Source organism: Rahnella perminowiae (assembly GCF_019049695.1).
Taxonomy (GTDB): domain Bacteria; phylum Pseudomonadota; class Gammaproteobacteria; order Enterobacterales; family Enterobacteriaceae; genus Rahnella; species Rahnella perminowiae.
This window is the reverse complement of the sequence record NZ_JAFMOT010000183.1, coordinates 1-183,698: the sequence shown is the minus strand read 5'-3', so window position 1 is coordinate 183,698 and position 183,698 is coordinate 1. Positions and strand designations below refer to the sequence as shown.

General features: G+C 51.4%; 160 protein-coding genes, 5 tRNA genes, 1 rRNA gene, 2 pseudogenes, 1 riboswitch and 1 other annotated feature. Of the genes and pseudogenes, 68 read left to right on the top strand and 100 right to left on the bottom strand.

Features of this window, described 5'->3' with window-relative positions:
* From J1781_RS18155 to rluD, 4 genes are all read right to left on the bottom strand, one after another.
* Positions 1 to 199 (bottom strand): 16S ribosomal RNA (locus tag J1781_RS18155); the annotation flags it as partial.
* Positions 200 to 684: 485 nt separating this feature from the next.
* A complete protein-coding gene (clpB, locus tag J1781_RS18150; protein WP_129954622.1) occupies positions 685 to 3,258 on the bottom strand; it encodes an ATP-dependent chaperone ClpB in 2,574 nt (857 codons plus the stop codon).
* Positions 3,259 to 3,388: 130 nt separating this feature from the next.
* Positions 3,389 to 4,126 carry a purine nucleoside phosphorylase YfiH gene (gene yfiH, locus J1781_RS18145; RefSeq protein ID WP_129954621.1) on the bottom strand — a complete coding sequence of 246 codons (738 nt, stop codon included), beginning with the start codon at positions 4,124 to 4,126 and terminating at the stop codon, positions 3,389 to 3,391.
* The gene (gene rluD, locus J1781_RS18140; protein WP_129954620.1) at positions 4,126 to 5,103 is read right to left on the bottom strand and encodes a 23S rRNA pseudouridine(1911/1915/1917) synthase RluD; all 978 of its coding nucleotides are present in this window, start codon (positions 5,101 to 5,103) and stop codon (positions 4,126 to 4,128) included. The genes yfiH and rluD overlap by 1 nt, the downstream gene beginning before the upstream one ends.
* Positions 5,104 to 5,233: 130 nt before the next feature.
* Here rluD and bamD point away from each other — a divergent pair, with 130 nt between their 5' ends.
* The 4 genes from bamD to pheA all read left to right on the top strand — a co-directional run bounded on the left by bamD (position 5,234) and on the right by pheA (position 8,061).
* Complete coding sequence (gene bamD / locus J1781_RS18135) at positions 5,234 to 5,968, top strand: outer membrane protein assembly factor BamD (RefSeq protein ID WP_217219219.1); 735 nt, start codon at positions 5,234 to 5,236, stop codon at positions 5,966 to 5,968.
* 281 nt (positions 5,969 to 6,249) lie between these two features.
* Complete coding sequence (raiA, locus tag J1781_RS18130) at positions 6,250 to 6,594, top strand: ribosome-associated translation inhibitor RaiA (protein WP_217219218.1); 345 nt, start codon at positions 6,250 to 6,252, stop codon at positions 6,592 to 6,594.
* A gap of 134 nt (positions 6,595 to 6,728) precedes the next feature.
* Positions 6,729 to 6,853, top strand: a sequence feature (Phe leader region).
* Entirely contained in the window at positions 6,730 to 6,777 is a 48-nt protein-coding gene (locus tag J1781_RS26535) for a hypothetical protein (RefSeq protein ID WP_369794779.1), read from the top strand. Its footprint overlaps the feature before it by 48 nt.
* A gap of 53 nt (positions 6,854 to 6,906) precedes the next feature.
* Positions 6,907 to 8,061, top strand: a complete 1,155-nt coding sequence (pheA, locus tag J1781_RS18125) for a bifunctional chorismate mutase/prephenate dehydratase (RefSeq protein ID WP_217233981.1) — start codon at positions 6,907 to 6,909, stop codon at positions 8,059 to 8,061.
* Positions 8,062 to 8,121: 60 nt separating this feature from the next.
* On the opposite strand, the gene tyrA is transcribed toward pheA, so the two are convergent.
* The 3 genes from tyrA to J1781_RS18110 all read right to left on the bottom strand — a co-directional run bounded on the left by tyrA (position 8,122) and on the right by J1781_RS18110 (position 11,207).
* Positions 8,122 to 9,243 carry a bifunctional chorismate mutase/prephenate dehydrogenase gene (gene tyrA / locus J1781_RS18120; RefSeq protein ID WP_217233980.1) on the bottom strand — a complete coding sequence of 374 codons (1,122 nt, stop codon included), beginning with the start codon at positions 9,241 to 9,243 and terminating at the stop codon, positions 8,122 to 8,124.
* Between the two features lie 6 nt (positions 9,244 to 9,249).
* Positions 9,250 to 10,326, bottom strand: coding sequence for a 3-deoxy-7-phosphoheptulonate synthase (locus tag J1781_RS18115; RefSeq protein WP_129954616.1), 1,077 nt, complete (start codon positions 10,324 to 10,326; stop codon positions 9,250 to 9,252).
* Between the two features lie 290 nt (positions 10,327 to 10,616).
* Positions 10,617 to 11,207, bottom strand: a complete 591-nt coding sequence (locus tag J1781_RS18110) for a helix-turn-helix domain-containing protein (protein ID WP_217233979.1) — start codon at positions 11,205 to 11,207, stop codon at positions 10,617 to 10,619.
* A gap of 132 nt (positions 11,208 to 11,339) precedes the next feature.
* On the opposite strand from J1781_RS18110, the gene J1781_RS18105 reads away from it, so the two are divergent.
* From J1781_RS18105 to J1781_RS18060, 11 genes are all read left to right on the top strand, one after another.
* Positions 11,340 to 11,618, top strand: a complete 279-nt coding sequence (locus tag J1781_RS18105) for a DUF5347 family protein (RefSeq protein ID WP_217233978.1) — start codon at positions 11,340 to 11,342, stop codon at positions 11,616 to 11,618.
* Positions 11,615 to 11,836 carry a TraR/DksA C4-type zinc finger protein gene (locus J1781_RS18100; protein ID WP_129954613.1) on the top strand — a complete coding sequence of 74 codons (222 nt, stop codon included), beginning with the start codon at positions 11,615 to 11,617 and terminating at the stop codon, positions 11,834 to 11,836. Before J1781_RS18105 ends, J1781_RS18100 begins: the two co-directional genes overlap by 4 nt.
* Positions 11,837 to 12,023: 187 nt before the next feature.
* A complete protein-coding gene (locus J1781_RS26220) occupies positions 12,024 to 12,206 on the top strand; it encodes a hypothetical protein (protein WP_238483569.1) in 183 nt (60 codons plus the stop codon).
* Positions 12,207 to 12,482: 276 nt separating this feature from the next.
* Positions 12,483 to 12,677, top strand: a complete 195-nt coding sequence (locus J1781_RS18090) for a hypothetical protein (RefSeq protein ID WP_129991574.1) — start codon at positions 12,483 to 12,485, stop codon at positions 12,675 to 12,677.
* A gap of 212 nt (positions 12,678 to 12,889) precedes the next feature.
* Positions 12,890 to 13,093: a tail protein X gene (locus J1781_RS18085; protein WP_129991575.1), complete on the top strand. Its 204-nt coding sequence runs from the start codon at positions 12,890 to 12,892 to the stop codon at positions 13,091 to 13,093.
* Positions 13,084 to 13,305, top strand: a complete 222-nt coding sequence (locus J1781_RS18080; RefSeq protein WP_015695945.1) for an HP1 family phage holin — start codon at positions 13,084 to 13,086, stop codon at positions 13,303 to 13,305. The genes J1781_RS18085 and J1781_RS18080 overlap by 10 nt, the downstream gene beginning before the upstream one ends.
* A complete protein-coding gene (locus tag J1781_RS18075; RefSeq protein WP_217138223.1) occupies positions 13,286 to 13,795 on the top strand; it encodes a lysozyme in 510 nt (169 codons plus the stop codon). Before J1781_RS18080 ends, J1781_RS18075 begins: the two co-directional genes overlap by 20 nt.
* Positions 13,796 to 14,221: an Rz-like lysis system protein LysB gene (gene lysB / locus J1781_RS26215; RefSeq protein ID WP_129991577.1), complete on the top strand. Its 426-nt coding sequence runs from the start codon at positions 13,796 to 13,798 to the stop codon at positions 14,219 to 14,221.
* Positions 14,106 to 14,354 carry an Rz1-like lysis system protein LysC gene (lysC, locus tag J1781_RS18070; RefSeq protein ID WP_238483576.1) on the top strand — a complete coding sequence of 83 codons (249 nt, stop codon included), beginning with the start codon at positions 14,106 to 14,108 and terminating at the stop codon, positions 14,352 to 14,354. Before lysB ends, lysC begins: the two co-directional genes overlap by 116 nt.
* Positions 14,317 to 14,451, top strand: coding sequence for a hypothetical protein (locus J1781_RS26355; protein ID WP_268839009.1), 135 nt, complete (start codon positions 14,317 to 14,319; stop codon positions 14,449 to 14,451). Before lysC ends, J1781_RS26355 begins: the two co-directional genes overlap by 38 nt.
* Before the next feature lie 71 nt (positions 14,452 to 14,522).
* Positions 14,523 to 14,702 (top strand): ogr/Delta-like zinc finger family protein, encoded by a 180-nt coding sequence (locus tag J1781_RS18060; RefSeq protein ID WP_129954609.1) that lies wholly within the window; start codon positions 14,523 to 14,525, stop codon positions 14,700 to 14,702.
* Positions 14,703 to 14,793: 91 nt separating this feature from the next.
* Here J1781_RS18060 and rplS read toward each other — a convergent pair whose 3' ends face one another.
* The 5 genes from rplS to ffh all read right to left on the bottom strand — a co-directional run bounded on the left by rplS (position 14,794) and on the right by ffh (position 18,386).
* Positions 14,794 to 15,141, bottom strand: a complete 348-nt coding sequence (gene rplS / locus J1781_RS18055) for a 50S ribosomal protein L19 (protein WP_013574038.1) — start codon at positions 15,139 to 15,141, stop codon at positions 14,794 to 14,796.
* Positions 15,142 to 15,189: 48 nt separating this feature from the next.
* The gene (gene trmD / locus J1781_RS18050) at positions 15,190 to 15,963 is read right to left on the bottom strand and encodes a tRNA (guanosine(37)-N1)-methyltransferase TrmD (RefSeq protein WP_013574037.1); all 774 of its coding nucleotides are present in this window, start codon (positions 15,961 to 15,963) and stop codon (positions 15,190 to 15,192) included.
* 67 nt (positions 15,964 to 16,030) lie between these two features.
* Positions 16,031 to 16,579 carry a ribosome maturation factor RimM gene (gene rimM, locus J1781_RS18045; protein WP_129954608.1) on the bottom strand — a complete coding sequence of 183 codons (549 nt, stop codon included), beginning with the start codon at positions 16,577 to 16,579 and terminating at the stop codon, positions 16,031 to 16,033.
* Between the two features lie 18 nt (positions 16,580 to 16,597).
* A complete protein-coding gene (gene rpsP, locus J1781_RS18040) occupies positions 16,598 to 16,846 on the bottom strand; it encodes a 30S ribosomal protein S16 (RefSeq protein WP_015689395.1) in 249 nt (82 codons plus the stop codon).
* Between the two features lie 178 nt (positions 16,847 to 17,024).
* Positions 17,025 to 18,386: a signal recognition particle protein gene (gene ffh, locus J1781_RS18035; RefSeq protein ID WP_129954607.1), complete on the bottom strand. Its 1,362-nt coding sequence runs from the start codon at positions 18,384 to 18,386 to the stop codon at positions 17,025 to 17,027.
* 164 nt (positions 18,387 to 18,550) lie between these two features.
* Here ffh and J1781_RS18030 point away from each other — a divergent pair, with 164 nt between their 5' ends.
* Both J1781_RS18030 and J1781_RS18025 read left to right on the top strand, forming a co-directional pair.
* Complete coding sequence (locus J1781_RS18030) at positions 18,551 to 19,342, top strand: cytochrome C assembly family protein (RefSeq protein ID WP_129954606.1); 792 nt, start codon at positions 18,551 to 18,553, stop codon at positions 19,340 to 19,342.
* A 16-nt stretch (positions 19,343 to 19,358) separates the two neighbouring features.
* Positions 19,359 to 20,648: an HlyC/CorC family transporter gene (locus tag J1781_RS18025; protein ID WP_217220888.1), complete on the top strand. Its 1,290-nt coding sequence runs from the start codon at positions 19,359 to 19,361 to the stop codon at positions 20,646 to 20,648.
* 69 nt (positions 20,649 to 20,717) lie between these two features.
* Here the strand turns inward: J1781_RS18025 and luxS are convergent, their stop codons facing one another.
* The 8 genes from luxS to J1781_RS17985 form a co-directional block, all read right to left on the bottom strand.
* Entirely contained in the window at positions 20,718 to 21,233 is a 516-nt protein-coding gene (luxS, locus tag J1781_RS18020) for an S-ribosylhomocysteine lyase (protein ID WP_129991587.1), read from the bottom strand.
* Between the two features lie 157 nt (positions 21,234 to 21,390).
* Positions 21,391 to 22,962 carry a glutamate--cysteine ligase gene (gene gshA, locus J1781_RS18015; protein WP_129954603.1) on the bottom strand — a complete coding sequence of 524 codons (1,572 nt, stop codon included), beginning with the start codon at positions 22,960 to 22,962 and terminating at the stop codon, positions 21,391 to 21,393.
* A gap of 85 nt (positions 22,963 to 23,047) precedes the next feature.
* Positions 23,048 to 23,476 (bottom strand): YqaA family protein, encoded by a 429-nt coding sequence (locus J1781_RS18010; protein WP_217233976.1) that lies wholly within the window; start codon positions 23,474 to 23,476, stop codon positions 23,048 to 23,050.
* On the bottom strand, positions 23,473 to 24,039 hold the full coding sequence (yqaB, locus tag J1781_RS18005; protein ID WP_129954601.1) for a fructose-1-phosphate/6-phosphogluconate phosphatase: 567 nt from the start codon (positions 24,037 to 24,039) through the stop codon (positions 23,473 to 23,475). Before yqaB ends, J1781_RS18010 begins: the two co-directional genes overlap by 4 nt.
* 320 nt (positions 24,040 to 24,359) lie before the next feature.
* A tRNA-Arg gene (locus tag J1781_RS18000) sits at positions 24,360 to 24,436 on the bottom strand.
* Between the two features lie 181 nt (positions 24,437 to 24,617).
* A tRNA-Arg gene (locus tag J1781_RS17995) sits at positions 24,618 to 24,694 on the bottom strand.
* A gap of 109 nt (positions 24,695 to 24,803) precedes the next feature.
* Positions 24,804 to 24,880 (bottom strand) — tRNA-Arg (locus tag J1781_RS17990).
* 8 nt (positions 24,881 to 24,888) lie between these two features.
* Positions 24,889 to 24,981: transfer RNA gene (locus tag J1781_RS17985), tRNA-Ser, on the bottom strand.
* A 149-nt stretch (positions 24,982 to 25,130) separates the two neighbouring features.
* Here J1781_RS17985 and J1781_RS26350 point away from each other — a divergent pair.
* Positions 25,131 to 25,253, top strand: a complete 123-nt coding sequence (locus J1781_RS26350) for a hypothetical protein (protein ID WP_255466753.1) — start codon at positions 25,131 to 25,133, stop codon at positions 25,251 to 25,253.
* A gap of 53 nt (positions 25,254 to 25,306) precedes the next feature.
* On the opposite strand, the gene csrA is transcribed toward J1781_RS26350, so the two are convergent.
* From csrA to mltB, 6 genes are all read right to left on the bottom strand, one after another.
* The gene (gene csrA / locus J1781_RS17980; protein WP_000906486.1) at positions 25,307 to 25,492 is read right to left on the bottom strand and encodes a carbon storage regulator CsrA; all 186 of its coding nucleotides are present in this window, start codon (positions 25,490 to 25,492) and stop codon (positions 25,307 to 25,309) included.
* A gap of 256 nt (positions 25,493 to 25,748) precedes the next feature.
* On the bottom strand, positions 25,749 to 28,376 hold the full coding sequence (alaS, locus tag J1781_RS17975; protein WP_217233975.1) for an alanine--tRNA ligase: 2,628 nt from the start codon (positions 28,374 to 28,376) through the stop codon (positions 25,749 to 25,751).
* Between the two features lie 138 nt (positions 28,377 to 28,514).
* The gene (recX, locus tag J1781_RS17970; protein ID WP_238483350.1) at positions 28,515 to 29,069 is read right to left on the bottom strand and encodes a recombination regulator RecX; all 555 of its coding nucleotides are present in this window, start codon (positions 29,067 to 29,069) and stop codon (positions 28,515 to 28,517) included.
* Between the two features lie 254 nt (positions 29,070 to 29,323).
* On the bottom strand, positions 29,324 to 30,388 hold the full coding sequence (recA, locus tag J1781_RS17965) for a recombinase RecA (protein ID WP_095923507.1): 1,065 nt from the start codon (positions 30,386 to 30,388) through the stop codon (positions 29,324 to 29,326).
* A 107-nt stretch (positions 30,389 to 30,495) separates the two neighbouring features.
* Entirely contained in the window at positions 30,496 to 30,990 is a 495-nt protein-coding gene (gene pncC, locus J1781_RS17960) for a nicotinamide-nucleotide amidase (protein WP_129954598.1), read from the bottom strand.
* Between the two features lie 162 nt (positions 30,991 to 31,152).
* Complete coding sequence (gene mltB / locus J1781_RS17955; protein ID WP_217233974.1) at positions 31,153 to 32,256, bottom strand: lytic murein transglycosylase B; 1,104 nt, start codon at positions 32,254 to 32,256, stop codon at positions 31,153 to 31,155.
* 262 nt (positions 32,257 to 32,518) lie between these two features.
* On the opposite strand from mltB, the gene mutS reads away from it, so the two are divergent.
* Positions 32,519 to 35,065: a DNA mismatch repair protein MutS gene (gene mutS, locus J1781_RS17950; RefSeq protein ID WP_217220899.1), complete on the top strand. Its 2,547-nt coding sequence runs from the start codon at positions 32,519 to 32,521 to the stop codon at positions 35,063 to 35,065.
* 111 nt (positions 35,066 to 35,176) lie between these two features.
* On the opposite strand, the gene rpoS is transcribed toward mutS, so the two are convergent.
* The 13 genes from rpoS to cysG all read right to left on the bottom strand — a co-directional run bounded on the left by rpoS (position 35,177) and on the right by cysG (position 46,442).
* Positions 35,177 to 36,163 (bottom strand): RNA polymerase sigma factor RpoS, encoded by a 987-nt coding sequence (gene rpoS / locus J1781_RS17945; RefSeq protein WP_013574019.1) that lies wholly within the window; start codon positions 36,161 to 36,163, stop codon positions 35,177 to 35,179.
* Positions 36,164 to 36,214: 51 nt separating this feature from the next.
* Positions 36,215 to 37,237 (bottom strand): murein hydrolase activator NlpD, encoded by a 1,023-nt coding sequence (nlpD, locus tag J1781_RS17940; RefSeq protein WP_129954596.1) that lies wholly within the window; start codon positions 37,235 to 37,237, stop codon positions 36,215 to 36,217.
* 242 nt (positions 37,238 to 37,479) lie between these two features.
* On the bottom strand, positions 37,480 to 38,106 hold the full coding sequence (locus tag J1781_RS17935; protein WP_129954595.1) for a protein-L-isoaspartate(D-aspartate) O-methyltransferase: 627 nt from the start codon (positions 38,104 to 38,106) through the stop codon (positions 37,480 to 37,482).
* Positions 38,096 to 38,860, bottom strand: a complete 765-nt coding sequence (surE, locus tag J1781_RS17930; RefSeq protein WP_217233973.1) for a 5'/3'-nucleotidase SurE — start codon at positions 38,858 to 38,860, stop codon at positions 38,096 to 38,098. The genes J1781_RS17935 and surE overlap by 11 nt, the downstream gene beginning before the upstream one ends.
* Positions 38,841 to 39,887 (bottom strand): tRNA pseudouridine(13) synthase TruD, encoded by a 1,047-nt coding sequence (truD, locus tag J1781_RS17925; RefSeq protein ID WP_217233985.1) that lies wholly within the window; start codon positions 39,885 to 39,887, stop codon positions 38,841 to 38,843. The genes surE and truD overlap by 20 nt, the downstream gene beginning before the upstream one ends.
* 22 nt (positions 39,888 to 39,909) lie before the next feature.
* Positions 39,910 to 40,383: a 2-C-methyl-D-erythritol 2,4-cyclodiphosphate synthase gene (ispF, locus tag J1781_RS17920; protein ID WP_129954593.1), complete on the bottom strand. Its 474-nt coding sequence runs from the start codon at positions 40,381 to 40,383 to the stop codon at positions 39,910 to 39,912.
* The gene (gene ispD / locus J1781_RS17915) at positions 40,383 to 41,102 is read right to left on the bottom strand and encodes a 2-C-methyl-D-erythritol 4-phosphate cytidylyltransferase (RefSeq protein ID WP_129991591.1); all 720 of its coding nucleotides are present in this window, start codon (positions 41,100 to 41,102) and stop codon (positions 40,383 to 40,385) included. The genes ispF and ispD overlap by 1 nt, the downstream gene beginning before the upstream one ends.
* A 2-nt stretch (positions 41,103 to 41,104) precedes the next feature.
* Positions 41,105 to 41,425 carry a cell division protein FtsB gene (gene ftsB / locus J1781_RS17910; RefSeq protein ID WP_013574012.1) on the bottom strand — a complete coding sequence of 107 codons (321 nt, stop codon included), beginning with the start codon at positions 41,423 to 41,425 and terminating at the stop codon, positions 41,105 to 41,107.
* Positions 41,426 to 41,592: 167 nt separating this feature from the next.
* The gene (locus tag J1781_RS17905) at positions 41,593 to 41,973 is read right to left on the bottom strand and encodes a DUF3561 family protein (protein ID WP_217138227.1); all 381 of its coding nucleotides are present in this window, start codon (positions 41,971 to 41,973) and stop codon (positions 41,593 to 41,595) included.
* A 59-nt stretch (positions 41,974 to 42,032) separates the two neighbouring features.
* Complete coding sequence (gene cysC / locus J1781_RS17900) at positions 42,033 to 42,656, bottom strand: adenylyl-sulfate kinase (protein WP_129954587.1); 624 nt, start codon at positions 42,654 to 42,656, stop codon at positions 42,033 to 42,035.
* A 1-nt stretch (position 42,657) separates the two neighbouring features.
* Positions 42,658 to 44,085 (bottom strand): sulfate adenylyltransferase subunit CysN, encoded by a 1,428-nt coding sequence (gene cysN, locus J1781_RS17895; RefSeq protein WP_129954585.1) that lies wholly within the window; start codon positions 44,083 to 44,085, stop codon positions 42,658 to 42,660.
* A 13-nt stretch (positions 44,086 to 44,098) separates the two neighbouring features.
* The gene (gene cysD, locus J1781_RS17890; protein ID WP_101078459.1) at positions 44,099 to 45,007 is read right to left on the bottom strand and encodes a sulfate adenylyltransferase subunit CysD; all 909 of its coding nucleotides are present in this window, start codon (positions 45,005 to 45,007) and stop codon (positions 44,099 to 44,101) included.
* Between the two features lie 10 nt (positions 45,008 to 45,017).
* Positions 45,018 to 46,442: a siroheme synthase CysG gene (gene cysG / locus J1781_RS17885; RefSeq protein WP_217233972.1), complete on the bottom strand. Its 1,425-nt coding sequence runs from the start codon at positions 46,440 to 46,442 to the stop codon at positions 45,018 to 45,020.
* A 251-nt stretch (positions 46,443 to 46,693) separates the two neighbouring features.
* Between cysG and J1781_RS17880 the strand changes: the two genes are divergently transcribed.
* Positions 46,694 to 47,731, top strand: coding sequence for an aminopeptidase (locus J1781_RS17880; RefSeq protein ID WP_129991594.1), 1,038 nt, complete (start codon positions 46,694 to 46,696; stop codon positions 47,729 to 47,731).
* Positions 47,732 to 47,890: 159 nt separating this feature from the next.
* Here J1781_RS17880 and J1781_RS17875 read toward each other — a convergent pair whose 3' ends face one another.
* The 4 genes from J1781_RS17875 to J1781_RS17860 form a co-directional block, all read right to left on the bottom strand.
* The gene (locus J1781_RS17875; RefSeq protein WP_129954579.1) at positions 47,891 to 48,628 is read right to left on the bottom strand and encodes a phosphoadenylyl-sulfate reductase; all 738 of its coding nucleotides are present in this window, start codon (positions 48,626 to 48,628) and stop codon (positions 47,891 to 47,893) included.
* 24 nt (positions 48,629 to 48,652) lie between these two features.
* Entirely contained in the window at positions 48,653 to 50,389 is a 1,737-nt protein-coding gene (cysI, locus tag J1781_RS17870) for an assimilatory sulfite reductase (NADPH) hemoprotein subunit (protein ID WP_129954634.1), read from the bottom strand.
* 145 nt (positions 50,390 to 50,534) lie between these two features.
* Positions 50,535 to 52,337, bottom strand: coding sequence for an NADPH-dependent assimilatory sulfite reductase flavoprotein subunit (cysJ, locus tag J1781_RS17865; protein ID WP_217233971.1), 1,803 nt, complete (start codon positions 52,335 to 52,337; stop codon positions 50,535 to 50,537).
* A 334-nt stretch (positions 52,338 to 52,671) separates the two neighbouring features.
* Complete coding sequence (locus tag J1781_RS17860) at positions 52,672 to 53,667, bottom strand: hypothetical protein (protein WP_129991596.1); 996 nt, start codon at positions 53,665 to 53,667, stop codon at positions 52,672 to 52,674.
* Between the two features lie 168 nt (positions 53,668 to 53,835).
* On the opposite strand from J1781_RS17860, the gene queD reads away from it, so the two are divergent.
* Positions 53,836 to 54,195 (top strand): 6-carboxytetrahydropterin synthase QueD, encoded by a 360-nt coding sequence (queD, locus tag J1781_RS17855; protein ID WP_113877448.1) that lies wholly within the window; start codon positions 53,836 to 53,838, stop codon positions 54,193 to 54,195.
* Between the two features lie 130 nt (positions 54,196 to 54,325).
* Here queD and queE read toward each other — a convergent pair whose 3' ends face one another.
* The 3 genes from queE to J1781_RS17840 form a co-directional block, all read right to left on the bottom strand.
* On the bottom strand, positions 54,326 to 54,997 hold the full coding sequence (gene queE / locus J1781_RS17850) for a 7-carboxy-7-deazaguanine synthase QueE (protein WP_217233984.1): 672 nt from the start codon (positions 54,995 to 54,997) through the stop codon (positions 54,326 to 54,328).
* A gap of 97 nt (positions 54,998 to 55,094) precedes the next feature.
* Positions 55,095 to 55,784, bottom strand: coding sequence for an N-acetylmannosamine-6-phosphate 2-epimerase (locus J1781_RS17845; RefSeq protein WP_217233983.1), 690 nt, complete (start codon positions 55,782 to 55,784; stop codon positions 55,095 to 55,097).
* 8 nt (positions 55,785 to 55,792) lie between these two features.
* The gene (locus J1781_RS17840) at positions 55,793 to 57,346 is read right to left on the bottom strand and encodes a PTS transporter subunit EIIC (protein WP_217233970.1); all 1,554 of its coding nucleotides are present in this window, start codon (positions 57,344 to 57,346) and stop codon (positions 55,793 to 55,795) included.
* A 204-nt stretch (positions 57,347 to 57,550) separates the two neighbouring features.
* Here J1781_RS17840 and J1781_RS17835 point away from each other — a divergent pair, with 204 nt between their 5' ends.
* Positions 57,551 to 58,351 carry a MurR/RpiR family transcriptional regulator gene (locus J1781_RS17835; RefSeq protein WP_205951610.1) on the top strand — a complete coding sequence of 267 codons (801 nt, stop codon included), beginning with the start codon at positions 57,551 to 57,553 and terminating at the stop codon, positions 58,349 to 58,351.
* 87 nt (positions 58,352 to 58,438) lie between these two features.
* Here the strand turns inward: J1781_RS17835 and eno are convergent, their stop codons facing one another.
* The 5 genes from eno to rlmD form a co-directional block, all read right to left on the bottom strand.
* Positions 58,439 to 59,743, bottom strand: coding sequence for a phosphopyruvate hydratase (eno, locus tag J1781_RS17830; RefSeq protein ID WP_129954567.1), 1,305 nt, complete (start codon positions 59,741 to 59,743; stop codon positions 58,439 to 58,441).
* A 75-nt stretch (positions 59,744 to 59,818) separates the two neighbouring features.
* The gene (gene pyrG / locus J1781_RS17825; protein WP_013573994.1) at positions 59,819 to 61,456 is read right to left on the bottom strand and encodes a glutamine hydrolyzing CTP synthase; all 1,638 of its coding nucleotides are present in this window, start codon (positions 61,454 to 61,456) and stop codon (positions 59,819 to 59,821) included.
* A 347-nt stretch (positions 61,457 to 61,803) separates the two neighbouring features.
* Entirely contained in the window at positions 61,804 to 62,607 is an 804-nt protein-coding gene (gene mazG / locus J1781_RS17820) for a nucleoside triphosphate pyrophosphohydrolase (protein ID WP_129954565.1), read from the bottom strand.
* Positions 62,608 to 62,683: 76 nt separating this feature from the next.
* The gene (gene relA / locus J1781_RS17815) at positions 62,684 to 64,921 is read right to left on the bottom strand and encodes a GTP diphosphokinase (RefSeq protein ID WP_129954563.1); all 2,238 of its coding nucleotides are present in this window, start codon (positions 64,919 to 64,921) and stop codon (positions 62,684 to 62,686) included.
* Between the two features lie 9 nt (positions 64,922 to 64,930).
* On the bottom strand, positions 64,931 to 66,301 hold the full coding sequence (gene rlmD / locus J1781_RS17810) for a 23S rRNA (uracil(1939)-C(5))-methyltransferase RlmD (RefSeq protein ID WP_217233969.1): 1,371 nt from the start codon (positions 66,299 to 66,301) through the stop codon (positions 64,931 to 64,933).
* A gap of 63 nt (positions 66,302 to 66,364) precedes the next feature.
* On the opposite strand from rlmD, the gene barA reads away from it, so the two are divergent.
* A complete protein-coding gene (gene barA / locus J1781_RS17805) occupies positions 66,365 to 69,115 on the top strand; it encodes a two-component sensor histidine kinase BarA (RefSeq protein WP_217221037.1) in 2,751 nt (916 codons plus the stop codon).
* A 65-nt stretch (positions 69,116 to 69,180) separates the two neighbouring features.
* On the opposite strand, the gene J1781_RS17800 is transcribed toward barA, so the two are convergent.
* The 5 genes from J1781_RS17800 to J1781_RS17780 form a co-directional block, all read right to left on the bottom strand.
* Positions 69,181 to 70,488 carry an amino acid deaminase gene (locus tag J1781_RS17800; protein ID WP_217233968.1) on the bottom strand — a complete coding sequence of 436 codons (1,308 nt, stop codon included), beginning with the start codon at positions 70,486 to 70,488 and terminating at the stop codon, positions 69,181 to 69,183.
* Between the two features lie 117 nt (positions 70,489 to 70,605).
* Entirely contained in the window at positions 70,606 to 71,745 is a 1,140-nt protein-coding gene (locus J1781_RS17795) for a glycerate kinase (RefSeq protein ID WP_129954555.1), read from the bottom strand.
* Positions 71,746 to 71,863: 118 nt separating this feature from the next.
* Positions 71,864 to 72,775, bottom strand: a complete 912-nt coding sequence (gene garR, locus J1781_RS17790; RefSeq protein ID WP_255466764.1) for a 2-hydroxy-3-oxopropionate reductase — start codon at positions 72,773 to 72,775, stop codon at positions 71,864 to 71,866.
* 10 nt (positions 72,776 to 72,785) lie between these two features.
* A complete protein-coding gene (garL, locus tag J1781_RS17785; RefSeq protein ID WP_129954551.1) occupies positions 72,786 to 73,556 on the bottom strand; it encodes a 2-dehydro-3-deoxyglucarate aldolase in 771 nt (256 codons plus the stop codon).
* Between the two features lie 62 nt (positions 73,557 to 73,618).
* On the bottom strand, positions 73,619 to 74,965 hold the full coding sequence (locus J1781_RS17780) for an MFS transporter (RefSeq protein ID WP_217233967.1): 1,347 nt from the start codon (positions 74,963 to 74,965) through the stop codon (positions 73,619 to 73,621).
* A gap of 550 nt (positions 74,966 to 75,515) precedes the next feature.
* Between J1781_RS17780 and garD the strand changes: the two genes are divergently transcribed.
* Positions 75,516 to 77,087, top strand: coding sequence for a galactarate dehydratase (gene garD / locus J1781_RS17775; protein ID WP_217233966.1), 1,572 nt, complete (start codon positions 75,516 to 75,518; stop codon positions 77,085 to 77,087).
* 71 nt (positions 77,088 to 77,158) lie between these two features.
* Here the strand turns inward: garD and exbD are convergent, their stop codons facing one another.
* Positions 77,159 to 77,593, bottom strand: coding sequence for a TonB system transport protein ExbD (gene exbD / locus J1781_RS17770; RefSeq protein ID WP_217221039.1), 435 nt, complete (start codon positions 77,591 to 77,593; stop codon positions 77,159 to 77,161).
* Positions 77,594 to 77,602: 9 nt separating this feature from the next.
* Positions 77,603 to 78,529 (bottom strand): tol-pal system-associated acyl-CoA thioesterase, encoded by a 927-nt coding sequence (gene exbB / locus J1781_RS17765; protein WP_235174233.1) that lies wholly within the window; start codon positions 78,527 to 78,529, stop codon positions 77,603 to 77,605.
* 519 nt (positions 78,530 to 79,048) lie between these two features.
* Between exbB and J1781_RS17760 the strand changes: the two genes are divergently transcribed.
* The 5 genes from J1781_RS17760 to J1781_RS17740 all read left to right on the top strand — a co-directional run bounded on the left by J1781_RS17760 (position 79,049) and on the right by J1781_RS17740 (position 84,144).
* Complete coding sequence (locus tag J1781_RS17760; RefSeq protein ID WP_217138239.1) at positions 79,049 to 80,026, top strand: TRAP transporter substrate-binding protein; 978 nt, start codon at positions 79,049 to 79,051, stop codon at positions 80,024 to 80,026.
* A gap of 56 nt (positions 80,027 to 80,082) precedes the next feature.
* On the top strand, positions 80,083 to 80,595 hold the full coding sequence (locus J1781_RS17755; protein ID WP_129954539.1) for a TRAP transporter small permease: 513 nt from the start codon (positions 80,083 to 80,085) through the stop codon (positions 80,593 to 80,595).
* A 12-nt stretch (positions 80,596 to 80,607) separates the two neighbouring features.
* The gene (locus tag J1781_RS17750; RefSeq protein WP_217233965.1) at positions 80,608 to 81,900 is read left to right on the top strand and encodes a TRAP transporter large permease; all 1,293 of its coding nucleotides are present in this window, start codon (positions 80,608 to 80,610) and stop codon (positions 81,898 to 81,900) included.
* A gap of 177 nt (positions 81,901 to 82,077) precedes the next feature.
* The gene (gene metC / locus J1781_RS17745) at positions 82,078 to 83,271 is read left to right on the top strand and encodes a cystathionine beta-lyase (RefSeq protein WP_217221040.1); all 1,194 of its coding nucleotides are present in this window, start codon (positions 82,078 to 82,080) and stop codon (positions 83,269 to 83,271) included.
* 213 nt (positions 83,272 to 83,484) lie between these two features.
* A complete protein-coding gene (locus J1781_RS17740) occupies positions 83,485 to 84,144 on the top strand; it encodes a DedA family protein (RefSeq protein ID WP_129954533.1) in 660 nt (219 codons plus the stop codon).
* A 9-nt stretch (positions 84,145 to 84,153) separates the two neighbouring features.
* On the opposite strand, the gene J1781_RS17735 is transcribed toward J1781_RS17740, so the two are convergent.
* Positions 84,154 to 85,089, bottom strand: coding sequence for an AraC family transcriptional regulator (locus J1781_RS17735; protein ID WP_129954632.1), 936 nt, complete (start codon positions 85,087 to 85,089; stop codon positions 84,154 to 84,156).
* Between the two features lie 306 nt (positions 85,090 to 85,395).
* Between J1781_RS17735 and ahr the strand changes: the two genes are divergently transcribed.
* Positions 85,396 to 86,436, top strand: coding sequence for an NADPH-dependent aldehyde reductase Ahr (gene ahr / locus J1781_RS17730; protein ID WP_217221041.1), 1,041 nt, complete (start codon positions 85,396 to 85,398; stop codon positions 86,434 to 86,436).
* Positions 86,437 to 86,562: 126 nt separating this feature from the next.
* Entirely contained in the window at positions 86,563 to 87,387 is an 825-nt protein-coding gene (dkgA, locus tag J1781_RS17725; protein ID WP_217233964.1) for a 2,5-didehydrogluconate reductase DkgA, read from the top strand.
* Between the two features lie 66 nt (positions 87,388 to 87,453).
* On the opposite strand, the gene ftsP is transcribed toward dkgA, so the two are convergent.
* From ftsP to parC, 3 genes are all read right to left on the bottom strand, one after another.
* Positions 87,454 to 88,869 (bottom strand): cell division protein FtsP, encoded by a 1,416-nt coding sequence (gene ftsP / locus J1781_RS17720; protein ID WP_129954527.1) that lies wholly within the window; start codon positions 88,867 to 88,869, stop codon positions 87,454 to 87,456.
* A gap of 135 nt (positions 88,870 to 89,004) precedes the next feature.
* Positions 89,005 to 89,742: a 1-acylglycerol-3-phosphate O-acyltransferase gene (locus tag J1781_RS17715; protein WP_129954525.1), complete on the bottom strand. Its 738-nt coding sequence runs from the start codon at positions 89,740 to 89,742 to the stop codon at positions 89,005 to 89,007.
* 217 nt (positions 89,743 to 89,959) lie between these two features.
* Positions 89,960 to 92,233, bottom strand: a complete 2,274-nt coding sequence (gene parC, locus J1781_RS17710) for a DNA topoisomerase IV subunit A (RefSeq protein ID WP_217233963.1) — start codon at positions 92,231 to 92,233, stop codon at positions 89,960 to 89,962.
* Positions 92,234 to 92,563: 330 nt separating this feature from the next.
* Between parC and J1781_RS17705 the strand changes: the two genes are divergently transcribed.
* Entirely contained in the window at positions 92,564 to 93,151 is a 588-nt protein-coding gene (locus J1781_RS17705; RefSeq protein WP_129954522.1) for an NAD(P)H-dependent oxidoreductase, read from the top strand.
* 30 nt (positions 93,152 to 93,181) lie between these two features.
* A complete protein-coding gene (locus J1781_RS17700; protein ID WP_129954520.1) occupies positions 93,182 to 93,487 on the top strand; it encodes a putative quinol monooxygenase in 306 nt (101 codons plus the stop codon).
* 84 nt (positions 93,488 to 93,571) lie between these two features.
* On the opposite strand, the gene J1781_RS17695 is transcribed toward J1781_RS17700, so the two are convergent.
* From J1781_RS17695 to nudF, 6 genes are all read right to left on the bottom strand, one after another.
* Complete coding sequence (locus J1781_RS17695) at positions 93,572 to 94,183, bottom strand: hypothetical protein (RefSeq protein ID WP_129954518.1); 612 nt, start codon at positions 94,181 to 94,183, stop codon at positions 93,572 to 93,574.
* 124 nt (positions 94,184 to 94,307) lie between these two features.
* Positions 94,308 to 96,203 carry a DNA topoisomerase IV subunit B gene (gene parE, locus J1781_RS17690; protein ID WP_129954516.1) on the bottom strand — a complete coding sequence of 632 codons (1,896 nt, stop codon included), beginning with the start codon at positions 96,201 to 96,203 and terminating at the stop codon, positions 94,308 to 94,310.
* A 115-nt stretch (positions 96,204 to 96,318) separates the two neighbouring features.
* The gene (yqiA, locus tag J1781_RS17685; RefSeq protein ID WP_217159145.1) at positions 96,319 to 96,900 is read right to left on the bottom strand and encodes an esterase YqiA; all 582 of its coding nucleotides are present in this window, start codon (positions 96,898 to 96,900) and stop codon (positions 96,319 to 96,321) included.
* Positions 96,897 to 97,727 carry a 3',5'-cyclic-AMP phosphodiesterase gene (gene cpdA / locus J1781_RS17680; RefSeq protein ID WP_129954512.1) on the bottom strand — a complete coding sequence of 277 codons (831 nt, stop codon included), beginning with the start codon at positions 97,725 to 97,727 and terminating at the stop codon, positions 96,897 to 96,899. Before cpdA ends, yqiA begins: the two co-directional genes overlap by 4 nt.
* Before the next feature lie 27 nt (positions 97,728 to 97,754).
* Positions 97,755 to 98,180 (bottom strand): DUF1249 family protein, encoded by a 426-nt coding sequence (locus J1781_RS17675; RefSeq protein WP_015695861.1) that lies wholly within the window; start codon positions 98,178 to 98,180, stop codon positions 97,755 to 97,757.
* Positions 98,180 to 98,812 carry an ADP-ribose diphosphatase gene (nudF, locus tag J1781_RS17670; protein WP_129954510.1) on the bottom strand — a complete coding sequence of 211 codons (633 nt, stop codon included), beginning with the start codon at positions 98,810 to 98,812 and terminating at the stop codon, positions 98,180 to 98,182. The genes J1781_RS17675 and nudF overlap by 1 nt, the downstream gene beginning before the upstream one ends.
* Positions 98,813 to 99,036: 224 nt before the next feature.
* Here nudF and tolC point away from each other — a divergent pair, with 224 nt between their 5' ends.
* The 3 genes from tolC to J1781_RS17655 all read left to right on the top strand — a co-directional run bounded on the left by tolC (position 99,037) and on the right by J1781_RS17655 (position 102,560).
* Positions 99,037 to 100,533, top strand: coding sequence for an outer membrane channel protein TolC (gene tolC, locus J1781_RS17665; protein WP_269154566.1), 1,497 nt, complete (start codon positions 99,037 to 99,039; stop codon positions 100,531 to 100,533).
* A 185-nt stretch (positions 100,534 to 100,718) separates the two neighbouring features.
* Entirely contained in the window at positions 100,719 to 101,390 is a 672-nt protein-coding gene (locus tag J1781_RS17660) for a DUF1190 family protein (protein ID WP_129954505.1), read from the top strand.
* A 9-nt stretch (positions 101,391 to 101,399) separates the two neighbouring features.
* On the top strand, positions 101,400 to 102,560 hold the full coding sequence (locus tag J1781_RS17655; protein ID WP_129991607.1) for a glutathionylspermidine synthase family protein: 1,161 nt from the start codon (positions 101,400 to 101,402) through the stop codon (positions 102,558 to 102,560).
* Between the two features lie 64 nt (positions 102,561 to 102,624).
* Here the strand turns inward: J1781_RS17655 and ygiD are convergent, their stop codons facing one another.
* Together ygiD and ribB are read right to left on the bottom strand one after the other, a co-directional pair.
* The gene (gene ygiD / locus J1781_RS17650; RefSeq protein ID WP_217221049.1) at positions 102,625 to 103,413 is read right to left on the bottom strand and encodes a 4,5-DOPA-extradiol-dioxygenase; all 789 of its coding nucleotides are present in this window, start codon (positions 103,411 to 103,413) and stop codon (positions 102,625 to 102,627) included.
* A gap of 250 nt (positions 103,414 to 103,663) precedes the next feature.
* On the bottom strand, positions 103,664 to 104,317 hold the full coding sequence (ribB, locus tag J1781_RS17645) for a 3,4-dihydroxy-2-butanone-4-phosphate synthase (protein WP_129991608.1): 654 nt from the start codon (positions 104,315 to 104,317) through the stop codon (positions 103,664 to 103,666).
* Positions 104,318 to 104,449: 132 nt separating this feature from the next.
* A riboswitch (FMN riboswitch) is annotated at positions 104,450 to 104,625 on the bottom strand.
* Positions 104,626 to 104,757: 132 nt separating this feature from the next.
* Between ribB and ubiK the strand changes: the two genes are divergently transcribed.
* Positions 104,758 to 105,030 carry a ubiquinone biosynthesis accessory factor UbiK gene (gene ubiK, locus J1781_RS17640; protein WP_129954499.1) on the top strand — a complete coding sequence of 91 codons (273 nt, stop codon included), beginning with the start codon at positions 104,758 to 104,760 and terminating at the stop codon, positions 105,028 to 105,030.
* A gap of 65 nt (positions 105,031 to 105,095) precedes the next feature.
* Here ubiK and yjeH read toward each other — a convergent pair whose 3' ends face one another.
* From yjeH to J1781_RS17620, 4 genes are all read right to left on the bottom strand, one after another.
* Positions 105,096 to 106,346 carry an L-methionine/branched-chain amino acid transporter gene (yjeH, locus tag J1781_RS17635; protein ID WP_129991609.1) on the bottom strand — a complete coding sequence of 417 codons (1,251 nt, stop codon included), beginning with the start codon at positions 106,344 to 106,346 and terminating at the stop codon, positions 105,096 to 105,098.
* A 101-nt stretch (positions 106,347 to 106,447) separates the two neighbouring features.
* Positions 106,448 to 107,875: a bifunctional D-glycero-beta-D-manno-heptose-7-phosphate kinase/D-glycero-beta-D-manno-heptose 1-phosphate adenylyltransferase HldE gene (hldE, locus tag J1781_RS17630; RefSeq protein ID WP_217159151.1), complete on the bottom strand. Its 1,428-nt coding sequence runs from the start codon at positions 107,873 to 107,875 to the stop codon at positions 106,448 to 106,450.
* Positions 107,876 to 107,962: 87 nt separating this feature from the next.
* Positions 107,963 to 110,800 carry a bifunctional [glutamate--ammonia ligase]-adenylyl-L-tyrosine phosphorylase/[glutamate--ammonia-ligase] adenylyltransferase gene (gene glnE, locus J1781_RS17625; protein ID WP_217233962.1) on the bottom strand — a complete coding sequence of 946 codons (2,838 nt, stop codon included), beginning with the start codon at positions 110,798 to 110,800 and terminating at the stop codon, positions 107,963 to 107,965.
* A 57-nt stretch (positions 110,801 to 110,857) separates the two neighbouring features.
* Entirely contained in the window at positions 110,858 to 112,165 is a 1,308-nt protein-coding gene (locus tag J1781_RS17620; RefSeq protein WP_129991611.1) for a CYTH domain-containing protein, read from the bottom strand.
* Positions 112,166 to 112,444: 279 nt separating this feature from the next.
* On the opposite strand from J1781_RS17620, the gene J1781_RS17615 reads away from it, so the two are divergent.
* Positions 112,445 to 113,065, top strand: a complete 621-nt coding sequence (locus J1781_RS17615) for a TIGR04211 family SH3 domain-containing protein (RefSeq protein WP_129954489.1) — start codon at positions 112,445 to 112,447, stop codon at positions 113,063 to 113,065.
* Between the two features lie 190 nt (positions 113,066 to 113,255).
* A complete protein-coding gene (locus tag J1781_RS17610; RefSeq protein ID WP_217138244.1) occupies positions 113,256 to 114,491 on the top strand; it encodes a multifunctional CCA addition/repair protein in 1,236 nt (411 codons plus the stop codon).
* A 79-nt stretch (positions 114,492 to 114,570) separates the two neighbouring features.
* Here J1781_RS17610 and bacA read toward each other — a convergent pair whose 3' ends face one another.
* Together bacA and folB are read right to left on the bottom strand one after the other, a co-directional pair.
* On the bottom strand, positions 114,571 to 115,395 hold the full coding sequence (bacA, locus tag J1781_RS17605; protein WP_129954630.1) for an undecaprenyl-diphosphate phosphatase: 825 nt from the start codon (positions 115,393 to 115,395) through the stop codon (positions 114,571 to 114,573).
* Between the two features lie 185 nt (positions 115,396 to 115,580).
* Positions 115,581 to 115,937, bottom strand: a complete 357-nt coding sequence (gene folB / locus J1781_RS17600) for a bifunctional dihydroneopterin aldolase/7,8-dihydroneopterin epimerase (protein ID WP_129954485.1) — start codon at positions 115,935 to 115,937, stop codon at positions 115,581 to 115,583.
* Positions 115,938 to 116,044: 107 nt separating this feature from the next.
* On the opposite strand from folB, the gene plsY reads away from it, so the two are divergent.
* On the top strand, positions 116,045 to 116,674 hold the full coding sequence (gene plsY / locus J1781_RS17595; RefSeq protein WP_129991612.1) for a glycerol-3-phosphate 1-O-acyltransferase PlsY: 630 nt from the start codon (positions 116,045 to 116,047) through the stop codon (positions 116,672 to 116,674).
* 202 nt (positions 116,675 to 116,876) lie between these two features.
* Here plsY and tsaD read toward each other — a convergent pair whose 3' ends face one another.
* Positions 116,877 to 117,890 (bottom strand): tRNA (adenosine(37)-N6)-threonylcarbamoyltransferase complex transferase subunit TsaD, encoded by a 1,014-nt coding sequence (gene tsaD, locus J1781_RS17590; RefSeq protein WP_129954481.1) that lies wholly within the window; start codon positions 117,888 to 117,890, stop codon positions 116,877 to 116,879.
* Positions 117,891 to 118,206: 316 nt separating this feature from the next.
* On the opposite strand from tsaD, the gene rpsU reads away from it, so the two are divergent.
* The 3 genes from rpsU (at position 118,207) to rpoD (ending at position 122,439) form a co-directional block, all read left to right on the top strand.
* Entirely contained in the window at positions 118,207 to 118,422 is a 216-nt protein-coding gene (rpsU, locus tag J1781_RS17585; RefSeq protein ID WP_001144069.1) for a 30S ribosomal protein S21, read from the top strand.
* A 135-nt stretch (positions 118,423 to 118,557) separates the two neighbouring features.
* On the top strand, positions 118,558 to 120,306 hold the full coding sequence (gene dnaG / locus J1781_RS17580; protein WP_129954479.1) for a DNA primase: 1,749 nt from the start codon (positions 118,558 to 118,560) through the stop codon (positions 120,304 to 120,306).
* A gap of 294 nt (positions 120,307 to 120,600) precedes the next feature.
* On the top strand, positions 120,601 to 122,439 hold the full coding sequence (rpoD, locus tag J1781_RS17575; protein WP_217233961.1) for an RNA polymerase sigma factor RpoD: 1,839 nt from the start codon (positions 120,601 to 120,603) through the stop codon (positions 122,437 to 122,439).
* 103 nt (positions 122,440 to 122,542) lie between these two features.
* Here rpoD and J1781_RS17570 read toward each other — a convergent pair whose 3' ends face one another.
* On the bottom strand, positions 122,543 to 123,178 hold the full coding sequence (locus J1781_RS17570; RefSeq protein ID WP_217233960.1) for a hypothetical protein: 636 nt from the start codon (positions 123,176 to 123,178) through the stop codon (positions 122,543 to 122,545).
* A gap of 276 nt (positions 123,179 to 123,454) precedes the next feature.
* Positions 123,455 to 123,958 carry a G/U mismatch-specific DNA glycosylase gene (gene mug, locus J1781_RS17565; protein WP_129954475.1) on the bottom strand — a complete coding sequence of 168 codons (504 nt, stop codon included), beginning with the start codon at positions 123,956 to 123,958 and terminating at the stop codon, positions 123,455 to 123,457.
* A 142-nt stretch (positions 123,959 to 124,100) separates the two neighbouring features.
* Between mug and J1781_RS17560 the strand changes: the two genes are divergently transcribed.
* Positions 124,101 to 124,177 (top strand) — tRNA-Ile (locus J1781_RS17560).
* A 207-nt stretch (positions 124,178 to 124,384) separates the two neighbouring features.
* Here J1781_RS17560 and J1781_RS17555 read toward each other — a convergent pair.
* The 4 genes and pseudogenes from J1781_RS17555 to J1781_RS26530 all read right to left on the bottom strand — a co-directional run bounded on the left by J1781_RS17555 (position 124,385) and on the right by J1781_RS26530 (position 128,310).
* Positions 124,385 to 124,605, bottom strand: a pseudogene (locus tag J1781_RS17555) (ogr/Delta-like zinc finger family protein).
* Positions 124,606 to 124,791: 186 nt separating this feature from the next.
* A complete protein-coding gene (locus tag J1781_RS17550; protein ID WP_217219292.1) occupies positions 124,792 to 125,574 on the bottom strand; it encodes a hypothetical protein in 783 nt (260 codons plus the stop codon).
* A 54-nt stretch (positions 125,575 to 125,628) separates the two neighbouring features.
* Positions 125,629 to 127,608: an alkyl/aryl-sulfatase gene (locus tag J1781_RS17545; RefSeq protein WP_217233959.1), complete on the bottom strand. Its 1,980-nt coding sequence runs from the start codon at positions 127,606 to 127,608 to the stop codon at positions 125,629 to 125,631.
* A 249-nt stretch (positions 127,609 to 127,857) separates the two neighbouring features.
* On the bottom strand, positions 127,858 to 128,310 hold the full coding sequence (locus tag J1781_RS26530) for a baseplate J/gp47 family protein (protein ID WP_408004163.1): 453 nt from the start codon (positions 128,308 to 128,310) through the stop codon (positions 127,858 to 127,860).
* An 85-nt stretch (positions 128,311 to 128,395) separates the two neighbouring features.
* Here J1781_RS26530 and J1781_RS17530 point away from each other — a divergent pair, with 85 nt between their 5' ends.
* Positions 128,396 to 128,629 carry a hypothetical protein gene (locus tag J1781_RS17530; protein ID WP_238483033.1) on the top strand — a complete coding sequence of 78 codons (234 nt, stop codon included), beginning with the start codon at positions 128,396 to 128,398 and terminating at the stop codon, positions 128,627 to 128,629.
* Positions 128,630 to 128,672: 43 nt separating this feature from the next.
* Here J1781_RS17530 and J1781_RS17525 read toward each other — a convergent pair whose 3' ends face one another.
* From J1781_RS17525 to J1781_RS17510, 4 genes are all read right to left on the bottom strand, one after another.
* Positions 128,673 to 128,936: a hypothetical protein gene (locus J1781_RS17525; RefSeq protein WP_129954469.1), complete on the bottom strand. Its 264-nt coding sequence runs from the start codon at positions 128,934 to 128,936 to the stop codon at positions 128,673 to 128,675.
* Between the two features lie 69 nt (positions 128,937 to 129,005).
* Positions 129,006 to 129,509 (bottom strand): hypothetical protein, encoded by a 504-nt coding sequence (locus tag J1781_RS17520; RefSeq protein ID WP_217233958.1) that lies wholly within the window; start codon positions 129,507 to 129,509, stop codon positions 129,006 to 129,008.
* Positions 129,506 to 129,862, bottom strand: coding sequence for a tlde1 domain-containing protein (locus J1781_RS17515; RefSeq protein WP_129991656.1), 357 nt, complete (start codon positions 129,860 to 129,862; stop codon positions 129,506 to 129,508). Before J1781_RS17515 ends, J1781_RS17520 begins: the two co-directional genes overlap by 4 nt.
* Positions 129,863 to 129,874: 12 nt before the next feature.
* Positions 129,875 to 130,366, bottom strand: a complete 492-nt coding sequence (locus J1781_RS17510) for an Hcp family type VI secretion system effector (protein ID WP_129954463.1) — start codon at positions 130,364 to 130,366, stop codon at positions 129,875 to 129,877.
* A gap of 212 nt (positions 130,367 to 130,578) precedes the next feature.
* Here J1781_RS17510 and J1781_RS17505 point away from each other — a divergent pair, with 212 nt between their 5' ends.
* Together J1781_RS17505 and J1781_RS17500 are read left to right on the top strand one after the other, a co-directional pair.
* Positions 130,579 to 130,767, top strand: a complete 189-nt coding sequence (locus J1781_RS17505; RefSeq protein WP_129954461.1) for a hypothetical protein — start codon at positions 130,579 to 130,581, stop codon at positions 130,765 to 130,767.
* Between the two features lie 88 nt (positions 130,768 to 130,855).
* A pseudogene (locus J1781_RS17500) lies at positions 130,856 to 131,293 on the top strand (tyrosine-type recombinase/integrase); the annotation flags it as partial.
* Between the two features lie 256 nt (positions 131,294 to 131,549).
* Here J1781_RS17500 and J1781_RS17495 read toward each other — a convergent pair.
* The 9 genes from J1781_RS17495 to malK form a co-directional block, all read right to left on the bottom strand.
* Positions 131,550 to 133,034 carry an anti-phage protein gene (locus tag J1781_RS17495; protein ID WP_217233957.1) on the bottom strand — a complete coding sequence of 495 codons (1,485 nt, stop codon included), beginning with the start codon at positions 133,032 to 133,034 and terminating at the stop codon, positions 131,550 to 131,552.
* 534 nt (positions 133,035 to 133,568) lie between these two features.
* Positions 133,569 to 134,912, bottom strand: coding sequence for an NADP-specific glutamate dehydrogenase (gdhA, locus tag J1781_RS17490; RefSeq protein ID WP_217233956.1), 1,344 nt, complete (start codon positions 134,910 to 134,912; stop codon positions 133,569 to 133,571).
* A gap of 113 nt (positions 134,913 to 135,025) precedes the next feature.
* Entirely contained in the window at positions 135,026 to 135,511 is a 486-nt protein-coding gene (locus J1781_RS17485; RefSeq protein ID WP_129954454.1) for a methylated-DNA--[protein]-cysteine S-methyltransferase, read from the bottom strand.
* Between the two features lie 63 nt (positions 135,512 to 135,574).
* Positions 135,575 to 136,273 (bottom strand): acid phosphatase, encoded by a 699-nt coding sequence (locus J1781_RS17480; RefSeq protein WP_217219287.1) that lies wholly within the window; start codon positions 136,271 to 136,273, stop codon positions 135,575 to 135,577.
* Between the two features lie 70 nt (positions 136,274 to 136,343).
* Positions 136,344 to 136,781 carry a DUF2000 domain-containing protein gene (locus J1781_RS17475; protein ID WP_217219288.1) on the bottom strand — a complete coding sequence of 146 codons (438 nt, stop codon included), beginning with the start codon at positions 136,779 to 136,781 and terminating at the stop codon, positions 136,344 to 136,346.
* 51 nt (positions 136,782 to 136,832) lie between these two features.
* Positions 136,833 to 137,672 carry an AraC family transcriptional regulator gene (locus J1781_RS17470; protein WP_217233955.1) on the bottom strand — a complete coding sequence of 280 codons (840 nt, stop codon included), beginning with the start codon at positions 137,670 to 137,672 and terminating at the stop codon, positions 136,833 to 136,835.
* Between the two features lie 168 nt (positions 137,673 to 137,840).
* Positions 137,841 to 138,737, bottom strand: a complete 897-nt coding sequence (gene malM, locus J1781_RS17465) for a maltose operon protein MalM (protein WP_217233954.1) — start codon at positions 138,735 to 138,737, stop codon at positions 137,841 to 137,843.
* 229 nt (positions 138,738 to 138,966) lie between these two features.
* The gene (locus tag J1781_RS17460) at positions 138,967 to 140,265 is read right to left on the bottom strand and encodes a maltoporin (protein WP_217219290.1); all 1,299 of its coding nucleotides are present in this window, start codon (positions 140,263 to 140,265) and stop codon (positions 138,967 to 138,969) included.
* Between the two features lie 26 nt (positions 140,266 to 140,291).
* Positions 140,292 to 141,401: a maltose/maltodextrin ABC transporter ATP-binding protein MalK gene (malK, locus tag J1781_RS17455; RefSeq protein WP_129954443.1), complete on the bottom strand. Its 1,110-nt coding sequence runs from the start codon at positions 141,399 to 141,401 to the stop codon at positions 140,292 to 140,294.
* A 366-nt stretch (positions 141,402 to 141,767) separates the two neighbouring features.
* On the opposite strand from malK, the gene malE reads away from it, so the two are divergent.
* From malE to malG, 3 genes are all read left to right on the top strand, one after another.
* Complete coding sequence (gene malE, locus J1781_RS17450; protein WP_217233953.1) at positions 141,768 to 142,967, top strand: maltose/maltodextrin ABC transporter substrate-binding protein MalE; 1,200 nt, start codon at positions 141,768 to 141,770, stop codon at positions 142,965 to 142,967.
* A 71-nt stretch (positions 142,968 to 143,038) separates the two neighbouring features.
* On the top strand, positions 143,039 to 144,598 hold the full coding sequence (gene malF / locus J1781_RS17445) for a maltose ABC transporter permease MalF (RefSeq protein ID WP_217233952.1): 1,560 nt from the start codon (positions 143,039 to 143,041) through the stop codon (positions 144,596 to 144,598).
* A 13-nt stretch (positions 144,599 to 144,611) separates the two neighbouring features.
* The gene (gene malG, locus J1781_RS17440) at positions 144,612 to 145,502 is read left to right on the top strand and encodes a maltose ABC transporter permease MalG (RefSeq protein ID WP_095923608.1); all 891 of its coding nucleotides are present in this window, start codon (positions 144,612 to 144,614) and stop codon (positions 145,500 to 145,502) included.
* Positions 145,503 to 145,594: 92 nt separating this feature from the next.
* On the opposite strand, the gene J1781_RS17435 is transcribed toward malG, so the two are convergent.
* From J1781_RS17435 to malP, 3 genes are all read right to left on the bottom strand, one after another.
* Complete coding sequence (locus tag J1781_RS17435; RefSeq protein ID WP_217233951.1) at positions 145,595 to 147,775, bottom strand: glycosyl hydrolase family 18 protein; 2,181 nt, start codon at positions 147,773 to 147,775, stop codon at positions 145,595 to 145,597.
* Between the two features lie 286 nt (positions 147,776 to 148,061).
* Entirely contained in the window at positions 148,062 to 150,152 is a 2,091-nt protein-coding gene (gene malQ, locus J1781_RS17430; protein ID WP_217233950.1) for a 4-alpha-glucanotransferase, read from the bottom strand.
* Positions 150,153 to 150,161: 9 nt separating this feature from the next.
* The gene (gene malP / locus J1781_RS17425) at positions 150,162 to 152,564 is read right to left on the bottom strand and encodes a maltodextrin phosphorylase (RefSeq protein ID WP_217233949.1); all 2,403 of its coding nucleotides are present in this window, start codon (positions 152,562 to 152,564) and stop codon (positions 150,162 to 150,164) included.
* Between the two features lie 323 nt (positions 152,565 to 152,887).
* On the opposite strand from malP, the gene malT reads away from it, so the two are divergent.
* The 4 genes from malT to pdeR all read left to right on the top strand — a co-directional run bounded on the left by malT (position 152,888) and on the right by pdeR (position 161,130).
* A complete protein-coding gene (gene malT / locus J1781_RS17420; RefSeq protein WP_129954431.1) occupies positions 152,888 to 155,614 on the top strand; it encodes an HTH-type transcriptional regulator MalT in 2,727 nt (908 codons plus the stop codon).
* 252 nt (positions 155,615 to 155,866) lie between these two features.
* Positions 155,867 to 156,151: a YjcB family protein gene (locus J1781_RS17415; RefSeq protein ID WP_129954429.1), complete on the top strand. Its 285-nt coding sequence runs from the start codon at positions 155,867 to 155,869 to the stop codon at positions 156,149 to 156,151.
* A 380-nt stretch (positions 156,152 to 156,531) separates the two neighbouring features.
* On the top strand, positions 156,532 to 158,829 hold the full coding sequence (gene bglX, locus J1781_RS17410) for a beta-glucosidase BglX (RefSeq protein ID WP_217219417.1): 2,298 nt from the start codon (positions 156,532 to 156,534) through the stop codon (positions 158,827 to 158,829).
* 282 nt (positions 158,830 to 159,111) lie between these two features.
* Positions 159,112 to 161,130, top strand: coding sequence for a cyclic di-GMP phosphodiesterase (gene pdeR, locus J1781_RS17405; RefSeq protein WP_129991620.1), 2,019 nt, complete (start codon positions 159,112 to 159,114; stop codon positions 161,128 to 161,130).
* Positions 161,131 to 161,155: 25 nt separating this feature from the next.
* Here the strand turns inward: pdeR and J1781_RS17400 are convergent, their stop codons facing one another.
* Positions 161,156 to 162,022, bottom strand: coding sequence for a crotonase/enoyl-CoA hydratase family protein (locus J1781_RS17400; protein ID WP_129954423.1), 867 nt, complete (start codon positions 162,020 to 162,022; stop codon positions 161,156 to 161,158).
* A 397-nt stretch (positions 162,023 to 162,419) separates the two neighbouring features.
* Here J1781_RS17400 and J1781_RS17395 point away from each other — a divergent pair, with 397 nt between their 5' ends.
* The 14 genes from J1781_RS17395 (at position 162,420) to tssJ (ending at position 183,682) form a co-directional block, all read left to right on the top strand.
* Complete coding sequence (locus J1781_RS17395) at positions 162,420 to 164,456, top strand: NADPH-dependent 2,4-dienoyl-CoA reductase (protein WP_269154565.1); 2,037 nt, start codon at positions 162,420 to 162,422, stop codon at positions 164,454 to 164,456.
* A gap of 559 nt (positions 164,457 to 165,015) precedes the next feature.
* Positions 165,016 to 165,648 (top strand): type VI secretion system protein TssL, short form, encoded by a 633-nt coding sequence (gene tssL / locus J1781_RS17390; RefSeq protein WP_217233948.1) that lies wholly within the window; start codon positions 165,016 to 165,018, stop codon positions 165,646 to 165,648.
* A gap of 158 nt (positions 165,649 to 165,806) precedes the next feature.
* Positions 165,807 to 168,179 carry a type VI secretion system Vgr family protein gene (locus J1781_RS17385; protein WP_217233947.1) on the top strand — a complete coding sequence of 791 codons (2,373 nt, stop codon included), beginning with the start codon at positions 165,807 to 165,809 and terminating at the stop codon, positions 168,177 to 168,179.
* Between the two features lie 12 nt (positions 168,180 to 168,191).
* Positions 168,192 to 169,223 (top strand): DUF4123 domain-containing protein, encoded by a 1,032-nt coding sequence (locus J1781_RS17380; protein ID WP_217233946.1) that lies wholly within the window; start codon positions 168,192 to 168,194, stop codon positions 169,221 to 169,223.
* Complete coding sequence (locus tag J1781_RS17375) at positions 169,172 to 171,985, top strand: T6SS effector BTH_I2691 family protein (protein WP_331252986.1); 2,814 nt, start codon at positions 169,172 to 169,174, stop codon at positions 171,983 to 171,985. The genes J1781_RS17380 and J1781_RS17375 overlap by 52 nt, the downstream gene beginning before the upstream one ends.
* Before the next feature lie 12 nt (positions 171,986 to 171,997).
* Entirely contained in the window at positions 171,998 to 173,107 is a 1,110-nt protein-coding gene (locus J1781_RS17370; protein WP_217233944.1) for a putative type VI secretion system effector, read from the top strand.
* 45 nt (positions 173,108 to 173,152) lie between these two features.
* Positions 173,153 to 174,271 (top strand): putative type VI secretion system effector, encoded by a 1,119-nt coding sequence (locus J1781_RS17365; protein WP_217233943.1) that lies wholly within the window; start codon positions 173,153 to 173,155, stop codon positions 174,269 to 174,271.
* Between the two features lie 113 nt (positions 174,272 to 174,384).
* The gene (locus J1781_RS17360; RefSeq protein WP_217233942.1) at positions 174,385 to 175,491 is read left to right on the top strand and encodes a putative type VI secretion system effector; all 1,107 of its coding nucleotides are present in this window, start codon (positions 174,385 to 174,387) and stop codon (positions 175,489 to 175,491) included.
* Between the two features lie 100 nt (positions 175,492 to 175,591).
* Complete coding sequence (locus J1781_RS17355; RefSeq protein WP_217219131.1) at positions 175,592 to 175,861, top strand: PAAR domain-containing protein; 270 nt, start codon at positions 175,592 to 175,594, stop codon at positions 175,859 to 175,861.
* Positions 175,862 to 175,866: 5 nt separating this feature from the next.
* Positions 175,867 to 177,012, top strand: coding sequence for a KPHS_23130 family T6SS system protein (locus tag J1781_RS17350; RefSeq protein ID WP_217233941.1), 1,146 nt, complete (start codon positions 175,867 to 175,869; stop codon positions 177,010 to 177,012).
* Complete coding sequence (locus J1781_RS17345) at positions 177,009 to 180,344, top strand: ImcF-related family protein (RefSeq protein WP_217233940.1); 3,336 nt, start codon at positions 177,009 to 177,011, stop codon at positions 180,342 to 180,344. Before J1781_RS17350 ends, J1781_RS17345 begins: the two co-directional genes overlap by 4 nt.
* A gap of 8 nt (positions 180,345 to 180,352) precedes the next feature.
* Positions 180,353 to 182,116, top strand: a complete 1,764-nt coding sequence (gene tssF / locus J1781_RS17340) for a type VI secretion system baseplate subunit TssF (protein ID WP_217233939.1) — start codon at positions 180,353 to 180,355, stop codon at positions 182,114 to 182,116.
* A complete protein-coding gene (gene tssG / locus J1781_RS17335) occupies positions 182,080 to 183,156 on the top strand; it encodes a type VI secretion system baseplate subunit TssG (RefSeq protein ID WP_217219135.1) in 1,077 nt (358 codons plus the stop codon). The genes tssF and tssG overlap by 37 nt, the downstream gene beginning before the upstream one ends.
* The gene (gene tssJ / locus J1781_RS17330; protein ID WP_217219136.1) at positions 183,143 to 183,682 is read left to right on the top strand and encodes a type VI secretion system lipoprotein TssJ; all 540 of its coding nucleotides are present in this window, start codon (positions 183,143 to 183,145) and stop codon (positions 183,680 to 183,682) included. The genes tssG and tssJ overlap by 14 nt, the downstream gene beginning before the upstream one ends.
* Positions 183,683 to 183,698 lie beyond the last annotated feature (16 nt).

The window sequence follows — 183,698 nt, the reverse complement described above, 5'->3', positions numbered from 1 at the left end:
ACTTTGCTCTTTCGAGGTCATGCGGTATTAGCTACCGTTTCCAGTAGTTATCCCCCTCCATCAGGCAGTTTCCCAGACATTACTCACCCGTCCGCCGCTCGCCGGCAAAGTAGCAAGCTACTTCCCGCTGCCGCTCGACTTGCATGTGTTAGGCCTGCCGCCAGCGTTCAATCTGAGCCATGATCAAACTCTTCAATTAAAAGTTCGATTTGCTTAAACACGTTAAGCGGTGCTCAGAGATTACTTCGTAATAATTCAACTAAATGAATTACTGCTTGGTCACTCTAAGACTTGATATTTTTTGCCACCGAAGTGGCTGATATCGTCTTGTGAGTGCCCACACAGATTGTCTGATAAATTGTTAAAGAGCAGTGAGTTACGCGCTTTCGCTTGCTAACTCGAGGTGGCGTATATTACGCTTTCCTCATTCAGTGTCAACCGTTTATTTCATCCGGTTGCCGCTGTTTTTAATCTTTCCGACCCGGTCACTTCGTGATGTTGTTCACGTTGTTCCCTGTCGATGGAGCGGCATTATAGGGAGTTCTCAGCAGGCCGCAAGGGCTAATTTCACTTTTTTTATCAAATGTTCATAAATCCATCAAACGAATTAATAACGAACAAGAAATGTATAAAAAAGGGGCCCCGGATTGCTCCGGAGCCCGTTTAAGACCGCGACTTATCTATTTACTGTCTTGCGATGATGTGATCATTTTCCACATCGACAGTAATTGGCTTACCTGGGATCAGCTTGCCGGACAAGATTTGCTGAGCCAGCGGGTTCTCAATCTCTTGCTGGATAGCACGCTTCAATGGACGCGCACCATAAACCGGGTCAAATCCGGTATTACCCAGCAATTCAAGCGCCGCATCGGTCAGCGTTGCCGAGTAGCCATGTTCTTCCAGACGTTTATACAAACGCTCCAACTGAATCTTCGCGATATTTTTAATATGCGCATGGCCCAGCGGATGGAACACAACGACTTCATCTATACGGTTGATGAATTCCGGACGGAAGCTGTGTGTAACCACTTCCATGACTGATTCTTTCATCTGCGCATAGCTCGCCTCGCCAAAGTGCTGCTGAATAATGTCAGAGCCCAGGTTAGAAGTCATAATGACCACCGTATTACGGAAATCGACCGTTCTGCCCTGCCCGTCCGTTAAGCGACCGTCATCTAACACCTGTAATAAGATGTTGAACACATCCGGGTGCGCCTTCTCTACTTCATCTAATAAAATGACAGAGTAAGGACGGCGACGAACCGCTTCTGTCAGATAGCCACCTTCCTCATAACCGACATAACCCGGAGGCGCACCGACCAGACGTGAAACTGAGTGTTTCTCCATAAACTCCGACATATCGATGCGAACCATCGCGTCATCACTGTTAAACAGGAATGTTGCCAGCGCCTTACACAGCTCGGTTTTACCTACACCCGTCGGCCCCAGGAACAAGAATGACCCGATCGGGCGGTTTGGATCTGACAGCCCTGCGCGACTACGACGAATCGCATTTGATACCGCTTCCACCGCTTCATTCTGGCCAATCACGCGGTTATGCAGCTCTTCTTCCATACGCAACAGTTTTTCACGTTCACTTTCAAGCATCCGCGCCACCGGAATGCCGGTCCAGCGCGCCAGCACATCGGCAATTTCCACATCTGTCACGCGGTTGCGCAGCAGTTTCATGGTCTTACCTTCCGCCTGGGTCGCTGCAGCCAGTTGTTTTTCAAGCTCAGGAATTTTCCCGTACTGCAATTCTGACATACGTCCCAGGTCGCCAACACGCCGGGCCTGCTCAAGCGTAATCTTCGCCTGCTCCAGCTCGGCTTTAATATTCTGGGTGCCGGTCAGTGACGCTTTCTCAGCTTTCCACTCTTCTTCCAGCTCAGAATATTCACGCTCTTTCTGGCTCAGTTCGGCTTCCAGCATTTCCAGACGTTTCACACTGGCATCATCAGACTCTTTTTTCAGCGCCTGCTGTTCCAGTTTGAGCTGGATAATACGGCGATCCAGACGGTCCAGAGATTCAGGTTTGGAATCCATTTGCATACGAATGCTGGATGCCGCTTCATCTATAAGGTCAATCGCTTTATCCGGTAACTGACGGTCGGAAATGTAACGGTGCGACAATGTCGCCGCCGCAACGATGGCCGGGTCAGTAATCTGCACATGGTGGTGCAGCTCATAGCGTTCTTTCAGACCACGCAAAATAGCAATGGTATCTTCGACAGAAGGCTCAGCAACAAACACTTTCTGGAACCGACGCTCTAACGCCGCATCTTTTTCGATAAACTGACGATACTCATTTAATGTCGTCGCGCCCACACAGTGAAGTTCACCCCGCGCCAACGCTGGTTTAAGCATATTCCCGGCATCCATTGCGCCATCGGCTTTACCGGCACCAACCATGGTGTGTAACTCATCGATAAACAGAATGACATTACCTTCCTGTTTAGCGAGATCGCTCAGAACACCTTTCAGTCGTTCTTCAAATTCCCCGCGATATTTAGCACCGGCCACCAGCGCGCCCATATCTAATGAAAGCACACGTTTATTTTTCAGACCTTCCGGCACTTCACCATTAATGATGCGTTGTGCCAGCCCTTCTGCAATCGCGGTTTTACCGACACCAGGCTCACCAATCAGTACCGGGTTATTTTTGGTACGACGTTGCAGAACCTGAATGGTCCGGCGAATTTCTTCATCACGACCAATGACCGGATCCAGTTTGCCCTGCTCGGCACGTTCGGTCAGATCGATAGTGAATTTTTTCAATGCCTGACGTTGATCTTCGGCATTCTGATCATCCACTTTCTCACCCCCACGCATTTGATCGATGGCAGCTGTCATTTTATCGGCCGTTGCACCGCAGGCTTTTAACATATCCGTTAAAGAGCCACGGTCTTTCATCACGGCCAGAACAAACAGTTCTGAAGAGATAAAGGTATCGGCACGTTGTTGTGCCAATTTGTCACAAAGATTTAAAACACGTACCAGCTCATGGGATGGTTGAACATCGCCGCCGGTACCTTCAACTTGCGGCAAACGCCCCAAAGCCTGATCAACGTCCGTGCGCAGTTTCTGGGTATCTACCCCGGCCGCCGTTAATAAAGGACGCACGGTTCCGCCCTCCTGAGTGAGTAATGCGCTCATCAGGTGAACAGGTTCGATAAATTGATTGTCGCGCCCGAGCGCGAGTGACTGGGCATCCGCGAGGGCAAGCTGGAATTTGCTGGTAAGACGATCCAGACGCATAACACCTCCAATACTGAACAAAATTGCTACTGGAGATTAAATGAGGTCAACCCTCACGTTTTCAAGGTTATCTTGGCAGTATATTCAGAGGACTGCTGTTATGCGCGATGGATCGTCTTGATTCGATAGGTTATATCAGCCAAATTAAACTTGCCAGCCGTCCGGTTACGCCGTCGCGCCGGTAAGAGTAAAATTTGCGGCTGTCAGTGACTGTGCAATGTTCACCGCCGTAGATAGCTGTGATGCCAGCCGACTGTAAGCGCAGCCGTGCAAGCAGGTAAATGTCAGCCATAAATTTCGCGCCAACGGGTCTAAAAGCCGCAGATGTCGCACCGTTCACAGCCATAAAGGCTTCGCGTACTTCTCCACCGACCTCAAAATGCGAAGGGCCGATTGCCGGTCCCATCCATGCCATGATGTCTTTGGAAGCGGCGTCAAAACAGGCTACCGTATTTTCTAATATCCCCGCACACAAACCACGCCAACCGGCATGGGCTGCTGCCACTTCATCACCGTTCATGCTGCAGAACAGCACCGGCAAGCAGTCAGCTGTCATTGCTGCGCAAACAACACCTGGTTCGCGGGTATAAGCCGCATCAGCAATTAAAGAAGGACTGCGGGGAATATGCGCCGTTAAACGAACAACGTCGGTACCATGAACCTGCTCCAGCCAATGTGGTGAAGCTGGCAGCCCGCCGAGTTCGACTATACGCTGACGGTTCAAAGCGACATGTTCAGGGCAGTCTCCGACATGATCGCCAAGATTAAGCGCCCCGTAAGGAGGCAAACTGACACCACCCTCCCGGGTCGTCGCACATGACCGCACCGTTGCCGGTTGCGGCCACTGAGGCTTGATAAGTGCGCACATTACCAGTTCATCTGATCCTTGAACTCTTCGGTATCTGCTTTAAGCGCACTGATCAGGTCAACCATATCCTGGGGAAGTGGCGCATGCCATTCCATCTGAATACCGGTGACCGGATGATAAAGGCGCAGCATGGTAGCGTGAAGAGCCTGACGATCGAATCCGCGCAACATATTAATAAACGATTCCGAGGCACCTTTAGGCAGTCTCGGGCGGCCGCCATAAAGCTGATCGCCTAACAGAGGATGGTTAATGTGCGCCATATGCACACGGATCTGGTGGGTACGTCCGGACTCCAGACGCAAGCGCAGACGCGTATGAGCACGGAAATGCTCCATAATGCGATAGTGCGTCGTCGCCGGTTTACCTGTCGGATGGACCGCCATATGTGTACGTTTGGTGGAATGGCGCGCAATCGGCTCATTCACTGTGCCGCCTGCCGTCATTGTACCAATCGCCACGGCTTCATATTCGCGGGTAATTTCGCGAGCCTGAAGTGCAGTCACCAGATGCGTTTGTGCGGGCACAGACTTCGCGACCACCATCAGGCCGGTAGTATCTTTATCCAGGCGGTGCACAATGCCGCAGCGCGGCACATCAATAATTGCCGGGTAATAATGCAGCAACGCATTCAGTACTGTGCCATCAGGATTTCCTGCGCCCGGATGAACAACCAGATCGCGAGGTTTATTGATGACTAAAATATCAGTATCTTCATACACGATATCTAAAGCGATATCTTGTGGCAGCCAACGCGCTTCTTCTTCAATTTGCGCATCGATTGCGATAGCCTCGCCACCCAACACTTTTTCTTTTGGTTTGGTCACTTTTTTGCCATTGACCGTGACCCTGTCTTCAAGGATCCAATCTTTTATACGAGATCTTGAATAATCAGGGAACAATTCGGCCAAAGCCTGATCTAACCGTTGACCGAGTTGAGATTCGGCCACCGTTGCGGTGAGTTGTACTTGTTGTGCCATATGCAGCTTCTTGGTTAACGTTGGGTTTTCACGGCGATGCCGTTTAAAATAATGTGCTATTGTAGCTGGTCTTTGTCGGGAGCTTAACGGACAGTCTCCCAGAATAACACCTGAGGATAATCAAAACGTCATGACGCGTGTGAAATATCTGGTGGCAGCAGCCACGTTGAGCCTGGCGCTGGTCGGTTGCTCCAGTTCCAAAGAAACGGTTCCCGATAACCCGCCTAACGTCCTTTATGCTACTGCCCAGCAAAAGCTGCAGGACGGTAACTTTAAAGGCGCTATTGCGCAATTAGAAGCGCTCGATAACCGCTATCCGTTTGGGCCTTACTCGCAGCAAGTTCAGTTAGATCTGATTTATGCCTATTACAAGTCTGCTGACTTGCCTATGGCTCAGGCTTCTATTGATCGCTTTATGCGTCTGAACCCAACACATCCGAATATTGACTACGTCATGTATATGCGTGGTTTAACGGATATGGCGTTGGATGACAGTGCACTGCAAGGATTTTTCGGTGTTGATCGTTCAGACCGTGATCCACAGCATGCACGTGCAGCATTCCGTGATTTCAGCCAGCTGATCCACACGTATCCAAACAGCCAGTACGCCACTGACGCGACTAAACGTTTGGTATTCCTGAAAGATCGTTTGGCGAAGTACGAGCTGTCAGTGGTGCAATACTACACTAAACGCGGTGCTTACGTCGCTGTCGTTAACCGTGTAGAGCAAATGCTGAAAGATTATCCGGATACTAAAGCAACGCATGATGCGCTGCCGTTGATGGAAAACGCCTACCGCGAACTGCAGCTGAACACTCAGGCTGATAAAGTCGCGAAAATTATTGCGGCTAACAGTGCAGTGTAATTTTACATGTCCGTAGACAAACGGTAGCTGAGGCTGCCGTTTTTTTTGGCTTTTTTCTAGGGGGAAACACAGAAAAACAGGAAAGAATAACGCACTGATCCTATCAATCATGCCTGCTCCTGAATGAAGTCTCAAGGTCTTTCCGGCCATTAATTACCCTGTATCACATAAACGCCAAAGTTGACAAAAAGTGACAAAAAACCGTGAGTTTGGGGACGCATTTCGTAAAAAAGGCTGGTATGTTGGATTCATCGGAGACGGAAAGAAGAGAGGTAAGTTATATGACAGTCAACATTACCAGTAAACAAATGGACATCACCACCGCTATTCGTGAACACATCGAAAGCCGTCTGAAAAAACTGGATAAATGGCAAACTCAGCTCATTAACCCGCACATAATCCTGTCTAAAGAACCTCAGGGATTTGTCGCCGATGCGACCATCAGTACCCCAAACGGGAAACTGGTTGCCAGCGCCACGCACGATGATATGTACGCTGCGATTAACGAAATGACGACCAAACTTGAGCGACAACTCAACAAAGCGCAGCATAAGGGTGAGGCTCGCCGTGCAGAATCCGGCGTCAAAGAACTCAATCTGGAACCGGTGCAGGAAGAAGAGGAATAACCGGGTTATCCGACATGTCAGTAACAACGCGCTCCGAGGAGCGCGTTTTTTGTGTCTGAAGGAAATGTTATTGACACAAGGAAAAGCCTGCGGTTACTTTAAGACTCTGCTCAAACTCATGGAAACAAGGCATACATGAATACCCGTCTGTTTTTCTTCGCATTCTTTTTTACCTTCCCCTGATTGGGAGGCGTTTCGTCGCGAAAGAATGAATGCGAAGACGAACAATAAAGCCTCCTGAAAAGGGGGCTTTTTTTATGCCTGCGTTTTACACATTTTGCTGAAAGAAAGAACATTTAAAAGGGTAACAACATGACCGAGAACTCATTACTGGCACTGCGTGAACGTATCAGCGCATTAGACCTGAAACTGCTGGCTCTGCTGGCGGAACGACGTACGATGGCAATTGAAGTCGCGCAATCCAAAATGCACTCTCACCGCCCTATCCGCGATAAAGAACGTGAAGCAGAACTGATTAACACACTGATTCAGGAAGGAAAAAAGCAGGGACTTGACGGGCATTACATCACCCGTGTTTATCAGCTGATCATTGAAGATTCCGTTCTCACGCAGCAGGCGCTCCTGCAGCAACATTTGAACAAAACCCCTTCTGACTCAGCACGCATCGCTTTCCTCGGTCCGAAAGGTTCATATTCTCATCTCGCCGCGCGTCAGTTTGCCGCCCGTCATTTCGACCAGTTCATCGAATGTGGTTGCCAGAAATTTCAGGACATCTTCTCTCAGGTAGAAACCGGTCAGGCCGATTACGCAGTATTACCGATTGAAAATACCAGTTCAGGCTCAATCAATGACGTTTACGATCTGCTACAACACACCAGTTTGTCAATTGTAGGTGAACTGACTAATCCTATTAACCACTGTGTACTGGTCGCGACTGACACTGATTTGTCGCAGATTCAGACGGTCTATAGCCATCCGCAACCCTTCCAGCAATGCAGCCAGTTCATTAACCGCTTCCCTCACTGGAAAATTGAATACTGTGAAAGTACTGCAGCAGCGATGGAAAAAGTGGCGGCAGCCAGTTCTCCCCACGTGGCCGCACTGGGCAGCGAAGCCGGTGGTGCGTTGTATAAGTTGCAGGTACTGGAACATAATCTGGCGAATCAGCAGGAAAATATCACCCGCTTCATTATCCTGGCGCGCAAAGCCATTGAAGTGACGGATCAGGTTCCGGCTAAAACCACACTGATTATGGCAACCGGCCAGCAAGCGGGGGCGCTGGTGAACGCACTTCTGGTGTTGCGCGACCAGGGCATTATCATGACCAAACTGGAATCACGCCCGATTAACGGCAATCCGTGGGAAGAGATGTTTTATATCGATGTGCAGGCGAACCTGCGTTCAGAAGAGATGAAAAAGGCGCTGAAAGATCTGGCACCTATCACCCGCTCGCTGAAAGTTCTCGGCTGTTATCCAAGCGAAAACGTCGTCTCCGTCGATCTGTAATGGCGCAAACAAAAAGGGCGCTGCACCAAGCAACGCCCTTTTGTTCACCTGCTTATGAAATTACTTGCGATTGTCGTTTGCCTGGCGCAGTAACGCACCACTTTCTTTCAGGAAACGCGGCGCATAATCGCCAAACCAGTGCTCAACCTGTCTGAATTTATCGATAAATGCTTGTTTATCGCCGCTTTCCAGCAGAGCAAGGGCATCACCAAAACGCTGATAGTAACGTTTGATCAGCGCCAGATTGCTTTCTGACGACATAATGATGTCAGCGTAAAGCTGAGGATCCTGCGCAAATAGCCGTCCGACCATCGCCAGTTCGAGACGATAAATCGGTGAAGACAATGCCAGTAATTGTTCGATTTGCACATTCTCTTCTGATAAATGCATGCCGTACGCAAAGGTCGCGAAATGGCGCAGCGCCTGAATAAAAGCCATGTTCTGGTCATGTTCGACGGCGCTGATTTTATGCAACCGCGCGCCCCAGACCTGCAACTGCTCCAGCAACCACTGATAGGCCTGAGGTTCGCGGCCGTCACAGTACACCACCACCTGTTTTGCCAGGCTGCTGACGTCCGGACCAAACATCGGATGCAAACCAAGAACCGGCCCTTCATGCACCGCCAGCATCGCCTGCAACGGACGGTTTTTCACCGACGCCAGATCCACCAAAATGCAATCTTCAGGTAGTTTAGGCAGTCGGGCAATGACCTCTTCGGTCAGGTGGATGGGTACACTGACAATCACCATACCGGCATCAGCCAGCAGCGTCTCTGCCTGCGGCCAGTCTTCCTGTTCCAGCACCTTTACCTGATAGCCGGAAAGCTCCAGAAGACGGGTGAATAAACGCCCCATCTGCCCGTTTCCGCCGATAATCACCACCGGGCGCAGTGTCGGATGCAGCGTTTTGAAGCCTTTGTCGTTTTCGCTTGAGTAGGACTCACGCATCACGCGGCGCAATACATCTTCAATCAGATCGGGCGGAACACCGAGGTTCTGCGCTTCCTGACGGCGTGAAGCCAGCATTGCCGCTTCCCGTTCAGGCACATAAATCGGCAAACCATAACGGCTTTTGACTTCCCCGACCTCTGCCACCAGCGCCAGACGCCGTGATAAGAGATCTAACAACGCTTTATCTACGTCATCGATCTGATCGCGCAACGCGTTAAGTTCTGCCACCATAAAAACTTACTCTCCTGCGATTCGTGTCGCCAGCGCGTCGCCCAGTTCCTGATGCATCCTGCGCAGCAGGCTTTCCGTCGTTTCCCAGTTAATGCAGGCATCCGTGACAGACACACCGTATTTCATTTCTGAACGCGGTTGTTCAGAAGACTGGCTGCCTTCATTCAGATGACTTTCCAGCATCAGCCCCGTGATAGAACGGTTGCCGGCTTTAATCTGGTCGATGACGGACTGAGCCACAACAGGCTGGCGACGATAGTCTTTGTTTGAGTTACCGTGACTGCAATCTATCATCAAGGAAGGACGGAGTCCCGCATCGGCCATCTGTTTTTCACAAGCCTGCACATCAAGTTCGCTGTAGTTTGGCGTTTTGCCGCCGCGTAAAATAACATGTCCGTCCGGGTTGCCCTGAGTCTGCAGCAAACAAACCTGACCAGCCTGATTGATCCCCACAAAGCGGTGCGCCATTTCTGCCGCACGCATCGCATTGATCGCTGTGCCCAGGCTGCCGTCAGTCCCATTCTTGAAGCCCACCGGCATTGACAAACCAGACGCCATTTCCCGGTGTGTTTGCGATTCTGTGGTACGCGCACCGATCGCTGACCAGCTGAACAGATCGCCTAAGTATTGCGGGCTGTTGGGATCCAGCGCTTCTGTCGCCAGCGGCAACCCCATGCCGACCAGTTGCAGCAGTAAATCACGGGCAATGTGCAGACCCGCTTCCACATCAAACGTCCCATCCATGTGCGGATCGTTAATCAACCCTTTCCAGCCAACAGTCGTGCGCGGTTTTTCAAAGTACACGCGCATGACGATGTACAAACGATCACTCAGTTCCGCCGCCAGGGTTTTCAGGTGACGTGCGTAATCCAGCGCTGCATCAACATCATGAATCGAACACGGGCCACATACCACCAGAAGACGAGGATCACGACCATGGACGATATCCGCGATGGTTTTACGAGCTTCGGAAATACTGTTTTCATCACTGACACTCAAAGGAAAACGGTTTTTCAGCTCTTCAGGAGTGATAAGGATTTGTTCAGCAGTGATGTGAACATTATTCAGGGCATCTTTTTGCATGATCGTGTTCCGTTATAAGGAAAAGGGGTTGCCACGGCGGCATCTGCGGACAACATTAACACAGCGCGTAAACTTAGCAAGCCTTAATTGTAAACATAAAATTACCAATTGACGGCAATAAGACACTTTATGGAAAGTTTTATTTACATAAAGGGCGTCAGGATCGAAATGACTGTACCGTAATTGTTACATACGATTTATCCGCAGAGGCCGTAATCATTAAGAGAGGAGGAGTGAGGACGAGATTGGGAATAGCCTCAGCAACGCAGATGTTGCTGAGGAAGAGAAATCTACAGGTTACGATCCAGAGTAATAAACACCTGCCCTAAAGCAGTCACTTCATCAACACCGCATTCGAAATGACTTTCCTGACGGCTCACCTTCAGGCGGTTACCTGGAATGCGGGCCACATCGTAAACATCCAGGTCACCATCGATATCCAGCAGCCAGCGGCCATTGCCGGGATGCGTACTGCCCAGATCGATAATCCACGAATGGTTGCCCTTCACTATATACGCAGGCTGTGCCAGCGAATCGTCCAGCAGTGACGGGTCAACAGCCCAGAGGCCTTCTTCCTCAAGCGTGCCGCCACGCAATCTTAATTTTTTAAGCTGGTGGATTTCACCTGCTACCCCGGCAGCTGAAGCATTGGCATCTTGCATCGTACCTTTGCCCGTTGCCAGCCAGCGCAACGAGACACCGGTATCCAGCGCACAGGCGACGACAACATCACCGGGGAAATAATCCCTTCTTACCCAAGTACTTATCGTGCCAGATGACAATCCATACAGATCCCCCAGTTCCTTCTGCATGCTAAAGCCGTAAGCCTGAAGCATACGCGTCAGAACAGCTTTTCCACCTTCAAGTTCATCTAATTGCATCTGGCGAAAACTCCTGAATCTGTAAATATCATCTTGACAACTCGCAAATGCAAGCTTAGATTGATTATGTAATGTACCGACAGACGACCATGATACCAAATTTACGGCGTCGTGGAGAAATAAGGAGATGCGATGTTTTTAGGAACGGAGCAGCAGCGCCAGGCCGGCCTGCACCATATCGCTCATCTGAAAGAAACCTATTTCCCCCGGAATAAAAGTCGGGTTGAGGTTATTTTTGATCAGGCCCCAGAAAAATTGAAAACCACATTATTTTTTCATGCTGGCTTTAAACAACATCATACTTTTCTGACTTATTCACAATTAAGTGACGAAGAGCAATTGAAAATTACTCAGGCTTTATTATCCCTTCGCCATTTCATGACGATATTTACAGGAGAACTTTATTCATGACCGACTGGATAGATGAATCACAGGAATACCAACTGAGAGTACTTGAAGCGCAAATATCAAAGGCAACCCGCACACAGCCTGAACCGTCGGCCTTGTTCTGTGTGGATTGCGAAGCTTCCATCCCGGAACAACGCAGGAACATCATCTCAGGTGTACAGCGATGTATTGAATGTCAGGAAATTGAAGAACTCAAAAGAAAGAATTACCGGCCAGTATAAACAGCTGAATTAACACCATTCAAATTAATCAACTCACTGGGAATAATATTATTTCCGGAAGGCTTCCCATATTTCATTTTTGGAAAAGCCAGTATGACAGATAATATCACAGGCAGAACAATTGCTTTACCGCCGCCCGCGCTTAACCGGAGAGCCGGGCAAGGTTTCCCGGGCGGCTGGTGGTGGAATGCCCCCCCGCGCGGCGCTCAGCAGTCCGCTGGAAAAGCCCCTGACTCGTGATTTTTGTCAGCGCCAGCAAACAGCGCTTTCTCAGCTGGCAACGCTGCCCCGTTGCCTGCGAACACTTTTATATCAGCGATATACCTTTTTGCTGGAAACAAAAGGGGTCGCGCTGCGTTTCATTTCCTGATGACAGTTTTCACACAACGCTTGTGGCCGCGTATTAAACAGGTCAACGCGAGAAACAATCTGAATCGTCAAATCTCGCAAAAGCTACTCATGGAAGAAGAAACGTTTAACCGCCTCCCGACCTAATGATGACGGTCTGAATTGATACAAAAACCACGCCAATAAAAATTCATGCATAAATTCAATGAATTATAAATTTTGAAATACCCTGACTGTTGACGTATTACATCAATTAAAGAATACTGTATATAAACACAGTATCTGGCGAGGGGAGAAAATGGAAAACCTGACTAAACAACAGCTAACGTTGTCCAGGATACAATTGATCGCAGACATTTCGCAGACGGCGCAATGCAATCCAAAAGAATTTCTGGTCGTGATGTCACTGATCTCAGAGCTGGCCAGCCAGGCGCTGACTGACGAAAATCAGGACGCTGTGTATTGCAACGGGAGCGCTGACGACACCCACTGATTGCCAGACTCCGCAGCGGTAGTCATCAACATTGCTGGCGCTTGCCCGACCGGTTTCCCTCCGGAGTAAGCGCCCCGCCCTCTCCCTGTCTTCACTGCCTGCTTATCTGTTGTGCCAGCCGTTTCACACCCCTCTCAGATTGTCTCCCGGCGTGCTATTACGCAGACTGAACTCACCCCCTGACGATTTCATTCACTTGCGGAGAAAAACCCATGAAAATTTATGCACAACAGGGCGATACCCTCGATTCCCTATGCTGGCGCTATTACAACCGCACGGCGTCCGTCGTCGAAAAAGTGTATGCCGCCAATACTGGCATCGCGGATTTAGGCCCGTTATTACCCCATGGCACAGCCGTCGATATGCCAGACATAGCAGAACAACCCGTACAGGAGGTTCTCAAATTATGGGACTGAATACAGAACGCATCAGTTCAGGCTGTGCCTATTTTATAGCCACCTCGCTGACCTGGCTTGCCAGTCTGACCTCGCAAGATGTTGCCTTTCTGATCGGCTCAGCAGTGGGTGTCGGCACGTTTTTGATCAACTGGTACTACCGGCGCAAAAGCTACCAGTTGCTGGCACGTAAAAGCCTGAGCAAAGACGACTATGAAAACCTCAACTCTTAAACGCTGCAGCGTTGCCGTCGTGTTAGGGCTGATGGCGGCATTGCCGGGCTACCTGTCATTGCAGGTGTCGGAAGAAGGATTGCGGCTGATCACCGACTTTGAAGGCTGTCAGCTGCAACCCTATCAGTGCAGCGCCGGGGTATGGACCAGCGGTATTGGCCATACGGCAGGCGTTAAACCGGCACGGGAAATAACTGAACATCAGGCCGCTGAAAACCTGCTGGCCGATATTCAGCAAACCGAGCGTGCCATCAAAAAATGCATGCCGGTCACGATGCCTCAACCGGTTTTTGATGCTGTGGTGTCCTTCAGTTTTAACGTCGGTACCGGTGCCGCGTGTAGATCAACACTGGCGTTTTTCATCAACAAATGGCAATGGCGACAAGCCTGTGATCAGCTGCCACGGTGGGTTTTCGTCAATGGCGAACGCAACCGGGGTCTGGAACGCAGGCGAAACGCCGAACGTGCCCTCTGCCTGAAAGGGATATGAATGCGCATATTTCTGGCCGTTCTGGCCGCAATGACTTTGCTGGTTGCCATGTTGATACTTTCCAACCGCTCATTACAGCACGACCTCGATAAGAGCCGTCAGCAACGTGATGCCCTGAGCACACAGTTACATCAACGGGAGCAGTTGATCATCCTGTTAAACCAACAAATGCGTCAGCGTGAACAGGCGGAACTGTCATTACGCAAAAACCTGAGCGCCGCTCAACAGGTGATGCAAGCCCGTGAACAACAAAGGCTGAGGAGCCTCTATGAAAATTCGCAAACCCGTCAGTGGGCTGACAACGGGTTGCCTGCTGATATTAGCCGGCTGCACCAGCGCCCCGCCTTCAGCTCCGCCAGCGATTATTTACGTTGGCTGTCCGGCAGTGAGTTCCTGCCCGATACCGGCCAGTCATCCCGCCACTAACCAGGACCTGAGTGCCGATATTCTTCAGCTGGAATCTGCGCTGATGGATTGCGGCTTACAAATTGAAGCCATCAAAACGTGTCAGGAGGCACAACATGCAAAAACCGATTCAGTTGCAACAACGGCTCATTGATTCAGCTCTGCACGAAATCAATGAGAAAGGTTTTGCTACCATGTTGAATCTGAAGCCTTATGTTGCATATACGACCTATAAATCTTCAATTTCATAATATCAACTTGCTTTTGCAAGTCATGGGTTTCATAATGACCTCATCGCTTACCTGTCATGCCGGAGGTTTTTATGATGCATTGTCCGCTTTGTGGAAAGGTCGCCCATACACGCTCAAGCCGTTATCTGAGTGAATCAACAAAAGAACGCTATCATCAGTGCCAGAATATTGAATGCAGTTGCACGTTTGCTACGCATGAATCGGTCGCCAGGGTTATCTCAAAGCCGGGTAGCCAGCCTTCTGCTGCGTAGCCAATATGTGGTCATTGATGCAAAAAAAGGGGTTAGCCGATGGCTAACCCCTTGTTCTATATTAACTAGTAGATGTCGCGTTAGCGATACCTTAGTTAAGACGCTCTTTAATACGAGCAGACTTACCAGTACGCTCACGCAGGTAGTACAGTTTAGCTTTACGAACGGCGCCACGGCGTTTAACAGTAATGCTGTCGATTACCGGGGAGTGAGTCTGGAATACACGCTCAACACCTTCGCCGTTAGAAATTTTGCGAACAGTGAATGCAGAGTGCAGACCGCGGTTACGAATAGCGATAACCACGCCCTCGAATGCCTGCAGACGCTTTTTAGAACCTTCAACGACCCATACCTTAATCTCCAGAGAATCACCTGGACGGAATGCAGGTACGTCTTGCTTCATCTGCTCTTGTTCGATTTGTTTAATGATATTGCTCATAATATGTCTCTTACCCTAGGTAAACTGATATATCGGGACGGCCTCGCGTTATGCTTTGGCGTTCCCTTCATAGTTTTGTTGACTAAGCCGATGTTCCTTTTGGAACTCTCTTAGCAACACCTCTTGCTCGTCAGTCAGAGCTAGGTTTTCCAGAAGTTCAGGTCTTCTAAGCCAGGTTCGACCCAGCGACTGTTTCAGGCGCCAGCGACGTATATCAGCATGATTTCCCGACAGTAAAACTGGCGGTACCTCCATGCCTTCCAACACTTCAGGGCGGGTATAATGGGGACAATCCAACAATCCGTCAGCGAAAGAATCTTCTTCTGCTGAAGCCTGACGACCCAGAACACCCGGTATAAAACGGGAAACTGAATCAATCAGAGTCATTGCCGGCAACTCTCCACCGCTAAGAACATAATCGCCAATTGACCATTCTTCATCAATTTCGGTTTTGATTATGCGCTCATCGATCCCTTCATAACGGCCACAAACCAGAATAATTTTCTGATGAGCCGCCAGTTCGCAAACACCGGTTTGATCCAGCTTGCGCCCCTGAGGTGAAAGATAAATCACTTTCACACCTTCGCCTGCCGCTGCTTTTGCTGCATGAATGGCTTCCCGTAAGGGTTGCACCATCATCAGCATTCCGGGACCACCGCCGTAAGGGCGCTCATCCACGGTACGATGTCGATCGTATGCGAAATCACGTGGACTCCAGCAATTTACGCTCAACAGGCCATTCTTAACTGCCCGGCCAGTTACCCCGTAATCCGTAATTGCGCGGAACATTTCAGGAAACAGGCTAATTATACCGATCCACATAGCCTACCCCTTCCAAATGTTTGACCGCTCAACCAGACCTTGTTTACATGAGTAAACACTACGGAGGTCAAAAACCAGGATCCCAATCTACTTCAACAGTGCGAGTAGTGAGATCGACTTTCTTGATAACCTGCCCATCGAGGAACGGAATCAACCGCTCCTTGAGTCCGAAGGCATCTTTCAGGTTGGCTTTAACTACCATCACATCGTTAGAACCGGTTTCCATCATATCGATGATTTTGCCCAGTTCGTAACCGGAAGTTGTCACTACCTGGCAACCAAAAAGGTCTTTCCAGTAGTAGTCACCGTCCTCCAGTGGAGGCAGTTGCTTTGAATCGACAACAATTTCGCAATTGGTCAGAAGATTCGCCGCATCCCGATCATCAACGCCTTTGACTTTGATAATCAGGTCCTGAGTATGGCGTTTCCAGCCTTCCAGCTCGACAACTTGCCATTTACCGGCACGCTGGATAAACCAGGGCTGGTAGTCAAAGATGCTTTCAGCGTCTTCGGTGGATGAAAACACTCTGAGCCAACCACGAATGCCGTATGTTGAACCCATTTTGCCAAGGACTAACGGCTCAGCGGGTACCACTGGATTGGATTGCTTGCTCATTGCCACCACCGCGACAGATTAAGCTGCTTTCTTAGCGTCTTTGATCAGCGCAGAAACGCGATCAGAAACGGTAGCACCCAGACCAACCCAATGGGCAACACGGTCCAGATCCATACGCAGTGCTTCAGCCTGGCCAGAAGCCAATGGGTTGAAGAAACCTACGCGTTCGATGAAACGACCGTCACGAGCGTTGCGGCTGTCGGTCACTACTACTTGATAAAACGGACGCTTTTTTGCGCCGCCACGTGCTAAACGAATTGTTACCATAACATCCTCTTTAGTTAATAAAACAACCAGACCCCATCGGGGAACGGGGTCTGGTTGCAATATAAAAAGCCCGAAAATTTTACTCATTTTGGCGCAAAAAGCAATCTAAAGCGTAGAAACCTTAGCCACCATTTTGCATGAGCCGCCTATATGGCTGATATATAGGCAGTGACGTCGATTAACGGCCAGGGAAACCCGGTGGCATCATACCTTTCATGCCACGCATCATTTTCGCCATGCCGCCACTCTTCATTTTCTTCATCATGCGCTGCATATCGTCGAACTGCTTAAGTAAGCGGTTGACGTCCTGCACCTGCATGCCGGAACCCATCGCGATACGACGCTTGCGGGAACCTTTAATAATCTCTGGCTTAGCGCGCTCTTTCAGCGTCATCGAATTGATGATCGCTTCCATCCGCACCAGCACTTTGTCATCCATCTGGGATTTGACGTTATCCGGCAACTGACCGACACCCGGCAGTTTGCTCATCATACTCGCCATGCCACCCATATTACGCATTTGCTTGAGCTGCTCGAGGAAATCGGTCAGGTCAAAGCCGTCGCCTTTTTTGAGTTTGCTGGCCAGTTTTTCCGCCTGCGCGCGGTCAACTTTACTCTCAATGTCTTCGATAAGAGAGAGAACGTCGCCCATGCCCAGAATACGGGAGGCAATACGATCCGGATGGAACGGCTCCAGTGCATCGGTTTTTTCACCCATACCCAGGAATTTGATCGGTTTGCCGGTGATATGACGAATCGACAGCGCAGCACCGCCACGGGCATCACCATCCACTTTCGTCAGGATCACACCGGTCAGCGGCAGCGCTTCGTTGAACGCTTTTGCGGTATTCGCAGCATCCTGACCGGTCATGGCATCGACAACAAACAAGGTTTCCACCGGATTAATCGCGGCATGTACCTGTTTGATTTCGTCCATCATCGCTTCGTCGACGTGTAAACGACCGGCAGTATCGACAATCAACACGTCGTAGAATTTCAGTTTCGCCTGCTGCAGGGCACGGTTAACGATATCAACCGGTTTTTCCTGCGCGTCAGACGCGAAGAAATCCACTTCAACTTGTTGCGCCAGGGTTTCCAGCTGCTTGATCGCCGCAGGGCGATAAACGTCGGCGGACACGACCAGTACTTTTTTCTTTTTCTTTTCTTTCAGGAACTTCGCCAGCTTACCGACGCTGGTTGTTTTACCGGCACCTTGTAAACCTGCCATCAGCACCACAGCCGGAGGCTGTGCCGCTAAGTTGAGTTCGGTGTTAGCCTCACCCATCGCGGTTTCCAGTTCTTTCTGGACAATTTTGACGAATTCCTGACCCGGCGTCAGGCTCTTATTGACCTCATGGCCAACAGCGCTTTCCTTCACCCGGTTGATGAAGTCACGTACGACCGGCAGCGCAACGTCCGCTTCCAGTAACGCCATACGCACTTCACGTAATGTCTCTTTGATATTCTCTTCGGTCAGCCGCCCGCGGCCGCTGATATTGCGCAGTGTGCGCGACAATCGATCGCTTAAATTCTCAAACATCGTCTCTTGCTCAACGTAATGACAGGCCGCTTTTGCGACGTAATTGCGGGATTATAACACGAAGTGCGGACGATCTCTGCTTTGGCATCTCAGATAGGTTGGAGCGTGACGCGGGTAACGTTATACTGCGGTTCTCATTCACTTTTCGATGCAACCGAAACGCTATGTCAGTTTTTGCTCTCGTCGCCATGTTGGCCTATCTGTTCAGCCTTGCACTGATTATTCCGAGCATCATCCGGAAGAACAGCGCATACCGGCGCTTAGCACTGATGTCTGTTGTGGTGGCACTGGTTTGCCACGCCGTGGCGTTGCAGCAGCGTATTTTTGATGTCAGCACCGGCCAGAACCTCAGCCTGGTCAATATCGGCTCGGTAGTCAGTTTAATCATCGGAACGGTAATGACCATCGTCGCCTCGCGCAATCGCGGCTGGTTCGTTTTGCCTATTGTTTACAGTTTTTCGCTGATCAATCTGGCGTTCGTGACGTTTCTTCCGGGTGAGTTCATCACGCACCTTGAGGAAAGCAAAGGCTTACTGGTACATATCGGCCTGGCATTATTCTCTTATGCTACGCTGATGATTGCCGCTCTTTATGCGTTGCAGCTGGCATGGCTGGATTATCAGCTGAAGAATAAACGCCTGACGTTTACGGCTGATATGCCGCCGCTGATGAGTATTGAACGCAAACTTTTTCACATCACCCAGATTGGCGTGATTTTACTGACACTGACGCTGTGCACCGGATTACTGTATCTGAACAACCTGTTCAGCCCGGAGAATATCGACAAGGCCGTCTTATCGATACTGGCATGGTTCGTTTATATCGTCCTGCTGTGGGGCCATTATCACGAAGGCTGGCGTGGCCGTCGCGTGGTATGGTTCAGCATGGCGGGCGCCATCCTATTGACCCTTGCCTATTTTGGCAGTCGCCTGATCCAGCAAATCATGGTTCATTAATTAAAAGGAATACCCGTTGGAGCACGTCTCAACAACAACCCTGATCATCACATTGATCATCATGGTGGTGGTTTCGGCTTATTTTTCAGCCTCCGAAACCGGTATGATGACACTCAACCGTTACCGGTTACGTCACCTGGCTAAACAAGGTAACCGCGCGGCGCGGCGCGTCGAAAAGCTGTTAAAACGCCCGGATCAGCTGATAAGCCTGGTACTTATCGGCAACAATCTGGTCAACATCCTTGCTTCCGCTCTGGCAACCATTGTGGGTATCCGTCTGTACGGCGATGCCGGTGTGGCAATTGCCACGGGCGTCCTGACATTTGTCGTTCTGCTGTTTGCAGAAGTGCTGCCTAAAACATTTGCCGCACTGAATCCTGAACGTATCGCCTTCCCGAGCAGCATTTTGTTGCGTCCGCTGCAGACCATTATGATGCCGCTGGTGTGGATCCTTAACAGTCTCTCGCGTTTGCTGATGAGAATGTTCGGCATCAAAACCACCACCAGCCTCAGTGATGCCGTCAGTAAAGAAGAACTGCGTACCATCGTGAACGAGTCTCGCTCCAATATCTCGCGCCGAAATCAGGACATGCTGCTTTCCGTGCTTGATCTGGAGAAAGTTTCTGTTGATGACATCATGGTGCCGCGCAATGAAATCGTTGGTATTGATATCAACGACGACTGGAAGTCGATTATTCGTCAGCTTACTCACTCGCCTCATGGCCGTATTGTGCTTTATCGGGACTCACTCGACGACGCAATTGGGATGTTGCGTTTGCGCGAAGCTTATCGCCTGATGACCGAGAAAAAAGAGTTTACCAAAGAAAATCTGCTGCGCGCCGCTGATGAGATTTACTACATTCCGGAAGGCACCCCGCTGAACATTCAGTTGGTAAAATTCCAGCGGAATAAAAAGAAAGTGGGCATCGTGGTTGATGAATACGGTGATATTCAGGGGCTGGTCACGGTTGAGGATATCCTCGAAGAAATCGTCGGCGATTTCACAACCTCAATGTCACCGACGCTGGCTGAAGAAGTCACGCCACAAAGCGATGGTTCAGTGCTGATTGAAGGCAGTGCGAACGTGCGGGAACTGAATAAAGCCTTTAACTGGCATCTTCCCGCCGAAGAAGCAAGAACGATCAACGGCATGCTGCTGGAAGTACTGGAAGAGATCCCGACAATCGGAACCAGCCTGCGCATTGAAGATTATGAAGTTGAGATCCTGGATGTACATGACAACATGATTAAACAGGTGCAGGTCCGGCCATTACAACCGTTGCAAAGCACTGTAAATCAGCACTAACCTTCTGAATTTCAGACATAAAAAAGACGCGAACTTCGCGTCTTTTTTGTCATCAACACCAACTAAAAACTAGATGTGCAGTTCAGACAATTTCTCTTTTGGCAGAGCCAGATCATCGTTACGGTTCACGACAACATCATGATCGATAATGTGTTGTGCGATTTCCTGGGCTTCCTGCAGGGAATGCATTTCGTAAGTCCCGCACTGGTATTCATTCAGCTCTGGGATCTGGCGCTGTTCTTTCACTTTCAGAACGTCAGCCATTGCTGCTTTCCAGGCGTCAGCAACCCGTTGCTCTTCCGGCACACCGATCAGGCTCATGTAAAAACCGGTACGGCAACCCATCGGAGAAATATCAATGATTTCCACACCGTTACCGTTCAGATGATTACGCATGAAACCCGCAAACAGGTGCTCAAGCGTATGGATACCACGTTCCGGCATCACTTCAATGTTCGGGCGGCAGAAACGCAGATCGAACACAGTGATGGTATCCCCGTGCGGGGTATTCATGGTTTTTGCGACGCGAACAGCAGGTGCTGCCATACGGGTATGGTCTACGGTAAAGCTATCCAACAGTGGCATATCGTCACCTCTCCTAAATAAATTAATTTTTTTTGCGAACTCAGGAAACCTTTTCCCAGCATGCGGGTCTTAATTAGTGAAAGACGCGCATTTGTTATCATCATCCCTGTAAACAGAGATGTTTATTTGGCCACATTAATTGTGGCCTTTTTCTTTTCTACTTATCACTACTGCCTGCATTTGCAGCCAGGTATTCTTCAAAGCTTAGCTTATCACTGGCTTCCAGGTTGCGCTGACGCTGCCATGAACCATCCTGCTCAGCCAGCAGGGCACTTTCATCCAACACTTCCAGCGGTTCACTCACCAGCATCTGCCGATATTTTTCCGCCAAGTCCAGCCCGAGGTTACCGAGGCCCTGCTGTTTCAGATCTTTGAGGATGCGGGCAGAATAAGTCAGTTCAGGATCATCAAACGCAGCAGCTAACTCTTTACACACATCCTGGTAAAGATGATCACCGTTTTGATTATCCATGACCTGAGCCACCCGATTCAGATCAGCAAACAATGCTTTGCCGACGCTGGCTAATGGCTGACGTTCATCGTTACACCCAATACCAATTGTCTGACCCGGTTTACGCCCTTCAAGGATGACGCGGTTCCAGTTTTTGCGCGTACAAAGCAACTCATCACTGTTCATTTCCGGCGCATCGGCTAAAGCACACCATACCAAAAACAGATCCAGGAAACGCGCCTGGGTTGCATCGATACCGACTGGCGAGAACGGATTAACGTCCAGCGAACGGACTTCAATGTATTCAATCCCGCTGCGCATCAGCGCATCCGAAGGGGTTTCACCCGATTTGGTGACGCGCTTAGGCCGGATTGGCGCATAAAGTTCGTTCTCAATCTGTAACACATTGGTGTTCAGCTGGAGATACTTGCCGTCCTTTTTCACCCCCATTTCCGCATATTCAGCAGACGGTGTGCGGATCGCTTTCTTCACACCCTGAACATAGGTGTTCAGATCATTAAAAGTGATACCCAGATTGCTCTGCGACTTATTCGTATACCCTAAATCACTCAGGCGCAACGATGTCGCATAAGGCAGATAACACAAACCGCCTTCGGTATATTCAAAAGGCAGATCCGTTACACGGCCTTTCAGGAATGAGGAACAGATTGCAGGCGACGCACCAAACAGATACGGGATCACCCAACCAAAACGGTAATAGTTTCGGATGAGTTTGAAATAACCTGCAGAGATGGCCTCTTTCCCGCTTTCGGTATCGGTAACACCCAACCGCTCCTGCCAAAACGTCATTGGCAACGAAAAATTGTAATGGATGCCGGAAATTACCTGCATCAGTGCGCCATAGCGGTTTTTCAGGCCTTCGCGATAAAGCGTCTTGAAACGCCCGACATTCGAGGCGCCATATTGTGCCAGTTCAATATCCTGCCCTGATTCGATAAAGCACGGCATGCTGAACGGCCACATACGCTCGTCACCAAGCTCACGGGCCACGTGACGATGAATATCACGCAGAAACGCCATCAGATGTTCAATATTGTCATCGACGGGCGTAATGAATTCTAATAAGGCTTCAGCAAAATCGGTGGTGATCCAGCGATGCGTCAGAGCTGAACCTAAAGATTCCGGGTGTCCCGTCGTCGCTAATGAACCATCAGGATTAACCCGAAGCGTTTCACGCTCGATACCACGACGAATACCTTTTAATGCCTGAGGGTGGGCTTCCAGCCAGGAAAGCGCCTGAGATACATCCGGGATCAAATTGACCTCCCGTTCGGTGAAACCATTAATTTGCAAGCATACTGAATCTGCATAGATGTGACCATAATTGATAGCTGATGCCAATCTAACCGAACCATGAGAGCCCCTCCAGCGTTACAAAAGTCAAAAGTATGTAACGCACCGCTTTTCCGATAAGCATGAAAAAGACTACAGGCCCCCACGGCATTCGCAGCCAACCTGCTAATACACACAACACATCACCCATCACCGGTAACCAACTTAGCAATAATGCCGGGGGTCCGAAGCGCTTCAGCCAGCCTCGTGCAATATTGAGTCCACGCTGAGGCTTAAGCTGTGGCAGAAAGCGTCCGATGATGACGTTGGTTATGCCGCCTAAGGTATTGCCAACAGATGCAGACAAAACCAGTGCAGCTGGCATTGCGCTGCCAGCTGACAATAAAGCCACTAATAAAACTTCTGAATTTCCAGGCAGTAATGTGGCGCTTAAAAAGCTGCTGCCGAATAAGGAAGCCAGCGCCAGGGCGCTACTCACAGCTTACGTACGTCCACAAAATCCATATTGGCGCGTTTTGCTGCCTCAATACCGAAATCTGCATCTTCAAAGACGACACATTTTTCAGGAGGCACGCCGATCAGCTCCGCACAGCGCAAAAACGTGTCCGGTGCCGGTTTGTGGTTCTTCACATCGTTGGCACCTACAATCGCATCAAAGTAATCGCGCAATCCTAAATGTCGTAACAATGCATCCGCCATCCAGTGCTCGCTGCCTGTTCCTACCGCCATTGGCCGGCGCCCATGATAGGATTTGACGACATCAATTAGCGGTAAAGGCCGCACGGTATCGAGTAACATTTCCTGCACTGCAGCCGTTTTCTCAGCTGCAAGAAGATGGGGATCCATCTCAACATTATTACTGTCTATAACAAACCTGGCGATGTGCCAGGTCGGAGAACCATTCAGAGCAACCATGGATGCGACATCAAACTGCATATTGTATTTGGTCAATACCTGATGCCATGCCTTACGGTGCGTAGGTTCGGTATCCAATATGGTGCCATCCATATCAAATATTAGCCCTTCGTATCGATCGTACATCGGGATGCTCCGTGATCACGAAAAAACTGGAAAACTACTTTATCGCAAAGTCTGTAGAAAGTCGCATTTTGTCCACGTACACAGCACATACGAACACGTCAGAAAGGCCAGAAAAATGAAAAAGAAGAGGGAGAAACAGCTGCGAAATGTAAAAAGCAAAAAACCCGCCGAAGCGGGTTTTCTAATCTGGTGCACCGAGGAAGATTACTCGGCAGGGCCTCGCTCTGCGGGCCGTTGCTAAAGCAACGTTATTTTCCTTCGTGCTACCTTCATGCCGGAGGACTCTATACGAAAGCCGTCGCTCAAACATGTTTAGAATATGGTGCACCCAGGAAGATTCGAACTTCCGACCGCTCGGTTCGTAGCCGAGTACTCTATCCAGCTGAGCTATGGGTGCAGGGGGGTAATACTGATTTTTTTTCGGGAAATACTTAGAGAAAGAATGGTGCACCCAGGAAGATTACTCGGCTATCGCCTCGCCCTGCGGGCCGTTGCTTCAGCAACGTTATCTTCCTTCGTGCTATCTGCATGTTGAGGACAATGTAAAATCTTATCATCGCTTCAACATACACAAAATATGGTGCACCCAGGAAGATTCGAACTTCCGACCGCTCGGTTCGTAGCCGAGTACTCTATCCAGCTGAGCTATGGGTGCATTTTGATTCTTACTGCAGATTTACCTGACCATTTTCCTTACTGCATCCGCTTTTGCGTTTGCCCGTCACGCTCATTTGATTGCAAATCAACATACGTTCAGGAAAGTATGGTGCACCCAGGAAGATTCGAACTTCCGACCGCTCGGTTCGTAGCCGAGTACTCTATCCAGCTGAGCTATGGGTGCATTTTAAATGGCGGTGAGGCGGGGATTCGAACCCCGGATGCAGCTTTTGACCGCATACTCCCTTAGCAGGGGAGCGCCTTCAGCCTCTCGGCCACCTCACCATACGCCTCTTTCGAGTGTGCTGACTAACTTTGTTCAAGCTCATCGGCACTGCGTGGCGCACATATTACTTTCTGGCCCTTATAAGTCAAACCCTTTTTTCCTAACAATCACCCGTTTGGACATTTCACGCGCAACCTGAGCAGTTTGAATGCAAAAAATGACCGTGAACGCGAAAAAAACGCCTTCATTTTCAGGAAAAGACAACACGGGAGATAAAACACAGGAAGAAATTAAAAAAGAAAATGCAGGGAAACGAAGGAGGGATAAGTGATAAGACACATAAAAGAGGTTCAGCGCCTCGCCATTAGCGAGACGCCTCGTAAATCAGTAACTCGACTGTTGAGACTTTTCAGCCTGAATACGCTGATAAATCTCTTCACGGTGAACAGAGACCTCTTTCGGCGCATTCACACCAATGCGCACCTGATTACCTTTAACACCTAAAACGGTAACAGTAACCTCATCGCCAATCATGAGGGTTTCACCAACTCGGCGAGTTAGAATAAGCATTCTTTGCTCCTTGAATAATTAAAAGAGTCGGGTCTCTCAGTTTCCCGGCCATTATCGATCATAAGCGGGTAAAACGTAAGCCATGACCCCTACATAAAATGTAAGCAGCCTGCAACTTCAGCCATGTGTACTTTAAGTTTAGCCGATATCATCATTGTCGCGACTTTAATCGCGAAGCTTACAGCGCCATTAAGACTGAAAACGCCATACAGCACAATAGATTATGGCGTTTTCATGGTTAGCTATTTATTTCTTATTACAGCTTAGCTTCAACCCAGGCTTCAACCGTCGCCAGAGCGGCAGGTAATGCCTGCACATCACTGCCGCCTGCCTGAGCCATATCTGGACGACCGCCGCCCTTTCCACCGACCTGCTGTGCCACAGAAGCAATCAGCTCACCGGCTTTAACACGATCGGTCAGATCTTTCGTGACACCAGCAATCAGGCTGACTTTATCATCAGCAATGGTTGCCAGAACGATAATCACTGATCCCAGCTGATTTTTCAGGTCATCAACCATCGTACGCAGAATTTTAGGCTCTACGTTATCCAGTTGACGAACCAACAGCTTAACCCCTTTCACTTCTTTCGCCTGGCTGGACAGTGAGGCACTTTCCTGCGCGGCTTGCTGACCTTTCACCTGCTGAAGTTCTTTTTCCAGTACACGTGAACGTTCAATCAAAGAACGGATTTTATCGGTGATGCTGTTCACATCGCCTTTCACCAAATGCGCCACATCCTGGAGCAAATCGCTTTGCTGATGCAGTGCATTAATCGCGTTTTCACCGGTAATCCCTTCAATACGACGAACACCAGCTGCAGTACCGGATTCACTCTGAATACGGAACAAACCGATATCGCCAGTACGGCTGGCGTGCGTACCGCCACACAATTCGGTAGAGAAATCCCCCATGCTCAGTACACGAACGCTGTCTTCATACTTCTCACCAAACAGCGCCATTGCCCCTTTTTCTTTCGCTTCGTCCAGATCCATGATGGTGGTCTGGATAGGCAAATTGCGACGGATCTGAGCATTCACCAGATCTTCTACCTGACGGATTTCTTCTGGTTTCATTGCTTCAAAATGCGAGAAGTCGAAACGCAGATAGTTATCGTTAACCAGAGAGCCTTTCTGAGCCACATGCCTGCCCAGCACCTGACGCAGCGCAGCATGCAGCAAGTGCGTTGCAGAGTGGTTCAGACGGATGCGGTCACGGCGTGCGGCATCAACTTCTGCTTCGACACTGTCGCCGACACTCAGTTTACCCGCGTTCAGTGCGCCCTGATGGCCGATCGCTTTACCATATTTCTGGGTATCAGAAACAGAGAAGATGCCAGCAGCCGTTTTCAGAACGCCTTTATCACCCACCTGGCCACCAGACTCACCGTAAAACGGCGTATCATCCAGAACCACAATAGCATTAACGCCAGCCTGAATATCATTCACGGGCTGACCATCGACAAACAACGCCACGACTTTGGAATGGCGCTGCAGATGTTCGTAACCGGAGAACTGAGTGACGCCATCAACACGCACCATGCTGTTATAGTCCGCGCTGAAACCACTGGACTCACGCGCACGGCGGCGTTGAACGTCCATCGCTTTTTCGAAACCGGCCTCATCCACTTTCAGATTACGCTCCCGGCATACGTCAGCAGTCAGATCCAGCGGGAAACCAAAGGTGTCATACAAACGGAAAGCAATTTCGCCGTCCAGAGTGTCGCCTTCCAATGCGGACAATTCTTCGTCCAGCAACGCCAGTCCACGTTCCAGGGTACGGGCAAACTGTTCTTCTTCGGTTTTCAGCAGTTGCTCAACCATCGCCTGCTGTTCTTTAAGTTCCGTCGCAGCCGGACCCATAACTTCAATCAGCGGAGCAACCAGTTTGTAGAAGAAAGTGTCCTTCGCGCCCAGCATATTGCCGTGACGGATTGCACGACGAATGATACGACGCAGCACATAGCCACGGTTTTCATTCGATGGGATCACACCGTCCGCAATCAGGAATGCACATGAACGGATATGGTCAGCAATAACGCGCAGTGATTTGTTGGTCAGATCGGTCGCGCCAGTGACGTCTGCCACTGCCGCGATCAGTTTCTGGAACAGGTCGATATCGTAGTTGGAGTTCACATGCTGCATAACCGCCGTGATACGCTCAAGCCCCATCCCGGTATCTACAGATGGTTTTGGCAGAGGCAACATCGTGCCGTCAGCCTGACGGTTGAACTGCATGAACACCAGGTTCCAGATTTCTATATAACGGTCGCCATCTTCTTCAGCAGAACCCGGAGGGCCGCCCCAGATGTGATCGCCATGATCATAGAATATCTCAGTACAAGGGCCGCACGGACCGGTATCGCCCATCTGCCAGAAGTTATCAGAAGCGAATGCACCGCCTTTATTATCGCCAATGCGGATAATACGTTCTTTTGGAACGCCGACTTCTTTCTCCCAGATGTCGAAAGCTTCGTCATCAGTCTCATAGACGGTGACCCACAGCTTCTCTTTCGGCAGGTTGAACCACTTTTCGCCGGTCAGTAATTCCCAGGCGTAGTTGATGGCATCGTGCTTAAAGTAATCACCGAAGCTGAAGTTACCCAGCATCTCGAAGAAGGTATGATGACGTGCGGTATAGCCGACATTTTCGAGGTCATTATGCTTACCGCCCGCACGTACACAACGCTGAGACGTGGTGGCGCGGTTGTAATCGCGCTTATCCAGACCGAGGAAAACGTCTTTAAATTGGTTCATCCCGGCATTGGTAAACAACAGTGTCGGATCGTTTGTCGGGACAAGCGAACTGCTTGAAACAATGTTGTGTCCCTTACTATGGAAGAAATCGAGAAACGCTTGACGGATCTCAGCGGTGCTCTTGCTCATAAATGTCCCGGAATCATGCTGGAAGAACGGCTCTTGAGCCGGATAACGCTGTATATGACAGCAATCTGTACAGCTCACGAACGAAAAAGTGCGGATAAGATAAAATTTCTGCGCGGGGAAGTAAAATACCGTATGCGGTCAATCGTCAAAATCGCGATAAATAGACTGTATTTCTTCCTGAAAGAAGCCCCGATAGAGTAAATAACGCAGAACTTTCGATTTTTCCTTCCAGTCGGTCGGTAAATTTTCACCAAATTTCCTGACTGCTAAATCCCGTGCCAGAACACACCAGTCAACATCAGTATTTTCCAGCGCCACGGTGATGATTTCTTTATCGACACCTTTTTGCAGTAATTCCGAACGAATGCGCACCGCACCGTAACCTTTGTGACTGCGACCAGAGATATAGCGGCTGGCAAATTTGGCATCATCGAGCCAATGATGTTGATAGCAGTAATCAATCACCGCCTGCACATGTTCTTCCGAAATGGCTTCTGGCACAGGCCGTGGCTCAGGTTTACCTCTCACCGCTTCTTCGTCAGCAAATGCACTTTGCTCCGGCTTTTTACGCGATAACCCACTGTTTTTCTTATTCTGAGGTTTAACAAAAGGCATCGGTGGAGTGAGCAACTTACGACGCAACTCGGCTTCACCGTGATCACGCTGAGAAAGCAAACGCATAGCGCGGTTCATCAGCGTGTTGATTTTAGCCGCATCACCCTCTTTTTTTGGGGGCTCAAACAGCGTGGACTCACTGTTCTGCGCCACTTCTTCCAGCAGTTTTTTCAGGTCGATAATTTTTTCATTGGGCGCTTTTTCATCGTGCATAAGGTTTCCCCTGATATGCAAAATGCCAGTCTGGAAACCAGACTGGCATTTTAACGACTTCTGAAAGTCACGGATAACTATCCCCTGCCTTCAAATGTCTCTGTCAGACAACCGCGAAATTAAAATTCTTCGCTGGTTTCCATATTGTCGTCAGCATCTTCAGCAGTGGTCGCAGCACTCAGCTCACCGGTACCGCTCAGCAACATATCACGCAGTTTTTTGTCCAGCTCTGCAGCGACTTTCGGGTTTTCTTTAAGGTAGTTGCAAGAGTTTGCTTTACCCTGACCAATCTTCTCACCGTTGTAGCTGTACCAGGCACCGGCTTTCTCGATCAGTTTGTGCTTCACGCCCAGGTCGATCAGTTCGCCGTTGATATTGATACCTTCGCCGTACATGATCTGGAATTCAGCTTGCTTAAATGGCGCTGCGATTTTGTTCTTTACAACTTTCACACGCGTTTCGCTACCGACAACCACATCACCTTCTTTGATAGCACCAATACGACGGATATCCAGACGTACAGAGGCGTAGAATTTCAGGGCATTACCGCCGGTAGTCGTTTCCGGGTTACCGAACATTACGCCGATTTTCATACGGATCTGGTTGATGAAGATCAGCAGGGTGTTGGCGTTTTTCAGGTTACCGGCAAGCTTACGCATTGCCTGGCTCATCATACGTGCTGCAAGGCCCATATGAGAGTCACCAATTTCGCCTTCGATTTCAGCTTTTGGTGTCAGTGCTGCCACAGAGTCAACGATGATAACGTCAACGGCACCTGAACGGGTCAGCGCATCACAGATTTCGAGCGCCTGCTCTCCGGTATCTGGCTGTGAACACAGCAGGTTATCAATATCTACACCCAGTTTTTTAGCGTAGATAGGGTCCAGCGCATGTTCTGCATCGATGAACGCACAGGTTTTGCCTTCACGCTGTGCAGCCGCGATAACCTGCAAGGTCAGTGTGGTTTTACCGGACGATTCAGGACCATAAATTTCAACAATACGGCCCATTGGCAAGCCGCCAGCACCTAACGCGATATCCAGAGACAAAGAGCCGGTAGAGATCGTTTCGACGTCCATGGAGCGATCTTCCCCCAGACGCATGATGGAGCCTTTACCGAATTGCTTTTCGATCTGGCCCAGTGCTGCAGCTAACGCTTTTTGCTTGTTCTCATCAATAGCCATTTTTACTCCTCGTCTGATACAGGGGAACATCCCGCCTGCATCATTGAATATAATTTATGTACAGGTAATTGGCAGTAATTATACTGTATGCTCATACAGTATCAAGACTAATTTTTAATAAACTCATCCAATGCTGTTTGTAGCGAAAAAACAGCGGCTTGCAAACGCACCGCTTCGCGATCGCCGGAAAAATGCTGTTTAACCATCAGAACATGCCCGTTTTTACCGGCAAAACCAAACCAGACAGTGCCGACAGGTTTTTCTTCGGAACCGCCATCAGGACCGGCAATACCGCTTACCGAAACGGCAACGTCCGCGCCCGCTGCGTGCAGAACACCCACTGCCATTTCATGCACCACCTGCTCACTCACCGCACCATATTGTTCAAGCGTGCTTTCGCGCACACCCAGCAATTCATGCTTGGCCGCATTGCTGTAAGTGACAAATCCGCGATCAAACCAGGCGGAACTGCCAGCAATATCCGTGATGGATTTAGCAATCAGCCCGCCAGTGCAGGATTCTGCGCATGTGATCCATAGTCCGTGTGCTTTAAGCGCAGCGCCGATTTCCACACTCAGCTCATGTAAACGTTTCTCGTCCATATTCCCTCCTGGCAGGTCATCTGAAACTGACCTGATGTTAGCATTTCTCTTCAGGTCTGTGAGTCATGTCGACGCGTTTTGCGCGATGTATTCCGAATTGGCATAAAAACAAAAAAGAAGGGCCGCGTTTTGCGGCCCCCATGAACAATTCCCGAACCGGCATTAACGTGCCGCTTTTACTGCCTCACCTAACTGCCATACCGCCATCGCATAATGAACGCTGTGGTTATAACGGGTAATAGTGTAAAAGTTCGGCAGTCCGTACCAGTACTGATAATTAGTGCCCATATCAAGGCGCAGCAGGCTGGCTTCCTGGTAGTTACCCAGTGAACCCAACGGGCTCAGCCCCGCCGCTTTCAACGTATATAACGGATACTTGGTTTTAAAGCCATTTTCAAGCAAGGGTGCCTGCCCCGCTGCCGGTACCGCAATCGGCGCGCCCTTCGTCCAGCCATGGGCCTTGAAATAATTGGCGACACTGCCGATGGCATCAATGGGATCCCACAGGTTAGCATGACCGTCGCCATTAAAATCGACGGCATAATCTTTATAAGACGAAGGCATAAACTGACCATAGCCCATCGCGCCCGCGAAAGAACCGCGCAGGCTCAGGGGATCGTCGCCTTCACGGCGCGACATCAACAGGAAGGTTTCCAGTTCGCCGGAAAAGTACTCAGCCCGACGCGGATAGGCAAAGGATAAGGTCGCCAGCGCATCAATAATACGGGTTTTACCCATTACGCGCCCCCAGCGGGTTTCCACACCGATAATACCCACAATGATTTCCGGCGGCACGCCGTAAACCTGCTCTGCACGCTGTAACGCATCCTGATATTGATTCCAGAACACCACGCCATTTTGCACGTTATCCGGCGTAATGAATTTACTGCGGTAGCGATTCCACGCCCCGTTCGGCACGGTCGATGGCGGGCCGGAAGGTGCCTGCTGATCCATCAGTCTTAAGACAAAGGCCAGACGCTTAGTCTGCGACAGGACGTCATGCAGTTGCTGACGGTCAAATCCATGCTCGCGTACCATTTTGTCAACAAACTGGTTCATGCCCGGATCATAGGCGAAATCGCCGGTCTGGACGGCACCGGTATGCTCCGGCTGGAGCAGAAAGCCACCGTCAGGCACGGTACTCGCGCTGGCATTTCTTCCATCGGAAAAAGGATTTCGCGGACCTGCAGGCTGAGGTGCGCTTTTATGACTGCTACATGCAGAAAGTATAAGAACCAGGGGAAGAATGACTGCCAGATGGCGCATCGGATATCCGTAACCATGCAAAAAAAGAGGTGCGGATATGGTAGAGCATTATCAAGGCCGAAAAAACTGAAAATCACCGTCTTTACACCACAGCAGAAAGGTTACATTTTCAGATAAGTTGCGTGACGTTACGCAAGTTCAGAACGCAGCGTAGTTTTTTGGCTCTACTCACGTTAGGATCCGTTGTAAAGTCGTTGCCCCAGGCGGTAAGAGCCCACAGGATGATTTAAAATTGAATCAACTCAATGAAAAACAAAACAATATGACCGGACTGGATGCCCACACCCCGATGATGCAGCAATACCTGCGTCTTAAAGCAGAGAACCCGGATGTTCTGCTGTTTTACCGTATGGGTGACTTCTACGAGCTGTTTTATGACGATGCGAAACGCGCATCGCAACTGATGGATATCTCCCTGACCAAACGCGGCGCATCTGCCGGTGAGCCGATCCCGATGGCAGGTGTGCCTTATCATGCAGTAGAAGGTTACCTGGCGAAGCTGGTCCAGCTCGGTGAATCCGTTGCGATTGCTGAACAAATTGGCGACCCGGCACTGAGCAAAGGGCCGGTTGAACGCAAAGTGGTACGCATCGTCACGCCAGGCACCGTCAGTGACGAAGCATTACTGAGCGAGCGTTACGATAACCTGCTGGCGGCGATCTGGCAGGACGGACGCGGGTTTGGTTACGCCACGCTGGATATCAGTTCCGGCCGTTTCCGCGTCGCACAGCCTGATGATCCGGAAACCATGGCGGCCGAATTACAACGCACCAATCCGGCGGAGTTACTCTACCCGGAAAGCTTTGAAGCCATGTCGCTGATTTCTTCCCGCCGTGGCCTGCGCCGCCGTCCGATGTGGGAATTCGAGCTGGAAACTGCCAAACAGCAGCTGAACCTGCAATTTGGCACACGCGATTTAAGCGGCTTCGGCGTTGAGCAGGCCACTCAGGCACTGCGCGCTGCCGGTTGTCTGCTGCAATACGTTAAGGATACCCAGCGTACTGCCCTGCCGCATATCCGGGGCGTCACGATGGAACGCCAGCAGGACGGTATCATTATGGATGCGGCTACCCGCCGTAACCTGGAACTGACGCAAAATCTGGCCGGTGGTATAGAAAACACGCTGGCGGCCGTGCTCGATCAGGCTGTCACGCCGATGGGCAGCCGCATGCTCAAACGCTGGATCCACATGCCAAGCCGCGATATCAAATTGCTGACACATCGCCAGCAGGCGATCGGTGCATTGCAGGATCTCACGGCAGATCTGCAACCGGTACTGCGACAGGTCGGCGACCTCGAACGTATACTGGCACGGCTCGCATTGCGCAGCGCCCGCCCGCGTGACCTGGCTCGTATGCGTCATGCGATGCAGCAACTGCCGGAAATCCGGGAAATATTGCAGGAAACCGACGCCGCACATGTAAAAACACTGGTCGGACAAACCGGTGAGTTCACCGAACTGGTGGAACTGCTCGAGCGCGCAATCATCGAAACGCCGCCGGTTCTGGTACGTGATGGCGGTGTAATCGCACCGGGCTACAATGCCGAGCTGGATGAATGGCGAGCCCTGGCAGACGGCGCGACCGATTATCTCGACAGATTAGAGATCCGCGAACGCGAGAAACTGGGGCTGGATACGCTGAAAGTCGGTTTCAACGGCGTGCATGGTTATTACATTCAGGTCAGCCGCGGTCAGAGCCATCTGGTGCCGATCCACTATGTCCGTCGCCAGACGCTCAAAAACGCTGAGCGCTACATCATTCCTGAGTTGAAAGAGTACGAAGACAAAGTGCTGACTTCAAAAGGCAAAGCCTTGTCTCTGGAAAAAGCGCTGTACGAAGAGCTGTTCGATCTACTGATGCCACACCTGTCCGCATTACAGCAAAGCGCCAGTGCACTGGCGGAACTGGATGTTCTGAGCAACCTGGCAGAACGTGCGTACACATTGAATTACGCCTGTCCGACGATGAGTGAAAAACCGGGCATTAATATTACCGGTGGCCGCCATCCTGTGGTTGAACAGGTACTGAGCGAACCGTTTATTTCCAACCCGCTGAATATGTCTCCGGCACGGCGCATGCTGATCATCACCGGTCCGAATATGGGCGGTAAAAGTACCTATATGCGTCAGGCGGCGCTGATCGTCCTGATGGCGCATATCGGCAGCTATGTGCCCGCAGAAACCGCTGTTATCGGGCCTGTGGATCGCATTTTTACCCGTGTCGGTGCGGCGGACGATCTGGCTTCGGGGCGTTCTACCTTTATGGTGGAAATGACCGAAACCGCCAATATCCTCCATAACGCCACCGAAAACAGTCTGGTATTGATGGATGAAATCGGGAGAGGGACGTCAACGTATGATGGTTTGTCGCTGGCATGGGCGTGTGCGGAAAATCTCGCCAGCCGTATTAAAGCCATGACGCTGTTCGCCACCCATTATTTCGAGCTGACTACCCTGCCGGAAAAAATGGAAGGCACGGTCAATGTTCATCTGGATGCTATTGAACACGGCGACACGATCGCCTTTATGCACAGCGTACAGGATGGCGCGGCCAGCAAGAGTTACGGTCTGGCCGTTGCGGCGCTGGCGGGTGTTCCGCGAGATGTGATTAAGCGTGCGCGTCAGAAACTGAAAGAGCTGGAAACGTTGTCCAACAACGCTGCAGCCAGCAAAGTCGATGGCCCGCAATTGGCATTACTGACGGAAGAAGTGTCTCCGGCGGTTGAAGCGCTGGAATCTCTCGATGCAGATTCTCTGTCGCCACGTCAGGCGCTGGAATGGATATATCGTCTGAAAGATATGGTGTAGATATCCGCTGGTCAGAACAGGAAGCATAAAAAAACGGTGGGATTGACCCACCGTTTTTATGTGTTGTTCTTACAGGATAGAACATGATGCAACCACTGCCCGGCGAATAAGTTATTCGCGGAACAATGCTTCGATGCTCAGTCCCTGCCCCTGCAGGATTTCACGCAGGCGACGCAAACCTTCTACCTGAATCTGACGAACACGCTCACGTGTCAGGCCAATCTCGCGGCCTACATCTTCCAGCGTCGCTGCTTCATAGCCTAACAGGCCGAAACGGCGCGCCAGAACTTCACGCTGTTTTGCATTCAACTCGAATAACCACTTAACGATACTTTGTTTCATATCGTCATCTTGTGTGGTGTCTTCCGGGCCGTTGTCTTTCTCATCCGCCAGAATATCTAACAACGCTTTCTCTGAGTCCCCGCCCAACGGAGTATCCACAGAAGTAATGCGTTCATTCAGGCGCAACATACGGCTGACGTCATGTACCGGTTTGTCGAGCTGCTCAGCAATCTCTTCAGCACTCGGTTCATGGTCCAGTTTATGTGCAAGTTCACGTGCAGTACGCAGGTAAACGTTCAGTTCTTTAACGATGTGAATGGGCAAACGGATAGTACGGGTTTGATTCATGATCGCCCGTTCAATCGTCTGACGGATCCACCATGTTGCATAGGTAGAGAAACGGAAACCGCGCTCAGGATCAAATTTTTCAACCGCACGGATCAGACCCAGGTTACCTTCCTCGATCAGATCCAGCAGTGCCAGACCGCGATTACTGTAGCGGCGGGCAATTTTAACCACTAAACGCAGATTACTTTCAATCATACGGCGGCGGGAAGGAACATCTCCCCGCAACGCGCGTCGTGCAAAATAAACTTCCTCTTCTGCAGTAAGCAGAGGGGAATAACCGATTTCACCGAGGTACAGTTGAGTGGCGTCCAGCACTCGTTGGCTTACAGTCTGCGACAACAATTCTTCTTCAGCATCGTTGTCGGCAGTCTCTTCGACTATTGCTTTCTCGTCAAAGGCTTCAGCGCTGTTCTCATCGAAATCTACATCATCATGTAACTCGTTAACTTTCAGCGTATTCTGACTCATAAGCTGCTCCTACCCGTGGTCCCGAGGGCAGAATCGATGCTCTGCCCCGATTTATCGCTGCGGAAGATAACGCAGCGGGTTTACGGATTTCCCCTTGTAACGAATTTCAAAATGCAATCTTACTGAACTGGTTCCGGTGCTACCCATAGTCGCTATTTTTTGTCCCGCCTGCACTTCTTGTTGTTCCCGGACCAGCATTGTATCGTTATGTGCATAGGCGCTCAGGTAATCATCATTGTGTTTAATGATGATCAGATTACCGTAACCGCGAAGAGCATTACCCGCGTAAACCACACGCCCCGAGGCGGTTGCTACGACAGACTGTCCACGCGAACCAGCAATATCGATCCCCTTATTTCCCCCTTCAGAAGCAGAGAAATTATCGATAATTTTCCCGTCAGTCGGCCATTTCCAGGAGGAAACCGGACCGCCATTATTTGTTGAGGTGGCGACGGGAGTGCTGGCTACAGCAACAGGTGTTGTGGTGGTAGTAACTGCACCTGATGAAGGCAACATCCTGCCTACATTCTGTTTACCAGAAGAATCAGAATACGTGGTAGTTGGTTGAGATGCAACCACAGAACCTGTGAGCATGCCCCCGGTTGGAGCTTTCGGAACACCACCATTTGTGGCATCTGCGACCGCTACCGTACCCCCGGTGCTCGCCGCAGAAGAAACGTTATTGATCTGAATTGTCTGGCCAACTTCAAGGCTGTATGGCGCAGGAATATTATTGCGTGCGGCCAGGTCGCGGAAGTCATTGCCCGTGATCCAGGCAATATAGAACAGGGTGTCGCCGCGCTTCACCTGGTAGGTGCTGCCGCTATAACTTCCTTTAGGGATCGAGTTATAGCTGCGGTTGTAAACAATATGTCCGCCGGGTCCGACGGCAGGTGCCATTTGCGGAGCAGAATTCAGAGTATTCTGACTACTATTGCCGCTGTTACCGCCGCCATTGACGCTGCTGATGGGTGCGGATGTCGTTGAATTGTTCGTACATCCCGCCATCCAGGCACTGATAAAAGTACACATTGCAATGCGGCTTAGTGTTTTTATTGGGCTTCCCGTGCTCATATTTCCCCCGTTACGGCAATCTCAGAATATCTCTTTAACCGCGCACACCGCGCCAGCTGGCGCTTTTCGTGTCACCGGACACGGTGCGGGCAGGCAACATACTCATTCAGGTCTTCGCCCGAATGCCGCAGTGCCATAAAAAACTGTAGTGGATGCTATCAACATCGCCAGTACAGCACCATATATCAGTTGTATTTAAATTTTAAGGAGTTAGTCCTGAAGGTACCGGCGTATGGCCGGTGTCAGGCGAGTTCGCCTTTCACCAGCGGGACAAAACGAACAGCTTCGATAGTCTCTGCAACAAACTCACCACCACGCCGGGTGACCCGTTGCAATGTCTGATTTTCTTCGCCCACTGGCAGAATTAATACACCGCCATCATCGAGTTGTTGCAACAGATCTTGAGGTATTTCAGGAGGTGCGGCGGTGACAATAATGGCATCAAACGGGCCACGCGAAGGCCAGCCCTGCCAGCCGTCACCATGACGGGTGGAAACATTATGCAAATCGAGTTGCTTGAGACGTCTTTTCGCCTGCCATTGCAACCCTTTGATGCGCTCAACCGAGAAAACATGCTCAACCAGATGTGCCAGAATGGCCGTCTGATAGCCTGAACCGGTGCCAATTTCCAGTACGCGGGACGAGGGCGTAAGGCGCAATAACTCGGTCATTCTCGCCACGGTATAAGGCTGAGAAATGGTCTGACCGGACCCGATAGGCAACGCCGTGTTTTCGTAAGCTTTATGCTGAAATGCCTCATCCACGAAACGCTCACGCGGCACAGACTCGATGGCATGCAACAGTTTTTCATCATGAATACCCTGCAGGCGCAGTTGTTCCAGCAGGTTATACATCGGTTTATTCACCATTCGCGCTCACCCCGGCCTTTTCCAACCATGAGACCACGACATCCTGAGCCGCATAGGCGGTTAAATCCACCTGTAGTGGCGTCACTGAAACATAACCTTGCGCTACAGCAGCAAAATCAGTATCAGGTGCGATATCAAATTTATCTCCCGGCGGGCCTATCCAGTACAAGTCCTGACCCCGCGGATCCTGCTGACAAAATACCTGCTCGGCCGGATGACGGCTACCGCAACGCGTCACCCTGATCCCTTTGACCTGCGAAAGTGGCAGATCCGGGACGTTAATGTTCAAAATCTTGCCGGTGCGCAAAGGCTCACGTGCCAGTGCCCTGAGGAGCCGGCAGGTGATGATTGCTGCCGTGTCATAATGCTGATGTCCGTCCAGCGACACCGCCAACGCAGGAAAGCCCAGATGGCGTCCTTCCATCGCGGCGGCAACCGTGCCGGAATAGATCACATCGTCGCCCAGATTTGGCCCTGCATTGATGCCAGAAACCACAATATCCGGCTTCGGGCGCATCAGCGTATTCACACCAAGGTACACACAGTCGGTCGGCGTACCGTTAATCACGGCGCTATCACCGTTAGGGTAAGACTGAATACGCAACGGGCCATCCAGCGTCAACGCATTAGATGCACCGCTGCGGTTACGGTCAGGGGCCACCAGCTTCACATCAGCAAACTCACGCAGCGCGGACGCCAGCGCCTGTATGCCGGGAGCCAGTACGCCGTCGTCGTTACTCAGTAATATCCGCATCACTTTCATCCAGATTCATCAGTTCACGCACCACGCTGGTGGCATAACTGCCGGCCGGTAACCAGAATTTGAGTTCCAGAGTGACATCATCCCAGCGCTGCCACTGCATCTGCAACGGTTGCAGCATGATGGCACGTCGTGCCGGTTCGACTCGCTCGCGCTTGAGCAGCGACAGTAAATCTCCCTGATCCTTGAGACAGGCCTGTTCATAAACTTCGGCATCTTCGAGTGTGCCCAGCGGGCCATCACCCGGTAAAGGTGCCGTGATCAGTAATTCACCGCTTTCAACACGCGGTAACAGCGACACGAACTCTTCGGCTTTCGCAACAAACCAGCTGCCACGGCCGCTGAGTTGCAGGGCATCGCCCAACATCGGCTCACGCACGTAACCTTCAGCCAGACGCTGGCTGGCAATAATGTTGAACATCGCGCTACGGCTGGCGGAAAGATAGAAACTGCGCTTCGCACGTTCTTTGGGACGGGCTTCGTTGGTTGCCCACCGTTTCGCCTGCACCAGATTATTGCCGCCACGGCCAAAACGCTGGGTACCGAAATAGTTCGGTACGCCCTGCCGGGTGATTTTTTCCAGACGTGCTTCAACATCAGCAATATTGCTTAACTGTCGCAGCACCAGTGTAAATGCGTTGCCTTTCAGCGTGCCGATACGCATCTTTTTACGATGGCGCGAGACGCGGACAACTTCGCAGCCTTCGAGGTCAAACTGGCTTAAATCAGGGTCAGCCTTACCCGGCAAATGCAGGCAAAACCATTGTTCCGTGACCGCATGACGATCCTTGAGACCGGCATAACTGACGTCGCGCGGATGCACTTTGGCGAAACGCGCCAGTTGCTCCGCGACGAATTGGGTATTGCAGCCATTTTTGCGGATCCGCACCAACAGATGTTCACCTTCACCGTCCGGCTCAAAACCCAGATCCTCTTCGACGATAAAGTCTTCGGGATTGGCTTTCAGCTGACCGCTGGCGACAGGCTCACCCAGTAACCAGGTGAGACGGGACATATCTATCATGCGGTAATCTTCCACAACATCATTCCTTAACCAGCAGGGCAACGGCTTCGCAGGCAATACCCTCGCCACGGCCGGTAAAGCCCAGTTGTTCGGTGGTCGTGGCTTTTACATTGACGTCATCCATATGACATTGCAGATCTTCGGCCAGAAACACACGCATCTGCGGGATGTGCGGAGCCATTTTCGGTGCCTGTGCAATGATAGTGATATCCAGATTGCCCAGCTTGTAGCCTTTTGCTCGGATACGGCGGTACGCTTCGCGCAGCAGTTCGCGACTGTCAGCACCTTTGAATGCAGGATCCGTATCCGGGAAAAGCTTGCCGATATCTCCCAGCGCAGCCGCGCCAAGCAGCGCGTCAGTTGCCGCGTGCAAGGCAACATCGCCATCTGAATGCGCCAGTAAACCCAGCGGATAAGGGATACGCACACCACCGATCACCAGCGGGCCTTCTCCGCCAAACTTATGGACATCAAAACCGTGACCGATACGCATTATGCGTTTTCCTCCTGGGATAAGCGGGTTAAATAGAATTCAGCCAGGGCCAGATCTTCTGGTCTGGTGACTTTGATATTATCGGCCCGTGCCGGGATCAGCAAAGGATGAAAACCGCAATATTCCATTGCAGAGGCTTCATCTGTGACCACCGCACCTTCATTGAGTGCACGGCGCAGGCAGGTTTTCAATAATTCGAGCGGAAAAAACTGCGGCGTCAGCGCATGCCACAGATCCTGACGATCCACTGTATGTGCAATTGCTGCCAGGCCGGGTTCACCACGCTTCATGGTGTCACGCACCGGCGCGGCGAGGATCCCGCCGATTTTGCTGGTGGTGGCAATCGCCAGCAGATTATTAAGATCATCAGGATGCAGGCACGGGCGCGCAGCGTCATGCACCAGCACCCAGCCGTTATCTCCGGCAACATCCAGCCCGGCCATAACCGATTCAGCCCGTTCAGCACCGCCTGCCACCACGCGGATACGCGGATCGCTGGCAATGGGAAGTTGGGCGAACTGCGTGTCGTGCGGACTAAGCGCCACGATAACCTGACGGACGCTGCCGCTTTGCAGCAGTGCATAAATTGAATGTTCTATCAGCGTCTTACCGCCGACAGAAAGGTATTGTTTGGGGCATTCGGCCTGCATACGGCTGCCAATACCGGCAGCCGGTAACACGGCGATGACCTCTGGAAGGGAAACTGCGGTATGGCTCATGGCTATTGATTCAGGTTGTTTTGCGAAACGGTGCTGCCCGGCGCACGTTTATTGTCAGGCACCAGACGATAGAAAGTCTCGCCGGGTTTAATCATGCCCAGTTCGTTGCGTGCACGTTCTTCGATCGCTTCCTGACCGCCGTTTAAATCGTCGATTTCTGCGAAAAGTTGATCATTACGTGATTTCAGTTTGCCGTTATTAACTTGTTGCACCTGAACGTCATCATTTACACGTACATAATCGTGAATACCATTCTTACCCAGCCACAGCGAATACTGTAGCCAGCCAAGTAAAATCAGTAATAGCAGTGTTAGTTTGCCCATCCCCGCCCCCTAAAAAAGCTGGACAATCATCCCACAACTTTCCCTCTGACTCCACTGTGGCAAGGTAATTGCCAGTGAGAATCAGACTTACGCACGCAATTATGGGTGAGAATGACACAATGGGTTACATCGTGAAGGGAATTTGCCGGGAAAACCGCCAGAAAAAATCACCAGCCAGACAAGAATGAGAAGACGGTCCAAAACATGCCAATCACACAGATGCCGCTGGCGGCCGAGGTTTTGAACCAGCCACCGCGAAAGAACATGCTTAACGCAATGCCTATCAGTACGGAAACGGGCATCAGCGCCAGGAAGAACGGCCAGGTGTAAAGCAGGAAAAAAAGGGTATTAGAACCATAAACCAGAAAAGGGATCGCAAACGCCAGCCAGTAGAAGACAAAACCGATAAACCCACCCTGCATGGAATAGGACGGTTCTTCGGTATCTGCACTGTCTGTTGTCGTGATCGGCGCACGTGTCCGGAAGCTGATCTCCCCGGTACGATCGACGCGGTTCCGGCTGACAAGTCTGCTCAATAACGCCTGCATAGTTGATCCCTGTATTTCAGTGTAAACCGGCACGCTCTGTGGCGTTTGGCCGGTAACATTCAGGGATTGATAATAGCGCGCTGGCGCATCACTTCTAATAATTGAGGCACCAATTGTGTTACCAATTGTTCACCATCAAGATGCACATCCGGGGTCTCCGGCGGCTGATATTCTGCGTCGATACCGGTGAAGTTTTTCAGTTCACCCGCACGGGCCTTTTTATATAAACCTTTCGGATCACGTGCCTCACAGATAGCCAGCGGCGTATCCACAAATATCTCAACAAACTGACCGTTTTCCAGCAAATCACGCACCATGTCACGCTCGGCGCGGTGAGGTGAAATGAACGCCGTCAGCACGACCAGCCCGGCATCCACCATCAGTTTTGCCACCTCACCCACGCGACGAATATTTTCGCGCCTGTCGTCATCGGTAAAGCCCAGATCACGGCACAGCCCGTGGCGGACATTATCACCATCGAGCAGATAAGTGCTGACCCCCTGCCGGTGCAGCGCTTGCTCGAGCGCACCGGCCACGGTGGATTTCCCTGAGCCCGAAAGCCCGGTAAACCACAGCACCGCACCGCGATGACCCTGCTGCTTTTCACGATCCGCACGTGTCACCGCGTGCGGATGCCAGACAACGTTGTCATCTTTACGTAAAGCGCCATCCGGTGACACCATCTTATTTACCACCCAGTAAATCGCGTGCGCCCCAGTGCGGGAAGTGACGGCGAACCAGGCTGTTCAGTTCCAGCTCAAATGCGCTGTATTTATCCGACTCCTGATACACCTGTTCAATCGCCTCACGCACCAGACCGGCTCCGACAGTGACGTTGGTCAGACGATCGATAAAAATCATGCCGCCGGTCACCGCGTTGCTCTGATAGCTATCCAGCACCAGAGGTTCGTCGAAGGCCAGTTCCACCAGTCCGATACCATTAAGTGGCAGATTTTCAACCACACGCTGAGTCAGTGAGTTAATTTCAACCTGATATTCGATATTCTCAACACGCGCACGGGCTTTCTTACCCCCGACTTTAATGTCATAGCTTTGACCGACGCTCAGTGGCTGCTCAGCCATCCACACAACATCGACTTTGGCATGTTGTACCGGTTTAACCGTTTCTTGCGCATCAACCAGCGTGTCGCCACGGCTGATATCACGTTCATCGGCCAGCACCAGCGTAATGGCATCACCCGCCCAGGCTTCCTGTAAATCACCGTCGAAGGTCACAATGCGTGCCACGGTAGATTCCACACCCGATGGCAACACTTTCACCTTCTGGCCAACACGCACTGAACCCGATGCCAGCGTTCCCGCATAGCCGCGAAAATCGAGGTTCGGGCGGTTAACATACTGCACCGGGAAACGCATCGGTTGCTGTTCACGGATGTTAATAACGTTGACCGTTTCCAGTACGTCGAGCAGAGTCGGGCCGGTGTACCAACTCATTTTATCTCCCGGCGTGGCGACGTTGTCGCCTTCCAGGGCAGAAAGCGGTACAAATTTGATGTCCAGATCGGTCGGCAGTTGCTGAGCGAAATCCAGATAATCCTGTTTGAATTGCTCGTAAACCGTTTCGCTGTAATCCACCAGATCCATTTTGTTGACGGCTACCACCAGATGACGGATCCCGAGCAATGTCGCAATAAAGCTGTGACGGCGGGTTTGATCCAGCACGCCTTTACGGGCGTCGATCAGCAGGATCGCCAGATCACAAGTCGATGCACCGGTCGCCATATTACGGGTGTACTGTTCGTGCCCCGGGGTATCGGCAATGATGAATTTACGTTTCTCGGTAGAGAAATAACGGTATGCCACATCAATGGTAATACCCTGCTCGCGTTCGGCCTGTAAGCCATCCACCAGCAGTGCCAGATCGAGTTTTTCACCCTGTGTTCCGTGACGTTTACTGTCGTTATGTAGTGAAGATAACTGATCTTCGTAGATCTGACGGGTGTCATGCAGCAGGCGTCCGATTAAGGTACTTTTGCCATCATCGACGCTGCCGCAGGTCAGGAAGCGCAGCAGGCTTTTGTGTTGCTGAGCGTGCAGGTAAGCTTCAACGCCGCCCTGCTCCGCGATTTGTTGTGCAATTGCGTTATTCATTAGCTGCGGCTCCTTAGAAATACCCTTGACGCTTTTTAAGTTCCATCGACCCGGCCTGATCACGGTCGATCGCGCGTCCCTGGCGTTCACTGGTGGTCGACACCAACATCTCTTCGATGATCTCCGGCAGCGTCTGAGCTTCGGATTCAACAGCCCCGGTCAGCGGCCAGCAACCCAATGTGCGGAAACGCACCATTTTCTTCTCGATCACTTCACCCGGTTGCAGATCGATACGATCGTCATCCACCATCAGTAACATACCGTCACGCTCCAGCACCGGACGTGGCGCGGCCAGATATAACGGAACAATCTCAATATTTTCCAGATAGATGTACTGCCAGATATCCAGCTCAGTCCAGTTGGAGAGCGGAAACACGCGGATGCTTTCACCTTTGTTAATCTGGCCGTTGTAGTTATGCCACAACTCAGGGCGCTGATTTTTGGGATCCCAGCGGTGGAAGCGGTCACGGAACGAATAGATACGTTCTTTGGCACGGGATTTTTCTTCGTCACGGCGCGCGCCGCCGAAAGCGGCATCAAAGCCGTATTTATTCAGCGCCTGTTTCAGACCTTCGGTTTTCATGATATCCGTATGTTTCGCGCTGCCGTGCACGAACGGGTTGATGCCCATCGCCACACCTTCCGGGTTTTTATGCACCAGCAGCTCAAAGCCGTAATTCTTCGCCGTGCGGTCGCGGAATTCATACATTTCGCGGAATTTCCAGCCGGTATCCACATGCAGCAGCGGGAAGGGCAAGGTTCCCGGGAAGAAGGCTTTGCGTGCCAGATGCAGCATCACCGAGGAATCTTTCCCGATGGAATACATCATCACCGGGTTGGCGAATTCAGCAGCCACTTCACGGATGATATGGATACTCTCCGCCTCCAGTTGCCGCAAATGAGTCAGTCGTTTTTCGTCCATAACAGATCCTTTAAGCCAAATTCACAACCGACGGGCGTTGGGTGCCGTCAGTCTCAGGATGATGCCCAAACCAGGCCAGTTGCTGATGAAGTGACACCACTTCACCAATCACCAGTAACGCCGGCGTCGGCGCCTGTTGAGCCAGATGTTCAAGATTATCGAGTGTTCCGGTCAGCACCTGCTGATCAGAACGTGTTCCCCGTCCGATGACCGCAACGGGTGTATGCGCTGCGCGACCATGAGCGATCAATTGCTGGCTGATTTCTGCCGCTTTAAGCGTGCCCATGTAAATCGCCAATGTCTGCTGGCCTTTCGCGAGAGTCTCCCACTGCACGCCGTTATTTTCCGGGCGGCAATGCCCTGTCACGAAGATCACGCTCTGTGCATAATCGCGGTGCGTCAGCGGGATCCCGGCATAAGCTGTCGCGCCGGCAGCAGCGGTTACGCCAGGCACAACCTGGAAAGGAATACCCGCCGCCTGCACTGCCTGTAATTCTTCGCCGCCGCGTCCAAAAATAAACGGATCACCGCCTTTGAGGCGCACGACTTTTTTCCCCTGCTGCGCCAGTTCGACCAGCAGACGGTTGGTTTCTTCCTGCGCAACAGAATGGCTGCCCGCACGTTTACCCACACAAATCTTGTCCGCATCGCGGCGCACTAAATCCAGCACTTCTTCGCTGACCAGGTGGTCGTAAAGCACCACATCAGCCTGCTGCATCACCTGCAGCCCGCGAAGGGTGAGCAATCCTGCATCACCGGGCCCGGCACCGACCAGCGTGACATGTCCGCTATGCGAGATGTCTTCCGCATTTTCTAACTGTTGTTGCAGTGCCCGTTCTGCTTCTGCGAGCTTTCCCGCAGAAGCGAGGCTGGCAAAGCGTCCGGCAAATGCATGCTCCCAAAAACGACGACGTGAACGCATGCAGCTGAACTGCGCTTTCACATTTTCACGCCAGCGTCCGGCGATATCGGCCATTTGCCCCAGGCTGTTCGGCAACAGAGTTTCCAGCTTCTCGCGCAGCATTCTGGCGAGTACCGGTGCTTTACCGCTGGAAGAAATCGCCACCACAATCGGCGAACGGTCGACAATCGAAGGGAAAATGAAAGAGCATTTCGGCTGATCGTCGACCACGTTAGCCAGCACATGTCGCAGATTAGCTTGCTCAAAAACTTCAGCATTCAGCGCAGCGTCGTCTGTAGCGGCAATCACCAGAAAGACATCGTCGAGCTGTTCCGGCAAAAATGCCTGTGCTGACCAGCTAATTTCGGCGGCCTGTCTGCGTTGTTCCAGCTCGGGAGAAAGTGCCTGTGCGACTATCCGTACTTGCGCACCCGCCCGCAGGAGAAGATCGATTTTGCGGGCAGCGACTTCGCCACCCCCAACAACCAGAACAGGGCGTTGTTTTAGGTCGGCAAATATTGGTAGATAGTCCACGAAAGCCTTAAATGATTATCAGGATTAATAAACAAACTATACGTGCAGGCAATAATTGATCTGAAATGACGAAAAAGAATGATTAGTTACTAAATGGAATATAGCCCGGCAAAAAGAGCGGTTTGGGATAACGGGAAATTGTCTAATCGCGCAGACAATCGCATACTGTATGCCCCAGAAAGACCGCCACACGCGGCCTGTTGTTTGATTGCCTTCCGGTCGTATTGACCGGCAAATAAGGATTTTTGGCTATGTTTTCTTTTTCACGCATGAAACAGACGCTGCTGGCGCTGAGCCTGAGCGGTGTCTGTATGGGTCATGCGATGGCGGCATCCGTCCCGCTTCCGGCGATGGGTATGATCGCCAGTCAGCAAATTCGCCATATCGCGACTTATTTCCCCGGGCGCATGGCCGGCAGCCCGGCAGAGCTGATCGCGGCGGATTATCTGAACCAGCAATTCAACAAATTAGGTTATAAGAGCGATTTACGTGGCTTCGATACCCGTTATCTTTACACCAGCAATACGGGGAAAAAGAACTGGCAAAATATTCACGCCACGTCAGTGATTGCCGCTCGTGCCGGTGAAGTACCACAACAAATCATCGTGATGGCGCATTTCGATACCTATGTGCCGCAAAGTGACAATGATACCAACCACAATCTCGGCGGCCTGACGTTGCAGGGTGTCGATGACAACGCCTCCGGCGTCGGTGTGATGCTTGAGCTGGCCGAACGCATGCAGGCCATCCCGACACACTATAGCCTGCGTTTCGTGGCACTGAGCGCGGAAGAAACCGGCGCTAAAGGTGCGGAAGACTTTGTAAACCGGATGAGCGCTGAAGAGAAGAAAAATACGCTGCTGGTGATCAACATGGATTCGCTGATCACCGGCGACCGGTTGTATTTCAATAGCGGCGAGAATACTTCAGTGGCTGTGGCGAAACTGACCCGGATTAAGGCGCTGAGTATTGCCCGCAGTCTGGGTATTCCGGCACAAAGCCATGAAGGCACACATTGCTGCGATGGCATAAAAGCGCTGGATGACGCGCACCTGCCGCTGCTGAATGTGACGGCGACTAACTTTGCGCTGGGTAAGAAAGACGGCGTGCAGCAACGTGCGATCACCCGCCACTTCCCGCTGGGCAACACCCGTTATCAGAGCCAGTTTGATAGTCTGCAATATCTCGATAAAGCGTTGCCGGGCCGCATTGAGAAGCGCTCGCGCGACACGGTAAAAGTGTTATTCCCGCTGCTGAAGGATCTGGCAAAACCGGCAAAACACGCCTGATTAACTAGGGGTAATTGAGACGCTAATAACAGGAATCCCCTAAATAATTCGGGTTGCAGGCAGGCGGCAAGCGAAGAAGTCCCGATGAGCTGACATGAGTCAGTGATTCGGGCGACTGAACGCAGCCAACGCATCTGCAACCCGAAGTATGACGGGGATTTATTCGTGCAGGCCGCATTCGCGTTTGAGTCCGAAGAATCGCGTATCCTCTTCCTTCATCCCTTCTTCCCATTTTTTCGTCGTATGCGTGTCACCGACGGAAAGATAGCCCTGATCCCACAGCGGGTGATAGCTCAGGCCGTTGTCTTGCAGATAACGGAAAATCTGACGGTTATCCCAGTCAATAATTGGCAGGATTTTAAACACCCCACGTTGTACCGCCAGCACCGGCAGATGCGCACGGCTGCCGGATTGCTCACGACGCAGACCGGCGAACCAGGTCTGCACACCCAGCGTCTGAATCGCCCGATTCATTGGCTCGACTTTGTTGATGTGGTTGTATTTTTCGATACCCTCAACGCCCTGCTCCCACAGTTTGCCGTAACGCGCTTCCTGCCAGGCAGCCGAGTGTTCAGCGCGGAATACCTGCAGGTTCAGGTTTAGCTGTTCAGTTAACGTATCAATAAACTGATACGTCTCCGGAAACAGATAACCGGTATCGGTCAGGATCACCGGAATGTCCGGTTTTTGCTGAGTGACTAAATGCAGACAGACCGCCGCCTGAATGCCGAAGCTGGAAGACAGCGCGAATTCGCCGGGCATGTTTTCCAGCGCCCATTGCACACGCTCCTGCGCGGACAGTTTCTCCAGGCTGACGTTAATTTCCGCCAGCGCCATAGATTGTCCGGACTTCGGCATGTCATTCAGTTCAGCCAGAGTAAGATTCAGCAAACTCATATTGCCTCCAGTCGGTTATCGCGCTTAGTCATAAAAGTCGCGTGCCGGATCCAGCACCGGCTTAATGATCCCGGCGCGGATCACGAAGTCACCAAAGCCTTCACCGGTTTCGCGCTCTTTCGACCAGCGACCGACCAGTTCGTCAATGATGCTCAGGATCTCTGCATCAGAAATATTTTCACGATACATACGCGGAATACGTGTTCCTGCACGGTTACCGCCGAGGTGCAGGTTGTAACGGTTCAACGCCTTCCCTACCAGACCAATTTCCGCCAGCAGCGCACGGCCACAGCCGTTCGGACAACCGGTCACGCGCAGAACGATGTGTTCATCGCCCACACCGTGTCCGTGCATGATGCCTTCCACTTTGGTGACAAATTCAGGCAGGAAACGTTCCGCTTCCGCCATCGCCAGCGGACAGGTCGGATAAGACACACAGGCCATCGAGTTTTTACGTTGCTCAGTGACACTGTCGTCGATCAGGCCGTGATTACGTGCCAGAGTTTCGATCGCATCTTTGTCTTTTTCAGCCACACCGGCCACGATCAGATTCTGATTAGCAGTAAGCCTGAAATCCCCCTTATGGATCTTAGCAATTTCTGCCAGTCCGGTTTTCAGCGGTTTGCCCGGGTAATCGAGAATACGGCCATTTTCGATAAACAGCGTCAGATGCCATTGGTTGTCGATACCTTTTACCCAGCCGATACGATCGCCGCGACCGGTGAATTCGTAAGGGCGGATATCAGCAAACTGAATACCGGCGCGTTTTTCAACTTCGGCTTTGAATACCGGTACGCCGACGCGTTCCAGCGTGTATTTGGTTTTGGCATTTTTACGGTTGGTGCGGTTACCCCAGTCACGTTGCGTGGTCACCACGGCTTCGGCCACGGCCAGCGTGTGCTCCAGCGGAATAAAGCCCAGTTCGCTGGCCGTACGCGCATAAGTGGCTTTATCACCATGGGCGATAGAAAGCCCGCCGCCGACCAGCACATTGAAACCGACCAGTTTACCGTTATCCGCAATCGCCACGAAGTTCAGGTCGTTGGCGTGCAAATCCACGTCATTTTGTGGCGGGATCACGACCGTTGTTTTGAACTTACGTGGCAGATAAGTCGCACCCAGAATCGGCTCTTCATCGGTGGTTTCAACTTTTTCCTGATCCAGCCACACTTCAGCGTAAGCACGGGTGCGCGGCAGCAGATGCTCGGAAATTTTCTTCGCCCACTGATACGCTTCCTGATGCAGTTCAGATTCCACCGGATTAGACGTACACAATACGTTACGGTTAACGTCATTGGCGGTCGCCAGCGCATCCAGTCCGAGTTTATTGAGCAACTGATGCACCGGTTTAACGTTCGGTTTCAGGATGCCGTGGAACTGGAATGTCTGACGGTTAGTAATACGGATGCTGCCATACAGCGTGCTGTCTTCGGCAAATTTGTCGATCCCCAGCCACTGCGCAGGTGTCATCACTCCGCCCGGCAAGCGGCAACGCAGCATCATGGCGTGGCGCGGTTCCAGTTTCTGTTCAGCGCGTTCAGCACGGATATCACGGTCATCCTGCTGATACATGCCGTGGAAGCGGATCAGCAGGAAGTTGTCACCGTTGAAGCCGCCGGTCAGGCCGTCTTTTAAATCATCGGCAATCGTCCCGCGCAGGAAATTACTTTCCTTCTTCAGACGTTCAGCGTCAGCCAGCGGGGCATCGACGATCAGCGGGCCGGGGCCGGGATTGAGTTCACTCCACAACTTGTTGCTCATCATTTTTTCACTCATAACATTATGCCCAAAATCATTCGAGTTGCAGGTAGGCGGCAACTGAAGGAATCCCGATGAGCTGACTCAAGTCAGTGATTCGGGTGATTGAAGGAAGCCAACACCCCTGTAATTTGAAGGATGCAGGGCATTAGTACACATCACGCTGATAACGGCGATCAAGGCGCAATTCACTGAGATATTCGTCGGCCGTTTCCAAATCCATTTCGCCATATTGCGCAATGATTTCCAGTAATGCCTGCTCGACGTCCTTCGCCATACGGTTGGCATCGCCACAAACATACACATGCGCGCCTTCCTGCAACCATTGCCAGACTTCGGCTCCCTGCTCACGCAGTTTGTCCTGTACGTATACTTTTTCACCCTGATCGCGTGACCATGCCAGGGAGATATTCGTCAGCAGGCCGTCCTTGACGTAACGTTGCCATTCAACCTGATAGAGAAAATCATCGGTAAAGTGCGGGTTACCGAAGAATAACCAGTTTTTGCCGGTAGCTCCGTCGTTATCTCGCTGTTGAATGAAAGCGCGGAACGGCGCAATACCGGTGCCCGGCCCGATCATAATGACCGGCTTTTCAGGATCCGCCGGCAGGCGGAAGTTGTCGTTATGCTCGATGAAAACTTTCACTTCGCCGTCTTCTTCCAGGCGATCGGCCAGGAAACCTGAAGCGCCACCGGAGCGCGAACGCCCGTCGATTTCGTAACGCACCACCCCCACGGTAATATGCACTTCTGTTTCGGTTTCAGCCTGCGAGGAGGCAATCGAATACAGGCGCGGTGTCAGCGGACGCAGTAAATCCACCAGTTGCTGTGCATCCAGCTCCGTCGGTGCGCGGCGGATCATGTCTGCAAACGGTACGGTCTGTGCGTATTGCTGAAGCGCAGGTTTATCGGCCAGTAAACCGGTCAGATGTTCGTCGCGGCACAGCGCGGCGTATTTCTCAATAATCGGTGTCGTGTTCTGGGTCAGTTCAATGTGATGTTGCAGGGCCTGTGAAAGCGGCAGTTTTTTATCGTTCACCTCAACGATTTCATCGCCTTTCAGCCACAGCAGTTCAACGATTTCCTGCACCAGTTGCGGATCGTTTTCAAACCAGATCCCCAGCGCATCGCCCGGCTGGTAACGCAGACCGGAATCGCCGAGATCAATTTCCAGATGACGAACGTCTTTGTCAGAATCGCGGCCGGTAATTTTCTGATTAACGGAAAGTGTCGCGGTCAGCGGCGCTTCTTTCGTATAAGGGCTGCTGTCGACCTGATTCACACTGCCTGCCAGCGTCGGAGCCGCCTGCGCCGCAGTGTCAGCCGGTACGCGCTGTTTGAGCACATCGACAATACGTTTACGCCAGTTTTCGGCGGCTTCTTTATATTCAACGTCAGCATCAACGCGGTCTAACAGGCGTTCTGCCCCCAGTTCGCCCAGACGGGTATCGAAGTCTTTACCCGCCTGACAGAAGAATTCATAAGAGGTATCACCCAGCGCAAACACCGCAAAGGCGGTGTCTTTCATGTTTGGCGCTTTTTTGGATTGCAGGAATTTATGCAGCGCGACCGCTTCTTCCGCCTGCTCGCCTTCGCCCTGAGTAGAGGCCACAATCAGCAGCAGCTTTTCCTGGCCGATTTGTTTGAATTTATAGTCACCGGCATTCACCAGATTAACGTTAATTTTCGCGGCGATCAGGTCATCACGCAGTTGCTCGGCAACACGGCGGGCATTACCCGTTTGCGAGGCGGAAATCAGGGTTACCGACGCGGCAGTCTGTGCCGGAGAAGGCGCTGCAACCGCGCCCGGTTGCTGATTCACCCTGCCCCAGAAATATCCGGACAGCCAGGCCATCTGAGTCGGTGAGTAATCACCAATCGCCGATTGAAGGCGGGCCATTTGCTCGGGGGTCAGCGGGAGCAGTGAAGTTGGAGGAGCCTGAGTCGTCATCGCGGTACGAATTCCCTTATGCAAAAGCAAGTCATCAATCCGGCCCCCTGCGCCTTTTACAGTGTGTTTTCGCGCGGGAAAGACCTTTCAGAGGATGTAGGTTAACGAGGCGGATAATAACAATTAAAGAAGTGATGGAAATAATAAATAACCAAAATGACTAAGAGGATTTAGAGGTAAGGTCTATCTGAAAAAGTGGTAAGCGACGATTTTTATCATACTGAAATCGCTAAAAATTTTCTTCGCTGTTCTCAGGCTCTCTGCAAAGTGCCGGATACATAAAGAAAAACCCCGCCGGAGCGGGGTGATGAATTTTTTTCAGGATTGAAGACTTTTAAAGATGGAAAGCATTGTGCTGCTCAAACCACGCAAACTGACCTGCGGCAAATACCGACATTTTACTGCCGCTGTGACCGATGTCTGACAAATCCATAAAGTGCCAGTTAAACGGCGTGTTGTTCTGTTCAGCGCGTTGCTGGGACGTGGTGAAATAACTCTCGGCGCGTTCCAGCCGGTTAGTGCCTTGCGCCATCGCCTGCTTGGATTTACGCAGCAGATGATTCTCAGGATCATCGTCTTCAGCCCCGACGGCAATCAGCACCGGTTTGGCAAAATAATCATTAAGTTGCTGCTGACTGACCACTACCGGCGCTTCACGTAAACCGTAAGGCCAGCGCTGATCGGTATCCGGCAATGTCCACCAGCCCGCGGCGGCACAGACTGCAGCTTTGACATTCGGCTCAGGCAACAGCGTCAGCATACGGTGGACAAACTGGCAGCCCGCACTGTTACCAAACAAATAGTACTGTTTCTGGCGGGTGATGCCCTGTTTTTGCAGCGTCGTAAACAGATTATCGACAATACTGAACGCCCACTGCGATTTCGGCAGGCGACGATGCGTTTTGCTGTCCGTCAGGTTGCCCAGGTTATATCCCGCCGCACCGGGGAAATCCTGCTCGCTGAAATGTGGCACGATGACGCGCAAATGATATTGATCGGCGACGGTCATCCAGTCATTGCGATACGTGGCTGCATTACGGTCAACGCCGGTCATGACCATGACCACCGGCGTCGTCTCATCCGCACCGACCGGTTGATAGGTGAAAACGTCCAGCGGCTTTTTGCCCGGTGCCAGCGCGATATGCATCACCCCGGATCCTGGCGGGAAAATCAGAGGCGCTTTACTGACCGGAGTTTTGACAACCTGAGAGGTTTTCACCACCGGTTTAGCCGCAGCAGACGCGGGCTCCTGAGCAGGCACCGTGGTTTCTGCCCGTACACCGGCAGAGAACAACAGCGCCAGAACAGCGCAACGAAGCACAGTAATCATTCACTATCTCAACAGGTTAGTTTCTACTGGCTCACTGTAAGCCAGCAATGCGGGTAGAGTAAAGAGAGGAGAAGTCAGGATTTGGTGAAGAAAAGCGCAGTTAAGTCATGGCACGTAAGCGGGTATTCCGGTACTATGCCGCGTTTTTTCGAGCAACGAGACTGCCTTATGACCACCACATTGTTTAAAGATTTTCAGTTTGAAGCCGCCCACCATTTACCCCATGTGCCTGCCGGGCATAAGTGCGGAAGGCTACACGGCCACTCTTTCACCGTCCGTTTAGAAATCACCGGTGAAGTGGATCCGCATACTGGCTGGGTGATGGATTTCGCCGATCTGAAAGCTGCGTTTAATCCGACGCTGGATCGTCTCGATCACTATAATCTGAACGACATTCCGGGTTTAGAAAACCCGACCAGCGAAGTGCTGGCCGCGTGGATCTGGAACGAGATGAAACCTAAGCTGCCACTGCTCAGCGCCGTGCGCGTCAAAGAAACCTGCACAGCAGGCTGCGTTTATAAAGGCTAACGCAGGATACCCACAATCCTTCGTGCGATGTCCGCGCGGCAATTGAATGATTCCCCCGGCGCTGACAATCGTCAGTGACTGGGGTGAATGAAAGCAGCCAGCGCAGAGGTAGCGCGAAGGATGCTGGGTATCAGGCGATATTTAAATATTTGTGCGTTTGCATCGACAGTCGCCAGTTCCTAGCAATACAGGTTGCGATGCAAAGTTTGGTGGCGTCTTCTTTTTGACTGATCGGCTGCAAGGCAATAATACGCGCTTTGCTGTCAGTCAGTGTTTCAAGCAAGGCATCCAGTGCGTCGATATCACGCTGACGCGCCACCGGATGTTTCACTTCATCTGCACGTTTCAGTGCCTGCGGCAGAATGTCGTACCCCCCGCGCATATTCACTTTCGGCGAAACGGTCACCCAGGTATTCACTGAACAACGCACTTCATGCGTGCCACTGGTTTCAATCTGGCAACTGAAACCGTTTTTTTCCAGCAATGACGTCAGTCCGGTGAGATCATAAATGCATGGCTCGCCGCCGGTGATCACCACATGGCGGGCGGTGTAACCTTGCTGTGTGATAACCTCAATCAATTGTTCTGAGGTAGCATTACCCCAGGCATCACTTTCTTCGGTTTTGATCAGAATGCGCTGCATATCGACTTCCCGATCGGCAATTTTATCCCAGGTGTGTTTGGTGTCGCACCAGCTGCACCCTACAGGACAGCCTTGCAGGCGCACAAAAATCGCCGGCACACCGGTAAAATAGCCTTCCCCTTGCAGGGTTTCGAACATCTCATTAATCGGGTACTGCATCAGTTTCTCAGTCATCTCAAAAAAGTCAGCACACATTATCGCAGATCACAGGCGCTGCGCCAAACAGAGGGCGCAGCGGGAGTGTCTGTAAAAATGTTTATCGGCCCGGAGAGTGAATAGCGTCAGTAAAGCGTTGCGTGATCTGCTGCGGGCGGGTGATTGCCCCCCCGACCACAACAGCATGCGCGCCAAGTGCTAAACACCGTGCCGCCATTTCAGGTGTTTCCACGTTTCCCTCGGCAATGACCGGCGTCCTGCACCGCGCCAGCACTTGTCGCAGGAAGGCGAAGTCGTCATGCCAGAGTTTATGACCCTGTGTTTCCTGAGTATAGCCATGCAATGTTGTGCCGATACAATTAAAACCTAAAGCCTGCGCGTTCAGTGCTTCTTCTAAGGTTGAGATATCCGCCATAAGCAATAGCGCCGGGAACTCCTCACGAATACGATGCACCAGCGCCGCAAGTTGCATGTCCCCCGGGCGCTGACGGGTAGTGGCATCCATCGCGATCATATCCGGTGCAACGGCCATCAGCTCGCGCACTTCCGCCAGGGTGGCGGTAATGTAGACATCGCTTGCCGGATAATCACGCTTAATGATGCCGATAACCGGCAGCGGCACAGTAGCGCGAATGGCTTTCACATCCGCGGCACTGTTAGCCCGGATCCCCGCTGCGCCGCCCTGCAGAGCAGCCAGCGCCATGCGGCTCATAATAAAATCGCTGTGCAGCGGTTCGTCATCCAGCGCCTGACAGGACACGATCAACTGTCCCCTGACGGTCGTTAACATTGACTGATTCATACTCCCAACATCTCCTCAATTTCATTTTTAATAATCGTGACATGCGGCCCGTAGATGACCTGAATACCGTTCCCGCGCATCAGCACGGCACGCGCACCGCTGGCCTTCAGCATCTTTTCATCCACTTTAGCGGCCTGACGGACGCTAATGCGTAAACGCGTTGCACAACAATCCAGCTCCGCGATGTTGGACGCGCCGCCAAGTGCTTCAATAATGATCCCGGCGCGATCGGTCACGACGTTGTCCTGCTGAATTTCAGCCTCATCACGCCCCGGTGTTTTCAAGTTGAAGCGCCTGATGAGATAGCGGAAAGAGAAGTAGTAAAGGGCAAACCACGGCACGCCGACCAGCGGGACATACATCCAGTGAGTTTTGCTTTCCCCCTGTAAGACCCCGAACAGAATGAAATCGATAAAGCCACCGGAAAAAGTCTGTCCGATGGTGATCTGCAAAATGTGGGCAATCATAAATGCCAGACCATCGAACACCGCGTGCAGGACATACAGCATTGGTGCGACAAACAGGAACGAAAACTCGATAGGTTCGGTGATCCCGGTCAGGAATGAGGTCAGTGCCGCCGAAAGCAGCAGCCCGGCGACGCGCTTTTTATTCTCAGGCCGCGCCGTGTGATACATCGCCAGACAGGCACCCACCAGGCCAAACATCATGGTAATGAAGCGCCCGGACATAAACCGTGAGGTACCGATATAAAACTGCTGGGTATTGGGGTCTGCCAGCTGAGCAAAGAAGATCCGCTGCGTGCCTTCCACCAGATGTCCGTTGACCACTTCGGTGCCACCAAGTGCGGTGGTCCAGAAAGGCAGATAGAAAATATGATGCAGGCCGAACGGGCCAAGCATACGCAGCACAAAACCGTAAATGAAGGTGCCGAGGTAGCCCGTCGCATCCACCAGCCCGCCCATGCCAAAAATCACTTTCTGGAAGTGTGGCCAGATGAAGAACATTACCGATCCGACGACAATAGCCGCGACGGAACTGATGATCGGCACAAAGCGGGAACCGCCAAAAAAGCCGAGAAACTGCGGTAATTCGATTTTGTTATAGCGCTGATGCAACCACCACGTCACGAGCCCAATCACCACACCGCCAAACACGCCGGTTTCCAGCGTCTGGATACCGAGCGCCATCCCCTGCCCTGCCGCACTCAGATTGCTGGCCGCGAGTTGCCCCCTGAGGATCAAAATGGCGTTGATGGTCGCGTTCATCACCAGATACCCCAGCAGTGCGGACAAACCGGCAGTTCCTTTATCACTGCGGGCCAGTCCGACGGCGACACCGACGGCAAACAGCACAGCCAGATTGGCAAAGACTATCGATCCGGCACTGGCCATGACGGTGAAAATCGCCTGCAAGGCCGGGATATTCAAAAACGGATACGCCGTTAACGTATTGGGATTAGAAAGTGCCCCGCCAATCCCCAACAGCAATCCGGCAGCGGGCAAAATAGCGATAGGCAACATGAAAGACTTGCCAAACTTTTGGGCTCTTTCGAACCAGGCCCCGCCCCCTGAACCATTGAATATTGACATGAGATGACTCCGCGTTGCGTTGTTGTGATAATTATTTTCACCACACTATACAAATAAAATAATAATTACCACCTAATGTACCCGGTGATCAATACGGAATTCTTCTGGCGTTAACGGCGTCACATCAGCCAAACTAGTCAGGTCAATTATTCTGAGGAGAACACAGTGAGTCAGACCAAGGAAACAGGCACGCTGTTACTGCGCATGCGTCAGGGGCTGGAGAATTACAGCCCCACACTGCACAAGCTGGGCAGTTTTGTGCTGGAACAGCCGCAGCGCGTGCTTTACCTGACCATCACTGAACTGGCGCGGGAGAGTGATACCAGTGAAGCCAGTGTCACGCGGCTTTGCCGCCAGCTGGGTTGCAAAGGGTTTACTGAATTTAAGATGGGTCTCGCGCTTGAGACGCGCCAAACTCCGGCATTGCACCCGGCTGAAGGCAATGACGATATTCAGACACTTATCGAAGACAGCATCACCGCCCTGCGTGATACCGGAAAGCTGCTCGATCGTCAGGTGGTGGCGGGCGCCGCATCGCACATTCATCATGCACGCTCCGTGCAGGTGTATGGTGTTGCCGCCAGCGCTATCGTGGCCGACTATCTGGGTTACAAGCTGCTGCGCCTGGGCAAAGCGTCGCAATGTTTCGCCGATATGCACCGCGCTGCGATGAATGCGGTGAGTCTGGACGGTCAGGATGTTGTGGTGGTCATTTCCAGCTCAGGTTCAACGAAAGATGTCTTGCACGCCGCCGCGCTGGCGAAGCGTCAGGGCACCACGGTGATCGGCATCAGCAATACGCTGCACAGCCCGCTTTCCTCGCTGGCCGATATATTACTGGTGGCCGCCAAACCTGAAGGCCCGCTGACAGCGGGATTATTAACATCAAAAGTCGGCGGAATGTTGCTGGTGGAAATACTGATAAATCAGTTGCTAACCCTCTCCCCGGATTACCTGCAGGCCAGCGAACACAGTGCGAGTGCCACGCTTTCCTTATTGCTCTAAGCCAGCGATTTCCGCACTTTCCCCTGAATTACAGGCATAAAAAAACCCGCCGGAGCGGGTTTTAAGAAAGCGTTACAGGCGCAGTAATTACTGACCTTTCACTTCTTTCAGACCGTTGAACGGAGCAGGAGTACCCGCAGCCGCCAGCGCTTCTTCGATACGGATCAGCTGGTTGTATTTAGCAACACGGTCAGAACGGCTCATAGAACCGGTTTTGATCTGGCCTGCAGCAGTACCCACCGCGAGATCGGCGATGGTAGCATCTTCAGTTTCGCCTGAACGGTGAGAGATAACGGCAGTGTAGCCAGCGTCTTTCGCCATTTTGATCGCAGCCAGAGTTTCGGTCAGAGAACCGATCTGGTTGAATTTGATCAGGATGGAGTTAGCGATGCCTTTATCGATACCTTCTTTCAGGATCTTGGTGTTGGTTACGAACAAATCGTCGCCCACCAGCTGGATTTTGTCGCCCAGAACTTTAGTCTGGTAAGCGAAACCATCCCAGTCAGATTCGTCCAGACCGTCTTCGATAGACACGATTGGATACTGTTTGGTCAGCTCTTCCAGGAAGTGAGTGAATTCTTCAGAAGTGAAAGCTTTGTTGCCTTCGCCGGCCAGAACGTATTTACCGTCTTTGTAGAATTCAGATGCCGCACAGTCCATTGCCAGAGTCACGTCTTTACCCAGCTCGTAACCTGCTTGTTTTACCGCTTCAGCGATAACAGCCAGAGCTTCGGCGTTAGAACCCAGGTTTGGCGCATAGCCACCTTCGTCACCTACAGCAGTACCCATGCCTTTAGATTTCAGCACTTTAGCCAGAGTGTGGAACACTTCTGAACCCATGCGGATAGCTTCTTTCAGCGTTTTGGCGCCAACAGGCTGGATCATGAACTCTTGAATATCAACGTTGTTGTCAGCGTGTTCGCCGCCATTGATGATGTTCATCATAGGCAGTGGCATAGAATATTTGCCCGGAGTGCCGTTCAGTTCTGCAATGTGTGCGTACAGTGGCAGACCTTTAGAAGCAGCAGCAGCTTTAGCAGCAGCCAGGGAAACAGCCAGAATCGCGTTAGCACCGAACTTAGATTTGTTCTCGGTACCGTCCAGATCAATCATGATCTTGTCGATGTTAGCCTGGTCTTTAGCGTCTTTACCGGTTACAGCCTGAGCGATAGGACCGTTTACAGCAGCAACGGCTTTCAGTACGCCTTTGCCCAGGAAACGGGATTTGTCACCGTCACGCAGTTCCAGCGCTTCGCGGGAACCGGTAGAAGCACCAGATGGCGCAGCAGCCAGACCAACAAAACCGCCTTCCAGATGAACTTCAGCTTCTACGGTCGGGTTACCACGGGAGTCGATGATTTCACGACCGATGACTTTAACGATTTTGGACATTAGGATTTCCTCAGTACAAGTTAACTAAAGCTTCAGTTAAACGACGTGCCTGAGACACGTCGTTTCCCCGGTATTTTATTTTACCTGACGCTTCTGATACTCACCGGCAGCCTTCACAAAGCCTGCAAACAACGGATGACCATCACGCGGCGTTGACGTAAATTCTGGATGGAACTGGCAAGCGACAAACCATGGATGATTCGGCAGCTCAATGATTTCCACCAGTTGCTTATCGCCAGAGCGACCGGCTACGCGTAAACCTGCGGCTTCGATTTGTTTCAGCAGCATATTGTTCACTTCGTAACGGTGACGATGGCGTTCAACTATTGTCGGCTCGCCGTACATCTCACGAACCAGGCTACCGTCGTTCAGATGACATTGCTGCCCACCTACACGCATGGTACCGCCTAAATCACTGTCTTCGGAACGCACTTCAACGTTACCTTCTTCATCGCGCCATTCGGTGATGAGAGCAACCACCGGGAACTTACAGTCTGGCACAAATTCGGTAGAGTTGGCATTCTCCATACCCGCGACATTACGGGCGAATTCAATCAGTGCAACCTGCATACCCAGACAAATGCCCAGATAAGGAATGTTATTTTCACGTGCATAACGCGCTGTGGCTACTTTTCCTTCAACACCACGGTAACCAAAGCCACCCGGGATAAGGATAGCATCCAGACCTTTCAGCACTTCGACGCCACGGGTTTCGACATCTTGTGAATCAATAAGTTTGATATTCACGGTCAGTCGATTTTTCAGGCCGCCGTGTTTGAGCGCTTCAATCACAGATTTATACGCATCTGGCAGCTCAATGTACTTACCCACCATACCGATAGTGACTTCACCGCCCGGATTGGCCTCTTCGTAAACCACCTGTTCCCATTCGGACAAGTTGGCTTCCGGCGCATTGATGCTGAAACGTTTACAAATATAATCGTCCAGCCCCTGAGATTTCAAGAGCGCCGGTATTTTATAAATAGAATCAACATCTTTAAGAGAAATAACCGCTTTTTCCGGCACGTTACAGAACAACGCGATTTTTGCACGTTCGTTGGCAGGCACAGCGCGATCAGAGCGGCAGATCAACACGTCTGGCTGAATACCAATAGACAGCAATTCTTTTACTGAGTGCTGAGTCGGTTTGGTTTTCACTTCACCGGCAGCGGCCATGTAAGGCACCAGCGTCAGGTGCATATACAATGTGTGCTCACGGCCGACTTCAACCGCCATCTGACGAATCGCTTCCAGGAACGGCAGGGATTCGATATCACCGACAGTACCGCCAATTTCAACCAACACAACATCGTGGCCTTCGCCACCTTCAATGATACGTTCTTTGATGTTGTTGGTGATGTGCGGGATAACCTGAATGGTTGCGCCGAGATAATCGCCGCGGCGCTCTTTGCGCAGCACGTCAGAATAAATACGGCCCGTGGTGAAGTTGTTGCGGCGAGTCATCTTGGTACGAATGAAACGCTCGTAGTGACCCAGATCGAGATCGGTTTCAGCGCCATCTTCGGTAACAAAGACTTCGCCGTGTTGAGTTGGGCTCATCGTACCCGGATCCACGTTGATATACGGGTCCAGTTTCATGATGGTCACGTTGAGGCCACGGGCTTCGAGAATAGCCGCCAGAGAGGCTGCGGCAATGCCTTTACCCAGAGAGGATACGACCCCGCCGGTCACAAAAATATAATTAGTTGTCATGCTGAACCTGAGAGGTTAGGTTTAAAGATGATGGAGTAACCAAGACGGGAAAACAGTATACCGGAACCTTGTGTGCGCCACAAATAAACGTTTTGCTGTCCATCATCGTTTTCCTTACCGTCCGTTCACCAGGGTTAACCCTGCCGGCCCTGTTCTTTCATTCTTTCAAAAACAACCAGTTACCTTATTAAAAGTGCTGTGTTGCTCGCATGACATGCTAAAACATCTTAGATTTCAATTTGTTGGACTTTACTGCCGCAGATCAGCCGGTTAAGCCGTCCAGAGTACTGAGCTTAACCGTTTCAGCTTGTGCAGATATTGTTTCCGATCAAAGTCCCTTGTGGAACTCAGCCTTCCCGCTTTTTCACCTGTTGCCAGGCGGCTTCCATCTGTTCAAGCGTCGCCTCCTCCATGTTTAAGCCTTTTTCACGGATAATTTCCTCGACCTGCCTGAAACGGCGCTCAAACTTGCGGTTGGCCGCCTGCAATGCATCTTCCGCTTTATGACCTAAATGGCGTGAGAGATTAACGGTCGCAAACAGCAAATCCCCTATTTCCTCGCCGAGCTTTTCTTCATCAATCACCACCTGACGCGCTTCGAACATCACTTCATCGATTTCTTCGTACACTTTGTCGAGAACCGGTCCGAGCGTCGTCCAGTCGAAGCCGACATTCGAACAGCGCTTCTGGATTTTGTGCGCTTTCATCAGCGCAGGGAGGGCGGAAGGAATATCATCGAGCGCTGAATGCAGGGATTTCTCCGCCCGCTCCTGCGCCTTGCGCGCCTCCCATTTGACCAGTACGTCTTTGCTGCTGGCGTCTTTCGACCAGGCTGCTTCCTGCCCAAAAATTTGCGGATGACGGCGCTCTAATTTATCTGAAATGGCATTGCAGATATCGTCAAATTCAAACAACCCCTGTTCACTGCCCATCTGTGCGTAAAACACCACCTGAAACAGTAAATCGCCCAGTTCGTCGCGCACATCGTCGTAATCTTTGCGGGCAATGGCATCCAGCACTTCGTAGGTTTCTTCCAGCGTGTACGGGGCGATCGTCTCGAAAGTTTGCTCTTTATCCCATGGACAACCCGCTTGCGGGTCGCGCAGGGTTTTCATAATGGTGAGCAGGCGTTGCAAAGAAGATTCGGTCATAAGATCTGTCCGTTTTTAAAAGGTTGTCAGAAGCAAAAAAGAAAAGGCCCGTCGAACGGGCCTTAGAAGCAGGTAATCAACTGCCATGAAGTCGTTTGGCTTCAATCACATCCGGCAACTGGTTCAGTTTGGCAATCACACGCCCCAGAACCTGCGGGTTGTAGATCTCGATATCCATATCGATAGTTGCCAGTTGCTGACGGGTATCGCTGCGGCTGGCCACGCCGAGAACATTCACTTTTTCATTGGCCAGAATGGTGGTGATATCGCGCAGCAAACCGCTGCGGTCATTGGCGACGACACGCACGACCAGTGAATACCCGCTGGAATAGCTTTCGCCCCACACTGCATCAACCACGCGTTCCGGGGCATTTGAGCGTAAATCTTCCAGTTGATCACAATCGGCACGGTGGATTGAAATTCCGCGTCCCTGAGTAATGTAACCCACGATTTCGTCGCCCGGTATCGGCTGGCAGCAGCGCGCAATGTGGTGCATCAGATTGCCCACACCTTCAACCACCACGCGGCCATTGTCTTTGCTGCGGGTCGGTGGCGGCGTGGTTTTCTGCGTCAGCTGGCGCAGCGCTTCTTTGTCCAGTTCTTCCGCACTCGGCTTTTTCAGCTGCGATTGCAGGAAGTTCACCATCTGATTCAGGCGGATATCGCCGTTCCCGATCGCCGCCAACACTTCATCGAGCGAGTTAACGTTATAGCGTGGCAGCAGCAGTTTCTCGGCATCTTTGATGCTGATATCCAGCCGGTCCAGTTCGTCATCGAGGATTTGCTTACCGGCAATAATATTCTTATCGCGATCCTGTTTACGGAACCAGTTTTGAATTTTCGAACGTCCGCGGCTGGTCGTAACATAACCGAGGCTCGGATTCAGCCAGTCACGGCTTGGGTTCGCATGCTTCTGGGTGATGATTTCAATCTGATCGCCCATTTGCAACTGATAGGTAAACGGCACGATGCGGCCGCCAATTTTCGCCCCGATACACCGGTGACCGACATCGCTGTGGATGTGGTAGGCGAAGTCGAGCGGCGTGGAACCCATCGGCAGATCGATGACGTCGCCTTTTGGCGTAAACACGTACACACGGTCGTCGAAGACCTGGCTGCGCACTTCATCGAGCATTTCGCCCGAATCGGCCATCTCTTCCTGCCACGCAATCAGTTTACGCAGCCAGGCAATACGACCTTCGTAGCCCCCGCTGCGGCCACCGACGACGGCGGTGCCTTCTTTGTATTTCCAGTGCGCCGCGACGCCCAGTTCAGCATCTTCATGCATCTGACGGGTGCGGATCTGCACTTCCAGCGTTTTCCCGCGCGGCCCTAACACCACGGTATGAATCGACTGATAACCGTTCGGTTTCGGGTTGGCGACGTAATCGTCGAACTCATCCGGCAGATGGCGGAAATGGGTGTGTACAATGCCTAACGCGGCATAGCAATCCTGTAAGCGCTCCACCACGATACGCACGGCGCGCACGTCGAAGAGTTCGTCAAAGGACAGGGATTTTTTCTGCATCTTGCGCCAGATGCTATAGATATGCTTGGGGCGTCCGTAAACATCGACTTTAATGCCCTCTTCGGCCATCGCGTTTTTAACGGTCGACACAAAATCGTCGATATACTGCTCACGATCAATACGACGCTCGTGCAGCAGTTTGGCAATACGCTTGTATTCGTCAGGGTGCAGATAACGGAAGCAAAAGTCTTCCAGCTCCCACTTTAGCTGACCGATACCCAGACGGTTGGCCAGGGGCGCATAAATATTGGTACATTCTTTGGCCGCCAGTACGCGCTCTTCTTCCGGTGCATCTTTCACTTCGCGCAGATGGGCGATACGCTCAGCCAGTTTCAGCACCACGCAGCGGAAATCTTCCACCATCGCCAGCAGCATGCGGCGGACATTATCCACCTGCTCGGAGGCCATAGAGTCGTTTTGCGTGGCTTTCAGCTGGCGGATGGCGTCCATGTCACGTACGCCGTGTACCAGATCAGTAATGCCCTTGCCGAACTGTTGAGTCAGAGTATCTTCGTCGATGATGCCGTCATCAACCAGCGGGAACAGAAGCGCCGCGCGCATACTGTCGTTATCCATACTGAGGGTCGAGAGGATTTCAACCATCTCCAGACCGCGCCACAGCAGCAACGAGGCGTCAGGATGGCCCTGTGTTTGTTGCTCGCAGTAGCGCCAGGTTTCGGCTAAACGCTCACATGATTGCTGGCTGGACAGTCCTAAACTGCTGATCCAGTCGTCGAGCGCGAACTCGCCAGCCGTATTCAGATGTGCACTTCTTACCGCAACCATACCCTCTCCCTACGTTTCTGACACAACACCTGTGTCAGACGGGTTGATAAACAGAGCCATCGATTCAAGATGCCCGGTGTGCGGGAACATATCCAGCATACGCACCTGAGCCAAGCGATAACCCGCCTCCAACAAAATTTTACTGTCCCGCGCCAATGTTGTGGGATTGCATGACACATACACCACACGCGCCGGGGCAAGCTTAACGATATGCGTCATGACGCCAGCAGCGCCACCACGGGCAGGATCCAGCAAGATTTTATTGAAACCTTGTGCCGCCCAGGGTTGTTTACTGACATCATCTTCCAGATTCTCATGAAAGAAGGACGCATTAAGTAATCCATTATTCCGGGCATTATCTTGCCCATTCGCCACCAGTGTAGCAACACCTTCGACGCCGACAACCTGCTTAGCTCTTTTTGCCAGCGGAAGGGTGAAATTCCCCATCCCGCAGAACAAATCCAGCACGCGATCTTCCGGCGTCAGTTCCAGCCACGCCAGGGCCTGCGCCACCATTTGCTGGTTAACGGCGTCATTTACCTGAATAAAATCGCGCGGGCCAAATTTCAGATCCAGACCCTCAATCTGATAATAAGGTGTCTCCCCGCACAAAAGCTCCAGCCTCTCACTGTCAGGGGCCAGAAAAATCGTTAACTGATGTTGCACCGCAAACGTCGTCAGGCGCGCGCGATCGGCCTCACTGAGCGGATCAAGATGACGCAGCATCAGCAGCGGGCCGTTATCCGCCAGCACCATTTCCAGATGTCCGAGACGCTTCGCCGCCGATAATGACGACAAACATGCCTGCACCGGTACCAGCAGTTGCTCCAGTTCAGGCCGCAGCACCGGACAACGGGTCACCGCCACCAGATCGTTTGAGCCTTCCTGACGAAACCCCATTATCAGCGTGCCATTTGCCGGACCCGCTTTACGCCCGGGCTTAACGCCCGCGATTTGCAATCCGAGACGCGCACGGCGGCGATAACCGTATTGCGGGCCCGCAATCACCGGTTGCGGTTGTGCCTCAATACCGGTTTCCCGTGAAATCAGACGTAATAACGCCGCCGATTTACTGCGCTGTTGCAGCGCTTCGCTGGCATGCTGTTGCTGACATCCGCCACAGGTAGCATAGTGCGGACACACCGGTTTTACCCGATCATCGCTGGTGGTCAGCAAACGCTTCAGCTTACCTTTGGCGTACTTACTTTTATCTTCTGTTAAAGTGACGTCTGCCTGTTCACCGGGCAGTAAGCCACTGACAAATACGGCTTTGCCATTGTGGCGCGCCACACCTTGTCCGAAAGCATCAAGGTCGGTAGCGGTCACAGTTATCGTTTGCCGGGTCGTCACACGACGGTTCGGAGAGTAGAATTGAGCCATTATTGTCGATTACACGCTGGTTTATTAAGCTTACTTTAGCTAATTCTCCCACATTGGAACCTCATGACCAAATATAGCCTTCGCGCACGGATGATGATCCTGATCCTGGCACCGACCTTAATGATCGGTTTGCTGCTCAGCACCTTCTTCGTGGTGCACCGCTACAACGAGTTGCAAAACCAGCTGACAGAAGCCGGAGCCAGCATTATCGAGCCTCTGGCAGTCGCAAGCGAATATGGCATGACGTTCCGGGAACGCGAACCGGTCAAACGGCTGATCAGCCGTCTGCACCGCAATCACTCTGATATTGTGCGCAGCATCAGCGTGTTTGATGGTGAGAACAAGCTGTTTGCCAGTTCGACCAGCCAGCATGACGGCAGTCCGTTGCAGGTAAAACGCGTCGAAGACATTCCCCGTGAGCTGACGAAAACCCGCTCAGGCGATGTACTGATCCTGCGCACGCCTATTCAGGCCGAAAATCATACAGAAGCCGATGATGAGACGTTCAGCGCCTCGCCGGACAATCGTCTGGGTTACATTGCTATTGAACTGGATTTACGTTCGGTAAAACTGGCGCAATATCAGGAAGCGTTCGTTTCCACCATGCTGTTGTTGCTGTGTCTGGGTATCGCCACGCTGTTCGCTTACCGCCTGATGCGCGACGTGACAGGGCCGATCCGTAATATGGTGAATACCGTTGACCGTATCCGCCGCGGGCAACTCGACAGCCGCGTGGAAGGCAACATGCCGGGCGAACTGAGTATGCTGAAAAACGGCATTAACTCGATGGCGATGTCACTGACGGCCTATCATGAAGAAGTACAACAGAATATCGATCAGGCTACGTCAGACCTGCGCGAAACGCTGGAGCAGATGGAAATACAGAACGTCGAGTTGGATCTGGCGAAGAAACGCGCACAGGAAGCGGCGCGTATCAAATCTGAATTCCTGGCGAACATGTCCCACGAGTTGCGTACACCGCTTAATGGCGTGATCGGTTTTACCCGCCAGACACTGAAAACACCGCTTTCGCCAACACAGGCAGACTATCTGCAAACCATTGAGCGTTCCGCGAATCATCTGCTAACCATCATTAATGACGTGCTGGATTTCTCCAAGCTGGAAGCCGGCAAACTGGTGCTGGAACATATTCCGTTCTCGCTGCGTGAAATGCTCGATGAAGTGGTTATTTTGCTGGCGCATACCGCGCATGATAAAGGTCTGGAACTGACGCTGAACGTCCACAACAACGTGCCGGAAAACGTGCTGGGCGATCCGATGCGCATGCAGCAAGTTGTGACTAACTTGCTGGGAAATGCCATTAAATTTACCGAAACCGGCAACATCGACATTAATGTCGAACTGCGTTCGCAGAACAATTTGCAGGTGGAACTGGAAGTGCAAATCCACGACACCGGCATCGGGATTTCCGAACGTCAGCAGTCACAACTGTTCCAGGCTTTCCGTCAGGCAGATGCCAGCATTTCGCGCCGGCATGGCGGCACCGGATTAGGGCTGGTGATCACCCAGCGTCTGGTGAAAGAAATGGGCGGAGACATCAGTTTCTATAGCCAGATAAACCGCGGTTCGACCTTCTGGTTCCACGTGACACTTGAGCTGAATGAAAACCGTCATATCACGCCGGTCTCCATGAGTCATCTTGAAGGCAAACGTCTGGCCTATGTTGAAGCCAACCCGGCGGCGGCGAAAGCCACGATGGAAATCCTGCAGGCCACCCCCCTGGACGTTACGCATCGCACCACGCTGACTGCGCTCCCTGATCCGTGGTATGACATCATGTTGTGCAGCATTCCGGTCAAACAGGATCAGGTTCCCGCAGACTACGACGGTAAATTACAGAAAGTGCTGGGCATGACACAGCATCTTCTGCTGGCGTTGCCGAGTCAGTTCCAGGTGAATGCCGAAGAATTGAAAAGACGTGGCGTTCAGGCCTGTCTGATTAAACCGATGTCGAGCATCCGCCTGCTGCCGTTGTTGCTGCACCAACAGCAGCCTTCCGTCAGGGTGATCGGCAATGATGAAGACAAGACCTCGCGCCTGCCGCTGACCGCCATGGCGGTGGATGACAATCCGGCAAACCTTAAACTGATTGGCGCCTTGCTGGAAGAACTGGTGGAAACCACCGTGCTTTGCCACAGTGGTGAAGAAGCCATCGAGGTTGCCCGTCATACCGATCTCGACATTATTCTGATGGATATTCAGATGCCGGATATCGACGGCATCCGTGCCAGCGAAATCATCCACCAGATGGCAAGACATACCAACACACCGGTCGTGGCAGTCACTGCGCACTCGCTGAGCGGCGAACGTGAACAGTTACTGAAACTGGGCATGGACGATTATCTGTCTAAACCCATTGATGAAAGCATGCTGAAAAATGTCCTGTCACGCCACCATCAGCATCAGACACAACTGGATTCACCGTTACAGGCCAGCGAGTCACTCGCGCCGATCAGCACGCTCGACTGGCAACTGGCGCTGAGTCAGTCAGCCAATAAAGTTGCGCTGGCTCAGGATTTGTTGCAAATGTTGGTGGAATTCCTGCCCCAGGTGGCAGAACGGGTGGAAGCTGTCACCCGCGGCGAACCGGACAACGATATTCTGGCGCTGATCCATAAGCTTCATGGCAGTTGCAGCTACAGCGGTGTGCCGCGCCTTAAGCAACTGTGTTTCTACATTGAACAACAGCTGCGTCAGGGTGTCAGCGTGGAAATACTCGAACCGGAATGGTTTGAATTGCTTGATGAAATTGACAACGTCAAGCGTGCGGCAGTGGCCTATTTACCCCGGTAGCAATACGACAGTAACAAGATTAACGCCCGGCCCGGGCGTTTTTACAGACTGTCAGATGATGTTCCTCAGAACCAGGTCGTTACCGCGCCCGTGACATCCCACTGTTCGTTCACCAGCAGCAGATGACGCCATTTGTCAAAAGTCAGGCACGGATGGCAGATATCAAACACCAGCATATCGCCGACTTTCAAATCTGCCCCTTCCGGGATCGACATAAACGCATGCTGATCCATCATCGCGAACACTTTCCAGTCGTCAGGTGCCGGCACTACCGTGGTGTATCCTGCCTGCGTGGCACTGCGCGGACGAAAATGTCCGGCGGCTTTCGGGTATCCGGCGTCATAACCGGCATCACGTTTGCCGAGCGCGATAATCGCCCTGCCCGGTTCCGGCAAAGACTGCACGGCCGCCCAGACCTGCAACGCCGGCTGTAAGCTGCTGTTCATTTCACGCGCGACAGGATTGCTGGTTTGCATGCGTTCCAGCGCGGCCTGATACGCGCCAACATCGTGCGTCACATAACAGCCTGAGCGAAGAATAATATCCAGCGTATAGCGTTTTTCAGCATCCAGATGCGTTTCTTTTCGTGTCAGTTCCTCCGCCACCACATCAAACCAGGCAGAACCTGCGCCGGTTAAAATAACCCGTGGCTCGGCAAATTCTCCGGCCTTTGCCAGCGCTTCGGTGCGCGCCATCACGTGACGCAGGAAGCCGCGGATCACCGCTTCATCATTGCTCACGCCTTCATAAAGCTCGACGCCCACCAGCGCCAGCGATTGCGGCCAGCGTTTTACCGCCGCCAGCACGTCGGCTTCCTGCTGTTCTGTCCGGATACCGGTACGCCCGCCCGCGATACCGTATTCAAACATCACCCGCAGTTTCAATTGCCTGCTGGAGAAGTAATGCCCGAGCGCGTCGGCATTTTCGGCCGAATCCACAATACAGGTAAAATCAAAGGCAGTGTCTGCACACATCAGACCGGCGATTATCGCCATGTTGCCTTTCCCCACCAGCTGATTCGCCATAATGATTTTACGCACGCCGTGAGCAAACGCCGCGCTGACCTGGGGAGGTGTCGCCAGCGTGATACCCCAAGCGCCGAATTCCAGCTGCATCTGATACAGTTCAGGGCTCATGGTCGTTTTGCCATGAGGTGCCAGTTTCAACTGATAGCGCTGGATAAACTCACGCATCCAGGCAAGGTTGTGTTCGATTCGTTCTTCGAGCAGTACGGCCACCGGCAGGCTGACATCTTCACGCAGGATATTCCAGCCCTGTTCACGGATATCGCCCATACGTGCACCGGCGCGCAACGGCCCCAGACCTTTCGTGTGTGTATTAACCGGCTGCTGTGAAAAATCAGTCTCTGACATACGTGTTTTCTCATTGGCGAATGTCTTTAAAACCTAACGTAAAACTGCTGCAAATAAAATACAAAAACCGGCGCAGGCGGAGCCTGAACACCGGTTTTTTATCCTGACAGCTGTCGGTTAAAGCTTTTGCGATAGCTTAACCGTCGCGGCAATATTTCGTGCAGATTTACGCAGGTTGTCTGCGGCGTTTTTCAGGGCATCATCAAGCGTACAAATGCTGTAGAGCACGCTGAAAACAGCATCCAGCCCATGGTCATAAACAATATCAACATCTTTTGTCAGACTGCCGGCGATGCCAATCACCGGTTTATTGTAACGTTTAGCCACCCGCGCCACACCGATCGGCACTTTGCCGTTGATGCTCTGGCTGTCAATCCGCCCTTCGCCGGTGATCACCAGCGTGGCGTCTTTCACCAGTTCATCCAGCCCCAGCGCGTCGGTAACAATCTCAATACCCTGGCGCAGCTCAGCATGACAGAACCCGTAAAGTGCAGCACCCATGCCTCCGGCCGCACCGGCTCCGGGAACATACTCAACGTCAATACCCAGATCTTGTTTGATCACCCGGGCGTAATGGTGCAGATAGCCGTCAAGCTGTTGGATCATCTCCGGTGTCGCGCCTTTTTGCGGCCCGAAGATGGCAGAAGCGCCATCCTTACCGGTCAGCGGATTCGTGACGTCACAGGCCACTTCGAAGCGGCATGTTTTAATTCTCGGATCCAGCCCGCTGATATCAATGCGATGCAGTTTTTCCAGCTCGCCGCCGCCCTGGCCAATCGGCTTGCCCTCTTTGGTCAGCAGCTTCGCGCCCAGTGCCTGCATCATGCCTGCTCCGCCATCGTTAGTGGCGCTGCCGCCAATCCCGATAATGCAGTGTTTTACGCCGTGGCCAAGGGCAGAATGGATCAGTTCACCTGTGCCGTACGACGTGGTTTTCAGCGGATTGCGTTGCGCAGGGGGAACACTTTCCAGCCCGCTGGCCGCCGCCATCTCGATGAAAGCGATTTTCTCATCACCTGAAAGCCCGAAGAATGCTTCCAGCGGCGTGCCCAGTGGTCCGGTCACATTCACCTTCACCACCCGTCCGCCGGTGGCTGCAACCATCGCTTCCACCGTGCCTTCGCCGCCATCGGCAACCGGTAACTTGACGTACTCCGCGTCGGGAAAAATTTCACGGAACCCGCTCTCAATGGCTTTTGCCACATCCAAAGCTGACAAACTTTCTTTGTATGAATCCGGTGCGATCACTATTTTCATAAAGTCATTACCTTCATAAACTGCGTGCGCCGATGTGGGAAAGCGCCCTGTCAGTTTTGCATCCTGCCTGAAGGGTCGCGCGCCACCGTGTTCATTAGCGCCGCGCGTCCGCCGCAGACTAACGGGTAACTTCAACCTTCGCTAAGGTTTCATAATAGCGCGCAATGGCGCTATGGTCAGATTGCCCGTGACCATCCGCTTTCAGAGCCTGCATCATTTCCATGACCAGCGAGGTCAGAGGCAGTTGTGCGCCGACGCTGTGGGAGGTATCAAGTGCGTTTGCTAAGTCTTTGATGTGTAAATCAATACGGAAGCCCGGTTTGAAGTTGCGATCCATCACCATCGGCGCTTTCGCTTCCAGCACGGTACTGCCCGCCAGACCACCACGGATAGCCTGGAAAACCAGATCCGGATCGACGCCCGCTTTGGTTGCCAGCACCAGCGCTTCTGACATCGCAGCAATGTTCAGCGCCACGATCACCTGGTTCGCCAGTTTGGTCACGTTGCCCGCACCGATATCCCCGGTATGCACAACGGAACCGGCCATAGACTTCATGATTTCATAGCATTTATCGAACACCGCTTTGTCGCCGCCGACCATTACGGACAGCGTACCGTCGATGGCTTTAGGTTCTCCGCCTGAGACCGGAGCATCCAGCATCGCGATGTGTTTGGCGGCCAGTGCTTCACTGATTTCACGGCTTGCCAGCGGGGCGATTGAACTCATGTCGATGAGAATGCTACCCGGACGCACACCCTCAATCAGACCGTTTTCACCCAGCGCCACTTCCCTCACCTGCGGTGAGTTTGGCAACATGGTGATAATCACATCGGAAACGGCGGCAACCGCTTTTGGCGTGTCGGCGGCAGTTGCGCCGAGTTTTACGATTTCACTTACGTTATCCAGATTGCGGTCCATGACGACCAGCTCATAACCTGCTTTCAGCAGATTTTTGCTCATAGGCTTGCCCATGATGCCTAAACCGATAAAGCCAATTTTCATTCGGGTATCCTCTTTATAATGATGTATTGAGAGCAGATCACTGGGTGAAGCGATCGCACAGCGCCTGTGTACCTGCGCGGAAAACGCCTAAATCACTGCCGACCGCCACAAAGGTCGCGCCCCATTCCAGATAACGGCGGGCATCGGCTTCAACCGGAGCCAGAATACCGCTGGGTTTGCCATGCGCTTTTGCACGCGCAAAAATGTGACGGATAGCGGCCTGCACGTCCGGGTGCCCGGCGTTGCCAAGATGTCCCATGCCGGCGGCCAGATCACTCGGGCCGACGAAAATGCCGTCGATGCCATCAACAGCAGCAATGGCATCCAGATTGTCGACGCCTTGCTGGCTTTCGATTTGCACCATCACCGCAATGTTGTCATTGATGCGGGTGAAGTAATCCGGCACGGTGCCGAACATATTGCTGCGGTGTGAAACGGAAACGCCACGGATCCCGGCGGGCGGATAACGGGTTGATGCTACGGCCAGTTCTGCCTGTTCCTGTGTTTCTACAAACGGGATCAGAAAATTATAAAAACCGATGTCCAGCAGGCGTTTAATCACCACCGGATCATTAAATTGCGGACGGACCACCGGTGCGCTGCGGCTGCCTTTCAGCGCCATCAGCTGCGGCACAAAAGTACCGACATCGTTGGGTGCATGCTCACCATCAAGCAACAGCCAGTCAAAACCCGCCACACCCAGCACCTCGGTTGAAATCGGGCTGGATAATGCTGACCAACATCCAATCAGGGTTTTCCCTTGCAACAAATCCTGACGAAACTGATTTGGAATCATTTGATTACTCATATCTGATATCTGACCTCATCAAAGGGGCAGAGCCGGATATCCGGAATGCCCCGCATCACAATTTACTGTTTCTTAAGTTCCAGCCGTTTGATATCGCCGACCACCAGCAGATAGCAAAGCATTGCCATCAGTGCTGAACAGCCCACAAAAATTAATGCCATATTGAAAGAGTGCAGACCTTTCACGATGTAGCCGATCACCAGCGGCGTCACGATAGAGGCGACATTACCGAATACGTTGAAAATGCCGCCGCACAAGCCGATGACTTCTTTCGGTGCGGTATCGGCAATCACCGGCCAGCCGAGCGCCCCGAAGCCTTTACCGAAGAAGGCCAGCGCCATCAGGGTAACGACCAGCGCATTATTGTCGGTGTAATTGCACAAGATGATGCTGGTGGCTAATAACATGCCCAGTACGATAGGAATTTTACGGGCCACGGTCAGCGAGTAACCACGTCTGATCAGAAAATCCGAGAACACACCACCCAGCACACCGCCCGCAAAACCACACAGCGCAGGGATGGCGGCAATCATCCCGACTTTAAGAATAGACATACCCTTTTCCTGAACCAGATAAATCGGGAACCAGGTCAGGAAGAACCACGTAATGCTGTTAATGAAGTACTGACCGAAGAAGATCCCGAGCATCATGCGGCTGCTCAGCATCTGACGGACGTAACTCCATTTCGGACCACTTTGCGCGCTGCCGGTTTTCTTGTGGTCGATGTCCACCACCGCACCGCCGTCTTTCAGATACTCCAGCTCGCTTTTAGAAATATGCGGATGTTCCGGCGGGTTGTGAATGAATGTGATCCACACCAGTGTCAGCACAAAACCAATCACACCCATGACGATGAAAACATGTTCCCAGCCCCAGGCGTAGGTCAGCCAGCCCAGCAACGGTGAGAACAGTGCCAGGGAGAAATACTGGGCGGAGTTAAAAATTGCGGAAGCCGTGCCGCGTTCAGTGGTCGGAAACCAGGCTGCCACGATACGGGCATTTGCCGGAAAAGACGGCGCTTCTGAAAAGCCGAGCATGAAGCGCAGCATGAACAGTGTCAGTGCACCGTAAGCCAGCGGAAACCAGCCCACAAACCCCTGCAACAGGGTGAACAGCGACCAGAAGAACAAACTGTAGGTATACACTCTTTTGGAGCCAAATCTGTCCAGCAGCCAGCCGCCGGGTAATTGCATAATCAGGTAAGCCCAGCCGAATGCTGCAAAGATTTGTCCCATGTCGGCAGCATCCAGACCCAGCTCACGCGCGACCTCAGTACCCGCGATAGAAAGCGTTGCGCGGTCAGCGTAATTGACCGCCGTGATTAAAAAGATAATCAGCAAAATATAGTAACGTATGTGCGTACGTACCTTACTTTGCACGACTGTCCTGGACTGAGATTCAATGTTCATGGTGACCCTCATTATCATAATGCGAAAAATTTCAGGGAAATTACCGTTATCGAAATAACGTTTTGCATTCACCTGTGGTTATTCGCCGTACAGTTTCTTCATTCGAAACAGGCAACAAACGTTTTATTTATGATCGCCTGACATTTACCTGTATTACTTTCAACATCACCTTCAGAGGGCCAATACAGTATAAAAAAGAGGTTCCAAAATAACATTGTGCATTCGCCCAAGAATACCCCCGCTGATTGTGACTATTCTTTTGCATACACACATCGGTGTGGGAGGAGACTCACAGATTGTGCAAAGGCGATAACCGCGCCAACAAAAGGGTGATTAGCATCACATTGATTCTGTCACCTGCAACACAGAATGACATCCAACAGGCAAAAAGCTGGTCAGTTGCACAATGAGGTTCCCTGAAGACTGCCTTATAATGGATTCCATATCCTGTATTACCCGAGTATGTTTACAAGAGTCTTATTGAGCGTCAACTTCAGAGAATTAACCGGGATATATTATTCCGGGATGTTTAATAAACGCGGAGACAGTTATGTCACGTAATAAAGATAAAGAACACGCTACCGAAGCGCTTTTTATTAAAGTTCATGAAAGCGATAACGTAGCAATTATTGTGAATGACAACGGCTTAAAGGCCGGCACCCGATTTGCTAATGGTCTGGAATTAATTGAGCATATTCCGCAAGGCCATAAAGTGGCACTAGAGCCGATTGCCAAAGGCGGCGATATTATCCGTTACGGAGAAATCATTGGTTATGCAGTACGGGATATTGCGCAGGGCGGATGGATCGACGAATCACTGGTAGAATTACCGGTCGCGCCTGAACTTGACAGCCTGCCGCTGGCCACCCGTGTACCGCCGGAACTGCCACCGCTGGAAGGTTATACCTTTGAAGGTTACCGTAATGCCGACGGCAGCGTCGGCACCAAAAACCTGCTGGGGATCACGACCAGTGTGCACTGCGTGGCGGGCGTCGTAGACTACGTGGTGAAAATCATTGAGCGTGATTTACTGCCTAAATTCCCCAATGTCGACGGTGTCGTGGCGTTGAACCATCTTTACGGCTGCGGTGTGGCGATTAATGCGCCTGCGGCGATAGTGCCGATCCGCACTATCCACAATCTGGCGCTGAACCCGAACTTTGGCGGCGAAGTGATGGTGGTCGGTCTGGGCTGTGAAAAGCTGCAACCCGAGCGCCTGCTGGAAGGTACCCCGGACGTGCAGGCGATTTCCCTCGACGACACGCATATCGTCCGTTTGCAGGATGAACAGCATGTCGGTTTCCAGTCGATGGTGGACGATATCCTGACCGTCGCACAATTTCATCTGGAACGCCTGAACCGCCGTCAGCGCGAAACCTGCCCGGCTTCAGATCTGGTGGTGGGCACGCAGTGTGGCGGCAGTGATGCTTTCTCAGGCGTAACTGCCAACCCGGCAGTAGGTTATGCATCAGACCTTCTGGTGCGCTGCGGCGCAACGGTGATGTTCTCGGAAGTGACAGAAGTACGCGACGCCATCCATTTGCTGACGCCTCGCGCTGCGGACGTCGACGTGGGTAAGCGTCTGCTGGAAGAAATGGCCTGGTACGATAATTATTTGTCGATGGGCCAGACTGACCGCAGCGCTAATCCGTCTCCTGGCAACAAAAAAGGGGGGCTGGCTAATGTGGTTGAAAAAGCGCTGGGCTCCATTGCTAAATCCGGTACCAGTGCGATTTCTGAAGTGTTGTCACCCGGACAGCGTCCGACCAAAAAAGGCCTGATTTACGCCGCCACACCTGCCAGTGATTTTGTCTGCGGAACCCAGCAGTTGGCTTCGGGTATTACCGTTCAGGTATTCACTACCGGACGCGGTACGCCATACGGTCTGCTCGCCGTGCCTGTGATTAAAATGGCCACACGCACCACACTGGCAAACCGCTGGCATGACCTGATGGACATCAACGCCGGGACAATCGCAACGGGTGATGCCACTATTGAGGATGTGGGCTGGGAACTGTTCCATTTCATTCTGGACATCGCCAGCGGGCGCAAGAAAACCTGGTCAGATACCTGGGGCATCCACAATGCACTGGCGGTGTTTAACCCCGCCCCCGTGACCTGAGTCACCGATCCTCCGATAAACCAAAGGCCAGCAAATGCTGGCCTTTTGATGTTTCTGCACTGAAGAAAAACCTACTGCGCCGCTGCGGCACCGGCTTGTTCTGCACCGACCAGCCCGACTTTCAGATAACCGGCTTTACGCAGGTTATCCATCACGCTCATCAGCGTTTCGTAATCCACACTCTTATCCGCACGGAAGAAAATCGTACTCTGTTTATTGCCCTGAGTACGCTCATCCAGCATGGCGGTCAGATTACTGCTGTTGACCGGTATATCACCGAGAAACAGTTGCTTATCAGCTTTTACCGACAGGAAAATCGGTTTCTCCGGACGCGGCTGTTGTTTTGCCGTCGAAGCCGGTAAATCTACCCGCACATCTACGGTAGCCAGCGGCGCTGCCACCATGAAAATGATCAGCAATACCAGCATGACGTCGATAAAAGGCGTGACGTTGATGTCATGCATTTCACCACTTTCGTCGATATCATCGTTTAACCGAATAGCCATAATCTGTTCTTACCCTACACGTAACTGACCTGTCTGACCGCGTGGCGTATTGCTTTTGCTGGCAGCCAGATCCAAATCACGGCCCTGTAACAGGATTATCTGCGCCGCCACATCGCCGACCTGATGACGATAAGAGGTGATAGTACGGGCGAAAATATTGTAGATCACCACCGCAGGGATGGCCGCAATCAGGCCCACAGCCGTCGCCAGTAAGGCTTCGGCAATACCCGGTGCCACGACCGCCAGATTGGTGGTCTGCGTCTGTGCGATACCGATGAAACTGTTCATGATGCCCCATACAGTACCGAACAGGCCGACGAACGGAGAGATTGCCCCGATGGTCGCCAGAATACCATTGCCACGGCCCATGTGGCGGCCGGCAGCGCTGACGCGGCGCTCAAGGCGGAAACCCGTCCGCTCCTTAATACCGTTGTTGTCAGTTGATCCTGCAGAGAGTTCAAGCTCGTTTTGGGCATCACGGATCATCTGCGCGCTGATGCTGCTGGCGGCAAAACTTTCAGCCTGCTCGGCAGCTTCATCCAGTGTACGAACAGAAGACAACGCGTCAAATTCACGGCGCATACGGCGTTTGCCGGTGAAAACGTCTGCCCCCTTGCTGAATAACAACGCCCAGGTGACCACAGAAGCCAGCAACAGACCGATCATGACGGTTTTCACCACCACATCAGCATGATGGTACATGCCCATAACAGACAAATCGGTTGGAATGACAGGTGCGGTATCCGTTGGTGCGGGTTGCATCACCGGAGCCGCCGTTGCGTCACGGGTTGCCGGTGCTGGGGTATCCGCCGTTGCAGGTTGAGTTGCAGCAGAACTGACGGCTTGTCCAGCCGGCGTCGCCGGTGCCGCCATCGCGTTGCCACTCAGGCCAGCAACCAACATTAACGACATCAGTAATGAGGTCGCCTCTTTCATCTTATTGCGAGCCGTTTTCACGCGTCGCCTCCAGCCAGAATCAGTATGTAGAAAGAATGAATAAGTCGGATGATATCAAAAAAAAACACCTAATTGATAGTCGTTCTCATTATTATTTACATTATCCCGCCTGGCGACCTGCGTGTCATTGACTGATCACAAGGTTTTTCCTTTTTGCACAAAGGATGAACAATTTAATCTCCGTCACATTTCCCGGAAGAATTACACCATTAATCAATCATCTGACGCTTATTACCAAGTCAAAACAATGTTTTAAATATTAAGCAACGGCTTTTTATATTTGTTATAAGTTTGTGATAACGCTCAAATACCGCGCAATAAAAAATAAGGTAATGTGCTTCTACTGGGGAAGACCACACACCGGCACCCTATGTATCCTTTTAATTTATAAGCTTATTTAGTCATTTTTAACATGGACAGGTTGCACCCCCGGGTACACCGTGTTCGACGCTTGCTCTCATTTATCTTTCCCTTACTGAGTACCCTGGAGACAAACTGATGAAAATGCAAAAAGCACTTCTCAGCCTTTGCCTGAGTTCCGCGACCCTCTTATTTACCCATGGCGTGGCAGCACAAACGCTCAAAGCCGCTGATGTACATCCGCAAGGCTATCCCAACGTAGTCGCTGTCCAGCACATGGGCGAAAAACTGCAAAAGCAAACGGACGGACGCCTCGAGATTAAAACGTTCCCGGGTGGCGTACTGGGTGATGAAAAGCAGGAAATTGAACAGGCACAGCTTGGTGCGCTGGATATTATCCGTGTGTCGATGACACCGGTTGCCTCGATTTTGCCGGAAATTAATGTTTTCACCCTGCCCTACATTTTCCGCGACGAAAATCATATGCATAAAGTACTCGACGGTCAGATCGGTAAAGAGATCGGCGATAAGATCACTAACAACCCGAATTCACGGCTGGTCTTTCTTGGATGGATGGATGGCGGAACACGTAACCTGATCACCAAACAGCCGGTGGTGAAACCGGAAGATTTGCATGGCATGAAAATCCGCGTACAGGGCAGCCCTATTGCACTGGCAACGCTGAAAGCGATGGGCGCAAATCCGGTGGCGATGGGTGTCAGTGAAGTGTTCAGCGGTATGCAGACCGGCGTCATCGACGGCACTGAAAACAACCCGCCCACTTTTGTCGCCCATAATTACCTGCCGGTTGTGAAAAACTACACCTACAGCCGCCATTTCATCATCCCTGAACTGTTCCTGTATTCAAAAGTGAAATGGGACAAGCTGAAACCGGAAGACCAGCAGTTAATCCTCAAACTGGCAAAAGAGGCGCAGGATGAACAACGCGAACTGTGGAAAACCTATAACGAGAAAGCCCTCGCCACCATGAAAGCAGGCGGCGTGAAATTCTATGAAATTGACCCTGCAACCTACGTCAAAGCCACACAATCCGTGCGCGATGAATTCGGTAAAGATCATCAGGAGCTGATGCAGCAAATCGCTGACGTGAAGTAAACCCTGACACTGGCAGTCTGCGGACTGCCTCTTTCTGATCATTCACCGGGGGATTTATGGTTTCGAGTTATCACACCCTGATGGACATTCTTTACCGCTGCGCGATGTGGCTGGCGGGTATCGCTTTGCTGCTGATGGTGGCGGTGATCCCCATTGGGATCTTTGCCCGCTACGTCATGAACAACGCCCTGTCGTGGCCGGAACCGATCGCGATTATGTGCATGGTGACCTTCACGTTTATTGGTGCCGCCGTCAGTTACCGTGCCGGTTCGCACATTGTCGTCGCCATGGTCACTGACCGGCTGCCGCCCGTGCTGAAAAAATTTGCCGCATTGCTTTCTGATCTGATGATGCTGGCGATCAGCGTATTTATTTTCTGGTACAGCCTGCAATTATGCAGCGAACTCTGGCAGCAGCCGGTGGCGGAATTTCCGTTGCTGACTGCCGGGCAAACCTATCTGCCTCTGCCTCTCGGTTCTGCGCTGACGCTGTTATTCATCATTGAGCAGATCATTGCCGGCCCGCAACATCAGCGGCCTGTAGTGATACTGGGCAACTCTGACGCCTGACCGGAGCCTGTTATGGACGCGATAATCTTGTTGTTAACGCTGGCGGTAATGCTGGCGATTGGCGTGCCGGTCGCCTACGCCGTCGGTCTGAGCGCACTGGTCGGTGCCTGGTGGATTGACCTGCCGTTTGAAGCCCTGATGATCCAGCTCACCAACGGCGTGAACAAATTTTCCCTGCTGGCGATCCCGTTTTTCATTCTGGCGGGCGCGATCATGGCCGAGGGAGGGATCGCCCGCAGGCTGGTCAGTTTTGCCTACATCTTTGTCGGGTTTATCCGCGGCGGGCTGTCGCTGGTGAATATCGTGGCCTCGACATTTTTCGGTGCGATCTCTGGTTCCTCAGTGGCCGATACTGCCTCGATCGGATCGGTGATGATCCCGGAAATGGAAAAAAAGGGCTATCCGCGTGACTTTGCGGCGGCCGTCACTGCCAGCGGCTCGGTACAGGCGATCCTGACGCCACCCAGCCATAACTCGGTGATTTACTCGCTGGCGACCGGCGGTACGGTGTCGATTGCCGCGCTGTTCATTGCCGGTATTCTGCCCGGTTTACTGCTCAGCCTGACGCTGATGGTGATGTGCGTAATGTTCGCGCACAAGCGCGGCTATCCGAAAGGCGAACGTGTGCCGTTCCGCCAGGCGCTGAAGATTTTTATCGACACGCTGTGGGGGCTGATGACCGTAGTCATCATCATGGGCGGTATTCTCAGCGGAGTATTTACCGCAACAGAATCTGCGGCGATTGCCTGTCTGTGGTCATTCTTCGTCACCATGTTTATCTACCGCGATTACAAGTGGAGCGAGCTGCCGAAACTGATGTACCGCACGGTCAAAACCGTCAGCATCGTGATGATTCTGATCGGGTTTGCCGCCAGCTTTGGCGCAGTGATGACCTACATGCAGTTGCCGATGCGCATCACCGAATTCTTCACTTCGATCTCCGACAACAAGTACGTGATCCTCATGTGGATCAATATCATGCTGCTGGTGATCGGCACGCTGATGGACATGGCACCGATCATTCTGATCCTGACGCCGGTGCTGTTACCTGTGGTGTTATCGCTCGGCATCGACCCGGTGCATTTTGGCATGATCATGCTGGTGAACCTGGGCATTGGCCTGATCACCCCGCCGGTCGGCTCGGTATTGTTTGTCGCCAGCGCGGTGAGCAAGCAAAGCATTGAGCATGTCGTCAAAGCCATGATGCCGTTCTATTGCATGCTGTTTATGGTGCTGATGCTGGTGACGTACATCCCCACTATTTCTCTGTTCCTGCCCAAACTGTTTGGCGTCTATACCGGCTGATGCCAAACCGGTTTCTCCCTTGCCCGTCGTCATGACGGGCTTTTTTTTGCACAGTTGGCTGAAATTTTCTCATCCATCTGCCAAAAGCCTGACCCCATAAATTCATCATGTTAAGTTAATTGCATATCCGCGGATGCCAGAGCACACCGCGCAACAAAACAGGGTGAAATACGGATTATGTCGTCAAAAAAAATTGAAACCACACTGGTCAGCGCCGGACGGAACAAGAAATTTACGCAGGGTTCAGTGAATACCGTGATACAACGCGCCTCATCACTGGTGTTTGAAACCGTGGCGGATAAAAAACATGCCACTGCTAACCGCGCCAATGGCGAGTTGTTTTACGGACGCCGGGGCACCCTGACGCATTTCTCCTTCCAGGAAGCGATGGTGGAACTGGAAGGGGGCGAGGGTTGTGCGCTGTATCCGTGTGGCGCAGCGGCAGTCAGTAACGCGGTGCTTTCATTTGTCAGCAGCGGCGACCACATTCTGGTTGCGGGTTCGGCTTACGAACCCACCCAGGATTTCTGTGAAAAAGTACTGAAAAAACTTGGCGTATCCACGACCTATTTTCCAGCCAATATCGGCGCGGGGTTAGGTTCGCTGATGCAGCCCGACACTAAAGTAGTATTTCTGGAATCACCAGGCTCAATCACCCTGGAAGTCCCCGATATTCCGGCAATGGTGAAAGCCGTGCGGGCAGTGAACCCGGAGGTTGTCATCATGATCGACAATACCTGGGCGGCAGGTATTTTGTTTAAAGCGCTGGAATTCGATATCGATATTTCAATTCAGGCAGGCACCAAATATATCGTCGGTCATTCTGATGCCATGATCGGCACCGCTGTATCGAACGCACGCTGCTGGGATCAACTGCGGGAGCAGTCGTATCTGATGGGGCAGATGGCGGATGCTGATACCGCTTACGTCGCGAGTCGCGGTTTGCGCACCCTGAGTGTGCGGCTTAAACAACATGCAGAAAGCAGTATCCGCATTGCGCAATGGCTGGCAGAACGGCCCGAAGTGGCGGTAGTTAATCATCCCGCATTACCCGGCAGCAAAGGCCATGAATTCTGGAAACGTGATTTCACCGGCAGCTGTGGCCTGTTCTCTTTTGTACTGAAACAGCGCCTGAGCAAACAGCAACTTTCCGATTATCTCGATCACTTCGAGCATTTCAGTATGGCCTATTCCTGGGGTGGGTTTGAATCGTTGGTTTTAGCCAATCAGCCGGAAGAAATCCAGGCGATACGCCCGGCAGAAACCGTCGATTTCACCGGTACGCTGGTACGGTTGCATATCGGGCTGGAAAATTGTGACGACCTGATCGCCGATCTTTCAACAGCCTTTGAACGGATTGCGACATCCTGATCCGCAGAGATTGCGACACACCGCGCAGATCGGTAAGGTGTCTGACGTATTTTCGTTCGCAAAATGAGAATAATCTGTAAGCTCTCAGGAGTCCCGGTCACCTCTGCCGGGGCATTCTGTCTTTTTCCCAGGAGCCTCAGATCAACGTCTTCTGGCGTAAATCGCGATACACTGGTAAGCGACAGTTTTTAATGAACAGAAACAGGACAGAATATGGCCGTTATTTGCGACATTTTTCATGCGCTCTGGCAGCATGATTTCAGTATGCTCGCCGACCCGAAACTTCTCTGGGTGATTTACGCTGTTCTGTTCGCCACGCTTTTTCTTGAAAACGGGCTGCTTCCCGCCTCTTTCCTGCCCGGTGACAGCCTGCTGCTGCTGACCGGCGCGCTGATTGCCAAAGGTGTCATGAGCTTCGTGCCGACCCTGATTATTCTGGTCACCGCTGCCAGTCTGGGCTGCTGGCTGAGCTATATTCAGGGCCGCTGGCTCGGTCATACCCGCCTGGTGAAAGGCTGGCTGCTGCAACTTCCTGCGCACTATCATCAGCGCGCACATCATATGTTTACTCAACACGGGCTGATGGCACTGCTGGTTGGCCGTTTTCTGGCGTTTGTCCGCACCCTGCTGCCTACCATGGCGGGCATCTCAGGACTGAACAATGCCCGCTTCCAGTTCTTTAACTGGCTGAGCGCCATTCTGTGGGTCGGTGTGGTGATCACTCTCGGGTTCGCGCTGAGCCACATTCCGCTGGTCAAACGCCATGAAGATCAGGTCATGGCGGGATTGATGATTTTACCGCTTCTGTTGCTGGTGATGGGGCTGGTTGGCGGGCTGGTGGTGGTATGGAAGAAACGCAAATGTCGTGCCTGAGCGTACTGCTCAGGCTTTAAACGCCACATCCGCTAACGCCAGCACTCCGGAACTCCCTTCACGCAGACGCGCCATCTCATCACTCGGCGTGACGCCAAAGTAACGCTTAAATTCACGACTGAATTGTGAGGCGCTTTCATACCCGACCTGTAATGCCGCTACGCTGGCTTTCACGCCATCAAAAATCATCAGCGTCCGCGCCCGGTGCAAACGATAGGTTTTCAGGTACTGCAACGGCGAGGTGCTGGTCACGGCTTTGAAGTTATGGTGAAACGCAGAAACACTCATGTTCACTTCGCTGGCCAGCGCTTCCACACTCAGATTATCGGCGTACTGCGCTTCTATCCGGCGTAGGGATTTGGCTATCTGGCTGAAATGTGTGTGGCGGTTAACCAGCGCCTGTAACGCCCCGCCATTCTCACTGGTCAGAATAAAGAACAGGATCTCGCGAATAATCTTTGGCCCGAGAATGCGGGCATGCAACGGCTTATCCATTACATCCAGCAGTCGCTCTGTGGCACATAAAATATCGCCATCCAGTACGCCGGAATTGATACCGGTGGAAGGCTCTTTCTGACGCACCACGCTTTCGTCGCCCATATCCATCAGTAAATCCTGCAACATCAGGTTATCAATACTGATCTGAATACCGGCCAGCGGCTCCCCGGGACTGCTGAAGGTTTCACATTCGAAAGGCAGCGGTACGGTCAGCATCAGATAATTGTGCGGGTCGTAAGAAAAGGTTTTCTTGCCCAGATATCCGACTTTCCGCCCCTGAAAAAGGATCACGATACCGGGATTATAGAGAACCGGCTGGCGCGGATGGTAACGCGTGGTGTACATCAGCGTTACCTGCGGTACTGCCGACGGCGTCAGGTTTTTATCACCGCTGAGTTGCGCAACTCTGGCTGCCATGCGGGCGCACAGACTGTTCACGTTTTCCATCCTTCTGCTTCCCCATATTCAATAAACTGGCAGTGATTCTGCCATAACCCCCTAATTTCCTACAGAGACAAGCAGAATCAGGCAAGACTCCGGCAGAAATGGGCATCTTGCTGCCGCCAATTTTCTCTTACAGTTAATGTCGCCTTCCACAGCGGGATACCCCTGCATAAATGCGATGAACTGCTAGTCTGTATGAACGCACTTTTCATTCGCTGATTGTGAGCGACCTTCGGTCACCGGCTCTTTTTTCTGATAACTTCTTATTTCAATTCACTATTCATCTAACCCGAGACTTCGGAGGATATTATGTCTGCACCTACCGCTGCTGAGAATACCTTTAACGCCTGGGCCGCTGCAGGCCCGAATCAGCCACTTGAAGCTTTCCCGTTCGATGCCGGCCCGATTGGCGATGAAGAAATTGAAGTCGCCATTGATTACTGCGGTGTTTGCCATTCGGATTTGTCGATGCTCAACAACGACTGGGGAATCACGCAGTATCCATTCGTACCGGGCCATGAAGTGGTCGGCAAAATCGTCAAAATAGGTAACCATGCGCAAAACAAAGGGCTGAAAGTCGGCCAGATTGTCGGCGTGGGCTGGAACCGTGGCAGTTGTATGCATTGCCACCCTTGCATGTCCGGCGATCAGCACCTTTGTCATGACGTGGAAGCCACCATCATCGGCCATCACGGCGGCTTTGCTGACCGCATCCGCAGCCACTGGGCGTGGGCGATCCCGCTGCCGGAAGGCGTGGATATCACCAGCGCCGGTCCGTTGTTCTGTGGAGGTATTACCGTCTTCAACCCGCTGCTGCAATTTGGCGTACTGCCTACTCACCGCGTCGGCGTGATTGGTATCGGCGGTTTAGGCCACATGGCGCTACGCTTCCTGAATGCGTGGGGCTGCGAAGTCACCGCGTTTACGTCATCACTGGCCAAACGTGATGAAGCATTGTCACTCGGTGCGCACCGCGTTATCGCCACCCGTGACAGCGGAGAACTGAAGAAAATCGCCGGTCAGCTGGACTTTATTATGGTGACTGCCAATGCTTCGCTGGACTGGGACGCCATTATCGGCGCGCTGGCACCGAAAGGCCGTCTGCATTTTGTGGGCGTGGTGCCGGAAGCTGTTCCGCTGCATGTCATGGCGCTTATCAGCAAACAGGCAGAAATCTCCGGTTCACCGACCGGTTCTCCTTCCCGTCTTGCCGACATGCTGGCGTTCTGCGCCCGTCATGAAATCACGCCGCAGGTTGAGCACTTCCCGCTGAGTAAAATTAATGATGCCATCGAACATCTGCATGAAGGGAAAGCGCGCTACCGCGTGGTACTGGATATGCATGCTTAGGCATTTTTTTCACATAAAATAGCTAGCCTGCTCAGCAAGATGCCGTTTCGTTAACTAGACTTAACGGCAATCCCTACACGGTGCCCGCGCATTCCGGCCGGCACTCTGCCCTGAAAGGAGAAACTCATGGCAACGCAACCCATCATCAAACTTCACGATGGCAACCTGATGCCTCAGTTAGGACTTGGCGTATGGAAAGCCAGTAATCAGGAAGCCACCAGCGCGGTGAAAACGGCGATTGAAACCGGCTATCGCCACATTGACACCGCCGCCATTTACAAAAATGAGGAAGGCGTCGGCGAAGCGATTGCCGCTAACCTTGTTCCGCGTGAAGAGCTGTTTATCACCACCAAACTGTGGAATGACGATCAGCTAAACGCGCCACAGGCGCTGGAAACCAGCCTTAAAAAGCTGAAAACCGATTATGTCAATTTGTACCTGATCCACTGGCCACAACCGGCACAGGGTCATTACGTCGATGCCTGGAAAGCCCTGCTGAAACTGAAAGAACAAGGGTTAGCAAAAAGTGTCGGCGTGTGTAATTTCCCGCTGCAACACTTACAGAAGCTGAAAGACGAAACCGGTATTTTCCCTGTGGTCAATCAGATTGAGTTACACCCGCTGATGCAACAGCGCCAGTTGCACGCCTGGAATGCCACCCACACCATCGCTACTGAGTCCTGGAGCCCGCTGGCGCAGGGTGGCGAAGGCGTATTCGATCAGCCCCTGATCCAGAAACTGGCGGAAAAATACGGCAAAACCCCCGCGCAGATAGTCATCCGCTGGCATCTGGATAACGGGCTGATTGTTATTCCGAAATCGGTGACGCCAAAACGTATCCGTGAAAACTTCGACGTGTTTGATTTTAAACTGGAGAAGGAGGAACTGGCGGAAGTGACCAAACTGGATAAAGCACACCGTCTGGGGCCGGATCCGGAAAAAGGGCTGTAAATCGTTCCTTTCATGCTTTAAAACTAAAAACCCGCCACGGCGGGTTTTTTATTAGACAAAACAGGGTTACACCGATGGCTGAACCAGCATATTTCCCGCTGAGCCGCGGTCAGCCAGTTCCAGCGCGCCGCTGCGGTAAACAAACGGAAAATGATCGTACGAAGGCTGGTTGAAATACACCAGCAGTTCGACATCGCCATCCACCCAGACCGTGTCTTTGAAACCGGCATCTTCAACCAGCGGAGCAGCACCGTTGACGCTTTTCACCAGGAAAGACACACCTTCTGCATGGAAGGTCTGCGGCATATCCGCATGAACAGTCCAGCGTTCCCATGTCCCCTGCTGCGCGGTCAGATCGATACGGTTGATATCCCACATCGCGCCGTTGATCCCCGGTTCACTGTCACCGAGACGCAAATCCCGGGTACGGACAACGTTACCGGAAAGGATCTGATCGGCCAGCAAACGCATCGGCAGATTATCTGTCACCAGAGGCAACAGACCTGTGGGTTTCAGCGTCAGAACAATAGTTGACACCAGAATGCTCGAGGGCTCAAACAGGCCACGTAATCGGTCCATCATCCCCGCGGCTTCACCGGCAGTAATCGAGACATCCTCGCCCTGCGACATATCCACCAGCACTTCGCGGCGTTCTCCCGGCCCGAGCGACAAACGTTTAACGGTCATTGGCGCAGGCAGGAAACCCAGATCAGAAGCCACGACGTGAAACGCACGGTTGTCAGTCATGCTCAGTTCGTAACGACGGGCATTGGATGCATTCAGCAAGCGCAAACGCACCCAGCCCCGCGAAACCTCGACATAAGGACTTTGCACACCGTTTACCAGCATGGTGTCACCGAAGAATCCGCCTGATGCCGGCGTATCATATTGCGGTACGCCGAAACCATCCAGACGCTTGTCCTGAATAATCAGCGGGAAATCATCTACACCGTAATGATTCGGTAATGGCAGGTTCTTACTGACTTCATCCTCGACAATCCACATGCCCGCCAGACCGTTGTAAACATGCGGCGCCATACGGTCAGGCGTATTAGCATGATACCAGCAGGTCGCGGCAGCCTGACGGATTGGCAACACCGGTGACCAGTCGACACCCGGTTGCATCAGACGCGCTGCGCCACCGGTTAAGGTTCCAGGCTCAAGCAAACCGCTCACGGTCATGGAAACCGGTTCGGCCAGACGGTTGCTGTAAATGAGTTTAACGTCATCGCCGCTGTGCACTTTAACTGTCGGACCGAGGTACATTCCATTAATGCCCCAGACCGGTGCCTTTGCGCCGCCAAGGAATGACCAGTGCGCTGCCTGCAACGTCAGAAACAGCGGTTGCCCACGGCGCGATTCAAGCAGCGGGGGAACAGGTAATGCCGGTTGCGAACCACTCGCTTCTGCTTTTAAAGGCAGAGCACCTGCGGCAAGAGCTACGCCGGAGGCCTGCAGGAACGAGCGACGACTGAGTGACATATCTTCTCCATGAAAACAAAAACATAAACTGTATTGAACGCCGCCGCCATCAATGGCAGCGGGAATAATCCGCATCGTAATTCACATGACAGATCCGTTGACTGCCCGGAATATTTTGCGGATTTATAGGTAGTATTATTTTTTTGCGGCGGCTTCACGCTGCGCAACTTCAGCATCCAGCTCGGCGATTTTATCCGCCATGATCTGACGGCAATGTTCGGACAATTCACGCAAACGATCTTTGGTGTAACCGCTGGTGTCGATCGGTGGCAGAATTTCGACAATCACCAGCCCGTTAGACCAGCGGTTTAGCTTCACCTTATTGCTGGTGTTCGATACACAAATCGGCACTATGGGCACACCGGCCGCTATCGCCGCGTGGAATGCGCCGGTTTTGAACGGCATCAGACCGCGTCCACGGCTGCGGGTACCTTCCGGGAACATCCAGATCGACAGGTTCTTTTTCTTAATCTGACTCACGACCTGCGCAATGGTGCCGTGCGCTTTGGCGCGGTTATCACGGTCAATCAGCAGATTACCGGTAAGCCAGTACAACTGACCAAAGAACGGGATCCAGGCCAGGCTTTTTTTGCCCACGGTAACGGTGCCAGGCATGACGACCGATGATGCCGTCACCATATCGTAATTGTTTTGATGGTTGGCAATATAAATACAGTTGCCATTATTCACGGCATCTGCCGGAATACGTTTTTCAACACGCAGGCCTAATACCGGGGCGAGACGGCCAAACAACTTACCAAATGTCGCCACATGTTTCGGATTACGCGGGCTGAAAAGGCAGTAGATGCAACCAAAGACAGAGACCAGAATCGAGTAAACTACCACGATAATCAGACGCAAAATAAATAACATAACATCCTCTTAAAACTACAGCCGAAGCCGGTAAGAAACCTGTGCAGTTTCGCTCCCTGTGCGGTGAACTATTCTCAAGCCTCATTCAACACCGCACAACGGTTTTATTAATACAAATGTAAAATTTTTGCACTGCACGACAGTCTCAGGCCACTGAATCCTATCAAAAGATTTCAGGGCACCAATGTGCCCTGATTTTTGCCGGTCAGTGGCAGACTTATTCTTCGCTTCCACCGCCACTGGCGCGTACAGGGGAATCGATTTCAACACGATCGATACGTTGCAGCCCGCGCGGCAGAAGCGTGCCTTTACGACCACGTTCAGCACGGAATTTCTGCAGGTCTTCCGGACGGAGAACCAGCTTACGTTTACCGACATGCAGCGTGACCGAAGTTTGCGGTGGCAGAACCAGTAACCATGCCAGTTTATCTTCGCCACTGGCCGCCTGTGCAGCCGGTATTGAGACAATTTTGTTACCCTTGCCTTTCGACAACTGCGGCAGATCCGCTACCGGGAACAGCAACATCCGTCCTGCGGCCGTAATCGACAACAGCATATCCTCATCGCCATGAAGTTCCATTGGCGGGAAGGCTTTGGCGTTATCAGGCAAAGTGATCATCGCTTTGCCTGCACGGTTACGAGCCACTAAATCGTTGAAGGTACAAACGAAACCATAACCGGCATCCGATGCCATCAGCAGTTTCTGGTCGTCCGCCGCCATCAGTACATGCTCGATGGTTGCGCCCGGCGGTGGTGTCAGTTTGCCGGTCAGCGGTTCACCCTGTCCGCGTGCGGACGGCAGCGTGGTCGGATCAAGCGCATAACTGCGACCGGTGGAGTCCATAAACACCACGGGCTGATTACTTTTGCCTTTGGCCGCAGCGCGGAAACTGTCACCGGCTTTGTAACTCAGGCCGGAAGCATCAATGTCATGGCCTTTAGCGCTGCGTACCCAACCTGATTCTGACAACACAATGGTCACCGGCTCAGACGGAATAAAATCGTGCTCGCTCATCGCCCGCGCTTCTTCACGCTCAGTGATCGGTGAGCGGCGCTCATCACCAAAAGCTTCGGCATCCGCCTGTATCTCTTTGCGGATCAGCGTGCTCAGTTTCCGCTCAGACGCCAGTAATGCCTGCAATTGATCCCGCTCTTTCGCCAGTTCATCCTGTTCACCGCGGATTTTGGTTTCTTCGAGTTTCGCCAAATGGCGTAATTTCAACTCCAGAATAGCTTCAGCCTGCGTGTCTGACAGTTCAAAACGCTGCATCAGTACCGGTTTCGGCTCATCTTCAGTACGGATGATGTGGATCACCTCATCGATATTGAGAAACGCGATCAGCAAACCTTCCAGGATATGCAGACGTTTCAGCACTTTATCGAGACGGAAATTCAGACGACGACGAACGGTATCGCGGCGATAATCCAGCCATTCTTTCAGGATCTCAACCAGTCCTTTGACCTGCGGACGGTGATCAAGACCGATCATGTTCATGTTAATGCGGTAGCTGCGTTCCAGATCGGTGGTCGCAAACAGGTGATTCATCACCTGATCCAGATCGATACGGTTGGAGCGCGGCACGACCACCAGACGGGTCGGGTTTTCGTGATCGGATTCATCACGCAGATCTTCAACCATTGGCAGCTTTTTAGCACGCATCTGGCTGGCGATTTGCTCCAGCACTTTCGCGCCGGAAACCTGATGCGGTAACGCAGTGATCACGGCACTGCCATCTTCTTTGTGCCAGACCGCACGCATACGCACCGAGCCTTTACCCGATTCGTACATTTTGCGGATTTCATGACGCGGCGTGATGATCTCTGCTTCTGTCGGGAAATCAGGCCCCTGCACGAATTCCAGCAGGTCTTCGAGCGGGCTGTTCGGTTTCTCAAGCAATGCCACCGCAGCAGCGGCCACTTCGCGAATATTGTGCGGCGGAATATCGGTCGCCATCCCGACTGCAATGCCGGTGGTTCCGTTAAGCAGAATATTCGGCAGACGCGCAGGCAGCATTTTCGGCTCCTGCATCGTGCCGTCAAAGTTCGGCACATAATCGACTGTGCCCTGACCTAATTCACGCAGCAACACTTCGGCATATTTGGACAGACGCGATTCGGTATAACGCATCGCGGCGAAGGACTTCGGATCATCCGGCGCCCCCCAGTTCCCCTGGCCGTCAACCAGCGGATAGCGGTAAGAAAACGGCTGCGCCATCAGTACCATGGCTTCGTAGCAGGCACTGTCACCATGCGGATGATATTTACCCAGCACGTCACCAACGGTACGCGCGGATTTTTTGAATTTGGCGTTATTACTCAGGCCCAGCTCTGACATCGCGTAAATGATACGGCGCTGCACCGGCTTGAGCCCGTCACCGATAAACGGCAGCGCGCGGTCCATGATGACGTACATGGAATAGTTGAGATAGGCGTTCTCAGTAAACGTATGCAGGGCTAAACGCTCTGTTCCGTCATGAGTCATTTCGCTCATTGATGTTTAATCCTCAGACCCGTGGCGTTATCGTTTTGGAAATTAAGGAAGCTTGCATCCGCAGGCGCGTGATGTCCGCTGCCGCGAGGCAATGATGTCCGCGATAGTACATCATCTGCCGTATGACTGTCACAGTTGCTGTGTTTCTGCCTTATTTTTAAACAATTATTTCCTCACAAAATGGTTAAATTACCGCGTTGTCCCTTCGATTATTGCATTTGAGTCAATAGTATTGTGTGTAATCTCACATTTTTCTGTCATGCAGAGTTGAGTACACTACGTGATAACAGTCTGACCACCAGAATTGAAGAATTCCCGATAAGGAAAAACATGAGCAATATCCTGATTATCAATGCCGGTAAGACCTTTGCCCATTCCAAAGGCGCGTTGAACAATAGCCTGACCGATGTCGCGACCTCTTTTCTGCGCGATAAAGGTCATGAAGTGCGTGTGACCGTGCTGGAAGACGGTTATGACGTGCAGACTGAAATCGAAAGCTATCTGTGGGCTGACGCCATCATTTATCAGCAACCGGGCTGGTGGATGGGCATGCCATGGACGCTGAAAAAATACATCGATGAAGTGTTCACCGAAGGCCATGGCAAACTGTACGCCAGCGATGGCCGTACACGCTCCGATGCCTCGAAAAAATACGGTTCAGGCGGTCTGCTGCACGGTAAATGTTATATGTTGTCCGTAACCTGGAACGCACCTTTAGAGGCGTTCGAAGATAAAGAACAATTTTTCCATGGCGTCGGCGTTGACGGCGTGTACATGGCACAGCACAAAGCCAACCAGTTCATCGGCCTTGATACATTACCGACTTTTATGTGTAACGATGTGATCAAACAGCCTGATGTAGAAGGTGATTTTGCGCGCTACCGTGCCCATCTTGAAAATGTTTTCGGCCAGGCTTAAGGTTGAGGGTCACCCGGGAAAGAGGTTTTTATGATCACTGTTATTGCTGAAATCAAAGTCAAACCAGGCCGTCGCGATTCGGTCATGGAAAAAATCACCGCCCTGCTGCCGAGCGTTCTGGCAGAGAAGGGCTGTCACCGTTATGAACCTTATGTTGATTTCAACGGCCAGATCCCCTGGCGTAAAACAGTACCTGACTCCATTTTCATGCTGGAAGACTGGGAAAGTCTGGCGCATCTCGAAGCGCATCAGCAGGCTGATCATATGGATAAGCACCGCGAAAATATTAAAGCAGACGTTCTGGATGTGGTGATCCATATTATTGAGAAAGCCTGAGTTTACTGCCTGATGAAAATCGCCGGAATGTAGCCCGGCAATTTTCATCGCATCGTTATAAGACACGTTATAGCGCGACGTAACCTAGCGATTTCGGCTAAGCCCCACCGTTGCATTATAAGCGGCCCACACTTCTTTACGATGCACGACAGTGCTCAATTGTAGCCGTCTGTTTTTCTTTATCAGGGTGTCCATGACAATGTCCTGCTCCCAAGGGGGAGAAACAGGCGTCTGCTCAAACCAGAAATAAACGTTATTTTTAAATTTTTGCCAGTTCCGGTAAATATGCCGTAATTCAGATCCCGTAATTGAACGGTTTTTTTCAGGTTTATTTTCATCCGGATTAATACCACGGTATGATTTATTCGCGACAGCAGTAATATCCAATTCATCCAGCACGAAATGAATATTTCGCCCTTTCGACACGGCCCATTCTACGATGGCCTTGCATTTCCTGCGTAAATTTTCATTATTTCGCTCACCGTTTAATGCTGAGCAATACTTTATGTGTGATGAAATGAAATGCTCAAGCGAGGCCTGTTCCGCAAGTCGGCAAGGCTGGTCATGCCTGAGGACTTTAAAAACATCTGCGGTGATTACCCCGTTTTGAAATCCCTTAACAGAGTACATATAACGCTTTCTTCCAAAATCTGTATGCAGACCGTAAATAAGATCGCCGGTTTTAGGTAATGGCATTGCTCCTCCTGAGCTTCACTTACGGGACTATTCAGCCCTCAACAATCAAAACCACATGGTAAAACGCCCGGCAGGAAGATGAATCATTCCTCTCCGGGCTTACAGAGACTTCTTACGATGAAGCTTAAACGTCCAGTTCGGCGGTATCGCCTTTTTCCTGTAACCAGTTACGGCGATCTTCAGACCGTTTCTTCGCCAGCAGCATATCCATCATGCGCAGCGTCTGATCGATATCCTCCTCATCGATGGTCAGTTGCACCAGACGACGGGTATTCGGATCGAGCGTGGTTTCACGCAGTTGCAGCGGGTTCATTTCACCCAGACCTTTAAACCGCTGTACGTTCGGCTTACCTTTCTTACGTTTCAGTTGCTCCAGCACGCCTTCTTTTTCCTGCTCGTCCAGCGCATAGAACACTTCTTTACCCAGATCGATACGGTATAACGGCGGCATTGCCACATAAACATGGCCGCCACGCACCAGGGATCGGAAGTGACGGACAAACAGCGCGCACAGCAAGGTGGCAATGTGTAGACCGTCGGAGTCCGCATCCGCCAGGATACAGATTTTGCCGTAACGCAGCTGGCTCAGATCTTCGCTGTCCGGATCAATACCGATTGCCACAGAAATATCGTGCACTTCCTGCGAGGCCAGAACTTCATCGGATGAGACCTCCCAGGTATTGAGGATCTTACCTTTGAGCGGCATGATCGCCTGATATTCCCGATCGCGCGCCTGTTTGGCAGAACCGCCCGCTGAATCCCCTTCCACCAGGAAGAGTTCGGTCATGTTCAGATCCTGTGATGTACAGTCAGCCAGTTTGCCCGGCAGCGCAGGGCCGCTGGTCAGTTTCTTACGCACCACTTTTTTCGCTGCACGCAGACGACGCTGGGCACTGGAAATGCACAGTTCCGCCAGTTGTTCTGCGGCCTGAACGTTCTGGTTCAGCCACAGACTGAAGGCATCTTTCACCACGCCGGAAACAAAGGCCGCACACTGACGCGAGGACAGGCGTTCTTTGGTCTGACCGGCGAACTGCGGATCCTGCATTTTTACTGACAGCACATAGGCACAGCGTTCCCAGATATCTTCCGCAGACAGCTTCACGCCGCGCGGCAGAATATTGCGAAATTCGCAGAACTCGCGCATGGCCTCAAGCAGCCCCTGACGCAGACCGTTAACATGCGTACCGCCCTGCATGGTCGGGATCAGGTTGACGTAGCTTTCAGTCAGCAATTCGCCGCCTTCCGGCAGCCACAACAGTGCCCAGTCAACCGCTTCGGTATCACCGGCAAAATTCCCGACAAAGGCTTTTTCTGGCAGCGTAATCAGGCCATTGACTGCTTCCATCAGGTAATCGGTCAGACCGTCTTCATAACACCAGCGTTGTTCGGTGTTATTCACTTTGTCTTTAAACAGGATTTCTACGCCAGGACACAGTACGGCTTTGGCTTTCAGCAAGTGGCTGAGGCGGCTGACCGAAAAACGCGGACTGTCGAAGAAACTGCCATCAGGCCAGAAATGAACGCTGGTACCGGTGTTGCGCTTACCGCAGGTGCCGGTAACGTGCAGGTCCTGCACTTTATCGCCATTTTCAAATGCCATTTCATACACTTCGCCGCCGCGTTTTACCGCCACTTCAACGCGTTTGGATAAGGCGTTAACCACTGAAATCCCTACGCCATGCAGGCCGCCGGAAAACTGGTAATTTTTGTTGGAGAATTTACCGCCCGCGTGCAGACGGCAGAAGATCAGTTCGACCGCCGGAACACCTTCTTCGGCGTGGATATCCACCGGCATGCCGCGACCGTCATCAATGACTTCGAGAGACTGATCTTCGTGAAGGATGACTTCAATGCGTTTGGCGTGGCCTGCTAATGCTTCATCCACGCTGTTATCAATCACTTCCTGACCGAGATGATTTGGCCGGGTCGTATCGGTGTACATGCCCGGACGGCGGCGCACCGGTTCGAGTCCGCTGAGGACCTCTATGGAATCCGCGTTATAAGTTGATTGGCTCATCGTTGATTATTCGTGGCTCATAGGTTTGTGGGCTAACGATACAGTATGTGGGCGGGTGGAAGCACTGGCAGCAAGCAGAGGCTATAAATCCGGGGTAAAAGTCACCCTGACGATGTTAGTCTGCGGCCAGTTCCAGGAAATCTACAATCGGCGAAAAATAACGTTCAAAGCCGACAAATGCGTGATTCCCCCCGGGTTCGACCGTCTGGCGACAGGTGGTGTAGTACGCCACAGCCTGACGGTAATCGAGAATTTCATCGCCCGTTTGCTGCAGCAACCAGAGTAAATCCGGTGACTCCAGCGGTTCGACCTGCATGACTTTCAGATCATAAACGTGGCGTGACTCTAACACATATTGCTGGCCGGTGTAGGGGTTCTCGTTTTGTCCGAGGAAGTCGATCAGCAGCTCATACGGCTTCACCGCCGGGTTCACCACCACGGCCGGCACGGCAAAACATTGCGACAGCCACGTGGCGTAATACCCCCCCAGCGAGGAGCCAACAATACCCAGTTTTTTACCCGCATTGCTAATGACCAGACTCTCAAGTTCTTCCGCGGCGTCAGCCGGATAAGGCGGTAATTGCGGGATAATCATATCGATATGGGGATGATTAACCGCCAGCCAGTTTTTTAATGACGTGGCTTTCGCTGAGTGCGGAGAACTGTTGAATCCGTGCAGGTAAAGTAAGGTGTTCATTCGTAGCCGTCCGACTCCGTGTCAGGATGAAACTCGCTGGTTTCCAGACGGAAGACTTCAGTCTCTACACGGCCGTCCGGATATAAATCAAGGTAACGCCAGCCCGGTGCAACCGTATCAATCGTGAAATTGGTGCAATGCGGTTTAAACTGTACGCAGGTTGACGGCGTCGCATAAAGACGGCGTCCGTACCAGTCAAGATCAAGCTCCTGATGAATATGTCCGCACAACAGCGTATTCACTTTCGGGTAATTCACCAGGGTATTCGCCAGCATATGCGCATTGCGCAGGCTGTGCTGATCAAGCCAGGTGCAGCCTGAAGGCAGCGGATGATGGTGTAACATCAACAAAGTAAAACGATCAGGGTACGCGTTCAGACAGCGTTCCATCCATTCCAGCTGATATTCGCTCAGCTCGCCGTGCGGCACACCGAATACCTGTGTATCCAGCAGGATAATTTGCCAATGTTCACCAAGCAGAACGTGTTTCGAAGGGTTGATCCCCGCATCCTGCAAGGCATTGACCATCGCAGGCTGGAAATCATGATTGCCCGGCAGCCAGACGCAGGGCGCGGTCAGCTCGCCGATACCGCGGGCAAACTGATGGTAGGCTTCCACCGACTGATCCTGTGCCAGGTCCCCTGTTGCCGCGATAATATCGACTTCACGCTGCTGCGCTTTGATGGCGTCCAGCACTGCGCGATAGCTGTTAAACGTATTCACGCCTAACAACGTTTCATCTTCACCGGCAAAAAGATGGGTATCAGTAATCTGTAGAATCCTGACTTTGGCCCCATTCACCAAAGGCAGTGTAAACAGGCTTTCCAAATCGTTTCCTTTGTTGTTGAAGTCTGTCTAACAAACCGGAATTGCCATCGCTCCGTGCGCAAGGCAATAACGCAGCCAATCCGCAAGGAACTGGTTAATTTGATGCTTTTCATCACGCTGATGCAACTTTTTATTCGGATAATCATAACGTGCTTTGAAGCGAAAGATCTGCTGACTCGCACACACTTCGGCCACCATCGCATCATGATACAGGCGAACGGTGAGCGAAGGCAGGCTCCAGTAACTCACGGCCGGCGCAGTCTGTTTGATTTCTATCAGGGATGTATAACGTGTTGATTCGAGGATCGTCAGGCAATACGTTGCGCTACTCACCTGATATGTCACCGTTTCACCAGGTTCATCGGTGCGTGGCATCAAACGGCGCAATTGTGCAAAATTTGTTTCACACAATCTCATCATTTCAGGGAAGTCAGGGGTATAGCGCTTAATCATTAGTTAGCCCACTCTTTTTTCAGGGATTCATGGTGCAGCTGCAGCCATTGCAGGGCAATCACTGACGCCGCATTGTCTATCGCTCCTTCTTCCACCCACCGGTAAGCCTGCTCACGGCTGACCACATGTACCCGGATGTCTTCATTTTCTGCTTCCAGACCGTGAATTCCTTCTGCCGTCGTGGCATCAACTTCACCGACCATAATGGAAAGACGCTCGCTGGTTCCGCCCGGACTTGCCAGGTAATTCACAGCCGGTTTGCAGCGTTTCACCACAATGTTCGCTTCCTCGAGTGCTTCGCGGCGGGCAACATCTTCCACTGTCTCGCCCTCTTCAATGATACCGGCGACCATCTCCAGAAGCCAAGGAGTATCACTGGAATCCAAAGCAGGGATGCGGATCTGTTCTATCAGCACCACTTCATCCCTTTTCGCATCATAAGGTAAGAGTACCGCAGCGTGGCCGCGCTCAAAAACTTCACGGACGACTTCTGCGCTCATTTCTCCATTAAACAGCCGATGGCGAAACCGATATGCAATAATAGAAAAAAAACCTTTATATCGTGTCTCGCGTGCAATAATTTCTACATCATCTTTGCCGAAAGTAACCGGTGACCGTTTAAATGAAGACATGGAATGTTTCCTTATCCCTCACAGAGGTAATTTATTGCCCTTTGAGGTCAGTTTGATGAAAATGCGTTAATAATAATCAAGGTTGTTTGTGATAGATTTAGGCTCATTCACTCGGGAAGGCACGTTAAGCCAACCGCCCCGCTAGCCTGACTCTGCTAGAATCCGCGTCTATGGGTTAATTTGACTGCGCCACCATACATAACAACATTGCTGCACAACAAGGAATGCAAATGAAGAAACTGCTCCCCCTTCTCATCGGACTCAGCCTGGGCGGCTTCAGTACGATAAGCCAGGCCGAAAACCTGATGCAGGTCTATCAGCAAGCCAGGACAAGTAACCCGGACCTGCGCAAATCTGCTGCTGACCGGGATGCTGCATTCGAAAAAATTAACGAAAGCCGCAGTCCTTTATTACCGCAACTCGGATTGGGTGCGGATTACAATTACACCAATGGGTACCGTGATGCGAATGGCGTTAACAGCGACGTTGGCAGTGCCAGCCTGCAATTAACGCAGACCATCTTTGATATGTCAAAATGGCGCGCCCTGACACTGCAGGAAAAAACTGCCGGTATTCAGGATGTGTCTTACCAGACGGATCAACAATCTTTGATCCTCAATACTGCAACGGCTTATTTCAACGTATTGAGTGCAATCGATTCACTCTCGTATACCGAAGCACAGAAACAGGCTATTTACCGTCAGTTAGATCAAACCACTCAGCGCTTTAACGTGGGGCTGGTTGCGATTACCGACGTGCAGAACGCCCGTTCACAATACGACACCGTACTGGCTAACGAAGTGACTGCGCGTAATAACCTGGATAATGCGCTGGAGTCCCTGCGTCAGGTTACCGGTATGTATTACCCGCAACTGTCTTCGCTGAATGTTGATAACTTCAACACCACGCGCCCGCAACCGGTCGCCACGCTGTTGAAAGAAGCAGAAAGCCGTAACCTGAGCTTGCTGTCTGCCCGTCTGTCACAGGATCTGGCACGTGAGCAAATTCGTTATGCGGAAACCGGCCATATGCCTACGGTTGATCTGACTGCCTCAACCGGTATCAGCAATACCAAATATCACGGCGACAAAACGGGTGGTTCTTCCAGTTATCAGGACGCCGATGCTGGTCAGAACAAGATTGGGCTGAGCTTCTCCCTGCCATTGTACAGTGGCGGTTCAGTCACCTCTCAGGTGAAACAGGCACAGTACAGTTTTGTCGGGGCCAGCGAGCAGCTTGAAAGCGCGCACCGCAGCGTCGTGCAGACCGTTCGTTCTTCTTTCAATAACATCTCTGCCTCGATCAGTAGCATCAACGCGTATAAACAAGCCGTTGTTTCTGCTCAGAGTTCTTTAGATGCGATGGAAGCCGGTTATCAGGTCGGTACCCGTACTATTGTGGATGTTCTGGATGCCACCACCACGCTGTATAACGCCAAACAGCAACTTTCCAGTGCGCGTTATACGTACCTGATTAATCAGCTGAACATCAAATCAGCACTGGGTACACTGAACGAAAGCGATCTGCTGGCACTCAACGGTGCCCTGGGTAAACCCATCCCAACCGCACCGGATCAGGTGGCACCAGAAACACCTGATCAGGATGCTGCGGCAGACGGTTACGGCAAAAGCACCCCGGCAGCTGCGCCTCGTGCTCAGAAAGCCAGCGCAACAACAGCAACCGCAACACCGAAGAAAAGTGGCAATCCTTTCCAGAATTGATTCTGAAAAGTCCCCCGCATTTCCATCAAGGCAGCCTGAAAAGGCTGCTTTTTTTTGCCTGCGTCACGCCGCTCTGTAAAGTCTCGTAACAATTGCCTGTCGCTGCTTTAACAATCACCCGCTTTCCCCTATTCTTAGACCCTACTGGGAAAGGGCAAAAAAGCCCTAAACATGGGATAAGAACGATGAAACGGACACAACACGTTAACCTGGCTACCTTCCGTAAATCATGGCGTAGCTCTAGAATTACTCCTGTCGCCCTGGCGATAAGCGCAGTCTTTATGCTTGCCGGCTGCGAGAAAACCGACGAAACCGTTTCGCTGTATCAGAATGCGGATGACTGCTCGAAAGCCAACCCTTCCGGCAGTGCGCAATGTGTTGCAGCGTATGATGCAGCGAAAAAGGAAGCGGCAAAAACCGCACCTAAATATGCCAGCCGAGAAGACTGTATCGCTGAATTTGGCGAAGGCCAGTGTACTCAGGCTCCGGCACAGTCAGGCGTCGCCACGGCCGAAAACCAGAGCAGCGGCGGCAGCATGTGGATGCCGCTGATGGCAGGTTACATGATGGGCCGGATGATGAGCGGTGGCGGTTACGCGCAACAGCCATTGTTCAGCTCAAAAAACCCGGCCAGCCCGGCTAACGGTAAGTTCGTGGATGCGACCGGTAAAAACTACGGCCCCGCAACAGCGGGCGGTCGTACCATGAACGTTCCGAGAACAGCGATGGCGCCGAAACCTGCCGTGACCAACACCATCACCCGTGGCGGTTTTGGCGACAGTGTGGCAAAACAAACCTCAATGCAGCGCAGCTCCTCTGCGGCGCCACGCAGCCCTGGCCGCAGCATGGGTGGCTAAGAGATACCGATGAAACGTTTAGCCATTAATGAGCGCCCGGACTGGCGCGAAAAAGCCACGGAGTTTGGCTTCAACTTCCACACCATGTATGGCGAACCGTACTGGTGTGAAGATGCTTATTACCAGTTCACGCTGGCGCAGATTGAAGAGATCGAAGAGGCGACGGCGGACATTCATCAGATGTGCCTGAAGGTCGTTGAGCGCGTAGTGAATGACGACAAACTGATGGCGAAATTCCAGATCCCGAAACACGTCTGGGAATTTGTCCGCAGTTCATGGCGCACGCAACAGCCTTCCCTGTATTCACGTCTGGATCTGGCTTACGACGGCGTCAATCCGCCGAAGCTGCTGGAAAATAACGCCGATACGCCGACCTCTTTGTATGAAGCGGCCTTCTTCCAGTGGCTATGGCTTGAAGATCAAATTGCGGCAGGCAATTTGTCGCAGGATGCTGATCAGTACAACAGTCTGCAGGAAAAGCTGATCGAACGTTTTGCCGGGCTTAAAAACCAGCATGGTTTCTCGTTGCTGCACATCGCCTGCTGTCAGGACACCGAAGAAGATCGCGGCACCGTGCAATATTTGCAGGACTGCGCGCTGGAAGCGGAACTGGCCAGCGAATTCCTGTTTATCGAGGAAATCGGTCTGGGGGAACGCGGGCAATTCACCGACACGCAGGATCAGGTGATTTCTAACCTGTTTAAACTGTATCCGTGGGAATTCATGTTCCGCGAAGTCTTCGCGACCAAGCTGGAAGATGCCGGTGTACGCTGGCTGGAACCGGCCTGGAAAGCCATTGTGTCGAATAAAGCTTTGCTGCCGTTGTTATGGGAAATGTTCCCGGATCACCCGAATCTGTTACCGGCTTATTTTGCCGAAGATCAGCATCCGGAACTGGATCACTACGTGGTGAAGCCGCTGTTTTCCCGCGAAGGCGCGAACATTAAAGTCATCGAGAAAGGCCAGGAAGTCGCCCGTGTGGATGGCCCGTACGGTGCTGAAGGCATGATCGTGCAACAGTTCCATCCGCTGCCAGTGTTTGAAGGCAGTTACACCCTGATCGGCAGCTGGCTGGTCAATGATCAACCCTGCGGGATCGGCATCCGTGAAGATAAAGCGCTGATCACCCAGGATCTGTCACGTTTTTATCCGCACACGATTGTCGGATGAAAAACCAGAAAAGGATAATGAAGAAATTCATTATCCTTTTTATTTCGGGCTGACAGTGGTGCTATTAACCTAACTGCACCGAGAGCATCGAAAGCGATCCCATCACGATCCCGTCCGTTGGCTGCGTGATCGGCTCAATACCATTCCACGCGCCTAAAACATACAGCAATGGCAGATAGTGATCCGGAGACGGATTCGATAATGCGCCGCCTTCATGCTCCATAAACTGCACCAGAGGATGATCTTTCGCCTCACCCTTCCAGCGCAGATTGTCTTTCACATAAGTCTCAAAAGACGTCGCCCACGGATAAGCTTCAGTATCGCCGCCCCATTTCACCATCCGCAGGTTATGCACCACATTACCGCTGGCAACAATCATCACGCCTTCGTCACGCAGCGCCGCCAGCTTCTTACCCAGTTCATAGTGGTATTCCGGCGGCTGTGTACCATCAATACTCAGCTGGATCACCGGAATATCCGCGTCAGGATACATCTTGATCAGCACACCCCAGGTACCATGGTCGAAACCCCACTCGCGGGTATCTGAAATCACATTTACCGGGCTAAGTAATTCCTGAACCCGCTTTGCCAGCACCGGTGAACCGGGTGCCGGATAACGCTTATCAAACAGCGCCTGCGGGAAGCCGCCAAAATCATGAATCGTGCGCGGGTTTTCCATCGCCGTAACCGCAGTACCACGGGTGAACCAGTGAGCTGATACGGCCAGGATCGCCTTTGGCCGCGGTAATGTTTCACCCAGCGTATGCCAGGCACGGGTATAAATATTGTCTTCCAGCACGTTCATCGGACTGCCGTGGCCTAAGAAGAGTGCGGGCATACGTTGAGTCGTCATCATGAATTCCTTACCCAAAATAAAAGAGAGCGGGCCGGTGAGTGACCTGCCGCGTAATAACACTACGTTACTCTTTTTGATGGCCGGTGACAGCCGGGTAACCGTGAAGGAGATGTTCAATAAATTTGATGAGTCAAATCAAAAGAAAGCGGGAGGATGGTGTTCTTCAAAGCACAATTTTGGCAATAATTCACAATAAAAAGCAAAAAGGCCGCACAGGCGGCCTTTTCTGTTACGCATAACCCGTCGCTTAGCTTGCCTGACGGGTCTGCGCCTGGCGATAGGCCACCAGATCGGCGATGGTCACTACCGGCATATTATGCTGACGGGCAAACACCACCACTTCCGGCGCGTGCGCCATAGTGCCGTCATCATTAGTGAGTTCACACAGCACGCCGAAAGGCTTCAGACCCGCCAGCGTTGCCAGATCTACCGACGCTTCAGTGTGACCGCCACGGGTCAGCACCCCACCGGCCTGCGCACGCAGCGGGAAAATATGCCCCGGGCGATTCAGATCAGAAGGTTTCGCGCCGTCTTTGATTGCCGCACGGATAGTCGTAATACGGTCGGCCGCAGAAACGCCAGTAGTTACCCCTTCAGCCGCTTCAATAGTCACGGTAAATGGCGTCTGGAACGGGCTGGAGTTGTTCTCAACCATCATTGGCAAATCCAGCCGTTTACGGCTGTCTTCGTTCATGGTCAGGCACACGATGCCGCTGCCGTGACGAATGGTCAGCGCCATTTGCTCAACGGTCATATTTTCAGCTGCAAAAATTAAATCGCCTTCGTTTTCACGATCTTCGTCATCCAGTACCAATACACCTACGCCATTACGCATGGCGTCAATAGCACGCTCAACACGTTCAGCTGATGTACCGAATTCGGAAAGTAGGGTCTGATTCATGGTAAAAATAACCTCATGTTCTGTATGTGGATTACCAGAATCAGGGCGTCTTGAGGAGGCTAGCTGCAGCAGCCATCAGGCGTGCTACAGTTATAAAAAATAACGCAGCGGGCATGTTTGCCCGGCTTGAATCGTTACTCTCTCCCATCCGGACTTTAACCGTCGGCCCCGGAATTACACCGGATCTGCTGACCTCTAATCCCGAAGGATTGAGCGCTCGCGGGCTTCCACATGGAAGGGATTATAACGCTTCCGATATTCCGTGGTTTACCGCCGGTGGGGACTTTCACCCCGCCCTGAGAATAAGCAAAACAACTATAGCGCCAATAAATCAACAGGGCAATCCTGCGGTTTGGCCAATTAGTGCCCCTGAAGGTTTATAGAAACGGCCTCAGCGATTACACTATGGAAAAGCACCTCCTTCTAGAAAAGGAAATAACATGATTGACCCGAAAAAAATTGAACAAATTGCCCGCCAGGTTCACGAATCAATGCCTAAAGGGATCCGTGAGTTTGGTGAGGATGCCGAGAAGAAAATCCGTCAGGTATTGCAGGCGCAGTTCAGCCGCATGGATTTAGTCAATCGCGAAGAGTTTGACGTTCAGACCCAGGTTTTACTGCGTACGCGTGAAAAACTGGCCGCGCTGGAACAACGCCTGTCCGTGCTGGAAGGCAAACAGGCAGAAGCGGAAAAACCGCAAGATCCGGCCTGATTATTACGAGTTGTGTAAACAGAAAGGGCCTGCCTGGCAGGCTCTTTCATTATGTAAAATCGGGTTTATTGTATGCGGAATACTGTTTTAGCACGGGGTAATAACAGCCACAATCCTGCAAACACCACGACCGCGTACAGTGCTTTCCAGCCGACCATAGCCAGCAATCCGCAGCACAATACAGCACCCAGCATCGCCATCCATTTTGAGCGCCCTTTCAGAATCCGGGTACCCGACAGCATGCATAACAGATAAATCAGGATGAAAATCCCGTTAGCGTAAGTGATCAGCGCGCCCAGCGGTAGATGCAACCAGTAAATCAGTAATGTAAACAACACGCAGCAACCCACCACCAGATTCAGCGCGGCAACCGGCACCTGCTGAGCGGAAAGCTGTGCCAGTGCACTTTGCGGTTTAACCTGCGCCTGCGACCATACCAGCCGGGAAAAACTCTGGGTATAAATATTCACGCTGGCAAAACATGCCAGGTAGCCAATGATGCAGGCGATCCACAGTGCTTTTTGCCCGAATAATTGTACGACAATACCCGGTAACGAGGCCCCGGCTTCCCGCCCTTCTCCCCAGGCATGAAATTTCAGCACCGCCACCGTACATCCCCAGTAAACCGCGCCCGCCAGCAGCATGCCGATCAATAATGCGCGCGGGAAGTCCCGTTGCGGATGACGAAATTCGGTCGCCAGATGCGCAAAAGCCTCCAGCCCGACGAAACACCAGAACATCACCGCCAGCGCATCAAACAGATTTGATGGAGAAATGTCATGCACCGCAGGCAGCGGGATTTCAGACAGAGAAATATTCCCTTTCCACCAGATCGCCGCCACCAGTGCGATCACCAGCAATGCGATTACCGTCTGGATATTGGCACTTGATCCGGCACTGCGTGTGCCGAGGAACCAGATGAAAAAAAGCGTACCAAGCTGCACCAGCAACAGATTTGTGCTGCTCCAGCCAAAGGCTGCCTGCCAGAAACCGGCAGCAATATGCAGCGCGGCGGGCAACCCGACCGGGATAACTGACAGGAATAACCAACCGGTAACCCGTGCCATATGTGGTCCGAAAGCTTTGCCGACAAAATGCGCCGCGCCGCCCGCGCTGGGGAAATGCCGGCCAAGCGCGGCAAATCCGATGGCTATCGGAAACACTAACAGGATGAGCACCGGCCATGCCCACAGGCTGTCATTTTGCGCCAGCTCTGCCGCCAGTGCAGGCACCGCAAAAACCCCGGTTCCGAGTAATGAGGTCGAAAGCAGCCCGACGCCCTGCGCCAGGCTCAGTTCCTGTTTTAATCCGCTCACAACAGAGTCACTTCCGTTTCATCGTTGATAGAAAAATCAAAAAGAAAAGGGCTTATCAGATAAGCCCTTCGTTGCAAATAACCTGATCCAGACAGAGGAAATCAGTCCTGCGATTTAATTTGATTGATGATTTTGGTGGTAGAAAGACCATCTTCAAAATTCAGTACGCGCACTTCGCCGCCGTTCGCCCAGACCTCCTGACTCCCGGCAATTTGCTCAGGCTTGTAGTCGCCACCTTTGACCAGCAGATCTGGCAAGATCCCGGCGATCAAACGCTGCGGAGTGTCTTCTTCGAAAGACACCACCCAGTCGACAGCGCCCAGCGCGCCCAGCACGATCATACGGTTTTGCAGCGCATTCACCGGACGGGTTTCGCCTTTCAGGCGTTTGGTCGAAGCATCACTGTTCACCGCGACGATCAGACGGTCACCCAGTTTGCGGGCGTTCGCCAGATAAGAAACGTGTCCGGCATGCAGAATGTCGAAGATGCCATTGGTCATCACGACTTTCTCACCGCGCTGACGCGCCATCGCCACGGCAGCTTTTAGTTGTTCTTCGTTCATTATGCCAAAACCAACGTCTGAACGTCCGCCGATAGCATTTTCCAGTTCAACCGGAGAAACGGTTGAGGTACCGAGTTTACCCACGACCACACCGGCGGCGGCGTTCGCCAGGAAGCAGGATTCTTCCAGCGTATTGCCTGCGGCCAGTGCAGCAGCGAGCGTGCCGATCACCGTGTCACCGGCACCGGTCACGTCATACACTTCCTGCGCCTGCGTTGGCATGTGGAATGGCGCTTTGCCGGGCTGCAATAAGGTCATCCCGTGCTCAGAGCGGGTGACCAGCAGCGCGGAAAGTTCGAAATCAGCGATCAGCTGCATACCACGGCTAACAATTTCACCTTCGTTTTTGCAATGACCGACAACAGCTTCGAATTCGGATAAATTTGGCGTCAGTAACGTTGCACCACGGTAACGTTCGAAATCCGATCCTTTAGGATCAACCAGCACAGGCACACCCGCTTTTCTCGCCAGTTGGATCATTTTCTGCACTTCAGTCAGGGCACCTTTGGCGTAGTCTGACAGCACCAGTGCGCCACTTTGCGGTAAAGCCTGTTCTATTTTGGTCAGCATCGGCTCGAGATCAACGCCTTCAAAACCTTCCTCAAAGTCGAGGCGGATCAGTTGCTGGTTACGGGACAAAATTCGCAGTTTGGTGATGGTAGGATGTGTGGATAGTGCGACGAAATCGCAGTTAACTTTCACTTCTGCCAGACGCTCACTGAGGGCACGCGCAGCGTCGTCTACGCCGGTCAGGCCGATCAGACAGGAAGAGGCGCCCAGAGATGAAATGTTCATCGCCACGTTAGCTGCACCGCCAGGCCGCTCTTCAATGGTACTGACCTTCACCACCGGCACCGGAGCTTCCGGAGAAATACGATTGGTCGGGCCATACCAGTAACGGTCTAACATTACGTCACCGACAACCAGCACACCTGCGCGGTGAAAATCAGGCAAAGTCACTTTCATCCCAAGACTCCAAAACAGATAAATCAAATCGGGTAAATACAATGCGCCGGATAATATCACAAGCGCCTGTTAGCCGAATAAAAACCCTCAGCCGAGCCACTTTGCCCAGCTGGCACGGATCTGCGCGCGCTCAGTAGCAAAGCTGTCCGCGGCCACTTTCCCGCTGTGTTCCTGCAACGCCAGATGATGAATTTCATCGCGCAGCGTCACATAAGCCTGCGTCAGATGGCGCGCTTCCTCTTCCGGCATGATGTCATATCGTGCCATCAGTTCAAAAATCCGCACGTTATCAGACCAGCGCGTCAGCTTCAGCTCATCATGCGCGAAACGCAGAACCAGGTATTGTGCAATGAATTCAATATCCGTGATGCCACCCGGATCGGCTTTCAGATCAAACTCGTGGGCTTTTTTACTCCCCAGATGGGCATACATTTTCTCGCGCATTTCACGGACCTCCTTACGCAGGCCGTCGCCATCGCGCTGGCGGCAAAGAATGTCGCGACGCGTGGCGTTAAATTGCTGTGTCAGTTGCGGATCCCCGTAAACCACGCGTGCGCGAACCAGCGCCTGATGCTCCCACGTCCAGGCTTCATTGGCCTGATAATCTGCAAACGCTTCAATGGTACTGACCAGCATGCCGGATGCGCCGGAAGGTCGCAGACGCGGATCAACCTCGTAAAGAATGCCTGACGATGTCCGGGTGCTGAATAAGTGCATAATGCGCTGCGCCAGCCGAAGATAAAACTGACGTCCGTCGATGCTGCGTTCGCCGTCCGTCATCACCTCCGGCGCGCAATCGAGCAGGAAGACCAGATCCAGATCTGAGCTATAACCCAGCTCCCAGCCACCGAGTTTCCCGTAACCGACCACGGCAAAACCGCGCCCCTCACGGTGCTGAAGATGCGCGGGCTGCCCGTATTTTACGACCATTTGTTCCCACGCATGCTGCACCACGACATCGAGAATGGCCTCCGCAAGGTAGGTTAAATGGTCACTGACTTTCATCACCGGCAATGCCCCGGAAATATCCCCGGCTGCGATACGCAAATGCTGGGCCTGTTTGAACTGGCGCACGGCTTCAAGCTGCTGTTCTTCGTCTTCTGTTGGCACCCGCATCAGATACTGACGCAGTTCGTCGCGGTAAGCGCCCGGCTCAATCGGCTGGTAAAGCGTGCGCGGGTCGAGCAGTTCATCGAGCAATAAAGGATGACGTGCAAGTTGTGTCGCGACCATCGGCGAGGCGGCACACAGACGGATTAACTGTTTGAGCGCACCGGGATACTCCACCAGCAACTCGATATATGTCGTGCGCGTGACGATATTAAGCAGTAACTGCATCAGCCGCTGTAACGTGACATCGGCATTTTTATAGGTACAGACCTGCGCCAGTAAACGCGGCATCAGCAAATCCAGTTGATCACGCCCGCGTGGCCCGATCGTACGTTTATCCACGTCACGGCGAAAATCAGCAATCTGATGCAAAACATGCCGTTGCCCGTTTTCGTCAAGTTGCGGTACCAGCGGAGCCAGCTCGTCAGGCTCCAGTGCATCAATCCATAAGCTGCTGAAATGGGCGAGTTGCACATCGTCTTCGGCATCTGGCGTATCATCGCCTATCAGCTCATTAAACACCGAGCGCACAGCCTGCATGTGAGCATTCACGGCATCCAGAAGCTGTGGCCAGCCGGCGTAATCCATCCCCCACGCCAGACGCGCCTGATTCAGTTCATCCGACGGCAAGGTCTGAGTTTGCTCGTCCGCTATCGCCTGCAATAAGTTTTCCAGGCGGCGCAGAAACAGATAACTGTTACGCAACTGCAACACCTGTTCTACCGGCAGCAGGCCCAGATTTTCCAGCGCCTGGAGCGTGGGCAGCAACGCACGTTGCTGCAATGCCGGTTCACGCCCGCCACGGATCAGCTGGAATACCTGCACAATAAATTCAATCTCACGGATACCGCCCGCACCGAGTTTAATGTTGTCTTTCAGACCACGGCGGCGTACTTCGCGGGCGATCATGCCTTTCATGTTGCGCAGGGACTGGATCACACTGAAATCGATATAGCGGCGGAAAACAAAAGGCATCAGCATTTTTCGCAGTTCCTGACTGCTGATATCCTCCGCACCACCCATCAGACGCGCTTTCACCATCGCGTAGCGCTCCCAGTCGCGCCCCTGCTCCTGGTAATAATCTTCCAGTGCGGGAAAGCTCATCACCAGCGGGCCGCTGTCGCCGAACGGGCGCAAACGCATATCCACGCGATAGACAAAACCATCGATAGTCGGCTGATCCAGTGCCTTGATCAGACGCTGACCAAGGCGGGTGAAAAACTGCGCGTTATCCAGCTCACGGCGTCCGCCGCGGGTCTGGCCATTTTCCGGATAAGCAAAAATCAGGTCGATATCCGAAGAGAAATTAAGTTCACCTCCGCCCAGTTTCCCCATCCCGAGGATCAGCATACGTTGCGCTTCTCCTGCCGCATTGACCGGCGTACCGAACTCGCGGCAACAGGCTTCATATAGCCAGTCACGGGCACTGACAATCAGTAACTCTGCCAGTTCGCTCAGTTGGTGAAGCGTATCTTTCGCTTCACTGGTTTGTGCTGACTGCGACCATGCAATGCGGGTCAGAATACGCCGGCGAAACAGACGCAGCGCTTTCATTAAGCCGGCTTCATCGGTCACCTGTGTCAGCGATCCCTCCAGCCACTGGCGGTAAAGTTGCCACTCCTGCGCCTGCGGGGGATTTTGGTCAATTTCATGCCACCACTGCGGAAACGCCAGCAAACTGTCCGTCACGAATTCACTGCTGCTCAGAATGGCCAGTTGTTGATCATCGGGAAGGGGCAGGTTGTCAGGATGTTCACGCCAGCGTTCAAGCAAACTCTGCGCATGGCTTTGCAAAACAGAAGAAAGTGGCAACATGAAATCAGATTCCTTGCAAAAAAAAGCCCGGGCAGTTTGCCCAGGCTAGTCAGTCAGTTAACGAGGTTGTCCGTTTAACCAGAAAGCATCCATCATCACCGCGTGAGAACGGGCCGAATCCTCCCAGGCGTGTTGCTGCTGAACGATGGCCTGTTGCAGATCCACCCAGCCGGCAATATACGCATCGACGTCTTTTTCAGGGTAAGCACCGGCAAGCAAATGGAAGGTAATAATCTGACGTTTCAGGCGCGCCAGCTGATCGCGATAACCCTCTTCCGTCAGTGGCTGCGCAAAGGCTTCTTTCAGATCCGCTGCGGTACGACCGAGCATGATGTCAGCAAAACGTTTGAAGGAAGCGTCCAGTTTCTTCGCAGATTTATCATCAATAAACGGCGTCCAGCCTGAGGTTGCCAGCCAGGAAGTAAGCACTAACTTGCACTTCAGACAGGCAGTGCCATAACAAATTTCCTGCGCATCCGCCGATTTCTGTTCCAGTACCGGCACCAGATCAGTCAGCAATGTGCGCAGTTCTGCGGACGCTTTACGCGGCACCAGCCCGCCGAACAGTACCAGAATCTGACGCACGGTTTCCACCGCCTGCAATACGCTCAGACGTGCAGTTTTGTCGCCGCGAACCCACAGTTCTTCATGATATTGCCAGTGATCCAGCGCCAGTTCGAACATCGCAGACATAGCCTGTTCAACCGTGGCTTTCGGCTTCGCTTTAAACACCGGCAGCGGTTTAATGTCGCGCGCAGGATTGCCCTTCGCGAGGTGATAACCACGAGCCGCCTTGCTGAAACCGCCCTGACGTAAGCCGCCATGAGCACCGATTTCTGCCGCCAGTGCCAGTAAATCGGCGGTGTTACCCTTTTTCAGCTCAAGTTCGATTTCAGCCAGCGGTTCGGTGAGTTCGCCGGCGACCACCTCACCCTGATCTAACCCAAGTTCTATCTCGCTTTCGCCGTAAGTAATTACCCACTTCTCGCGAGTAAAATCCGTGCGGAACAGCGGAGCGAGTTCTTTCTGTAAAGCAGCGGGCTTGCAGCCTTCCGGCCAGATATCTTTCGGGAACGCGCTGAGTTTCAACACCGGCTTTTTCAGCTCAACGTTGTATTCCGGGCGCTGATGTAACCCACCCACCACTTTGCCACCGGTTTTGATGGTCATTTCATACTGATCGTCAAAACCACGTATGCGCAGACCCATGTCATGCGAACGTAAATAGTTTTCCGCAGTCTCAAAATAGATGTTGGTCAGTTTTGAAGGCGCGGTGTGCTCACTGTTAAAACCAGCGAGTTGCGAAGGTAATTCGGCGATTGCGGCCGGGGTGGCGATAAATTTTAATTCTATTTCTACGGTCATATGAGTCTTCACACCGATGCTTTGCTGCCAAAAGGGATTAACGCGTCGCTGCAATTCTATCATAAGCACAGCGCGCAAGCCGCATGTTGCGGGATTGTAAGATAGTTCTCATTCCGGTTTATACGTTGCGTCGTCACACTGTTGCCCTTACTATCGGTCTCCAACTTTTAGTACCTGTATGAGTGCAATGGCCGGACAGTGGCGGTTGCCAGAAGACGTATCCCGATAAAACGGATCCACACTTCACGTTCCCTAAATTCACAAAGAAACGATGAAATAATGCAGAAATTACGCCTAATTGGTTTCGCTTTGCTTGGTTTAAGCATGACATGGGGCGCTCACGCTGATGAGAAGCGCTATATCTCCGACGATTTGATCACCTATATCCACAGCGGTCCGGGTAATCAGTATCGTATCGTAGGCACTCTGAATGCCGGTGAAGAAGTCACCCTGCGCAGTGTCAACGAGAGCACAAAATACGGTGAGATCGTTGATTCGAAAGGCAAAACAGCCTGGATCCCACTTGATCAGTTAAGCAATGTGCCGAGCCTGCGTACCCGCGTTCCGGATCTGGAACAACAGGTGAAAACGCTGACCGACAAGCTGAACAACATTGATTCCAGCTGGAATCAGCGCACGGCCCAAATGCAGTCCAAAGTCTCGTCGAGTGACGGTATTATTGATGGTCTGAAGAAAGAAAATCAGGATCTGAAAAATCAGCTGATCGTTGCCAAAAAGAAAGTTGATGCCGTGAATGTCCAGCTCGATGACAAACAAAGAACCATTATTTTACAATGGTTTATGTATGGCGGTGGTGTCGCAGGTGTCGGTCTGGTGCTGGGGCTGGTATTGCCACATCTGGTTCCGCGTCGCAGGAAAAAAGATCGCTGGATGAGCTGAAGGCTCCCACGCAAGACTCGTGATCTCTTCTCATTGCTCAGGCACTCCGGTGCCTTTTCGTGTTTGTTTTTGTCAGGAAATCATCAGCCCGGGAAATCAACAACACAACTTTGCTATGATAAAGGCAGGGTTCCTTTTCTGTTTTCAGCGACATGATGCGTTGGAATAAGCTAATTTCAGGAGTTATCGCGTGGAGATTTACCTGGTCGGCGGCGCAGTCCGAGACAGTTTATTAAACCTGCCTGTGTCTGAACACGATTGGGTCGTGGTAGGCGCCACGCCTGAATACATGCTCGAAAAGGGTTATCAGCAGGTCGGTAAAGATTTCCCGGTTTTCCTGCATCCGGTGACTCATGATGAATATGCGCTGGCCCGTACTGAGCGAAAATCGGGCTCCGGTTATAACGGTTTCACCTGTTACGCCGCCCCCGATGTGACGCTGGAACAAGATTTAATGCGTCGGGATCTGACCATCAATGCCATCGCCAAAAGCAAAGACGGCGAACTTTTCGATCCATACCACGGCCAGCGTGATATAGAACAACGTCTGCTGCGCCACGTTTCCGATGCTTTCGGCGAGGATCCGCTGCGTGTTCTGCGAGTTGCCCGCTTTGCAGCACGCTTCGCGCATTTAGGTTTCACGGTCGCCCCGGAAACGCAGGCTCTGATGCAACAGATGGCGGAAAGCGGCGAGCTGGAAGCCCTGATATCTGAACGTGTATGGAAAGAAACAGAAAAAGCATTACAAACGCAGGACCCGCAGGTCTTTTTCCAGGTGCTGCGTGACTGTGGTGCCCTGAAAGTTCTGTTCCCTGAAATTGATGCATTATTTGGCGTGCCTGCGCCGGAGAAATGGCACCCGGAAATTGATACCGGCATCCATACGCTGATGACACTGAAAATCGCCAGTACCCTGACACCTGACGTTGATGTGCGTTTTTCAGCACTTTGCCATGATTTGGGTAAGGCCCTGACGCCGCCGCAATTCTGGCCTGCTCATCACGGACATGGCCCGGCAGGCGTAAAACTGGTGGAAAAACTCTGCCAGCGGCTGAAAGTGCCGACACACATTCGTGATTTAGCGAAACTGGTCGCGGAGTTTCATGATTTGATTCATACCGTGAATAAACTGCGTCCGGAAACCCTGTTAAAACTGTTCGATACCATTGATGTCTGGCGCAAACCTCAGCGGCTTGAGCAGATGATTATGACCAGTGAAGCCGACGCACGCGGACGGACGACCTTTGAAAATAATCCGTATCCGCAAGGCGATTACCTGCGAGAAGCCTTTAACGTTGCCCGCAGCGTGACAAATAAAGATGTGCTGGATGCCGGTTTCCAGGGTATGGCTATCCGCGATGAACTGAAGAAACGCCGTACTCAGGCGCTGGCCGACTGGAAACAAACCCAGGATGCGGCGAGCTAAACGCTGACTTTTTTCATAAGAAAAGCCCCGCCGGTTATTCACCGTGCGGGGCTTTTTATGGCCTCAGGGCAAGCAAAAATCAGGCAATGAAGACAAAATACACGGCAATTGCCACGAAGAAACGGTAAATCGCAAACGGGATAAACGAAATACGTTTAATCACCGCCAGGAAGGTTTTAATCGCGATCAGAGCAACAATGAATGCAGAGACAAACCCTGTGACAAACATCGGTAAATCTGACATGTTCAGGAAGCTGTAGCTCTTGTACAAATCCAGAGCCGTCGCCCCCATCATCATCGGCACCGCCAGCAGGAAAGAGAACTCAGACGCCGCAAAACGGCTAATTCCCATTAACATCCCGCCACTGATGGTCGCCCCTGAACGGGAGAACCCCGGCCAGAGCGCCAGACACTGGAAAACACCGATCATAAATGCCTGGACGTAGGTGATGTCATCCACGCCCTCGGCACGCGGTTTTTTGGGTTTCAGCAATTCAGCAGCAATCAGCAAGATACCGCCGACAACCAGCGAGTACATGACATATTTTGGCTCAAACAACGTTTTGATTTGAGAGTGCAAAAGCAGCCCCACAACCGTTGCCGGAACCATTCCCAATATAATATGTAATAAATTCAAACGGCGAAAACCGGTGCCTTCGTGAACAGGAGGTTTACCGAAATGCAAACCTAACATGCTGAACAAACGACGCCAGAACATCACAACCACAGCCAAAATTGAACCTAACTGAATAACGACTTCAAATGATTTTGAGGTATCCCCGGTAAAGCCAAGAAGATTCCCGACAATAATCAAATGACCGGTAGAAGAGACAGGCAAAAACTCCGTGAGCCCTTCAACCACCCCCAAAATAGCCGCAACAAGCAAAGAATGACTTTCGACGATCATTATCGCACCCTACCCTTTAAAAGATCCGCTATGGGAAATATGCTTACAAAACAGACAATAAAAAAGCGGCATCATGCTGAGCCGCTTCATTAAAGAAACCCCGGCAACCCGGACTTTCCTTTTAACGCTTCTTTATGACATTAAATAGACAAGCGTTTTTTAAATTTTATCCATGACAGGATTTAAAAACGCTTTCCGCGCTCAATAATCACACCGACATTGGCCGCCTGAGCAACGGCACCCGGCTTGCTGAGCTTAATCCGAACCCACGGGGAATGAAACCGGCTCAGCAGCAATGTCGCAACTTCTTCCGCTACGCGCTCAACCAGCGCGAAATTTTGTGAAGAAACATGCTCGATCACTGCGTCACTGACATCAGCATAGCTTAAACAATCATTCACATCGTCACTGGCGGCGGACTTTTGGTTATCCCAGGCCATTTCGATATCGAAGACCAGTTTCTGTTTAATGGTCTGTTCCCATTCGTAAGCGCCAATAGTAGTGATTACATTTAGTTGCTCAATAAATACGATATCCATCACGCGATTCTCTGTTTTTGGCCCAGCCGGATACCACTTCCAGCAGAAAATGCGTATTATCCATGGATGTTGCGATTAAAACGACCCTTATTAGACGGAACGGCTTTATGAGTGCTACCGCGCTTGGAATGATTATTTTCGCCTACCTTTGCGGCTCGATTTCCAGTGCGATTCTGGTCTGCCGGGTAGCCCGCTTACCTGATCCGCGTACGGCGGGCTCAGGCAATCCTGGCGCCACCAACGTTTTACGCCTTGGCGGCCGTCTGGCTGCAGCGGCTGTTCTGATTTTTGATGTCCTCAAAGGCATGCTGCCGGTCTGGCTGGCATATCGCCTGAACATTCCGCCGATGTATCTTGGCCTGACGGCGATTGCGGCGTGTCTCGGCCACATCTACCCGGTATTCTTCCGTTTTAAAGGCGGCAAAGGTGTTGCCACAGCGTTCGGTGCCATTGCCCCGATCGGCTGGGACTTAACCGGCCTGATGACCGGTACATGGCTGCTGACCGTGCTGCTGAGCGGTTATTCCTCACTGGGCGCCATTGTCAGCGCACTGATAGCCCCCTTTTACGTCTGGTGGTTCAAACCCGAGTTTACCTTTCCGGTTGCGATGCTTTCGTGTCTGATCCTGTTGCGTCATCACGACAATATCCAGCGTCTGTGGCGGGGCCAGGAAGGAAAAATCTGGGATAAGCTGAAGAAGAAACGTAAAGCCACAAAAGAAGATAAAGCCGGATAGCGGATAACGTCAGACTTCAGACATAAAAAAACGACCTCAGCAGGTCGTTTTTTATTGGTTTTTTCAGCGCAGCAAGCCTGACTGAGCGGGAGCGAGACAAGGCGCCAGGAGAGCTGAAAGCGCAGCATACTTGAGTATGTGAGCATTTCGGGTCGGCGCAGCAACGCAGTCGCAGCCCCGCTCAGACTGGCGAAGGCCTGACTCAGACTGGCGGAAGCTCAGCGAGAGGCCAGCGCGGGCGAACGGTCACACCGAGATCGGGCGTTGCACCGCTTTTCAACCGCACCATACCCGCATACGCGATCATCGCACCGTTATCAGTACAGAACTCAGGACGTGCATAAAACACCTGGCCGCCACGCTTCGCCATTACGTCAGCCAGTTTGGTGCGTAATGTGCGGTTCGCGCTGACACCACCGGCCATCACCAGCTGTTTAAAACCCGTCTGATCGAGTGCGCGTTTACATTTAATCGCCAGCGTATCGACCACCGCATCTTCAAAAGCGCGGGCGATATCGGCATGCGTCTGAGGGTCACTGTCATTGCCACGAATGGTATTCGCTGCGAAAGTTTTGAGGCCGGAGAAACTGAAATCCAGCCCCGGCCGGTCTGTCATCGGGCGCGGGAAGGTAAAACGTCCTGCAACACCCTGAGAAGCCATTTTCGACAGCAACGGGCCACCCGGGTAATCAAGGCCGAGTAATTTAGCCGTTTTATCAAAGGCTTCACCGGCAGCATCATCAATGGATTCGCCGAGCAAGGTATATTCGCCGATCCCGGTAACGCTGATTAACTGCGTATGGCCACCGGAAACCAGCAGCGCCACAAACGGGAAATCCGGCGGATTATCTTCCAGCATCGGTGCCAGAAGATGGCCTTCCATGTGATGCACCGGCACCGCAGGCACATCCCAGGCAAAGGCCAGGGAACGCCCGATGGTGGCCCCGACCAGCAACGCCCCGACCAGGCCAGGGCCGGCGGTGTAAGCCACCCCGTCGATATCCTGAGCAGTCAGCCCGGCTTCTTTCAGCGCGGCCTGAATCAAGGGTACTGTTTTACGTACATGGTCACGCGATGCCAGTTCAGGCACCACGCCGCCGTAATCTGCATGCAGTTTTACCTGACTATACAGTTGGTTGGCTAACAAACCGGCTTCGCTGTCATAAACTGCAATTCCGGTTTCATCGCAGGACGTTTCAATACCCAGTACTCGCATCACTCTTTCCATCATGTTTTCGCGCTAACTCGCGGCGCGCAGTTTAGCACACAAGCTTCTGCCGGTGCTGCACCGGAGTGGGAATTCCTCGCTTCACAGGCCAATTAATGTCGAGCAATTTCGACTGATTGGTATATAATCGCCGCCCGACGCAAAAGCGAGCGCACAATGTTGCAGAAGGGTTGCAGAAAGCGCCTGTTTCAATTTGCCGTTATGCTTTACAAGACGACGCGAATTGGAGTAAAATTCCGCACCATTTTGAAATGTGCTGGTACAACATCAGCAAACAAACCGATTTTATCGAGGTGAGAGGCACATGCCTGTAATTAAAGTACGTGAAAACGAGCCGTTCGACGTAGCTCTGCGTCGCTTCAAGCGTTCCTGCGAAAAAGCAGGTGTTCTGGCAGAAGTTCGTCGTCGTGAGTTCTATGAAAAACCGACTACCGAACGTAAACGCGCTAAAGCATCTGCAGTAAAACGCCACGCCAAGAAACTGGCTCGCGAAAACGCACGCCGCACTCGTCTGTATTAATCTTCGGGGGCAACCCCAAATCGCGTGATTTGCAATATTAAGAACGCGCAGACTGCGTAGTAGCATACGAAGGCCGTGCTTTCCGAAAGGAATGCGCGGCTTGTTCTCGTTTATAGGCTAGTGAGTAAGGGGCTTATGGCTGGGAGAATTCCGCGCGTATTTATCAATGACTTGCTGGCTCGCATCGATATCGTCGATCTGATCGACGCCCGGGTAAAGCTCAAGAAACAAGGTAAAAACTATCACGCGTGCTGCCCTTTCCACCATGAGAAAACACCCTCATTTACCGTAAATGGCGATAAGCAGTTTTATCACTGTTTCGGCTGTGGTGCCCACGGCAACGCCGTCGATTTCCTGATGAACTATGACAGGCTTGAGTTTGTCGAAAGCATTGAGGAACTGGCGACAATGCAGGGTTTGGAAGTGCCGTACGAAGCAGGCACCGGTCCGAGCCAGATGGAGCGTCATCAGCGTCAAAGCCTCTACCAGTTGATGGCACCGCTTAGCGAGTTCTATCAGCAGTCACTTAAACAGCCTGCAGGAGCTCCCGCACGGGAATACCTGGCCCGGCGCGGTTTAAGTGAAGACGTCATCAGTCATTTCGCCATTGGTTTCGCCCCACCGGGTTGGGACAACGCATTAAAGCGTTTCGGTAAAAATGCCGATGATAAAGCGTCTCTGATTGATGCCGGTATGTTGGTCACTAATGACAATGGCCGCAGTTATGATCGTTTCCGCGAACGGGTGATGTTCCCTATCCGCGATAAACGTGGCCGCGTGATTGCCTTTGGTGGCAGGGTTCTCGGTGACGGTACGCCGAAATATCTGAACTCACCGGAAACCGAAATTTTCCATAAAGGCCGTCAGTTGTATGGCCTGTATGAAGCGCAGTTAAAGCATCCTACACCGCCGCGTTTACTGGTGGTTGAAGGGTATATGGATGTCGTCGCGCTGGCGCAGTTCGGCATTGATTACGCCGTTGCCTCATTGGGCACATCCACAACCGCTGATCATATTCAGCTGATGTTCCGCAGCACAGATAATGTGGTTTGCTGTTACGACGGTGACCGCGCGGGACGTGAAGCCGCATGGCGCGCTCTGGAAACGGCATTACCGTATCTCAATGATGGTCGCCAGCTGCGTTTTATGTTTTTACCCGACGGCGAAGATCCGGACACGCTGGTGCGTAAAGAAGGTAAAGAAGCGTTCGAACAACGAATGGAACAGGCCATGCCGCTTTCCACTTTCCTGTTTGATTCGCTGTTGCCGCAGGTAGATTTGAGCAGCCCTGACGGGCGCACCAAATTGAGCATGCTGGCATTGCCGCTGATACGCCAGGTTCCCGGTGAAACGTTACGGATGTATTTGCGCCAACAGTTAGGGAATAAGCTCGGTATTTTGGATGACAGCCAGTTGGAAAAGCTGATGCCTAAACAGGCAGAAAGTAGCAATGTCTATCAGGCGCCCCAGCTAAAACGCACAACCATGCGTATACTTATAGGGTTACTGGTACAAAATCCACAACTGGCTACACTTATACCCTCACTGCAAGGTTTGGAGCAAGCGAAGCAACCAGGGCTGGATCTGTTCAGCGAGTTAGTGACCACTTGCTTAGCCCAACCGGGGCTGACAACCGGCCAGTTACTGGAACTTTATCGCGACAATAAGTTCTACCAACAGCTTGAAACTCTGGCGACATGGAACCACATGATCGTAGAGGACATGGTCGAAGAGGAATTTCGTGCCACGCTAGCCAGCCTGTATGACTCGATTTTGGAGCAGCGGCTTGAAACATTGATTGCAAAAGCCAGGACGCACGGCCTGAGTCCCGAGGAACGGACCGAAGTCAGTTCCCTGAATCAGGTATTAGCGAGAAAAAGTTAAGCTTTTATAACAAAAACATATAATTACCCCAAGTAATTCGCGTTACTGAAAGGCAGCAAACGAAGAGTCCCGATAAGTTTATACCGCGGGCGATAAGAGCAGCCAACGCATCTGCAACGCGAAGTACGACGGGTAAAACCGAAAAAACGGCTTAAGTGCCGATAAAAAGCGGGGCACGGCCCTGCGCAGAGCCGCCCTGGTGGGCCGCGGCACAATAAACGCCCCTAACGTTATTGTTGGCGATGTTATCCGACCGACACCAACCCAAATACTCTGAAGTGTGGATACCGTCTTATGGAGCAAAACCCGCAGTCACAGCTTAAGCTACTTGTCACCCGTGGTAAGGAGCAAGGCTATCTGACCTATGCTGAGGTCAATGACCATCTGCCGGAAGATATCGTCGATTCCGACCAGATCGAAGACATCATCCAGATGATTAACGACATGGGCATCCAGGTACTTGAAGAAGCACCGGACGCCGATGATTTAATGCTGGCCGAAAACCGTCCTGATACCGACGAAGACGCTGCAGAAGCGGCGGCGCAGGTACTTTCCAGCGTTGAATCAGAAATTGGCCGTACCACCGACCCTGTGCGTATGTACATGCGCGAAATGGGTACCGTTGAATTGCTGACCCGTGAAGGCGAAATCGATATCGCCAAACGTATCGAAGACGGTATCAATCAGGTTCAGTGCTCCGTTGCCGAATATCCTGAAGCTATCACTTATTTGTTAGAGCAATATGACCGTGTAGAAGCAGGCGAAGTTCGTCTGTCTGATCTGATTACCGGTTTTGTTGACCCGAACGCTGAAGAAGAAATCGCGCCAACGGCAACTCATGTGGGTTCTGAACTGACCACTGCAGAGCAGGATGACGACGACGAAGACGAAGATGAAGACGACGACGCTGAAGACGACAACAGCATCGATCCGGAACTGGCTCGCCAGAAGTTCACCGAACTGCGTGAACAGCATGAAGCAACGCGTCTGGTCATCAAGAAAAACGGCCGTAGCCACAAGAGCGCAGCAGAAGAAATCCTGAAGCTGTCCGATGTGTTCAAACAGTTCCGTTTAGTGCCAAAACAGTTCGACTTCCTGGTCAACAGCATGCGTTCCATGATGGATCGCGTCCGCATGCAGGAACGTCTGATCATGAAAGTGTGCGTTGAGCAGTGCAAAATGCCGAAGAAAAACTTCGTCAATTTGTTCGCCGGTAACGAAACCAGTGATACCTGGTTTGATGCAGCTCTGGCAATGGGTAAACCCTGGTCTGAAAAGCTGAAAGAAGTCACCGAAGACGTGCAGCGCGGTCTGATGAAACTGCGTCAGATCGAAGAAGAGACTGGCCTGACTATCGAACAGGTTAAAGATATCAACCGTCGCATGTCGATCGGCGAAGCGAAAGCCCGTCGCGCGAAAAAAGAGATGGTTGAAGCAAACTTACGTCTGGTTATTTCTATCGCGAAGAAATACACCAACCGTGGTTTGCAATTCCTTGACCTGATCCAGGAAGGTAACATCGGCCTGATGAAAGCCGTTGATAAGTTTGAATATCGCCGTGGTTATAAGTTCTCAACTTATGCGACCTGGTGGATCCGTCAGGCTATCACCCGCTCCATCGCCGACCAGGCGCGTACCATCCGTATCCCGGTACATATGATTGAGACCATCAACAAGCTCAACCGTATTTCCCGTCAGATGCTGCAAGAGATGGGCCGTGAACCAACGCCGGAAGAGCTGGCTGAACGTATGCTGATGCCGGAAGATAAGATCCGCAAAGTGCTGAAAATTGCGAAAGAGCCAATCTCCATGGAAACGCCAATCGGCGACGATGAAGATTCGCATCTGGGCGATTTCATCGAGGATACTACCCTCGAGCTGCCACTGGATTCTGCAACGTCTGAAAGCCTGCGTTCTGCAACACATGACGTTCTGGCTGGCCTGACCGCACGTGAAGCGAAAGTTCTGCGTATGCGTTTCGGTATCGATATGAACACTGACCACACGCTGGAAGAAGTGGGCAAACAGTTCGACGTTACCCGTGAACGTATCCGTCAGATCGAAGCGAAAGCGTTGCGTAAACTGCGCCACCCAAGCCGCTCCGAAGTGCTGCGCAGCTTCCTGGACGATTAATCGTTCTCAGGCTGTCAGCCAATAAAAAGCCCCGCCTTTCCCTGGAAACGGCGGGGCTTTTTCATTTGCATCTTACTGAAGTCATCATTACTTCCATTTTCTGCTAACTGAGTTCCGGATCCACTTTAATCCATTTTGAGTCGTCAGGTAAGGGAATCATCCCCTGACTCACACCGGTAATACCCAATACTTTTGATGTCTGATGATCTGCATGAAAATCCAGATAAAACGTTTCGGCGAAGCTAAGCAGATCCTCCGTATTATCTGCAGATTCGCAGGCATCAATATAGACATTCCCTTTATAATTTTGTGTGAGTAGTTTTGCCGGAATATCTTCTTTGATCGCCACCTGCATTGCCGCCCGGCGAATAGCGATAAACACACCCCAGTTGGATGGCGTATCCAGATATCCAGAAGAATCAATTTTTTTATAAATTCTGTTATATTTATTTTGCGGGATATTAACCCCGTAGATCTGATGAAACTTCTCTGTCTCTTTGGGCATGTATATTTTTCTCCCTCCGTGGAGATGAATAAAATGAAATAATCCGGAAAATCCCCCGTGTTCAGCAAACTCCGACGCTATCCAGGGCATCACCGACATAATGCTGACACGGTTCTTTTCACAAACGTTGATTAATCTTGCTTCTCTTTCCGAATGCCGGAGCGGTAGTCCTGAAAATAATTCGAACCATTCCTCCAGATTCTCCAGTCTTTCTTCTGTTTCAACATTAGCCATATCTCCTGCTCCTGAAGAATCACATTGCCCGACTGCTTTGCTGCTCACCCCGAATGAGACGATGGAATAAGTTTGAGTTCAGTTGAGCGTATTCACACGGGGGAAGCATTCCTCTTACATTAAATATCCAAATGTATTCATGAGGAGCCGGGAGAGAATAAAGCTGCTTTAACAGTGAAATGGTTCGTAAAAACAGCCAAAAACAAGATTATTTTTAAAAAATACCGACATATTGATATTTTATATCAGAAGGGATAAGAGGGAGAGGCCATAGCGTTATGCTGTGGTTTGTATTGATAAGAATAGTTCACGGTATGCCGATACCAGCTCATCCAGCGTCGCCCGGTTCAGGCCGCTTGGGTTAGGCAACACCCAGACTTCTGTGTCACCGATTTTCAGCGTCTGACGCCCCCAGTTAACTTTGCTGATACCAAATGCTTTGCTGAATGCCTGTTTACCTAAAACAGCCAGCGCACGCGGCTGATAGTGCTCAATTTTCGCCGTCAGCGCTGCGCCCCCTTCCCGCAATTCATCGCGAACCAGCTCCGTTGCTTCAACGGTCGGACGTTCCACCAGCATCGTGATCCCGCACCTGGTATCCAGCAAATGCTGTTCTTCTTCAGGCTTCAGTAAACGCCTGGTAAAACCAGCCTGATAGATAACTTTCCAGAAACGGTTATTGGAATTAGCGAAATGGAAACCATGATGAGCAGTGGACAGGCCGGGATTGATGCCGCAAAACACAACAGAAAGATCCGTGGCAATAATATCTGTAATCATTATTATCTCTTAAGATGTATTTACCTGAGTTATAGGTAAAAAAAGCTGTGAACACAACAGACTAAAACTGTGCACAAAACGCGCATACAGACCGAACACATATAGACCTGTAAGCAGAGTTTACCGTATAATCCTGCACCTCGGCCCTTTAGCTCAGTTGGTTAGAGCACGCGACTCATAATCGCTTGGTCGCTGGTTCAAGTCCAGCAAGGGCCACCAAATTTTAGCTTTAAAATCAAACGACTAAGCCACCTATCAGAAGATGGCTTTTTCTTTTCTCAATATCATTGCCTCAAAATTGCCTCACCAGAAAAAATCTGCCTCGTGGTTTTGACCCTGAATTGTTGATATCCACCTCCAACCTGCGCACCTCAATTTGTTCTCCATAAAAAAACCGCATTCGCGAGCTTCTGTTGAAATGTGTTTTCAGTGCATCTGGAAGGACTGCTGCTGATGTTTATCTGGATGCAGTTGAACGGCGTGAACTGTTCCCGGCTCCACAATGATGTCAGCGAGCGACTCATGGATTTTGAACGTGCAGCTGCAATTAATATTCTGACATTGATGATAACGCTCTTTAGTGTTCGCGCTCAGGTAACGGCTTGAACGGGCGTGGGTGGCGTTTGGCATCTCGGGCAGCGCATCATTTCAATCACCATGTAATCATTTTTAATCATATGAAATCATTGTATATTATCCCGCAAAACATACATCTGACATTCCAGTGATTTACACATTCAATTTATTAGACTCAAAGAGTAAAAATATAAGGGGATTCCTACCCAAGCGACAATGTCAGTCCTCCGCCTTTAAATTTCCGTTGTACAGACAAGCTAAAGAAACTGTAAGTTCAGTCCAGCAAAAATTTGCCACCTGGGCTGACCAGGCCCATGATCAGCTACTGAGCCCTGTGGTTCGATAAAAAAGTTGTAGACGGTTTTTTCCTGCTTGATGACCTGCCCAATCCCCAGCCCCATAGGCACGCTATAACTGTCGTTCTGGAAGTTATAAGCCCATATAGGTGCCGCACGAAGATAAGTACCGCCCCCTAACTGATAGAAGAGAAATGGCTGAAATGTTCCGAGATGAATATCGCTGCGATCATCTTTTCCGGCAAAACTATGCTGCCAGGAAGCCAGGTACCCGTATTGAAACTTCGGCGAACTGGCGTCAAACAGCACGTTAACCAGACCCGCAGACCACTTTTCCGTACCCAGTGAATCATCGCTCGCAGTGGGCGCTGTAATTTGTGGGCCAAAGCCAAAGCTGACAGCAGGGTTACCCGTGTCGATCAACCATGAAGCGAAAAGGTTAAGGTCACCGGTGCCGGTTTTGTGGCCGCCATCAGGAGGGGATGGGTAAGTATTGATGGGCAAAGAACCACGCAGCAGCCAATTACTTTCTCCAAGAGAAAACGGCTGTGCATAACGAAACCAGAACTGGTTAGCATCTTTATCCGTGCCGCTGACGTCACCAATATAATAGTTCTGCATGTTGAATGCAGTCATATTGGCTAAGGGGTTATTCGCCTGCGCAGCATCCGCCCCATGCTCTTCGGCAGCAAGGGCATAACCCGAAGCGAGGCTTAAAAGTGAGGGTATTAATATCCTACGCATAAGACCACCTGAAATTAGCTCCCCTGTGGTGAAGACACCACAGGGGAGCTTGGTTTATGGTGTGACGATATTGAACCAGAATTCAAACTTATCCATATAGCCCAGCATTTCATCCAGTTTTGCACCGTTGCCGGTCACTTTCACGTCGCCTTTATCTTTAGCTTGTTTCAGTGTTTCTTCTTTCAGGATGATTTTATTGAGGGTATCGCGGTTCAGGACAATAGTTGCATCAGCATCTTTTGCCTCTGCGTCAGCAGTATGATTCAGGACACCGTTTTCCAGCTCCAGTTTGTACTTGCCGCCGTCACTGCCCAAATCAACGTTAAACACGGCTTTTGCATTCGCTGCTTTCTCGCCATTAATGTGAACACCGAGGTAATCAAAGAACATTTCCGGTGACATGGCTTTTACCGTATCCGGGCTTGCTGTATTCGGCGTTGGCAGTTTCTGTACGCCATTACGCAATTCCTGCGCGCCGGTAAGATAGAAGTTACGCCATGGCCCTGACTCAGCCTGATAGCCCAATTGTTCCAGTGCGTCAGCTTCGAGATTACGGGCAGCCTCGTTCTTCGGATCAGCAAAGACCACTTTACTCACGACCTGAGCAACCCAGCGGTAATTCCCCTGATCGTAATCCTCTTTGGCCTTTTTCAGGATGTTATCCGCACCGCCCATGTAATCGACAAATTTCTTCGCCGCTTCTTCTGGTGGCAGTTCATCCAGTGTTGCAGGGTTGCCGTCAAACCAGCCGAGATAAAGCACGTAGGTAGCTTTAACGTCATGACTCACAGAACCGTAATAGCCACGGCTCGCCCATGTTTTAGCCAGACCGTCAGGAAGTTTAAAGTTCGCCGCAATTTCATCACGCGTCAGGCCGGTGTTCGCCAGGCGTAGTGTCTGATCGTTGATGTAACGGTACATGTCTCGCTGACTTTTCATCAGATTAACGACGTTATCTTTACCCCACGTCGGCCAGTGGTGCTGAGCCATGATGATTTCTGCTTTATCACCCCAGCGATTAATGGCGTCGTTGATATATTTTGACCATGCCAGCGGATCGCGGATTTTGGCACCACGAAGCGAGTAGGTGTTATGCAGGGTATGCGTGATATCTTCTGCTGCTTCGATGAGTTTTTTCTCCTCGATATACCACAGCATTTCCGAAGGGGCTTCAGAACCAGGAGCCATCATGAAATCGTAGGTCAGGCCATCAATCGTTTCTTTCTGACCCGTTTTAGTAACGTAGTTGGTTGGTGCGATTAGTGTAACTGTTCCCGCCGATGTGGTGGTTCCCAGCCCCGCACCTACCTGCCCTTTTGCATCTGGTTTCAGCAGGTTACCGTACATATAACTCGCACGGCGACTCATGACATTACCGGCCATGATATTCTCGGATACGGCTTCATCCATAAATCCGGCAGGGGCATAAATTTTTACTTTACCGGATTTCACATCCGCTTCGTCAACCACACCACGCACGCCGCCATAGTGGTCAACGTGGCTGTGGGTATAGATCACTGCGACAACAGGTTTTTGCCCGCGATTCTTATAATACAAATCCATGCCCACTTTGGCGGTTTCTGCCGACACTAACGGGTCAACCACCGTAATACCTTCTTTACCCTCGATAATGGTCATGTTGGACAAATCGAGATTACGTATCTGATAAACGCCATCCGTGACTTCAAACAGACCGCTGATATTGATTAACTGTGACTGCCGCCAGAGGCTTGGATTGACACTATCAGGCGCCTTATCCCCTTCTTTGATGAATGCATATTTCTGCGGATCCCAGACGACATTCCCCTGTGCGCCTTTGATCACATCCGTCGACAAAGCAGCAATAAACCCTTTATGTGCGTTGGTAAAATCGGTGTTATCGGAGAAAGGAAGCTGATTATAAAGTGCGTCATTAGTTTGTTTGGTGGCCGCCGTCGCATCTTTTGGGGCTTCTTGTGCAAAGAGTGGTGTGAGTGTGGTTGATGAAAGTAAGCCTGCCAGAGCAAGGCTTTTGACTATCAATTTAAGTTTCATTCCTTATCCTCAAAAAGTAATCATCCCCATATGGGGCTTGTTCAATAATCCGCACTCGATATACCTCACGCGGGATATAACGATTGCGGACTAAATTTTCATGACTCGTTTTAAGAATAATCGCGAACTTACATTTCGCAATTTTTTGACATAAAAAAATACAACTATTTAGATATAAAAACTTTTTTAACAGAAATAGAAGTAAGTATCATTTAAAATTTCAGATAAATAAGAGTTACATTCTTTTTCCTAATCACTGCTTTCCGCAGCCTCATAACTCACATCTGACAGCAATACCTCCAGATTCAACGTCGTCACAAAGCCACTGCCGCCCAGGCTGTGCGTCACCTTGCTGATTATCCAGGGCTGCGCGTCGATCACGGATTTAAAGCCGGACAGCCCCGCCGCCAGCGTGGTGTCTGCATCCACCGTGACCGCGTAGATCACGCCGTTAATGCGCTTGGTCTGAATGACCGTACCCGCCGCCACGGTGCCCGCATGGCGGGCATCTTCTTTGTAAAAATGAATGGCACCCTTTGCCGCCGTCGCCGGTTTGGCCGTGAGGTTTACGCCCCAGGCCAACATCCGCAGCATTGCGCCGCTGGCCGTCGCCAGATACATATTGGCCAGCACCGTGTTAACGAGAATGTCTTTGATCCACAGCACCGGTGGCCAGGCTGGGAGCACTGCTACAGCGTCCAATTCTGACAACCTGCGAGTTATTGACTGGACAGACACAGTCGCCGTGAGGGCGATTGTGGCGCGTATAAGGGAAGAAACACCGAAGGTGAGTAAGTTACAGCGAAGTTTTGACCCAACGAAAGCCCGGGATGTTGCTCCATCGGCGAGATTGACGACAGAAGAACGGGCACGTTTGCCTGAAATTGAGCGAGAATTGATGAAAAGCAAAATCACTGCTGCGCGCTGGGAGTTGGAGGTATTAAGCAGCGGGGCTACCTTGAAAATAGGTGATACAGAATTACATTTCGGAATGGTTGAGGATTGGCCGGAGTTTAGCTAAAAGAAATGCCCTGGTGGGCGTTTTAGTTCATTTGCTGAGTATTTCAATCTGAAGCTTTTAACTGCAGCCGGATGTGTAAGTGAAATAAATAAATTACTCCTACAGCAAGCAAGGCTGAAACACTCATCGCTATATTTAGGTATAGGTCTAATATTCCCTCTGCATCGTAGATACCAAAGAACCATGCAAAGTGGTGCATTGCGCCCTCAGTGATAAAGTTGTCAATCACCTGGCTAAAGATGACCGTCAATACGAAGAACGCAATCAGATAGCCTAAGGCCGCAAAAAAAAACTTAACCCACTTCATCCAACCATAATCTTAATAATTCCTCAATAAAGGACACGATTTAAGGCATGTTCTTCTGCCATAGACTACTTATTGGTTTTTTGAGGCATCTTCCTGTTTAACCTGTTCCATCCATCCTTCCAGTGACCATAGACAGGTTGCGGATTCAACTCCAGGAACATCTAGCAATGCCAGACGTGTTTCATTATAAATACGCATCATTTCTTCTTTAGACTTATTTAACGGGGAAACACAGGATAGAACGCTTCCTTGCTGATGCTTATATTTGTGCTTATCGAGTATGGCGAGAGTGTTCAATGTCTCTTTAACATTTGGGGCAATAGCATAATAAAGTGCTTCGGAGAGCTGTTCTGCCTGTTGCTGATTGATCACCGGCGCTAAATCCGGTGCTAAAATTATCCAATCATTTTGACCGCTGGCAATATTATCAAGTGCGGTTTTCCAATCATCGGATGATATTTTTTCAGAGAATTCAGTTTCGCCATATTTTCGGATTTCACTGCGTAATTTTTGCGGAGTAACCGCAGCAAAAGCCATCACAGGAAACAATAAAAGTGCAGCAAAAACCCTCATCTGACTACCTCAAGAGATTCAGACGACCCTCGGATTTGGTGACGCACTGATGGCGGCAGGATAATACAGCCCTCAGATGCGAAACCTGATGGCCCGTGCGTTCTTTCACCATGAATTCGAAATAGGCTCCTGCCAAAAGAATCGCCAGATGTTTGGTGAAGTTCTATGGTCATTGGGCCTTTAGACGCAGTCGTGGATCCAATTCGATAAGTCCCACGTGGGAGAGGTCCCATTCCTCTAACATGTTGGCGGTCAGGGTTGTTTTTGTTAGTCAAAACGCCGGAATAACCTTGTCCAACAAGCACACCATCGTGGAACATTTCGCCGGTACTTTGTTTGTATGTCCAAACCATTTTCACATCTCCTTATGCAGTAGCGCGTTCGTTCCAGCTATCAGAATGTTGAATGTTCCCATCCAAATACTTCCACGTGATTTTTTCATATCTCAATTCAACGTATTCGATGTGGTTTATTTTTTCGCCATACGCAGATTGAATATCGTGCATCATTGGTATAATCCCAATAATTTTTACGTTTTCTAAAAGAGTATTAAAATATTCCACTTCCTGCCCAGCATCATTGATACGGTAGTATTTGATTTCAGCGGATTTGAGCGTCTGCCCGGTGCATAAAGCTTTATAGATATAGGGGGTCGATGAATCAATTTCCTTATCGAAAGTAAACGGTGCATGAATTCTGGTGCCCGTTGGCTTACCAGTATTGTTGTCATTGGGGATTGAAACGTCATGCGTAAAACCTACTATCTCAATACTTCCCTCACGTCCCCGGACCTCGACAGAACCTTTAATATCTGCTCCACCGTCATCCTTCAACCATAAATACGCTGGTATAGCCATTGTTAACAACTCCTTATGTTTTGTAGGGAAAACATACACCCAAAAAAACCCTTGAACAATATGGACTTTTACCGCAAGGCAGGGATTGTCTATTTTGCCAGCAAAGCATTCAGGTGGTAGATTATTGCTATGCATAACATTCAGAAATATATGGAAATCATATCAGAAAAAACCTAGAACACTGTATAAATACTCAGTTAAATGAGGTGGGAATGGAAGGCTTACAAACGGCTGCATTGTTGGAGAGGTTCGCGTTAATTGCCAAATTAGCCACATCTACAGATTGCGATCATGATGAACGTGAGATGGTTGCCATTTGGATTGCGGAAATGGCCGTAACCGCAAAAGAGGGGTTACTTGCCATTATCTTTGATGTAAACGGTGCGGGCAAAATCCATTGATTTCGGTGCATAGCTCTTTGAGGGGCTATGCATGCATTACCTGCATGTATTTGCATGATCCAGAAAGGATCAAAAAATGCCTGTTCGCCCTGACCTAGTTTGTATTGTTAAATTGTGCCTATCAACTGGCGCACGCTGGTCAGAAGCAGAAGAACTCAATAGAAGCCAGGTCACAAAATATAAAGTCACTTACACAAAGACAAAAGGCCGGAAAAATAGAACCATCCCTATAAGTGAAGATCTTTATGACTCGTTACCAGAAGTGAAAAAAGGCAGATTATTTAAGAATTGCTATGGCGCTTTCCGTTCCGCACTGGAACGTACTGATATTGAATTACCCGCTGGGCAGCTAACACACGTCTTGCGCCACACTTTCGCATCACACTTTATGATGAATGGTGGGAATATTTCGGTTTTGCAACGAGTGCTTGGTTACACCGATATCAAAATTACCATGCGGTATTCTCACTTTGCGCCAGAACATCTTGAAGAAGCTCTTAAACTTAATCCAATAGCCAGTAACTGAACAGGTAAACTTAGCACTGAAATTGCTAATAATTAATTATTTTAGTAAATAATAAAACTCTAATCCTAGGCTTTACTAGGTGAAATTAATTACTCCATGATAAATCGGGAAAAACATTCCTACATATTATTAAATGAATTAAATAGATAAAAAAATCCCTCCATAATTAAGGCAGCAATCATTTTTATATAATTAAACAGGGCTACCGGAGCAACCCTTATGAAAAAAACATACCCCATCTGCATATCTAATATCATCAAGACTGAGTAGATATATCTATATTATCCTGACGAGCATAACGAATCTTAGGATCTTTGATCTCATAAATAACTACACCTTGTTCTATTTTCTTTTTTATTCTGATCAAGCCCATGCTTACCATTGAAACAACATACTTATTTGTTGAGCCACCAGTACCGGCCTTCTCATTAAGCATGTTTTTTGTAAATTCATCAGAGTCTAATTTGATCAAATGTTTTGCAAATGAATATATATCCATTGAATCTGCTCGTGCATTTGATTTGCGCGGATAATACTCATAGTAATTAAATTCTTTAACAAATTTATCGATACCAGCATTTATCGCATCTGTGGTAATTTTTTTAGAACTATCAAGTTCAAACTGAGAAACCAACGCCTGATGCAATATATGCCACAAATCTCGAGGATTTTCATTCGACATCTCAATAATACGATTAATACAAATTTCCGCATTGCTATCAAAAAGCAGTTTTAAGTCATCCAATTTACCGTTGGAAAATGCAGAAATCCTTTTATCTGCAACTTCTTTTAATTCTCGTCTAGACCAAGATAATGGTTGAAGTACTATTTTTTGAGTTCTAGTATTTGATTTAATCATATTAAATGGAGTTGACCAAACAAACAGTACAACCTTAAAACCACCATTTATGATAATTTTATTATTAGAAGCAATACCACCAACGAATTTAGATATACGTTCCGCATCATTTCTAAACCTAGGATCTTCATCAATCTTATCGATGGAAACTATTATATCATTTATTTTGGCCTTTCCTATTAGTTCGCAAAGCTTCTCTAACAAATAATAGCTACGATCTTCTGGAGTAAATGAGTCATCAATCTCAGCATCTAATCTCTTAAAATATTCAGAATCTCCAGAGTCAAACTCTGGTAATGCAGAGAAGTGTTTAGTGAGAGAGTCACTGACTATTTTAGTGGCTGCTTTTAAACCGTAATTCAATATAATTCTTGAAGAATTATAAAACCAAATTGCTGTTCGCTTCGATATCCCATGCTGAATCTTTTTTATTTGACCGCGAAGCTGGCTTTTTGTAGATGCTGGGACATATAGATGTAAGTACATTGATAAATATTTACGTTCATCACTGCTATATTTCCAGAAAGCTGTGGGATTTAGACTCATTATTTTAAAAAATGCTCCAGAAATCTGTGCAGTTATAAATTCATATAGCTGCTCATGATCAAATTCCTCATCAAGCTTGGAAAATTCATCAATGCGAACGATTAACGTGTTATCAGATTTTTTGCGTCTCATTATATCAAGATTAAGAGCAGTTTTCCCTGTTCCTCTTTCTCCTGTTATAATTACAGAACAACCATTCAGAGCCTCATCAATCACCGAATGGTTTGAGGGTTTTTTATAAATGCTCTCCGCTTTATCTAGTTCAGATTCTGCAGTGTAAACTGAAAATGGGTAAGCATCGAATCCCATTGTTTTATAGTAATGCTCAAAATCCAAGAAAACCTCCTGTTTAGTGTGCAATCATTATGTTTATCAATAGTAAATCACAATTTAAATATCTGGCTCAACAGGAACCTCAATCATAACCATTTCCCGTTTTCAATCCTCAAACTTCTCACTCGAAAATAGAGGTATCTAGTGTTATGGATGTGTGGCCTGCGCAAATATCTTACATCTTAAAAAGTTACAACATAAATTTTAGCTGTATTTTAGTTACCCTACACTTCCTAGAATGCCACAACTGACATTGAGCATCGTTTTTAAAAATTAGGAAATCAATGGCGATAAAATGGCGATTGAGATAAACACTTCAGGCATTTCATGGCAATCATCGACCAACCATGTCCTTGTTTATTAAAATAAATATATGATTTTACTCGGGTTGAGGTGATACTCATAATCGCTTGGTCGCTGGTTCAAGTCCAGCAAGGGCCACCAAATTTTAGATTTAAAATCATATGATTAAGCCGACTTTTTCAAGTCGGCTTTTTTTATTGGCTAAATTCATTGTCCTTCAGGTGACACTCTGGCTTACAGCACGCCCTGCGCCAGCATGGCATCTGCCACTTTGACGAAGCCCGCAATATTCGCCCCACGCACATACTGCGTCTGCTGGCTTCCGCCGCCGTACTCGACGCACGACTGGTGAATATCCAGCATGATGTGGCGCAAACGCGCATCGACTTCATCGGCTTTCCAGCTCAGACGCGCGGCGTTCTGCGCCATCTCCAGTCCCGAGGTCGCTACGCCACCCGCATTCGCCGCTTTACCCGGCGCGAACAGCACACCGACATCGGTGAACAGATCAGTCGCTTCAATTGTCGTCGGCATATTCGCACCTTCGGCCACCGCTTTCACGCCGTTGGCGATCAACACACGCGCCGCTGATGCATCCAGCTCATTTTGCGTGGCGCAAGGCAATGCGATATCCACCGGCACATTCCACGGTTGCTGGCCTTCGAGATACGTCAGCCCGAGTTTCTGTGCATAATCTGCCACGCGACCGTCGCGGCTGGCTTTGATTTCCGTCAGCAGTGCCAGTTTTTCCGGGGTGAACCCGGCTTCGTCAACCACGGTGCCGTTGGAATCAGATGCGGTGATCACGCGTGCGCCCAGTGACATGGCTTTTTCAATGGCATATTGCGCGACGTTGCCGGAACCGGACACCGCCACGCGCATGCCTTCGAAATCCAGGCCATGACGTCTGAGCATCGATTCGGTGAAGTAGATCAGCCCGTAACCGGTCGCTTCCGGGCGGATCAGACTGCCACCGAACGACAAGCCTTTGCCGGTGAAAACACTGGCGGTATTGTTGGAGAGCTTTTTCATCATCCCCGCCATATATCCGACTTCACGCCCGCCGACGCCGATATCGCCCGCAGGCACGTCCGTATCCGGCCCCAGATGGCGGTAAAGTTCCAGCATCAGCGCCTGACAGAAACGCATGATCTCGCCTTCGCTTTTGCCTTTCGGATTGAAATCGCTGCCGCCCTTGCCACCGCCCATCGGTAACGTGGTCAGCGCATTTTTGAAGGTTTGCTCGAAGCCGAGGAATTTGAGAATCGATAAATTGACCGACGGGTGGAAACGCATCCCGCCCTTATAGGGGCCGATGGCTGAACTGAACTGCACACGCCAGCCACGGTTGACCTGCACCTGGTTTTTGTCATCCACCCACGCGATGCGAAACTGAATGACACGTTCCGGCTCAACCAGACGTTCCAGCAATGCAGAACGGCGGTATTGTGGATTTTGTTCGAGGAAAGGCCATAGCGTGGTCATGACTTCACGTACGGCCTGAGAGAATTCGACCTGATGCGGGTCGCGTTGCTGGACTGAGGATAAAAACTGTCCGAGGGATTGAATCTGATCCATTGATTTAAAACTCCGTCTGTAGGTGATGTTGTCTTTTTTTATTTACTGCTTATTTTTTGACTATGCATCGACTAACAAGCGGACATCAAGCAATTTATTCCCCAATAAAAACCTTACGATTTACGGCCTTCCAGCTTCAGTAACAACAACTTGTTCTCCAGTCCGCCGGCAAAGCCGGTTAATTTGCCGGAAGAACCGATTACCCGGTGACAGGGCGCAACGATAGAAATCGGATTGCGACCATTGGCAGCACCCACGGCGCGAACCGCTTTCGGGCGACCGATGCGTCGGGCGATTTCGCCGTAGCTGCGCGTCTCACCAAAAGGAATTTCCAGCAACGCCGCCCAGACTTCTTTCTGGAATTCGGTGCCGGTGAAATCAAGATCCAGCTCAAAACGTGTACGTTCACCCGCAAAGTACTCGTTCAGCTGTTGTTCGGTTTTCAGCAGAATCGGAAACGCAGGGTCTTCCAGCATCGTGCCCAAAGGCACGCGTCCGTCGATTTCACATTCCCACAAAATGGCGGTCAGCTTGTCGCCTTTCGCCGCCAGTGTAAGTAACCCGACCGGTGATGCCATCCGCTTGAATCTGTATTCCATCAGTCCCTTCCTTTGCAAGTTTTACGCCCCATACTTTACCGGAAAGGCAGGAACTGACGAAAATTATTTCAGACCAAGCTGTGCACGAACTTCCGCTTTCGCCGCGTCGAATTCGGTTTTGAAATCCGGTTGCTCTTCCATTTTCTGGGCAATCAGCGCAGCACCGGTGCGGCTCATGACGGTATCAGAACGGTAATGGAAACCAGCCACCAGACGGTTTTCGGCATAACCGGCTGCACGGGTAAACAGCGCATTACGTTTTTCCGGCACCATTTCACCGAGCACGGTCGCCATCAGGTAACCGATAGTCGAATGACCGGAAGGCCATGAGCCGGATTTGGATTTTTTCAGCAGCGGATGGATCTGTTCATCCAGCATGTAAGGACGCGGGCGGTTAAAGGCTTTCTTGGCGTGATCGTCCACCACATCTTCGGTCGCAACAATACGATCAAACAGTGCCGCGGTTTTCGGCAGTTTTGCAGCATCGAAGTCCGGCCCCATCACATCGGCAAAACGCCAGACGTTTTCCTCAGCATCAGCAATCGCCGCTTTTTCCTGCTCCGGCGTGCGGGTGGCCTGAATTTGGAGCAATTCTTTCAGCTCCGCTTGGGTCTGCGCCGAATCATCCGCCGGTGGCGCAGGCAGATATTTGGTCAGATCCAGTTCCTGGCTGGTGATAAAGGGTTTGGCTTCGTCAGCGGCCTGGACGGCAAACGTGGAACCGAGGGTGAAAAGCAGCAGAGCAACGAGGGTCTTGCGCACGGGAAAACTCCTGATATTAGTTTGAATATCAGGAGAGTAGAGAACAAGTGTGACACTTAAATGACAGGCGTCAGCCGAGCAAAGCGAGTTTGCCGGTCAGCTTACGCACCACTTTCTTTTTGCCCGCCAGCGCGATACCCAGCAGTTGCAGATTGTCCGTCGGTACAACAGACACCGCTTCGCGAAAGGCAGCATAATCAGTGGTCTGCTGTCCCCCGACCGGGAAAATAATACCATCCATTTCGTCGTCATTAAGCAGGTGCTGATGGAGTTGCGTGAGCTGTTCGCTGTCGGCAACCAGCACGCTGATACCAATCGGGATCAGCCCCGGATGCTCGCGGTTATCGGCATCAACCAATGGTGCGCCTACCAGCGACGGATGGCGTTGCCCGAGCGTCAGGGCCAGTACGGCGGCGGCATTGGCGGCGTGTCCGGCGGCAAGTTGCTGATTGATCACAATCACACAGCGTTCCGGGGACGGGGGCAGAATTGTTGCAGACGTATTCATGATGACAGGCTCCGGTTCAGTTGAGTGCCGAGCTTAGCCTGTCGCTTTTTCTCAATCTGGAAGATTTGTGCATAAACGCCGGTAATGCGCAGGCGTTAGCTGATATGCACGGCGGAACCAGCGCCCGAGATGGCTCTGATCGGCAAAGCCTAAATCCGCCGCCACCGCTGCCGGTGTGTGTCCCCGCGCCAGACCTTCGCGGGCACGGGTCAGTTTCAGCTGAATAAGGTAGGCATGCGGCGGTAGTCCAAATTCAGCTTTAAACGCACGGCTGACTACAAAACGGCTTTCGCCGGTCGCTGCCGCCAGTTGCTCAAGACCGATATCTTCGTGCAGATGGGCATGCAGATATTCCCGTGCCTGATGCGCCACCCGTGACCACGGTGCAACGCCTTGTGAGCGCGGCGGCTGCCAGGTGAGATGACCGCCCAGCGCACTGAGCAGCCCGTCGAGCGCAGTCTGACGCACGATGCGCAGGTCTTTACCATGCAGCGCCTGAAATGCCTGCGACGTCGCCAGTGCCAGTTGCGGATCCTGCGCTAAGGTATTTTCGAAACTCGGATCACCGGCCGAAGAAAGGGAATCACGCCGTGCCGCCAGTTCACGGCACAGCCATTGCGGATCGAGATACAACATGTGATAGGTGAAACCGCCGGGCTGCACGGCATCGCCGTCATGAATTTCGCCTGGTTCGAGCATAAACACTTTACCCGGCAGGCTCCGGTGCTTCTGGCGGCGGCAGCTGAACTGCTGCAAACCGTACTGGGTGACACCGACCAAATAACTGTCATGCCAGTGAGGATCGTAAGCATGGCCTTCGAAATGGGCGTGGATCGTCTCGATCCCGCTGTCTTTATCTTTCGATAAATCGACCCAGTTTGCAGACACCATAAATCCCCCGCTGAATGAATTAACAACAGGGTAACAAATAGAAGGGAGAAAAAGAAATGAAGGCAAACGGGTATCGGGATGACCGGGCTTGGGCGGTTTTCTCCCCCTTCGCAGGGGGAGGCGCTAACAAAAACTGCCAGCTTCTTCTCGGGGGATGCGCTGAAAAGCTTAGTGCTTCACGCTTTCAATAAAGGTTTTACGGGCGGTTTTGGAACCCAGACGTTCAGCTTCGTCCAGCAGTTTCAGGGCTTTATCAACGTCCCCTGCTTTCACTGCTTTCTTAATCGCGTCGTTAAAGTAAGTTTCGGAATCACTGAGCATTGGCTCAGACGGTTTTGCCGGGGCTGCCGCAGGTGTAGGAGCCTGTGTGCTGCCGACGACGACCGGTGCTGCCGCTGCAGGTGCGGATGACGGGAAGATCTGGCCGATCATCACGTTGCCGGTTTTTTGCTCAGCGGTCACTTTCAGGCTCAGCGTGCCGGTTGGCGTGTGACGGGCAATCGGATCCGGGATATCCGGCACCGCATTACCTACCCCTGCCGCAAAGGCTTTCGCCGGGTTGACCATCTGCGTAGTGTCTGCCAGATCCTGACGGGTGGTGTACACCAGCAAATAAATTTGTTTCTGACCCAACGCCGGCGTCAGTTTCAGTGTGCCTTCCAGACGGTCACTCGACACGATCCCTGGTTTCTGATACGGGAAATAGCTGGAAGGATAAAATGCCGCCGGACGCATCTGCTCATCCAGCACCAGAACATTCGGCGCATACACGGTTTTACCGGTCGCGATACTGGTCAGTGTGATTTCAAGCGAGCCACGGTCAGCAGGTAATGCGAAAGCCCCGACAGCACCCTGAATTTCACCCTGATTAATTTCAGCGCTGGACGTGCCCAGCGTGACATCCTGCGTCACTGGCGGAACCAGCGGCGTCCATGAAAGGTTGCGTAAGGTCTGGCTGGAAATAGCCGGTGCCGTATTCGCATCATTTTGCGCAGCATTCACTCCCGCAGGGACAGCAGCCAACAGGCTCAGCGACAGACACAGTGACAGCAGATTCTTTTTCATTATTGGTTCCTTTGAAATCACCATGAAGGCTGGCGGTCATCAGCGACAATCCGCCAGCCAGCACATCTTCTTTACTGCGATTTTTAAAGCTTAGATTGCCATTTTTCCAAACTCTTTCGGGTTGCCGGAAGGCGGCAAGCGTCCAAGTCCCCGGGAGCGTAGACAACTACGTGACCGGGGCGAGGACGCGCAGCCAACGCATCGGCAGCGCGAAGGAGGAAGGAAAAATTTACCACCAGATTTCCATTTGGGCGCCGAAGGTCACTTCATCGTCATTACCACGGCTGAAGGTACGGGTGCTGGTATCATTCATCGCTAAGCCATTGTTTGTGCCGGTATCGGTGTCGTAACCCCATTTTTCATCCCAGTTCGCATAAGTGGCAAACACGCGGATGGCCGGACGTGACCAGATGCTGTCGCCAGCCTGCCATTGTTGCGCCAGGGTGACTTTGTACTGACCATTTTTGTCGCCGGTACGCTGAGATTTCACGTTGTCGTAACCCACTTCCAGCAAGGTACTCATGATCGGGGTCCATTTGTACATCGGACGGACACCGACGGTATACCAGGTGGTGCCGTTGTTGTTATCACGATCAACGTCCTGATACATTGCCACGTACATCAGGCTCCAGGTGTCGTTGAAGTCGATAGCACCGTGATCGAGAACGCGCACCATGCTGCCGTTGTTATTGATGGCTGCGCCATTAGAGTGGCCGTTTGCCGTGCCCTGACCCGGATCGGTCATGGAGTCAGAAGCATATTGCAGAACGAATTTATTGTAGCCGTTGTAAATGCTTTGCGTATGTTCCGCAGTGACCAGGAAACCGTCTTTGGTGGCATCATCCGCCAGTGAATAACCGTCACGCGCATTGGCACGACCATAATCCACCCCTAACTCCAGTACGCCGCCCGGGTTAGTTTGCAGACCCGCCAGACGCACGTCGAACACGTCGTTGGAGGTTGGCACTTCGTTACGCTGGTCGGCAATATAACCGTATGAACCGCCGCTTTCGGTATTACGGGTTGCAGCCAGAGACAATTTACCGAAGCCCAGATCGATATCTTCCAGACCCGCACCAGGACCTGAAATATCCCAGTAGTAGAAGTCGATCATGTGAACATCATGACGTTGGTAGAAACGCTTACCCGCCCAGAGGGTGGAGCCCGGCAGCCATTCGATCAGGTTCTTACCCTTCACGTTGGCTTCGCGGAAAGCCGGATCGGTTGACTCCCAGTCGTTCTGTTGAGAGACGGAATACGCCACGTTGGTGTCGAAATAGAAGCTCTTATCCCCTTCTTTCCACACTTCCTGACCCAGTTTCAACTCTGCATACGTCTCGCATTCGTTACCAAGACGGTATTTGCTGTCTGCACCGGTTGCTTTGAAACATTGCTGTTCGCCGCCGCTGCCGGTCCAGCCAATACCCGAACGGGCATAACCGGTGAAATCTACCGCCATTGCTTGTGTAGAAAGGATGCCAGCAGCCACTGCCAGCGCCAGGGAAGAACTACGCATTGTGATCATCATTTTCTCCTGTAGGGGATCGCGTGCTTTCAAACACCAGGTTCTGGGTGTAACCGGCGACATGCAGTGCCATCCTCGCGGAACAGATGACAGCGGTGTGGCGGCAAACCAATGGCGAATGTTGCACCTTCTTCTACCAGCACCACGTCGTTCTGGCGGTACACCAGGTTCTGACGAATTGCCGGAATTTGGATGTGGATCTGTGTTTCGTTACCCAGTTGCTCGACAACCTGCACTTCGCCGGAAAGCGTCACTTCAGCGACGTCGCTTGGCAGAAGATGTTCAGGGCGGATACCCAGTGACAGGTTGCTGCCGACGTTAACGTTGGTCCCCTCCACCGGCAGCCAGACTTGCTGGCGGTTTGGCAACTCGACCTGCACACGTGCAGGTTCAGCACCGGTGACTTTCACCGGCAGGAAATTCATTTTTGGAGAGCCGATAAAACCGGCGACAAAGCGGTTGGCAGGATAGTGATACAGCCCGAGCGGCTTACCGACCTGAGCGATATGTCCGGCATCGAGCACCACGATTTTATCGGCCAGCGTCATCGCTTCGACCTGATCGTGAGTCACATAAATCATGGTGCGTTTCAGGCGCTTATGCAGGCGTGAAATTTCAATGCGCATCTGCACACGCAGCGCGGCATCTAAGTTAGAAAGGGGCTCGTCAAGCAGAAAAACTGTCGGCTCGGCAACCAGCGTACGGCCAATCGCCACGCGCTGACGTTGTCCGCCGGAAAGCGCTTTCGGGCGTCGGTCCAGCAAGTGCGCCAATTGCAACACTTCGGATACCTGATTCACCCGCTGGCTGATCTCGGTTTTTTTCGCACCGGCCAGCTTCAGGCCAAAAGACATGTTTTCTGCCACGGACAGGTGCGGATAAAGCGCATAAGACTGGAACACCATGCCAATGCCACGATCGGCGGGCGGTACTTCGTTCATGCGTTTATCGCCAATCTTTAGTTCACCGGACGTGATGTCTTCCAGACCAGCAATCATGCGTAGCAGCGTGGATTTACCACAGCCGGACGGCCCGACAAACACAACAAACTCGCCTTCTTCTATTTCCAGATTGATATCACTGGAAATCACGGTATCGCCAAAGGCTTTGTACACGCTGTTAAGGGAAACGCTCGCCATCCTGAACTCCTGTACTTGTTGCCAGCGAGAAAACTCGATGCAACGGAGAGTGAAGGATTAGCCGGTTATCGTAATCATCCGTAACAAAGTTTTTCATGGGGGAGGAGCAGGGAGGATGACGGTTTCCCGTAAACGGATGAAAGTTCATACCAAAAATCAAATTCGTGATCTGAATGGCAAAAAACGAAGCATAATTTTGAGTGATGAGCCACATAACGCCTGAGAGTGTCGGCGGGATCACATTCTGAGAGACGGGGGCGTAGAGAGGGGGATGATGAAGCGCCGACAGGTTGAATCCACACTGGCGTCGTACCCTGTCTTTTCCGTCTCAGACGATAAAAAAACCGACTACAAAAGGATTGGATTATGACCCTCAGCATTAAGAAGATTGTTAAACACACACTGGCACTCTCGGCGCTGGCTACGCTGGTGCTGTCATCTTCCGCGTTCGCCAAAATAGAAGAAGGGAAACTGGTCATCTGGATTAACGGTGACAAGGGCTATAACGGCCTGGCGGAAGTCGGTAAGAAATTTGAAAAAGATACCGGCATTAAAGTGACGGTAGAACATCCGGACAAGCTGGAAGAAAAATATCCGCAAGTGGCGGCGACCGGCGACGGCCCCGACATTATCTTCTGGGCGCACGACCGTTTCGGTGGTTACGCACAGTCTGGCCTGCTGGCTGAAATCAGCCCGGATAAAACCTTCAAAGACAAACTGTTCCCGTTCACCTGGGATGCAGTGACCTTCAACGGCAAGCTGATCGGCTATCCGGTCGCGGTTGAGGCGCTGTCACTGATTTACAACAAAGACATCATTAAAGAAGCGCCAAAAACCTGGGAAGAAATCCCGGCACTGGACAAAGAACTGCGCGCCAAAGGCAAGAGTGCCATCATGTGGAACTTGCAGGAACCGTACTTCACCTGGCCAATCATCGCCGCTGACGGCGGTTATGCGTTCAAGTATGAAAACGGCAAATACAACATTAAAGACACCGGCGTGAATAACGCAGGTTCACAGGCTGGCCTGCAATTCATCATCGATCTGGTGAAAAACAAACACATCAACGCCGATACCGATTATTCCATCGCCGAAGCCGCCTTCAACAAAGGCCAGACCGCGATGACTATCGACGGTCCGTGGGCCTGGTCAAACCTCGACAAGAGCAAAATCAACTACGGCGTGACGCTGCTGCCAAGCTTCCACGGCAAACCGTCTAAACCGTTCGTTGGCGTACTGACTGCGGGTATCAACGCCGCCAGCCCGAATAAAGAACTGGCGAAAGAGTTCCTGGAAAACTATCTGATCACCGACGAAGGTCTGGCGGTGGTGAATAAAGATAAACCGCTGGGCGCTGTGGCACTGAAAACGTATCAGGAACAACTGGAGAAAGATCCGCGCATCGCCGCCACTATGGCTAACTCCAAAAACGGCGAAATCATGCCTAACATCCCGCAGATGAGCGCCTTCTGGTATGCAGAACGCAGCGCCATCATCAATGCGGTGAATGGCCGCCAGACTGTTCCGCAAGCACTGAAAGACGTAGAAACACGCATTACCAAGTAATGCCGAAGCATTAGCTTAATGAACGGTGCGGGACTTACGGGTTCCGCACCGCCACCACAAGGATTGTCCTTATGCCAAGAGCCAAAAAACGGCCGTTCAGCAATGCGTTCAAATGGCTGGTCATCGCCCTGCTCGCCTGCTTTACCGGTTATCTGATCGTGCTGATGTATGCGCAGGGCGAAACCCTTTTTGCCGTTCTGACCCTGATTCTTTCCAGCGTCGGTTTATACATTTACGGCAACCGCCGCGCCTATTCGTGGCGCTATGTCTATCCTGGCCTCGCCGGGATGTCTTTATTTGTGCTGTTCCCGCTGGTCTGCACCATCGCGATTGCGTTCACCAACTACAGCAGCACCAACCAGCTGACGTTTGAACGTGCTCAGTCGGTGCTGATGGACCGTCAATTTCAGGGCGGAAAAGCGCTGAATTTTGCGCTCTTCCCTGCTGGTGAAAAGTCTGCCGGTGATAAATGGCAGCTGGCACTGACTTCAGCGGATAACAGTGAAACGCTGGTTTCGCCACCTTTTGCCTTTAACGCTTCCGCGCCACAAACGCTGGAGATGCTTCCACAGACTGCCCCTTCGACGGAAAAAGCCGGTCTGCGCGTGGTGACACAAAACCGTGCGGCGCTGGGTCAGCTCTCGGCGAAATTACCCGACGGCGAAACGCTGCGCATGAGTTCACTGCGCCAGTTCTCCGGCACTCAGTCGCTGTACAAACTGGGCGACGATGAAAAGCAGCTGACTAACGTTGAAACCGGCACAATCTACCGCCCGAACACAAAAACCGGCTTCTATCAGGCAGTAAACGCTCAGGGCGAATGGCAGGCCGAACAACTCAGCCCGGGCTTTACCGTCGGCATCGGCTGGGGCAACTTCCTGCGCGTATTGCATGATGAAGGGATCCAGAAACCCTTCCTGTCGATTTTCGTCTGGACCGTTGTTTTTGCCCTGCTGACCGTGATCCTGACCGTCGCCGTCGGCATGGTGCTGGCCTGCGTCGTACAGTGGGAGGAACTGAAAGGCAAAGCCGCTTACCGCATCCTGCTGATCCTGCCTTATGCCGTTCCCGCATTTATTTCGATTCTTATTTTCAAAGGGTTATTCAATCAGAGCTTCGGTGAAATAAACCTGATGCTCAGCGCGCTGTTTGGTATCAAACCGGCATGGTTCAGCGATCCGTGGACCGCCAAAAGCATGATCATTATCGTCAACACCTGGCTCGGTTATCCGTACATGATGATCCTGTGTATGGGCCTGCTGAAAGCCATTCCTGACGATCTTTATGAAGCTTCGGCAATGGACGGCGCCACGCCGATGCAGAACTTCTTCCGCATCACGCTGCCTTTGCTCATTAAGCCGCTGACACCGCTGATGATCGCCAGCTTTGCCTTTAACTTTAATAACTTCGTACTGATCCAGTTACTGACTAACGGCGGGCCGGACATGCTCGGCACCACTACGCCAGCGGGTCATACCGATTTGCTGGTCAGCTACACCTATCGCATCGCCTTTGAAGGCGGCGGCGGGCAGGACTTCGGGCTGGCGGCAGCAATTGCCACGCTGATCTTCCTGCTGGTGGGTGCGCTGGCTATCGTGAACCTGAAAGCCTCACGCATGAAATTCGACTAAGGAGAAACAGACAATGCCCATGGTTAAACCTAAGTCGCAGAAAGTCAGATTGCTGGTGACGCACCTTTTACTGCTGTGTTTTCTGGCGCTGATCCTGTTCCCGTTGCTGATGGTATTCGCCATTTCGCTGCGCCCGGGTAACTTTGCCACCGGCAGTCTGATCCCGGATCAGGTGTCGTGGGATCACTGGAAACTGGCGCTCGGCATCGCGGTCACCAACAGCGACGGCAGCATCACGCCGCCGCCATTCCCGGTGATGTTATGGTTATGGAACTCGATCAAGATCGCCGGGATTACCGCTGTCGGCATCGTCGCGCTTTCTACCACCTGCGCCTACGCTTTTGCCCGCATGAAATTCCGCGGTAAAAGTTCGCTGCTCAAAGGGATGCTGATTTTCCAGATGTTCCCGGCGGTGCTGTCACTGGTGGCGTTATATGCCCTGTTTGACCGTCTCGGCATGTACGTGCCGTTTCTGGGGCTGAATACGCATGGCGGTGTCATATTTGCCTATATGGGCGGTATCGCCCTGCACGTCTGGACCATCAAAGGTTATTTCGAAACCATCGACGGTTCGCTGGAAGAAGCGGCCGCGCTGGATGGTGCCAGCCCGTGGCAGGCATTCCGTCTGGTGCTTTTGCCGCTGTCTGTACCGATTCTGGCGGTGGTGTTCATTCTGTCGTTCATCGCGGCTATTACCGAAGTGCCGGTGGCATCGTTACTGCTGCGAGACGTCAACAGCTACACGCTGGCGGTCGGCATGCAGCAATATCTGAATCCGCAAAATTATCTGTGGGGTGACTTTGCCGCGGCGGCGATTCTGTCTGCCATTCCGATTACGGCAGTGTTCCTGATTGCTCAACGCTGGCTGGTGGGCGGCTTAACGGCAGGGGGAGTGAAAGGTTAACGGTAAGGCTAATGCGCTTTGTAATACTTGATCAATTACCTGTGTCTTGGGCGGCCGTATGGCCGCCCTTTTTTATTTATTACACCGACAATTTATTTGAAGGCGACCTCTCCCTCATACTTCCAGTAAGTGTTGTCGGTTTTATTAGTTGGGAAGTACCAATAACGGCCATCGTTTCCTGTCGCTTTCAAGGTAAATAACTCAAGGCGACCGTTGTAAGGATTACTGTAAATAAACGTCGTTCCCAGGCTCGCTTTACGATCGTTTTCTCCCCACTGTGCATAACCCATTAACGATTCGTTATTGGTTTTTGCTGTTTCCTTATCAGTGCCTAAATAAATCCAGTCAGCATTGTTGGTTTTATTGGTTGGGAAATACCAATATTGGCCGGTTTTAGCGGCGGAGAAATATTCAGTCTGATGGTTATAAGGGTTGTCGTAAACATAGATATTGCCACGCTCACCATAATGGCCATTTTCCGCCCATTGATGGCAGCAGGTATCATCCGGTGCGTCTGGTTGAGCAAACTGTGAAAGCACCTTACTGAACGCATACTTCGGTGCCTGTTCTTCGGTCAGACCACTATGGGTGGCCTCTACAACGCCCGCAGGTCCTGGCTGATCGCGGGCCATAGACCAGATACCGATCATCCCGAGATTACGTTCTTTCGCCTGTTCCATCACAATGTTGGCATCTGACAGATAGAAGGTTTCACCTTGCACATCGTTGTACCCGATCATCGGCGTGGTGCCCATCATGGCGTTAATTTGCGCATCAGTCTTATCGGGGTAAATTCCTTTCAGCTGAAGGAACATATTGTCGATAGCAGAAGTCGCACAATGACCATGAATATTCTGACCTTCAGTACCTGTGGACTTACAGATTTCGTTACCATAATCCATGGTCATGATGTTAATACCTGCCAGTTCGACGCCTTTCGCTTTCGCATCGTTCAGCACGTACATACCTTCAGCCGTCAGACCGGTAGGCAGAACAGGCAATGTGTACCAGACAGCGACTTTCTTACCGTCTTTTTTCCACTGATCCTGTGTCGCTTTTACAGCAGTATTCCGGCGCTGAACGATGGCGCTATCAGCCAGATACCCCCCCTCAATGTCAAAATCCAGTACCTTCAGATTCAGGTTTTCAACGATATCCACATACATCTGTTTCAGGTCATCAATATTGTGACAGGCAGCAGCAAGAGGCGCATTATTTGCACCACCAATGGAAACCATAACGTCCCCGCCAGCTTCACGTAATGCTTTGATTTTTGAATACTGGGTGTAGTTTTGCAGATTGTATGCTGTACCCCAGGTTGGCATACAAGTGTCTGTGTCTTTCGCCACCACAAATGCCATAGTGAAATGGTTAATACCCTGCTCCGTGGCCAGTTTAGCCAGATCAGGAATATCGTTTAACGTGAAGTCAACATAAGGAGCATAGACATGCGCTGGCCAGTCACTTTTTGCTGTACCGACGCGATCTTTCGTGCCAGTCCAGTCGACAATCGCTTTCCAGGTATTGATATCGGTTGGTGAAACCTTCTGAACTTTAGCCTGGGAAACGTACGGCTGATTTTGGAATCGAACCAGTGTATTCGCGGCATACAGCTTAGAAGCATCGAATACCGGCGCAGCGGCCAGTTCCTCATCGGTATATCGTGTTGATGCGTCTAATGGCTTCCAGGGTGCGCCATTGACCCCGTCCGGGTTCTGATTGGCAACATCTGCCGGATCCTTACCTACTGTATAAAATAAGGCCTCATAGCTCTGCGAGCCTACAGTGACCACATCGCCTTGATTATAAACGGTTTCAGCATTCCACGGTTTCGCCGGGATATAAACTTGCCACGGGTTGCGGACATCAGGCGCGAAAGAATTCGCAGGTATTGTGGTCGTGGCCTGATAATTGGTTTCACCGACAGAAACAATATCTCCCTCCTGGTAAACTTTATCGGCACTAAAGGCAGGATAAGTAGGGGTGTCGGAGCCTGGAATGTCGCAACTGGTCGGGTTGCCATATTGCGTGATTTCCGCCGGAGTTGCATCACGGACATAATTCCACGGGTTAGAACCTTCAGGTGCGTCCGGAGTGACCGGACAATTGGTTGCCCCCACCCACCAGGCATTCTGATAGACGGAGCCATCAAAAATAACCTGAATGGTGTCTCCACCCTCCTGACCATTCCAGGCTTCCAACGCACAGGCGCTGCCTGCAACCGCCAGCATCCCCATACCTAACATGGCTTTGCTGATTTTATTAAATTCCATTTTAATTTCCTTTATTATTAAATGCTTTACAAAATTAACCGGCTTTAATTAAACAATTAACCGCTTGTACAGGCACATATACTAATAGAGAAATTAAATCATGGCTGTTAATTAATTAATTCAGAAAACTTACGGAAACTAATTACATAAAAAATTAATTCACGAGATGAATGCATTAGTAATTTACATTTTGGAAAGAAATTAATTTATTCTTATCAGTTAAATAAAAAGACAATAAAAAGAGAGCCATAATATGACTCATGGCTCTCTTTGTAATGATGACAGTTTAATTTACCGAGACTTTCCGGCGACGTTTATCAAGATCTTTAATCAGCTTATTCACCTGCTCGTCGGCGAACATGTCTTCGAGCGTATGAGAAAGCTTACGCCGCCAGTTCGGGTATTCATCGCTGGTGCCGGGCACATTGACCGGTGTGTCCATGTCCAGCCAGTCTTCCGGTTGCAGACCGAGCAAGGCGCAGGCGCTGTCGGCAACGTAGCGTTGCAGACCCCGGTTGAGTACCGGCGTCATTTCCATCAGCGCCGCTTTATGCCCGGTTTTCTTCGGGATGCAACCGTAATGATGCAGGCCGTCGAGCAACCCCTGACGTGCGCGGGCACGGTCAGCGTACAGCGCCTGTAAAACAGCTTCGTCACGGTATAAACCGAGGGTTTTGCCCAGCGCCAGATCGTCACTTTGCCAGTAGCCTCGCAGCGTCGGCAGGTCATGCGTGGTGATAGTCGCCATCGCCTGAACCGGATAGGACTGCGGCGCGCGGAAGTTGTTTTCCTCATCGCGTTCGAAATACAGCACCTTATAGGAATACACACCGCTTTCGCGCAGTTTACTGACGATCTCGACCGGCACCGTACCCAGATCTTCGCCGATCACCATGCAGCGGTGCCGCTGACTTTCCAGTGCTAAAATGGCCAGCAGATCATCCACCGGATACTGTACATACGCGCCTTTATCCGCCGTTTCACCAGCCGGGATCCACCACAGACGCAGCAACGTCATCACATGATCAATACGCAATGCACCGCAGCTGGTCATATTGGCACGCAGAAGATCGATAAACGGCTGATAGCCGCGTCTCACCATCACATGCGGATCCATCGGGCGCAGATCCCAGTTCTGTCCGAGCGGGCCCAGAATATCCGGCGGCGCCCCCACCGAGGCTTTCAGGCAATACAGCTCGCCGTCACCCCAGGTTTCCGAGCCGCCTTCCACCACGCCGACCGCCAGATCCCGGTAAAGCCCCATCGGCATCTCGTACTGCTGGCTGGTGTGGTAACACTGCGTAAACTGCGTTTCCGCCAGCCACTGCAACCACACATAAAACTCCACATCCTGCGCATGCTGTTCACAGAATGCCCTCACGGCCGGGCCCCGGGCATCATGATATTTTTCCGGCCAGCGGTTCCAGCCAAGCGCCACATCACTTTCTTTCGCCAGATGTTCGTATAACGCGTCAAACGCCGCCTGCAGGTACAGGCTTTCCCCGCCCTGCTTCACAAAAGCCGCCAGGGACTTCACCTGCGGATCCTGTGGCTTACGCCCCAGGAAATGCGCGTAAGCCAGCCGTAACCCTTCTAATTTCAGCGGCATGACGTTAGCGTAATCCACCCGGTCATTCGCGCGCACCGCCTGTATGCGTTGCTGCGTCAGCGGCTGATGCCACCATTGTTGCGCCGCATCGCTTTGCCTGAAATCTTCTACCGCACTGACGTCGATATAAATCACATTCAGCCAGCGACGGGAAGACGGGCTATAGGGGCTGGCAGCCGCCGGATTCGCCGGATACAGCGCGTGGATCGGATTAAGCCCGACAAATGCGCCGCCACGTTGAGCGATATTTTTCAGCATCATACTGAGGTCACCGAAATCACCGATGCCCCAGTTATTTTCCGAGCGCAACGTATAGAGCTGTACGCAGGCGCCCCACAGTTTTTTACCGGCCAGCAGGGCATCCGGTTCATAACAGCGTTTCGGTGCCACAATGACCCGGCAATCCCACTGTTGCGCGTCCTGTGTCAACGTCAGCTGATGATAGCCGGCAGGAATTTTACCCGGCAGCGCCAGTGTCATTTTGCCGCTGATCCGCCCCTTTTGCGTCGTGCCGCTTTCCAGCTTCAGTGTCCAGGCATATTCGCCTTCACCGCTGACCGGTAATGCCAGACGGCTGCCCGTGACAAATACTTTGACCGACGGTACCGGTGTGGTCACCGGGCGGCGGTGTCCCGCCTCCCAGCCCATCGCCGATAACAGCTCACGCTTGGTCTCAGGGGCGATCGCCTGCTGTTTACCGTGCGCGTTAATAAAACCAGAGGCGATCCCCGCCTCCCTGGCGGCCTGCTCCAGTGCTTTGTTCTCCATGCCGGCTCCTTATCGCTTCGCCTGCCAGATCCGCTGCTGATAATCGCGGATCGAACGGTCGGAACTGAACATCCCTACGCGGGACGTGTTGAGGATAGTTTTGCGCGTCCATTCATCCTGATCGCGATACAGCGCGTCCACTTTCTGCTGTGCCGCACAGTAATCCGCAAAGTCGGCCAGCACCAGATACGGGTCGCCGCCGCCCAGCAAACTGTCGAGCATCAGACTGAACGCCTGCTTTTCACCATTGCTGAAGAAGCCGTTTTCCAGCTCTTTGAGAATTTTATCCAGGTGCTTGTCTTTCTTGCGAATTTTAAGCGGATCGTAGCCCTCCGCCTGCAAAGCTTTGACCTGATCGACGGTATGACCAAAGATGAAGATATTGTCTTCACCCACCTCTTCGGCAATCTCAACGTTCGCACCGTCGAGGGTGCCGACGGTCAGCGCACCGTTCAGTGCCAGTTTCATGTTGCCGGTACCAGATGCTTCTTTGCCCGCTGTGGAGATCTGCTCGGACACATCGGCTGCCGGGATCATCAGTTCAGCCACGGATACGCGGTAATCCGGGATAAATACCACTTTGATGCGGTCACGCACCAGCGGATCGTTATTCACTTTTTCCGCCACCTTATTGATGGCGTAGATAATATTTTTCGCCAGGTAATAACCCGGTGCCGCTTTCGCGCCGAACAGGAAGACACGCGGCACCAGGTCCATTTCCGGGTTATCACGCAACTGGCGGTACAGCGACAAAATGTGCAGCAGGTTAAGGTGCTGGCGTTTGTACTCATGCAGGCGTTTGATCTGTACATCGAAAATGGCATCAGGGTTGAGCGTCAGTCCCATTGTCTGTTGCACGTAATGCGCCAGTTTGATTTTGTTCTCACGCTTAATGGCCTGATAACGCTGGCGGAACTTTTTGTTGTCGGCAAAACCTTCCAGCCCTTTCAGCGCATCGAGGTCATTCACCCATTCCGTTTTCAGGGTGTCATCAATCAGCGATGACAGCGCAGGGTTACACTGTTTCAGCCAGCGGCGCGGTGTGATGCCGTTGGTCACGTTATGGAATTTATTCGGCCACAGCAGGTGGTATTCCGGGAACAGATCTTTGACCACCAGTTCGGAATGCAACGCTGCCACGCCGTTCACCGCAAAACCACTGACCACGCACAGATTCGCCATCCGCACTTGTTTGTCCTGATGAACTGACAGTTTTTCCCATACGGCTTTGTCACCCGGCCACTGTTTTTCGACCACCTTTTTAAAGCGGGCATTGATGGCTTTGATCAACGAGAAATGGCGGGGAAGCAGGCTGCGCACCAGTTTTTCATCCCAGCATTCCAGCGCTTCCGGCATCAGTGTGTGGTTGGTGTACGCGAATGTCTGACGGGTGATCGCCCAGGCCGCATCCCAGTCAAGCTGATGTTCGTCGAGCAAAATACGCAGCAGCTCAGGAATGGCAATGGTCGGGTGCGTATCATTGAGCTGGATGACTTCGAATTTCGGTAAATCCTCAATTTTCCGGCCAAGGAAATGATGGCGGCGCAGGATATCGGCCACCGAACAGGCGCACTGGAAATACTGCTGCATCAGGCGCAGGCGTTTACCGGCGTCATGATTGTCATTCGGATAAAGCACTTTGGTGAGTTTGGCCGCATCAATGCCTTTTTGCTCGGCTTTAAGAAATTCACCGTCATTGAACAACGTCAGATCGAACGGATGTACGTCAGTGGCCTGCCACAGGCGCAGCGGTTGGGTGACACCATTTTTGTAACCGACCACCGGCAGATCCCAGGCTTCCCCCCGCAGGGTAAACGCGGGCTGCCAGCGTTGAACGCCCTTTTCGTTTTTCGTCAGTTTGCCGCCGAACGCGACATCCACAGACAGCGAGCTATTGTGGCTGAACCACGGATAGCTTTCGCGATGCCAGCTGTCCGGCGCTTCCTGTTGCTTGCCTTCGCTGAACGACTGGCGGAAAAGACCATACTGATAGTTCAGACCATAGCCGGTCGCGGGTTGCCCGACGGTTGCCATAGAATCGAGGAAACAGGCAGCCAGACGGCCTAACCCGCCATTGCCGAGTGCCGGATCGGTTTCCTGCTCCAGCACATCGGCCAGTTCAACCCCCTGCTCTTTCAGCGCATGACTGACCGTGTCATACCAGCCGAGATTGATCAGATTGTTTGCGGTCAGGCGCCCGATCAGGAACTCCATCGAGATATAGTTAACGTGCCGCTGAGGCTGTTTTGTCGCTTTTGCCGCAGGCTGCGCACTCAGTTGTTCAGATAATGCGGCACTGGTAGCCTGCCACCACTGATGCGGTGTCATATCCTGTGCCTGTTGCAAACCGAACCCTTGCCACTGGCGTTTCAGCGCGGCTAAAAATTGCGTCTTATCTAAAGTCACCTGCATTTCATGCCTCTTTATCCGGGAATTTGTAGGGAAAGCCTGATGTTGATTATCACTATGCTGACGTGTGTATCGGTAAGCGGCATCATCCCGGTAAAGATTAGGCAGGGAGGAGAAACGGGGCGTAGCCGGAGGAGACGGAGGTTCAGGGCAAACGCCTGAAAATTTGTATTAAGAAGTGTGATGCAGAGCAACTTAACGGCATGTAAAAACGTAACATTCTTGCAATCAATGTTTCAAAGGAGGACTTTAGAAAAAGTGATTAATTACACGCTGTGAAATAAATAACACCCCTCTGTCCCTTTCTGTCAAAAGAATCGAAAAAAATGCTGATCCCTTCAAAATTAAGCCGCCCGGTGCGGCAGCAAAATACAGTAGTTCGGGAACGTCTGCTGACGAAGCTCTCGACTGCGCCGAATTATCGTCTGACCCTGGTCGCCAGTCCGGCGGGCTATGGGAAAACGACGCTGGTGGCGCACTGGGCAGCAGGCAAAAGCGATCTGGGCTGGTATTCTCTTGATGAAAGCGACAATCAGCCGGAGCGCTTTGCCTGCTATCTGATTGCTGCTGTGCAGCAGGCCTGCGGCGGACATTGCGTCAAAAGCGAAGCGCTGAGTCTGAAGCATCAGTACGCCAGTCTGCCGGCGCTGTTTGCCCAGCTTTTTGTGGAACTTTCCGACTGGCACAGCCCGTTGCTGCTGGTCATCGATGATTATCATCTGATTTCCAATGATGCCATTCATGAAGGGATGCGTTTTTTCCTGCGCCATCAGCCGGAAAATCTTTCACTGGTGGTGCTTTCACGCACCCTGCCGCCGCTGGGCATCGCCAATATGCGTGTACGCGAGCAACTGCTGGAGCTCAACGCTTCGCATCTGGCCTTTACGCATCCGGAAACACAGCAATTTTTCGATAACCGGCTGAAAGACCCGATTGAGCAGGCGGACAGTAGCCGGTTATGTGACGAAGTCGCAGGATGGGCCACCGCGTTGCAACTGATTGCCCTATCGGCACGGCAGTCTTCGCACTCTTCCCAGCATTCGACCCAGCAGTCCGCACGTAAGCTGGCCGGGTTGAATGCCAGCCATCTTTCTGAATATCTGGTGGATGAAGTTCTGAATCGCGTTGATGCACCGACGCGTGATTTTCTCCTGCGCTGCTCGCTGTTGCGCTCGATGAACGATGCGCTGATTGTGCGCCTGACCGGCAGTGAAAATGGTCAGCAACGTCTGGAGGAGCTGGAGCGCCAGGGGTTATTCATTAACCGCATGGATGACAGCGGCGAATGGTTTAACTTCCACCCGCTGTTTGCCACCTTCCTGCGGCAGCGCTGTCAGTGGGAACTGGCGTCTGAGCTGCCCGCTATTCATCGCGCTGCCGCCGAAGGCTGGCTGGCACAAGGTTTCCCTGCCGAAGCGATTCATCATGCGCTGGGTGCCGAAGACACTCATCTGCTGCGGGATATTCTGCTGCAACACGCCTGGGCGCTGTTTAATCAAAGCGAACTGGCGTTGCTGGAAGAATGTCTGGCCGCCCTGCCTTACGACCGGCTGATTCAGAATCCTAAGCTGGTGCTGTTACAGGCATGGCTGGCACAAAGCCAGCACCGTTATGCTGAAGTCGACGTGCTGCTGGCCCGCGCTGAAAACGAAATGAAACAGCGTAATATTGTGATGGAACAGGCGCAGGCAGCCGAGTTTGATGCGCTGCGTGCGCAGGTGGCCATCAACGACGGACGACAGGATGAAGCGGAAAAACTGGCCGCTGAGGCCCTGCGTTATCTGCCTTATGAAAGCTATTACAGCCGCATTGTGGCGACATCCGTCACCGGTGAAATCCAGCACTGCAAAGGGGATCTCACCCGCGCACTGCCGCTGATGCAACAGACCGAACAAATCGCACGCCGTTACGAAGCCTATCACTACGCTTTATGGGCGCTGCTGCAACAGAGTGAGATCCTGATTGCTCAGGGTTTTTTGCAGGCCGCGTTTGAGATGCAGGATCGCGCTTTTGAACTGGTACGCGAACAGCATCTGGAACAATTGCCGATGCACGAATTTTTACTGCGTTTACGTTCACAACTTTTGTGGTCGTGGTCGCGGCTCGATGATGCGGAAGAAGCCGCGCGTGAAGGGCTTAATGTGCTGACCAACTTCCAGCCACAGCAGCAGTTGCAATGTCTGGCGATGCTGGCGAAATGTTCGCTGGCACGCGGCCAGCTCGACAATGCCCATCACCATTTGCAGCGCTGTGAAGCGTTGCTGAAAACGGGTCAGTATCACATCGACTGGCTGACCAATACCGATAAGCCACGTGTGATTTACTGGCAGATGATTGGCGATAAAAACGCGGCACGTCAGTGGCTGCAACAGGCGCGTAAACCGGATATGGCGGATAACCATTTCCAGCAAGGTCAGTGGCGCAACATTGCCCGTGTACAAATTTTGCTGGAAAAGTTTGATGAAGCAGAAGTGGTGCTGGATGAACTGAATCTGAATGCCCGGCAGCTGCGCCTGACCAGCGATCTCAACCGCAATTTACTGCTGAGTAACTTACTTTACTGGCAAACCGGGCGCAGAAGTGACGCCCAAAAGGTATTGATCGAAGCGCTGTCACTGGCGAACCGCACCGGTTTTATCAGCCATTTCGTCATTGAAGGGGAAATGATGGCGCAACAACTGCGCCAGCTGATCCAGCTTAATCTGTTGCCGGAGCTGGAACAGCGTCGCGCCCAACAGATTTTGCGCGAAATTAACCAGCATCACCGCCATAAGTTTGCCCATTTCGACGAAGGCTTTGTGAACAAACTACTGACCCATCCGCAGGTGCCGGAACTTATCCGCACCAGCCCGCTGACTCAGCGCGAATGGCAGGTTCTGGGGCTGATTTACTCCGGCTACAGTAATGACCAGATTGCCGGTGAGCTGGATGTAGCCTCGACGACGATCAAAACGCATATCCGTAATCTCTACCAGAAACTGGGCGTCGCACACCGGCAGGAAGCGGTACAGCAGGCTCAGCATCTGTTACAAGTCATGGGCTACGGCGCATAATTATCCCGTCGGCAGACATCGCGATTTAGCCGCTTTCATAACACATCATCAAAATAAGTTGATGTGTTATGCCTATTTTTCATTAGCGCACATTTTTTACTCAAAAATAAAATCCGGTGATATAATGTGACCGTCGTCACATAATTGTAATTCACCATTTCTTCAGTAAAGCCCATTGCCCGCCTGTTGTAGCAGTCCTCCGGCTGTTTTTTGGCTTCGCGCAAGCGGCTGTAGTGAGTAAGGATTTTATCGATGGGTACATTAACTGCCGGGATTTTAATGATGCGCTGGGAATTGCTGAGCGCCTTTTTGATGTTCTGCACCAGCCAGCTTAATATTGTTTGTCGCCAGTCCAGCCGCAATACCATGGCATTCGTTTGCAGCGGTATCGGTCTGACCGTGACCTGTTTTTTTGTCATGAGCCTGATGGGCATGAGCTACAACGCCGTTGCCATCGCGCAGTTCTGGGCAAACACCAAAGACGTTTTCTTTGATGTCATGAGTAAAACCCCGACCGATATGTCTTACTACTATTAGTCTGATGTCCTTAGCGGATATTCCTGAATATTAAAGGGCAGAGCCGTATGTGCTGCCCTTTTGTATTATCCACGCGCCTCCCCCGCCAGACTTTTGGTGCTTATTTGTTCAGCCAGATGTCATGTAATCCTAAATATAAAAATTTGCGTGATGCATCGAAGGTCTTTTTGTATCTATCATTCTGATTACCTGTAAATTGCGGGATGTCCCGAAAGGTAAAAAGATATTGTGTTGGCGTCTAAACTATTCATTGCTAATAGTTGAACGGACGTATTAGATTCTCACTCTATACTTTTCTTAGAATGATCATTGCTTTGTTTGCTTCAGGCTGCTGAATTTTCTCTGATTTAGCTCCCCTGTTTATGGCTGAAGGAATTCCGATGAATACGCATCACATGCTTGGCGCGTTAGTGTTACTGGTAAGTTCTGCTTCTTCTCTCGCCGTTGAAACAACGGGCATACCTCAGGATCAGGTGAAAGAACGCAACGCGTTCATTGCTGACCTGATGAAAAAAATGACCCTTGATGAAAAAATCGGTCAGCTGAATCTGGTCACTGTGGGGCCTGAGTACCAAAAAGAAGCGATTATGGCTGACATCCGCGCCGGTAAAGTCGGTGGCGTGTTTAATACTGTAACGAAACCTGATATTCGCCGTATGCAGGATCAGGTGCAGTACAGCCGCCTGAAAATCCCACCGTTTTATGCCTATGACGTGGTGCATGGTCAGCGCACCATTTTCCCTATCAGCCTCGGTCTGGCGGCGAGTTGGGACATGCAGGCAGTTGCCACCAGCGCACGCATTTCGGCACTGGAAACGGCAGCCGATGGCCTGAACATGACGTTCTCACCGATGGTCGATATTACCCGTGATCCGCGCTGGGGACGTGTCTCAGAAGGTTTCGGCGAAGATACCTATCTGACCTCGCGCCTCGCGCATGAAATGGTTACCGGTTATCAGGGCAAAGATCCGTCTGCTCCTGATGCCGTCATGGCAAACGTCAAGCACTATGCGTTGTACGGTGCTGTCGAAGGCGGTCGTGAATACAACACCGTCGATATGAGCCTGACCCGCATGTTCAATGATTACATGCCGCCGTATAAAGCGGCAGTGGATGCCGGTGCCGGCGGTGTAATGGTGGCGCTCAACAGCGTTAACGGCATTCCCGCCACCTCGAATACATGGTTGCTGAAAGATATTCTGCGCGACGACTGGCAGTTCAGGGGCCTGACCGTCAGTGATCACGGGGCTATTGGCGGGCTGGTCAAACACGGCGTTGCCGAAGATGATCGTCAGGCTGCCGCGATGGCGCTGAAAGCCGGTGTCGATATGGACATGGCCGACAATATGTACGGTAAATACCTGAAAGGCTTACTCGCCGACGGTCTGGTCAGCCAGAAAGATATTGATCGCGCCGTTCGCGATGTTCTGGCCGCAAAATGGGATATGGGGCTGTTTGTCGATGAGTATCGTCATTTAGGCCCGCAGTCGAGCGACCCGGCGGACACCAATGCCGAGAGCCGTCTGCATCGCCAGGAGGCACGCGAAGTGGCGCGAACGTCGCTGGTACTGCTGAAAAATAACAATCAAACGTTGCCGTTACAGAAAAAAGGCACGATTGCCGTCGTTGGCGCCCTGGCTGACAGCAAACGTGACGTAATGGGCAGCTGGTCTGCAGCCGGTAAAGCGGCGCAGGCTGTGACGGTATTGCAAGGCATGAAAGATGTACTCGGCGATAAAGGCACCATCCTGTATGCCCGGGGAGCCAACGTCACTAACGATCAGGCTATGGTCGATTTTCTGAACTCTTACGAGAAACAGGTAATCAACGATCCGCGCAAACCGCAGGATATGATTGACGAAGCGGTGAAAACGGCCGAAAAAGCTGACGTTGTGGTCGCCGTCGTCGGTGAAGCACAAGGCATGGCACACGAAGCGTCCAGTCGTTCAGATATCAACATTCCTCAAAGCCAGCGGGACCTGCTCAAGGCATTGAAAGCCACCGGTAAGCCGCTGGTTATCGTGTTAATGAATGGGCGCCCTCTGACCCTGACGTGGGAAAACGAAATTTCTGACGCTATGCTGGAAACCTGGTTCAGCGGCACCGAAGGGGGACATGCGATTGCCGACGTTCTGTTTGGTGATTACAATCCGTCAGGCAAACTGCCGATGACCTTCCCGCGCTCTGTCGGGCAAATTCCTTTGTATAACAGCGTGCTCAATACCGGCCGTCCGTTTAATCCGCAACATCCGGATAAATACACCACCCGTTATTTTGATATCACCAACGGCCCGCTGTTCCCGTTCGGTTATGGTCTGAGCTACACCCGTTTCAGTGTGTCTGACGTGAGTTTGTCGTCCACCACGATGGATGCCAGCCACCCGCTGACGGCCAGCGTGATGGTGAAAAACACCGGTAAAGTCAGTGGTGCCACTATCGTTCAGATGTACCTGCAGGATGTGACGGCGTCGATCAGCCGTCCGGTTAAGGAGTTGAAAAACTTTGAGAAAATCAACCTGCAGCCGGGTGAAGAAAAAACCGTTACATTTGCGATCAACGAAAAAGATTTACGTTTCTACAACGACAAGTTGAAATGGGCTTCAGAGCCAGGAAAATTCAATGTATTTGTGGGGTTAGATTCGCAGGATGTGAAAAAAACCAGTTTCCTGCTGAAATAACTTTCCGGGCCTGTAACCGGGCCCGGAACACAATCGCAAAGCTTCCTCTTTCAGGCGGTAGTCCGGCAACGGAGGCCGCCTGTTCTGAGCAGTAATATCTGTCCGGTTACTGGATATATAACCGACAGTTGCTAACCTTTAATTCAATGTGTTACGCCATTCCGCGCCTATCCGTTTTTTATGGCGTGTTGCGGGTGAGCTGAACAGAGTAAGCTCCGTCTGTGCTGACTGTCGCCTGTCGCCACACTGGCGGCGTATAGCGTTCTTTGCGGAGAAACATTCATGGCCGACTCTCAAGATGCTTCCCTTCTGTACCTGCATTTTGGTACACCACGCCCTTATTGGCGACTGGGTTCAGACAGCAATGCCCTTGAGTTATCTGCAGAGAAAGGCGTCGTCAATATTACTATCCCCCTGACACAATGGCAGGCCGGGAAAATAAGGCAACTGACCGGAATCACCTCAAGTTTTACGCTGGATATCACCCTGTTCGGATCACCTGTATGTCTGTATCTTGTCGGGCGCAAAACCGACAGCAAAGCCTGGGCCGGTACGGCCTCCGCCTATCAGGACACCGCGTCTGTCGCCCATGATCTTGAAGTCGGTCTGACCTTTGCTGAACAGGTGGTTTCCGAAGCCAATTCCGTGATTGTCATTATCGATCAGGAAGGCAAAGTCCACCGTTTTAACCGTCTGAGCGAGGAATATACCGGCCTGCGCGAAGAAGATGTTATCGGGCGAAGCGCCTATGACTTATTCATGTCCATGGAAGAAGGTCTGGCTTCACGCCAGAACATCACGGGTTTTTTCCAGCATCAGCAGTCTTACGAAGTGGAACGCTGGATCAACACTGTCAAGGGCCAGCGCCTGTTCCTGTTTCGTAATAAATTCGTCCACAGCGGCAGCGGCAAACAACAAAAATATTTGATTTGCTCCGGCTCTGACATCACAGACGAACGTAAGGCGCAGGAGCGTTTACGCGTGCTGGCAAACACCGATCTGGTCACCGGTTTCGCTAACCGTAATGCCTTGCAGGAATCCCTTGCCAGAGCACTTCTCGATCGTGGTGAAAACAAAGTCGGGCTGATTTATCTGGATCTGGATAACTTCAAAAAAGTTAACGATGCCTACGGACATATGTTTGGTGATCATCTGCTGCGGGCTGTCTCTGACGCCATTCAGGATTGCCTGTCGCCCAACGATAAACTGGCGCGACTCGGTGGCGATGAATTTATTATTCTCAGCACCCATGCTGAGATAAAAATGCTGGAAGCACTGAGTCAGCGGGTGCTGCGCAGGCTCAGTTTGCCGTTCCGTATCGGACTGATTGAAGTGTACACCGCCTGTTCAGCCGGTATTGCGATTTGCCCGGAACACGGTACTGACGGCGACACACTGTTACAAAACGCCGATACCGCCATGTACGCGGCCAAGGAAAAAGGCAAAAATGTACACTGTGTATTCTCATCAGGCATGAATGAAAAAGCCTCTGAATACATGTGGTTAGATACACACTTACGCAAAGCCCTGTCTGAGAAAGACCAGCTGGTTTTATACTATCAGCCAAAAGTGTCGCTTTACGGCAACGTGCAAAGCGTGGAAGCGCTGCTGCGCTGGAATTCTCCGGAACGCGGCCTGATCCAGCCTCAGAGCTTTATTTCCTATGCCGAAGAATCGGGGCTCATCACGCCAATCGGTAAATGGGTGATTGAAACGGCAACCCGTCAGGCCACTGAATGGCAGAAAAAAGGGCTAAATTTGCGTGTGGCGGTAAACCTTTCCGGACGCCAGCTCAACAACGGTTCATTCATCACCACATTGTCGGATGCCATGAAAAATGCAGGTATGAAAGGCTGTCTGCTGGATTTCGAACTGACAGAAAGCTGCCTGGTGGAAGACGAAAGTGCAGCAGTCGCCATGATTAACCAGTTGCATAAACTGGGCGCGCAGGTGCATCTGGATGATTTCGGCACCGGCTATTCTTCACTGTCACAACTGGCGAGGATCCCCCTTGACTGCATAAAACTGGATCAAAGCTTTATCCGTGGCATCAATGACAATACGGTGTCTCAGGCACTGGTGCGGGCGATTGTGGCGGTGGCAAAAACGCTGCAACTGACGGTGGTCGCGGAGGGGGTGGAAACGGCGGAAGAAGAAAAGTTGATTGACGAAATCGGTGTGGACAGCAAACAGGGCTTTTTGTACGCCAAGCCAATGCCCGCGAATGAGCTGGAGCACTGGCTTGAGGAAAAAACAGGTGCTTCACCCCATATTTTTAAACATAAAGCAAAACAGAAATAGCGCCAGTGACGGGCTGTCTCTGTTGCTAGCCGGTTTTACGCAATGATGCCGTATGCCGGTTTTGCAGCATGACCAGACGCTCCATATAACTCAGATCTTTCTCCTCCAGAGTAAATGCGGCATCCACCCAATCCTCTGTAATATCCATCAGTTCTGAACGTGATAATTGCAATACACGCTGGCGTGCGCGGATCATTGCCCGGATACCGTTGAGCTTTGGCCGCAAAACATCCATAAACGTACGCGTGGCGTTGAAGGCTTCCCCCGGCTGGAATAACACATCCACCAGTCCGCGGCTTTCAAACCATTCGGCAGTATGCGACTCGCCGGTGGAAATCAGTTCCTCCGCCAGCTTCATCCCCGCCTTACGTGACACCAGTGAGTAACCGCCCATTCCCGGGAAAAGGTTAAACGCGATCTCGGGGAACCCCATCCGGGCCGTATTCTGCGCCAGCACATAATGGTGCGCCAGCGCGGCTTCAAAGCCACCGCCAAGGGCTGTACCTTCGATCATCGACAAACTGATCGCTCCCACGTCAAATCCGCGCGCAGCAGCGTGTACGCAGTCCACACAGGATCTGGCGTAAGCACGTAACGTCTCGCGTTTGTTATTGACGATGGATTCCACAAAGAAACTCAGATCACCTCCCACATTGTACATATTGGGCACCAAAGAGCCGGTAACCCAAAAATCAAAACGCAGCCCCGACGCTTTTGCGGCATAAGTCAGCGTCATGATGTCTTCAATGAGTTCATGATTAAAACAGGGGCGTGGATAAGACCTGAGCATCATCCACATGACATTACGACCTTCTTCATAATAGGCTGCAATCTGGGACAAATGCCCGGCTTCGGTGAACGGGCGGCAGGCTGTATGGTCAATAAGATTCATAATATATATCCAGGTTAGAAATGAATTTTTAGGGTGAAGCAGCTCCAGCCTAGTCCAGCTCTAACCCGAACTGAATCGATTCGATATCGTTTTATAAAAATAATCCTAACACGCACAAATCCCTAAAAAAATGTTAAAAATAAATGACCTGCAATAAGACGCATACTGTGTAAAAACAAAGAAATAACTATTTCACCTGTCATGTTGTGCTGTTTTCCGCCCTCAAAAATTATCGCTGCTCATGAATAAACGGCGATAAATAATAGGCATCATCGTTAATTCATTCCCAGCAGATTGCGCACAGTGATACATATCACAGTCATTACACACTGACTTTCCAATTACTCTGCCAGCAGCTAAATTGAATTCATCTCATCCGACCACTTAAGAGAATTCCATGACTGAACGCGCTTCGCTGTTTTATCCGCACCTGCTGGCGCCGCTGGATTTAGGTTTTACACAACTGAAAAATCGCGTGCTGATGGGTTCTATGCACACCGGACTGGAAGAACTGGAGGACGGGCCTGAACGTCTGGCGGCCTTTTATGCCGAACGCGCCGCCGCCGGGGTTGGGCTTATTGTCACCGGCGGCATCTCCCCTAACGCAGAAGGCGTGGTGTATCAGGGCGGCTCCGTTCTCGCCGAACAGGAACACATCACGCATCACCGTATAGTGACTGACGCGGTTCATGCTGCTGGCGGTAAAATCGCGCTACAGATCCTTCACGCGGGCCGCTACAGCTATCAGCCACACCCCGTTGCCCCCTCAGCCCTTCAGGCACCGATCAACCGTTTTACGCCGCATGCACTGAGTGAAGAGGAAATCGAATCCACGCTGGCGGATTTCGCCCGCTGCGCACGGCTGGCGAAAGAATCGGGTTATGACGGTGTGGAAATCATGGGGTCAGAAGGCTATCTGATTAATCAGTTTCTCGCCGCGCGCACCAACCAGCGCACAGACCGCTGGGGCGGTTCTGCTGATAACCGGATGCGGTTTGCCACCGAAGCCGTGCGCCGCGTACGTGAAACCTGCGGCCGGGAATTCATCATTATTTATCGATTATCCATGCTGGACCTGGTCGAGGAAGGCTCGGACTGGCAGGAAGTCGAAACACTGGCGCAGCGCATCGAACAGGCGGGGGCGAGCATGATCAATACCGGCATCGGCTGGCATGAAGCGCGTATTCCGACCATTGCCACCATGGTGCCACGCGCGGCGTTCAGTTGGGTGACGCAAAAACTGATGGGCAAAGTCGGGATCCCGCTGATCACCACCAACCGTATTAATGACCCTGAGGTCGCGGAGAAAATCCTCGCCGAAGGCTGTGCGGATATGGTTTCGATGGCGCGCCCGTTCCTTGCCGATCCGGCGTTTGTCGAAAAGGCCGCGCAGGGACGGGCTGATGAAATCAACACCTGCATCGGCTGTAATCAGGCCTGTCTCGATCAGATCTTCGCAGGGGAAGTTACCTCGTGTCTGGTGAATCCGCGCGCCTGTCGGGAAACGCAGTTACCGGTCACCCGCGCGCTAATCACCCGGCGTCTGGCCGTGGTAGGCTCAGGGCCTGCCGGACTGGCGTTTGCCACCACCGCCGCCAGCCGCGGGCATCACGTCACGTTATTTGAGGCACACAATGAAATCGGCGGGCAGTTTAATATCGCCAAACAGATCCCCGGTAAAGAAGAGTTTTATCAGACGCTGCGTTATTACGCGCGTCAGCTGACATTACTGGGCGTGACACTGCGTCTGGGGGAAACCGTGAATGCCAGCCAGCTCACCGGCTACGACGATGTGATCCTCGCCTGCGGTATTTCACCGCGCCTGCCGGATATTGCCGGTATTGATCACCCGAGTGTGCTGACCTATCTGGACGTGCTGCGGGATAAAAAACCGGTCGGGCAGCGTGTCGCGATTATTGGCGCGGGCGGTATTGGTTTTGATACCGCCGAATATCTGAGCCACAGCGGCCCGTCGTCGAGTCTCAGCCCTCAGGCTTTCAGCCACGAATGGGGAATCGACCAGAGCCTGACACATCGCGGAGGGCTGGCACCGCAAGGACCACAGCCGGAACCCGCGGCGCGGGACATCGTGCTGCTGCAACGCAAAACCACTAAAGTTGGCGCAGGGCTGGGAAAAACCACCGGCTGGATCCACCGCACCAGTCTGCTGCAACGTGGCGTGAAAATGCAAAGCGGTGTCAGTTATGAACGCATTGACGATGCCGGGCTGCATCTGATGATGAACGGCGAACCGGTGTGTCTGGAAGTGGATAACATTATTATCTGCGCCGGGCAGGAACCGCAGCGCGCACTGTATCAGCCGCTGCAGGCGGCCGGTCAAACCGTACATCTGATTGGCGGCGCAGACGTGGCCGTCGAACTCGATGCCCGCCGCGCTATCGATCAGGGCACGCGGCTGGCACTGAAAATTTAGGCACTGGCAGACGAAAAAAAGCCGCGATCAGCGCAATGCCGATCAGCGGCTTTTTCATATCCACGGGCAAAAACATTCAAACATAATTATTCCGGATGTTTAAAACGCTGACTTAATTCTATTAACGCGTTTCTATTAACAGTCTAAAAAAAATTAAAAATCATGATAAAAACATCACGAAATACCAAAATAATTTATCCTGTATTTACTAACCCGGTTACCGCCCTATAATTTAAATCATTCATCCAGCGAATGTAAACATTAAAAATTATTGGATTGAAAATTATAAAGACTGTACTAATTATCTGAAAATCAGCACACTTGTGTGACTGAAAAATTTCACGCACAAGCCTGAATGACAAAACAATATCGCCACAAGCCACGTCAGAAGGGGCCTGAACGTAAACAACCTCCCTGCAACCCCCTGAACATTCAGGAATTAAATTAAACAGGCCATATTCATTTTTATATCCCTCCCTGTTGTGTCGTTATAAGCTTAATCCCTGACGCGTTAATTTTATTGCCGGTTTTATTTTTAACCTCACGGACATATTCACTCATGACGTCTATTGATGGATTGCTTCAGGGCACCTGGTTACTGGTTATATCGCTAAGACGAAACGATCAGCCGACAGGGGAGCCTTTTTATCAGCAGGGCATTATTCAGGTTGATGCGGTACGTAAAGCCCTTAAAGACCAAAATATCTCGGTTGAGAATATTGATCATATCACTTACACACAGTGTGCTTTGCTTGATGAATCCGCTTCAGGAAATACCAGTCAACGTGTCGCCTGGCAGAATCAGCCCCTGCAAGTTCGTTTCTTTCAGACATTCCAGGCTGGCGAAGAACTGTATGAACGCATTCGTCAGGTACTGCAGCAGCCTTCGCCCGATATCCGCGTCCTGACGTGTTTTCAACGTGCACTGGCGCTCGGATTTCAGGGCATCTATCGCGATAAGTCAGCACCTGCCCGTCAGGTACTTCTCAATGAACTCAACGAGTTAGTTCCTGGCTTTGATTTCCCTCTGAATACGCCGGTAATCATAAACCGCCACTTTATCAGGCACGGTGGCTGGTTGCGTTCTCCCCGGTTAATCGGATGTGGACTGCTGCTGATAGCGCTGCTTCTGAGCGTAGGGCTCAACCTGCAACTGGAACAGTTATTACATCAGTGGCTACCCGACAGATAGGCGGCTGATTTTCACTTTTCCGACGGACCGGAAAATGACCACGAGGTCCGTCACCAGAACACGGAACAGACACGACCTCATGGGCCTTGGTTTACGGCTACGGGCGGTAGCGTGTCGACATCTCACTGAAACGTTTATCACACACAAGGAATTCAGGTATGGATACTGCCTCTTCAACGCCTCTGAACATTGTCAGCTCCCTAAACCGTTATCAGCTCGCCGTCCACAACAGTAGTGCTCCGCTCGATGTTGAATCTTTTGTCGCCAGCGAACATCTGAGCCGGGCCTACCGTTATGTCGTCGACGTCACCAGCGTGATTCAGGACATCGATCCGCAGACTATTCTGATGCAGGACGCCTCGTTCATCATGCAATCTTTACCGGCGACAGCATTCAATATTTTTACGCCCCCGCAGGTACAACGCACGGTGCACGGCGTTATCACTCAGTTTGCCCGCTTGTCAGAATCCCGCGATGAAGCACACTACCGCCTGACCCTTGAGCCACATTTGGTCCTGCTCGACCACACACGCCGCTGCGCCATTTATCAGAACATGTCAGTACCGGAAATCGTTGAAAAAATTTTGCGGGATAATCACCGTTATCAGGGCTGGCAGTTTGAGTTTCGTCTGAGCCAGAGTTATCCGCGTCGTGAGTTAGTCACCCAGTGGCAACTGTCCGATTTCGACTTTATCCGCCGCCTGCTTTCCGAAGTGGGGATCTGGTTTACTTTCGAAATGGACAACCGCCTCAGGGAAGAAGTGGTGATATTTGGCGATGCCCAGCAGTACTACCAGTTTGATGTCAAACTGCCGGTGAAAGATGTCTCGGGCATGAACGATAACGCCGCAGAGTCCGTCTGGTCTTTGTCAGCACTGCATCAGATCGTCGAAAGTGCCGTCAGGGTAAAGGATTACAACTATCGCGATGCAGCAAATACGCTGACGGTGGAAAACAGTGTGGTGTCAGAGGATAAAACCACCACCGGCAATATTTATCACTATGCCGAAGGCTTTCTGAAAACAGGCGGCGTACAGAAACCAGAACCGGACAGCGCCGGGTTTTATGCCTTTCTGCGCCATGAACGTGACCTGAACGATCAGCATCAGCTATGGGGTAAAACCAACGCTACCCGACTTGCACCGGGGCAAATGTTAGAAATCGACGGCATCATTCCGAAGGCCTACGGGAAAGGCATTCTGATCACCGGAACCGTTGCCCGCGCATCACGAAGCACGTCCTATCAGGTGACTTTCACCGGCATTCCATACAGTGAAACCGTCGGATTTCGTCCTGCATTGCGGGCGCGTCCGAAAATAATCGGCACCGTACCGGCACGTATCACCAGTATCAGCCCGAACGACATCTACAGCCATATCGATAAAGATGGCCGCTATCGCCTGAATTTCAACTTTGACCTCGATACCTGGAAAGATGGCTATGAAAGCCCGTGGATACGTCTGGCCCGTGCCTATGCCGGGGATACTTACGGGTTACATCTGGTTTTGCTGGCAGGGACGGAAGTGGCTGTAGCCTTCGACGGCGGGCATCCCGATAAGCCGTATATCGCTCATGCCCTTCACGACTCCCGCCACCCTGATCATGTGACTATTGAAAACTATAAACGAAACGTACTGCGCACCCCGGCAAACAACAAACTCAGGCTCGACGACGAACGCGGTAAAGAGCATGTCAAAGTCGCCACGGAATACGGTAAAAGCCAGGTCAGTATCGGGCACCTGGTGGATAACAAGAAAGAACAGCGTGGTGAAGGGTTCGAACTGCGAACAGATCACTGGGGTGCCATCCGTGCCGCCAAAGGTATTTTTATCAGTGCCGACGGTCAGCTTCAGGCGCAGGGAAAAGTTCTCGATATGCATGAAGCGCTTGACGAACTGGAAGCGGCACATCGTGAAGCGATCAGCCTTCACACCGCCGCGAAAATGGCCAAAGCAGAGCTGGCCGATATCGAAAAACAGGCCAGCCTGATGAATGACACGCTTAAACAATTACAACAGCGCGCCCTGCTTCTCTCTGCACCCGCCGGGATCGCGCAAGTTACCCCAGCCAGCCTGCAACTCTCCGCCGGTGAAAACCTGATTGCCACAGCAGGCAAGAATGCCGATATCAGCATCGCGCAAAAACTGCGTATCGCCTCAGGGGAAATTCTCAGTCTTTTCGCCAAAGCCATGGGCATCAAAATGTTTGCCGCCGCCGGCAGGATACAGATCCAGGCGCAAAGTGATGCACTGGATATGTTCTCGAAGAAAGACATGACGATCGCCAGCAGCGACGGCAAAGTGACTGTTTCAGCCAAAACCGAACTGCTGCTTGAATGCGGTGGCGGTTTTATTCGCATCAAAGGCGGTAACGTGGAAATCGGCGGGCCGGGCAGTGTGTCAGTGAAAAGTGCCACGCTGCAAAAAGTCGGGCCGGACAGCCAGAATGCATCGCTGAAATTACCGGAACACTGCGCTTCGATGATAGACGAAGCGGCGGCGGGTCAGGGACCGACGGTAAGCCTGAGTTAAAGGATGAATGAAATGACGACTCTGGAATATGACAAAGAAAAGGTGTTGTTTGATTACGGCGATACGGCAATTAAACAACAGGCGACAACAATCTTTAACGAACTGAGTGAACATCTGCTCCGAAACGGAGAAAACGTATTTCTGTTGATTGATCCGGCGAAACAGGAACTTAACATTACGTCTCCCTGGCTTATCACCCTGACAGAACGCCGCCCGGAACCCGTCGCCTTGCGGCATGCCTCAATACCACAATCTTATTACCCGTGGCTGATAACACTCGACCTCACCCGGCCAGAGGATCAAACCTTGCTGCAGGAAAGTATCATCCGGTCACTGCAGGAAATCGATCCGGCAAAACTGATGGCCGGTTGCGGTCGCACCCTGTGCGGTTGGCTGACCAGCATGCAGCCTGCCAGCGTTGTTGCCCGTCAGTTAGGCAGTACTGCAGTACAAAAGCTGAAGGAAGGCGGCAATATTTTGCTGCGTTACTTTGATCCGGCAGTGAATAACACGCTATGGCCGCACCTGAGTAGTTTCCAGCAACAGCGCATGTTGGGCATCCTGTCAGGGTGGCATTTCCCGGACGGCGACGGCCGGCTTGTTTCCCGCCGACACACCACATCCCCGCAACCTTTGCTGACCTTCTCCCTGGCCTTGCAGGAAAATGACAATGCAATGCTGGAACGCGTTGGGATCATTAATCAGGCGCTCAGGCAATACCGCGATCTGACCAGGCACGATTCACGCAGGAGCGAGGCTGCATTACGAAGCATGGCAGAACTCGCGTTGCAACGCATTGCCCATTCGCCCGTCATTACCACCGTTGATGAACGCGCATTATTTGCCTTTCACGTCCTGCGCTATCACCCGCACATCGATCTGAGCCCTGAGTTTCAATATCTGCTATCCACAGAGACTCAGCCGGTCGATATACGCTATCGCCAGCGCATTTGCGCACTCACATCACAGGACTGGCAGCGGCTGGCGGATGAATGTCAGCACTTAACTGCCGCCACGCACAAAAACAAGGAGCTGTTGTCATGAGTCAGCCTGAAGTCGTAATTTGTCCCCGCTGTCAGCCGGGCGGCCCGGCCATCCTGCCGGTGCGTTATGCCCCGATACCGGACTCACTCTCCCCTAAACTGCCGGGATGGGCTAAACCTGAAATCGATTTCCCTAAAACCACCGGTTATGACTACGGTTTACGCGCCATGCGCGCCGGTTTTTTATACGTCTGGTACGAAGCCGATGCACATTGGGAAACCTGGAGCATCACGCCAGATGGCGGACTGTGGAAGCAAAATGATGCCCTTTCCGCACAGCCCAAATACACGTCGGATTGCGAAAGAGGTTTCCATAAATCCGCCAATATTGAATTCATTGTGCTGGATAAGCTGGCTCTCACCAGCACGCTCTGGCTGGCTTATACACCGGCTAAATGGAACCCGGCCCTGCTGGACATTTATGCCACTGATGCCGGTAAACGAAAGGCGCGTATGCAGCAGGTAGAACCCTGGCAATGGAACGCTCCGGAAGAGGAAAAGGGCATTGCACAGGCCACGCAGGCGCCCCTGCAAACCGTACTTGATTATCAGCCGCCGGGGCCTGCCTGTCCCGCCGGGAAGTTACCTTTTTCCACTGATATTTCCCGTATCAGCAACATTTCCAGTATCAGCGACATACCCGACCCCTCGCCGTTTTACACTTTTGCGGCCGATGCTGTTCGTCCGCGCACCACGCTTTACCCCTGGAGCACTGAACGTGCCGGAAAAGAAAGTGTGACCCTGACCGCTTTAGCATCGCGCGGCACGTTACCCGACGGCACGCCGGTAAAACCGCTTATCATGGCAGTCAATGACCCGATTGGCATCGCGCATGAGCTGACCGGCTGGTGTGATGACATGACGCTGATGCATAAACGCTACCGCGATGAGCTGGGCGTGGAGTTTGCGACCTATTACGATATCAAAGGGCTGGAGCGGGTCATCAGACAGGCTGAAGAACAGCAGTTTGACCAGACCTTCCCGGAGAAGGCTTCACGGCACAGTATTGAAACGGTGCTGAACGGGGCCGGATTCGACCTGAAGGGGACGACGCCCTCCTATGAAGAACTGGAAAAAATATACGCAGAAAGCCGGGCGAAATGGAAACTCAATGCAGTGAACAAAGCCTGGCAGAAATACGCGGATAAGTTTGAACAGCGCTGGATCACGGATTTTGAAATCGCTTACGGGGAACTGACCCGTACCGTAGAGGAAAAAACAGGCATCCTTATCGGGCTGCGCCTGCTGTGGTTACAGCATCCTCTGTTTATTGCCTGCATTGACGATTTCAACTCTGACCTGACTCAGGACCACCTTAATTACCGGGAAATGGTCGGTTATGCGCTGGCGTCGATAAATCTGAGTGAGACGGGAAAGGCGCAGATTAATACGTGGGCCGACAGCTATTCCACGCTGGACAATAAGAACCTGCTCTGGCGCTATCAGTTTTTTAACAGCCCGGCGGTCATGACCTCCGTTAATCCGCTACTGGCACAGATAAAAAGCCAGAAAGCGCCCTCGGCAGGTGAGCAAATAAAAACAGATACGCAGTTTATCCTCAATAATCTGGGAGTTTATGCTGACGCCGTGGACAGGGCATTAACCGCCATGATGTCATCCGGTCAGGCGCAATCCCTGACACAAAGGATTATGGGGTTTGGTGACCGCGCCCTCACAACCATGACCAATCAGGTACTGGCCGGCACCGTGGTGGATACCTTTCAGGGAAAAGCGCTCAGGGCATTATTTCTTTTGGATTCCGGCGTTGCAAAAGACCAGCTAGTCAAAATGATGAATGACGCAATCGCCCATCCTGCGGGAGAGAGTATATTCACGGCTGAGGCGAGGGAGAATATACAGAAGATCCGTGATAATAAATTGAGTCAGATTGATAAAAACCTCGACCGTTTAGAAGAGTTCAAGAGAAGGTATAATAAATTAAATGAAACGATTGTGGGTAAAGAAAGCATCAAATTATTTCGTGTGAAATCTTTGGGTGTTATATTTTTTTCCGTACTTGCTTTAAGTCTTTCCGAAAGTAGCAAAGGTTCTATCGAAGATAGAATAGCACTAAGTATCCCTATTTTATTTGCAGGGAGTTCACTGGCAGGAATGATAGAAGAAGCCTACAAAAGTGTTATTACTAGCGAGATTAAAGCAAATACCTGGAAAATGAGAGCAGCCTCACTGGGGAGTGTTGCTGCCGGACTCACAGTTATTATGGATATTAGCGATATGTTTGAAAAAGTCCAAAAGAAAGGTTGGGTTTCATGGTCAGTCGTTCTTTCATTTGCAAAGTTTTCTTCAGATACAGCATTTGCTCTCAGTACGATCAATGACATTTTGCTCAGTAAGAACAAAATACTGGCTGCGATGGGCAAACAAGGACTTAAGTTTACACTTTTATCGACAGCTACTGAAGGAATAGGATTAGGAGTGACAAGACTAGTTGGGTTTATGTCAACCTGGCAGGTGATGGTTGCTATCGTTTTTGCCCAAATGCTATACGAAATGTGGACTGATAATGAAATTCAGGACTGGTGTGAACAAACCGTGTTCGGAACAAAATCAAATAATCATAATACAATGTATTTAACTGCATACGACATATCTGCGTTAGTACAAAAACAGGAAGAATTATTACATACTGCTATGCAGATAGTATTTAACCTACCTCTTTCTGAAGAAGAAATTAAAAAAGCAGAAGACGAGAGAAGAAAACGCCAACAGGATATTAACACCCATTTTCGACTGAAATATTGACAGGATACTTCCATGGAAAAAGAAACAGATGAGCAACTAGTCAACTACACTAGTTGCCTAAGAAGCGAATATAGAGATCTAGAACGACTTGAAGTATCACTCGATTGCCTAGATATTTACATCGAACATAGATCTGAAAAAATTAACGAGTACGATGAAATGAAAAATCCAATCCAGGAAGAAGAGTCTTCGCCGGAAGCATATAAGAGAATGTTTATAGATGAAACACGCCTAAGTGTTATCAGGGCAGAGGAATACCTAAAGCAAGTTCAGGCAGAAATTAATTCTTTCCCTACTCCCCCTGAACTCCCCCCAACAAAGCAATTAATCAAAATCAGCGGCATAGTCGAAGAACTCTCAATTAAAAAGGTCATTGGTTACTTTGATTTCAGTGAATACAGCACCGAGAAAGCGCGTGCCGAAGAGAAAATTAAACGAGATAACGAGGGCGCCTCACTTTTATTACTGTTACAGTTTTTTGCCGGGGATGCGCCTCATGCGCGGTTTAATGATGGCAGGAGAAAAGAATCGCAATGTAATTATGTCACAGGGAGAGTGGATGGCAAAGCCTTCTCAGGATGGTTACGCCATACCAACATGCAGGTAGGAGACTATGTAGAAATAGCTGCCATGCCGGAAAATAATGAATATCGTATATACGCTGTTGCTAACCCAAAGACACAGATAATTTCGACCACACAAAATTGTCACTTTGGCAGAAAGTACTCAAACGTTAAAGAATTTACAGTCTTAACCGGGATTTTTTATACGTCAATATTTATATTCTTGTGTCTCCTCGAATTTCCAACTTTAGAGAAATTTTTCTATGCCTTATTGACCATATTTTTTCTCACATTCACAACCACTTTCTTTATAACCAGAGGAATAAAAAATGAAAATCGTGCTCCAGGTGAATTATTCGAGAAAATTTGCAACGTATTAGAAATCTCTAACGGTGAAACACTTAATCTTGCAAAATACTCCAGACATAAGATTAAAAAAATAAAAAAAACCAACAACCAATCAGGATATGAAAAGGTACCATCTGCAATTATACAAACATTAGACAAAGGAAGCTTTGATGTTTTCTATTACCCAGAAAAAGATAATGCCAATCAATAGCAATTTGACATCACCATGTCAATGTAATTGATAAAGGACAAATTAATGGAAAAAGAAACAGATGAGCAGCTATATAACTACACCAGCTGCCTGAGAAGTGAATTTAAAGATCCCGACAGACTAGAAGGATGTTACGCCAGTTTAAACATTTATATTGCCAGTCGAACTGAATCGATAAATGAATATGACGAGACATATCATTCATCAAATGCTACAGAATCCTGTGAAGAGAGGCAAAACAGGGAGTATATCGATACACTGCGTGAACGTGTTATCAGAGCAAAAGAATATCTGCGACAAGTAGAAGCGGAGAAAAATAGCTTCCCTCCCTTACCTGAACTGCCCCCGACAAAGCAATTAATTAAAATCAGTGGCATTGTCGAAGAGCTCTCAGTCAAAAAGGTCATTGGTTACTTTGAGTTCAGTGAATACAGCACCGAGAAAGCGCGGACCGAAGAGAAAATTAAACGGGATAACGAGGGTGCCTCGCTTTTATTACTGTTACAGTTTTTTGCCGGGGATGCGCCTCATGCACGGTTTAATGATGGCAAGAGAAAAGAATCACGATGTATTTATGTTGAAGGAAAAGTCAATGGGAAAGTCTTCTCGGGATGGTTGCATCAGACCAATGTACAGGTTGGTGATTATGTTGAAATAGCCGCCATGCCGGAAGATGGTAAATATAAAATGTACGCAATCGCTAACCCACAGACACAAATAATATCAACTACTATAAATTGTTATTGTGGTAGAAATTACTCACATACAAAAGGATTTATAATGTTTACAGGGATTTGCTACACTTCAATTTTCCTGTTTACTTGTCTATTTGAATTCCCAACATTGGAACGTATTCTATACGCAACTTTGGTCATATTCATCCTAACTACTATCACCACTTATTTTATCACCAGAGGTATAAAAAATGAAAATCGTGCCCCAGGTGAATTATTTGAAAGAATCTGTACTGTTTTAGAAATTCCAAATAGTGATGTGCTAAATCTAGCTGTATATACTGATATTAAAATTGAAAACATGATAAAAAAAGGCGAGCCAACTACATCAAAAAACAATACAGACCCATTACCTAAAGCATCAAAAAATGGAGGTAATGATATGTATTACTACCCTACAAGTACAACTAACAGTTTATTAATAATTTAAATCTAAACGACATTCAACCTGCTTCTATCAAAAAAAACGCAGCGCAAGAGGAAATAAAACCCCCAAAGTATATTTATAATAATTATCGACTGAAATATTGACAGGATACTTCCATGGAAAAAGAAACAGATGAGCAGCTATATAACTATACCAGTTGCCTGAGAAGCGAATTTAAAGATCCAGACAGATTAGAAGGATGTTTCGCCAGTTTAAACATTTATATTGCCAGTCGAACTGAATCGATAAATGAATATGACGAGACATATCATTCATCAAATGCTACAGAATCCAGTGAAGAGAGGCAAAACAGGGAGTATATCGATACCCTCCGACAACGTGTTCTCAGGGCAAAAGAATACCTCCGGCAAGTAGAAGCGGAGAAAAATAGCTTCCCTCCCTTACCTGAACTGCCGCCAACCAAACCTCTAATCAAAATCAGCGGCATTGTCGAAGAGCTCTCAGTCAAAAAGGTCATTGGTTACTTTGACTTCAGTGAATACAGTACCGAAAAAGCCCGCGCCGAAGAGAAAATAAAACGCGATAACGAGGGGGCCTCACTTTTAGTACTGTTACAGTTTTTTTCCGGGGATGCGCCTCATGCGCGGTTTAATGATGGCAAGAGAAAAGAGTCACAATGTATTTATGTTGAAGGAAAAGTTGACGGTAAATTATTCTCAGGCTGGCTTAAGCAAACCAATATTCAGGTAGGTGATTATGTAGAAATGGCAGCTATGCCAGAAGATGATGGCTTTAAAATCTATGCTGCGGCTAAACCCCAACTGGAAACAATATCGGTCACTACCGGATGTTATGCCGGAAAAAATCGATTTAGCATCAGATATGTTATAAAAGGCACTGGGATTTTCTTTTTCTTTATGGTGTTTATTTACGCATCTTTTGCCTCCCTGAGCCTCGAGGAATGGGGATATGCCGTGCTGATTTACCTGTCCCTTACTGGAGGATTCTCTTTCGTTTTATTCCGGGGGTTGAATAACGATGCTCGAGCACCTGGCGATCTCTTTGAAAGAATTTGTGCGGCATTAAACATACCTAATGGAAATACTTTAGATCTAGATAAATTCACCAGAGAGAAAATAAAATATAAACAAGAAAAAGGTGAATGGATTAAACCTGAAAAAGGGATTGTTTCAACACCTCAAATAATAATACAAGGTGGTTTCGATGTTTACTATTACCCCGTAAAAGATAACCTCACTTAAAATCAGGTAACTTTGATGTTCATTACTACCCCTAAAAAAACCTGACAACTGTTAACACTTTACCCTTTCTGATCCCCAACATTTAAACAGAGAAAATATTATGCAAAAAGGAATTATACGGCTGGGCGATAAACTGACCAGCGGTGGCGTTGTGATGTCTGCTTCATCCACCATGATTATTGAAGGCATTGTTGCCGCGTTAATTGGCGATGTCGTCATTTGTCCCCTTTTAGGTCATGGCGTCAATCGTATTGTGAGTACCACACCCACATGGCTCTCAGACGGCAAACAAGTGGCTTTCGATCAAGCCGTCTGTGCCTGTGGCTGCAAAGTACTGAGCAGCCTGCCCACTACCTATATTGAAGGATAAGGATAATGTCCTGGGATATTCCGCTGCCGTATGTTGTTAAACATCCGGCACCTCTTCAGTGGAACGGATGGTGGCGTGGTCTTTCCCTGCTGGTGATGCTTTGCATTGGTGCCGGGTGTAGCTTGTGGTACTGGCTTAAAGATCCGCGGATTTTATTGCTGACCTTTGGCGCAGTGATTACCGTCACCGTGCTGTTTCTGGGTATTGCCGGCTGGCGATTGTTCAGTTACGGCGTTAATGCGGAACACGCCGAAAGCATGGAGCAGCAAAATGAATGGCATCAGGAAAAATGGCAGGTATGGGCACAATCAGGTCTGAATATCGTGGATTTCAGCTACATATTCCCCGCCGAAATCCCGCACCCTTTTGAACACCGGACACTAGTGAACAATGAAGTGGCTTTCTCACTGCCATCGCGCCCTCCCCTTTTGTATCTGTTCGAAGAATTACTGGCTCCCTTAGCCGCTTCCCTCAGGATGCTACGGAACCCGCTTGACGTTTATTTACCCTGCAACGATGACGAAGCGGCCCGGTGGGCCTTTGCCCAGACATGGGAAAAACTGGGTTTATCACTTTCAGCAGTCTCTGATTTCTTCAGTGGTGCCGTGACAAAGCCCTGGGCTGATCAGACGACGCAGTGGCTAAATGACGGTAATAACGACGCTAAATTACTGATATTTTTCCAGTGGCCAGAAAATGATGAACCCCGGATCCACACCGACGGTGCTATCGCATGGTTAATTGCTGCCAATGGGTCAGATTCGGTGAGGTCACGCTGTCGCCTGCACCGGCCTGTGACAGGCACAGCAGAGGAAGCTGAACATAACGCCGGTTTGTTCCTGAAATATCAGGCACCGGCGATAAGCGTTTCAGACCAGTGGTACAACCAAACCGCTATTGCCGCACAGAATACCCTGACGCTTAAACGCTGCAGGCAACTGCGTGTGCAAAATCCGGCATCCAATCCCCCTGTGCCAGAACAACAGTTCATCCCGTACTGGCTGGGAAAACCCGGCCCTGCCACTGACTATTTTACGATAACCCTCATGATGCTGATGGCCGAATACCGTTACGCACCGCAATCATTGGTTCTGTCGCAGGCTGACGCTTTGGTATTTGCGACTGTCTCTCCCGGAGAAGACATTTCATGATTAATCCCTTTGCATCCCGCCCTTCCGGAGCCAGTTTGCTGGCGATGGTATTTGGTGCGATTCTCGCCGCGGTTTTGTATTTCTTTAGCGAACGCTGGGGGATCAGCCCGTTGCTGCGCAGTCTGATCTGGGCGCTGGGCATGGCACTGTTATTCGGAGTGATGGCTATTTATCGCAACTCACGTCGGCCCCCTTCCGCCCGGAGCCCCATATCGAAAAAAGAAACGCATTCTGCTGCTGAAGGCGAAACACAATTCCCTTATACAGAAGCGCTTTGTGATTATCTGCGCCACCGTTATGGACGCTTCTGGCGGTCGAAAGTCCGGTTAGTTGTTCTGGTCGGTCAATCCAGGCTGGTGAGGATGATTGCCCCCGAACTGATTTCACAACAGTGGATTGAAGCCGATGGCACCGTACTATTATGGGGCGGTAACATCACCTCAGCATCAGACAGCAACCGTATTTCGGCGCTGCGCAAATTACGCCGCCGCCCGCCTCAGGCCATCGTCTGGGTATGTGATGCCCGTCATCAGCAGGTTTCGCTGACCGACACCGCCGCACGTCAGTTACGTGATCGCGCGAAATTACTCGGCTGGCAGGTTCCCCTCTATGTCTGGCAGATTGAAAATAGCGAATCGCCACCGGCGTCCCGTGAAACCCAACCCATCGGATGCTTGTTAGCCGCAAACAGTACGCCGCAAATGCTGGAAGAAGCGCTGCGGGAACTGACATCACAACTGACGGTACAGGGGACTCAGCAGGTTCTTCAAAAGCCCGCCGACGATTTCATGTTACGCCTCTCACATCAGTTACTGAACGGGGAAATTGCACGCCTGCGCGTAACCCTTACGCCGTTATTATCGGGCCCGTATGCCGCCCCTTTACGCGGTATCATGTTTAGTCAGCCATTACGCTTCGTCGAAGGCGTCGATAAATTTCGCTGGCTGCCTGATGCCAGCTGGAAGGGGATCCTCAATGACTTGTCCTCTGTCCGGGCAAAACGTATAGGCATCCCCTGGGCAAAAGGTCTGCGTTATTCCCTTGCCGGAATATTAATTTTCTGGTGTTTCGCTGCCGTGCTGTCGTTTACGGCTAACCGTGCCGTACTCAGGGAAAGCGTCGACCTCACCGTCAGGGTATCTGCTCCCACTATCCCGCTGGAAAAACGCCTGATGAACCATCAGGAACTGCAACGAAAAATAGGCCAGTTACAATACCGGGCAGTCCACGGCGCGCCCTGGTATTTACGTTTTGGCATGAATCAAAACGAGGCACTTCTTGCCGCGCTGTGGCCGCATTATCTGAAGATTAACAACACATTTATTCGTGACGCCGCCGCAAGCAAACTGACACAACAGATGAACGCATTGCTGAGTCTGCCACCCGATAGTCCGCAGCGCGGCCTGATGGCCCGACAAGCCTATGATCAGCTCAAAGCCTATCTGATGATGGCCCGCCCTGAGAAGATGGACGCGCAATACTTCACCACGACAATGATGAAACAGTGGCCTCAACGCAACGGCGTGAGTGACGCGGTATGGCGTAATTACGGCCCTTCACTGCTGAGCTTTTATGCCCAGAACTTGTCTGCACATCCGCAGTGGAAAATCACGCAAGATGAAGCGATGGTGGGTCAGGTGCGCACCTTGCTGTTACGCCAGATTGGCATGCGAAACGCGGAAGCTTCGCTATATCAGAAGATGCTGCTACAGGTTGCCCGTCACTATGCCGACATGCACCTTGAAGATATGGTGGGTGATACTTCTGCCCGCCCCTTGTTCAGCACCGACAGTGTGGTTCCGGGTATGTTCACCCGCAAGGCCTGGGAAGAGGCGGTACAGCCCGCTATTGATGACGTGGTCAATACCCGCAGGGATGAAATTGACTGGGTGTTAAATGATAACAAGCACCCTGTCAAAGAAGATATCTCACCGCAGGCGCTGAAAGCACGGCTGACTGAGCGCTACTTTGCGGATTTCTCTGGTGCATGGCTCGGTTTTCTGAACAGCATTCACTGGCGTCGTGCTGACACATTATCTGATGCCATCGATCAACTGACGCTGTTGGCTGACATCAGGCAATCTCCGCTGGTCGCCTTGTTAAATACGCTGGATTATCAGGGAAAAACGGGGCGGCAGAACGAAGCATTGACCGAATCACTGGTCAAATCCGCTCAGAACCTGATTCATGCAGATCAAAAACCCGCCATTGATCAGCGGGATAAAAACACGAAGGGACCTCTTGATGATACTTTCGCGCCCTTACTGACATTAATGAACAGCAATGCTGGCGGCGATGGCTATAACTCACTGAGTCTGCAAAGTTTCCTGACCCGGATAACCCGCGTACGTCTCAGGTTACAACAGGTAACCAATACCGCTGATCCGCAGGCAATGACCCAGGCACTGGCGCAAACCGTCTTTCAGGGAAAATCGGTGGATGTCACCGATACCCGCGATTACGGCAGTCTGGTTGCCGCCAGTCTGGGTCAGGAATGGAGCGGATTTGGCCAGGCTATGTTTGTTCAGCCGATGGAACAGGCCTGGCAACAAGTGCTCACCCCCACCGCAGAAAGTATTAATGCACAGTGGCGAAACGCCATTGTTCAGGACTGGAGCGCCGATTTTAATGGCCGTTACCCCTTTGCCCCCGTGCAAAGTGAAGTCTCTCTGGCCTTGATGTCACAATATCTTCGCAACGACACCGGACGTATTGCGCGCTTTATCACCACCAATCTCAATGGCGTGATTAAACGTCAGGGACGTCACTGGGAACCGGACGTTATCAGCGCACAGGGATTACATTTTGACCCGGAATTCCTTCAGGCGCTGAATCAGCTTTCCGAACTTGCCGATGTGGTGTTCACTCATGGCGACGCCAGCCTGCACTTTGAACTGATGGCCAAACCGGCCAAAGACGTGATGCAAACCGAGCTGACCCTCGATCAGCAAAACCTGAAATACTTTAACCAGATGGAAAGCTGGCAGCCCTTCAACTGGCCTGACAGCCAATGGAAACCCCGCGTGACCTTAAGCTGGATAAGCGTCCGGGCAGGCACCCGTCTGTATGCCGATTATCCGGGAAGCTGGGGGTTTATCCGTCTGCTGGAAAAAGCAAAAGTGACGCAAATTGATTCCAGCACCTTCAGACTCGTGTGGAAAGCGCCAGACGGTTTACCTCTTAACTATCTGATGCGAACCGAGGCGGGAGACGGCCCGCTGGCATTACTGGCGCTGAAAGGATTCAAAATGCCGCAGTCGATTTTCCTGCTTCCGCCAGCCACTGCAAATGATGCCGGTGATAACCAATCCGGCTCCGACACACCAGATTAAGGATTCTCATGGAAGATTTAACGTTGCGATATTTCGATGCTGAAATGCGCTATCTGCGGGAAGCCGCCAAGGAGTTTGCCGCAGCACATCCTGACCGCGCAGCTGAAATAGGGCTGATGACGCCTGGCAGTGCTGACGCGTCCGTAGAGCGACTCTTTCAGGGCTTCTCTTTCTCAATGGGACGCCTGCGGGAAAAGCTTGACGATGACCTGCCGGAACTCACCGAAGGCCTGGTCAGTATGCTCTGGCCGCACTATCTGAGAACTATCCCTTCGCTCTCGATAGTGGAACTGGCTCCTGCCTGGCAGGAGATGAAAATGACGGAAACACTTGGGGCGCATTTTGAAGTCATATCGCAGCCCGTTGGCACGGAAGGCCCTCGTTGCCGCTACCGCACTACGCGGGATTTACCACTACAACCTCTGACGCTGTCACACGCCTCGCTGGCAATGGAGCCCGATGGACAGCACATTATCCGTCTGCGTTTTAGCTGCAGTCTGCTGGCGAACTGGCAATGGGTTGACCTCTCATGCCTGTCAGTCTATCTGAATGGCGATGCTCCTTTAGCCTGCGCATTGTTGCTGGCGCTGACGCATCAGGTGAGAAAATGCTACCTGCGCCTGCCCGGACAGGTCGACAGGCAACCGGTCACATTACATTTTAAGGCAGAAGGATTAGGAGAACTGGCCAATCTTTGGGAACGAGGCGACGCGGCCTGTTGCGGCTATCAACAGTTGCTGGAATATTTTACCTTCCGTGAGAAATTTATGTTCGTTGCCCTCTGCGGACTTGAACGGGTAGTACTGCCCGCAACACTGGCAGGGTTTGAAGTGGACATCGTTCTCGACAGCCCCTTCCCCTCTGATTTCTCATTTGATACCAGTCACTTACGACTGCACTGCGTCCCGGTAATTAATCTTTTCTCTCTTGATGCCAAACCGCTGAGCATTTGCAATCAGGAAACCGACTATCTGTTGCAACCTCTGCGCCAGCAGGCGGCCTGTACAGAGATATATTCAGTCGATAGCGTCACTTCATCCCGACGCACGCATGCGCAGGTTTACACCCCTTTTCGTACCTTTCGATACCATGGCGGTACGCTGCGCCGTCACTTACCCGCCCGCTACTATCACACCCGCGTCAAACCGGGCGTTACCGGGCTGCATGAAACCTGGCTGATTTTGGGCGGTGACGGGTTTGAACAGGAACGTCAGATAGCCGAAGAGACGTTGACCTTAAGCCTGACCGGTACAAACGGACAACTGCCCCGCCTGGCACTGCGCAGCACAGTACTGAATGCCACCACACAGGCCCTGCCAGTGCCGCTTAACATACACAATCTTTGCCCCCCGACCATGCCAGCCTATCCGCCAAACCGTGATCGGTTTCACTGGCGGGTTTTAAGCCATCTCGGCACCCATTTTTTATCAATGATGGATAACGCTGAAGTTTTGCGTAACACACTGGCGCTCTATGACTGGACAGAAAGTGAAGATAACCGGCGCCGTCTGGATGCTATCGTGAAGGTCGAACACTTCCGGTTACAACGCTTTGAAAAAGGTTTATTGCTGCGTGGCGTTGACATTGAAGTCACTGTGGAATCGCCGGGGTTTTACGGTGAAGGGGATATTTATCTTTTTGGTGAGGTACTTAACCGCTTCCTGGCTCTTTACGCCGATATTCATTTGTTTAACCGGCTCACGCTTATCGTTCAACCCTCAGGAAAATGCCTGCAATGGAAAGAGAACCACAGCCAGTATATTCCCGGCTGATACGGGATATGGGCGACAAATTGCCTTACACCAACTTTTACCGATTTTGTCAGTTGATTGAACAATCCTCCCCCCGACGCCCGCCGCTTGGCAGTACCAGTTCCCCGAAAGATGATCTGATACGTTTTCGCCCCCATCCGGGCATGGGCTTTCCGGTCAGTGAGTTAAAAGCGCTTGAGTGCGATCGGGATCACCCTGAACATCCTCCCACCGTCAGAACCACTTTCCTGGGATTGTATGGCGTCGACTCCCCTCTGCCCACCAGCTATCTGGATGATATCGCTCAGCGCCGTGAAGGACATGAGGCAGTCGAGGAATTCCTGGATATCTTTAATCACCGCATCATGACCCAGTTCTACCGGGTATGGCGAAAATACTCGTATCCGGCCAGCTTCGAGGCGGGAGGCACCGATGAGACATCACAGCGCCTGCTCGGACTCATTGGTCTGGGCATTCCGGGGACAGCGAAAAACATTGCCACACCGGTGTCCCGTTTTCTGGCATTACTCAGCAATATGCGGATGCCAACCCGTACGGCGGAAGGTGTCATCGCGCTGGTTAATTTGTTGTCTTCGGAGACAACAGCCTGCGTTCGTCCTCACTATCCGCGCACAATTGCCATTAAGCCACTGCGGTTTGGTGATAAAACGCCGCTGGGTTTGCGGCCGGTGCTCGGTAATTGGGCCAAAGAGGTCAACAGTATGTTTGAACTGCAACTCTATACGGAAAATCTGGCAGAGGCGCTGGCGTGGTTGCCGGGAGGTCAGTTATCGGAGGATTTACTCGTTTTGTTACGGGTTTATCTCGGATGGCGGGTTGATGCCCGTATTCTGCTGACGCTGCCGCGTCACATTCTGCCCCCGGCCAGATTGCAAACCTCTTCTGACGGTGGATTCAGAGGGCAACTGGGTTACACCACCGTCATGCGTTCCGCATCATCTGACACCCCCCTGAAGTCCACCATCACCATCCGGTTGAGTGACTATCAAGGGCTGAAGCCCAATTTTAAGACCCGTGAGGTGATAAATGTCTGCTTTTAATTCCCTGTGGCGATATCCGGCAGTGGTAACTTTGACGTTCTTGTCAGGGCTGACCGGCGGATGCGGACTGACACAATCCATTTCGGACGGCACGTCTGCAATGACCCGGGCCATTTTCTATAAGCAAATTAAAACACTGAAGTTGGACTTTATCGCCCGGGCCTCAGTCAATCCCGACGAAGAAGGTGCCTCACTGGCGACTGACGTCTGGATATATCAGCTAAAAGACCGAAAGACCTTTGATCAGACGGATTATCAGACTTTGCTGACACAGGCCAGTACCGTGCTTAAAGACGATATATTGGCGGGGAAAGACATCCGTGTACGCCCGGATGGCGGTGCCACGCTGAATATGCCGATAGAAAAAGAAGCGATGTATGTCGCGGTGGTTGCACATTTCAGAACCCCCGACCTTCAGAAAGGGTCGTGGCGTCTGGTTTTGCAACGGGAAGAACTCATCCCCGATGCACCACTGAAAATAATCCTGGAAAGCAATGTGTTGCAGCTACAAGCAGAAAAAGAATAAAGACCAATATCGGGGA

Excerpts from the sequence above, each read along its gene's own strand:
- clpB (WP_129954622.1), bottom strand. The coding sequence starts at position 3,258 with ATGCGTCTGGATCGTCTTACCAGCAAATTCCAGCTTGCCCTCGCGGAT.
- yfiH (WP_129954621.1), bottom strand. The coding sequence starts at position 4,126 with ATGTGCGCACTTATCAAGCCTCAGTGGCCGCAACCGGCAACGGTGCGG.
- rluD (WP_129954620.1), bottom strand. The coding sequence starts at position 5,103 with ATGGCACAACAAGTACAACTCACCGCAACGGTGGCCGAATCTCAACTC.
- bamD (WP_217219219.1), top strand. The coding sequence starts at position 5,234 with ATGACGCGTGTGAAATATCTGGTGGCAGCAGCCACGTTGAGCCTGGCG.
- raiA (WP_217219218.1), top strand. The coding sequence starts at position 6,250 with ATGACAGTCAACATTACCAGTAAACAAATGGACATCACCACCGCTATT.
- pheA (WP_217233981.1), top strand. The coding sequence starts at position 6,907 with ATGACCGAGAACTCATTACTGGCACTGCGTGAACGTATCAGCGCATTA.
- tyrA (WP_217233980.1), bottom strand. The coding sequence starts at position 9,243 with ATGGTGGCAGAACTTAACGCGTTGCGCGATCAGATCGATGACGTAGAT.
- J1781_RS18115 (WP_129954616.1), bottom strand. The coding sequence starts at position 10,326 with ATGCAAAAAGATGCCCTGAATAATGTTCACATCACTGCTGAACAAATC.
- J1781_RS18110 (WP_217233979.1), bottom strand. The coding sequence starts at position 11,207 with ATGCAATTAGATGAACTTGAAGGTGGAAAAGCTGTTCTGACGCGTATG.
- J1781_RS18105 (WP_217233978.1), top strand. The coding sequence starts at position 11,340 with ATGTTTTTAGGAACGGAGCAGCAGCGCCAGGCCGGCCTGCACCATATC.
- J1781_RS18100 (WP_129954613.1), top strand. The coding sequence starts at position 11,615 with ATGACCGACTGGATAGATGAATCACAGGAATACCAACTGAGAGTACTT.
- J1781_RS26220 (WP_238483569.1), top strand. The coding sequence starts at position 12,024 with ATGCCCCCCCGCGCGGCGCTCAGCAGTCCGCTGGAAAAGCCCCTGACT.
- J1781_RS18090 (WP_129991574.1), top strand. The coding sequence starts at position 12,483 with ATGGAAAACCTGACTAAACAACAGCTAACGTTGTCCAGGATACAATTG.
- J1781_RS18085 (WP_129991575.1), top strand. The coding sequence starts at position 12,890 with ATGAAAATTTATGCACAACAGGGCGATACCCTCGATTCCCTATGCTGG.
- J1781_RS18080 (WP_015695945.1), top strand. The coding sequence starts at position 13,084 with ATGGGACTGAATACAGAACGCATCAGTTCAGGCTGTGCCTATTTTATA.
- J1781_RS18075 (WP_217138223.1), top strand. The coding sequence starts at position 13,286 with ATGAAAACCTCAACTCTTAAACGCTGCAGCGTTGCCGTCGTGTTAGGG.
- lysB (WP_129991577.1), top strand. The coding sequence starts at position 13,796 with ATGCGCATATTTCTGGCCGTTCTGGCCGCAATGACTTTGCTGGTTGCC.
- J1781_RS26355 (WP_268839009.1), top strand. The coding sequence starts at position 14,317 with ATGCAAAAACCGATTCAGTTGCAACAACGGCTCATTGATTCAGCTCTG.
- J1781_RS18060 (WP_129954609.1), top strand. The coding sequence starts at position 14,523 with ATGATGCATTGTCCGCTTTGTGGAAAGGTCGCCCATACACGCTCAAGC.
- rplS (WP_013574038.1), bottom strand. The coding sequence starts at position 15,141 with ATGAGCAATATCATTAAACAAATCGAACAAGAGCAGATGAAGCAAGAC.
- trmD (WP_013574037.1), bottom strand. The coding sequence starts at position 15,963 with ATGTGGATCGGTATAATTAGCCTGTTTCCTGAAATGTTCCGCGCAATT.
- rimM (WP_129954608.1), bottom strand. The coding sequence starts at position 16,579 with ATGAGCAAGCAATCCAATCCAGTGGTACCCGCTGAGCCGTTAGTCCTT.
- rpsP (WP_015689395.1), bottom strand. The coding sequence starts at position 16,846 with ATGGTAACAATTCGTTTAGCACGTGGCGGCGCAAAAAAGCGTCCGTTT.
- ffh (WP_129954607.1), bottom strand. The coding sequence starts at position 18,386 with ATGTTTGAGAATTTAAGCGATCGATTGTCGCGCACACTGCGCAATATC.
- J1781_RS18030 (WP_129954606.1), top strand. The coding sequence starts at position 18,551 with ATGTCAGTTTTTGCTCTCGTCGCCATGTTGGCCTATCTGTTCAGCCTT.
- luxS (WP_129991587.1), bottom strand. The coding sequence starts at position 21,233 with ATGCCACTGTTGGATAGCTTTACCGTAGACCATACCCGTATGGCAGCA.
- yqaB (WP_129954601.1), bottom strand. The coding sequence starts at position 24,039 with ATGTACGATCGATACGAAGGGCTAATATTTGATATGGATGGCACCATA.
- J1781_RS26350 (WP_255466753.1), top strand. The coding sequence starts at position 25,131 with ATGCAAAAAATGACCGTGAACGCGAAAAAAACGCCTTCATTTTCAGGA.
- csrA (WP_000906486.1), bottom strand. The coding sequence starts at position 25,492 with ATGCTTATTCTAACTCGCCGAGTTGGTGAAACCCTCATGATTGGCGAT.
- alaS (WP_217233975.1), bottom strand. The coding sequence starts at position 28,376 with ATGAGCAAGAGCACCGCTGAGATCCGTCAAGCGTTTCTCGATTTCTTC.
- recX (WP_238483350.1), bottom strand. The coding sequence starts at position 29,069 with ATGAACCGCGCTATGCGTTTGCTTTCTCAGCGTGATCACGGTGAAGCC.
- recA (WP_095923507.1), bottom strand. The coding sequence starts at position 30,388 with ATGGCTATTGATGAGAACAAGCAAAAAGCGTTAGCTGCAGCACTGGGC.
- pncC (WP_129954598.1), bottom strand. The coding sequence starts at position 30,990 with ATGGACGAGAAACGTTTACATGAGCTGAGTGTGGAAATCGGCGCTGCG.
- mltB (WP_217233974.1), bottom strand. The coding sequence starts at position 32,256 with ATGCGCCATCTGGCAGTCATTCTTCCCCTGGTTCTTATACTTTCTGCA.
- mutS (WP_217220899.1), top strand. The coding sequence starts at position 32,519 with ATGACCGGACTGGATGCCCACACCCCGATGATGCAGCAATACCTGCGT.
- rpoS (WP_013574019.1), bottom strand. The coding sequence starts at position 36,163 with ATGAGTCAGAATACGCTGAAAGTTAACGAGTTACATGATGATGTAGAT.
- nlpD (WP_129954596.1), bottom strand. The coding sequence starts at position 37,237 with ATGAGCACGGGAAGCCCAATAAAAACACTAAGCCGCATTGCAATGTGT.
- J1781_RS17935 (WP_129954595.1), bottom strand. The coding sequence starts at position 38,106 with ATGGTGAATAAACCGATGTATAACCTGCTGGAACAACTGCGCCTGCAG.
- surE (WP_217233973.1), bottom strand. The coding sequence starts at position 38,860 with ATGCGGATATTACTGAGTAACGACGACGGCGTACTGGCTCCCGGCATA.
- ispF (WP_129954593.1), bottom strand. The coding sequence starts at position 40,383 with ATGCGTATCGGTCACGGTTTTGATGTCCATAAGTTTGGCGGAGAAGGC.
- ispD (WP_129991591.1), bottom strand. The coding sequence starts at position 41,102 with ATGAGCCATACCGCAGTTTCCCTTCCAGAGGTCATCGCCGTGTTACCG.
- ftsB (WP_013574012.1), bottom strand. The coding sequence starts at position 41,425 with ATGGGCAAACTAACACTGCTATTACTGATTTTACTTGGCTGGCTACAG.
- J1781_RS17905 (WP_217138227.1), bottom strand. The coding sequence starts at position 41,973 with ATGCAGGCGTTATTGAGCAGACTTGTCAGCCGGAACCGCGTCGATCGT.
- cysC (WP_129954587.1), bottom strand. The coding sequence starts at position 42,656 with ATGGTGTCACCGGATGGCGCTTTACGTAAAGATGACAACGTTGTCTGG.
- cysN (WP_129954585.1), bottom strand. The coding sequence starts at position 44,085 with ATGAATAACGCAATTGCACAACAAATCGCGGAGCAGGGCGGCGTTGAA.
- cysD (WP_101078459.1), bottom strand. The coding sequence starts at position 45,007 with ATGGACGAAAAACGACTGACTCATTTGCGGCAACTGGAGGCGGAGAGT.
- J1781_RS17880 (WP_129991594.1), top strand. The coding sequence starts at position 46,694 with ATGTTTTCTTTTTCACGCATGAAACAGACGCTGCTGGCGCTGAGCCTG.
- J1781_RS17875 (WP_129954579.1), bottom strand. The coding sequence starts at position 48,628 with ATGAGTTTGCTGAATCTTACTCTGGCTGAACTGAATGACATGCCGAAG.
- cysI (WP_129954634.1), bottom strand. The coding sequence starts at position 50,389 with ATGAGCAACAAGTTGTGGAGTGAACTCAATCCCGGCCCCGGCCCGCTG.
- cysJ (WP_217233971.1), bottom strand. The coding sequence starts at position 52,337 with ATGACGACTCAGGCTCCTCCAACTTCACTGCTCCCGCTGACCCCCGAG.
- J1781_RS17860 (WP_129991596.1), bottom strand. The coding sequence starts at position 53,667 with ATGATTACTGTGCTTCGTTGCGCTGTTCTGGCGCTGTTGTTCTCTGCC.
- queD (WP_113877448.1), top strand. The coding sequence starts at position 53,836 with ATGACCACCACATTGTTTAAAGATTTTCAGTTTGAAGCCGCCCACCAT.
- queE (WP_217233984.1), bottom strand. The coding sequence starts at position 54,997 with ATGCAGTACCCGATTAATGAGATGTTCGAAACCCTGCAAGGGGAAGGC.
- J1781_RS17845 (WP_217233983.1), bottom strand. The coding sequence starts at position 55,784 with ATGTTAACGACCGTCAGGGGACAGTTGATCGTGTCCTGTCAGGCGCTG.
- J1781_RS17840 (WP_217233970.1), bottom strand. The coding sequence starts at position 57,346 with ATGTCAATATTCAATGGTTCAGGGGGCGGGGCCTGGTTCGAAAGAGCC.
- J1781_RS17835 (WP_205951610.1), top strand. The coding sequence starts at position 57,551 with ATGCGTCAGGGGCTGGAGAATTACAGCCCCACACTGCACAAGCTGGGC.
- eno (WP_129954567.1), bottom strand. The coding sequence starts at position 59,743 with ATGTCCAAAATCGTTAAAGTCATCGGTCGTGAAATCATCGACTCCCGT.
- pyrG (WP_013573994.1), bottom strand. The coding sequence starts at position 61,456 with ATGACAACTAATTATATTTTTGTGACCGGCGGGGTCGTATCCTCTCTG.
- mazG (WP_129954565.1), bottom strand. The coding sequence starts at position 62,607 with ATGACCGAATCTTCTTTGCAACGCCTGCTCACCATTATGAAAACCCTG.
- relA (WP_129954563.1), bottom strand. The coding sequence starts at position 64,921 with ATGGTTGCGGTAAGAAGTGCACATCTGAATACGGCTGGCGAGTTCGCG.
- rlmD (WP_217233969.1), bottom strand. The coding sequence starts at position 66,301 with ATGGCTCAATTCTACTCTCCGAACCGTCGTGTGACGACCCGGCAAACG.
- barA (WP_217221037.1), top strand. The coding sequence starts at position 66,365 with ATGACCAAATATAGCCTTCGCGCACGGATGATGATCCTGATCCTGGCA.
- J1781_RS17800 (WP_217233968.1), bottom strand. The coding sequence starts at position 70,488 with ATGTCAGAGACTGATTTTTCACAGCAGCCGGTTAATACACACACGAAA.
- J1781_RS17795 (WP_129954555.1), bottom strand. The coding sequence starts at position 71,745 with ATGAAAATAGTGATCGCACCGGATTCATACAAAGAAAGTTTGTCAGCT.
- garL (WP_129954551.1), bottom strand. The coding sequence starts at position 73,556 with ATGAGTAATCAAATGATTCCAAATCAGTTTCGTCAGGATTTGTTGCAA.
- J1781_RS17780 (WP_217233967.1), bottom strand. The coding sequence starts at position 74,965 with ATGAACATTGAATCTCAGTCCAGGACAGTCGTGCAAAGTAAGGTACGT.
- garD (WP_217233966.1), top strand. The coding sequence starts at position 75,516 with ATGTCACGTAATAAAGATAAAGAACACGCTACCGAAGCGCTTTTTATT.
- exbD (WP_217221039.1), bottom strand. The coding sequence starts at position 77,593 with ATGGCTATTCGGTTAAACGATGATATCGACGAAAGTGGTGAAATGCAT.
- exbB (WP_235174233.1), bottom strand. The coding sequence starts at position 78,529 with ATGAAAGAGGCGACCTCATTACTGATGTCGTTAATGTTGGTTGCTGGC.
- J1781_RS17760 (WP_217138239.1), top strand. The coding sequence starts at position 79,049 with ATGAAAATGCAAAAAGCACTTCTCAGCCTTTGCCTGAGTTCCGCGACC.
- J1781_RS17755 (WP_129954539.1), top strand. The coding sequence starts at position 80,083 with ATGGTTTCGAGTTATCACACCCTGATGGACATTCTTTACCGCTGCGCG.
- J1781_RS17750 (WP_217233965.1), top strand. The coding sequence starts at position 80,608 with ATGGACGCGATAATCTTGTTGTTAACGCTGGCGGTAATGCTGGCGATT.
- metC (WP_217221040.1), top strand. The coding sequence starts at position 82,078 with ATGTCGTCAAAAAAAATTGAAACCACACTGGTCAGCGCCGGACGGAAC.
- J1781_RS17740 (WP_129954533.1), top strand. The coding sequence starts at position 83,485 with ATGGCCGTTATTTGCGACATTTTTCATGCGCTCTGGCAGCATGATTTC.
- J1781_RS17735 (WP_129954632.1), bottom strand. The coding sequence starts at position 85,089 with ATGGAAAACGTGAACAGTCTGTGCGCCCGCATGGCAGCCAGAGTTGCG.
- ahr (WP_217221041.1), top strand. The coding sequence starts at position 85,396 with ATGTCTGCACCTACCGCTGCTGAGAATACCTTTAACGCCTGGGCCGCT.
- dkgA (WP_217233964.1), top strand. The coding sequence starts at position 86,563 with ATGGCAACGCAACCCATCATCAAACTTCACGATGGCAACCTGATGCCT.
- ftsP (WP_129954527.1), bottom strand. The coding sequence starts at position 88,869 with ATGTCACTCAGTCGTCGCTCGTTCCTGCAGGCCTCCGGCGTAGCTCTT.
- J1781_RS17715 (WP_129954525.1), bottom strand. The coding sequence starts at position 89,742 with ATGTTATTTATTTTGCGTCTGATTATCGTGGTAGTTTACTCGATTCTG.
- parC (WP_217233963.1), bottom strand. The coding sequence starts at position 92,233 with ATGAGCGAAATGACTCATGACGGAACAGAGCGTTTAGCCCTGCATACG.
- J1781_RS17705 (WP_129954522.1), top strand. The coding sequence starts at position 92,564 with ATGAGCAATATCCTGATTATCAATGCCGGTAAGACCTTTGCCCATTCC.
- J1781_RS17700 (WP_129954520.1), top strand. The coding sequence starts at position 93,182 with ATGATCACTGTTATTGCTGAAATCAAAGTCAAACCAGGCCGTCGCGAT.
- J1781_RS17695 (WP_129954518.1), bottom strand. The coding sequence starts at position 94,183 with ATGCCATTACCTAAAACCGGCGATCTTATTTACGGTCTGCATACAGAT.
- parE (WP_129954516.1), bottom strand. The coding sequence starts at position 96,203 with ATGAGCCAATCAACTTATAACGCGGATTCCATAGAGGTCCTCAGCGGA.
- yqiA (WP_217159145.1), bottom strand. The coding sequence starts at position 96,900 with ATGAACACCTTACTTTACCTGCACGGATTCAACAGTTCTCCGCACTCA.
- J1781_RS17675 (WP_015695861.1), bottom strand. The coding sequence starts at position 98,180 with ATGATTAAGCGCTATACCCCTGACTTCCCTGAAATGATGAGATTGTGT.
- nudF (WP_129954510.1), bottom strand. The coding sequence starts at position 98,812 with ATGTCTTCATTTAAACGGTCACCGGTTACTTTCGGCAAAGATGATGTA.
- tolC (WP_269154566.1), top strand. The coding sequence starts at position 99,037 with ATGCAAATGAAGAAACTGCTCCCCCTTCTCATCGGACTCAGCCTGGGC.
- J1781_RS17660 (WP_129954505.1), top strand. The coding sequence starts at position 100,719 with ATGAAACGGACACAACACGTTAACCTGGCTACCTTCCGTAAATCATGG.
- J1781_RS17655 (WP_129991607.1), top strand. The coding sequence starts at position 101,400 with ATGAAACGTTTAGCCATTAATGAGCGCCCGGACTGGCGCGAAAAAGCC.
- ygiD (WP_217221049.1), bottom strand. The coding sequence starts at position 103,413 with ATGACGACTCAACGTATGCCCGCACTCTTCTTAGGCCACGGCAGTCCG.
- ribB (WP_129991608.1), bottom strand. The coding sequence starts at position 104,317 with ATGAATCAGACCCTACTTTCCGAATTCGGTACATCAGCTGAACGTGTT.
- ubiK (WP_129954499.1), top strand. The coding sequence starts at position 104,758 with ATGATTGACCCGAAAAAAATTGAACAAATTGCCCGCCAGGTTCACGAA.
- hldE (WP_217159151.1), bottom strand. The coding sequence starts at position 107,875 with ATGAAAGTGACTTTGCCTGATTTTCACCGCGCAGGTGTGCTGGTTGTC.
- glnE (WP_217233962.1), bottom strand. The coding sequence starts at position 110,800 with ATGTTGCCACTTTCTTCTGTTTTGCAAAGCCATGCGCAGAGTTTGCTT.
- J1781_RS17620 (WP_129991611.1), bottom strand. The coding sequence starts at position 112,165 with ATGACCGTAGAAATAGAATTAAAATTTATCGCCACCCCGGCCGCAATC.
- J1781_RS17615 (WP_129954489.1), top strand. The coding sequence starts at position 112,445 with ATGCAGAAATTACGCCTAATTGGTTTCGCTTTGCTTGGTTTAAGCATG.
- folB (WP_129954485.1), bottom strand. The coding sequence starts at position 115,937 with ATGGATATCGTATTTATTGAGCAACTAAATGTAATCACTACTATTGGC.
- plsY (WP_129991612.1), top strand. The coding sequence starts at position 116,045 with ATGAGTGCTACCGCGCTTGGAATGATTATTTTCGCCTACCTTTGCGGC.
- tsaD (WP_129954481.1), bottom strand. The coding sequence starts at position 117,890 with ATGCGAGTACTGGGTATTGAAACGTCCTGCGATGAAACCGGAATTGCA.
- rpsU (WP_001144069.1), top strand. The coding sequence starts at position 118,207 with ATGCCTGTAATTAAAGTACGTGAAAACGAGCCGTTCGACGTAGCTCTG.
- dnaG (WP_129954479.1), top strand. The coding sequence starts at position 118,558 with ATGGCTGGGAGAATTCCGCGCGTATTTATCAATGACTTGCTGGCTCGC.
- rpoD (WP_217233961.1), top strand. The coding sequence starts at position 120,601 with ATGGAGCAAAACCCGCAGTCACAGCTTAAGCTACTTGTCACCCGTGGT.
- J1781_RS17570 (WP_217233960.1), bottom strand. The coding sequence starts at position 123,178 with ATGGCTAATGTTGAAACAGAAGAAAGACTGGAGAATCTGGAGGAATGG.
- mug (WP_129954475.1), bottom strand. The coding sequence starts at position 123,958 with ATGATTACAGATATTATTGCCACGGATCTTTCTGTTGTGTTTTGCGGC.
- J1781_RS17550 (WP_217219292.1), bottom strand. The coding sequence starts at position 125,574 with ATGCGTAGGATATTAATACCCTCACTTTTAAGCCTCGCTTCGGGTTAT.
- J1781_RS17545 (WP_217233959.1), bottom strand. The coding sequence starts at position 127,608 with ATGAAACTTAAATTGATAGTCAAAAGCCTTGCTCTGGCAGGCTTACTT.
- J1781_RS17525 (WP_129954469.1), bottom strand. The coding sequence starts at position 128,936 with ATGAAGTGGGTTAAGTTTTTTTTTGCGGCCTTAGGCTATCTGATTGCG.
- J1781_RS17520 (WP_217233958.1), bottom strand. The coding sequence starts at position 129,509 with ATGAGGGTTTTTGCTGCACTTTTATTGTTTCCTGTGATGGCTTTTGCT.
- J1781_RS17515 (WP_129991656.1), bottom strand. The coding sequence starts at position 129,862 with ATGGTTTGGACATACAAACAAAGTACCGGCGAAATGTTCCACGATGGT.
- J1781_RS17510 (WP_129954463.1), bottom strand. The coding sequence starts at position 130,366 with ATGGCTATACCAGCGTATTTATGGTTGAAGGATGACGGTGGAGCAGAT.
- J1781_RS17505 (WP_129954461.1), top strand. The coding sequence starts at position 130,579 with ATGGAAGGCTTACAAACGGCTGCATTGTTGGAGAGGTTCGCGTTAATT.
- gdhA (WP_217233956.1), bottom strand. The coding sequence starts at position 134,912 with ATGGATCAGATTCAATCCCTCGGACAGTTTTTATCCTCAGTCCAGCAA.
- J1781_RS17485 (WP_129954454.1), bottom strand. The coding sequence starts at position 135,511 with ATGGAATACAGATTCAAGCGGATGGCATCACCGGTCGGGTTACTTACA.
- J1781_RS17475 (WP_217219288.1), bottom strand. The coding sequence starts at position 136,781 with ATGAATACGTCTGCAACAATTCTGCCCCCGTCCCCGGAACGCTGTGTG.
- J1781_RS17470 (WP_217233955.1), bottom strand. The coding sequence starts at position 137,672 with ATGGTGTCTGCAAACTGGGTCGATTTATCGAAAGATAAAGACAGCGGG.
- malM (WP_217233954.1), bottom strand. The coding sequence starts at position 138,737 with ATGAAAAAGAATCTGCTGTCACTGTGTCTGTCGCTGAGCCTGTTGGCT.
- J1781_RS17460 (WP_217219290.1), bottom strand. The coding sequence starts at position 140,265 with ATGATGATCACAATGCGTAGTTCTTCCCTGGCGCTGGCAGTGGCTGCT.
- malK (WP_129954443.1), bottom strand. The coding sequence starts at position 141,401 with ATGGCGAGCGTTTCCCTTAACAGCGTGTACAAAGCCTTTGGCGATACC.
- malE (WP_217233953.1), top strand. The coding sequence starts at position 141,768 with ATGACCCTCAGCATTAAGAAGATTGTTAAACACACACTGGCACTCTCG.
- malF (WP_217233952.1), top strand. The coding sequence starts at position 143,039 with ATGCCAAGAGCCAAAAAACGGCCGTTCAGCAATGCGTTCAAATGGCTG.
- malG (WP_095923608.1), top strand. The coding sequence starts at position 144,612 with ATGCCCATGGTTAAACCTAAGTCGCAGAAAGTCAGATTGCTGGTGACG.
- J1781_RS17435 (WP_217233951.1), bottom strand. The coding sequence starts at position 147,775 with ATGGAATTTAATAAAATCAGCAAAGCCATGTTAGGTATGGGGATGCTG.
- malQ (WP_217233950.1), bottom strand. The coding sequence starts at position 150,152 with ATGGAGAACAAAGCACTGGAGCAGGCCGCCAGGGAGGCGGGGATCGCC.
- malP (WP_217233949.1), bottom strand. The coding sequence starts at position 152,564 with ATGCAGGTGACTTTAGATAAGACGCAATTTTTAGCCGCGCTGAAACGC.
- malT (WP_129954431.1), top strand. The coding sequence starts at position 152,888 with ATGCTGATCCCTTCAAAATTAAGCCGCCCGGTGCGGCAGCAAAATACA.
- J1781_RS17415 (WP_129954429.1), top strand. The coding sequence starts at position 155,867 with ATGGGTACATTAACTGCCGGGATTTTAATGATGCGCTGGGAATTGCTG.
- bglX (WP_217219417.1), top strand. The coding sequence starts at position 156,532 with ATGAATACGCATCACATGCTTGGCGCGTTAGTGTTACTGGTAAGTTCT.
- pdeR (WP_129991620.1), top strand. The coding sequence starts at position 159,112 with ATGGCCGACTCTCAAGATGCTTCCCTTCTGTACCTGCATTTTGGTACA.
- J1781_RS17400 (WP_129954423.1), bottom strand. The coding sequence starts at position 162,022 with ATGAATCTTATTGACCATACAGCCTGCCGCCCGTTCACCGAAGCCGGG.
- J1781_RS17395 (WP_269154565.1), top strand. The coding sequence starts at position 162,420 with ATGACTGAACGCGCTTCGCTGTTTTATCCGCACCTGCTGGCGCCGCTG.
- tssL (WP_217233948.1), top strand. The coding sequence starts at position 165,016 with ATGACGTCTATTGATGGATTGCTTCAGGGCACCTGGTTACTGGTTATA.
- J1781_RS17385 (WP_217233947.1), top strand. The coding sequence starts at position 165,807 with ATGGATACTGCCTCTTCAACGCCTCTGAACATTGTCAGCTCCCTAAAC.
- J1781_RS17380 (WP_217233946.1), top strand. The coding sequence starts at position 168,192 with ATGACGACTCTGGAATATGACAAAGAAAAGGTGTTGTTTGATTACGGC.
- J1781_RS17375 (WP_331252986.1), top strand. The coding sequence starts at position 169,172 with ATGTCAGCACTTAACTGCCGCCACGCACAAAAACAAGGAGCTGTTGTC.
- J1781_RS17370 (WP_217233944.1), top strand. The coding sequence starts at position 171,998 with ATGGAAAAAGAAACAGATGAGCAACTAGTCAACTACACTAGTTGCCTA.
- J1781_RS17365 (WP_217233943.1), top strand. The coding sequence starts at position 173,153 with ATGGAAAAAGAAACAGATGAGCAGCTATATAACTACACCAGCTGCCTG.
- J1781_RS17360 (WP_217233942.1), top strand. The coding sequence starts at position 174,385 with ATGGAAAAAGAAACAGATGAGCAGCTATATAACTATACCAGTTGCCTG.
- J1781_RS17355 (WP_217219131.1), top strand. The coding sequence starts at position 175,592 with ATGCAAAAAGGAATTATACGGCTGGGCGATAAACTGACCAGCGGTGGC.
- J1781_RS17350 (WP_217233941.1), top strand. The coding sequence starts at position 175,867 with ATGTCCTGGGATATTCCGCTGCCGTATGTTGTTAAACATCCGGCACCT.
- J1781_RS17345 (WP_217233940.1), top strand. The coding sequence starts at position 177,009 with ATGATTAATCCCTTTGCATCCCGCCCTTCCGGAGCCAGTTTGCTGGCG.
- tssF (WP_217233939.1), top strand. The coding sequence starts at position 180,353 with ATGGAAGATTTAACGTTGCGATATTTCGATGCTGAAATGCGCTATCTG.
- tssG (WP_217219135.1), top strand. The coding sequence starts at position 182,080 with ATGGAAAGAGAACCACAGCCAGTATATTCCCGGCTGATACGGGATATG.
- tssJ (WP_217219136.1), top strand. The coding sequence starts at position 183,143 with ATGTCTGCTTTTAATTCCCTGTGGCGATATCCGGCAGTGGTAACTTTG.